Below are 223,919 nucleotides of genomic sequence, written 5' to 3'. Positions count from 1 at the left end.
CGGCAACTGCGGATCCGCCAAGAGCAGTAGCCGCATCATGTAGGGCTGCGCCTGATCGGACAGGAAGTATCCGATGCCGAGATCCCATGCGGGCTCGTCCGGGTGCCAGGGGCGTTCTCCTGCGGCGAGTTCCGCCTGGATGATCGGGAACCAGTCGGCTGAAGAGAACGCCTCGGTGATTCTCGGGTCGCGCGCCGGGCCGTCCGACCAGTCGCGTGCGCGGGCGGCGTCGAGGAGTTCGTCGAGCACCTCCATCGCCCGCGCGGGGGTGTAGCCGAGCGCATCGAGCCGGTCGGCGATGATTGGCCCCTCGCCGACCAGCTCGTGAATCACATCCCGGTACGGCTCGCCGCTCGTCCGCCGGCGGTACATGCTGTCGAGAAAGACCGCCAGAAATTCGGGCGGCGGCCCGAATTCCAGATCGCTTAGCGCTACATGCCCGACTCGCAGAAATCCGTAGCCCATCCGCACATCCTGTCGCAGCACGATGAACAGTAGTACGGCGAGGCCAGCGGCGAGACCACGATGCCAGCACCCACGACGGACGCACGCCAGCCGGGCCTTGGCGCCCCGTGCCGCGGCAACCCGCGCCCCGAACCGCAGACCGCGGTGTCGCCCGTTGCGGGCAGGCGTCAGACGGAGTAGTCGGGGAACGGCACCGGCTCGATGACCTCGTCGAGCGCACCGTCACGGGCGCGACGCCACGTGACGCCGGCCTGATCTTTGAACTCGACCCACGGCACGAGTTCGTTGTTGGCGAACTCGCCTTCATGGCGGGTCCAGGCACCGGAGCCCTCTCCCGGGTAGTGGCGCATCGGCATGCTGACCCGCGTCACTCCTGGCGGAATCACCCCGATTCCACGGTCGGGCCATTCCAGTGCCCCCTCCGGCACGTGAGCGACGGCGCTGTACACGCAGCTCTCACTGTTGTTGATCAAGACCAGGTAGCCCCAGTCGTAACCGGGCGCGTCATGGTAGTGAAACCAGCCAGCGTCCACCGGGGTCCGCTCACTACTCCCACCCGGCGCGACGGGGTCCTCGCCGGGTTCGGTCGGATACGCCGTGCGCCCTTGCTCCAGGTGGTAGGTGATGCGCTCCGCCTGGGCGCGCCGCTCACGCCGAAGTTCGCCGCGGTGGCTCTCAGCCGTTCGGCGGCGTTCCCAGAGATACGGGGCACCAACAACGGTGCTACCGTGCGCCCATGCCCGCCTACATCAAGTCGGTCACGTTCGACAGCGTGGACGCGCTGGTGCTGGCCCGGTTCTGGGCCGCCGCGCTCGGCACCGACGTCGCCGAGGAGTCCACATCGGACAAGGCGTTCGTCGAGGCGGCGGGCTGGGGCGGCCCGAACATCTGGTTCGCGCGCGTGCCGGAGGGCAACGAGTTCTGCGTCGAATAGGCAGAAAGCCCAGGGTCATCCGAACGGCCATTTCCGTCCCCGCAAGGACCCCCAGCACGCGGTATACCGGCCGGCACGGCGTACCGTGGCAGCGCTAACATCAACATGGGGGGAGGGCGATGCGTCCAACGAGCCAGGGCCGGGCAGCGGTCATGAACGACGTCGCGCGACTCGCCGGCGTGTCCCACCAGACCGTGTCCCGGGTCCTCAACCAGCACCCGAGCGTCAGCCCCGCCACGCGTGAGCGGGTGCTCGAGGCGGTCCGGCAGCTCAACTACCGCCCCAACGCGATGGCCCGGGGCCTCGCGGGGCGGCGTTCGCGGGTGATCGGCGTCGTCAGCTTCGACACGATTCTCTACGGCCCCGCCTCGACGCTGCTGGGCATCGAGCGTGCCGCCCGCGCCGCCGGCTATGGCGTCAGCATCGTCACGCTGGAGCAGGTCGACCACAGCGGCATGGTGTCCGCCCTGGAGGCCCTCGCCGACCAGTCCGTCGCCGGCGTCGTCGTCATCGCCCCGCAGACCGCGGCCGCCGCGGCGCTGCACAGCCTCCCGCTCGGCGTCGCCGCCGTGGCCGTCGAGGCGGTCGTCGGCGGCGAGATCCCCGCGATCTCCGTCGACCAGGTCACCGGCGCCCGCCTGGCCGTGCAGCACCTGCTGGGCCTCGGCCACCGCAAGGTCTGGCACCTGTCCGGCCCCCGCGACTGGCTGGAGACCCACGGCCGCATCGAGGGCTGGCGCGGCACGCTCGAGGACGCCGGCCTGCCCGCCCCGCCGCTCATGACCGGCGACTGGTCCGCCCGCTCCGGCTACCAGGCCGGCCTCGAGCTGGCCCGCCGCGACGACGTCACCGCCGTCTTCGCCGGCAACGACCAGATGGCCCTCGGCATGATGCGCGCGTTCCACGAGCACGGCATCCGCGTCCCCGACGACGTCAGCATCGTCGGCTTCGACGACATCCCCGAGGCCGAGTTCCTGTCCCCGCCGCTGACCACGATCCGGCAGGACTTCGACGAGGTCGGCCGCCGCTGCATCGCCGCCCTGCTCCGCGCCATCGAGGCCGACCTCCCCGAAGGCCCCGACCGCCCCGAGCCCGACCCCCGCGTCGCCCCCACCCTCGTCCTGCGCCGCAGCACAGCCGCCCCGAAAAGCTGAAGAGCAAGAACAAGAACAAGGCCATGGCTCCGGTCCGCCGTGGCCGCGACCGTTGCTCCCGCAGCCAACGGTCGGGCCTTGGCGGCCCTCCCTGCACGTCCGCGTGCAGTTGCGCCGACGCGGCCTGCGGCCGCGACCACCCGGCCGCCGGCCGGGTCGCCTCCGCGCCCCGTCCGGCCAAGGCCGCGACACGGCCTGCGGCCGTGAACACCCCGTCCGGCACGGCCGACATGATCAAGTAGCGGATCCGGTCGCCATGACGACCGGATCCGCTATGCGATCAGCGAGGCGGCTCAGCGGCAGGTCCAGGCGAACGGTTCGATGGAGCCGCCCGTGCTCTTCGTGGCCGCGCCGGCCAGGAGCCTGCCGTCGGCGCTGACGGATTCGATCTGCGCGTGGTCGTACCCGCGAGGAGCCGGCACCGGGGTCACCGTGGCGCCGGTCCAGCGCACGACGCCGTCGAAGCGGTTGACGAGGACGGTCCCGTCGGCGGTGACGCTGTTGCCGCCGGCGAAGATGTCCGGGGCGACCAGCGGCTCGACCGTGCCGGCCGACAGGTGCCAGCGGGCCGGTGGGATGTCGCCGGCGCCCGTACGGCGCCCGGTCGCGGCGTCGAAGCCGTTCATCGCCAGGAAGTTCACCGGGCCGATGACCCAGTCGCCGGCGATGCGCTGCGCGACGCCGCCGGGCCGGCCGGGCGGGGTCGGCAGGACCGTGGTGGAGAGGTCGGCGTTCCACAGCACCGGCTGCTCGCCCTGGTTGAAGTCGCCGACGATGCGCCCGTCGTCGGCGATGTCGTGGGCGGCCGAGGAACTGCCGGACGGGGTCGGCAGCAGCACCGCGACGTCGGGTGCGCTGTGCCGCCACAGGACGGCGCGGAACTTCTTGCCCGGCATGGTGGCCTCGCCGACGATGTCGCCGGCGGCGTTGATGCCCTGCGCGCTGACCGACAGGGCGCCGGACGGCTTCGGCAGGAAGGCGAGCGTCCCCTGTGCGGTGGTGCGGAAGGCGGGCCCGTCGGGCGACCCGCCCTGCCTGCCGACGGCGGTGCCGGCCGAGCTCACCGCCGTGACCTGCAGCCGCTGGCCGTCGCTGAACCGCTGGACCTCCACGCCGTCGCGGTACACGACGACCAGGCCGGGATCGGGTGCCCGGTTGAACACCAGGTAGCGCCCGCTCGGGTCGGTGTGCGCGGAGCCGATGTCCTCCTCCCCGACGGGCAGGCGGGTGGCCACACAACCGGACGGGTCGGCGCTGACGGTCGGCGACGGCGTCGGCGCGGGATCCGAGGGAGTGCCCTGCGGTGCCCGTACCGCGGCCGCGACGCCGACGGAGACGATGAGGACGACGAGTGCCGCGCACACGCCGGTGACCACGCCGCGGCGCCGCCGCACCCGGGCGCGCCCGGCGGCGATGACGTCGCCGACCCCGACCCGGCTGTCCGGCACGGGCTCGTCGGTCAGGATCGCGAACGGGTTGTCGTTCATGCCGCGCTCCTCGTGCGCTCGTCGAGCATGCGGCGCAGGTTGCCCAGGCCGCTGAAGGTCTGCCGTTTCACCGTGCCCTCGGAGCGGCCGAGGATCCGCGCCACCTCGGCGACCGGCAGGTCGCACAGGTAGCGCAGGACGACGACCGTGCGCTGCCCTTCCGGCAGCCGCCGCAGCGCCGCCCGCAGCACCATCCGCTGCTCGACGAGCGGGTCGTCGGCCGCGACGGGCACGTCCGGGGTGGTCGCGCGCAGCTGGACCCTCGCCCACCAGCGCCGCCGGTCGGAGAGGCAGGACCGCACGACCATGGTGTGCACGTAGGCGTCGAGGTTCTCCACGTCGCGCATCCGGGACCAGCGCTGGTAGAGGACGGTCAGGGCGTTCTGCACCGCGTCGTCGGCCTTGTGGCGGTCACCGAGCAGCTGGAATGCGAGCCGGTGCAGGCGCGGTATCCGCGCCTGCACATACAGGCTGAAGTCATGTTCGCGGTCCGCGCGCACCGTGATGGGTCCCTTCCCTGGACGTTCCACCCCATTGATGCGACCCGGCGCCCCGGTGGTTGACTGCGCGGCGCGACAAGTTTCAGGGTGCCTCGCCGGTGCGCACGGCGAGCGCCTCGTTCACCGCGACCCGGGCCCGCCGCAGCGCCTCGGCCAGCCGTTCCGCGGTGAGGGCGGCCCCGCCGGACATGCGCCCGGGCGGATCGAGCCGCCAGTCCTGGACGGTCGGCCCCGTGTCGGACTGCGTGACGACCCGCATCTCGTAGCGCTCCACGCTGCGCACCTGCGCGGCGTGCAGGTCGTCGTAGCGCAGCCGCGAGTGCACGCCCCACACGTGGTGCACGGCGCGGTCGGTGAAGGCGAGCACCCCGTCGCGCGCCAGCGGCCAGACGAGCAGGAGCGTCTCGTCGTCCTCCAGCCCCGGCACCGGATGCACCGTCGCCGCCTGCAGCGTCGAGCCCAGCGTCGCCCGGATGCTCTGCAGCGCGGCGATCCGCGCGGCGGTCGGCCGCGTGCCGGACACCGGGAACGGCAGCGCCTCCGTGAGGTGCGGATGGTTGGCGGCGACCCAGGCGGCGAGCACGTAGGACGCGGGCGTGGCCGGCCCGCGCAGCAGGGGCCGGAAGTGCTCGGGCGCGGTGCCGCAGGCGACGAGGTCGTCGACGAACGACGTCAGGTCGTCGATCGGGCACTGCGCTCCGGCCGCGGCGAGGAAGTCGAACAGCACGTGCCCCGGCAGCAGGTCCCGGATCCCGGTGAACGCCGCCAGCAGGTCCGGTGGCCGGCACCGCGCCGCGACCTGGGCGTAGTCGCGGTGGCAGCCGGAGCGCACGTGCGGGGAGAGCCGGGCGAAGAACGCCGCGGCGGTGGCGACCGGGGCGCGGGCGAGCCGCTCGGCGAGGTCCCACCGGAACGCGCGGTCGTCGGCCAGGAACGCCGACACGAACCCGTCGGCGTCGGCGTCCGGGTCGGCGCAGACGTACGCGACGACCACGCCGGCGACGCCCGCGACGAGCGGGTCGGAGCGCGACAGCGCCCGCCGCCCGTGCAGCAGCGCGTCGAGCGCGGCGAGCGGCTCGCTGAACAGCCTGGGCTGCCGCGCCCGCAGCAGGTCGGCGGCGGCCACTGTCTCGCCGTGCCCGATGAGGTGTACCGCGATCTCGGCGACCTCGGCGACGGGGCGGGCCGCGACGGCGGCGCCGGTGTGCCGGGCCAGGTCGCCCCCGCCGGTCGCGCGGTGCAGGCCGGCGACGAGCGCGGCGACCCGCTCGGGCGACCCGGCCGCGGCGGTGGTCAGGACCCGCCGGACCGCGACGTCCGGCCCGGCGGCGGCCGCCGCGACCGCGACCGCGGCCAGATCCCAGCCGGACAACGCGAACACCACCGACCCGGCGCCGCCCGCCGACCCGGGAGCGGCCTGCGACGCGGACCCGTCCGGTGCACCGGGCGGCGGGTCCGCCAGGGCGGCGCGCAGCTCCTCGACCGACGCACCGGAGAAGGCCTTCAGCAGCAAGGCACCGGAAGAGATGGCGGGGGCGGGTGGCGGCGGGTCCGCGGTGGGGGGAGACCAGCCGGCCGGCGCGGTGGCCCGCTGCTCCAGGAGCCGGTTGGCGTCGATCGGGCGGCCCGCGTCGTGCAGGTGCCTGATGTACGCGATCGTGCTCTCGACCGGCCGCCCCGCCGCGGCCAGCTGCAGGACGGTCAGGGCGTCGCCGGGGCTGCGCCCGTCGCGGAGCAGGTCGGTGAGGGCGAGCAGGTCGTGGTCCGGCAGCCGCCGGGCGAGCCGCGCCATGGCGTCGCCGGCCGGCAGCTCCGCGTGCCGCAGCGCGTCGAGCAGCTCCGCCGCGGCGGAGGGGTTCGCGCACGCCCGGGCGGCGCCGTCGACCAGCGCGGTGCCCTGCGCCCCGTGGCCGGCGCGGACCATCGCCGCGGCCAGGTCGACGACGGCTGCCGGTGGTCGCTCGACGATGACGTCGGCGGCCACCTCGTACAGGTGGAACGCCGGCTCCTCGTGCCCGCCGTCGCGCAGGGCGTCGGCGAGGGCGGCGGCGTCGGCGGCGGGCATGGACGCGCTGACCCGGCGCAGCGCCGCCTCGGCCGCGTCCCGCAGCCCCGACGTCCACAGGGCGCCGACGAGCGCGATCATCGCCGCGGGCCGGCCGATGCGGTCGCGGACGGCGGCGTCGAGCAGGGGCGCCTGCCGGTCGCCGAGCAGCGGGCCGAGCGCGACGATCCGCCGCCCGTCGCCGGCCGCGGCGGACCGCACGACGTCGTCGGCGATCGGGCCGAGACCGAGCTCCTCGAGGTCCGCGACGAGCCCCGCGACGGTCCCGGGGGAGCGGCGGGCGGCGGCGTCGAGCAGGACGCCCACCGAGGGGCCGGTGCGCATGGCGTACGCGAGCGCGGCCACCTCCTGCGTCGGCCGCGTGGAGCCGGCCGCGACGAGCAGGTCGGTGGCGGTCACGCCGCCGGGCGGGTCGGCGAGCAGCGCGATGAGCCGGGAGGGGTTCAGTCCGCGGCCGGCGGTGGTGTACGCCGGAGCGACCGGCTGCGGTGGCGGTGCCGACAGGGGCGCCCGGCCGGCCCGGTTCCGGGCGAGCGCGATGGCGTGGCCGTCGTTGCGGGCGCGGGCCTGCGGCATCGGCCGGCGCTTCGCGGACAGCTCGGCGGCGAGCTGCCAGTACACCGCCTCCATCTCCAGCACGTCGGCGCCGTTGGGCAGCCCGTCGCGCAGGACGGTGACGAGCTCGCCGGTGAAGGCGGTGAACTCCTCGTCGGGCGGCGCGTAGGCGAGCGCGGTCTCGGCGGCGGCGGTCAGCACGTAGCTGTTGCCGACCACGACCCGGTCGGCGACGGTCGCCGGGTCGCCCATCGCGCCGGCCAGGGCCAGGCCGCTGTAGCAGCAGTCCAGCAGCACGACCTTGGAGCGGCAGCGGCGCGCCCCGGCGATGAGGCGGCGCACGTCCTCGAACCGCACGGCACCGTGGATGGGCGACGGCGTGGTGCGGGGGAGCGTCAGGTACAGCTCGAACGTGTCCGGCTCGATGAGCCCGTGCCCCGCGTAGTAGAACACCAGCGCGTCGCGCGCGTCCCGGGCGGCGTCGTGCAGCGCGTCGAGGATGTCGTCGGCGGATGCCGGGTCCTGCACGACCGTGCAGTGCGCCGCGGGCAGCCCCCAGATGTCGGGGTCGGTGAGCAGCGCGGCGAGGTGCCGCAGGTTGTTGGGGACCGCGGGCAGCGGCTCCAGGACGTCGAACGCGCCGGCACCCACGAGGACCGCCCTGGAGGCGAGCGGGTCAGGCAGCCGCATCGTCGTCCTGTGTGGGCGGCGACGACGGTACAGGCGGCGCCGGCGGCCCCGGAGAAGGCGCGGGCGCGGGCGCAGGCCCGGGAGCAGGCGACGGCGCGGGTGGCAGCGCGGCGAGCAGGGTCGCCCGGATCCGTTCGAGCGTCTCGGGTGAGGAGTCCGAAGCGGTCACCGAGATCCCCTCGACGGTGAACACGATCGGCGGCGCGTCCGGCCGGGCCCGCCGCCACGACGCGAACGCCAGGACGAGCCCCCCGACCGCCACCGCGTGCGTCAGCACTAGGTCGATGACGTCGAGCGCGCCCATGTGCCCGCCCGCGGAGCTGCGCTGGCTGATGTCGGCGTCGGCGGCCAGGCCGGGATCGCGCAGGAGCCAGCCGTGCAGGGTCTGCACCGCGTGGGCGTCGGACACGGAGGGGGTGGTCAACGACAGGCGCACCCGGCGATTCAAGCACCTCCCGAAGATCAACGGGTGACGGTGCCGTTACAGATACTGCGAAAGTCGACGGTAGCGCCGGCGAACCGGCGGGAATAGCATCGGCCGGTATCTTCACGCATGGGCTGATGCAAATGACACACCAGCCCAAGCGCGATCATTCATGCACGGGATCGAGGAATCGGGAAAAGCGTCAGCTGATCACATCGAAATTGCCGTGCTTGGCGTCGGACAGGAACGACTTCCAAGCGGCTGGACTGAACCGTAGAACGGCTCCGTCCGGATTCTTGCTGTCGCGCACACCGGCAGCGGAGGCAGCGACTGTGACTTCCACACAGTTGTTGCCGCCGTTGCCGTTGCTGTGACTGCTTTTACGCCAGCCGGCGCCGGTGAATTGAGCGGGCAAAACGTTCACCTCCTTTCCCGTGAGCTGAGCCGGCCGCGCGTGAGCGGCCGCCGGCTCAGGCGAGCAGGCGTTCGATCAGGCGCACCGTCGACGCCTCGCTGAGGGCCTTCGTCTCGAGCCGCTCGAACTCGTCGCGGTAGCGCTTGACCTCCGCAGGCTGCTCCTCGTAGTAGTCCCCAGCAAGGCCCTCGAGGTAGATGACATCCAAGTGGGCGACGTCCGGGAACTCCAGGAACGTGATCGGCCCGCCCATGAACGGGTGCTCGCCGGCGGTGAACGGCACGATCCGCACCGACACGTTCGGCAGCGCCGCGACGTCGATGATCTTGCGGTACTGCTCCTGCATCACCGCCGGGCCGCCGACGACCCGGTGGATCACCGACTCGTCGAAGAGGGCCACGAGCTGCAGCGGGCTGGCCGCGGTGAGGCGCTCCTGGCGCAGCCGGCGCAGGGAGACCCGCCGCTCGATCGACTCCCTGGTGTCGTTGCGGCGGCCGATGCCGATCAGCGCCCGCATGTAGTCCTCGCACTGCAGCAGGCCCGGCAGCACGATGGGCTCCCACACGCGGGTGATCGACGCGTCCGCCTCCATGCCGACGAAGTTCCCCGGCCGCATGACGTCGCGGTAGTCGGTCCACCACGTGCGTTGCTTGCTCTGCCGGGCCAGGGCCAGCAGCGCCTCCCGGTAGGCCGGGTCGCTGACCCCGTAGAGGGTCAGCAGGTCGTTGACGTCCCGGGCGTTGACCGGCACGCGTGCGTTCTCAATTCTGGTGACCTTGGCCGAGTGCCACTCGAAGTGCCGGGACACGGATTCCTGCGTGAATCCGGCTTCTTCGCGACTTTTCTTCAGCTCCGCGGCCAGTCGACGGCGGCGAAGCGTCGGGCCCTCGTCCTTTGCGGCGTCAATGTCCACGGTATTGATCATATGCAATTTGCGTGATCGCATACCCCGAGTCTAGTACTCGTTGCACTACGCGCCGTGTCTGGTACATGATGCTCGGGGACATCGAAGCCAGCACATGCTGCTGGTCGTTCGCTGACGTGCTCGGGGCAGATCTCGAGGGAGCCGTGGTCGCGATGCTTGCCAACAGCTATTACCTGATTGCCCACGACGATCGAACCGGCCGGTCCAGGCTGCACCCACGTGCCGCCGGACTCGGGCTGGCCTCCGCCCTGCTGGGTGAGCTGATGCTGTACGGACGGCTGCGCGCCATGACCGGCGACCTGTACGTCGTCAGCCAGGAGCCGCCCGGGGACTCCCTGGCCCACACCGTGCTCGACCTGCTGATCGCGCAGCCGCAGCACCGCGAGATCCGCACCTGGCTGGCGTATCTCGCGGCCGACGCGACCGACCAGGTCGGCGAGCGGCTGCTGCGCGCCGGCGTGGTCGAGCCGGTCACCCGGCGCAAGCTGCTCAGCGCGTCGCAGACGCTGTACCTGCCGCAGACCGCCGAGCAGCGCAACACCGCCGCGTGGGAGTCGATCCGGCTGTCCGAGGCGCTCGCGCACCGTCGGTCCATGGGGCTGCACGACCGGTCGCTCATCGCGCTGGTCGTCGCGACCGGGCTGACCAGGCACGTCTTCGCCGGCGTCCAGGAGCAGCGCGAGTGCATGCGGCAGCTGCCCGCGATCATGGCGTCCCTGCCGGACGACCTGGTCCAGCTCGTCCAGTACACAGAGGCGGCGGTGGGCTCCGCGCTCGCTGTCGGCCGCCGGTGACGCGCACGGTGGGCCGACACCACTATCACCGCGGGAAGCTGCGCACCAGCACGGCCGACCGCGTGAGGAGACCGAACATGGCGCGTTTCGCACCGAGCGGGCCCGACATCGTGACCCGGGGTCTGGCCAGCAACCGTCTCGGCGTGCCGTCCATCGTGTTCTTCGGCGTCGCGGGGGCGGCGCCGCTGACCGTGATCCTCGGCGCCATCTCGACGATCTACGCCGTGGTCGGCAACATCGCCGTGCCGCTGGTGTACTTCGTCGCGGCGCTGATCCTGTCGCTGTTCACGGTCGGGTTCGTGGCGATGAGCCGGCACATCGTCAACTCCGGCGCGTTCTACTCCTACATCAGCCACGGGCTGGGCCGGGTCACCGGCGTGGCGGCGGCGTTCATCGCGCTGCCGGCCTACGCGGCGATGCAGATCGGCCTGTTCGGCCTGCTCGGCGTCGTGGCGAAGGGCGTGCTGGAGGCCAGCGGGATCCACACCAGCTGGTTCGTCTGCTCGCTGGTCGGCTGGTTCCTCATCGCCGTGCTCGGCGTGCTGTGGGTCGACCTCAGCGGCAAGGTCCTCGCCGTGCTGCTCACCGCCGAGATCACCATCGTGCTCATCTACGACGCGATCATGGTCGCCCACCCGGCCGGCGGCAGGGTGAGCACCGAGGCGCTCGACCCGGCGCAGCTGCTGACGCCCGAGGTCGCGGCGATGCTGGTGCTCGCGATCGCCGGCTTCGTCGGCTTCGAGGCGACCGTCGTGCTGTCCGAGGAGGCCAAGGACCCCAAGCGCACGATCGCCCGGGCCACCCACTGGGCGGTCCTGCTGCCGGGCCTGCTGTGCGGCGTCTCGGCGTGGGCGATGTCGGTGAACACCGGCTTCGGCAACATCGTGCAGGCGGCCAAGGACCAGGAGACCGACCTGGTCTTCGCGCTCGTCTCGCCGTACGTGCCCGAGGCGCTGATCAACGTCGGGTACGTGCTGTTCCTGACCAGCGTCTTCGCCGCGGCCCTGGCGTTTCACGCCGCGGTCGCCCGCTACCAGTTCGCCCTGGGGCGGGAGCGGGTGCTGCCCCGGCTGTGGGGGGTGGCGCACCCGCGCACCGGCGCGCCGCTGCTGGGGTCGATCACGCAGAGCCTGCTCGCGCTCGGGGTGCTGATCGTGTTCCAGGTGACCGGCATCGACCCGCTGATCCACCTGTTCGCCTGGGGCACCGTCGTCGGCGGTCTCGGCGTGCTGATGCTCATGTGGGGCGCGTCCGCCGCGGTCATCGCGTTCTTCCTCAGGCACCGCCGGCGGGAGAACTTCTGGCGGGCGCAGCTCGCGCCGCTGCTGGCGTTCCTGCTGCTCAGCGCGGTGCTCGCGGCGACCGTCATCGGGCTGGGCGACCTGCTGCAGGTCAACAACGACTCGGTCTTCAACTGGGTCTTCTCCGCCGCCTACGTCGTCTTCGCGATCGTCGGCATCATCTGGGCGCTGGTCATGCGTGCCGCCCGGCCGGACGCCTACGCCGGCATCGGCCGCGGCGCCGAGCAGCGGGTCATCCCGGAGGGCGCCGGGCTGCCCGTCTCGCACGCGCTGCCGCGCACCGCCGACGTCGTCCGCCACTCATAGCTCCCACCGCTCGCAGCTCCCACCGCTCGCAGCTCCCACCTCTCGCAGCTCCCACCACCGGCTCCACCGTGGACATCGAAAGAGGACGGTCATGACGCATGCCATACAGGATGTCGTCGTCCGCGACATCGAACCGGTCGACACCGACGCCATCACCGAGGTCCTCGTCGCCGCCATGAGCGACGGCCTGGTCGCCCGGTGGATGGCGCCGGACGCCGACGACCGGCGCGAGCACAGCCCCGAGTACTTCTCGATCTTCGCCGAGCACGCGGTGCGGCACGGCGAGGTGTACGCCACCGTCGACCCGTTCGACGGCAGGCCTTCCGGCGTCGCGCTGTGGTTCCCGCTGACGCACGCGATCCCGCCCCCGGTCGACTACGACCGGCGGCTCAAGGAGGCGGCCGGCCCCGCGTTCGACCGGGCCTGCCAGCTCGACGCGATGCTGGAGGAGGAGCACCCGATCGTCCCGCACCACTACCTGGCGTTCTTAGCCGTGCGGCCGGAGCGGCAGAACCTCGGCATCGGCAGCTCGCTGCTCGCCCGGCACCACCGCCGGCTCGACCGGGCCGGCATCCCCGCCTACCTGGAGGCCAACGACCCGCGCAACCGGGCGCTGTACCTGCGCCACGGCTACGAGAGCCGCCCGCCGATCCTGCTGCCGGACGGCCCGCCGGTCTGGCCGATGTGGCGCCCGCCGAGCGCGTGAACACGCCCGAGCTGCTGATCGACCTGGACAACGTGGCGGCCGGGTACCGTGCCGTGACCGCGGGACTGCCGGGCATGACGGTGCACTACGCCATGAAGTGCAACCCGCACCCGGAGGTCCTCGCGGAGCTGCACGGCCTCGGCTGCCGCTTCGAGGTCGCGTCCGCGCCGGAGCTCGACCTGCTGACCACCGTCGGCGTCGACCCGGCCGGCGTGCTGTACAGCAACCCGGTCAAGCCCGTCGCCCACATCGCCCGCGCACACGCGAGAGGCCTGTGGCGCTTCGCGTTCGACTCCGAGGAGGAGCTGGACAAGCTCGCCGCCGCCGCACCCGGCGCGGCCGTGTTCGTCCGGCTCGCCGCGCACCAGATCCGCAGCGGCGTGCCCAGCGAGGGCAAGTTCGGCGTCGACGTCGCCACCGCCACCGCCCTGCTGCTCGGCGCCCGCGACCGGGGCCTGCGCCCCTTCGGCGTCGCCTTCCACGTCGGCTCGCAGATGCTGCTCCCGCAGGCGTGGCGGGCGCCGCTGCGGGCCGTCGCACAGGTCATGGACAAGCTCGCCGCCGAGCAGGTGATGCTGGAGATGGTGGACGTCGGCGGCGGCTTCCCGGCCCGCTACGCCGGCCCGGTGCCGCCGTTGCCGGACTACGCGGCGGCGATCAGCACGGGCCTGGCCGGGCTGCCCTACGACGTCCCGGTCGTGATCGAGCCGGGCCGGGCCGTCGTCGCCGCGGCGGGCACGTTGCGGGCCTCGGTCATCGGCACCGCGCTACGCCACGGCCGGCGCTGGGTCCATCTCGACGTCGGCGCGTTCAACGGGCTGATGGAGAGCCTCGAGACGGGCAACGAGCTGCGCTTCCCGGTCACCGACTCGCGCCGCGCCGGGGCCCGCGAGCGCTGCCATCTCACCGGCCCGACCTGCGACAGCCAGGACACCATCCTGTTCGACGTGGAACTCTCCGCCGGGTTGCGGGCCGGCGACGAGGTGTACATCGGCAACGCCGGCGCGTACACCAGCGTCTACGCCTCCTCGTTCAACGGCTTCCCGCCCCCCTCGGTCCGCTGCACGCGAGGTTCCTAGGCACCGACGGCACCGACGGCACCGACGGCGCGGGCGGCGCGGGCGGCGCGGGCGGCGCGGGCGGCGCGGGTGGCGCGGGTGGCGGCACGCGGGGTTCCTAGGCGCCGGCGGTGCGGGCGGCGCTGGCGCGGACGACCAGCGACGGGGTCAGGTGCACGGGGGTCGTGGGCAGTGCCGTGCCGTCGAGGCGCGCGACGAGCAGGTCGACGCTGCGCCGCCCGAGCTCGGCGAAGTCCTGGTGGACGGTGGTGAGCGGGGGCAGGAAATAGCCCGACTCGGGCATGTCGTCGAAGCCCACGATGCTCACGTCGTCGGGGACCGTGCGGCCCGCCTCGTGAAACGCGCGCAGCACGCCCAGGGCGATGTGGTCGTTGCCGCAGAAGACGGCGGTGACGGCGGGGTCGGCGGCGAGCAGCTGCCCGCGCAGGTAGCCGGACCGGGCCGACCAGTCGCCGGCCGCGACCGGCGGCACGGGCGCCCCGGCGGCGTGCAGCGTCTGCCGCCAGCCGTCGATCCGGTCCCGGCCCTCCGGCCAGTCGGCGGGGCCCGGGACGTGGTGGACGGTGCGGTGGCCCAGATCGAGCAGGTGCCGGGTCGCCAGGCACGCGCCGCGGACGTTGTCGACCCGCAGCATCGGCACGGCGCCGTCGTCGGCGCCGCCCACCCCGACGGCCGGCGTGCCCGGCGGCGCCTGCGCGAGGGCGTCGGCGACGGAGTTCTTCGGGGCGATCGCGATGATCCCCTCGACCGCCTGGGCGCACAGCTGCTCGACGGCGTCGAGGACGGCGTGCCGGTCCAGCGACCGGACGGTGGCGATGCTGACGTAGTAGCCGGCCTCCCGGGCGGCCTTCTCGATCCCGTAGATCATCGACGCGGGCCCGGCGAGGGTGGTCTCGAAGCCGATCAGCCCGATCGTGCGCGACCTGCTCGTCACGAGCGTCCGCGCCGCGAGGTTGCGCCGGTAGTTGAGGATGCGCACGGCGTCCAGGACCCGGCTGCGGGTGCCGTCGCTGACGTTCGGCAGGTCGTTGAGCACCCGCGACACGGTCTGGTGCGACACCCCCGCGAGCCGCGCCACGTCGCGCATCCCGACCTTGCGCGGCGGCGGCGCCGGCACCGCGTCGGGCGCCGCGCCGCCGGTGTGCGCGACCGGCCCCCGCCGGCTGCGGTCGGGCCCGGTGGGGGAGGGGAACCCGGGTCGCCGGACCGGCACCGCCGTGAAAATCCCATCGCCGCCCGGCGGGCGACCGGCGGGCATGGGTCCGGTTTGTCCCGGCGCACGGCCTTCGATGTCCGAGGACTGCGTCAGGTTGCCCAGGGACATCTGGCCGCGAGCCGGAACATCACGCGAAGCGGCCCGTGCGTCACGGTCCGTCGAACCTGGACCGCCGCGAGCGGCGGAAGCGCTACGTTCCGTAGGAGTGGGAGCACGTTCGGTGGAAGCGGGGGCGGTGGAGGCGGCGCGAGCGGAGGCTGCGCGGTCCCGCCCGGAGCGCGCGGGATGGGCCAACGAGCACCTCCGGTCACGAATCGACGTCACGGACTTGACGTCGGGGATGAGAACGCTAACACTCTCGACATACAAGCGCGACGGCCAATGTAATCCAGGCCGGAGCGAGGTACCCCCACTGCCACACACCCCGGCGGTGGGGCGGCCCGCCCTTGAATGTGAACGTTCACTAGCTCTGGCGCAAGACACCCCGTGAGGAGAGGCGTAGTGCTGAAGAAGTGGTCCGCGGCCGTGCTCGGCGGTCTGCTGGTCGTAGGCGCGCTCAGCGCGTGCGGCGGCGAGAAGGAAGGCGACGCCGGCAGCGGCACGAAGAAGGACGACGGCAAGATCACGATGGGCTTCGCCCAGGTCGGTGCCGAGTCCGGCTGGCGGACGGCGAACACCAAGTCGATCCAGGAGGCCGCCACCGCCGCCGGTATCGACCTGAAGTTCTCCGACGCGCAGCAGAAGCAGGAGAACCAGATCAAGGCGATCCGCAGCTACATCGCGCAGAAGGTGGACATCATCGCCTTCTCGCCGGTCGTCGAGTCGGGCTGGGACACCGTGCTCAAGGAGGCCAAGGACGCCAAGATCCCGGTGATCCTGACCGACCGCGCGGTCGACTCGAAGGACACCTCGCTCTACAAGACGTTCATCGGCTCCGACTTCGTCCTGGAGGGCAAGAAGGCCGGCGAGTGGCTGGTCAAGGAGTACCAGGGCAAGACCGACACGGTGAACATCGTCGAGCTGCAGGGCACGACCGGCTCCGCGCCGGCCAACGACCGCAAGTCCGGCTTCGCCGACGTCATCAAGGCCGACCCGAAGTTCAAGGTCATCGCCTCGCAGACCGGTGACTTCACCCGCGCCAAGGGCAAGGAGGTCATGGAGGCCTTCCTGAAGGCCAACCCGAAGATCGACGTGCTGTACGCGCACAACGACGACATGGGCCTGGGAGCCATCGAGGCGATCGTCGCGGCTGGCAAGAAGCCCGGTGTCGACATCAAGATCATCACCGTCGACGCGGTCAAGGACGGCATGACGGCCCTGTCCGAGGGCAAGATCAACTACATCGTGGAGTGCTCGCCGCTGCTCGGCCCCCAGCTCATGGACCTGGCCAAGAAGGTCGTCGCCGGTGAGACCATCCCGCAGCGGGTGCTGACCGAGGAGACCACGTTCACCCCGGAGCAGGCGAAGGCCGCGCTGCCGAACCGCAAGTACTGAGAGGCGCAACCATGGGGACCGCAATGCTGAGCATGAGCGGCATCAGCAAGCAGTTCCCCGGCGTCAAGGCCCTCGAGGGTGTGGATTTCCGCCTGTACCAAGGGGAGATCCACGCCCTCATGGGTGAGAACGGCGCCGGGAAGTCGACGCTCATCAAGGTGCTGACCGGCGTCTACGACATCGACGAGGGTGAGATCACCCTCGAGGGCCGCCCGGTCCGGTTCGCCGGCCCGCACCAGGCCACCGAGGCCGGCATCAGCACCGTGTACCAAGAGGTCAACCTCTGCGCGAACCTCTCGGTCGCGGAGAACATCTTCATCGGGCGCGAGCCGACGAAGTTCGGCCGGATCCAGTGGGGCGTCATGCGGCGCCGCGCGACCGAGCTGCTCCAGCGCATGGAGCTCGACCTCGACGTCACCGCACAGCTGTCGACCTACTCCCTCGCCGTGCAGCAACTGGTCGCGATCGCCCGCGCCATCGACGTCGACGCGAAGGTACTCGTCCTCGACGAGCCGACCTCCAGCCTCGACGCCGGCGAGGTCGCTCAGCTGTTCCGCATCATGCGGCAGCTCAAGGCGCAGGGCATCGCGATCGTGTTCGTGTCGCACTTCCTCGACCAGATCTACGAGATCTGCGACCGGATGACGATCCTGCGCAACGGCCGGCTGGTCGGCGAGCACCTCGTCGCCGACATCAGCCAGGTCCAGCTCGTCAGCCTCATGATCGGCAAGGAGCTGGCGCTGCTGGAGCGGCTCGAGGACGCCGGCAAGCGCTCGTTCTCGGGCGTCGAGGCCGTCGCCCGGGCGCACGAGCTCGGCCGGTCCGGCGCCGTCGAGCCGTTCAGTCTCACCATCCACAAGGGCGAGGTCGTCGGCCTCGCCGGGCTGCTGGGCTCCGGCCGCACCGAGCTCGCCCGGCTGTTCTTCGGCGCCGACAAGGCCGACAGCGGCCGCCTCGAGATCGACGGCAAGCCGGTCAACCTGCACGGCCCGCGCACCGCCATGGACCACGACATCGCGTACTGCTCCGAGAACCGCAAGACCGAAGGCCTGGTCGAGGAGCTGTCGGTCCGCGAGAACATCATCCTCGCCCTGCAGGCGGCCCGCGGCTGGACCCGCCCGCTGCCCCGCCGGCGGCAGGACGAACTGGTCCAGAAGTACATCGACGCGCTGAACATCAACCCGAAGGACCCCGAGCTGCCGGTCCGCAACCTCAGCGGCGGCAACCAGCAGAAGGTCCTCCTGGCGCGGTGGCTCATCACCGAGCCGCGGCTGCTGATCCTCGACGAGCCGACCCGCGGCATCGACATCGGCGCCAAGACCGAGATCCAGCGGCTGGTCGTCGAGCTCTCCGACGGAGGCATGGCCGTGCTGTTCATCTCCGCCGAGTTGGAGGAGGTGCTGCGCCTCAGCCACCGCATCGGCGTCCTGCGCGACCGGAGGCTGGTCACCCAGCTGGAGAACACCGACGCGGTCGACCTCGACCGCCTCACCGAGACGATTGCGAGCGGCACCTGATGGCGGCGATCACCAAGCACAGGCTGTTCTGGCCGGCGGCGATCCTCGTGCTGCTGCTCGTCACGAACGTGTTCTTCTCCGGCGGGTTCTTCAAGATCGAGCTCCGCGACGGTCACCTGTACGGCAGCATCATCGACATCCTGCGGGCCAGCGCGCCGCTGGGGCTCGTGGCGCTGGGCATGACGCTGGTCATCGCCACGGGCGGCATCGACCTGTCGGTCGGCGCCGTCGTCGCGATCGCCGGCGCGCTCGCCTGCCTGCGCATCAGCGAGCTGGACGACCAGAACAGCGTCGGCGGTGTCCTGGCCGCCGTCGGGCTCGCGCTGGTGCTGTCGCTGGTGCTCGGCGTCTGGAACGGGTTCCTCGTCGCCACGGTCGGCATCCAGCCGATCATCGCCACGCTGATCCTCATGGTCGCCGGCCGCGGCCTCGCCCAGCTCATCACCGACGGGCAGATCATCACGATCAACAGCGGCCCGTACAAGATGATCGGCGCGGGCTACTGGCTGGGCCTACCGCTCAGCGTCATCATCGCCGTCGGCGTCGCGGTCATCGCCGGCCTGATCGTGCGCCGCTCGGCGCTCGGGCTGCTGCTGGAGTCCGTCGGCGGCAACGCCGAGGCGTCCCGGCTGGCCGGCATCAAGTCGCGCTGGCTGATCCTCATCGTCTACGTGTTCGCCGGGCTCTGCGCCGGCGTCGCCGGGCTGATGATCAGCTCCAACGTGTCCAGCGCCGACGGCAACAACGCCGGCCTGCTCATCGAGCTCGACGCGATCCTCGCCGTGGTCATCGGCGGCACCTCGCTGTCCGGCGGCCGGTTCTCGATCGCCGGCACCATCCTCGGCGCGGTCATCATCAAGACCCTCGACATCACGATCTACACCGTCGGCATCCCGCCCGAGGTGACGCTGCTGTTCAAGGCGGTCGTCGTGGTCGTCCTGTGCCTCGCCCAGGCGCCGAAGTTCCGCGAGAAGTTCCAGCGCCGCCGGCCGTCCGCGCCCGCCCCGAAGGCGCCGCAGAAGGTGGAGGTCACGGCATGAGCGGCCAGCGAAGCGGCTCGGGCCGCGAATCGGCATTGCAGGGTGCCAGCCGGCGCCGGAGCGCAGCGGAGGCGGCGGCATGACGACGTTCGAGTCGTTGCAGAAGCGGGTCATCCGCAGGCCGCAGCAGCGGCACATCCCGGTCCTGGCCACGTTGGCGCTGCTGTGTCTCATGTACGGCGCGGGCGTCGTGCGGTACACCGGCTTCGACGACACCCAGATCGTCCTGAACGTCTTCATCGACAACGGCTTCCTGCTCGTCGTCGGCGTCGGCATGACGTTCGTGATCCTGACCGGCGGCATCGACCTGTCGGTCGGCGCGGTCGTCGCGCTCACCACGATGATCTTCGCGTCGCTGGTGCGGGCCGGCTGGTCACCGATCGCGGTGCTGCCCGTGGTGCTGCTCGTCGGCGCCCTGATCGGCCTCGCGATGGGCTGCATCATCCACTTCTTCGACATCCAGCCCTTCATCGCCACGCTCGCCGGCATGTTCCTGGCCCGCGGCCTGTGCTACGTCATCAGCACCGAGGCGATCCGCATCGACAACGCGCTGTGGACCGAGCTGGCCGACTACAAGATCCGCTTCGGCGGGTTCCACATCTCGTGGAGCGTCGTCATCTCGCTCGTCGTGGTGCTCGTCGGCGCGTACGTCCTGGCGTACACCAGGATCGGCCGCAACATCTACGCCATCGGCGGCAACCAGCAGTCGGCGCTCCTCATGGGCCTGCCCGTCGGGCGCACGAAGATCGCCGTCTACACGATCAGCGGCGTCTGCTCCGCCCTCGGCGGCGTGCTGCTGACCTTCTATACGTCCTCCGGTTACGGCCTGCACGCCCTCGGCATGGAGCTCGACGCCATCGCGGCCGTGGTCATCGGCGGGACCGTCCTCACCGGCGGATCCGGCTTCCTGTTCGGCACCGTGCTCGGGGTCCTCGTGCTCGGCCTCATCCAGACCATCATCACGTTCGAGGGCACCCTCAGCTCGTGGTGGACCAAGATCGTCATCGGTGCGCTGCTGTTCGCGTTCATCGTGCTGCAGCGGGCCGTGGCGCGGAGATCACAATGACGAGATATGTAGTCGGGGTCGACTTCGGGACCCTGTCCGGCCGCGCCGTCGTGGTCCGCGTGGCCGACGGGGCGGAGGTGGGCACCGCCGTCCACGAGTACCGGCACGGCGCGGTCGAGCGGACCCTCCCGGCGACCGGCGAGGCGCTGCCCCCGCACTGGGCGCTGCAGATGCCGTCCGACTGGGTCGACGTGCTGCGGCACGCCGTCCCGGCCGCGCTCACCGGGATCGACGCCACGCAGGTGGTCGGCATCGCGACCGACTTCACGGCGTGCACGTTCCTGCCGGTGCTCGCCGACGGCACGCCGCTGAGCGACGTCCTGCCGGACCGGCCGCACGCCTACCCGAAGCTGTGGAAGCACCACGCCGCACAGCGGCAGGCCGACCAGATCAACGCGCTCGCCGCATCGCGTGGCGAGGCGTGGCTGCCGCGGTACGGCGGGAAGCTCTCCTCCGAATGGCAGCTGGCGAAGGCGCTGCAGGTCCTGGAGGAGGACCCCGACGTCTTCGCCCGGGCCGAGCGCTTCATCGAGGCCGCCGACTGGATCGTGTGGCAGCTGGCCGGGGTCGAGACCCGCAACGCGTGCACCGCCGGCTACAAGGGCGCCCACCAGGACGGCGGCTACCCGCCCCGGGACTACTTCGAGGCGCTGCACACCGGCTTCGGCGCGTTCCTCGACAAGACCGACGGGCCGCTGTCGCCGCTCGGCGGGCTCGCCGGCCGGCTGACGGCCGAGGCCGCCGCATGGACCGGGCTGCCGGAGGGGATCGCAGTTGCCGTCGGCAACGTCGACGCGCACGTGACCGCCCCGGCCGCGCAGGCCGTCGACGCCGGGCAGCTCGTCGCCATCATGGGCACCTCCACGTGCCACGTGATGAGCGGCGCGACCCTGGCCGACGTGCCCGGCATGTGCGGGGTCGTCGCCGACGGCATCATCCCCGGCCTGTACGGCTACGAGGCCGGACAGTCCGGCGTCGGCGACATCTTCGGCTGGTTCGCCGGGTTCGCGTCCGCGGACCACGACCAGCTCACGGCCGCGGCCGCCGCGCAGCGCCCCGGACAGCACGGCCTGGTCGCGCTGGACTGGCACAACGGCAACCGCTCCGTGCTCGTCGACCACCACCTGTCGGGCGTCATCGTCGGGCAGACCCTCGCCACCCGCCCCGAGGACGTCTACCGGGCGCTGATCGAGGCGACCGCCTACGGCACCCGCACCATCGTCGAGACCCTCGAGACCGCCGGCGTGCCGGTGACCGAGTTCATCGCCGCCGGCGGGCTGCTCAAGAACACGTTCCTCATGCAGCTCTACAGCGACGTGCTGCGCCGCCCGATCAGCGTCATCGACTCCGAGCAGGGGCCGGCGCTGGGCTCGGCGATCCACGCCGCGGTCGCCGCCGGCGAATACCCGGACGTGCGGGCCGCCGCGGCGGCGATGGGCAAGGTGAAGCGGGCCGTCTACACGCCCGACGACGCCGCCGCCGACGTCTACGACCGACTCTACGCCGAATACCGGCAGCTGCATGACTACTTCGGCCGCCCCGGCGGCAACGAGGTCCTGCACCGCCTCCGCGCGCTGCGCGAGGAGGTGGCCCAGTGATCTCGAAGCTCCGGCGGGAAGTCTGCGACCTGCACGCCGAGCTGATCCGCTGGGGCCTGGTCACCTGGACGTCGGGCAACGTGTCCGCCCGCGTCCCGGGCTCGGACCTGCTGGTGATCAAGCCGTCGGGGGTCTCCTACGACGACCTGACCCCCGAGGCCATGGTGGTCTGCGACCTCGACGGCAAGCTCGTCGAGGGGGACCGCGCCCCGTCGTCGGACACCGCGGCGCACGCGTACGTGTACCGGCACATGCCGCACGTCGGCGGGGTCGTGCACACGCACAGCCCGTACGCGACGGCGTGGGCCGCCCGCGGCGAGCCGATCCCGTGCTCGATCACCGCGATGGCCGACGAGTTCGGCGGCGACATCCCGGTCGGGCCGTTCGCGCTGATCGGCTCCGACGCGATCGGCCGCGGCATCGTCGAGACGCTCACCGGGCACCCGTCACCGGCGGTGCTGATGCTGCAGCACGGCCCCTTCACCATCGGCGCCACCGCGAAGGCCGCCGTGAAGGCGGCGGTCATGTGTGAGGACGTCGCCAGGACCATGCACTTCGCCCGGCAGTTGGGCGCCGTCGAGCGGCTGCCGGATCAGGCCGTCGCCTCGCTGCACGACCGCTACCAGAACGTCTACGGCCAGCCGCAGGGCGGGCAGAGGAGCACAACATGACGCACGAGGTCTGGTTCCTGACCGGCAGCCAGGGGCTCTACGGCCCCGAGACGCTCGACCAGGTCGCGGCCCAGTCGAGGCAGATCGCCGCGACGCTGGACGAGTCGCCGGACATCGCGGTGCGCGTGGTGTGGAAGCCGGTGCTCACCAGCGCCGGCGACATCCTGCGGATCTGCCTTGAAGCTAACGCAGCGGCCAACGCTGGCTCGTCGGTCGTCGGCGTGGTCGCGTGGATGCACACGTTCTCGCCGGCCAAGATGTGGATCTCCGGGCTCGACGCGCTGCGTACCCCGCTGCTGCACCTGCACACGCAGGCCAACGTGGCGCTGCCGTGGGCCGAGATCGACATGGACTTCATGAACCTGAACCAGGCCGCTCACGGCGACCGCGAGTTCGGCTACATCCAGTCCCGGCTCGGCGTGGCCCGCAAGACCGTCGCCGGGCACGTCACCGACCCGCGGGTCACCGCCCGCATCGGCGCGTGGGCCCGCGCGGCCGCCGGCTTCACGGAGATGCGGTCGCTGAAGCTGGCCCGCTTCGGCGACAACATGCGCGACGTCGCCGTCACCGAGGGCGACAAGGTCGAGGCGCAGCTGCGCTTCGGGGTCTCCGTCAACACGTACGGCGTGAACGACCTCGTTTCCTCGGTGGACGCGACATCCGACGCGGACGTGGACAACCTGGTCAAGGAGTACCACGACACCTACCGGGTGTCCGCCGCCCTGAAGGAGGACCGGGCCGAGTCGCTGCGCTACGCGGCCCGCATCGAGCTCGGCCTGCGCGCGTTCCTCACCGCCGGCGGCTTCAAGGCCTTCACCACCAACTTCGAGGACCTCGGCGGGCTGCGCCAGCTGCCGGGCCTCGCGGTGCAGCGGCTGATGGCCGACGGCTACGGCTTCGGCGGCGAGGGCGACTGGAAGACCTCGGTCCTCGTGCGCACCCTGAAGGCGATGGCTCCCGGTGGCGGCACCTCGTTCATGGAGGACTACACGTACGACCTCACGCCCGGCAACGAGGTCATCCTCGGCGCGCACATGCTCGAGGTGTGCCCCAGCATCGCCTTCGACACGCCGTCGTGCGAGATCCACCCGCTCGGCATCGGCGGCCGCGAGGACCCGGTGCGGCTCGTCTTCGACGCCACGCCCGGCCCCGCCGTCGTGCTCGGCCTGGCCGACCTCGGCGAGCGCTTCCGGCTCGTCGCCAACGAGATCGACGTGGTCACGCCGACCGCGCCGCTGCCCAGGCTGCCCGTGGCGCGGGCGGTCTGGAAGCCGCGGCCGGACCTGTCGACGTCGGCGGAGTCCTGGCTGACGGCCGGCGGCCCGCACCACACGGTGCTGTCGTTCGCCGTCGGCACCGAGGAGCTGGCGGACCTGGCGGACATGACCGGCACGGAGCTGCTCGTCATCGACGCGGACACGACGGTCCGGCAGTTCGCCAAGGAGGTGCGCTGGAACCAGGCGTACCATCGCCTCGCGAGAGGGTTCTGAAATACGGGTGCGTTCCGTTTACGGAACTGGTGAGGTGGGTGCATGACCGTACGAATCAGGCACATCACCGTCGACTGCGCCAAGTGCTACGACCTGTCCCTGTTCTGGGCCGCCGTCACAGGGTTCCGCGAGGACCCCGACGACCCGAACCTGCCGGAGCACACCGAGGCGGCGCTGAACGCCCCGGACGGCTCGACGGGGATGCTGTTCATCCAGGTGCCGGAGGGCAAGACCGGCAAGAACCGCATCCACCTCGACCTGCAGCCCACCGACGCCTCCAGGGACGAGGAGGTCCAGCGCATCCTCGGCCTGGGCGCCACGCTGGTCGCCGACTTCCGCAAGGACGACGGCACCGGCTGGGTCACCCTGGCCGACCCAGAGGGCAACGAGTTCTGCGTGGAGCGCAGCGCCGCCGAGCGCGCCGCCGCCTGATCGTCCCTGCGCCGTTTCTTGCGGGCGGCGCAGGGACTTTGTTACTCGCGGGTTGCGTTCGCCCTTGCTTCAGGGCTTTGCCCGGCGGACGATGCAGCAATGCAGCGCGAGGAGCACAGCCTCACCGGAGGCGGCGGGGTCCGCATCGTCTACGACGCCTGGACGCCATCGAACGTCGAGGGGGTCGTCGTGCTCTCCCACGGCATGGGGGAGCACGCCCGGCGGTATGACCACGTCGTGGCCCGCCTCGGCGAGCTCGGCCTGGCCGTCTACGCGCCAGACCACCGCGGCCACGGCCGCTCCGGCGGGAAGCGGATGTACCTGCGCAGCATCGACGAGTACACCGCCGACCTGCACCTGCTCTTCGGCGAGGTCGCCGCCCGTCACCCCGGCCAGGCGCCGTTCCTCATCGGGCACAGCATGGGCGCCATGATCGCGCTCGCCTACGCCCTGGACCACCAGGCGTCGCTGCGCGCGCTCGCCCTGTCCGGCACGCCCGTCGTCCCCGGCTCCGGGATCGGCAAGCCGGCGATCGCCGTCGCGAAGGTCCTCGGCCGGATCGCGCCGGCGACCCCCGTCCAGGCACTGAACTCCGCGTACATCTCGAAGGACCCGGCGGTCGTGGCCGCCTACGACGCCGACCCGCTCGTCTACCACGGCAAGGTCCCCGCGGGCATCGGCGGCGCCATGCTCACCCAGATGGCCGTGTTCCAGCGCCGCCTGCCGTCGCTCACCCTGCCGACCCTGGTTCTGCACGGCGCCTCGGACAAGCTCGTCGACCCGGCCGGCAGCCGCCTCATCGCGGACCGGGCCGGCTCCCGGGACCTCACCCTGCACATCTACGACGACCTGCACCACGAGGTCTTCAACGAGCCCGAGCAGGACCGCGTCCTCGACGACCTGATCGGGTGGCTGAAGACCCACTGAGGAATGCGCCGGGCCCTCGCGCAGTTGATCCCTGCCATGGACGACGTCATGACCGAGTACCGCAGGGGAGTCCTCTACTTCGACGCCGGCGACCCGATCGAAGCCGCGAAGATCCTCACCACCGTCCTGGACCAGGAGCCGGGCAACGCCGAGGTCCGGCTGTGGCTGGCCCGCGCCTACTTCGCCTCGGCCCAGCTGCACCGCGCCGAGACGCACCTGCGCGCCCTGGTCGACCGCGACCCGACCGACCACTACGCCCACCACCTGCTGGGCCGCACCCTGGAGCGGCAGAACAAGCCCCGCGAGGCCCTGCCCTACCTGCGCCTGGCCGCGGCGATGTCCACCGTCCCCGACTACGCCGACGCCGTCCGCCGCGTCGAGTCCGCCTGCTCCCCCTGACCCCGGCCCATCCGACCGTCCGGTCCTGTTCGCTCCCGCTCGAGGAGGAGCAGGACCGGTCCGGGCCTAGTAGCGGGCGGCGAGGTGCTCGCCCCCGCGGCTCTCCTGCCGGACCAGCCGGTCCTCGGCGGGCGGCGCCGGCCAGAACTGCAGCAGGTACTGCTCCTCGGAGTCCTCGTCGTCGTCGCCCTCGGCGAAGTCCCAGCCGTATGCGTAGTAGCGGACCCGGTAGTCGCGCTGCTCGAGGTCCAGCCGCCAGCTTCGCGAGCTGTCCCACTGCAGCAACCACGTCTCGGCGGTGGCGGGCCGGAACGACACCTCCACGACGTCCTCCCAGAACGCGGCGAGCGGTGGATCCTCGTCATGACGTTCGACGGTGAGCGGCACGCGCCCCGTGTGCGTCGCGGTCCTCAGGAACAGATAGCCCGGCTCGGCCGCGCCGCACAGCCCGTTGCGCTGCCCCACGAACGGCCAGGGATCGCCGTCCCGGTCCGCCGCGGCCCGGCTGTCGACGTACATCTGCCCGTAGGCGATCGCGACGTCGTCGTCGACGAGCACCACCATGACCACATTCTGCCTGCCGCACGGTCCAGCCGGTGGCCCAACCGCGCTGACGGGCGGTGAACGTGACCGCATAGTGATCGCGGCCCGGGTCGAGGCGCCGCCATCGAGATCGATGCTGGTTGCGGTGCTGGCGGATGCGGCCTGCGAGGTCGTTGATGGTGCGGCTGGACAGCGGGATCGTGGCTGGGTACGACAGCACAGAGAGGCTCCCGGTCGGGGCATCGGATCTTGGTCGACTGCTACATCCAGGTCGACGGACCGGTTGGACCTGCCGATCGGCAGCGTATCCGTATTAGTGTCGAGTTGTCGTCCGAGGCGGCGGGGCGCGTGTGAACATGCTTATTCTCGGCGGCCGTGAAGAGACTCCTCGCGGTTGAGCACGTACGGGTGCAGCTGCTCCTGATCTACGCGGTCGCGCCGGTGGTCGCCGCGGTCTTCTGGCTGCTCACCGGGGCGGGACCGGCCGCCAGCCTGCTGCCCGTCGCGGCGGCCATGCTCGTCGTCTGGGGGATGGGGGCGTTCGTGGTGCTGCGGGTGATGGGGCCGCAGCGGTACGTCGAGGAGCTGGCCGAGCTGGAGGCCGGCCGCGGCTGGGCCAGGTGGAGCTACGACGAGGCGCAGTGGGCGTCCGCCGTCGCGGCCGAGCGCGCCCGCCAGCAGCGGCTCAACCGGCCCACCTTCGTCGCGCTCGGTGTCGCCGGCGGCGTGGCCGTCGTGGTCGCGCTAGTGACCGAGGTGTCCACGCTGTTCGCGGTCGGCTTCACGGGCCTCCTGGTGCTCGTCGGCGCCGCCACGTGGCTGGTGCTGTGGCTCGGCGCCGGCGGGCCGGCGGCGCGGCGCGCCCGCGCGGGAGAGGTGCTGGTCGGGCGGCTCGGGGTGCTGCGGCGCCCGGGCACGTATGCGGCGTTTGCGCCCGCCGGGGCGCTGACCGGCGTGGAGCTGTTGGGCACGGCGCCGATGCGGATCGTGTTCACCGCCACCCGGTTGGCGCGGCCGCCGTGGGCCTACTGGATTCGCGAGCAGATGGCCGACCTCGTCGTGCCGGCCGGGCGGGCGGACGAGGCGCGGGCGCTCGTGGAGCGGTTCCACCGAGAGGTGCTCAGCCGACGGTAGGGCCGGCTTCACGGGCCTGTCCAGGGCGGCCAGGATCTGACCTCAGTCGGACCGGGATCGAGGTTCGGGGGTGGCTCGGCCAGCACTGTCACGCCGTGGGCGGTGAGCGCGTCGATCAGGCCGTGCACGCGCGGGGCGGTGAGGTCGTGGACCGCGCCGGGCAGTGCTGGTGAGGCCCAGACGAGTCGTAGGCCGCGGTGATCGTGCTGACGCTGACGCTCAAGTAGGCGACGAAGCGGGTCATTTCGTGGTCGGGAGGGTGAAGCGGAAGGTCGAGCCCTCGCCGAGGGTGCTCTCGACGGTGAGGTCGCCGGTGTGGTCGCGGACGATCTGGCGGGCGATGGTCAGGCCGAGGCCGCTGCCGCCGGTGGCGCGGTCGCGGGCGGGGTCGGCGCGCCAGAAGCGCTGGAAGACGAAGGGCAGGTCGGCGGGGGCGATGCCGCAGCCGGTGTCGCGGACCTCGACGGTGATGTGGTCGGCGTCGGGGAAGGCGCGCAGTGCTACGTGGCCGCCGCGGTCGGTGTACCGGATGGCGTTGCCGATCAGGTTGCCGAGGACCTGGCGGAGACGGTCGTGGTCGGCGTGCACGGGCAGCGGGCCGGCGGTCTCCGCGGTCAGGCGGACGCCGGCGGCCTCGGCGACCGCGAGGTGCGCCACCCGGGCGGTGTCGACCAGGTCGGCCAGGTCGAAGTCGCAGCGGCGGTACGTGAGGTGCCCCGCCTCGGCCAGGGTCAGGTCCTGCAGGTCGTCGAGGATGCGGCGCTGCAGCTCGGCCTCGTCGTGCAGGGAGGCGAACAGCTCGCGGCTCGGCGGGACCAGGCCGTCCTGCAGCGCCTCGAGGTAGCCGAGCAGGTTGGACAGCGGGGTGCGCAGCTCGTGCGCGACACTGGCGACGAGCCGGCGCTGGGCCTGCTCGGACGCCTCCAGCGCGGCCGCCATCCGGTTGAACGAGTCCGACAGCTGCCCGAGCTCGTCGCGGCCGCCCGAGGGCACGCGCGTGTCGAGGTGCCCGTCGGCGAGGCGCCGGGACGCGACGGTGAGGTCGCGGACGGGCAGGCTCACGTGCCGGGCGATGACGGCGGTGCCGAGGATGACGAGGATCAGCACGCCGCTGCCGGCGACGAGGCCGGGGCGGCTGATGAGGTTGGTCGCGTCGTCGGTGACGGCGCCGAGGTAGAGCTGCAGCGGCTCCGGGGTGAACGTCGCGACCCGCTCGCCGAACGCCTTGATCAGGCACTTCGCCTGGTCCTTCTCGGCTCGGCACGGCTTCACCGGCAGCTCGTCGTAGGGCTGCTCCGCCGCGCCGACGTCGCCGACCCGGGTGCCGCAGTCGTGGCTGTCCTCGACGCCGGTGGTGGCGTACGGGACGCCGAACTCGTTGAGGGTCACCGGCGGCGGGTCGACGTGCAGGTCGGTGAGGCAGCGCGCGAAGACGACCGTGCCGCGGAACAGGGCGATCTGCAGCAGCGTCTTCGTCTCGAGCTCGGTGATGCCGGTCTTCTGCTCGAAGGGCGTCCGCGGGGCCCCGAGCAGCTCCGGCGGGAACTTGAGCGTCGGGCGGGAGTCGACGAGGGCGGGTGGGCTGACGACGGCCCGGGCGGCGCGGTTGGCGAGGTGGTCGCTGTCGACGGTGACCTGGCCGTACAGGTTGGTGAGCCGGATCCGCTGGTGGTTGGCGATCGACAGCCGCTGCACGGTCTTGTCGACGCCCGCCCAGGTGCCGTGGCGCAGCGCGTACGCCTGGATCTCCGTGACCGTGGTGACCTCGTTGCGGGTCGAGGTCTCCTGCGACTGCGCGATCTCCAGGGCGGTCAGCCGGATGCTCAGCCACGCGGTGACCCCGATCGCGATCACCGCGACCAGCAGCACCAGCCCGAACACCCGGAAACGAAAGCTCATGCCGTCACCTCCGCTGCGCTCCGGGTTCGCAGCCCTCCGCTCCGCTCCGGCCCGCTCACGCCGTCACCTCCGCTGCGCTCCGGCGCCGGCCTGAGCTCCAACCTGTCATGCTGGTTCGCAGCCCTCCGCTCCGCTCCGGCCCGCTCACGCCGTCACCTCCGCTGCGCTCCGGCGCCGGCCTGAGCTCCAACCTGTCATGCTGGTTCGCAGCCCTCCGCTCCGCTCCGGCCCGCTCACGCGGACTCGTTCAGCCGGTAGCCGCGGCCGTACACCGTCTGCACGTAGCGCGGCTCGGCCGGGTCGGACTCGATCTTGCGGCGCAGGTTGACGACGTGGGCGTCGACGGTGCGTTCGGAGACGTCGCGCTCGAAGCCGAAGACCCGGTTGATGATCTCGCCGCGGGTGAAGACGCGGCCGGGCTCGCCGGCGAGCAGCTCCAGGATGCCGAACTCCTTCGCGGTCAGCACGACCACGGTGCCGTCGACGCGGACCTCGAACCGGCCGGCGTCCACGACCAGGTCGCCGACCCGCAGCACCTGCTGGTGGCCGGGGCTGCCGATGCCGGAGCGGCGCAGCAGCGCCCGGACCCGGGCGGCGAGCTCCCGCGGGCTGACCGGCTTCGTCATGTAGTCGTCGGCGCCGAGGTCCAGGCCGAGCAGCAGGTCGTCCTCGGTCGAGCGGGCCGTGACCAGCAGGATCGCGACCGTCGACTCGGCCCGGATGATCCGGCACACGTCGAGGCCGTCGACCAGCGGCATCATGACGTCGAGGACCAGCAGGTCGGGCCGGCGCGACCGGCACTGCTCCAGGGCGAGCCGCCCGTTGGGGACGGTCAGGACGCTGTGGCCGTCCCGCTCCAGGTACAGGCGGATCAGCTCGGCCTGCTTCGGGTCGTCTTCGGCGACCAGGATCCGTGCGCTCATCGCCGATCATTGTCGCGCGCAGGATGTGAAGAACCTGCGAAACCTCGTTCGGGTTTCGATCCGGCGCACACTTCTTCATCAGTTCCCAACGACCGGCTCCGCACCATCACCGGCATGTGTGGATTCCTGGTCTTCATCAGCGCCTCCGGTGAGGTCGAGACCGACCGGCTCGCCGAGGCCCTCGACCTGCTGCGTCACCGCGGGCCCGACGAGACGACGCTGCACGTGGAGGACGGTGCCGCGTTCGGCTTCCAGCGGCTCGCCATCGTCGACGTCGCGCACGGCCGGCAGCCGGCGGTGTGGGGCTCGTGGACGGTCGTGTTCAACGGTGAGATCTACAACTACCTGGAGCTGCGCGCGGAGCTGGCCCGCGACCACGCGGCGGTCTTCGCCACCGAGGGGGAGGCGGAGGTCCTCGCGGCGTCGCTGCACCACTGGGGGCCGTCGGCGGTGCGCCGGCTGCGCGGGATGTTCGCGATCGTGGCGCTGGACCGGGCGACCGGCACGGTGCACGCGTTCCGGGACCCGTTCGGCATCAAGCCGCTGTACCACCTGACGACGCCCGACGGTCTCTACCTGGCGAGCGAGAAGAAGGCGCTGCTGCCCTTCGCCGGCACCGGGACCCGCGTCGACACGGCGGCCCTGTCGCATTACCTGACCCTGCAGTACGTTCCGGAGCCGGAGACGCTGCACCCGTCGGTGCGCCGGCTGCCCGCCGGCCATGCTTTGACAGTACATGCGAAAAAAACGGAAATAAGCGCATACTTTCGGCACTCGCTGCGGCCGGTGCAGCGGCCGGACGCGATCACGGCCGTCCGCGACGCGCTCAGGGACAGTGTGCACGCCCACCTGCAGGCGGAGGTGCCGCTGGGCGCGTTCCTGTCCAGCGGCATCGACTCCACCGCCGTCGTCGCGCTCGCCCGCGAGAAGCACCCGGACATCCACACGTACACCGTGGGCTTCGACGACGAACGCTACAGCGAGATCGAGGCGGCGTCGGAGACCGCGGCCGCGCTCGGCGTCGAGCTGACCGCGACCCTGGTCCACGACGCCGACGTGATCGCCGAGCTGCCACGCATCGTCTGGCACCTCGACGACCCCGTCGCCGACCCCGCGATCGTGCCGCTGTGGTTCCTGGCCCGCACCGCCGCCCGCGACGTCACCGTCGTGCTGTCCGGGGAGGGCGCCGACGAGCTCTTCGCCGGCTACGAGATCTACCGGGAGCCGGCCGCGCTCGCCGGCGTCGCCGGGCTGCCCGCCCCACTGCGCCGCGGCCTGCGCGCCGTGTCGGCGGCGCTGCCGGAGGGGGTGCGCGGCAAGAGCTTCCTGGAGCGGGCCACCACCCCGATCGACGAGCGCTACTACGGCAACGCCCGCATCTTCGGCACCGCGGAGAAGGCCCGCCTCATGCGTGGGCCGGCCGACCCGCACACGACGGTCACGGCGCCGCTGTACGAGGCTGCCGCCCACCTCGACGACGTGGCCACCATGCAGTACGTCGACCTGCACACCTGGCTGCCCGGCGACATCCTCACCAAGGCCGACCGGATGTCGATGGCGCACTCGCTGGAGCTGCGGGTGCCGTTCCTGGACCGGGCCGTCTACGCCGCCGCCGCGCAGCTGCCGACGGCGCTGAAGCTGGCGAGGACGACGAAGTTCGCGCTGCGGGAGGCGATGCGCGGCATCGTGCCGGACGCGGTCGTCGACCGCCGCAAGCTCGGCTTCCCCACGCCGACCCGGGTCTGGCTGCGCGGCGAGATCGGCGTGTGGGCCGGCGACGTGTTCGCCGACGCCGCCGTCGACCACCTGCTCGACCTCAGCCACGTCCAGCGCCTCCTCGCGGCCCACCGCCGCGGCGACGCCGACCACTCCCGCAAGATCTGGACCGTGTTGATGTTCTGCCTCTGGTACGGCCAGCAGAACGCTCCGTCGCCCCGGCCCTGCTCCCGCTCTGAGCGCATCCGGCCCACGGTGTGAACCCGCGGCGTGCTGCGCGCTACAGCGTGCCGCCGACGGCGGCGGCGACGGCGCGCAGCCGCTCCTCGGTCAGCGGCACCGGCGGCGCGCCCGACGAGCCGGTCAGCGTGATGCCGAACAGGGTGCCGTTCGACCGTTTGGCGGCGGTCAGCACGCCGTCGGGGCCGTCCACGGAGTACATGCTCTGGTCGGCCAGGGACATGAGGAAGAGCGGGTCGTCGGCCCGCGCCCTGCCGTGCTGGACGCTCAGGTCGAGCCGGAGCCGCAGTCCCGGGTCGGACTCCACCAGGCAGCTGTAGGTCACGACCCCGCCCGCCTCCGCGCGTGGCCGTTCCGTGACCGCCGGCAACGGCGTCTCGAACAGCGTGGCGAGGGCCTGCCCGTCGACATGGCCGCAGGCGTCGCGCACCTCGGCGGCCGGCTTCGACGGGCGGGCCGCGTTGTCGTCCACGCTCAGGTTGTAGCTGCACGCGAACCCGAGCACGACCGCCGCGACCGTGAAGAGGACCTTCTGCCACGTCGGCCGCGCCCTCCGGCGCTCGCGCGCCGCCGCGATCCGCTCGGCGAGCAGCTCCCTGTCGATCACCCGTGACTCCCCGCGTCGCGTCCCCTCCCAGATCCGGGCCATCACTATGCCGTCATGATCGCGACCCGTCAACGCGGTGCAGGAGGGCCGGAGCGGCGGTCAACGGCAAGCCGGGCGTTGCGGCGGCCGGCTTTGATCGAAGTGCCAGAATCGCCGGCATGGGGATGGAACTGATCGGGCGGCACCTCTCGGTGCACGAGCTGCGGGCCGTGCTGAACGATCCGGCGGCCGTGGACGAGCTGCTCTACGGCGACCTCGACGACGGCGACGCGGAGATGCCCGAGCCCGACCTTGATCTCGACAGGTCCTGGCACGTCCTGCACTTCGCGCTCACTGGCACCGCCTGGCAGGTCACGGAGGGCGTCGGCGAGGCGATCCTCGGCGGCACCGAGATCGGCGGCGACGGCGGGTACGGGCCCGCCAGGCTGCTCGACGCGGCGACGGTCCGCAGGGTGTCCGCGGCCCTGGACGACCTCGACGACGGGGCGCTGGTGGCCCGCTACGACCCGGCCGCGATGGCCGCCGCCGACATCTACCCGGATCACTTGAGGATCGCCCCGGAGGAGTTCGCCGGGTTCGTCGGGCCGCAGCTGTCGGCGCTGCGGGCGTTCTACTCGGACGCCGCCGCGGCCGGCCAGGCGGTCCTCCTGGCCATCGTGTGACGCGATGGCGCGCCCGGCACCAGCGTGGTGATGGCAAGCCCAGGACGTGAGCCACCATGCTTGCCTCATGGGCTACCGCGAAATGCGAACGATTGTGGAACTGGTCGGTGGGCCGGACCAGGCGGAGCGGGTCCGGGAGGTCGCGGAGCTGCTGGTGGCGCTCAGGGAGCACGGCGGCGACGACGTGGAGCGGGTGTTGCGGGCGGCGCCGCGCTGGCTGGCCGGCGCGTTCGCCCCGGAGCGGACGGTCGAGGAGGACGAGGCGTGGCTCGTCCGGTGGCGGGCCGCACCCGACAGGCTCGCCTTCGAGCGGGCGTCCGGTTGGACCGCGTCGGGCTGGGTGCACTGGTTCTCGCCGGAGAACGAGTTCTGGAGCGTCGGGGACGTCCGCGTCGACGAAGGTGGGCATCGCGTCGTGGTGGACCTCGAGCATGACGACGACCCGGTGCCGTTCGAGGCGCTGCGGTGGCTGGCGCTCACGGGTGGGCTCCGGGTCGGCGACGAGGTCCGGGTCCGCTGACCATCGTGGCGGTGATCACTTCGGGGTGAGCGGGGCGGACCCGGCGGGGGCGGCGGGTACAGGCTGAGGGGCATGAGCGCAGCCGGGCAGGTCCAGAAGCCGCGCAAGTTCGCGGCGTTGCGGAACAAGGACTGCCGGCCGTACCTGTTCGGGGCCGCGCTGGCCATGATGGCCGACAACATCGAGCACGTCATCACGTACTGGGTGCTGTGGGAGAAGTTCCATTCGCCCGCGTTGTCGGGGTTCCAGGTGATCAGTCACTGGGTGCCGTTCCTGCTGTTCTCCGTGTACTTCGGGTCGCTCGCGGACCGGTTCGACTGCCGGCGGGTCATCCAGGCCGCGCAGCTGCTCTTCGCCTCGGTGTCGGTGGCGTGGGGCGTGCTGTTCGTGACCGGGACGCTGCAGGTGTGGCACGCGTGCGTGCTGCTGGTGCTGCACGGGCTGGCCGGGTCGCTGTGGGGGCCGGGGGAGCAGCTGATGCTGCACGACTTCGTCGGCGACGAGGACCTGCCCAGCGCGGTCCGGCTCAACGCCACGTTCCGCAGCCTCGGGGTGCTGTTCGGGCCGGTCGTCGGGTCGGCGCTGCTGCTCGGGCTCGGGGCGACCGCCGGGATCTTCGTCAACGTGCTGTTCTTCCTGCCGCTGACGCTGTTCCTGTTCCGCACCAAGTTCACCGGGCACACGCGCGACCACGGGGTGCCGCGGGCGCGGGTCGGGCTCACGGAGTCGGTGCGGGTGCTGAAGGCCGTCGGCGGCAACCACACGCTGGTCAGCATGATCATCCTGGGCGGGCTGGGGTCGTTCTTCGTCGGCGCGTCGATGCAGTCCGCGATGCCCATCTTCGCCCACGACCTCGGGGCAGCGGCCGGGACAGCGAGCGCGGCGAGCGGGGAGGGGATCGACGGGGCCAGCCTCGCGTACGGGGTGCTGCTCTTCGCCAACGGCGCCGGCGGGGTCATCGGCGGGATCCTCCTCGAGGCGACCGGCAGGATCAGGCCCACGGTCCTCGCCGCGGTGATCAGCACCGCCGTCTACGGCGTCACCAGCCTGTGCTTCGCGATCACCACCAGCTACCCCGTGGCGGTGGCGCTGCTGCTGCTCGGCGGCGTGGCCAACCTCGCGTCGATGTCGATCGGGCAGACCGTCGTGCAGCTGCTCGCGCCGCCCGCCGACCGGGGCAGGGTCATCGGCGTCTACGGCGTGTCCGCGCAGGGGCTGCGGGCCGGCAGCGGCTTCACCGTCGGGCTGCTCGGCGCCGCCATCGGCGTGCACTGGTCGCTCGGGCTCAGCGCCGCCGCGCTCTGCGTCGGCACGGCGCTCGCCGGCGTGTACGCGTTGCGGGGCGGAAAATCGGTTCCGGTCGCCACGACCGTCTGAGATGATCGCCGGACCGTGCTGAGGAAGGGGGAGGAGACCGCCATGCGTTACCGCGTCGTCGTCCCCCAGTCCCGGCACGAGGTGATCCTGGTGTCTTCCCGCCCGCTGGTGTAAGCCCGCGCGGCTGCACCGGCCGGACCCTGCCCGTATCGAGGCGGGGTGATCGCGCTGCCCTGTTCAGATTCCCTGAAAGGCCGCAGAGCCGTGCACACCAGAAGCCTGGACCAGACCCGCAACATCGGCATCCTCGCCCACGTCGACGCCGGCAAGACGACCACCACCGAGCGGATCCTGTTCCGCACCGGCGCCACGTACAAGCAGGGCGAGGTCCACGACGGCACCACCGTCACCGACTTCGACGCCCAGGAGCGCAAGCGCGGCATCACGATCTTCGCCGCGGCGGTCAGCTGCACCTGGGACGGCCACCGGATCAACCTCATCGACACGCCCGGCCACGTCGACTTCTCCGCCGAGGTGGAGCGCTCGCTGCGCGTCCTCGACGGCGCCGTCGTCGTGTTCGACGGGGTCGCCGGGGTCGAGCCGCAGACCGAGTCGGTGTGGCGGCAGGCCGACCTGCACCGCGTGCCGCGGATCGCGTTCGTGAACAAGCTCGACCGGGCCGGCGCCGACCTCGACGCCGCCGTCGGGTCCATCCGGACGCGGCTCGGGGTGACGCCGCTGGTCGTGCAGCTGCCCCTCGCGACGGGCGACGGCGTCGTCGACCTCGTGACGCGCCGCGCCTTCAGATGGGTGGACGGCGTGATGGCCGAGACCGGCGTCCCGGCCGGCGCCGACCGGCACCGGCGGGCGCTGGAGGAGGCCGTCGCCGACCTGCACGACGCGGCGATGGAGGAGTTCGTGGCCGACGGCGCCCTGAAGGACGCCACGCTGCGCGACGCACTCCGCGACCTGACCAACACCAGGGCCGGTGTCGTCGTGCTGTGCGGGTCCGCGTACAAGAACTGGGGCGTCGAACCGTTGCTCGACGCGGTCGTGGCCTACCTGCCGTCACCGCTGGACGTCCCGCCCGTCCACCCGGAGCGCCCGGCGACCCCGGACGCCCCGTTCGCCGGCCTGGTGTTCAAGGTGCACGCCGCGCCGACCGGGCGCCTCACGTACGTCCGCGTGTACTCCGGCCAGATCACGAAGGGAGCCACCGTGCTGGACACCGGCACCGGCCGCGCCGAACGTGTCGGCCGGATCCTGCACGTCCAGGCGGACCGGCACACTGACCTGGACGGCGCGGCCGCGGGCGACATCGTCGCGCTCGTCGGGGTCAAGCACGCCGGCGTGGGCGCCACCCTCTGTTCGCCGGATGCGCCGCTGGTACTGGAGGCCGCCTCGACCGCGGAGCCCGTCGTGTCCGTGGCGGTCGAGGCCCGCGTCGCCGGCGACACGGACCGGCTGTCGGTGGCGCTGGCCCGGCTCGTCGACGAGGACCCGTCCCTGTCGGTGCGCAGCGACCCGGAGACCGGCCAGACGGTGCTGTCCGGCCTCGGCGAGCTGCACCTGGAGGTGGCCGTGGAGAAGCTGCGCCAGACGGCCGGCGTGACGGTCAACGTCGGCCGCCCCCAGGTCTCCTACCGCGAGACCGTCGTGTCGGGTGTCGGCGGCGTGCTGTTCCGCCACGTCAAGCAGGACGGCGGCGCCGGCCAGTACGCGCACGTGCTCATCGACGTTGCCCCGTCGGACGAGCCGTTCGCGTTCACGTCGGCGGTCGTCGGCGGGCGGGTCCCGAAGGAGTACGTGAAGGCGGTCGAGGCCGGCTGCCGCGACGCGCTGCTCGAAGGCCCGCTCGGCGGTCACCCGGTGACGGGCGTGCACGTGACGCTCGTGGACGGCCAGACCCACCCGAAGGACTCCTCCGAGCTGGCCTTCCGCACCGCCGGCCGGCTCGCCCTGCGGCAGGCGCTGGGGCAGAGCACCCTCGCGGTGCTCGAACCGGTCGCCGAGGTCACCGTGACCGCCCCCGACGACACCGTGGGCGCGGTCCTCGGCGATCTCGCGGCCCGCCGCGGCCGGGTCACCGACTCGACCACCCGGGCCGGGACCGTCGTCGTGACGGCGACGGTGCCGCTGGCCGAACTGTTCGGCTACGCGACCCGGCTCCGCAGCCGAACCCAGGGCCGGGGCACGTTCACCACCCGGCCGGCCGGCTACCAGCAGGCGCCCGACGGCACCGGCTGAAAGCCAAGTGGGGCGCCCACCGTATGGCGGGCGCCCCACGACGTCAGCGGCTCATCACCGAGTACAGAAAGCCGACGATCACCAGCACACCGATCACCCCGAAGAGGATCAGCGCTCCGGAACCGTTGGCGCTGGCGCCGCCGTCCTGGAACTCGGACGTTTCGGGCTCTTCGTCGGAAGTCACGGGATCTCCCTATTCGGACTTGCGGGACATCCTAGCGTGGCCCGGCGACCTCCAGGAGATCAGACCCTCCGTTCGATCGGCAGCCGGGCCCTGGTGAGCAGGCCGGTGCCCGCCATCGCGACCAGCGGCACGACCAGCACCGCCACCAGCACGTTCAACCAGGGCACCACCAGCGGAAACAGTGCGTCGCTGGGCCACTCGGTCAGCGCCTTGCGGTTGAGCGCGGCGAGCACCGCCCACCCGGCGCCGAACCCGGCCACGGCCCCCAACAGTGAGCCCACCCCGGCAATCACCCCGGCCTGGCTCAGCGTCAACCGGCGGCGGACCCCCGGTGAGGCCCCGACGGCGCCGAGCGTGGCGAGGTCCGGGCGGCTGTCCACGGCCGCCAGGCCGGTCGCGATGCCCGCCGCGCCGAGCGCGATGACTCCCGCGACGATCGCGAGCACGATCAGGGTGACCGTCGAGTCCGGCTGGTACGGCGCCGCCACCGACCCGTGGTAGTTGTTGCCGAGCGCCTCGGCGGCGGCGTTGAACGCGCCCATCTCGGCCCTGGTCGGCATCCGGCTGGTGGCCACGACGATGCCCTTGACCTCCACGGTCAGCCCGGCCTTGGCGACGGCCTCCGGCGAGAGCGCGACGAAGATCCGGGAGACGGCGGTCGTGCTGACGTAGCCGGGGACGGTGACGGTGTGCAGTTCCCCGTCGGGGTCGTCCTTGCCCGGCACGGCCAGGATGATCTTGCCGTCCTCGACCAGGTCGGGGTCGGCGACGACGACGCCGCCGGCGCGCAGGGTCGCCTCGGCCCGGGCGAGGTCGTCACCGGTCGCGGCGGAGACCACGCCCAACGTCGAGCCGTCGTCGACGATCGTGGTCGCGTTGGCGCCGCCGCTCATCATGTACGAGTCCTGGCGGCAGCGCGGGTCGCGGGCCGCCTTGCGCTCCTGCTCCTTGGTCGTCTCGCCCGGCCGGTACGGGCAGCGCCGGTGCACCGGCTTGACCGGGGTGATCCAGCACGAGGCGTCGGCCGTGGCCGGCGGGGCGCACCCGGGCCCCCGCAGCTCGACGGTCCGCGTGACCGGCAGCGTCGACGTCGCCGCCTCGACCAGCCGCGGCGTCGGCAGCGGCTCGGCCCGCTCGCCGTGGTTGCCCCACCCGCGGGTGATGTCCGCGTACCCGTCGGGCAGCGCCTTGACCTGCATGTCGAGCTGCCGCTGCACGTCGCTGGCGAGGTACACGCCGATGGTGACCGCGCCGAGCACGGCGGCCATGACCGCGGAGATCGCCGGCGCGGTCGAGGACCGGTTGCGGGCCAGGTCCCGCACCGCGATGCGGGGCGCCAGCGGCAGCCGCCGGCCCAGCCGGGCGAGCAGCCCGACCAGCGACGGCGTGCACACGACCAGGCCCAGCTCGGCGAGGACGAGGCCGGCCATGACGACGGTCGAGTCGATCGCGGCGACCCCGTACCCGGCGACGCCCGCCCCGGCGGCGATGGTGCACGCCCCGACGACCAGCCAGCGGCGGCCGGGCCCGGTCCGGTTGCGCCGGCCGGCGAGGGCGGCGACCACGTCGGTGCGGGCGGCCGTGAACGCCGGGACGAGCGCCGCGCCGACCCCGGCGACGAACGCGAGCGCGGCGATGCCGAGCAGCGCCTGCGGGAAGACCCGGTAGCCGCCGGCCCGCGCGTGGGAGACGTGCTCCTCGAACACGCCCCGCAGCGCGAACGCCGCGACGATCGCGACGGCCGTGCCGGCCACACCGGCGACCACGCCGAGGAGCACCCCGTCGGCGAGGACGATGCGGCGCAGCTGCGCCGGGGTGCCGCCGTTCGCGGCGACGAGGGCCAGCTCGCGCCGCCGGCGGCGGGCGCCGACCGCGAACGCCGGCCCCGCGAGCAGCACGACCTCCAGGACGCCGAGGCCGAAGACGAGGATGCCGAGCCGGAACACCTCGCCGTCGCTGGTGTTCCACGACGGCGCGCCCGGCGGCGGGTCGAGCACGACGGCCCTGGACCGCACCACGATCCCGTGCTGGTTCAGCGCCTTCACCTGCTCCCAGGTGACCGGGGCGGGCGCGTCGACCAGCCACGTCGTGCTGCTGCCCGGCGGCTCCACGGGCAGGGTGCCGGGGCGCAGCACGGCGAGCGGATGGAGGTTGTCGGGGAACTCGATCTCGGCGGCGACCCTGACGTCGCCCCGGTCCCGCAGCCGCACGGTCCCGCCGAGCCGCACGCCGAGCAGCTCCATGGCGGCCGCGTTCAGGGCGATCTCGGCGCTCGTGGCGGGCGGCGCGCCGCGCAGGACCGACACCTTGCCGCCGTACGAGGCGTCGGCGAGGTCGAGCTGGTGCCCCCGCAGCTTCTGCTCACCGGTCGAGCCGGTCAGGTGCACCTCGCGCTCGTCGATCCGGGCGAGGCGGGACCCGGCGGGCAGCAGCGCCAGCAGCCCCTCGGCGGTCGGGTTCGACGGACCACCGTCGCCCGCGCCCATCATGCCGTAGCCCTGGACGTCCTGGGTGATCGTGCCCGCGAACGGCCAGTACACCGACGCGTCGAACCGGCCCAGGTCCCGGTCCAGCTGCTCGGCCGGGGTGAGGGTGAACATGTCGTAGGTGACGGCGGCGAACGACAGCCCCAGGACCGGCAGCAGGATCAGCGACAGCACGAGCGCGGTGCGCCCCTTCGCCCGGCGCGCCTCCCGCCGGGCGATCCGCAACGACACCAACCATGCGCTCATGCCGTCACCTCCGCTGCGCTCCGGCGCCGGCCTGAGCCAGCCTGTAATTCCGGTGAGCGGCCCGAGACGCTTCGCTGGCCGCTCATGCCGTCACCTCCGCTGCGCTCCGGCGCCGGCCTGAGCCAACCTGTAATTCCGGTGAGCGGCCCGAGACGCTTCGCTGGCCGCTCACGACGCCGCCCCGTCCAGGAGTTGCTCGGGCTCCGCGAGGGGACCCGAGGTGTCGACGACGACGCCGTCGCGCAGGAACACCACCCGGTCGGCCCAGGCCGCGTGCCGGGCCTCGTGGGTGACGAGCACCCCGGCGGCGCCGGCGTCGACCTTCGCGCGCAGCAGCCGCAGCACCGCCTCGCCGGTGGTCGAGTCGAGGGCGCCGGTCGGCTCGTCGGCGAGGATGAGCCGCCGCTCGCCGACGAGCGCCCGGGCGATCGCGACCCGCTGCTGCTGCCCGCCGGACATCTCGTCGGGGAAGCGCTGGGCGTACCCCTCGAGCTCCACCTCCGCCAGGGACGTCAACGCGGCCCGTCGGGCCTGCCGGACCCCGACGCCGTCCAGCTCCAGCGGCAGCGAGATGTTCTCCGCCGCGGTGAGGCTCGGCAGCAGGTTGAGGTCCTGGAACACGTAGCCGATCCGGCGCCGGCGCAGCGCGGCCAGGGCCTTGCGGCCGAGCCCGCCCAGGACGGTCCCCTCGACGGCGACCTCGCCCCGGGTCGGCGAGTCGAGCCCGCCGGCGAGGTTGAGCAGCGTCGACTTGCCCGACCCGGACGGCCCCATCACCGCGATCAGCTCACCCGGCCGGACCGTCAGGGACACGCCGCGGACCGCGTGGACCGTCGCCTCCCCCTGCCCGTGGGTGCGGTGCACGTCCCGAAGCTCCAACACGCTCATGTCGTCTTCTCCTTCTCCGGAACGGGTGCCGCCTGCGGGGCCGGCGTGGGAAGGGGCGCGTGCCGGGCGAGGCTGGCCTCGCAGTGGTCCAGCCACCGGACCTCGGCCTCCGCCTGGAAGATCATCGACTCGAGGACGAGCCGCCACGACAGGTCGGCCGGGCCGCTCGCGCGCTGCTTCATCCGCGTGTACTCCTGCAGCATCCGCACCGTGGCGGTCCGCTGCTTCTGGATGATGCCGGGCACGTCGACGCCCGGCGTGGTCAGCGCGAGCGCCAGCTTGATCGCCAGCTCGTCACGGGGCCGGTCGCCGCGGCCGATCGGGGTGGCGAACCACGCGGCGAGCTCGGCGCGCCCGGCGTCGGTGATCTCGTACGGCCGCTGCCCCCCGTCGTGCTCCGGCAGCGACCGGACGAGCTCGTCGCGTTCCAGCCGCGACAGGGTCGTGTACACCTGTCCGATGTTCAGCGGCCACGTCCCGCCGGTGGACTCCTCGAACGAGGTCCGCAGCTGGTAGCCGTACATCGTGCCGCGCTGCAGCAGCGCCAGCAGACCGTACTTGATGGACATGAATACGGAGTATGCATACCCGGTATGCCTTCCCGCAACCCGTTCGCCGCGGGCCTGGGCGGACGGCTAGGGTCGGTGCACATGGGGGAAGAGATCGACATCCGGCTCGACGACGGGCGCACACTCCACGCGTACGACACCGGCAAAGGCGACCTCGTGGTCCTGTGGCACCACGGCACACCCAACACCGGGGCGCCGCCGTCGCCGCTGTTCGACGTGTCCGAGCCGCTCGGCATCCGCTGGATCGCCTACGACCGGCCCGGCTACGGCGGGTCCACCCCGCGGCCCGACCGCAGCGTCGCCTCCGCCGCCGGTGACGCCGCCGCGGTCGCCGACGCGCTCGGGGTCTCGCGGTTCGCGGTCATGGGGCACTCCGGCGGCGGCCCGCACGCCCTCGCCTGCGCGGCCCTGCTGCCCGACCGGGTCACGGCCGTCGCGAGCATCGCGTCGCTCAGTCCGTACACGGCGGACTCGGACTACTTCGACGGCATGGCCGACGGGGGAGTCGCCTCGCTGCGGGCCGCCCTCGACGGCCGCACCGCCAAGGAGGCGCACGCGGCCCGCCCCGGCGACGGCGCCGACATCGGCTTCAACCCCGCCGACTGGACCGCGCTGGACACCGACTGGTCCTGGTTCCAGCAGGTCGTGGCGGCCGGCGTGGCGCACGGCCCGGCGCCGCTCGTCGACGACGACCTGGCGTACATGCGACCGTGGGGCTTCCCGCTCGCCGCCGTCACCGCCCCGGTCCTGCTCATGCACGGCGCCGCCGACCGGATGGTGCCCAGCGTCCACGCGACCCGCCTCGCCGCCGCCCTGCCAGGCGCTCCGGCCGCCCCGGGTGCTCCGGCCGCCCCGGGTGCTCCGGGTGCTCCGGGCGCTCCGGGTGCTCCGGGTGCCTCGGGCGCCACCGTGCGCATCATCGCGTCGGAAGGCCACATCACCGTCATGCGCCACGCCCACACCGCGCTGCACTGGCTGCGATCGGAGGCCACCCCGTGACCGACCAGACCCGCCAGGGCGTGACCGACCGGACCCGCCAGGGCTACGTCCTGACCGGCGACGCCACCCGCGTCGACATCGTCCGCGTGCACCGGTGGCTGTCGGAGGAGTCCTACTGGGCCCTCGGCCGCGAGCGCGACGTCATCGCCCGCTCGATCGCCGGCTCGCTGCCGTACAGCGTCTGGCACGACGACACCCAGGTGGCCTTCGCCAGGACCGTCACGGACGGCGCCACCTTCGCGTGGATCTGCGACGTGTTCGTCGACACCGCCCACCGCGGCCGCGGTCTCGGCCAGTGGCTCGTCGACAGCATCGTCGAGGACCTGTCCGCCGCCGGCCTGCAACGCTTCCTGCTCGCCACCCGGGACGCCCACGAGGTCTACCGCCGCTCAGGCTTCGAGCCCGTCGCCGGCCCCGGCCGCTTCATGGAGATCGACCGCCGCCCCACCCGCGACGCCATCCTCGCCGCCCTCCCGGACGACCAGCCTTCCCCGTGAATCGTTTGCCGCCGATGTACGCCGCGAGCCTCCCCCCACGCCCGTAACGCCACCCTCCGACTCACCGCGAAGACCGTGGCCGGACGCGCCTCACCCATAGGCCACGACGCGCACCGGGCCGCCCGGATGAGCCTCACCCAGAGGGCCACTACGCGCACCGGGGCATCGTGCGCGCCCCGCCAGCCTCGTTGCGCGCACCAGGGTGCCGTCCGTGCGTGGCTGCCCGATCGGTGGCGTCCGCCGGCGTGGTGTAGGAACGGCCAGCGTTGATCCAGTTGTTGGATGTCAGGCCGCTGCCAGTTCTTCGGCGACGGGTTCGGTGGGGGTTCCCTCGGTTGTGATCGGTGCCTGGTCTCACGTGAAGCTTGACGAAACGGCCTCGGACGATGCTTGACGCCTGGCCATGATCGAATGGGTGGTAGTCCTTCGGCTGATGGTATGGGATGTGGCGTGAGGCCGGCCCGGCTGGGTCACCCGGTTAGGAGCAATGCATGCGGAAGGTAGCCCTCGTCGGTGGGCCGGGAATCGACCGGTCGGGTCCGGCCCAGGTCCTGGCCGAAGCTTACGACCTGACGTTCATCAGTGCGGGCGACCTGTTCCGAGGACACGTGCAGCACCGGACGGCGACAGGTGAACAGATGGACCAGTACATCCGCGCTGGGAATCTCGTCCCTGAGGAATTGACGGCGACTGCGATCGCCGATGGTCTCGCCGGAGTGGGCGGTGGCTGGGTGTTGTCCGGTTACCCGACCACGGTTGGTCAGGCGGAGTGCCTGACGCGGCGCGGGCATCAGCCCGACGTGGTGATCGAGTTGGTCCTGACTGAGGACGAGTACGGCTTCGTCATGCGTCGCTGGATGGAGCTCGACCCGCAGCAGGCCGAGCGACAGCAAGAGATCATGCTGCTTCACTCGCTCTACCAGGAGCGGGCCGAGCCGTTGCGCGCCTGCTACCAAGCCCGCGGCATGTTCCAGACGACGAGTGGCTTTGGTGACTATGAAGACGTAGCGGCCAGGCTGATCACGATCGTGTCCGGTGGCTAGGGTGCGCTGACAGCGTCGTCCGGGTTGCGTCGGTGACCACTCTCGTCACGCCGTGATGTGGTGGTGGGCCTTGGTGCGGTTCAGGTTGGTCGTGCTGCGGCGGGGACGGCTTTGATCGGTATGTCGTTGTCGTTGTCGGTGACGGTGTGCTCGTCCAGCGCGACGGTGACGAGCTTACGGGCGTGCACGACGCCGACTCGGATCTCCTGCCCGGCGACTTGGATGCTGCCGTTGATGGACAGTGCCCGCCGCCGGGGTCACTCCTCGCCGAGCAACGTGGTGATGTAGCGGGCGATCGTGGCGACGGTCTGCGGTGGCGGTTTCACGAACTCGATGCCGACCTCGCCCGCGGTGTCGGTGTCCAGGTGCCGCACCGCGCGGCCCTGCAGGCGGAGCCGTTCGGTGCCGAGCGTCAGGGTCAGGTCGACCACGGACTCCAGCGGCGGCCGCCAGCCTGACTTCGCCGCGCAGCGCAGCCCGGAGACGCTCAGGTCCAGCAGGTCCGCCTCGGCCTGCATGGTGCCGTGGCCGAGCAGGACGGTGCCCTCGACGGCGGCGCGGTTGTGGCGGCGGCGCTCCAGGCGGTCGGTGACCTGCGCCAGGCTCTCGATGCGGGAGATCGCGGCGCGCACCGCGCCGACGAGCTGCTCGACCGACGCGCGCTGGCGGGCGGCGACCGCGGTGAGCTCGGCGGTGGCGCCGCCGACGGCGTTGACGCCCTGGCTCATGTCGGTGATCACGCCGGCCATGGCGGTCGCATTGGCGCCGAGGGCCTCGACGGTGCTGGTGATGTCGCCCGTCGACTCCTTCGTCTTCGTCGCCAGGTTCTTCACCTCGCCCGCCACGACGCTGAAGCCGCGGCCCGCCTCGCCGGCGCGGGCCGCCTCGATGGTGGCGTTGAGGGCGAGGAGGTTCGTCTGGCCGGCGACGCCCGCGATCAGGTTCGCGATCCCGTCGACCCGGCCGAGGCTGGTCGTGACGGCTTGGATCACGGCGTCGGCGTCCGCGGCGCGGTTCACGACGGTGCGGGTGACCCGGTCCGCGGTGGTCGCCTGCTGCTCGATCGCGTCGGCGGCGGTGAGCACGTCGGCGGCGTCGCTCATCACGGTGCGCAGCTCGGCGAGCGCCGACGCGCTGGTCTCGTCGATGACCTCGCCGGCGCGGCGGCGGACGGTCTGCTCGGCCAGCTGCTGCCGCACGTTCGTCGTCAGCAGCTGCGCCTCCTTCGTCGCGCGCTCCTCCGCCAGGCTGCGCTCCTGCTCCTGCAACGAGTCGAGCATGGCGTCGACGGCCCGGCCGAGGACGGCGATGTCGTCGGTGCCGGTCGGGTTGATCCGCAGCTGGTGGTCGCCGGAGGCGATGATCTGCTCGGTCGTGCGCCGCAGCGGCCCGACCCGTCGGCGCAGCGCCGCCCGTACCCCCCACAGCATCCCGATCACGAGCAGCACGGTCGCGACCGCGACGAACGCGAACAGCTTCACCGCGGTCGCGCTCGCCGCGGCGTGGATCGGCCGGGCCGCGACGACCTCCAGCACGATGCTGTCGCCGTTCACGGAGTCGATGACGGCGTCGACCGCGATGTGGTCGGCGCCGAGGACCTTGGTGGTGATGCGCAGGTCGCCGAGCTCGCTGTGCAGCGCCGGCTGCGGGTCGGCGCCGGAGCGGGCCCGCGGGGCGAGCCGCAGCGGCAGGTCGAGGGCCTCGGAGAGGCGCGCCACCCGGGCGTCGTCGAGGCGCTTGAGCATGATCATGCCACCGGACGGGGCGCCCTCGCCGCTGCTCAGGAACGTGCCGACGCCGCAGAAGAGGTACGGCGCGTCCGCCGACACCACGCCGCACCGCGACACGCCGGGCGCGGCGGACGGGTCGAACAGCTGCTTGAGCACCGCCGGGTCGCGCAGCTGCGGCGGCGGGGTCCCGTGCGTCGGCTGGTCGGTGGTCATGCCGCCGACCCGCAGCGTGCCGTCGGCGCCGATGCCGAACATGCCGTCGATGTCGTTGGCCGAGCTCTGCGCCTCGGGCGGGAAGTCGGCGGCGAAGCCGGCCTTGTCGCTGTTGCCGACGTCGTGGTAGGCGTTGTCCCACACGGCGTTCGTGGCGCCGAACGCGGTGAGCAGCGCCGCCTGCGAGTTCAGCCCGATCCGGATCCGGTCGGCGTCCTGGGCGACCTGGCGTGCCTCGAGCCGTTCGAACGCCCCGGTGGCGATCAGCTGCATCACCAGGAACGCGACCGCGAGACTGGCGAGCCCGCCTGCCGCAGGAAGCAGCAGGCGGGTCGACCGGCGTACGTTGGGACCCACGATGACCAGTTCGGCACCGGGCGTCCGGACCTTATGCGATCACGGTCCTGGAGATGCTGAGCGCGGTCTCGTAGGCGGCGGCGGCGTCGTCGCCGGGCTTCAGCTGGGGCGCCAGATCCTGGGACACGTAGATCACCTCGTAGGTGTGGCCGGCCACCGGGCCGGGCCAGCCGCCCGGACGGAACGTGAAGGGCGGCTGCACCGACCCCTTGCCGCCGTCCACCGGCACGATCGTCCAGAGGACGGCGTCGCCGGGGGCGACCCGCCCGTTGCCGCTCCGCGCGTCCAGCAGCCAGATCCGGTCCAGGGCCAGGGCCGGGCAGCTGCCCCGCGCCTCCGTGACCTTGAACGTGGTGCCGGCCAGCTCCATCACCCACGACGACGCACACGAGGACGGCAGGACCCGGGGAACGGAGGGCACCGACACGGGTGGCGTCGCGCTGGCCGGCGTCGGTGTCCCGCCCGGCTCCTCGGTGGCACCAGGCGTCGCTGTGAGGCTGCCGTTCGGCGTCGGCGCGCCGACGCTCTGTCCGGGCCGTACTCCCGCCGACGCCGCGTAGACGCCGAGGATCGTGACGACCGCCGCCGCGAACGTGGCCACGGCCGCGAACCGGCGCCGCGACCGGCGGGGCGCCAGGGTGACCACGTCGGCGGCGTCGTCCTGCACGCGGGGGCGGCCGGCGCGCCGGACCACGTCAGCGAGGTCACCCTCGAAGTCGTTGTTGTCGCCACTGTACGAGAGATCGGCGTACGCGCGCCGGATCAGCTCTCTGGTCGGGTCGGTCTGGTCAGGCATCGCCGTTTGCCTCCGTGAACTGCTGGAACCGCTGCACGTACGGTTGAAGGAGCTTGCGCAACGCCGACACGTGGCTGCGGACCGTCGACTCGCTCATGTCGAGCAGCCGCGCGATGTCCGCCGTGGTGTCGTCGTGCAGGAAGAACAGCAGCGCCACCTGCCGGCGGCGGGTCGGCTGCGCGTCGATCACGCGCCGCACCGCCTGCACCAGCCCCGTGCTGTCCGTGACCCGGTCCAGGTCGCTGTCGGCCCGTCCGACGTCGTGCTGGTCGTCGAGCAGCTCGAACCGGGCGTCGACCACCGCCACCCGGCGCACGTAGTTCTTCGCGGTCGTCAGCGCATACGCGCGTCGTTGCGCGTCGGCGAGCCGCCGCAGCTGCGGCCAGCGCTCCAGCATCCTGGCGAAGCTCTCCGCGGTCGCCTCGACACCGAGCTCCCGACCGGCGAACGCGCACATGAACCGCTGCACCCCCGGCGCATCCCGCCGGTAGAACTCGGCGAAGTCCGGGGGTGCCACCCCGAGTTCGTGCGTCGTATCGATCATCCGATCCTCCCTCCTTCAGGGAGAGCACCGGACGCCGGAATCCGTCCAACCGCTACGCCGGGCAGTTCGCCTTCAGCAGCTGCCCCGCCGAGCGGCGGAAGTCCTCGATGCCGGCCACCGGCGGGTCGACGCCCCCGGCGAGGCGGTCGGCCTCGTCGATCTGCGCCCGGGCGAGGTCGCAGTTGCGGTACGACGCCTCCGACGAGCCCCACACGTAGCGGACGCGCGCGATGTAGACCTCGCCGAGGTTGGCGTAGGCGTTGCCCTCGGTCCGCTGCCGCGCGAGCCGTGCCGTGTAGATGGTGACCAGCTCCTGCGACTCCTCGCGCAGCTGCCTGAGGTCGCCCGTCTGGTGGTGTACGGACACCGCGCTGGTCAGCAGGATGACCCGCACGTCCTCGGGCGCGGGCCGGCCCAGCGCCAGGTCGATCGCCGTCCGCGCGTCGGCGATGATCCCGGACGCCGCCAGGGCCTGCGCCGTGAGCGCCAGGTCGACCGGCGAGACGTGCTGCGGGCCGAGTTCCTTGATGAGCTCCCAGGCCTCGATCGCGTGGACGCCGAGCTGCAGCGACGCCGCCTGCCGGTCACCGGCGTCGCCGCGCAGGGTGCTGTCCAGCTCGCCGAGCTTCGTGATGTCGTCGCGCAGCCTGGCCCGCAGGTCGTCCTCGCGGCCCTGGTCGACGCGGTTGTTGCCGGCGTTCGCCGCCCACAGGGAGACGACCACGGCCAGCACGGCGACGACGGCCGAGCCGATCGTGAGGATCTTCTCGGTGCGCGGCCACACCGAGCGCGCCTCGTCCCGTGGCACCGGATCCGGGCCGGGATCGGGTGTCGGCTCCGGCTCCGGATCCGGCGAAGGCTCGGGATCGGGCGCGGGCTCAGGATCAGGCGACGGCGCGGGCGCGGGCGAAGGTGCGGGCGACGGCGCGGGCGAAGGCGAAGGCGAAGGTACGGGTGCGGGCGAAGGTGCGGGTACGGGCGAAGGCGAAGGCGAAGGTACGGGTGACGGCGAAGGTACGGGTACAGGCGAAGGCGCAGGAGAAGGCGTGGGGTCGGGCTCCGGACCCGGCGGCGGATCGGTCAGCACGGGCGGCGTGGTGGTCATGCCGACCGTCCCAGCTTGTCGGCCGCCCGCTCCAGCTGCAGCCGGGCGATCTGGATCGCGACCTGGTCCATCGCCGTGCTGCGCCGCGCCGGGGCGATCACCTGCGCCGAGCCCACCACGTCCTCGATGCGGATGAAGATGATGACGCCGTCGGCGGCGAAGCGGCCGTCCTGCTCCTGCCGGATCGCGACCGACAGCACCTCGGAGTCGGTGGTGTTGCCGTTGGACCGCAGCAGCTCGATCTCCTTGAAGGACAGCTCGATCCCGCCGCCGAGGTCGACCGGCTCGTCCTCGCAGTCGCCGATGTTGTCGCGGAGCTCGTCGAGGAAGTCGGCGGCCGCGTCGGAGTCCTCGTACGCGGCGAGCGACACCGACGCCTGCGTCTCCGGGCTGCCGGGGTGGTCGAACTTGCGGACCGCGGTCGCGTCGGCTGTGGTGTCCGGCTCCTCGTCGCACGGCCAGACCCCGCTGCCGCCGCCGCTCATGGTCTTCCAGCCCGGCCCGATGTCGTCGGCGGCGATCAGCGCCTTCTTCAGCTGGCTCTCGCTGAGCGACGGCCGGGCCGCTGTGGTCCGCTTCACCGACGGCGTCTTCGTCGAGGTTGAGGCCGGCGTCTTCGTCGAGGCAGGGCGGTCCGTCGTCGGTGCCGCCGTCGCCTGGGCGGTGGGCGCGGGGGACGCCGGGGTGGTGGCGGGGCCGGGACCCGGTGGAGCGCCGCCGCACGCCCCCAGCAACCCCACCAGCGCGACCGTCACCGCCATGACCGCCGCGCCCCGGGCCCCACCCACCATCTTCGCCTCCCACCCGTCAGGCTTACCTCGACGGTAAGGATGGGATCGACAGATGTACACAGGGCGAACGGTTAGTCACGCATCGTCGGTCAGCTATCGGTCGGTGCCCAGGTGGGTCATCATCGGCGCCGGGTAGCGCGAGCCGTGGGCCGAGTCCGCCGGCACGGCGGCCTCGATCGCCGCGAGATCCGCGGCGGTGAGCGCGACCGGGACCAGGGCCTCGGCGAGCCGCTCGCGGGTCCGCGCGCCGACCAGCGGCACGATGTCGGTGCCCTGCGCGGCGACCCAGCCGATCGCCAGCTGCGCGACCGTGACGCCCTTGGCGGCCGCGACGGACCGCAGCGCCTCGACCAGGGCCAGGTTGTGGCCCACGTTCTCGGGTGCGAAGCGCGGGCCGTGGGCCCGGAAGTCCCCCGCCGCGAGCGGGCGGTCGGCGCGCCAGTGGCCGGACAGCAGGCCCCGGGACAGCACCCCGTAGGCGGTCATGCCGATGCCCAGCTCGCGCAGCACCGGCAGCACCTCGTCCTCCACGCCGCGGGACAGCAGCGAGTACTCGATCTGCAGGTCCGCGATCGGGTGCACGGCGTGCGCCCGGCGGATGATGTCGGCGCCGACCTCCGAGAGGCCGATCTCCCGGACGTACCCCTCCTTGACCAGGTCCGCGATGGCGCCGATGGTCTCCTCGATCGGCACCGCGGGGTCGAGGCGGGCGGGGCGGTAGACGTCGATGTGGTCGACGCCGAGGCGGACCAGGGTGTACGCGAGGAAGTTGCGGATCGCGGCCGGGCGGGTGTCCATGCCGCCCCACGCGTTGTCGGGGCCGCGCAGCGCGCCGAACTTGACGCTGAGCCGGACCTTGTCGCGGTCGCCGGGGCGCAGCGCGTCGCGGATGAGCAGCTCGTTGTGGCCCATCCCGTAGAAGTCGCCGGTGTCGATCAGGGTCACGCCGGCGTCGATCGCGGCGTGGATGGTGGCGATGCTCTCGGCGCGGTCCGCCGGGCCGTACATGCCCGACATGCCCATCGCGCCCAGCCCGATCACGGGGCCGTTCATGTTTTGCTCCATGCCTCGACACTGCCCCTGATGGAGGACAACACACAGCGGAGCGCTTTTCGTAGGAGCGGCGGTCCCTGGCTGCGCGCCCCCGCGAGCGGCGAGGATGAAGGCATGCAGCGTGACGACCTCGCCGACTTCCTGCGCCGCCGGCGCGAAGCGATCCGCCCGGCGGACGTCGGGCTCGCGGAGGGGCCGCGAAGGCGCACCGCCGGGCTGCGCCGCGAGGAGGTCGCCCTGCTCGCCGGCATGTCCACCGACTACGTGGTGCGCCTGGAGCAGGGCCGCAGCGCGCAGCCGTCGGCGCAGATGCTGTCGGCCCTCGCCAGGGCGCTGCGGCTGACCGAGGACGAGCGGGACCACCTGTATCACCTGGCCGGGCAGCAGCCGCCGCGGTCGCCGGGCGGGGCCACGCACGCGCGGGCGGGCCTGCTGCGGATGCTCGACCTGCTCGGCGACACGCCCGCGACGGTGGCGAGCGACCTGGGGGAGACCCTGGCGCAGAACCGGATGGCGACGCTGCTGTTCGGCGACCAGACCAGCTTCCGCGGCGACCGGCGCTTCCACGCGTGGCGGTGGTTCACCGATCCGGAGTGGCGGCAGGCGTACCCGCAGGAGGACGCCGAGCACCACAGCCGGGTCACGGTGGCGGACCTGCGGGCGACCGCCGCCCGGCGGCACGGCGACTCGGACGTCGACGGGCTGGTGCACCGGCTGCTCGCGGCGAGCCCGCAGTTCGCGGCCCTGTGGGGCGAGCACGAGGTCGCGGTCCGCCGCTCCGACCGCAAGCGGATCGTCAACCGGCAGGTCGGGGTCATCCACCTGGACTGCGAGACGCTGGTGACGCCGGACCTGGGGCAGAAGCTGCTCGTGCTGACGCCGCAGCCCGGCACCGACGCCGCGGAGAAGCTGGCGTTGCTCTCAGTGGTCGGGTTGACGCATTTCAGCGCATGAATACCCGCTGGTACCGACTTTCTTCGCGACTTTGATTGACATCCGACAGTTAACTTTCCTATCGTTTCAGCCACCTGTCATCGCGCCGGTGGCACCTCCTTCAGTGGTTGCGGGTATCCCACCCTGCCCGTTCGCCGCCGGCCGACCATCCGAAGGAGCACCCGTTGTCCTCCTCGTCCGAATTGGAGTCCGGCGCCGCCCGCCCCGGACGCCACCGGGCCCGCCGGTCGGCCTTCGCCGCCGGTGCGCTCGCCATCGCCACCGCCGCCGCGGGTGGCGTCTTCGCCCTGGTCAACCAGGGTGCCGCCGATGCCGCCACGCTGCCCAACGGGTTCAAGAGCGTCGGCTACATGCCGTCGTGGGCCGGCAGCGCCAACAGCATCCAGTACAGCAAGCTGACCCACATCAACTACGCGTTCGTGCTGCCCAACAGCAACGGCAGCCTGCAGGGCCTCGACAACCCGTCGAAGCTGCAGTCGATCGTGTCGCTCGGCCATGCCGCGGGCGTCAAGGTCTCCATCGCCGTCGGCGGCTGGAACGACGGCAACGACTCCGGTTTCGAGGGCCTGGCCGGCAACGCGACCGCCCGGACCGCGTTCGTCAACAACATCGTGAACCTGGTCAACCAGTACAACCTCGACGGCGTCGACATCGACTGGGAGTACCCCGACCCGGGCACCTCCGGCAACAACTACACCGCGCTCATGTCGCAGCTGAGCACCGCCATGCACAGCCGCGGCAAGCTCCTCACCGCCGCCGTCGTGTCCGAGGGCGGCACCGCCAACGGCGTGCAGCCGGCCGTGTTCGGCTACGTCGACTGGCTCAACATCATGGCCTACGACGGCGGCAGCCCGCACGCGAACTACGACTGGTCGATCGCGGCCGTGAACTTCTGGAAGGGCCGCGGCCTGCCGGCCTCGAAGGCGGTCCTCGGCGTGCCGTTCTACTCGCGGCCCGGCTACTACACGTACAGCGACCTCGTGGCCCGCGACCCGGCGAACGCCAACCGGGACTGCACCACGATCAACGGCGTTCAGGAGTGCTACAACGGCATCCCGACGATCAAGCGCAAGACCACGTGGGCCATGGCCAACGCCGGCGGCATCATGAACTGGGAGCTGTCCCAGGACACCAACACCAGCACCTCGCTGGTCAGCGCGATCTACACCACGGCCACCGGCGGCACCCAGCCGACCGGCGGCCCGACGACGAACCCGGGTGGCCGCACCGGCCGCATCACCGGGATCGCCGGCAAGTGCGTCGACGTCGCCGCCGCCTCCTCCGCCAACGGCACCGCGGTCCAGCTGTACACCTGCAACGGCACCACCGCGCAGAACTGGACCGTCGCGGGTGACGGCACGCTGCGGGCCCTCGGCAAGTGCATGGACGTCACCAGCGCCGGCACCGCCAACGGCACGAAGATCCAGCTGTGGGACTGCAACGGCACGGGCGCCCAGGTCTGGCAGTCGCAGTCCGACGGCACGCTGCGCAACCCCGTCTCCGGCAGGTGCCTCGACGTGACCGGCAACGTGTCCACCGACGGCACCCGCCTGCAGATCTGGGACTGCTTCGCCGGCGCGAACCAGCGCTGGGTCCTGCCCTAGCAACTTGTGCGCAACCGGTGGCCGGGCCTTCGTGCCCGGCCACTTCGGTGTTCAGCCGAGGTGGCCGGGCGCCTTGGTGCTCAGCCGAGCTGGCCGGGCGCCTTGGTGTCCAGCCGCGGTGGCCGGGGTGGCTTGGTGTTCAGCCGAGGTGGACCGGCAGGGTCATGGTGCCGTGGATGAGGACGCCGGGGCGCCAGATGAGCTCCGAGGCGGGCACGGCCAGGCGCATCGCCGGGAACGCGGCGAGGAGGTCGCGGAAGGCGATCTGCGCCTCCAGCCGGGCCAGGGGCGCGCCGAGGCAGTAGTGGATGCCGTGGCCGAAGGCCAGGTGCTGGTTGTCGGGGCGGTCCAGGTCGACGGCGGCCGGGTCGGGGAAGCGGTCCGGGTCGCGATCCGCGCTGAGCAGTGAGATGGCGACGACGGCGCCCGCCGGGATGGTGATGCCGCCGTACGTGACGGGCTCCATCGCCACCCGGAACGTCGCCGTCTCCACCGGTGACTCCAGGCGCAGGAACTCCTCGACGGCCCGCGGGATCAGCGCCGGGTCGGCGAGGAGGCGCCGGTGCTCCTCCGGGCGGGTCAGCAGGGTCCACATGCCGTTGCCGATCAGGTTGACCGTGGTCTCGTGACCTGCGATCAGCAGCAGGAACACCATCGACGTGAGCTCGTCCTCGTCGAGGCGGTCGCCCTCGTCGGTGGTCGCGATGAGCGCGCTGAGCAGGTCGTCGGCCGGCTCGGCGCGCTTCGTCGCGATCAGGGTCCGCAGGTAGGCGAGGAAGCTCGCGGCGGCCTCCGGGACGCCGGACCGCTCCACTGACCCGGCCACCAGGACGCCGGTCCAGCGCCGGAACTCCGTCTGATCCTCCTGCGGGATGCCGAGCAGCTCACAGATGACCTGGATCGGCAGCTGCACGGCGTAGTCGTCGATGACGTCGCCGCGCTCCCGCTCGGCCATGCCGGCGATCAGGGCGGCGCTGAGCTCCTCGACCCGGCCGCGCAGCTGCTCCACCCGGCGGGCGGTGAACGCCTTCGCGACGAGCCGCCGCAGCCGGGTGTGGTCCGGCGGGTCGTTCGCCAGCAGGTGTCTGGTCAGCGGGGCACTGACCTCCCGGGCGAGGGCCGCGGCGTTCGCGGTCGCGCCGACCCGCTTCGACAGCCGCGGGTCGCCGAGCGCCGACCTGGCGTCGGCATACCTGGTGACCAGCCACATCTCCATGCCGGTCGGCAGCTGCAGCCGGTGCACCGGCGCCTGCTCCCGCATCGCGGCGTACACCGGATGCGGGTCGTCCCAGAAGTCCTGCGTGAACAGCGGCGTGCTCGGCGCGGTAGTCACCCATCCACGGTAGCCAATCATCACGCGATTCGGTGCCCCAGTCACCGTGAGTGATGAATGTGCGGTCAGGGCTTGCCGAGCCAGTCGACGAAGTGGATGGTGCCGATGCGGGCGCCCGGGCCGGGGGTCAGGGAGGTGTCGTCGAGCTCGGCGCCGAAGTAGCGGGCGTGCGGGTCGGTCGTCACCTCCTGGACCGGCTCGGCGCCTTCCTGGGCGGCGAGGAAGCGGCGGACGTGCTCGTCCATGCGCACCGGCTCCGGGCCGCCGAGCTCGACGATCCCGTCGACCGGGGCGGCCTGCGCGACGTCGGCGAGGGTGGCGGCGACGTCGTCGGCGGCGACCGGCTGGTAGAGCGCCGGCGGGAGGTGGATGGCGCCGTCGACGACCGCGGACTGGGCGATCGCCTGCGTGAACTCGAAGAACTGGGTGGCCCGCAGGATCGTGAACGGCAGCCCGGACCCGGTGATCGCGGCCTCCTGGGCGACCTTGGCCCGCAGGTATCCGCTGTCGGGCAGGCGGTCGGCGCCGACGACCGACAGGGCGACGACGTGGGAGACGCCGGCGGTGCGGGCGGCGGCGAGGAGGTTGCGGGCCGAGGTGCGGAAGAACTCGAGGACCGCCGCGTCCTCGAACGACGGCGAGTTCGACACGTCGACCACGACCTGGGCGCCGGCCAGGACCTCCGGCAGGCCCTCGCCGGTGACGGTGTTGACGCCGGTGGCCGGGGAGGCCGGGACGACCTCGTGGCCGGCGGTGCGCAGCAGGTGGGTGAGCTTGCCGCCGATCAGGCCCGTGCCGCCGATGATGACGAACTTCATGAGGGTCTCCTCCACAGATCCAACTCGGACAAATCTTGTCCGGGATGATGCCACCACCATACCCGGACATGAAGTGTCCGAGTCAAGTAGGATGGCGGGGTGAAGATGTCGGGCGGGGTCGAGTGGGCGCTGCACTGCTGCGTGGTGCTCACCGCGGCGCCCGCGCCCGTGCCGGCGGGGCGGCTCGCCGAGCTGCACGACGTCTCCGGCAGCTATCTGGCCAAGCAGCTGCAGAGCCTGTCCCGGGCCGGCCTGGTCCACTCGGTGCAGGGGCACGCCGGCGGCTACCGGCTCACCCGCCCGGCGGGCGAGATCACCGTGCTGGACGTGGTGGTGGCCGTGGACGGGCCGCAGCCGGCGTTCGTGTGCACGGAGATCCGCCAGCGGGGACCCCTCGCGACCCCGGCGGAGATGTGCACGGCGCCGTGCGCGATCAGCCGGGCGATGGCCGCCGCCGAGCACGCCTGGCGGGAGGCGCTGCGGGCGGTCACCATCGCCGACCTCGCCGAGAGCGTCACCGGCGACTACGGCCCGGCCGTCTTCGACGGCATCCGCGCCTGGCTGCGCTGACACCGCCACGCGCGGCGGGGGCGCTCCAGTGATCTGACATCGTTGACACAACTCGTATCGATGCTCTTAGCTGTACGGCGACATCCCGGTCGATCGAGGAGCTGCCGTGCGCGCGTCCGTCCGTGCCCTGACGATGGTGCTGGCCGCCGCGGCGTGCGCCGTGGTCCCCGCGGCCGCGTCCCAGGCGGCGACGCCCGCCCGGATCATGCCGCTGGGTGCGTCGATCACGTGGGGCACCAGCTCCACCGACGGCAACGGCTACCGGGAGGCGCTGCGCCGGCACCTCGCCGACGACGCCGGGGTCGCGCTCGACATGGTCGGCTCGCAGCGCTCCGGCACCGCCGCGGACAACGACAACGAGGGGCATCCCGGGTACCGCGTCGACCAGGTCGCGGCCGGCGCCGACGCCTGGATCGCGGCGGCCCGGCCCGACGTCGTGCTGCTCAACGTCGGCACCAACGACATGCTGCAGAGCTACGACCTGCCCAACGCGCCGGCGCGCCTGAGCGCCCTCGTCGACCAGATCCTGCGGGCCGCCCCGACCGCGACGGTCGTCGTCTCGACGCTCGTGCCGAACCCGGACGCGGCGGTGGAGGCGAGGGTCCGCGCGTACAACGGCCAGATCCCGGGCATCGTCCAGGCCAAGGCCGCGGCGGGCAAGAAGGTCCGCCTGGCCGACTTCCACGCCAACCTGACCCTGGCCGACATCGGCCCCGACCGGATCCACCCGACGGACGGCGGCTACGCCAAGCTCGCCGACGTGTGGTTCTCCGCGCTCCAGCCGGTGCTCGGCGCCGGTCGGCCGTGGCCGCTGTTCAAGACCGACTTCGGGGCCGCCGCGCCGCCGCTCACGTGGACCGACACGGTGCAGGCGGCGCGCAACGTCACCGGGTACTGCTGCGGCCTCACGGCGATGGAGTCGGGCCGCCGGGCGGAGGTCGCACACGGCGGCACCTACGCGCTCATGTACTCCGGCACCGACACCAGCGCCGCGGGGTCGTACTCCTACAACCGGGTCTTCGACGTGCACCTGCCGCTGACCGCGGGCACGACGCTCACCTACTGGATCTATCCGCAGTCCGTCAACGGCACCTTCGTGGCGCTCGACCTCGCGCTCACCGACGGCCGGTCGCTGCGCGACTCGGGCGCCGTGGACCAGTCCGGGGTCCGGGCACACCCGCAGTTCCAGGGCGAGGGCCGGCGCCTGGTGGTCAACCAGTGGAACCTGGTGCAGGTCAGCCTCGCCGGCCTGGCGGGCGGCACCGTCGACCAGATCCGCATCGGCTACGACCAGCCCGGCGCCACGGGCACGTTCCGCGGCTACGTCGACGACATCCAGATCGTCAACGCACCGCAGCCGTGACCTTCGGCAGCGCCGCCCGGGTGACGGTGACGAGACGGTCGCGGAGGTCCTGCTTCTGCGCGGCCGTCCAGCCGGCCTTGTCCTGACGGTCGACGGAGATCCGCATCTGCCAGACCAGGTTGCCGTCGCGGACGCCGATGCGCAGGGTCAGCATCGTCTTCGCCTGCGCGCCGGCGCCGGCCATCTCGAAGACGACGGCCTCCTCGCCGAGACCCGTCAGCTGGACGGGCTGCAGGTTGAGAACGGCGTCGCCGGCGATGCGCTGCTTGTAGTCGTACGCGGCGGTCGCCTCTTCGGGGGTGATCCGGAGCTCGGCGGCGAAGGAGGCGCGCACGACCCCGTTGTCGTGCAGCCGGACCGCGATGCACGACGCGTTGCCGCCGGCCGCGCCGACGTCGAGCCGGGACGCCGGTGGGGAGTCCGCCTTCTCGTACAGGCCGGCGAACGGCGCCAGGTCGATGCTGGCGCACAGATCGTCGGGGACCTTCCTCAGGTCGTAGCGGGCGGCGACGGCGGTCGGCGAGGCGCCGTCGGACGCTCCGGCGGAGTCGTCCGGCAGGTTGGCCAGGAGGACGGCGGCACCGGCGAGGACGACGACGCCCGCGGCGACCCCGGCGAGCAGCCGCTTCCGCGACCCCCGCCCGCGTGCCCCGGACCGCGCGGCGGCCACCGTCTCGACAGGCGCGGCGCCGGCATCCCGCGCGGCGCCGGCATCCCGCGCGGCGCCGGCATCCCGCGCGGCGCCGGTGCTCTGCGTGGCGCCGGGGTGCGGCGTGGAGCCGGCCGGTGGGGCGCCGGGATGCGGCGGGGCGGTGGGGGAGCCGGCGGTCGTGTCCGTCGTGGCAGGGGCCGGTCGTGAGACGGTCAGCGCGCCCTCGGCCACCACCAGCTCGGGCTGCTCGGCGACGACCGGCGCGATCCCGAGCGCCTCGTGCAGCATCGTCGCCACCAGGGGAATCCGGCTGGAGCCGCCGACGAGGAACAGCCCGGCGAGCTCGGCAGGCCGCAGCCCGTCCTCGGCGAGCAGCGACTGCACCATCGCCACGCTCGGCCGCAGCACCGGCCGCATCAGGCCTTCCAGCTGCTCCCGCCCGAGCGGCACCTCCCGCCCGAGCGCCGGCACCATGATCACGGTGCCGCTGGCGCGCGACAGCATCTCCTTCGCGGCCCGCACCTGGTCCCACAGCCGGCGCCGGGTCGCCGCGTCGGTCCAGAGGGTGCCGTACGTCGCCTGCAGGAAGCCGACGACCGCCGCGTCCACGTCGAGGCCGCCGAGGTCGTTGAGGCCCGCGGACGCGAAGGGCTCGAACCCGTCCGGTCGGCGGCGCAGCAGCGTGGCGTCACAGGTGCCGGCGCCCAGGTCGTACACCATGACGACGGCACCCACGGGCACCTCCTGCGCCTCCGCGAGGAAGGTCGCGGCGGCCACGGGCTCGGGGACCAGCCGCACCCCGCCGGGGTCGAACCCGGCGAGCAGCGCCGCGTCGGTGAGCAGCGCCCGGCGGCCCGCGCCCCAGTCGGCGGGGTGGGTGAGCGTGACGTCACCCTGTTGTACGACCTGGGGGCCGGCGACCCTGGCCGCCTCGGCCGCGACCCGCCGCAGGACCGCGGCGACCAGGTCCCGGACGCCGACCTCCGCGTCGCCGAGCAGGACGGCGGTGTCCGTGATGCGGCGCTTCGGGTTGGGTTCGAGCCGCTCCGGGAAGCTGTGCGACAGGTGGGCCGCGTCGCGCCCGGTGTACAGGCGCCCATCAGGCCCGAGCAGCACGGCGGAGGACAGCAGCGGCGAGCCGTCGAAGAGCAGCTGCTGGACGCGCCCGTCGGCCCGTTGCAGCACCGCGATCGTCGTGGACGTGCCGAAGTCGATGCCCAGCCGGGACCGCGCACGCGTCATGGCGCGGCACAGTAACGCATCCGCCCGTTCCGGCGACATCGGCCCGGGATCGCCGGCAGGCCGCGGGGCTTCGAGCCGCACGACCGCTGGGCGCACAGGCTCAGGATGCGCGGCGCTGCGGCATACTGCTGCCGTGGATCATGTGGCGCAGCGGCAGGTGATGGTCGACGCGGTCGGCGAGCAGGTCGGGCCCGGCCGGGCCGTCCGGACCGTGCGGGACCTCGACGCGGACGGGGTGCCCGTCCGGCTCTACCAGGACGGTGACGCGGCGGAGCCGCCGGTGATCGTCTACGCGCACGGCGGCGGCTGGGTCCTCGGCGACCTCACCACGCACGACGGGCTGTGCCGGCTCCTCGCCGCCGAGACCGGCTGGGCGGTGCTCGCCGTGGACTACCGGCGGGCGCCCGAGTCGCCGTTCCCGGCCGCGTTCGAGGACATCGACACCGTCTGCGGGTGGCTGCGGGTGTACGGGCGGCAGCACGGACTGGACCCCACAGCCGTCGCGGTCGCCGGTGACTCCGCCGGCGGGCTGCTCGCGGCGGTCACCGCCCGGCGGGAACGCGACGCCGGCCGGGGGCTGCTGGCGCAGGTGCTGATCTGCCCCGCGCTGAGCCCCGCCATGGACTACCCGGACCTCGGCAACGACGGGCTGTGGCCGCAGGAGATGGCCGAGTTCTGGGACCTGTTCTGCCCGCCGGGCGTGGACCGGCACCAGCCGGACCTCGACCCGTTCCTCGCCGACCCGGCCGGCCTGCCGCCGGCGGTCGTCGTCACCGCCGAGCTCGACATCCTGCGCGACGAGGCCGAGCGCTACGCCGCCTTCCTCGCGTCCGCGGGCGTGCCGGTCATCGCCACCCGGTACCAGGGAACCTTCCACAACTTCCCGAGGAAGCTGGCGCTGACGAGGGACGCCGCGGTCGCCGTCGCCCAGATCGCCGCCGCGCTGCGGGCCCTCACGTAGCGCGCCGCGGCCGTACCATCGGCGCGTGCGGCACTGGTGGATCGTCCTGCTGGCCTTCGCGGGCCTGGTCGTGACCGCGCTCTTCTACGGCGGCTCCGCCGGGCCGCCGCAGACGCGGCACCGGCCGACCGCGTACTCGGACCTCGGCCGGGGCGGCGACCCCAACACCATCATGATCCGCTTCGACTGGCCGCACGAGGGCTGGTGCTCCGGCCAGTTCACCATCGCCGCCGCGGAGACGTCGACCGAGGTCCGCGTCGGCGACGTCGTCAGCAGGACGCCGCGCGCCGGCGGGGCCTGCGCCGGCCTCGGCTCCGACGGTCAGACGGCCTGGGACTCGCTGACGCTGTCCAAGCCGCTCGGCGACCGCCGGGTGGTCCGCGCCGACGACGGGGCCGCCCTGCCGTACGTCCGCCGGGGCCCACCGGACTGAAGTGGCATGAACGTGCGAGTCGCCCGCGGCGGCGCCGGGCCATGCTCCTCGGTATGGCTTACGCATACCCGCCGCAGCAGGCGTACGCGATGCGCACCACCGCACCCGCCTCGCTGCACGTCGTCGCGATCTTCCAGTACCTCGGCGGCCTCCTCATGCTGGGGATCGCCGCGCTCTTCGCCCTGGCCGCCTCGGAGATGACCAAGCAGCTCGGCGGTCGCCTCGGCACCTACGACGCGTCCGTCACGTCCGCCGTCGCGGTCGTCGTCGCCGTCTTCGCCGGCGTCGGCCTGATCGCCATCATCCTCGGCCGCAAGGTCCAGCGCGGCCGCAACTGGGCCCGGATCCTGCTCACCGTGCTCAACGTCCTGAGCCTCGCCTCGGTCGCGTGGCAGGCCTACTCCACGTCGCTGCTCACCGTTTCGACGATCGTCAGCGCCGCCTTCCCGGCCCTGTTCCTGATCCTGCTCAACACCCGCGCCGCCCGCTCCTGGTGCCACCACCGCACCTACTGAGCGGCAGGCGGCAATTCGCTCGCGGCCCGGGCGCCGCGGGCGGAGCATGTGGTGCTTGAGCAGCGAGTGGTACTACGACAGCCCGTCCACGGTCGCCGGGGCGCTGCAGCGCGGCCTCGGCCGAGGCGCCGCGCTGGTGCGGGACCCCGAGGACGTCATGGCGTGCGTCCGGCGCGACCACCGGTTCTGGTGGATCTTCGACGACAGGACCCTGTACCTGGCGCGGCTCGTCCGCGACCTGGGGATCGACGCCGGGCGGATCGCCGCCGGCCTCGCCCGGATCGGCGGCGACGCGGCCCGGGCCGCGGTCCCGAAGGTGCGCCGCGCCTGGTTCACCCCGCACTCCTATGAGCGCGCCGCCACCCTGAAGGCGTTCACCGCCCTGGACCCCGACGCCGCGACCCGGCAGCTCTCCGAGGGCCTCTGGGACTGTGAGGCGGACGTGCGCGAGTTCGCCGCCGCGCGGGCACCGCTGAGCCCCGCCGCCGAACACCGGCTCGCCGTCCTGCGCGACGATCCCCTGGAGACCCCCGAGGTCCGCGCCGCCGCCACGACCCGCCTGGCCGCGTGATGCGGCGGTACGAGTACGTCGGGCCCGCCGAGCTGCGTGACCTGCCACCCGTGGACGTCGCCGGGATCCGGTCCCGCGACGACCTCGCCGCGTGGCTCGCGACCCGCCCGCGCGGGGAGCTCGCCGAGCCGTTCACGTTCGTCGTCGACCTCGGCGGCACGCTCCGGCTCGCCCCGCGGCGCAGCGAGCACGTCGCCTGCGCCGTCGGCCGGCCCGTCCTCGCCGCGGGAGAGATGGGATTCGCCACGGGGGAGCCGGGGTCCGCGGCGGGCTGGCGCGTCGACCGGGTGAGCAACCAGTCCACCGGCTACTGCCCCGACCCGGAATGCTGGCCGGCCGTCGCGGCCGCCCTCGACGCGGCCGGCACGCCCCACCCGGGCGGGTTCACCGACGCCGTGCTCTTCCGCCGCTGTACGAGCTGCGGCCAGCGCAACATCGTGCACGACGGCGACTTCGCCTGCGCCGTCTGCGACGCCCCGCTCCCGGTCGACGGGTGACGCCGCCGGGGCGGTCAGCCGACCGTGGCGGGGTGGGCGGCCCGCACGTGGGCGGCGAGGTCCGCGGCCGGCATGGGGCGGCCGAAGTGGTAGCCCTGCGCGTAGCGGTAGCCGAGCCGGCGTAGCACCCCCGCCTGGGCCCCGGTCTCGACGCCCTCGGCGACGGCGCGCAGGCGCAGGCCGTCGCTGATGCCGATGAGGGCCTCCGCGATCACCGAACGGTCACCCCGGTCGGTGATGTTGTCGACGAACGACTTGTCGACCTTCAGCAGGTCGACGGGGCAGGTGCGCAGCAGGCCGAGGGACGAGTGGCCGGTGCCGAAGTCGTCGAGGGCGACGTTGACGCCGAGGCGCTTGAGCTGGTGCAGCTCCTCCAGGCCGGACCCGCCGTCGAACACGGCCGTCTCGGTGACCTCGACGGTGAGGTGGCGGGGGTGCAGGCCGACGCTGTGCAGGGTCGCCTGGACCTGCGCGGCGAAGCCGGCCTCGCGCAGCTGCCGCGGTGACACGTTCACCGACACGTACTCCAGGCCGTCGGGGCCGAGCTCGTCGCGCCACCTGGCGGCCTGCCGGCACGCCTCGGTGAGGACCCACTGGCCGACGGGGACGATGAGGCCGGTGCGTTCCGCGGCGGGGATGAACAGGTCGGGGCGCACCATGCCGCGCTCCGGGTGCTGCCACCGCACGAGCGCCTCCACGGCGACGGTACGGGCGTCCGACAGCCGCACGATCGGCTGGTAGTGCAGGCGCAGCTGCCCGGTGTCCAGCGCGACCCGCAGGTCGGCGGCGGTGCGGGCCTGCTCGGCGCTGTGCTGGTCCAGGCACGGCGCATACGTGACGCGCCGCCCCTTGCCCTGCGCCTTCGCCTCGTACATGGCGACGTCCGCGCGCCGCAGCAGCTCCTCCGCGGTCGCGTCGCCGGCGTGCAGGGCCAGGCCGATGCTCGCCTCGACGACGAGGGCGTGGCCGGCGGCGTCGAGTGGGCGGCGCAGCTCGGCCGCCACGGTGTCCAGGACGTGCAGCGCGTGCTGCTCGCCGGTGGTGGGGAAGACCAGCGCGTACTCGTCGCCGCCGAGCCGGGCGACCAGGCCGCCGTCCAGTCGCAGGCACTCCAGCCGCGCCGCGACCGCGGTCAGCAGCGCGTCGCCGACGGCGTGCCCCAGGTCGTCGTTGATGCCCTTGAAGTCGTCCACGTCGACCAGCGCGACCGCGATCGCGTCCTGACCCGCATCGAGGATCTCGCCCGTGTACTGCATGAGCAGCCGACGGTTTGCCAGCCCGGTGAGTGCGTCGTGGGTCGCCTGCCAGGCGAGGGTCTGCTGGTACTCCTCCAGCTCCCGCAGCCGGCTGTCGAGCGTGTCGACGAGGACGGCGTTGTCGCGCAGCGCCGCCGCCTGCCGGGCCGCGACGAGCAGGACCAGCACGACGGTGCCCAGGGCGACCCCGAGCACGTCGTCGCCGCCGGCGGCCGCGTCGGCGAGCAGCAGCACCCCGGTGGCGAAGACCGCCAGGTAGGGCACCAGCGGCCGCCGCTCCCGCCGCACCGCCGCCGCCGGCTCGACCCCGGCCGCCCGCCGCTGCCGGTCCGCGGCCAGGCACAGGATGAAGCAGGTCAGGGGCAGCACGACCGGCGTGCCGTTGAGGTGCGGGCGGTCGGTCAGCAGCGGCGTCAGCGCGCCGCCGGTCGCGCCGCCACCGCCGGCGAGGGCGAGCAGGTAGAGGGCCTTGCGGTCGAGCGGGCCGGTGCCGGTGAACGCCACCTTGATGAACGCGAACACGCACACCGACCCGGTCGCGACGATCGCGATGACGGCCCACGTGCCGCTGGTGTTGCCGCCGGACCACGTCTCCCAGTGCCGGAAGATGAAGTGCCAGGCGAAGGTGACCACGGTGACGAGGACGGTCGCGGTGTCGAGGCCGAAGCGCAGCCACTCGCCCCGGCTGCGGTGGGCGCCCGGGATCCGTAACAGGCCCCACAGCATCACCACCAGGCCCATCAGGTACACCGCCGCGGTGAGGCCACTCACGTGCTGGGGCGCGACCAGGCGCAGGAGCATGTCGACGCCGTTGCTGGCGCCGCCGAGGCCGATGAAGACCATGCCGAGCCCCACGTGCCGCCAGAAGCGGCGCGCGCCGGGCGCCATCCCCTCCGCCGCGCTCGTCGTCCAGCAGGCCCGCACCGCGCACCCGACCGCCAGGGGGACCGCGAGCCAGCTCACCAGGGCCGGCGTCGTGCGGGCCAGCCCCACCAGGAACCACGCCTCCGCGACGACCAGCACGACGGCCGCGCCGGTCAGGAGACCGGTCGGACGCCAGACCGCCACACCTCTCACACAGGTCGGCATCGGCCGGACAACCGGGATCATGAACCAAATCTCAGCCGGCGCTCAGCGGATCCACAGATTCGTGACGCACAGTTGGAGGAACGTCCCGCCCGGTCACTGGAGGCATCCGATGGGTCTCGTTCTCGGCATCGTGAGTCTGGTGCTGCTGGTGGTGCAGCTGTTGCTGATAGCGCGCGCCATCCTCGACTGGAGTGTGGTCCTGGCCGGTCCGTCGGCCCAAGGCTCGATCCGCTCGCGGGTGTCCGCGGGCGTGTTCGCGGTCACCGAGCCGATCCTGGCGCCGGTCCGGCGCGTGCTGCCGCCGCTGCGCCTCGGCGGGGTCGGGATCGACCTCGCGTTCATCGTCGTCTTCCTGTCGATCATCGTCCTGCGAGCGGTCATCGGCATGATCTGACTCGCACCGCACGACGCCCGCCCGCCGCACCGGCGCGGCGGGCGTTTTCGTGTCCGTGGATGGACCGGATCGACGGCCGTAGCAAATGTCAAGTATTGACAGAACTCGGGGCAGCGACCAACCTCTCCAGCAGGAAGCCCGCCAGCTTCCTTCCCTCGGCGATCGGCGCGCCGCGGTCACAGGGACACTCACCGCGGCTGTGCCGTGGCATCCGAACGGAGCGTTTGTGAGAAGACTGCGGTTCAGCGCACTGCTGGTGGCGGTCACCGCGGCGGTCACCACGGCCGTCGCCGGCCTGCCCGCGCCGCCGGCTCAGGCGGCCGTGCCGGCGGACCTGACCACGCTGGTCAACCCGATGATCGGCACCCAGAAGGAGGGCAACACCTTCCCGGGTGCGGCGCTGCCGTTCGGCATGGTGCAGGTCAGCCCGGACACCGGCCACGGCACGGGGTACAACTACGACCACGGCAAGGTGTGGGGCTTCTCCAACACCCACCTGTCCGGCGTCGGCTGCCCCGTGATGGGTGAGGTGCCGCTCATGCCGACGATCGGCGCGGTCAACTCCGCCGACCCCAACACCTACGGCCAGACGCTCAACCACGCCCAGGAGCAGGCGACCGCCGGCTACTACCGGCTCGCCACCCCCAACGGCGTCACCACCGAGCTGACGGCGACGCTGCGCAGCGGCTGGCAGCGGTACACCTTCCCGTCGAGCACCCAGGCCAACGTGCTGTTCAACACCGCGCAGGCGCGGGGCACCGGCACCGGCGCGCAGTCGTCGTCGATCTCGATCGTCGGCAGCGACACCGTCGAAGGGTCCGTGACGACCGCCGGGTTCTGCGCCTCGGCGCCCGCGCACACCGTGTACTTCTCGGCCAAGTTCAGCCGGCCGTTCGCCTCCTTCGGCACCTGGTCCGGCACCACGTTCACCGGCGGCAGCCGCGCCTCGTCCGGCAGCGGCGCGAAGGGCGGCTGGGTCCGCTTCGACACCTCGTCCGACCGGGTCGTGACGGCGAAGGTCGGCCTCTCGTACACCGGGATCGCCGGAGCCCAGGCCAACCTCAGCGCCGAGACCAGCGCCGCCGGCTTCAACTTCGACACCATCCGCAACGCCGCGCGCGACACGTGGAACGCGAAGCTGCACAAGGCCGAGGTCGACGGCGGCACGACCGACCGGCAGGTGGCGTTCTACACGTCGCTGTACCACTCGCTGCTGCACCCCAACCTGTCCGGAGACGTCAACGGCTCCTACCGCGGCTTCGACAACGTGGTGCGGACCGCGTCCGGGTACACGCCCTACCAGACGTTCTCGCTCTGGGACACGTACCGCGCGCAGAACCAGCTCGTCGCGCTGCTCGAGCCGCAGGTCGCCCGGGACTACGGGCTGTCGCTGCTCGCGGTGGACCGCGAGCTCGGCTGGCTGCCGAAGTGGTCCCTCGCCAACACCGAGACCAACACGATGACCGGCGACCCGGTCACCCCGTTCCTCGTCGACCTGTGGGCGCGCGGCCTGCTCGGCGGCTACGAGTCACAGGTGTACGCGGCGCTGCGCAAGAACGCGCTCGGCGTACCCACCAACATCAACGGCCGCAACGGCAACCCGTACTACGCGTCGCTGGGCTACATCCCGACCGGCGTCACGTGCGGCCCGGTGCTGCCGATGGACCACGACTGCAAGTTCCCGAGCTCCGCCACCCTGGAGTACGCGGCCGCCGACTCCTCCCTCGCCATCATGGCGCGCGGCCTCGGCAACACCGCCGACGCCACCATGTTCGAGGCGCGCGGGCAGAACTACCGCAACCTGTTCGACCCGTCGATCGGCTTCTTCCGCCCGCGCAACGCCAACGGCGTGTGGGGCTCCCCGTACTCGCCGACCGACGGCTCGCACACCTTCCACGAGGCGGGCGCCCACCAGTACCAGTGGCTCGTCCCGCAGGACCCCGACGGCCTGGTCTCGCTGCTGGGCGGCAAGACCGCGGCGAACAACCGGCTCGACAGCTTCTTCGCCTACAACAACCTGCTGACCGACCCGTCGGGGACCGCGCACAACACCTGGGTCAACGGCGCCTACGACTACTACAGCTTCACCACGTACAACCCGAACAACGAGCCCGACCTGCTCGCGCCGTACACGTACCTGTGGACCGGGCAGCCGTACAAGACCTCCACGGTGCTGCGGGCCGCCTACACCCTCTTCACCAACGGCCCCAACGGCGTCACCGGCAACGACGACCTCGGCACGATGTCGGCGTGGTACGTGTTCTCGTCGCTGGGCCTGTACCCGCTGATGAACGGCGCCAACTTCTACGGGGTGAGCACGCCGCAGTTCCCGTCGGCGAAGGTGACGATCGGTTCGTACGGCAGCCAGCAGGGCGGCGTCATGAACATCACCGCCCCGTCGGTCAGCGACAGCAACCGCTACATCGGCACCGCCACCCTGAACGGCACGGGCTTCAGCCGCACCTGGCTGTCGCAGGCGGACATCGCGCACGGCGGCAACCTCGCCTACACGGTGACGGGCACGCCGGGCTCGTGGGGCACCGGCGCCGGCGACACCCCGCCGTCGTCGAACCACACCGCCCTCCCCGCCCCCCAGGTGAACCTGGCCGCCGGCAAGCCCGCCACCGGCTCCACCGCGTGCGCCGCCGACGAGTCCCCGTCGAAGGCCGTCAACAGCAGCGTGACCGGCGGCAACACCGACAAGTTCTGCTCCACGGTCGCCGGCGCCTACCTGCAGGTCGACCTCGGGTCCGCCGCGTCGCTGAACAAGATCGTGGTCAAGCACGCCGGCGCCGGCGCGGAAACGGCCAACCTGAACACCAAGGCGTTCAACCTGCAGCTGTCCACCGACGGCAGCACCTGGTCGACCCCCGTCACCGTCACCAACAACGCCGACCCGGTCACCATCCACCAGTTCGCGTCGACGTCCGCCCGGTACGTCCGGCTCAACGTCACCACCCCGACGCAGACCACCGACGGGGCGACGCGCATCTACGAGCTGGAGGCGTACGGCTCGGCGACCGTCCCGGTGAACCTGGCCCTGAACCGGCCGGCCACGGGCTCCACCGCGTGCGCCACCACCGAAGGCCCCGAGAAGGCCGTCAACGGCAGCGTCTCCGGCGGCAACACCGACAAGTTCTGCTCCGGCGTCGCGGGCGCCTGGCTGCAGGTCGACCTCGGCTCGGTCCGCGCCCTGACCCGCTTCGAGGTCGCCCACGCCCAGGCCGGCGGCGAGCCCGCCGACTACAACACGAAGGCCTTCACCATCCAGGTCTCCAACGACGGCACCACCTGGAGCATCCCGGTGACGGTCACCAACAACACCGCCGCGAACACCACCCACCCGGTGGCGCTCTCGGCCCGCTACGTCCGCCTCAACATCACCACACCCACCCAGACGACGGACACCGCAACCCGGATCTACGAGCTGCGCGCGTTCGGCTGAGCCCCCAGGGGCGGGGGAACCGCCCCGGCGTGGTCCTGTTCTCCAGACCTCGCCGGGGCGCCTCGCTGTCAGGCGGCGGCGATGACGAACCCGTGCCCGGCGCCGTTCCTGCGCAGCAGCGGTGTCCATGCACCAGCGGCCACGCCGTCAGCGACCGCATGTTGAAACGCCTCGCCGGCGGTGATGACGCCGTCGCCGTCGCTGTCCGCCGAGCCGTCGCGGAGCCCGCTGACCAGCGCGCGGGTGAACCTCGGGAACCCGCCACGCGGATAGGAACCGACCATCCACGCCCCGGTGGCGTCACCGGCGCCGTTCAGCAGGTCGGCGAGGCGCGTGCCGTCGCCTTCGCCGGCGGTGCAGACGTCGAGGATCGCCAGCTGGCGCCGGGCCCGGCACGCCTTCAGCCGGGTGCGCAGCCACTGGACACCGACCCCGGCGACCGCGTTCGGCCCGTCGAGGTCACGCAGCACGTGGCCGGCCAGGTAGAGCACCACCTGATCGGTGTACGTGCGATCGGACAAGAACTCGCCGATCGCCTGGCGGATCCGTTGCGGGTCACGGTCGACGGTGCTGGTCACGGCGAACCCGCCGATCGACGGATCGCCGAGCACCTCCGCCATCGCGGCGACGTTCCCCCGCATGGCGACGGTGTCGCCGTACCTGAGGTTGCCGATCACCAACGCGAACCGTCCGCCGCCCAACCGCCGCTGACCGCCGGCCGCCGAGGCGGTCCACTGGATGGCGATGTCGGTGGCGAGCGCGGCGGCATTGTCGCGGTTGTCCGCGCGGTACTCGCCGATGAGACCGATGACGAAGGGTTCGCCGTCCGGGGCGAGGCCGTAGTCGAGTCGTTCGGCGTGCAGCTGCGCGGCGCGGTCGGCGTCGATGCGGGAGGTCGACGGGTCCGCGAGCTTCGTCTCCATCCTCGTGGTGAACGACTCGATGCCGCCGACGTCCCACGACTCGGCCGACGCCAGGATGTGGAAGCCGTGTGACGGGTCGCGCGAGGCGGCCGCCAGCGTGAGCAGCTCAGCCAGGTCGGGCGGGCCCCACTGGTTCACCACGAGGAAGAGCCGGCGCTTGCCGCGGCGCCGTTCGATGAATTGCACCGCCGCACGCAGCGCTTCGCTTCGGGCTTGCGGGTCCTCGTCGTCGCCGATGGCGAGCACGATGTGCGGCAGAGCGAAGAGCGGGGCCAGGCCGCCGCCCCGGTCGAGGAGCACGAACTGCACCTCGTCCGGGGTGTTCGTCAGGGCGAGGGACAGCACCAGCGAGATCAGGATGTCAACGCGCCCGGTGTACGGCATGCCGACGATCGCCACGTTGCCGGTCGTGAGGTCGAGCTCCAGCGGCTCGTAGCCGGTGCCGTCCTTGCGGCCCACGCTGCCGGCGATACCGGCGGCCTTGCCCCAGAGTGCCTGGGAGCCGGCGGTGAGGCCGCGGCCCTCGACGACGCGGCGCGGGCCGAGCAGGTCCAGCAGCGCCGGCTGCGCGGACGGGGCCGGTGCAGCGATCCAGGGTCTCGGGCCGGCGAGTCCGGACATCCGTGCGACCAGCCATTCGGCGACAGTGTCGCGCCTCGGAGGGTCGTGCGGCAGGAACGTCACGGCGCCCCGGAACTGTTGCGGCTCGCTGGAGCGAGTCGTGAAGGTGCCGAAACCGGGCAGCGCGTTCGGTTCGAGTCGCATCTCGAACCCCAGATGCTCCGGCAACCCGGGCGACCGGAAGTCGTGGGATCCGTCCGTCAGCAGGACGTGGAGACCGGCGTCGTCGGCGTTGAAGAGCCGGCCGACAAGACTGTCCGGGTGTGGTGGGAGGTTCAGGTATTTATCGATGACGATGACCAGCTTCGGCCGGTTCGCGGGCATGTGCAGGCGGCGGTCCAGTTCGCGGCCGATGTCGTCGGCGAGCCGCCCGGCGCTGATCGGGGTGAGCGGGCCGGGGATGACGCCGACGGTGTGTGGCAGGTCCTTCAGGCCGGTGAACGTCCGCGGGACGGACGCGCCGACGAGGAGCAGCTCCAGCTCGTGCGGCGGGTGGGCCGCGGCGAGCGCGAGGACGATCGTGCGCAGCAGCTGGCGTCGGCCGGTGTAGGCGGGAGCGATGATCCACCCGTGCGGGCCGTGCCGCTCCAGGTCGAGCGTGACTGGCCTGCCGGCGTTGTCGACGCCGAACGGGACTGGGACGAGGCGGCCGTCCAGATGTTCGTCCCACATCGGGAACGCGCCGAGGAGGTCGGTCAGCGGGACCGGTGCGTCCTCCAGATCCGCGTCCGAGGACTCAGGGCCAGCCAGGCGGTCCAGCAGCGCCAGGGCCGACGCCGCCGCGTCCGAGCGCACGAAACCGAGTGCGTCGCGGATGGCGTCGAGGTCGGCGCCGGGGAGTTGGCCGAGTTCGGCCAGCCTCTGGACCGCCGCATTGGACGGCAGCAGGGCGATCGCCTCGTCCATCTCCGTGTCGAGGCGCAGGGCCGGGTCCGGCTGGCGGTCGAGGCGGCCCCGCATCGCGACGAACCAGTCCTTCGACAGGCCGGCCTCGGTGCCGGAGTCTCCCGCGGCGTCCTCCAGCCAGCGGTGAGCCGCCGACGGGTCGATGATGCCGATGGCGGTGAGTCGCTGCGCCTGCTCCAGGAACGGGTGGGCGCCCCAGACGCCGGGGCGGTCGCAGTACCGTTCGAGCAGTAGCGCCACCTGCACGGCGCGGTCCGGGCCGTAGGTGGTGCGCAGGCTGATGAGCAGGTGGCGACGCAGGTCGTCGTCGATCTCGTACAGGTCGCCGCCGAGCTCCTTGAACAGCGGCGACGTCAGCAGCGCGGCCTCCACCGACCACGGCAGGTCGTGCGGCGGGTCGACGAAGAAGTTGATCCGCAGCAGGTTGAGCAGGGTCGGGTCGACGGCGACGGGGACGGCGGCGTGGCAGGCCAGCTCGATGGCTCCCGGCGGGAGGGCCGCGCGGGCCTCGGCGAGCCTGGCGGCCGCCGTCGACACCCGGTCGAAGACGGTCACAGCGGGCGCTCCAGCGGGACGGGGTGGCCGCGTAGCGCGTCGACGGCGCCGTACATGCCGGCGCGGGTCAGCGGGTACATCGGCACGTGCCGGGCGATCTGGCCGGCGGTCGTGCCGGGCCAGCGGTCGGAGGCGACGGGGTTGAGCCAGACGAGGCGGGCACCGCGACGCAGCACCGACAGGGCGAAGGCCACGGTGTCGAACAGCCGGGTCGTGACGAACGCGCCGCGCAGCGCCCCGGCGTCGCTGATCGCGGCGACCACCGTGGCGGGCGTGACGCCGGAGAGCAGGTCGGCGACGGGCCATGAGGTGAGCATCTCGGGGTCGCGGTACACCCGGCCGGTGTTCAGCGGCGGGACGCGGTCGAGGATCGGGTCGAGGTCCACGGCGAGCGTGCCCGGCAGCGACGCCAAGGCACTGCGGTCGCGGCTGCGGCCGGGGGTGTTGCGGAAGTAGGCGACGGTGATGTCGTCGAGGCGCCCGGCGCGCACGACGGAGCCGACGACGTGGTCGACGAACCCGTGGTAGGGCGCCATGGAGCCGTCGCGGTCGACGAGCAGCAGCAGCCGGGCCGCGTTGACCCGGCGGGGCACCAGGACCGGGCCTTCGGCGAGGCCGGTGCGGGCGAAGCGGTCGACGGTCGCGTCGACGTCGACCTCGGTCAGCGGGCCGCGGCGGACGGGGCGCCGCAGCCGCCGCCAGATCTGCGCGACGTCCCGCTCGGCGACCGGGTACTGCGGCCGGACGACGAGGAACGGCGACGTCATGCCCGAGTGGGGCGGCTCGGCCGGGCCGGCGTGGCGCGGCGGTACCACGACGGTCAGCTCCTCCTCGACCTGCTCGGGAGCGGGTGCCGCGGTGGGGGCATCGATGCCCGGTGCGGTCTGTGCGGCCCGCTCACCGAGGGCGACGTCGGCCGGCTTGGACGGGGAAGGGGTGTCGGCGGTGGGCCAGTCCGGCAGCCGTACCAGATGCATCGTGGCGTTGATCAGCTCCGCGTCGCGGGGTGACTTGGCCCAGAGCGTGACGCACAGGGCCCGCAGCTTCGCGGGGGAGTCGAGGCCGTGCCCGGCGGCGAGGGCGGTCCGCAGGGCGGCGCAGTCGTCGACGCCGAGCGGCAGGCCACGCCGACGCAGCCGGGTGACGAGATCCCGGACGAACGACGGCATCGGGGCGGTCACGGTGCGCTGAGCCGTTCCCTGGCCTTGAGCTGGTCGTCGCGCTGTTTGATCAGCGCGCCGCCGTTGGGCAGCGTGTGCAGCCTGGCGGGGTCGGCGTCGTCGGCCTGCAGGCAGTCGGCCCAGTCGAGCAGCTCGCTGAGGCCGGGCGCGCGGTTGAGGCCCATGACCCGCAGGCGGCGTACCACCTCGATCGCGTTGTGCCGCAGGCTTTGGCTGCGGATGCCGTGCATCTGCAGGATCGCGTCGAGGCTGTCGTCGGGGAACTCCACGAAGTGGAAGACGCAGCGGCGCAGGAAGGCGCCCGGCAGCTGCTTCTCCTCGTTGTTCGTGACGATGATGATCGGGCGCAGGTCCGCGCGGTCCGGTGGGACCAGGTGCCGGGCGCCGGGGACCTCGTCGATGTCGAAACGCAGCTCGTCGAGCTCGCGGAGCAGGTCGTTGGGGAAGTCGAGGTCGGCCTTGTCGATCTCGTCGATGAGCAGCACGCAGCGGCGGCCGTAGGAGGCCCGCACGATGGCCCGGCCGAGGGCGCCGAAGCGCACGTAGGCCGCCTGGTCCGGCAGGGGCGCGCCACCGACGCCGCCGAGCTGTGCGTCGGAGAGCCGACGGACGGCGTCGAAGACGTACAGCAGGTCCCGGCCGCGACTGGTCGACTTGATGTGCGCCTGCTCCAGCGGCAGCCCGAGCCGGTACGCGACGGCGTGCGCCAGCCTGGTCTTGCCGACGCCCGGGTCGCCCTGCAGCAGCAGCGGCCGGCCGAGGGTGATCGCGACGTTGACCGCCTCGCAGAGCTGAGGTGTCAGCAGATACGGCTCCGGACGCATCTGCCGTACCGGCGGATCCTGTTCGGCGATCGGGTGGACCTCGACGTCCTCGATGTCCTGCACCTCCGGTGCCGGCCGGTCGGCCCTGAGGCGCATCGAGGTGTCGACGGTGTGGACGTACAACGTCAGCTCACCTTCTCCAGCCAGTGCCGGAATCGTTGCGGGTGCGGATCCTTGCGCAGCGCGCCGATGCTCTTGTCGAGCGCGCCGTAGGTGAGCAGGACGTCGAGGACCCCCGCGACGGTCGCCTCCTGTTCGACGTAGCGGCTCCACGGCGCGAGGAGCTGGCGGTCCCATCGCATCTCCATCAGGGCGTCGGAGACCCACGCCGAGACGTCCTCGTTGCCGAACACCGGCTCGGCCAGGTCGATGACGCCGTCGAGGCACAGGGGTCCGGGTGCACCGGTGAGGATCAGCACGAACCACTGGTCGAGCTGGGGGCAGTTGTCGCGGACCCCCTGCCAGAAGTCGCGGACCACGGTCAGCGGCGCGTGATCGACGCGGACCGACCAGATCCGGCCGCCGTCGTCCGGGTCCGGCAGTTGCTGCAGGACCTGCTTGACCCGCAGGTCCGGCTGCGCGAACTCGGGCTGCAGCGTCAGTGTGCCGACGTGTTCGGCCTCGCCGAGGAGGTGCTGCAGCCAGGTGCTGAACTTGCTGACCAGGATGTCCTCGCGTGAGGCCAGGCTGATGGCGTGCAGTCCCGGCGGCTGGCGTACGACCCGGTGCACGACCGTCTTCCTGATCGCCTCCAGGTCGAAGTAGGTGGAGTCCAGGACGCGGACGTTCGGCGGCACCGCCAGACTGGACGCGACCTCGGCGGACCGGCCGTGCTGTTCGGCGAACCGCTTGACGAGGGTGTTGCCCGCCCGATCCTCGATCACGGCGTCGACGAGCGCGTCCAGCCAGCCCTCGGCCTTCGCCTGCCGCAGCAGTCGGAACACGACCGCGTCGAGCCCGACGTCACCGATGATCGCCGCCAGGTCGTGTCCGGCGTAGTACACCACCATTTCGACCTGCGACCAGCTGGTGTACGCGTCACGCATCGCGGCGGCGAACTGCAGGACCTGCGGGCGTTCGATGCCGCACCTCCTCAGAACGCGGCGAGGGCCGGCGGCAGGGCGCGCCGGCCGGTCAACGGACTGGAGATGCGGCACCACCTTCGATCGACTGGCCGGAGCGACTGTCACTGTACGACAACGCTGCGTGTGCCAGATCCCCCCAACCGGTCGACACATTGACATGTCGTCCCGCCGGCGGCCGTACAAGCGGATCGCCCTCCGTGCGTCACCCGTCGTCGAACGCGAACGCCCGGGCGGCGGCCACCTGATCGGCGCGGCGCTTCACCAGCATGCCGAGCGACGGCAACAACGGCAGGTTGGCCGGGCGGGCGCCGACGGTTTGCTGGTAGGCGACCCAGTCGAGCAGCTCGCTGAGGCCGGGCTTGCGCTCGAGGTTCATCGCCCGCAGGCGGAGGAACACGCGGATCGCGTGCCATCGCAGGTCCGGGTCGTCGATGCCGTGCAGGACGAGGATCTGGTCGAGCGTCGCCGGGTCGTCCGGCGGCTCGACGATATGGGTCACGCAGCGGCGCAGGAAGCCGCTCGGGAGCGCCCGCTCCTCGTTGTTCGTGATGATCACGATCGGGCGGAGGTCAGGCCGGTCGGCCGGCACCCCGTACGACTCGCCCGGCGCCTCGGCGATCTCGAAGCGCAGGTTCTCGAGGACGCGTAGCAGCTCGCTGGGGAAGTCGGGGCCCGACCGGTCGATCTCGTCGATGAGGAGCACGGACCGGCGGCCGTGCATGGCCCGGACGATCGTGCGGCCCAGCGGACCGAACTGGACGTAGGCGTGCGGAGGTGCGAGGTGACCCGTCTGGGCGTCGGCGAGGCGGCGGACGGCGTCGAACTCGTACAGCAGGTCGCGGCCGCGGGTGCCGAAGTCGACGGGGATCTGCTCCAGCGGAAGTCCGAACTCGTACGCGACGGCGTGGGCCAGGCGGGTCTTCCCGACGCCGGGCTCGCCCTGCAGCAGCAGCGGCCGACCGATGGCGATCGCCGCGTTGACGACCTCAGCCAGTGCCGGAGACATCAGATACGGCTCACGGTGGACGACCACCATCGGCGGGTCCGTCGCGGCAACAGGTCCTGCCCCGGCGGCCTCGACCTCCCGTTGCGGTGGCTGCGGCCCGTCGCCGACGGCTGTCCGGGTGGCGAGGTGGCGCGTTGTCCGCCGGGCCGGTTCGGGCGGGCGGACGTGCGGCACCGCGGCCGGCGGTGCGGGCACCGGGATCACCGCCATGGCCGGCACGGCCGGCACGGCCGGCCTGTGCGCGGCCGTGAACTGCTTGACCAAGCGGTTGCCGGGCCGGTCGGCGATGACGGCGTCGATCAGCTCGTCCAGCCAGCCCTCGGCCGCGGCGGCGCGGATCATCTCGAAGATCACGTCCTGTAGGCCCTGGTCGCCGACGATGGCGGGCAGGTTCCTCTCCATGACGAAGTACACCATCTGGTCCAGGTCGGACCGTTTCGTGTATGCGTCGCACATGGCCGCCATGAGCTGCCGCTGCATCGCGCGCTCCGGGTCGATGTGGCACCACCTGCCGCACGGTGAGGCCCGGCGGCGGCACCGCCGGATCGCGTCGATCGGGATCGGAAGTGCCTGCCACTGTACGACATCTGTCCGTCCGGCGGCTCCTCCGTGTCGGGAGTGGGGCGTCACCGCCACGCTCGCCGCCGCCATCGACGCGTACCTGCTCGCGGCCGACGGCGCGGTTCGGCTCCGGCGCGCGGGCAGCGGCGACGTGGTCCGGCTCAAGCCGGTGACGGCGGGCTGGGCAGCTCCAGTTCGTAGTGGTCGCCGACGCGGTGGAAGCCCAGGCGGCCGTAGTACGGGGCGAGCATGCCGGGTGGGGTGCGGACGCGGTGGAAGCCGCGGGCGGTGAGCAGGCCGCTGCTGCGGAAGACGAACTCGCCGGGGCTGAGGTCGCGGAAGCGTTTCGTGACGTAGTCGAGCTCGATCTGGGCGACGCCCTCGGCGTCGGGGCCGTCGGCGGGGCGCAGGAAGAGGACGCCGACGACCTCGTCGGCGCGGGTGATGAGGAAGGCGGCGCGGTCGGGGTTGTCGTCGAACCGGAACGACGGGTTGAACTTCGCCAGGTCCGCCCAGTGCACGCGCAGGACGTGGGCGAGGAACGTGTCGTCGGTGCCGACCTGCACGACGGTGTAGGTGGCCTCGTCGTGGCGGGTCCGCAGCATCTTGTACAGGTGGTAGGTGTTGATGGCCGTCATCGCCGCGTTGAGGCCGACCATCGGCCAGACGCTCAACGCGGCGTTGTAGACGACGAGGACGACGGACCCGATCAGGTTGAGCACCCGCAGGCGCAGGAGACGGGCCTGGGACAGCGACCAGACGAGCACCGCCGAGCCGGCCCAGCCGAGGTAGTCGAGCCAGTCCACCGGTGCAGGATAGATGGTTCAGGACATGGTGTACGGCGTGTGCCGCTGTTCGAGGGAGCCGTAAGGGTCGCGGGAGCGGTTCTTCGCCGCGTCGGTGCGCAGGTCGGCGAGGTGCTGGGCGAGCGCGACCATCGTCATCGTCGGGTTCCACGACCCGCCGCGCGGCCACAGCGACCCGCCGGTGACGTAGACGTTGTCGACGCCGCGCGGACGGTAGTCCAGGCCGACGGGGGCGTCGTCGTGCTCGCCGATCCACATCGTGGAGCCCTCATGGACCAGGGCTGGGACCCGGATCTGGTCGGTCGGCGGGCGGTGCGGCAGCCAGCGGCCGTGCCGTCCGTCGGGGTCGACGTGCCAGTACTCGACCCGCTCGGCGCCCTTCGGGGACAGGACGTCCTCCAGCATCGCGAACGTCGCCGTGTCCATGGTGTCCCAGGTGGCGCCGTCCCGGTCGTTCTGCACGACCTGCAGCAGCACATTGGTGGTGGGGTCCTCGGCGTCGGGCCCGTCGGGGTGGCGGTGCAGCCAGTTGTCGGGGTTGTCGGCGTCGAGCTCGCCGAGGACCGCGCACACGAAGACCACGTGGTCGGTCGACGTGCGCAGCTGCTCCGGGGTGGCGGTCGCGACGACGTCCGGCATGTGGCGGGCCGCGGTCTGCGCGTTGGCCTGCGGGTCGCGGTCGGCGAGGACGGTGAGCTGCACGTGGAACTGGCCGTGGCTGCCCTCGTCGAGGCCGGCGAGGTAGATGGCGCCGAGCTCCAGGTCGGCGATCTCGCCGTGGAACGGGTAGTCCTGGCGCGGCACCCGGGCGACGACGGCGCTGATGAAGTGCGCGGTGAACCGCTCTCCGGCGTGCCGCAGCTGCGGGAACGAGTTGAGCATCAACGTCGTCGGCGGCAGCGTGCCCATGGCGAGGACCACGTCGGCGTCGCCGACGGTGATCATGCCGCGGCTGGTGTCGAGCGCGGTCGCCCGCCCGTCCTGTGACACGATCCGCCGCACGGTGCAGTCGGTGAGGATGTGCAGCGGACTGCCGTGCCCCTCGATGGCGAGCCGGCGCTGCCGGTCGACGAGGCCGAGCAGCGGGCCGGGCGTGGCGAACTTGTCGAAGTCCAGGCCATGCAGCTGCGGCGCGCCGACCGCCAGGGGAGCGGGCATGACCCGGGTCGCGGCCGGGATCCGGTGCAGGTCCTCGGCGAGGCGGTCGGTGAGCCGGTGCTGCAGCGCGCCGAAGACGGGGCGGAAGCCGGGCGGCGGGGCCGTCGGGCCGCTGTCGATGTCGCCGGCGGACACGACGTTGAGCAGCCGCTCCGCGGAGCGGAAGTATTCGTGTGCGACGTCGATGACCGGCCGTGGCCAGCCGGCCATCTCCGCCTCCGTTGGCCGTGGGCACCATGCGCTCCACATGATGGACCGGCCGCCGACGAACGGCACCATGCCGTGCTGCCAGCGGATGTGCTTGCCGTTGACGGTCCGCGACGAGAGCGTCCAGGGAAACGTCTCCGACAGCCCGCCGAGGGTCAGCTCGTACGGCAGCGGCAGGTTCTGGAAGTGTTCGGCGAGGAAGAACGTCCCGCGCTCCAGCATCAGGATCCTGGCCTCGGGGCGGCGCTGCAGGACCTGTTCGGCGAACGCCAGGCCGCAGTGCCCGGTGCCGATGACGATGTGGTCGAAGCGTTCCTGTGCGCGGATGCGTTCCCAGTCGCCGGCGCCGACGAAGAAGACGTTGTCCATCACGTCCTGGCCGGTCGGCCGCTGCGGGCCGGGGAACGGGTAGCCGTAGTTGGCGTTCGGGGTCGATGCTGCGGTGTGCATGGCTTCGATGACCTCCGTGATGGTGGGGTGAGGTCCAAACCAAGGGAGGGGGCCGGCACCAGCGAGCCTACCGGCGCCACCGGCCGCGGATCTTGGGAATCGATCAGCCCAGCCCGGCCTCGCGGGCCAGGTCGATGGCCTGGGCGCGGTCCGCGACCTGCAGCTTCGCGAAGATGTTGGAGACGTGGTTGCGGACCGTCTTCTGGCTCAGCCCGAGCCGCTGCGCGATCTGCGGGTTCGTCAGGTGCTGCGCGACGAACGCGAGGATCTCGTGCTCCCGCGCGGTCAGCCCGGGGATGGCCGGGGTGGGCGGGTCCCGGTCGACGTTGGCGAAGTAGCCCATCAGCCGGGTCGCGATCGCCGGGCCGAAGATCGCCTCGCCGTCGGCGACCACCTTCACCGCGCGGATGATCTCCAACCGTCTGGCGCCCTTCAGCACGTACCCGCGAGCCCCGGCACGCAGCGCGGCGAACACCGAGTCGTCGTCGTCGGCCATGCTCAGCACCAGTACGCGCACGTGCGGGCTGGCCTCCAGGATGCGCTGGGTCGCGGCGATCCCGCCCATGCCGGGCATCGCGAGGTCGAGCAGCACGACGTCCGGCTGCGCGCGGGCGAGCGCGGTGAGGGCCTCCTCGCCGCTGGCCGCCTCGCCGCAGACCTCGACCTCGCCGGTGGTGGCGAGCAACGCCCGCAGCCCCGCCCGGAACTGCGCGTGGTCGTCGACGATCAGCACCCGCACGGTTTCGCTCACGCGATGCCTCCGATCGGCAGGGTGGCGGTGACGGTGGTGCCTTCGTCGGTCGCCGCCACGTCGAGGGTGCCGCCGAGCTCGTCGGCGCGTTCGCGCATCGAATGCATGCCCACCCCCGCGCCGCTGGTCGTGAACCGGCCGTCGTCGGTGACCGACAGCCACAGCCGGTCGCCGTCCACCCGCAACGCTAGCCGGACCGTGGTCGCGCCGGCGTGGCGGCGGGCGTTGTTGAGCGCCTCGACCGCGATCAGGTACGCCGCGACCTCCACCGCGGCGGGCAGCGCCGGCAGGTCGTCGGCGGCGTCCACGCCGGCCCGCGGCCCGCCGGGCGGCCAGCCGGCGAGGTGGCCGACGAGCGCGCCGCGCAGCCCGAGCGTGTCCAGGGCCGGCGGGCGCAGGCCCTCCACGAGCCGGCGCACGTCGGCCATGGCGGTCTCCGCGTCCCGGACGATCTCCTCCAGGAGGCGCTCCGCCGCGTCCGGGCCGACCGCGAGGGCGGTCTCCGCCCGCATCGTGAGCCCGGCGAGGGTGGGGCCGAGGCCGTCGTGCAGGTCGCGGCGCAGCCGGCGGCGCTCCTCCTCCCGGGCCTGGACGAGCTGTTCGCGGGAGCGCTGCAGGTCGGCGGCGAACCGGCCGGCCTGCACGGCCGGCCCGATGTGCCTGGCCACGTCCGTGAGCAGCCGCAGGTCGCGGGGGCCGAGCGCCGGCTCGCCGGGCCGCGGGCCGATGAGCAGCGTGCCGACGGTGACGCCGCCGGCGACGAGCGGCAGCTCGACGGGCTCCGCCGGTCGGGTCCCGATCTCGTAGGAGCGCCCTCCGTCGGCGTCGATGCGGATGTACGACAGCTGCAACGCCTCCCGGACCGTCGCGGTGCTCGTCGCCAGGACGGCCAGGGGGTCCTGGGTCTGCGCGAGCCGTTCACCGAGCCTGGCGAGCACCGTGTAGGGGTCGTCGCGCTCGCCGTACACCAGCAGATTCACCCGGCGTTGCACCCAGGTGCGGGCCGTGCCGAAGACCAGGGCGGCGGCGACCGCGGCCACCACGGACGAGGCGCCCAGATAGCCGACGATGACGAGGTACGCGCAGCTGACGCCGCCGGTCAGCACGACGAACACGGCGGTGCGGCTGATCAGCAGGTCGATGTCGAAGAGCCGGTGCCGCAGCACGGCGACGCCGATCCCGGCGGGGACGAGCGCGAGGGAGACGCTGCCGGCGAGGTCCCACCACACGTTTCCGGCCGGCCAGATCTTGTCCCGGTGGCTGTCGGTGAGCCCGGCGACGAGCCGGCCGACGACGACGAGCGCGACGAGGCCGATCGAGTACGCCAGCCAGCGGGCCTGGGCGCGCCTGGCTCCCGTCGCGGTGACGGCCTCGGCGACGACCCCGGCCGCGCCGGCGACGAACAGCAGGCCCGCCGCCGCGGTGAACACGGACTCGACGAGCGGGGCGACGCCGCCGAACCCGGCCACACCCAGGGGGTTGGGCAGGCCGTCGGGCCCGACCTGGTCGTTGTGCCCCGGCTTCAGCGCGCCGGTGACCGCGGCGGCGGCGGCGAGGGCGGTGACCGTCCACAGTGCCCGGCGCATCCACCGGCCGGGGCGGCCGTCGGGGAAGAACGCGGGCACCGCGGCCAGGGCGAGGTTCGCGGGCGCCCACAGCCAGGTCTGCGGCCACGCCGCCGCGGTCGCGCCCGGCAGGCCGCGGATCGCGTACTGGCCGAACGCCTCCAGGAACACGAAGCACGCGGCGCCGAGCAGCAGCAGCCGGCCCAACGGGTTGGCCGGCCGCTGCCGCAGGACGAGGCCGCCGGCGACCGTACAGGCGGAGACGGCGAACAGATGGCTGACGCCGGCGAGCGGGGCGCCGTTGGCCATCGCCAGCCACACCGCCGCGCCCGCGACGGCGAGGGTGGCCCAGGCTGCACGGTGCATCGCCTACCGACCTTAACGAGCTTTCCGGAGCCCGAACCCCAGGCCCGCGACGAGGACCCACAGCGCGCCGGGGAACAGCGACGCGTACTGCACCGGGAACGCCTGCGTCGCGGCCACGAGCAGCGCGAGGACGGCGCTGGCACCCGCCAGCCACCTGCTGGCCGAGCCGTGCCGGAACCCGCCGACGGCGACCGCGGCGGCGGCGAGCCCGGCGCCCGCCCACAGCCAGCCGATCGTGTTGTAGACCTCGACCAGCGCGGCGATCGTGTCGGGGTCCCAGCGGTCGGGTTCGCCGAGCGCCCAGTACAGCTCGGTGCAGATGCCGCCGCCGATGAACGCGGCCACGGCGACGAGCCCCACCCCGGCGGCCGCGATCCCGGGCACGAGGCTGCCGGCGGGCTCCTGCACGGCGAGGTGCCGGCGCAGCCCGGCCGCGAACACGATCAGGCTCACGGCGGCGATCACGCTGCTCACCTGGTACACCCAGACGAGGTCGCGGTGCGCGACGATCGCCGCGACGAGCTGCGCGTTGTCCTTGATGCCGTCGCCGACGTCGGCGGTCAGGTCCGCGCCGAGGAAGATGCCGACGGCGCCGGCGAGCCCGCCGACGGCGCCGGTGAGCGCCCAGCCCCGGCGGGGCGCGGTGTATGTCTGTACGGCCGCCGCGGAGCGGTCCGGCACGGTTGAGTTCGTCATGCCAGTGAGCGTGCCGGTCCGGTGTCCCGGGCCGCATGGGTCAGCTGATCCCACCCACCCGGGACAACTAGGGAGCCGCGTTGGCCTTCAGGAACTCGGTGACGGCCGCGGTGGCCTCGGCGGTGCCGTCGGCGGTGACGGTGAGCAGCGACGTGCCGTGCAGCCGGCCCGGGACGAGGGCGATGCGGCGGCGCGGGTCGGTGGTCGCGCCGTACATCGTCTGCGCGTCGGCGGCGAACGAGGTCTCGCCGGTGGCCGCGACGTACAGGACGGGCACGGCGATCCGGGCGGCCGCGGCGGCGGCGTCCTCGCCCGCGTAGGTGGCGGGCGCCGACAGGCTCACCGCGGCGGTCACCGGCGGCTCGGCGGCGGCCGCCGCGACGAGGGAGGCGGTGCCGCCGCGGGACGCGCCGATGAGGACGACCTTCTCGATACCGAGGGTTCGCGTGTACGCGACGGCCCGCAGGACGTCGGCGGACGGCTTGCTCCCGTCGCCGCGCTGGGAGCGGCCCTCGCCGGCGAAGTCGAGGGCGAGGACGCGGTAGCCGGCGGCGGCCTCCTGCCTGGCCCAGGACAGCCAGGAGCACGCGTCGGCACTGGCCTGCGGCGCGAGGACGAGCACGGTCCTGCTCGTGGCCGCGCCGAGCAGCACGCCGGTCAGGAAGCCGCCGTTGCCCGGGAACGCGACCTGCTTGTCGTTGAGCTCGGGGTCGGCGCAGCGCCGGTCCGTCGGGCTCGGCGCCGCCTGCGGCGCGGACGCTTCCGTCGACGGTGCCGCAGGCGGTGCCCCGTTTGGTGTCGCGGCTGGGTCGCCGCCGCAGCCGGAGAGCAGGGCCACCGCCAGCAGTCCGAGTCCGATGCGTCTCATGCTGGTGAGGACCGCCGGGGCGCGGCCCGGGTTGCCGCCGCTACCGGATCGTGACCAGCCCCGGCTGCGCGGCGGCGACGACGATGAGCAGCGGCGTCTCGTCGTAGCCGCAGACCAGCCACGCGTGGCTCGCGTACGTCTGCTGGGTGTACGACGTGTCGTGCGGCATCTGCTGGTAGCGCACGCGTTTGCCGTCGAAGTCGAGCCAGTGGACGGTGACCGCGTCCTTGCGCGTGTTGACGAACGTGACCGCGGTGGCGGCGCCCGTGGTCCCGGACCTGAGCGTGCCCTCCTCGGTCACCGGCCGGGTCGCCAGCTCCGGCAGCGCCGGCGGCGTCGACGTCTCGGGCCGCTCCGGCAGCCGTGGCGGCACGGTCTCGCCCGTCGCCGGCGTCGCCGCCGCGGTGGTCGCGGTGGTCGCGGTGGTCGCCGGGGGCGCCGCCACGGACGGGTCGTCGCCATCGTCACTCGCGAGGCGGACCACGATGACGGCGGCGCCGACGAGAAGTGCGAGGACGCCGAGGATCGCCGCGCCGACGACCCAGGGCAGGAGGCCCCCGCCCCGGGGCGGGTTGCCCCGCCGCGGCAGGTGGTGCGGCGGCGGGTACGGATGGGGCTGCGCCTGCTGCTGCGGCGGCGGGGGTGTCCAGGGCTGCGGACCCGGTGGCGGGGACCAGGGTGCGGGTGGCCGCCGGTCATCGGGGGGCATGGTCACGGCGGCAGCGTATCGCCGGGCCGCCACCGCCCGGATCGGCCGATCACCCCGGATCCGATCAACTGTCACAGCACCACCGGCGAATGTCGCCCGGACACGCCGAGTAGTCGCTACATTACCTTCGGTAGGCATTTGTCCAGAATGCTCCAGAGGGGACCGTTACCGTGGTGACCAGATCCGTGCCGCGCCCCGCTCGCCGTGCCGTCCGCGCTTTCCGTGCCGCCCGGGCCGTTCAGGCCGCCCGCGCCGCCCGGGCCGGCCTCGCGCTGGCGGCCGTGGGCATCGTCGTCGTCGGCGCGACCGGGGGCACGGCGTTCGCTGGTCCCGGCCAGTTCAACCGCCCGAGCCCGGACGGCGGCACCGAGGTGCGCAGCCACGGCGTACACGCGACCGGCGGCGACCGGGAGGTCAACGACCGCAAGGCCGGCAAGCTCCCCGCCGCCCCGAACCCGAAGGCGCCCGCGAAGGCCGGCACCACCACCAAGGCCGCCTCGAAGCCTGCCACGAAGGCCAAGGCCAAGCCTCGCAAGGCCGCGCACAAGCCGGCCGCGAAGCCGCCGCGCAAGGCCCCCGCGGGCAACCCGTCCGCCCCCGGCGCCGCCGCCCTGTCGACCCCCGTGCAGCAGGTGGCCGCCGCCCCGACCGTGGTCACGGTCACCGCCCAGTCCCCTTCGTCGCTGAAGGTCTCGTGGAAGGTCAACATCGGCGAGACCGGCATCGTCGACCACTTCGAGGTCACCGCGATCGAGGACGCCACCAAGACCTGCCGCACCAGGACCAGCGCCGCGACGAGCTGCGTCGTGCCGGCGCTGACGCAGGGCGCGACGTACTCGTTCACGGTCCGCGCCATCGCCGTCCCGGACTCCGGCGCCCGCAGCTCGGTCCTGAGTGCCCTGTCCGCCCCGGCCACGGTCGGAGCCCCCGCCGCCGCCCAGACGACCCCCGCCAAGGCGCCGGCCACCGAACCCGCCCGCGACCCGCACCAGGCCGCCCCGGCCTCGACCGGCGCGGCCCACACGAACCCCGCCACCCGGCCCGCCGCACAGACCGCGACCGGCACGCCCCGGACCGCTTCCCATGGCGCGACCGGCACGAGCCAGACCGCTGCTCAGGGCACGGGCACGACCCAGGCCGCCGCCCAGGGCGGGACCGGCACGACGCAAGCCGCCGCCCAGGGCGGGACCGGCACGACGCAGACCGCCGCCCAGGGCGCGACCGGCACGACCCAGAGCGCTGCCCAGGGCGCGACCGGCGCGACGCAGACCGCGAACGGTGCCGTGCCGGGTTCGAACGCCGCCGCCCGGACCCCGAACCGCGCCGCGCAGGACGCGAGCCGCGCCGCGCAGCACCGGACCACACAGGACTCGACACGCCGGCTCCCCGGCACCGACAAGGGCCGCGACACCGCCCAGGCCGGCACAGCGGGCCAGCACCACGGCGCCACCGACGGCTTCGGCGCCCTGCTCGGCCTGCCGAACGGTACAACTGACACCGCCGTCGTCACGGCCACCGCCGAAACCCGCGACGGCCGGCGGACCCGGCCCGGCGTCCTCGCCCTGCTGGGCCTCGGCGCTCTCGCCCTCGCCGGCCTCGTCACCGCCGCCGTCACCCGCGGCCGCCGCGTCGCCGGCTGACCCACCCGCCGCCCGCGTCAGGTTCGCTGTCGGAGACCGTCCAGCTCAGAGGGTCCTGGGGGCGGGGAGGCCGGCGGTCTCGGCGGTGAGGCGGGCGTGGCCGTCGAAGAGGGCGTCGCGGCCCTCCTCGGTGATCCAGTCGAAGTGGCCGTAGGCCTCCAGGGCGGCGAAGCCGTGCAGTGACGACCAGGCGTGCAGCATGGCCTGGAAGGTCTCCGCCGGGACCGGTACACCCGACTGCTGGTGCTTCTGCTCGGCGCACGCGGCGATGGCGGGGTGCACGTCGCGCAGCCGGGGGCGCCCGAGCACGCCCTGCGCCTGGGCTTCGAGGAAGAGCGACGACAGCTGTGACATCGCCCGCTGGGCGGCCTCGGTGGTGGGGCCGTCGACGGGGGCGGCGTAGCCGGGCAGGGGCATGCCGAGGATGAGGGCGAAGCGCTGCGGATCCTGCCGGGCCCATTGACGGTACGAGCCGGCGACCGCCATGAACCGGCCGCCGACGTCGTCGGAGGGAACCGCGTCGCGGGCCTCGGCGACGCAGCGGCCGAGGTCGTCGTACGCGTCGGCGATGAGGGCGCTGAGCAGCTCGTCCCGGTCGGCGAAGTAGCGGTAGAGCGCCGGCGGCGTCATCTCCATGGCCCGGGCGATGTCGGCGAAGCGGATGTCGACGGTGCCCTGCTCCCGCATGTGGGTGAGGGCGGTGTGCTTGATCTCGTCGATGGTCGCCGCGCGCGCCTTCTCCCGCCGGGGTGTGTTCATGAGTCCTCCTGATGACCGTTCCGTTAATCATCGTTACAGAAGTGAAGGCGCTTGACAAGCGACGGGTCGTCATGTTGGTTAATAGGCATAACGCAACTGACGCCCATTCACTGCTGAAGGCAGGGATCATGACCGACCTCCCGAACCCAGCGCTCGGCCCGCTCGGGCGGCTCGCCCGGGTGGCGTACCGGCGGCGTGGCCGGACCGTCGTCGCGTGGGTCGTCGCGCTCGCCGCGGCGTTCGCGCTGTCCAACTTCTTCGGCGGCGACTTCGCCGCCGACTACTCCGCGCCCGGCTCCGACTCCAAGGCCGCGACGCGGCTGCTCGAGGAGCGCTTCACCAGCCAGTCCGGCGCGACCGTCGCGGTCGTCGTCCGGGCCGACAACGGCGTCGCCGGCGTGAAGGGCGACGTGCAGGCGCTCCTGGCGAAGCTCGCGGCCGCGCCCCACGTCGCAGGCGTCGCCGACCCGTTCGCCGCGCCCGGCGGGATCTCGCAGGACGGCCGGACCGCGGTCGCCGACCTGCGCCTCGACGTGGTCAACCCCGACGACATGCCGGTCGAGGACAGCCAGCGCCTGATGGACATCGCCACCGAGGCGAGCCGCGCCGGGCTGACGGTCGCGCTCGGCGGGCAGAGCATCCAGCGCGCCGAGCAGGGCGAGATCGGCTCCGAGGGGATCGGCCTCGCCGCCGCCATCGTCATCCTGCTGCTGATGTTCGGCTCCGTGATCGCCGCCGGCCTGCCGGTCCTGGTCGCCGTCGCCGGGCTCGCCGTCAGCGCCACGCTGACCGGGGTCCTCATCCGCTTCGTCGACGCGCCCGACTGGTCCACGTCGCTGGCGACCATGATGGGCATCGGCATCGGCATCGACTACGTGCTGCTGATGGTCACCCGCTTCCGCGAGTGGCGCGCCGCCGGCCTCGACCCCGAGGCGGCGACCGTCGCGACGCTCGACACCGCCGGCCGCTCCGTGATGGTCGCCGGCAGCACGGTCATCGTCAGCATGCTCGGCCTGTTCGCGATGGGCCTGTCGTTCATGCGCGGCGCGGCGCTCGTCACGATCCTCGGCGTCCTCGTCACGCTGGTCGCGAGCGTCACCCTGTTCCCGGCGCTGCTGGGGTACCTCGGCCGGCACGTCGACAAGCTGCGCCTGCCGCTGCTGCGCCAGGGTGCCGTGACGGTCGCCGCCGGCGGGCACGTCGAGCCCGGCAAGGGCTGGCTGCGCTGGAGCGGGCTGATCCAGCGGCACCGCTTCGTCTCGGCGTTCCTCGGCGTGGCGATCCTGCTCGCGCTCGCCGCGCCGTTCCTCGGCGTCCGGTTCGGCTTCCCGGACGCGGGCAACAACCGCGCCGAGACCACCACCCGCCAGGCCTACGACATGGTCGCCGAGGGCTTCGGCCCGGGCGCCAACGGCCCGCTCGTGCTCGCCGTCGAGCTGACCCACCCCGGCGACACCACGGCGCTGGACAAGCTCGCCGCCGCCCTCCCCGGCGTCAACGGGGTGGCCGCCGCGATGCCCGCGCAGGTCAACCAGGACGGCACCGCCGCGGTCATCACGGTGCTGCCGCGCACCGGCCCGCAGGACTCCCGCACCGAGGACCTCGTCGAGCGGCTCCGCGACATCCTGCCGCAGACGGTCGCCGGCACCGGCGCCGACGTCCACGTCGGCGGGATGACGGCCACCGCGATCGACAGCACCGCCAACATCGCCCGGCGGATCCCGCTGCTCATCGGCGGCGTGGTCCTGCTGTCGATGCTGCTGCTCCTGGTGTCGTTCCGCAGCGTCGCGGTGGCGCTGAAGGCGGCGGTGATGAACCTGCTGTCGGTCGCCGCCGCGTACGGCGTGGTCGCCCTCGTCCTGCAGGGCGGCTGGGCCGGCAAGCTGGTCGGCATCGACACCGAGACGCCGCTGCCGGCGTTCGTGCCGGTGCTGATGTTCGCCGTCCTGTTCGGCCTCTCGATGGACTACGAGGTCTTCCTCGTCAGCCGCATGCGCGAGGTCTGGACCCGCACCGGCGAAAACGCCCGAGCCGTCACCGACGGCCTCGCCGGCACCGGCCGTGTCATCACCGCCGCGGCCGCCATCATGATCGCGGTGTTCGCCGCCTTCATCCCCAGCCCCGACCTGGTCCTGAAGGTCATCGGCGTGGGCATGGCGTCCGCGATCCTCCTCGACGCGACGGTCGTCCGCCTCCTGCTCGTCCCGGCGGCGATGCACATCCTCGGCCGCGTCAACTGGTGGATGCCGGCCTGGCTCGGCCGCCTTCTGCCCGAGCTGCACGTCGAGGGCAAGGCCCAGGACCACCTGCCGGCCGAGCCCAAGGAACTGGCCACGACCACCGCCTAATGGCGCGGCGAAGAGCGGGCCCGACCTGTGGCCCGCTCTTCGCCGTTTCGTGATCAGGTGGGTCGATGCGTGCGGGAGGATGCCGGCATGGACGACTGCGACGACACGCCGTGGGACCTGAAGATGTCCGGCTGGCGGTCGGACTTCGCGCGTGCGCGGGTGCAGCTGGACCGGCAACGGGACCGGCTGCTCGCGCTGGCCGGCCGGCGGGTGACCGCCGGCTGGACCGGCTGGGACGCCGAGCGTGACCGGTGGTTCGAGGACATCCCGCTCGTGCTGGTCATCGACGACGGGACGCAGCTGGAGCTCGCCTGGCAGGCCTGGGACGGCCTGTCCGTGACCTGGGACACGATCGATCTCGCGGTCGGTCCCGAGGTCATCGGGCGCCCGCACGAGTGGCGGCCGTCGGCGCCGGAGCCGCTCGCGGCGGTCGTCGGCCGGGTGGTGACGGAGATCGCGGTGACCGAGTCCCCGTGCTTCCGGGGTGGTGACGACGTGGATTTCAACGTCGACCCGTTGCCGTGGCACGCCTTCGCCGGCTGGGTGACGTCCGGCCTGTGGATCGTCACGGACGGCGTCGGGCTGCACGTCTACAACGGGCCCGATGCGAACGGGCTCGGGACCGTCCCGTTCAAGCCGGGCTACGAGAGCGCGACCCGAGTGTCGCCCCTGGCGACCTTCGTCGGGGAGGGATGAGCGGCGCTCAGCCCTTGGTGGAGCCCAGGGACAGGCCGGCGATGAAGTGCTTCTGCAGGGCCACGTAGACGATCAGGGTCGGGATCGCGGCGATGAGGGCGGCCGCCGCGATCATGTTCTGGTTGGCGACGAACTGGCCCTGGAGGTTGGCCAGGGCGGAGGTGACGGGTCGTTTGTCGCCGGTGGAGATGAGGGTGATGGCCCAGAAGAAGTCGTTGTAGATCCAGGTGGTGAGCAGCGTCGCCAGGGCGGCGAGGGCGGGGCGGCACAGGGGGAGGGTGAGCCGCCAGAACCGGGTCCAGACGCTCGCGCCGTCGACGACGGCGGCCTCGTCGAGCTCGTGCGGCAGGGTCTTCATGTAGTTGCTGAGGACGAAGACGCAGAAGCCGAGCTGGAACGCGACGTTGATGGCGATGAGTCCGAGGTAGGAGTTGTACATCAGGCCGCTCTCGCTGACCCAGTGCGGGAGCGGGATGGCGAGGTACAGGCGGAACAGCGGCGTGATGATGACCTGCTGCGGCAGCAGGTTGCCGGCGGTGAACAGGATGAGCAGGGCGATGTTCCAGCGCAGCCGCAGCCGGGCCACGACGTAGGCGAACGACGAGGCCAGCAACAGGGTCAGCACCACGGCCGGCACCGTGACGATCAGCGAGTTGAGGAAGAAGCGCCACATGTCGGACTGGGTCCACGCGGCGCGGAAGTTGGACAGCGTCAGGCCGGACGGCAGCGAGACGTAGCCGTGCGCGTTGGTGTCGGCGATCGGCCGCAGCGCCACGTACAGCGCGAACAGGATCGGCGTCAGCCACAGCGCGATCATCACGAGCATGAACGCCTGGGACGCCACGCGCCACGGGCGGCGGGTCATGAGCGGGCCTCCTCGCGGCGGAACGCCTGGTACAGGAACAGCGTGATCGGCACGAGCGAGATGACGAGCAGGATGACGCCGAGGGTGGAGCCGAAGCCGATGCGTTGGGTCTCGCCGACGATGTTCTGGGTGACGGCGACGGACAGCAGTTCGAGGCCCTTCAACGGGTTGCCGCCGGAGGTGATGTACACGAGGTCGAAGGCGCGCAGCGACTCGATCACCGTCACCACCATGACCACGATGTTGATGGGGCGCATGGCGGGGAAGACGACCCGCCAGAAGGTCTGCCAGGCCGACGCGCCGTCCATGAGCGCGGCCTCGCGTAGGGCTGGGTCCACCGCCTTCAGCCCGGCGAGGTAGAGGATCATGACGTAGCCGGCCTGCCGCCAGCTGGCCTCGACGAGCAGGGCCCAGAGGTTGAGGGACGGGTCGCCGAGCCAGTCGATGAGGTTGTCGTCGCCGGTACGGTGCAGCAGCGAGTTCACCAGGCCGAAGTTCGGTGAGTAGATGAGCTCCCAGATGATCCCGATGAGGGCGAGGGAGAGCATCACGGGCAGGAACAGGATGCTCTGGTAGATCCTGGAGCCGCGGATGCCCCGGTCGATGACGACGGCGAAGAGCATCCCGAGCGGCGTCGCGAAGCACACGAACACGAGCAGCCAGATGATGTTGTGCCGCACGGCCGGCCAGAAGTCGGGGTACGTGGTGAACGCCTGCTCGTAGTTGCGGACGCCGTACAGGCAACCGGGCTGCGGGATGCCCGGCGCCGACGGCAGCGAGTCGCAGGACTGCAACTGCACCCCGCCGACGCCGGTCCACTTCGTGAACGACAGCCCCACCGACGCCAGGGCCGGCCCCCAGATGAGGAACGCCTCCAGCAGCAGCGGGATGCCGAGCATGACCGCGACGACCGCGACGTCGCGGCGGGTGAGCAGGCGCCGGCGCTTCACTTGGTGAAGATCGTCTTGGCCTGGTCCTCGGCGCTCTTCAGGATGGAGGTGACCGTGCCCGGGCTCGGGTCGTCGATGAACGTCTGGATCAGCTTGATCATCGCGGTGGCCATGTCGGGGACCGTGTCGCGGTCCATGAACTGCGACACGTTCTTGCACTTGGCGATCTCCGCGACGGACTTCTTCTGGATCTCGTTGTAGGTCGGCGCGACCAGACCGTTGGCGAGCCCGACGTCCCAGTGGTCGTTCTGCAGGAAGCTGGTCTCCGCCTCGGGGGTGCCGATGTACTGCAGGACGACCTTCGCGGCGGCCGAGTTCCTGCCCTTCTTCGGCAGGATGAAGCCGTCGGTCGGGGCGTCCATGTAGTACTGGCCGTGCTCGGGGTTGATCGCGGGGTAGGGGAAGAAGTCCAGGTCGGCGAGGTTCGCGGGGGAGTAGTTCGCGGCGACCTGGTTGGAGCCCTGGAACATCATGCCGGCCTGCTTGTTCTCCAGGGTCTTGGCCGCGTCCTGCCAGGTGCGCCCGTTGGCGCCGTTCTGCACGTACGGCATGAGCTGCCGCCACTGGTCGAACACCGCCGCGACCTTCGGATCGGTCCACGGCACCTCGTGCTTCATCAGCCGCATGTGGAAGTCGTAGCCGTTGATGCGCAGGTTGAGGATGTCGAACGTGCCCAGCGCCGGCCAGCCGTCCTTCTCCGCGAACGCGATCGGCACGAGGCCGTCGGTCTTCATCTTCTGGCACAGCGCGATGAACGCGTCCCAGGTCGTGGGGACCTGGTAGCCCTTCGCGGCGAAGACGCTCTTGTTGTAGAAGACGACCCACGGGTAGTTGTACAGCGGCACCAGGTAGTAGTGCCCGTCGATGCCTTTCGACAGGCTGCGCGCCGCGTCGTTGAACGTGCCGCCGATCTTCTCCCACACGTCGTCGATCGGCGTGAGCAGCCCCTGCGCGGCGAAGAACTGCAGCCGGTAGCCGGCGAACCAGGTCGCCAGGGAGTCCGGCGTGCCCTGCAGGTAGCTGCTGATGTTGTTCTGGAACGTGTTGTGGTCGGTGGTGTTGACCGTGATCGGCACCTTCGTCGCCGACGTCGCGGCCGCGCACAGCGCCGCGAACGCCTGCTTGGTGGCGTCGTCGGAGTAGTTGGACCCGAACGTGATCGGGTCCGTGGGGGCGCCGGAGTCGGGCGCCTTGCCGTCGTCGTCATCGCCGCAGGCGGCGAGGAACGTGGGCGCTCCGAGGAGCGCGGACGCGGCGGCGAGGCCTTTGAGCGCGGAGCGGCGGGACAACCGGGCGTCCGTCATGTTCGCCTCCTGGCGGATTCGGCGAAAAGGCAACAGGTTCCAACGCGGATGCTCATAAGCCATCACAGCAAAGCCCGTCGATGTGACAGTTGTCAACCATTGACCGACATCGCGATCTCCCGGCCCGCACCCAGAGCCGCGCCGAGGACCCGGTCGGCACGGGTTGAGTACGTGTACCTGCCGGCACGTGAGTAGCGGCACGGTGCCGTACAGGAGCGACAGGCGGGACAGTGTCGCCATGAGCTCCTATCGAGGTGCCAGCATGGCCAGGTGGTGGGCGACGGTCGTGGTCGGTGCCGCGGCCGCGCTGCTGTTCGCCTGGCTCGGCAAGGTCGCCGGCGTGTCCCTGCGGACCCTGCTCACCGTCGGCGCCGGGCTCGCCGCGCTCATGTGGACGGTCGTGCTCGTCACCTGGCCGTGGAACCTGTACTTCGACGCCCGGCACGTCACCGCCGAGCACGAGGTCTCCCGCGCCCGGGGCATCGCCGTCCCGCCGGCCCGCGACGACGAGGCGCGGCGGATCGCGCGGTGGATGCTGCGCTTCGCGATCGGCGGGCACCTCGCCACCGCCGCCGTCACCGCGGTCTTCGCGGCCGTGTCCGGCGAGCTGACCGGCTACTACCTCGCCGGGTTCTACCTGCTGTCCACGCTCGTGCGGCCGGCCGCCGCGTACTTCGGCCACCTCCGCGACCGGATCACGTCGCTGCGCCGGGAGAGCACCCACCCCCGCGACGACGTCGTCACGCTCAACGCCGACGTGGAGTCGCTCAAGGAGGCCGTGGAGCGGGTGCAGCGGGAGCTCGACGAGGCCCGGACGGCCACCGCCGACGACCTGGCCAGGCTGCGCAAGCAGGCGGGCACCGACCTGACCCGCCTGGAGGACGCGCAGGCCGCCGACCGGGCTGCCGCCCGCGACCGCGACGAGGCGCTCAAGGCCCGCATCGACCAGATGGCCCGCCGCGTCGAGGGCACCCTCGACGGCATCAGCGACCACCAGGAGCTGCTGACGGGCATCCGCGCCCTGGTGCGGATGATCAGGACGGATCCGGCCTAGCCCCGTCCTGCCACGCGCGGAAGACGGCCGGCAGCCCCGGGTGACCGGCGTCGGCCAGGTGCACCAACTTGTGCCTGGTCATCGCCATCCCGAGCCGGACGCCGTCGTGCAGGCCGGCGCCGCCGGCCAGCGCCGCGACGAGCCCGGCGGCGTAGACGTCCCCGGCGCCGGTCGCGTCGACGACCCGCTCCACCGGCACTGGGTGCTGCGGATGGAAGCGGGCCCGCAGCAGCGGCCCCGACCGCGTGAACGTCGTGACGCCGGCGGGGCGCTTGACGTGCACGAAGCGCCCGGTCCGGCCGACCCGCAGGATCCGGTCCGCGGCCCACGTGTCGTCGCCGGTCGTGCCGAGGGCCTGCAGCTCCCGCTCGTTGAGCAGGACGTGGTCGGCCAGGGTGGCGAGCGCGGTGACCGGCGCCGACCCGCTCGCCGCCCACACGTGCCCCGGGTCGAACGACAGCACCGTCTCCGGGCTGCGCTCCCGCACCGCGGCGAGGACGTCGGCGAGCACCACCGGCGTCAGCTGGTCCAGGAACGACGTCACGTGCACGATCCTGGCCGCCGACAGGTACTCCACGACCGCCTCGAACTCGACCTCCAGGTGCGCGGCCATGCGGTCGTTGGCGCCGGGGTGGACCAGCAGCGTCCGCTCACCGTCCTCGACCAGCGACAGGCACATGCCGCTGAGCTCGCGGGGCTCGTCACGCAGCATCCCCGTGTCGACGCCGAGCGCGCGCAGCCGCTCCGCGAGCGGGGCGCCCGGCACCGGCAACCGGCCGGCGACACCGACGTAGCCGAGCCGGAGCCCGGCATCGATGTGCGCCAGCGCGTTGATCGTGTTGTAGGCGGACCCGCCGACGGCGACCCGGACCGCCGCGCCCTGCACCGTGCGCATGGCGGCGTCGACCGTCGCCGCGCCGACCCTGCCCTCCGCGCCCCAGGCGACGGAGCCGCGCAGCAGCGCCTTCGCGGCGGGTGACACCGGGGCGATCGAGTCGAGGTTGAGGGCCCCGACCCCGACGACGTCGAACCTGAACCCCACCTGACTCCTCAGCCGGCCACAGTCTGATGCTCCCCGACCCCGACTGCGACCCCGGTCGGCGACGCGGCGTCGAACGCCGCCTCCACGGTAACCCGCTCCATCTCCGCGGCGAGCGCCTGGATGTCGGCGGGGGACAGCCGGTGCGTGTCGGCGCAGATCGAGACGTCCACCGCGCCGGGCGCGGCATCGACGCTGATGTTGAGCTCGGCGTCCAGCACGTCGACCTTCCGGTTCCACCAGCTCGTCGACAGCGGCACCGCGTCGGCCAGCTGACCCGGGGTCGCCAGGTCGTCCGCGGGCGGCGGCGCGCCGTCGCGGGTGCGGCGGTCGTTCACGATGATCGAGAAGTCGACGTCGCCGCGGTCCGCGCGGACCCGCTCCAGCATCGCCGTCAACGCGAGCGGGTCGAAGTGGCCGTGCATGTACGCGTTCGTCGCCGCCGTCCACGCCCGCCCGACCACCTCGTCGAACGTCGCGCCGGCCACGTCGACCGCGCAGATGCTCAGCTGGGCGAGCTGGCTCACCGAGTCGGCGCAGCCGGGGCGGAAGCGGTTGCTCACCACCAGCTGCGCGACGCTCGGGTTACGGCCCGTGAGTCTGGCCAGGGCGACCGAGTAGGCGGCGAGGACCACGTAGCCGACCCCGGCGCCGGTGCGGTGCGCGACCAGCTGCATCGCCAGGTGCATCGCCGGCGAGCGGTGGGTGAGCTCCCAGTACCGCGGCTCCCGCGGGTCGTCGGAGACGCCGAACCGCCGCGCCGGGATCGCCCGCAGGATCTGCTCCCAGTGCCGCAGCGACTTGTCGCTCTGCCGCCGCCCGGACGCCGTCGCCTGCTTCGCCGCCATCTCCAGCGGCGTCAGCCCGGGCAGCGGCGCCGCCGTCGTGCCGGTCGCCGGGTCGAGGTGCGCCATGTCCCGCACGATCGCGTCGATGCCGAAGCCGTCCACGGCGACGTGGCAGTACAGCACGACGACATGCGTCACCGAACCGTCGCGGCACACGACGCCCATCCGCACGGGCCACTCGGCCTCGTAGTCGAACGGCGCCGCCTCGTACCGCAGCCGCAACGCCTCGGCGACGGCCTCCGGCTCCTCGTCGGTGCCGACGACGTCGACGACGTCCAGGGGCACCTCGCCGGACTCCGACACGACCTGCCGGACCGGGTCGCCGAACCGCAGCCTGGTCCGCAACGCCTGGTGACGGCTCACCAGATAGCGCAGCAGGGTCTGCATGGACTCCACCGGCGTCCCCGGCGGCATCGCCACGGTCCCGCCGATGTTCATGCTCAGCCCGGTGTCCCGCATGGTCTGCCAGATCCCCAGCTGCGCCCAGGTCAGGTCGGCCTCCCCGGCCCCCTCACCGTGAAACGGCACGAGGATGCGACGTGTGCTACTGCCCATTCGCCATTTCCCTTCTCGGACCGCCCAGGGAAATTCTCTGCACGCATCCGAAGAAGTCAATGGCCCGGGTGGTCAGGGGGTGATGGAGGCCCGGCGGGCGGCACGCGAGCGGCGCACGCCCAGGACGCCGACCACGATCAGGAGGACGCCGAACACGCCGACACCCGCGACGATCATCGTCAGGTCGTGCAGCGTCAGGTTGGACATGAACGAGGACATGGTGCCAAGTGTGCCAGTTCGCCGGCCGCCGCGATGCCCCGGATGATCATGTGGAGCGAGCGCCGGCCGGCCCGCGGCCACCCGGGCCGGCCGTCTCGCTTCCGGTGAGCTTGTGCGATCGCATGCTTCGCTTCCGGTAACACCAGTCTCAGTGGAACCGTCCGGCACGGGGCACGAACCGCCGCAGCACCACCCGATCGATGATTTTTAGGGCACCTTGAGAGCGGCCACCGTGCTCGACAGGCCGGCGGTGAGCCGGTCGAGCTCCGCGGCGAGCTCCTTGGCGCGCAGCACGGTCGCGTGCGCCTCGCTGCGCTTGCCGGCGACGACGGTCATCGTGTCGGCGATCTCGGCGGCGCCGCCGGCGGCCCGGCCGATGCCGCCCGACATGCCCGCGGTGGTGCTGCTCTGCTGCTCGACCGCGCGGGCGATCGTCGTCTGGAAGCCGCTGACCCGGCCGATGACGTCGGTGATCCGGCCGATCGCCTGCACGGCGCCGGTGGTGTCGGCCTGCAGCGCGGCGATGCGGCGGGTGATGTCCTCGGTCGCGGTGGCCGTCTCCTGCGCCAGGTCCTTGACCTCGCTGGCGACGACGGCGAAGCCCTTGCCCATGGCGCCCGCGCGGGCCGACTCGATCGTGGCGTTCAGCGCGAGCAGGTTCGTCTGCTCCGCGATCGACGTGATGACCTTGATCACGGCGCCGATCTCCGACGAGGAGTCGCCGAGCCGGGTCATCGTCCTGCCGGTGGCGTCGGTGACCCGGACGGCGTCGGCGGCCACGGTCGCCGCCTCGCCGCTGCTGCGGGAGATCTCGCCGATGCTGGCGTCCAGCTGCCGCGCGCCGTCGGCGACCCTCCCATCGGCCGGGAACGTGAGGAGACCAGAGGTTCCGGTGATGGACTTCCCGCATCGATGAGGCAGGATGACCCCGATGGGCGAGCTGCTGCTGGGGGGTCGCTATCACCTCGAGGAGCTGCTCGGCTCGGGCGGCATGTCGGTGGTGTGGCGGGCCCGTGACGAGGTCCTGCACCGCGCGGTCGCGGTCAAGGTGCTGCACCTGAACGACGACCGGCACGACGGCCGGATCCGTGCGGAGGCGCGCGCCGCCGCCGCGCTGTCGCACCCCAACCTCGCCCAGGTGCACGACTTCGGCGAGGACGGCTTCCCGTTCCTGGTCATGGAGCTGGTCGACGGCCGGACCCTCCAGCAGCACATGGACGACGGCCCGATGCCGCCGGCGGAGGTGTTCCGGATCTGCGCGGGCGTCGCCGCCGGGCTCGCCGCCGCGCACGAGGCCGGGCTCGTCCACCAGGACGTCAAGCCGGCGAACATCATGGTCACCCCCGCCGGCGCGAAGCTCGTCGACTTCGGCCTCGCCACGCCCGCCGGATCGCGGCTGCCCGACGACGTCCTCGGCACACCCGCGTACCTGGCCCCGGAGCGGCTGTCCGGGCAGGTCGCGCCGCCGTCGGACGTCTACGCGCTCGGGGTGCTGCTCTACCGGCTCCTGTCCGGTGAGCTGCCGTGGACGGCGGAGACGACCACCCAGCTGATCCGCGACCACGTCTTCACGCCGCCGCTGCCGCTGCCGCCGCTGCCCGGGGTGCCCGACGCCGTCACCAGGCTGTGCATGGTGAGCCTGGCGAAGGACCCGGCCGGCCGCCCCTCCGCTTCCGCCGCCGCCGGTGTACTGGCAGCGGCCGCCGCCACCGGGACGACACCGACCGGCGCGGTGGCCGTCCCGACACCGGCCGTGGCCACCACCTCCGCCGCCGCCGGCGATGCCGGGTCCGACCGCGCGGGGCGGGGGCGCCGGTTCGCCCTCGCCGCCCTCGTCCTGCTCGTCGCCGCCGCCTTCCCGTGGATCCTGGCCGCGCTGGACGGCGCCAACCGGCGCGACACCGCCGGCGCGGCCACCAGCGGCCCCGCGCATCCCGATGCCCAGCGCGGCACACTGCCAGGTGGCGCCGGGCCGGGCGGCACCGCGTCGACCGGCGCGACCGGTTCGCAGGGCCCGGGGCCGGGGCTGCCCCCGCAGCCGTGGGGCGGCACGCCCGCGACCACGCCGGCCGGGCCCACGACGCCCACGGGACCCACGACGCCCACCGGGGGCACGACGCCGCCGCGCACCGCCGGGCCGACGCCGCAGGGGACCATACCGGTCGCGTTCACCACCGAGGCCGGCACCGTCCAGGCCGCGTGCGCCGGCGCCGGGCGGGTCCGGATCGTGACCGTGACGGTGACCAAGCCGTACAAGACGGAGACCCGCCAGGACGGTCCGGCCGCGACCGCGTTCGTCGAGCTCCGCCACGGCAACGCCCTCGTCCGGATGACGTTCACCTGCCCGTCCGGCGAACCTGTCATGAATGTGACGCGTAGCACCCGCTGATTCGCGCTGCGTGTACTTCTACCTATGAATTGTCGCTGGTCAATGGTCGGCTGGACTGATGACCAGACCTTCCAGGCACGCGGTGATCCTCGGCGCAAGCATCGCCGGGCTCCTCGCCGCCCGCGCGTTGAGCGACACCTTCGGCACCGTGACCGTCATCGACCGCGACGACCTCACCGGCACCGGCCCCCGCAAGGGCGTCCCGCAGGGCCGGCACGCGCACATGCTGTTCGCCAAGGGCCGCGAGGTCCTCGAGGACCTGTTCCCCGGCCTCACCGGCGAGCTCGTCGCCGCCGGCGCGCTCACCGTCGACATCCAGGCGGGCTTCGCCTGGCACAACGGCCCGAACCCGATGGCCCGCGCCGCCTCCGACCTCGTCGTCCTGGCCGTCAGCCGGCCGGCCCTGGAGGACTACCTGCGGGCCCGCGTCGGCAAGCTCCCCAACGTCGCCCTCCGCGGCGGCCTCGAAGCCACCGGCCTGCTCCACGACCCGGACACGGGCGGTGGCACCGTCACCGGCGCACGGGTCGTCCCCGCCGGCGCCGGGCCGGGCGGCGCGGCCGCCATCGTCATCGAGGAGCTGCGGGCCGACCTGGTCGTCGACGCCACCGGCCGGGGCAACCGGGGCACCACCTGGCTCGGCGAGCTCGGCTACGCGTCGCCGGAGCAGGACAGCGTCATGGCAGGCGTCGTGTACGCCACCCGCGAGTACGAGCGCCGCCCCCTCGCCAGCGGCATGCTCGGCGTGCTGACCGGGGTGACGCCGGAGTACCCGTACGGCGCGGCGCTGCTGCCGATGGAGGGCGACCGCTGGATCCTGACCCTCGCCGGGCTCGGCGACGACCTCCCGCCCACCGACGAGGCCGGCTTCGCCGCCTACGCGACCCGCCTGCCGATCGGCGACCTCGCCGAGGTGGTGCACGGCGCCCGGCCGCTCGGGCCGGCGCGGCCGTTCCGGGTCCCGGCGAGCGTGCGCCGGCGGTACGAGCGGATCCCCCGCCACCCGGAGGGCTTCCTCGCCTTCGGCGACGCCGTCTGCGCCTTCAACCCGATCTACGGCCAGGGCATGACCGTCGCCGCGCTCGAGGCCCTGGAGCTGCGGGCCGCGGTCGCCGGCGGGCTCGACGGCCTGCCCCGGCGCTTCTACACCAGGGCGGCGAAGGTGATCGACACGCCGTGGGACATGGCCGTCGGCGGCGACCTCGCGTTCCCGTCCGTGCCCGGCAGGCGCACCGCGAAGATCCGGTTCTTCAACTGGTACATCGCGAAACTGCTGCGCGCGGCGGAGACCTCGCCGGAGGTGGCGGTCGCCTTCCACCGCACGGTGAACCTGACCGCGCCGCCGGAGCGCCTCTTCGCCCCGGCGATCCTGCGGCGGGTCTTCCTCGGCCGGCACTGACGTCGACAGCATCGCCGCCGCTGATGCTGACGGCGGCGCTGACGCTGGCGTTCACGGCGGCGCTGGCGTTGACGGCTGGCGCTGGCGTTGACGGCGGCGTTTGACGCTGGCGCTGACCGAGGTGCTGACGGCTGACGCTGGCGCCGTCAGCCGAGCGCGCGGATGGTCCGGTCGCCGACGACCAGGAGGCGGCCGGAGGCGAGCATGAGCTCGGCGGACGTGTCGTCGTAGGCGGCGAGCCGCAGCCGCCGCACCACGGCACCGTCCGTGGCGCGCAGCACGACGATCTCCGTGAACTCCGACGACGGCGTGAAATTGCCGTGCTTCACCGCGGCGTACACGTGCCCGCCGCCGCTGACCAGCGCGGCGTGCAGCGCGTTGTACTGGTAGCCCGGCAGCGCCAGCGGAGTGGCCCAGGCGGCGGCGCCCGAGACGGGGTCGTAGCGGCGGACGGTGCCGGTGAGGCCGTAGCCGAACAGGGCGCCGTCGCCGGCGGACAGGCCATCGACCCACTCGTCGCCGGCGGCGGTGCCGCGGCACCAGCGGACGGCGACGGTCGCCGGGGCGAGCGAGCACAGCGCCTCGGGGCCGGCGCCGGAGGCGAGCAGCGACCCACGGTGCCCGACGAGCGAGAACCAGGGCCGCATGCGGGTCCAGAGCCGGAGCCCGGTCCTCAGGTTGAACGCGAACAGCAGGCTCGCCCCGCCGCTGCCGTCGCCCGTGCCGCGGACCGGGCCGTAAGCGCCCTGCACGACGACGTCGCCCACCACCGCCGGCGCGCCGGCCGCGTCGCCGTCCACCGCGCCCGACCAGGCCAGGGTGCCGTTTCGGACGCGGTACGCGCGGAGGTGGAACCCGGTGCACAGCTCGCGGCACTTCGGTCCGCTGGTGACCAGGACGTGCCCGCCCGCGACGGTGAAGGGCAGGATCGCCCCGTCGTCGGGCAGCGGCACCTCCCACCGTTTCGCCCCGTCGCGGGTGTACGACGCGAGCCGGCTACGCGTGCCGTCGGCCTCGAGGCTGCGCATGAACAGGGCGCCGTCGACGTCGGCGAGCTGCAGCGGGCGGCGGCCGGCGAGCCGGCCCAGGACGGTGACGGCACCGGTGCGCACGTCGACGCGGCGCAGCGCGCCCTTGCCGTAGGCGACGGTGACCTTGCCGTCGGCGACGGCCGCGCCGCCGACGGTGTCGTCGCCGCCGGCCTGCCGCTGCCACACCTGCCGCCGCACGTCGAGGCCGCCGGTGCCGCTCTGGTGGTTGTCGTTGGCGGCGCCGCCGCCGTGCTGCGGCCAGTTGCCCGGGGTCGCCGCCACCGCGGGGTCCGCGAGCAGCGCGCCGGCGACACACACGGCGACGACCGCCGCCATCCTGCTGATCATGGAGTCAGCGAACCAGCGGCAGGTTGCAGGACGGTGAGAACGGTCGCAGTCCACCCGCCCGTGTGCCCGCGGGCGTCACGGCGTGCGATAGTCGGAGGGTGGCGGCGCGGTAGGCGCGCTGTCCCGGACGAGTCACGTCGTACCCGGCCCGACAAGACGACGTGGTGCCCGGGAGTGTGCCATGCTCGTCCAGATCCTCGGTTCCCTGTGCGTCCTGCTGCCCTTCGTGCTGGTCCAGCTCGGCGTGTGGACGTCCACGTCGCGCCGGTACGTGTGGCTCAACCTCATCGGCTCCACCGCCCTCGCCGTCGAGGCCGCCCTGGGGCACGACTGGGGGTTCCTGCTCCTGGAGGGCGTCTGGGCGCTCGTCTCCCTGCGCTCCCTCTTCACGTCCCGCTCCGGTCACACCGCCGCGCCGGCTCAGGACGCCAGCCGCACCTGACGCGTCGTGCAACCTTCGGCGGCGGTGCGTCCGTCGTACGGGGGACGACGAGGAGGCGCCGCATGCGACAGCCGGACCAGGAGGACTTCCGTGCGTTCGTCACCGCCCGCATGGACCGGTGGCGGCGCACGGCGTTCCTGCTCTGCCAGGACTGGCACGGCGCCGACGACCTCGTCTCGATCATGCTCGGCAAGCTGTACCGCAGCTGGCACCGGGTCGCGTCCGCCGACAACCCGGACGCGTACGCGCAGCGGATGCTGACCCGCACCTGGCTCGACGAGTGCCGCCGCCCGTGGACCCGGGAGCAGCCGCAGGACGTGCTGCCCGACCGCGGCTGGGACCCACCCGACGGGTTCACCGAACGCGAACGCCTCGGCCGCCTCCTCGCCACCCTCGGCGAGGGCCAGCGCGCGGTCCTCGTCCTGCGGTTCTACCTCGACCACTCCGTCGAACAGACCGCCGAGCTGCTCGGCATCGCCCCCGGCACGGTGAAGAGCCAGTCGGCGCGGGCGCTGCAGGCCCTGCGCGACCTGGCCGCCTCGGGGACGGGGGACCAGCGATGACCCACCAGCTCTTCGACGACTTCATCGGCACGCCACCGCCCACCTCCGTCGACCTGGACCGCATCATCGCGACGGAGGAGCGGGCGTCGGCGCGGCGCAGGGCGTACACCATCGGCGGCGCGCTCGTGCTGAGCCTGGCCGCCGTCCTCGGTGCCGCAGTGCTGCGCCCCTCCGCGCCCCCGCCGGCGCCGGGCGCCGCGCCGCGCGACCGCACCCCCGCCGAGTGGTCGGCGTGGATCGACCGCGAGGTGCACGCGCTCGTGCCGGACCTGCGGTGGCGCTCCCTGCCGGGCGCGACCGGCCCCGCCGGCGCGCCGCGCCTCGAGATCTCCGGTGGCGGCGACGGGGGTGCCGCCACCGGCTTCATCATCGACGGCCACCCCGGCGTGCTGGAGATCACCGTGACCGCAGGCTCGGCCGCGGACCCGCCGGTGACGGCCAAGGTCCTGTGCGCCGGCGGGCCCGACTGCACCACCAGCAGCTCGGGCACCGACGCCACCTGCGTCGTCCACGCCATCGTGGACCGCCCGGAGCCCGACGGCTTCGCCAAGGTCGCGCAGATCCGCTGCGCCGTCCCCGACCACGGTCCCCGCGTGACGATGCTGGTGTCCAGCGCGCCCGCGGCGTCCCCGAAGGACCTGCCGCTCCCGCCGGATCAGCTCGTCCCGCTCGCCGCCCACCTCGCCGTGGAACTGGCCCCCTGATACGCCGACTCGCGACGCGACCGTCCGTGGCGGGCCACACTCGGATGAGTGACGACGATCGGCCCCGACCCGGCCGCACCGCAGGCGCACCCCGCCAACCCGGCGCAGTCGCCCCGCCCGGCGCCGGCCACAGCTCCGGCTCCCGCGTCTGGCCCGGCTTCCGCGTCTGGCCCGGCTCCCGCGTCTGGCCCGGCTCCCGCGTCTGGCCCGGCTTCCGCGTCCGGCCCGGCGGCGGTGTCCGGGCGGACGGTGCGGGCCGCGGATGGTCCGTTGGCCGGCGCGTTCCTGACGATGCCGGCGCTGCGCCTGCTGCTCGCGGAGACCCTCCGGCCGGGTGCCCTGTCGGCGGTGGTGGACGAGCTGGTCGCCCACCTGCAGCGCCTTCCTGCCCGTCCAAGGGTGGGCGCTACTCCAGCAACACCCGGCCAGGCTCCCGCACCCTCGCCCCATCCCGCGCCGTCTCCGCTTCCCCCGCTGCCGTTGTGGGACGCCATCCGTCCAAGCATCGTCGCGGGGCGATGGCCCTCGGTCCCGGGAGGACCCGGGCCACCGTCACCACCCGGAGCCCCGCCACAGCCCGGCCTTCCTCCACAACCGCCCGGCCCAGGCCCGCAACCGCCCGCACCTCCTCCGCAACAGCCCAGCCCTGCCGCACTACCGCCCGGTCTTCCCCCGCAATCACCTGATGCTCCTGCGCAACCGCCCGGTGAACCCGCGCAAGAGCCTGGTCGTCCCGCTCAATCGCCTGGTGCGCCCGCTCATTCGCCTGGTCCTGCGGCGCAGTCGCCTGACGCTCGTGTGCAACCGCCTGGTGCTTCTCAGCAGCAGGCCGGTTCTCCTGTGCAACGGCCTGGGGCTCCCGTGCAGCCGACGGGTGCTTCTCCGCAACAGCCTGGTGCTGTTGCACAACTTCCTGGTGCGTTGCCGCAACAACCTGGTTCTCCTGCACGGCAGCCTGGTGCCGCTCCGCCGGCTGGGGGTGTGCCGCTGCCGTTGTTGCAGGAGGGGGCGCCGGCGTTGCCCGGGGGTGTGCCGCCTCCCTCGTCGCACACGGCCGCGCCACCCGTGACCGGAAGTGGGCGGCAGCCGCTTGAGGACCTTCGGGCGTTGCTGCCGGGTGAGCCGGCGGCGCAGCGGGAGGTGTTGCGGGAAGCGGTCGGGTGGCTGGTGGAGCACGTCGACCAGCCGCAGGTCCTCGCGGCCCGGTGTGCGGAGCTCGGGCCGGTCGTGGCGCAGCTCGGGGTGGTGCCGCAGCGGCTGGACAACCTGGCGGTGCTGTTCGTGGACATGTTGCGGGCCAACCCGCCCGGGGTGCCGGTCCGGCGGGACCAGGAAGAAGCGTGGGCGACGACCGGCAGGCTCGTGGCGCGGTGGCTCGCGGACGGGGCGGCCGCCGCCGCGCACGAGCCGGTGTCGTGGAGCGCGCCGGTGCTCGCGCACGAGCGGCGCGGGCAGGTCGGGGCGCAGCTGCGGGTGCGGACGTACCTGCCGTATCCGTGCCTGCCCGGGCAGCTCGCGGTCGTCGGGTCGGCGCTGCTGCCGGGGCGCTGGCGGCACTGCTGGGCCGTGCCCGACCCGGCCGCGGGCAACGTCGTCGAGCTGCACGTCGTCCCGCACGGCATCGATCCGGTCGGGGCGGCGCTCGTCGAGCGGACCGCGGCCGGTGACGTGTTGCGGTTGCGGCCGGTGTACGGGCAGCCCGCCGCCGACCCGATGTCGGCCCGGCCGCTGCTCGTCGTCGCCGGGCGGGACGCGGTGGCGCCGGTGCGGGCGCTGCTGGGGATGCTGCGCGCGACCGGGGATCCGCGGGCGGTGACGGTGTTCTGGCCGGCGGCGGTGGAACGGGACCTGTACCGCCTGGCCGACGTCGCCGCCGAGGGCACCGTCGTGATCCGCGGCCGGTTCCCCGCGGGGCACGACGAGGACTGGACCGGCCACGACGCGTTCGTCGCCGATGAGCCGGCGGCCGTCGCGCAGGTGCGGGTCCGGGTCGTGGCCGCCGGTGTGCCCGAGGACCACGTCCGGGTCGCCGCCGGGTGAGCCGGCATCACCCGAACGGGTGACACGGGCGGGCGTGCGATGGGCCGTTCGTGCGCGTCGTAGCGTACGAACAGCCCAAAAATGCGAGTTTTGTCAGATTGCTGTCAACCTCATGGTCGTCGTTTAGCTTCGGGTCATCTGCCCTACTTCGTGGAGGTGAGATGGGAATCCGGAAGGGTGTCGCCGTCGCCGTGGCGGCGGGTGTCGTCGCGGCCGGAGCCGCCGTCCATGCCGGGCCGGCGTTCGCGGCCGACTACGGCGTGGTCCGCGGCGTGGTCGCCTTGACCAACAGTGCACGTGCCCGGGCAGGCTGCGGCCCGGTCACGTTGAGCCCGCGGCTGAGCTACGCCGCGTGGCTGCACTCGAGGGACATGGCCGACCGCGGCTACTTCTCCCACGGGTCGCCCCGCGGTAGCGGCCCGGGAAGCAGAGTGGCGTCCGCGGGCTACCGGTGGTCGTCGTACGGCGAGAACATCGCCTGGGGCCAGCGCAGCGCGCGCGAGGTCATGAACGACTGGATGAACAGCCCCGGTCACCGGGCCAACATCCTCAACTGCCGGTTCCGCAACGTCGGGGTCGCGGTCGCGTACGACGGACGCGGCGTGCCCTACTGGACCCAGGACTTCGCCAGTCCGCGCTGAGGGTGGGACGAGCGTTCCCGCGGGCACGACGACCGCCCGCGGGAACCTCGCCGGCCGGCGTCCACGGACAGCCGGCGGAGCGCGTCGGGTGGCGACGAGCGCGCCGGGCGGCGGAGCGCGTCGCGGATCAGAAAAAAGTAGCCGGCCCGCATCCGGAACACATGCGGCAGCAACTCGGCGCGGTCGACCTCAAGGGGCCGCGCACGGAGCCCGGATCGCCTCCATGCGGGTGATCGAATCGAGGCGCGCGAGGTGTCGCGCGCCGATTGTGATCTCGTCCCCGTCGTATTTCGCGATCATTTCAAGCAGGCGCGCCGACCGGGGCGGGGGAGCCGGCGTTCTCCGTGGGAATAGGAATACGCACTTTCCTCCAAACGCCGCCGAATCGTCGTTGAGAAAGCGATGGGAAAACCATAACAGTCGATCTTGTTTGGTGGACCGGCAGAATTGGCGCGGGCCGCAAGATTCAGGGCGGGGGCGGCGGGCCGCGGGAGATCTTGCGGCATTCAGCCAGTTCACAGCCAGGGTTCACCACGTGTTGCCCGGGTGGGCTGGACAGATCGGGCGCCGGACCGCCTAATGGAATGCACCCCGCCGGACCCGCAGCCCGGTGGTCGCCGGAGCACCCGGGACAACCCTGCCCCACCCCCGCCGTTCATCCAGCCGTCGCCGCTCATCCGGCATTCGCCGAACCGGCAGCAGCGCCCGCACGGCTCGTAGAACCGCAGTACAACCGAAACCGCCGCCGCACGCGTCACTCAAGTCAACCGCAACACCACCCTGGGTAGCACGCACCCTTGAACGGGAGGCCGCCGTGAACGACATCCTCACCGAGGCAACCGCCGCCGCCTACGTGGCCGCCGCCGGGTTCCGGGTCGGTCCTGTCGGACGCGTCGGCGTCGAGCTCGAGTACTGCGTGCGCGACCTGAGTGAGCCGATGCACCGGCCCGATCCGGAACGCCTCCTCGACCTGCTCGCCCACCTCGGCAACCCGCTGCCCGGCGGCAGCGGCGTCACGATCGAGCCCGGCGGGCAGCTGGAGCTGTCCTCCGCCGTCGGCGCGTCGATGGCCGACTGCGTGGCCGCGCTCGCCGCCGACCTCGCCCTCGTCCGCGCCGCCCTCGCCGGGCACGGCCTCGTCCTGGACGGCACCGGCCTCGACGACGTGCGGGCGCCGCTGCTCGTCACCGACCACCCACGGTACGTCGCGCTCGCCGAATACCACGAGCGGTCGGGCCCGAAGGGGCTCGCGGTCATGTGCAACTCCGCTTCGATCCAGGTCTGCCTGGACGCCGGCACCGACGACCCCGACGACTGGGGCCACTACCGGCGCCGGTGGTGGCTCGCCGACGCGATCGGCCCGGTGGTCATGGCCGCGTTCGCGAACTCGCCGCACCGCTCGAAGTCCGGCCGGCGCTGGGTGTCGCACCGGCAGGGGCTGCGCTTCGGCACCGACGCCAGCCGCACCCGCGCGCCGCGCCGCGCCGACGACCCGCGCGCCGCCTGGTCCCGGTACGCCCTCGCCGCCAACGTCGCCATGGTCGCCGGCCCCGGCCGCTGGCACGTGCCGGCCGGGCTGACGATGCGCGCCTGGCTGCGCGGCCACGGTCCCCGGCCCGTCACGCTCGACGACCTCGAGCGGCACCTCGGCACCCTCGTCCCGCCGGTGCGCCCCCGCGGCTACCTGGAGCTGCGGATGATCGACCAGCAGCCCGGCGACGGCTGGGTCGTGCCGGTCGCGGTCGTCACCGCCCTGCTCGACGACCCGCAGGGCGCCGAGGCGGCTGCCGCCGCGACCGAGCCGCTGCGCTCCCCGCTGCGCCGGCACCGCGACTGGGTCGGCGCCGCCCGCGAAGGCCTCGCCGACCCGGCGCTCGCCGCCGCGGCCCTGACCTGTTTCACCGTCGCGGGTGAAGTCCTGCGCCGGCAGGGCGCCCCGCTCACCGTGCGGGACGCGGTCGCCGAGTTCACCGACCGGTATGTGGCACGCGGATCCTGCCCGGGCGAGGACCGCCGAGAGCAGCGCCGCAAGGTCCGGGTCGGCGCCGGCGGATGAGCCGCTGGCAGCGCCGGGAAGGGCCCGGCCCCCGCCCGCGGACGCACTGCGGGCGGGTGGCGGAGGTCCGGGCCGGCGCGGGCGGATGAGGCCCCGGCATGGGCGGACGAGACGGTGGCGCGGCACCCCGGGTGTGGTATCAACGGGGTGACGATCCCCAGCGCCCACGCGCGCGACCACACCGAGGAGCCGGACCAGTGCGGGACATCGCCGTGTTCAGTGGCAGCGCCCATCCGGAGCTGGCGGAGGAGATCTGCACCCATCTCGAGGTGCCGCTGCAGCCCGTGCGGGTCGACCGGTTCGCCAACGACTGCCTCGAGGTGCAGCTGCAGGCCAACTGCCGGGAGCGGGACGTGTTCCTCATCCAGCCGCTGGTCCCACCCGTCCAGGAGCACCTCGTCGAGCTGCTGCTGATGCTCGACGCCGCCCGCGGCGCCTCCGCCGCGCGCACGACCGTGGTCATGTCGCACTACGCCTACGCCCGCTCCGACAAGAAGGACGAGCCGCGCATCTCCATCGGCGGCCGGCTCGTCGCGGACCTGCTCAGCGCCGCGGGCGCGTCCCGGGTGCTGACGCTGACCCTGCACTCGCCGCAGGTGCACGGGTTCTTCAGCGTGCCCGTCGACCACCTGCACGCGCTGCGTGAGCTCGCCACCCACTTCCGCGGCCTCGACCTCACCAACAGCGTGGTGGTCTCGCCCGACCTCGGCAACGCGAAGGTGGCGTCCGCGTTCGCGCGGTTGCTGGGTGTACCGGTGGCCGCCGGCGCCAAGCAGCGCTTCAGCGACGACCGGGTGGTGATCAGCGCCGTCATCGGCGACATCGAAGGCAAGGACGTCATCGTCCTGGACGACGAGATCGCCCGCGGCAGCACCGTCATCGAGCTGATCGACCGGCTCCGCGAGCGCGGCGTCGCCAGCATCCGCGTCGCCTGCACGCACGGCCTCTTCACCGACGGCGCCCTCGACCGGCTCGCCGCCCAGCCCGACGTGCTCGAGATCGTCTGCACCAACAGCGTCCCCATCCCGAAGGGGAAGTGGGTGCCGAAGCTGCGGGTGCTGTCGATCGCGCCCGCGATGGCCGAGGCGATGCGCCGCATCCACAACGGCGAGTCCGTCAGCTCGCTGTTCCACTGACCTCCACATGCGCATGGAACAGCCTTTCCTTGGGGTGCTCGGGCCGATGCGGGGCCTGATCGGCGGTCAGCCGGTCGACCTCGGCGGCCCCCGCCAGCGGGCCGTCCTCGCCCGGCTCGTCGTCGCCGGCGGGCACGTCGTGCCGACCGACCGGTTCATCGACGACCTGTGGCAGGGCGTGCCGCCGCCGAAGGCGCTCGCCGCGCTCCAGGTGTACGTGTCGAACCTGCGCCGGGTCCTGGAGCCCGGCCGCCCGCCGCGCACCCCCGCCACCGTGCTCGTGACGGCGGCGCCCGGGTATGCGCTGCACCTGCCCGCGGACGCCGTCGACGCGTGGCGGTTCGAGGCGCTGCTGCGGGAGGGCACCACGGTCGCGGGCGCCGACCCCGGGCGGGCCGACGGGCTGCTGCGGGATGCGCTGTCCGCGTGGGAGGGTCCGGCGTACGCGGAGTTCGCCGACGAGTCGTGGGCCGTCCCGGAGGCCGGACGCCTGGAGGAGCTGCGGCTGGTCTGCGTGGAGGTCGGCGGGCGGGTCGCGGTGCGGCTCGGCCGGGCGGCGCTGGTCGTGCCGTCGCTGGAGCGGCACGTGTCGGCGCATCCGCTGCGGGAGGAGGCGGTGCACCTGCTCGCGTCGGCGCTGTACGCGGCCGGCCGGCAGGGGGACGCGCTCGCCGTGCTGCGGTCCGCCCGGGACCGGCTGGCGGCGGAGCTGGGGGTCGATCCGGGACCGGCGCTGCGGGCGCTCGAGGCGGACGTCCTCGCGCACGCCCCGCACCTCGACGCCGCTCCGCGCGAACAGGCGAGCGGCACGGCTTCACCCGGGCAGGCGGGCGGCTTGGCCGGGGAACCGTCGCCGGCCGGGGCGGGTGCGTCGGGCACGGGCGCCGCAGCACCGGACTCGCCGAGGCGGGAGGCGCCGCTGGGACCTTCTCCGTCCGGGCCGTCATCTCAAGCGCATCCGTCTGAGCGGTTACGCCGTACATCTGCCGAAAACGCGGACAGAGGAACGTTCGGGCGGTCGGAGGAGCTGGCCACGCTCGACCACGTCGCCGGCGAGGTCCTGCGGGACGGGCTGCGGGTCGTGTGGGTCGGCGGGGAGGCGGGCGCCGGGAAGACGACGCTGCTGCGGATGTTCGCGGCGCGGCTCGGCTCCGGCTGGAAGGTCGCGTGGGGCCGGTGCCCCGAGGTCGACGGGGCGCCGCCCGCCTGGGCGTGGAGCGAGGTGCTGGGCGCGCTGCCCGCGGACCGTCCCGACGCGCGGCTGGCTCCGCTGCTGGGCACCGGGGGCGGCGGCGGACAGTTCGCGCTCGCGCAGGCCGTCGGGGAGCACCTCGCCGGGTTCGGGCCGCTGCTCGTCGTGCTCGACGACGTCCACCGGGCCGACGGCGAGACGCTGCAGGTGCTGCGGCACGTGGCGGTCGCGTTCGCCGACCGGCCGCTGCTGCTGGTCGCCACCCACCGGCCCGGCGAGGCCCGGCCCGACCTCGACCCGGTGCGGGCCGCGCTCGCCGGGCACCGGGCCGTCGACGTCGACCTCGGCGGGCTCGACGCCTCGGCCGGCGCGGCGCTCCTGCAGCACCTCGGCGTGCCGTCCGACGCGGTCGACGACGTCGTCGCGCGCACCGGCGGCAACCCACTGTTCCTCACCGAGACCGCCCGGCTCGTCTCCGCCGAGGGCGCCGACAGCGCGGTCCGCGCCATCCCGTCGGGCATCGGGCACGTCCTGCGGCGGCGCCTCGCCCGGCTCCCCGCGCCCGCGCAGACCGTGCTGCGGCACGCCGCGGTCCTCGGCCGGGACGTCGACATCGACCTGCTCGTCGCCGCCGACGGCGCGGGTGAGGACGCCGTCCTCGACGGTCTGGAGGCCGGCGTCGTGTCGGGGCTGCTGGAAGAGCCGGCGGCGGGGCGGGTCCGGTTCACGCACGCGCTGCTGCGCGACGTCCTCTACGACGACATGCCGCTGCTGCGGCGGCGCCGCCTGCACGCCCGGGTGCTCGACGTGCTCTCGGCCGCCGCGGAGCCGGACGTCGCCGCGCTCGGGCACCACGCCCTGGCCGCCGCCACCCCCGCCACCGCCGCCGTCGCGGCCGGGCACGCCGCGGCCGCCGCCCGGCAGGCCGCCGGGCTGTACGCGCACCGGGAGGCCGCCGGGCTGTTCCGCGGCGCGCTGGACGCCGGTCCGCTGCCGCCGGTGCTGCGCCACGACCTGCTGTGCGGGCTCACGTCGGCGCTCGCCAACGCCGGTGACGTCACCGCCGCCCGGGCCGCCCGAGCCGAGGCCATCGCCGCCGCCGCGCTGGCCGGCGTGCCGTCGGTGGCGGCGCTGACCGCGTACGACGCCCCGGTCGCCTGGACGATCCGCGCCGACCGCACCATCGACACCGCGCTCGTCGCGCAGCTCGAAGCGACGCTGCTTGCCGGTGCTGCGGTGCCGGGCGGTTCTGCGCCGGCGGGCGGTTCTTCGGTGCCGGCTGGTTCTGCGCCGGCTGACGCGGCGGTGCGGTGCCGGTTGCTCGTCGCGCTGGTGTACGAGCTGGAGGGCGACGACCTGGAGCGGTGCGACGCGGCCAGCGCCGAGGCCCTCGCCCTCGCCGGCGACGACCCGCTGCTGCGCTGCCACGCGCTCAACGCCCGCTACTTCGCGGTGCTCAACCCCGCCCGCCGGCACGAGCTCCCTGCCGTCGGCGCCGAGCTGCTCGAGGTCGCGACCGCCGCGGGGCTGGTGCAGTTCCAGGCGCAGGCGCACCACGTGCTGTTCCAGGCCGCCCTCGAACGCAACGACCTCGCCGCCGCCCAGGACCACGTCGACCGCGTCGTCCGGCACGCGACCGCCGGCCAGCTCGGCGTGGCGCTGTCGGTGATGGCGCTGTTCGCCGCGGTGCGCGCCCTCTTCGCCGGTGACCTCGCCACCGCCGTGCGCCTCTACACGGACCTCACCGCCCGCATCGCCCGGGCCGGCCAGCCGAACGCCGCTCTCGTCGGCGTCGCGGGCGTCTTCTTCGTGCACCTCGCCGCCGGCACGACAGGAGAGCTCCTGCCGATGCTGCAGCCTGTGTACGACCGGCTGCCCGACGCCGTGAACGACCTCATGGTCCGCGCCCTGATCGACGCCGGCCGCGCCGACGAGGCCCGGGCCATCTGGTCGCCCGACACGGCGCCGGTCCGGGAGGACTACTACTGGCTCGCGTGGAACGGGCTGCGCGCCCTGAACGCCGCCGCCCTGCGCTCCGTGCCGCACGCCCGGGCGCTGTACGCGGACCTGCTGCCGTGGGCGGGCCAGTTCGTGGGGCTGGCGAGCGGCTCCCTGTCCGGCCCGCCGGTCGACCTGGTCCTCGCCGCCCTGGCCGACGTCCTGGGCGATGCCGCCGCGGCCGCCGGGCACCGTGCGGCCGGCCACGCGCTCGCCGCCGCGACAGGCGCGCTCCCGTGGTGCCCGCCGGCGCCGGGCGCGTCGCCGTGATGTCCGCGCCGGCGTCGGGCGCGTTCCCGTGACGTCCGCCGGCGCCGGGCGTCTTCCGTGATGTCCGTCTTCGTCAGGCGCTGAAGATCACGGCCTCGCGGCGGGCGAAGCCGCGGCGGGTCGCGGCGAGCAGCACGCGGAGCACCGGCCCCGCCATACGCTTGAGCTCCGCCAGTTCGGCCGCGGTGGCGTACCGCTCGATCCGCGGCAGCTCGAACCCCATCTTCCCGCCCTTGCGGACCGCCGCCTCCACCTTGTTCCAGTCGGCGTCGGACACGTACCGATGGATCACCGGGAACAAGGTCCGCTCCTCGTCCTCGATGTGCTCGTCCAGCATGTCCCGCAGCACGCCCAGCGCCCCCGCGAGCCGCTCCGCCGCGTCCCTGTCCCCGGGCGTGACGGCAAGGGCCCTGGCGTCCCGCCGGATCGCGTCGAGCAGCGGGTCGAGCTGCCGGTGGTCCTCGGTGAGCTCCCGCAGGTCGACCTCCGCCCCGGCGCTGGCCTCGAGGACGGGCCACAACACGTCGTCCTCCGCCTGGTGATGGTGGTGGATCCCGTCGCACAGTGTCTCCAGGTACCCGGCGATCGCCTTGGCCCGCGCGGGCGTGTTCGCCGTCCTGCCGTCCGCCACGTCCCGCAACAACGCCGCGAACCGGCGCGCGTCCCCACGCATGGACCGGTGGTTCACGGTGATCCCGACAAGATTCGGCATGATGAGCTCCTAAGGTCGACTGGTTCCGGCCTTCAGCACACCGCCTCCCACTTGGCCGCCACTTAAGGTCTGGTTACCGCCCGGGGGCCAGCCACCCACCCCGCTGGTTGGCGCGTCTCGTCACCCGAGCCTCGACCGGCCCTGCCCCTCGCCGCCGCCATCCCTCACGCCCGGCAGCCGTCCTTCTCTCGTGCCTGGCGGGTTGTCCTCGTCTCGCGCCGGGCGGGTTGTCCTTGTCTCGCGCCGGTCGGTCGGCCTGCCCTTGCGTCTGGTGGCAGTCATTTCTCGCGTCTGGTGGCGAGCGTCTTCTTTGCCCGGCAGTGGTCACTGCTTGTGCCTGTCCGCGGTCATCCCTCGGGCCCGGTGCTCGTCGCTGCACCCCCTCTCGCAGACGCTGGTCAATGCCCGCTTATGTACCTTTTGCTCTATAGACGTTGCGCGATCAACCTGCAATTCAGAGATCGAATTGTGGGTGGATCGCGCTTCTTCTATGGAGCAAAAGGTGTGAATCGGGGCATTGATCAGCGTCTGTGGCGATGGTGGCAACCCGTGCGACTCGTGCGTCCTGTGGCGGCGGTCAAGGGGTGGGGTGGAGGGCCAGGGGAGCGGGGGAGCCGGACAGGTTGAGGAGGTCGTCGACGGGGGTGCGGGTGCCGAAGCGGTACGCGCGGGAGAAGGCATCCTCGGGCAGCGCCGCGTGCAGGGCCCGCTCGGTGGCCTGGCGGGCGGGGAGCTCGCAGGCCGGCGTCGGGGCGCCGATCTCGTGGCGGATGACGTCGGCGGCGGCGAGCAGGGCGGTGGCGTGGGCCGGGTCGCCGAGGCGGCGGCGGGCCTCGGCGAGGGCCTCCAGGACGCTGGCGCTCCGCCAGCGGTCGCCGACGCGGCGGTGGATGGCGAGGCTGGCGCGCAGGCGTTCGGCGGCGGAGGCGACCGCGTCGTCGGCGAGGTCGACGCGGCCGAGCAGGTCCTGGGCCCAGCCGATGCCTTCGGGGAACGACAGCTCGGTGAAGCGGTCCAGGGCGTCGACCAGGTGGCGGCGGGCGCGGGGCTGGTCGCCGCCGAAGTGGGCGACCGCGCCGAGGTGGGTGAGGGTCGAGGCGACCGACTCGTCGTCGGCGAGATCCCGGAACGCGGTGAGGCTCGCGTCCAGCAGTGCGGCGGCCGCGGTGAGGTCGCCGGACAGCCAGGCGGTGCCGCCGGCGAGCTGGGCGGCGCGGCCCTCGCCCCAGGCGTCGCCGGCGGCGCGGTAGAGGGTCAGCGCCTCGTCGAGGTGGTGGCGGGATCGGGGGTAGTCGGCGCGTTCGCGTTCGACGCAGCCGAGCAGGGTGAGCAGCCGCCCGCGGGTCTGTGCCTCGATCGAGCCGGCGATGGCCTGCGAGGCGAGGGCCTGCGAGGCGAGGGTGGCGGCGGCCGGGTAGTCGCAGTCGAGCAGCGCCAGGCTCGCGGCGGCCGAGCAGGCGGCGACCCGGAGCGACGGGGGTGCGTCGGGGCGGCGGAGCAGGGCTGATGCCAGCCAGTCGCGGCCCTGGCGGTACACGCCGGTGAAATGCTGGAAGGGTGCGAGGGCCGTCGCGAGACGCAGGTCATCGACGCCGGGGCGGGTGGCCAGCCAGGTCATGGCGGCGCGGAGGTTGTCCTGTTCGAGGGTGACGGTGCGCAGGATGTCCCGCTGGCCGGGGCCGCGGATGCCGGCGGCGGCCTGCTCGGCGAGGGCGACGAAGTGGCTGGCGTGAGCGTCGCGGGCGGCGGCGGCCTCGTCGGGGAGCTCGGTGAGGCGGGCGGCCGCGTACGCCGCGACGGTCTGCAGCATCCGCCGCCGGGGCCCGCCGGCCGGGGAGCCGTCCACGGGGGAGACCAGGCAGCGTTCGGCGAGGGCGTCGAGCAGGCCCGGCCCGTGCGCGGGCAGGACCGCGGCCGCCGCGGGTGTGAAGCCGCCCTGGAACACGGCGAGCTGCCGCAGCAGGGCCTGCTTGTCCGGGGAGAGCAGGTGGTACGACCAGTCCAGCGCCGCCCGGAGCGTGCGATGGTGCTCGGGGCCGGCCGCCTTTGCGTCGGCCAGGACGCGGAACCGGTCGGCGAGCAGCCGGCGGACCTCCGGCACCGACAGCAGCGCGGCCCGGGCGGCGGCGAGCTCGACGGCGAGCGGCAGGCCGTCCAGCGCCCGGCAGATCGCGGCGGCGCCGGCCCGGTGCTCGCCGGGCAGCGGGCGGCCGGTCCGCTCGAACATCCGCGTCTCGAACAGGCGCAACGCCGTCGCGTCGTCCAGCGGCGCGACCTCGAGCACGGTCTCGTCGGGCAGGCCGAGCGCCTGCCGGCCGGTGACGAGCAGCCGCAGGGCCGGCGCCGCCGCGAGGAGGCGGACGGCGAGCGCGGCGACCGGGTCGGTGACGTGTTCGCAGTTGTCCAGCAGGAGCAGCGCGGGCGCGTCGCCGAGCGCGGCGAGGAGCGTGCCGGTCGCGCCGGCGTCGGCCCGGCGCGCCACCCCGAACGCGTCGAGCACGAACCCGGCGGCGTCCTCCGCATCGTCGCGGAGCGAAAAGGCGGCGTCCCCTTCGCGAAGCAACAAGGCGGAGTCCTCCGCCCCCTCGCGAAGCGACAAGGCGGCGTCCGACTGTCCCTCGCGGAGCGGCAAAGGAGCGTCCCTTGCCCTCTCGCGGAGCGACCGTGCGGCGCCTGCCGCCGTCTCACGGAGCGGCAAACGAGCGTCCCCTGCTTCCTCGCCGAGCGGCAACGCAGGGCCCCCAGCGTTCTCGCGAGGGGACAAATACGAAATGTCGGATAAATTCGGGCGCTTGCGCCTGGATTTATCCGGGGTGGGGGACGGACGCATCGTGGTCAGGTCGACGAACCACACCGGTGTCGTCGCGGTGGCGCCGACCGCGATCGCCAGGCGGGTCTTGCCGCTGCCCGCCGGCCCGACGAGGGTGACCAGCCGGTGGTCGGGTGAGGCGAGCAGGCGGCCCGCGGCGCGCACCTCGGCGTCCCTGCCGACCAGGCTGGTCAGCGGGGCCGGTAACGCCGCGCCGGACTCCATGCCGGCACTGTACCGGGGTGGCCCCACCCTCCGGCACCAGCCGAAACGCCCCGATGGTGCGAGCGTGTCGCTGGTCGGCGGGGACCTTCTGGAGGTAATGATTGCTCATGAGGATCCATGCCGCGGCGACCCGCTGACCCGCGATGGCGTTTCTGGTCGAGATGCCCGACGGCGGGTTCCTGGAGGTCGAGGAGCGCACCGACATCGCCCCCGACGACCTGTCGGTGATCGGCATCCTGGGCGCGTCGCCGCTGGAGGGCACCGGACTGATCACGTTCGGCGCGGTGATCCGGGCCGGCCTCGACGAGGACGAGCAGGACGAGTTCGCCGACTGGATCTACGACCGGGTCGTGCTCTTCGCCGAGCTGGGCGGCGAGGTCGACGGCTGGGAGCGCCTGGAGGACGGCACCTGGCGCGTCGAGTCCCGCCGATAGACACGGTCCGCGACGGCGCGGACACCACGCGATGCAACTTTCCGTTCCGGGGCGGCGGTGAGGTGGACGGCACATGAACCCGGGTCACCTGTGGGGTCCGCCCGGGTTACGCTCACGTTGATGACGATCGAGGTCCAGGGCGCGGGGCGCCTCTTGCAGGTCGGCACCGCCACGGAGATCGGCCGGCGGTATCCGGCCAATTTCGACGTGCTGCACACCGCCGAGCTGCAGCGCCGGCCGGGCCTGTGCGCGGTCGTCGCCGACGGCATGGGCGCGGGTGAGGGCAGCCGCACCGCCGGCCGCACGGCCGTGGACATCTTCACGACCGCCGTGCAGGAGCACCGGGGGCCGTTCGCGCCGCCGCCGCTCTTCGCCGCGGTCGCCGACGCCCAGCGCCAGGTCCGCGCCGCCGGCAAGTCCCTGCGCGAGCTGACCGGCTGCACCCTGACCGCCCTGGTCGCCGACGCCACGGGGGCGTGGGTCACGCAGATCGGCGACTCCAGGGTGTACCGGCTACGCGGCGGCCTCCTCGAGCTCCTCACCATCGACCACACGGAGGCGTGGCTCGGCGCGGTGCACGGCTGGTTCCCCGCCGACTCGCCGCAGGCCGAGGCCGCCCGCTACCAGTTGCACCGCTTCATCGGCCACCCGGGCCTGCCCGAGCCGGACGTCCTGAGCGTCACCATGTTCCCTGGCGACGTCTATTGCCTGTGCACCGACGGGATCGCCGAACAGGTGCCGTACCAGCGCATGGAGGCGACGCTGAGCTCCGGGGCACCCCCGGACGTGATGGCGTCCGCCCTGGTCGCGGCGTCCCTGGAGGCCGGCGGCCGCGACAACGCCACCGCCGTCGTCGTCAAGGTCTTCTGACCCACCCCACGCCGAGGCGTTGAAAGACCGCGCCGACGACGGGCGGGTGGGTTCAGATCACCAGTTCGGCGGCGGGGCGCTCGGCGGTCACGGTGAGCGCCTCGACGTGCCGGTGCGGCGCGGGGCCGTCGGCGTCAGGAGTGGCGTCGGCCTCGGCGGCGACGACCTCGAGGGCATCCCACAGCGCGGCGAGCGCCTCGTCCGAGCCGGTGACCTCGAGCGCGGGTCCGCCCCGCAACGCGACCGCGACCGGCCCCTCGCCCCGCCGCTGGACGAAGGCGCCGTTGAGGATGCGCTGCTCGTGCACGTCGCCCGCGGCGCGCAGCCGGGCGGCCAGGTCCCGCAGCGCTTCGGCCGGTCCGGCCAGGTCGAACACGTCTCCCGCGACACGCAGGCGGCACGCCAGCTGATCATCCACGCCGACCAACCTAACGCACCCGTGATCCGGAAGACCTTGTGCACTCCTGGGTACACAAGGTCTTCCGGATCATGAGAAAGGGCGGGGTCAGGCGGACGGGACCAGGGTGGAGACGTCCGCGGGGCGCAGGGCGAGGGCGAGCACGTCGGCGACGTCGGCGAGGGCGTGCACGGTCAGCTGCGACCGCACCTCCTCCGGCAGGTCGTCGAGGTCGGGCTCGTTGCGCTTCGGGATGATGACCTCGGTGAGGCCGGCCCGGTGCGCCGCCAGGAGCTTCTGCTTGACGCCGCCGATCGGCAGGACCCGGCCGGCCAGGGTGACCTCGCCGGTCATGCCGAACTCGGGCCGGACCGGCCGGCCGGTGGCCAGGGACGCGAGGGCCGTGACCATCGTGATGCCGGCGCTGGGGCCGTCCTTCGGCACCGCGCCCGCCGGGACGTGCAGGTGGATGCGGCGGCCGGCGAGCTCGTTCGGGTCGATGCCGAGGCGCCGGCCGTTGGAGCGCAGGTACGACAGCGCGATGTGCGCCGACTCCTTCATCACGTCGCCGAGCTGGCCGGTGAGGGTGAGGCCGGGCTCGCCCTCCATCGACGTCGCCTCGATGAAGAGCACGTCGCCGCCCGCGCCGGTGACGGCGAGGCCGGTCGCGACGCCGGGGACGGCGGTGCGCTCGGCCGACTCCGGCGTGAACCGGGGCCGCCCCAGGTACTTGACCACGTCGTCCACGTGCACCGGCGCGCCGTCGTGGACGACCGCCACCTTGCGCAGGACCTTCGCCAGAGCCCGCTCCAGCTGCCGGACGCCCGCCTCACGGGTGTGCTCGCCGGCGATCGCACCCAGCGCGAGATCGCTGATGGTGACCTCGTCGGAGGACAGGCCCGCCCGGTCGAGCTGCCGCGGCCACAGGTGGTCGCGGGCGATGGCGACCTTCTCCTGCTCGGTGTAGCCGTCCAGGGTCACCAGCTCCATGCGGTCCAGCAGCGGGCCGGGGATGGTGTCCACCACGTTGGCGGTGGCCAGGAACAGCACGTCGGACAGGTCGAGGTCGACCTCGAGGTAGTGGTCGCGGAAGGTGTGGTTCTGCGCCGGGTCGAGGACCTCGAGCAGGGCCGCGGCCGGGTCGCCGGCGTAGCCGACGGCGAGCTTGTCGACCTCGTCGAGGAGCACGACCGGATTCATCGAGCCGGCCTCCCGCAGGGCGCGGACGATCCGGCCGGGCAGCGCCCCGACGTACGTGCGGCGGTGGCCACGGATCTCGGCCTCGTCGCGGACGCCGCCGAGGGACACGCGGACGAACTTGCGGCCCAGCGCGCGGGCGACGGACTCGCCGAGGCTGGTCTTGCCGACCCCGGGAGGGCCGGCGAGGGCGAGGACGGCGCCGGAGCCGCGGCCGCCGACGACCTCCTTGCCGAGCGCCGCCCGGCGGTTGCGGACCGCCAGGTATTCGAGGATGCGGTCCTTCACGTCGGCTAGGCCGGCGTGGTCCGCGTCGAGGATCGCGCGGGCCTGCGCCAGGTCGGTGTTGTCCTCGGTACGGACGTCCCACGGCATCTCGAGCACGGTGTCGAGCCAGGTGCGGATCCAACCGGCCTCCGGCGACTGGTCGCTGGCGCGCTCCAGCCGGCCGACCTCGCGCAGCGCCGCCTCGCGGACGACGTCGGGCAGCGTCGCCTCGGTGACCCGGGCCCGGTAGTCGGCCGACCCGGACGGCTCGTCCTCGCCGAGCTCCTTGCGGATCGCGGCGAGCTGCTGGCGCAGCAGGAACTCGCGCTGGGTCTTCTCCAGGCCCTCGCGGACGTCGTGGTTGATCTTCTCGTTGACCTGCTGCTCGGCGGCGTGCGCGCGGGCCCACTCGACGAGCAGCTCCAGGCGGGCGGTGACGTCGGGGGCGCCGAGGAGCTGGATCTTCTGCTCCAGGGTCAGCCACGGCGCGTAGCCGGCGGAGTCGGCGAGCTCCGACAGGTCCGTCATGCGCTCGACGGTGTCGATGACCTGCCACGCGCCGCGCTCCTGGAGCACGCCGATGACGAGGGCCTTGTACTCGCGGGCGAGCTCCTTCGCCTTGCCGGCGGGGGCGGGCTCGTCGAGCAGGGTGGCCTCGACCCACAGCGCCGCGCCGGGGCCGGGGACGCCGGCGCCGATGCGGGCCCGGGACAGGCCGCGGACGACCGCCGCGGGCTCGCCGCTGGGCAGCCGGCCGACCTTCTCGAGGACGGCGACGACACCGAACGAGCCGTATGCGCCGTCGACCCGCGGCACCGCGAGGACCCGCTTGTCGCCTGCGGATCGCGCGGCGTCGACGGCAGCCTGGGTGGTGGCGTCGAGCGTCACGGGGATGACCATGCCGGGGAGCAGGACGTCGTCGGTCAGGGGAAGAACCGGGAGAGTAGCCATGTCAGACACCTGCCATCACTGTGGGGTTGAGCGTGTCAGGCTTAAGTTACAAAGCGTTCCCTCTGTTCCCTGAAAGGTCCCGTGTGTGACCCAGGACACCGTAGTCGGGGAGGTCGAAGGCGGTCGCGGTCCGCGTCGCGAGGTGCCTGAACAGGTGCTTCACCGGCGGCAGGTAGCGGATGGTGCGGAAGAAGCGGTCCCGCTGGGCGATCTTGCGCTCGGTGGACGGGACGAGGAAGTCGGAGCTGCCGGACGCCTGCTTCTGGCAGGTGGCGACGTAGGGCCGCAGGCGCCGCTCGTACGCCGCGAAGGCCTGCTCGTAGGGCAGTGTCGCCAGCTCGCCGGCGAGCACGTGGGCGCCGACGACCGCGAGGCCGGTGCCGTTGCCGCCGGGGCCGCCCGCGTAGCCGGCGTCGCCGAGCAGCGCCACCCGGCCGTGTGACCAGCGGTCCATCCGGATCTGCGCGGTGCCGTCGAACCAGAAGTCGGGCGCGGTGCCCATGGCCTCGAGCAGGCGCGGCACCCGCCAGCCGGCGCCCTGCATCGCGTCCGCCACGAGGCGCCGCTGCTGGTCGACGTCGCGGCTGCGCGCCGGCGGCTGGTCCAGGGTGAAGAACAGCGAGATGACGGCCTTGTCGGGGGTGATGCCCGCGACCGTGACCGTCAGGCGTGGCTCGTTGTACATGAGCGCCGCACGGTCCAGGCCGAACTCGTTGGGCATCGTGAAGATGCAGCCGTAGACGCCGAGGGTGTGCTGCGGCACCGGGCCGAAGACCAGCTCGCGGACCTTGGAGTTCACCCCGTCGGCGCCGACGACCAGGTCGAACCGCCGCGGCGCGCCGTGCTCGAAGGTGACGTCGACGCCGTCCGCGTCCTGCGTGATCGAGGCGATCGAGTCGCCGAAGACGTATTCGACGTCGTCGCGGGTGGCGGTGTACAGCGTCTCGCCGAGATCGCCGCGCAGCACCTCCAGGTCGCCGCTGAAGATCGCGGACGGCATCGCCGCCTTCACCGTGCCGGCACCGTCGACGATCGCGATGTCGCCCATGTGCGTGGCCTTCGCCCGCAGGGCGTCGAGGAGGCCCATCTGCCGCAGGACCTCGAGGTGGACGCGGCCGCGGAAGTCGACGGCGTAGCCGCCGCCGCGCAGCGAGGGGGCGCGCTCCACGACCGTGACCTGGTGACCGGTGCGGTGCAACCACAGCGCGAGGGACGGGCCGGCGACGCTCGCACCGGAGATGAGGATGTCCATGGATCGGAAATATACATTCGTCTTATACGCTTGTATAGACCCTAGGATCTGGACCATGGGACATCGCGAGGACCTCCTCGACGGCGCCGTGCGCTGCATCTACGAGAAGGGCTACGGGCGGACCACGGCCCGGGACATCGTCGCCGCGTCCGGCACCAACCTCGGCTCGATCGGCTACCACTACGGCTCCACCGAGGCGCTGCTCAACGCCGCCCTCGAGAAGGCCCTCGAGGACTGGGGCATGCAGTTGGCCACCGCGCTGCTGGCAACCGACGCCGAAGGGCTGCACGGCCTGGAGCGCTTCGAGGCGTACTGGAACAGCGTCATCGCCTCGCTCGGCACGCACCGGCCGGCGTTCATGGCCTCGTTCGACGCGTTCGTGCAGATGGAACACGCGCCGGCGATCCGGGCGATGATCTCCGAGGGCATGCGGGACGCCCGCGGCATGTGGGCGTCGGTGTTCCACGGGGTCGACGCCGCGGCCGAGCCGCAGAAGGCGTTCCAGCTCGGCTCGTTCTACCAGGCCCTGATCAGCGGAGTGCTGACCCAGTGGCTGATCGACCCGGCCGACGCCCCCTCCGGCCATGACCTCGCCGAGGCGCTCCGGATGGTCGCCGCCTCACTGTGACCGCCCGCTTTGTCGGGTACTGCTCATCTTCCGTCCGTCCGTACCGATAGAGCGGTCGAAACGCTGACAGGGCTGAGCAAAGGGGTACCTCCGGTGGCATCGTTCGCCTCGCTCAAGGTCCGCCACAACATCATCATCGCCGTGGCCGTCGCCGGGCTCGTGGCCGCCGCGGTCGGCGGGATCGGCCTGTACAAGATCTCGGCGGTCGCGAAGAGTGCCGACGCGATGTACAGCCGGGCGCTGCTCCCCGCCGCCGACGCCGCCGACCTGCGCGAGGCGGTGTGGCAGTTCCGCTTCTTCGGCGTCGTGTCGACCACGGTCACCGACCCCGCCGGCCGTACCCGGTTCGCCGCGGAGCGCGACGCCGCCGCCGCGCGGATCGAGTCGGCGGAGGCGACGTTCGCCGGCCGCGACCTCGACACCGCGCAGCGGGCCGCGATCGACCGGTTCACCACGGCCTGGGGCGAGTACACGGACATCCTCAAGCGGGGCCAGGGCCTGATCGCGGCCGGCCGGGCCGCCGAAGGGCAGGCGCTGCTCATCCAGCAGGGCACGCCGAAGGCGGAGGACGCGGTCAAGGACCTCGTCGCGGTGGCCGAGGCGTCCCGCTCGGCCGCGCAGGCCCGGCTCGCCGACGCCAACGAGGCCCGCGACCAGGCCCGGCTCCTGGTCGCCGTGGTCCTCGTCGGCGGGCTGATCCTCGCCGTCGCCGTCGGGCTCCTGCTGGCGCAGGCGATCCTCCGGCCGCTGCTGCAGGTCCGCGACGTGCTGACCGCCGTCGGCGAGGGCGACCTGACGAAGGAGGCGCGGTTCACGGCCGACAACGAGCTCGGCCAGATGGCGGCCGCGCTGGGCCGCGCGACGGGCCGGATGCGCACCGCCGTGGGCACGCTCGCCGACAGCAGCACCAGGCTCGCCGCCCGCGCCGACGAGCTGCAGCAGGCCAGTCACGGGCTCGCCGACGGCGCCGAGCGGACCGCGGGCGAGGTGTCGAAGATCAGCGGCTCGTCGCACGAGGTCTCCAGCAGCGTGCAGGCCGTGGCGTCCGGCGCGGAGGAGATGAACGCCTCCATCCGGGAGATCGCCGTCAGTACATCGGAAGCAGCGTCCGTCGCGGGCCAGGCGGTCGACGCGTCCGCCGCCGCGGAGCAGATCATGATCCGGCTCGGCTCCTCCTCGGCGGAGATCGGCGACGTCATCAAGGTCATCACGTCGATCGCCGAGCAGACCAACCTCCTGGCCCTCAACGCCACCATCGAGGCCGCCCGCGCGGGTGAGGCCGGCAAGGGCTTCGCGGTCGTCGCCGGCGAGGTCAAGGACCTGGCGCAGGAGACCGCGAAGGCCACCGAGGAGATCGGCCAGCGCGTCCGGGCCATCCAGACCGACACCACCGGCGCCGTCGAGTCCATCTCGGAGATCGCCCGGGTCATCGGCCGCATCAACGAGTACCAGACGACGATCGCCTCCGCCGTCGAGGAGCAGAGCGCGGTCACCACCAGCATGGCCACCGACCTGAGCGTCGCCGCGAGCGGCGCGGACCGCATCAACGGCGGCATCGGCGAGGTCGTGCAGGCCGCCGACAACACCATGCACGGAGCGCAGGCGACCCGCGCCGCAGCGGCCGAGCTGACCACGATGTCCGAGGAGCTGCGCGCGATCGTGGGCGGCTTCAAACACTGATCGGCGGGTTCGCCGGGGACTGCGCGCGGCGGTCCCCGGCGGGCAGGCCGTCCGACGTAGGCTCGTCAGCGTGCCGAGCCGGAACAGGACCACGACAGCTGCCATCGCACCTACGGACGCCGCCGCAGAGGTGAACGCCACGCGGGTCAAGAAGGCCGCGCCTCGGAAGGCCGCCGCCAAGGCGACCACGGCGAAGGCGACCACGGCGAAGGCGACCGCGGCGGAGGCGACCACCACGGAAGCGCCGCCGGCGAAGAAGGCCGCGGCGAAGAAGGGGGCGGTCAAGAAGGCCGTGAAGGCGGTCGAGGCCGTTGCCGAGGCGGCGCCCGCGGGGCCGGACCTCGAGCAGACGCGCCGCGCGCGGCGGATCCTCAAGCTGCTCACCGCCCGGTATCCGGACCCGGTCCTGGAGCTGGACTTCGGGTCGCCGCTGCAGCTGCTCGTCGCCGCCGTCCTCGCCGCGCAGACGCTCGACGAGCGGGTCAACCTGGTCACCCCGGTGCTGTTCGCCAAGTACCCGACCGCGGCCGACCTCGCCGCCGCCGACCCGGCCGAGATGGAGGTGATCCTCCAGCCCGTCGGGTACTTCCGGAAGAAGACGCAGATCGTCATGAAGCTCGCGGCGACGCTGGTCGAGCGGCACGACGGCGAGGTGCCGACGACCCTCGACGAGCTGATCGAGCTGCCGTGGGTGGGCCGCAAGACGGCCAACATGGTGCTGGGCAACGCGTTCGGCACGCCGGCGATCTCCGTCGACACACACGTCGGCCGGGTCGCGCACCGGCTCGCGTGGGGGCCGGAGAAGGACGTGGAGAAGACCGAGGCCGACGTCGCGGCGCTGTTCGAGCAGAAGGACTGGGTGCCGGTCAACCTGCTGCTGATCCTGCACGGGCGGCGCACCTGCCACTCCCGCAAACCCGCGTGCGGCGCCTGCCCGCTCGCCGAGGAGTGTCCGTCGGCCGGCCTCGCCGGCAAGGGCGAGCTCGACCCGGAGAAGGCCAGGGCGCTGCTGAAGTGACCGCCGCAGAAGGGCCGGACGCCGCCGGAGCCGTCGCCGGTGGCAGACTGCCGCAATGCGATTCGCCGACTTCGACGTCCTGCTGCGGCAGGCGTTGCGGCGCTACGCGGCCCTCGAACGCGACGGCGACGTCGCCGTCTTCGACCACTGGCGGGCCACCGAGGCCGACCTGGTCCGGGTCCAGCGGCGGCTCGGCGTGCGGCTGCCGGAGCAGTACCGCGGCTTCCTGCTGCGGTACGGCGCCGGCCGCTTCCTCTTCGTCGAGCTCCTCCCCGCCGACGAGGGCCGCCGCTGGGTGGAGACGCTGGTCGGCGCCAACGAGCCCGTCGACGTGCACGGCTCCGGGTTCGTCGCGGTCGCCCCGGTCGGCACCGGCGACTACTGGGGGTTCGTCGTCCGCGACGGGATCTGCGAGGACGCGGTCAGCTTCCGGTACCACGAGGACGGCGCCGTCGAGCCGGCCGCCGACGACTTCCTCGAGTTCGTCGCGGCGGAGGGCCTGCGCGTCGGGCGCTGACCGGCGCCGCGCGCCGGGCGGGGGCCGGCCGTGACCGAGCCGTTCGGCATCGGCGCCGAGGTGTGGCCGGGGCTGGCGAAGGTCACCGAGGAGGCCGGCGAGCTGCTGCAGGTTGTCGGCAAGCTGGTGGCGACCGGCGGCCGCCCGGACCACTACGACGGCACGGACCTGCGCGACCGCCTGATCGAGGAGTGCGGTGACCTCCTCGCCGCGATCGGCTACCTCACCGCCGCCAACGGCATCGAGGACGCCGTCGCCGAGCGCGCCGCCCGCAAACGCCAGACCTTCGAAGGCTGGCACCTGCGGGAGGCCGAGCGGCGGGCGATCGTCAAGCCCCCCGGCCCTCACGATCGACCGCCACCCGGTCAGACCTCCGCGGCGGGTTCGGAGCCCTCCGAGACGGGGGCGCCCGACCTATGAAGACCCCCGGGACGCGAAGTGGGTTGCGTCACCGTCCGGGATCGGCGCAGCATTGGCACATGTCGACGCGCGCCCTACGGCTCAACGAGCTGATGCGGGAGCGACCCGAGCTGGTCGAGCCGTACAGCAGCCGCTGACGCGGTACAAGAGCCGCTAACGCAATGCGGGCTGCCGGGTCTCACGCTGTGCGGACTCGATGACCTCGCCACGGGTCTCGCCGAGCCACACCACCGCGTTCACCGGCGTGCCCACCCGGCTCAGCATCCCGGTCTCGTCGGTCCACGCGACCAGCGGCAGCGGCTGCACGTGCTCGGTCTCCCAGCCGATGACCCGGCCGGCCTGGATGTCCTCGTCGGCGGCCGTGGCCAGCCACAACGTCTGCGTCTGCGGAATGATCGTCATGCTGTCAGTGATTCCCCGGCAACGGAAGGTGCAACCACGCCATGTCAGAGTTCGAAGCCCTGCTCGAGGAGGGTGCCTCCGTCCCCGTCGAGGGCTGGGACTTCTCCTGGTTCGAAGGCCGGGCCACCGAGGAGCGGCCGCCCTGGGGCTACGCGGAGCTGCTCGCCGAGCGCTACCGCACCGCCGGCAGCGCCCTGGACGTGCAGACCGGCGGCGGCGAGGTCGTCGCCTGGGCGCTGCGCAGAGCCAGCCAGAGGGCCGACCGGACGGCCGGGCGGGCCCCCTCACCGCTGGCGGCGACCGAGTCCTGGGAGCCGAACGTCGCGCTCGCCACGCGGGCGCTCGCCCCGTTCGGCGGCACCGTCGCGCACGTCGCCGACGAGGACCCTCTGCCGTTCGGCGACGCCGCGTTCGACCTCGTCAGCGCCAGGCACCCGGTCGTCGCGGTCTGGCCGGAGATCGCCAGGGTCCTGCGCCCCGGCGGCACCTACCTCGCCCAGCACGTCGGCGTCGGCTCCGCCCACGAGGTCACCGAGGCGATGCTCGGCCCGACCCCGGCCGGTCAGGGCCGCCACCCGGACACCGCGGCGGCCGACGCGCGGGCCGCCGGCCTCGAGGTGCGCGACCTGCGCGAGGTGAAGTTGCGGATGGAGTTCCTCGACGTCGCCGCCGTCGCGGTGTTCCTCCGGAAGGTGATCTGGATCGTGCCCGGCTTCACCGTGGCTGCGTACCGCGACCAGCTGCGCGCCCTGCACGAGCGGATCCAGGCGGAGGGCCCGTTCGTCGCCCACTCCACCCGCTACCTGATCGAGTGCCGCAAGCCACATCGGAGCGACAGTGGGTGAACGGTCGTTGGGGGCGGGGATAGTTTGTGTGGAGAAGCACACCCGCCGCTGCCGCAGGAGAAACTCTGATGAGTGAGCCCGTGAACGTAACCGTGACCGGTGCCGCCGGCCAGATCGGCTACGCGCTGCTGTTCCGCATCGCGTCCGGTCAGCTGCTCGGCGCCGACACCCGCGTCAAGCTGCGCCTGCTGGAGATCCCGCAGGCCGCCCGCGCCGCCGAGGGCACCGCGCTGGAGCTGCAGGACGGCGCGTTCCCGCTGCTGGCCGGCGTGGACGTGTTCGACGACCCGAAGCAGGCGTTCTCCGGCGCCAACGTCGCCCTGCTCGTCGGTGCCCGGCCCCGCACGAAGGGCATGGAGCGCGGCGACCTCCTCGAGGCCAACGGCGGCATCTTCAAGCCGCAGGGCGAGGCGATCAACGCCGGTGCCGCCGACGACATCCGGATCCTGGTCGTCGGCAACCCCGCCAACACCAACGCCCTCATCGCCCAGCGCAACGCGCCGGACGTGCCCGCGGACCGGTTCACCGCGATGACCCGCCTGGACCACAACCGGGCCGTGGCGCAGCTGTCGCAGAAGCTGAGCGTGCCGGTGTCGGAGATCCGCAAGGTCACGATCTGGGGCAACCACTCCGCGACGCAGTTCCCGGACATCCTGCACGCCGAGGTCTCGGGCCGGAACGCGGCCGAGGCCGTCGGTGACCAGCAGTGGTACGCCGACGAGTTCATCCCGCGGGTCGCCAAGCGCGGCGCCGAGATCATCGAGGTGCGCGGGGCGTCGTCGGCCGCGTCGGCCGCGTCGGCCGCGATCGACCACGTGTACGACTGGGTGAACGGCACCGCCGAGGGTGACTGGACGTCGGTGGCGCTGCCGTCCGACGGCTCCTACGGCGTGCCGGAGGGCCTGATCTCGTCGTTCCCGGTCGTCTCGCGGGGCGGCAAGTGGGAGATCGTGCAGGGTCTGGAGATCGACGAGTTCTCCCGGGCCCGGATCGACGCGTCGGTCGCCGAGCTGGCCGAGGAGCGCACCGCGGTGGAGCGCCTGGGCCTGATCTGAGCCCGGTAGGAAGTGCGCTGGCCCGCCCACCCCGCACGGTGAGCGGGCCAGCGGTCTCAGTGGGGCGTGCGGCCGAGCTCGTGCCAGCTCGACTCGGACAGCTCCACCTCGTAGTGCTTCGCCGCCACCGTCAGGTTGGCGAAGGCGAGGTCGCGGTCCTTGTCGTTGACGCCGCGGACCTGGTCGAACCGCGCGACCGCGTTGCGGACGTGCTTGGCGTCGGTGAGCGGCAGCTTGCGCTGCTCCGGGAACGCGTAGACGCTGTCGGGCAGGCGCTCGCGGGTCTCCTCGGACAGGGTGCCGTGTGCCTCGAAGGGTCTCCAGGTCGTCTCCATGCCGTACTCGTTCCCAGGCGGCGCGGTGACGACACACCGACCCGCCATATCTCGGCCGCCCGTTCGCCGTTGGCTGCTCGGGGCGGTACCGTCTGGTCCGACGGACGAGGGCGAAGGAGATCACGAGTGAAGGTGGATGCCGACGCGCGGCAGCGGCTGAATGCGTTCCTGGCGGCGCACGAGGAAGCGATCGTGCGGCAGTGGACGGAGATCGCCACCCGCACCTTGCGTGGGCGGCTCACCAGCGCCGAGCTGACCCTGCAGGTGCGGGACGTGTTCGGCGCGCTGCGGGCGATGCTCGGCCAGGACGCCGACGGCGATGTCGCGGGCGCCGAGAGCGGCGAGTCGCGGGCGGCCCTCGCTGAGCTGTCCCGGGCGTGGGCGCGGCAGGGCTTCTCGCCGAGCGAGACGGCGAGCCTCGTCTTCGCGGTCAAGGAGGTCGTGCTCAACCTGGGCGAGGCCGGGGAGGCCGGCGAGGGTGAGCTGGCGACGACCGACTTCCTCGTGCTGTCGCTGCTCGTCGACGAGATGGGCCTGTTCACGTTCGAGACCTACACGAAGGTCCGCGAGTCGGTGATCGCCGACCAGACCGAGCAGCTGCTGGAGCTCTCGACGCCGGTCGTGAAGCTGTGGGACGGCGTCGTCGCGGTGCCGCTGGTCGGCACGCTCGACTCGGCCCGCGCGCAGGTGGTCATGGAGAAGCTGCTGCAGACCCTGGTCGACACCGGGTCCGGCTACGCGATCGTCGACATCACCGGCGTGCCGGCGGTCGACACGCAGGTCGCGCAGCACATCCTGAAGACGGTCGTCGCGGCGCGGCTGATGGGCGCGGAGTGCATCATCTCCGGCATCCGGCCGCAGATCGCGCAGACCGTGGTGGCCCTGGGCATCGAGTTCGGCGACATCGTGACGAAGTCCAACCTCGCCGACGCGCTGCTGCACGCGCTGCGGGCCAGCGGCGTCGAGGTGGTCCGCCGGGCGAGCCGCGACAAGGCGCTGTGATGGACCGCGTCCCCGTCCTGAAGATCGGCGAGATCCTGCTGGTCTCGATCCAGATCGACCTCGACGACCAGACCGCCCTGCAGCTGCAGGAGGACCTGTCGGACCGGATCGTGGAGACCGGCGCGCACGGCGTGGTGATCGACATCTCCGCCCTGGAGATCGTCGACTCGTTCATCGGCCGGATGCTGTCGACGATCGCGGCGGTGTCGCGGGTGCTGGACGCCGAGACGGTCGTGGTCGGCATGCGCCCGGCGGTCGCGATCACCCTGGTCGAGCTGGGCCTGTCGCTCCGCGGCGTCCGCACCGCGCTCAACGTCGACAAGGCCCTGGAGATCCTCGCCGAGGCCAAGCAGGTCCGCGGCGTGGGTGTGCTGGGCTTCCGCGGCTCCGACGACGTGCCGGTATGACCCAGCAGCAGGAGGAGCAGCGCCTGCAGATCGCCGACGACAAGGACGTGGTGCGGGTGCGCCAGGCGGTCCGGGTGATGGCGATCGCCGCGAAGCTGCCGCTGGTCGACCAGACGAAGCTGGTCACGGCGGCGAGCGAGCTGGCGCGCAACACGCTCATCCACGGCGGCGGCGGGCACGCCGTGGTCGGCCAGGTGCACAACGGGCGGCGGGCCGGGGTCCGCGCCGAGTTCGTCGACGCCGGGCCGGGCATCGCCGACCTGGACCTGGCCTTCACCGACGGCTACACCACCGGCAGCGGGCTGGGGCTCGGGCTCAGCGGCTCGCGCCGCCTCGTCGACGAGTTCGACATCGTCACCGCCGCCGGGGAGGGCACCCGGATCACGGTGACCAAGTGGGCACGGTGACGCCGCCCGCGGCGGCCCCCGGTCAGGTCCCGCTGGTCGAAGAGCTCGGCTGGATCCCCGTCGACGAGGCGGGCGCGGCGGGGGTCGCCCGGCGCGTCGCCGTCGACCTCGCCCGCCGGCTCGGCTTCAGCGACGAGCGCACCGGTGAGGTGGCGATCGTCGCCGCCGAGCTGGCGAGCAACCTGCACCGGCACGCCGATGTGGGCGCGCTGTCGGTGCGGTGCCTGCGCAGCGGCGACACCGGCGGCGTGGAGCTGGTGGCCGTCGACAGCGGTCCGGGCATGGCGGATCTGGTCTTCAGCGGCTCCGACGGCACGAGCACCGCCGGCACCCTCGGGATCGGGCTGGGCGCGGTGCGCCGGCTGTCGAGCCACTCGGGCGGCTACTCGCTGCCCGGCCGGGGCACCGTCCTGGCCGCGCAGCTGTGGCCCGACCGCCGCGACGTCGGGGTGCCGGTCGTCGCCGGCCTGACCCGGCCGATCACGGGCGAGGCGGTGTGCGGTGACCGCTGGGCGGCGCGGGTGCGCGACGGCGCGCTGCTCGTGCTCGTCGCCGACGGGCTCGGGCACGGCGCGCTCGCCGCGACGGCCGCGAACGCCGCCGTCGACGCGTTCCTCACCGGTGACCTGGACGCGCCGGCGGCGATCGTGGAGCGACTGCACCGGCTCGTCTCGCACACCCGCGGCGCGGCCGTGTCGGTGGCCCGCGTCGAGGATCGCACGGTGCGCTTCGCCGGCCTGGGCAACGTGGCGGGCGTGGTCGCCTCGCCCAGCGGGGAGCGCCGCGGCATGGTCAGCATGCCCGGCATCGTCGGGCACCAGTCGCGGGGCGTCCGCGAGTTCACTTACGACCTGCCGCCGGAGGCGGTGGTGGTCCTGCACTCCGACGGCGTGTCGGACCGCTGGACCCTGCGTGACTACCCGGGCCTGAGCCGCCAGGACCCGCTGCTCATCGCCGGCACCCTGCTGCGCGACGCCGGCGTGCGCCGCGACGACGCCTGCGTGGCCGTGGTGCGGCCATGAGCGAGTCCCCGGGTCCGGTGCCGGAGCCGCTGCTGCGCATGACGCTGCGCGAGGACCAGGACGTGTTCGTGGTGCGCCAGCGCGGCCGGGAGGTCGCCGCCGCCGTCGGCATGGAGCATCAGGACCAGGTCAGGGTCGCGACCGCGCTCAGCGAGATCGGCCGGCACGCGATCGGCGCCACGGTGACGTTCACCGCCGAGGTTTCCGGACGGCCCCGTCTGGTCATCGTTGTAGAAGCGGACGGCATCGGGATCAGTCCGCCCGAAGGCACGGCGGCGGCGGGGCGGTTGATGGACGAGGTGCACGTGGAACGGGACCGGATCAGCCTGATGCGCAGGCTGCCCGCCCAGGTCGGCCAGGAGCGGCTGGCCACGGCGCGGGAGGAACTGGCCGCCAGCCGGCCCACCACCGCGCTGGACGAGCTCAGTGTCCAGAACCGGCAGCTCGTGAGCGCCCTGGAGGAGGTCCAGGCGCACCGCGACGAGCTGCTCACCCTCAACGCGGAGCTGGAGGAGACCAACCGCGGGGTGATGGCTCTCTACACGCAGCTGTCCGAGGAGCTGGAGCAGACCAACCAGGGAGTCGTCGCCCTGTACGCGGAGCTGGAGGAGCGCTCCGCGCAGCTGCGGGAGGCGAACGAGGCGAAGAGCCGGTTCCTGGCCAACGTGTCGCACGAGCTGCGCGCGCCCGTGACCGCCATCATCGGGCTGACGCGGCTGCTGCTCGACCCCCGCTCCGAGCCGCTCACCGCCGACCAGACGCACCAGCTGGACCTCGTCCAGGGCTCCGCCGCGGACCTGCTCGCGCGCGTCAACGACCTGCTGGACCTGGCGAAGGCCGAGTCGAACCGGATCGAGCCCAACTGGGCGCCGGTCGACCTGAGCGCGGTCTTCGGCCAGCTGCGCGGCACCCTGCGTCCCCTCGCCAAGCCGGGCGTGCGGTTCGAGATCGCCGACCCGGCGGAGCCCGTGGAGCTGGTCACCGACGAGGTGCTGCTCACCCAGATCCTGCGCAACCTGCTCACCAACGCGCTGAAGTTCACCGAGGCGGGCAGCGTCGCGATGGGCGCGCTCGTGCTCGACGGCCGGCTGCACATCGCGGTCGCCGACACCGGCATCGGCATCCCGTTCGCCGAGCAGCGCCGGATCTTCGAGGAGTTCCACCAGGTCCGCGGCGCCCACCAGGCGGGCGGGACGGGCCTCGGGCTGCCCTACGCGCGGCGCCTGGCGACCCTGCTCGGCGGCGGGCTCAGCATGGTCAGCGAGCCGGGGGAGGGCAGCACGTTCACCCTCGACCTGCCGCTGCGCCCCGCGCCGGAGGACGACCAGGACCTGCCGCACGTGCCGGCGGTGCTCGTCGTCGACGACGAGGCGGCCGCCCGTCAGGTGCTGCGCGAGCACCTGACCGGCATCGCCGAGCACGTGCACGAGGCCGCCGACGCCCGTTCGGCGCTCGCGATCGCGGCGCGGGAGCGGCCGTCGCTGATCTTCCTGGACCTGCGGATGCCGGGCGGTGACGGCGGCGAGCTGATCGCCGCGCTGGCCGGCGTGCCGGAGCTGAGCGGTGTACCGGTCGTGGTGGTGACCGGCGCCGACGTGGGGCACGTCCCGGGCGCCGCCGCGGTCCTGGCCAAGCCCGCGCTGACCCGCCGGATGATCGCCGACGTCGTCGCCCGAGTGACGGCATGACCGGGCCGGAGCGCAGCGGAGGAGCCGGTCATCATGGGCACAGTGTTGGGTCGCGGCGACGCCGGAGCGTAGCGGAGGCGGCGTCGTGACCGGCGAGGCCGCGGCAGACATCCTGGTTGTCGACGACAGCCCCTCCAAGCGGTACGTCATCACCAGCTGGCTGCGCCGCGACGGGCACCGGGTCGCCGAGGCCGCCACCGGCCTGGAGGCGCTCCACCTGCTGCACACCGAGGGCCTGCACGCGGAGCTGGTCGTGCTCGACGTACGGCTGCCGGACATCGACGGGTTCGAGGTCGCGGAGCGGATCAAGGAGGACCCGCGGACCACCGCCGTCCCCGTGATCCACATCTCGGCAACCGCCGTCCACGTGGTGGACCGCACCCAGGGCCTCAACCGGGGCGCCGACGCGTACCTGGCCGAGCCGATCGACCCGGACGAGCTGCTCGCCACCGTGCGGGCGAAGTTGCGCGAGTACCGGGCCCGCCGCCGCGCCGAGCGTCTCGCCGGCCGGCTGACGCGGCTGGTGGACACCACGACCGAGTTCAACGCCGCGACCAGCCTCACGGACCTGCTGCTGGCCGCCGCGACCGGCGCCGCCCGGGTGTTCGAGGGTCCCGCCGCCGTCGCCGCCTCCTCGGAGGAGTCCGGGCCGATCGCGGTGCAGGTCGACGCCGTGGGCGGCGACCCGGTGCTGCGCCCGGCGATGCGCGACCAGTTCGAGCTCGACCCGCTCGACGGCCAGGCCGGCATCGTGCTGTTCCCGCTGGACGACGGCCCGTGGTGGCGGGGCGCGGTGTGGCGGGTCGTCGGGCGGGCCAAGCCGGGCCGGGAGCCGGTGCACGTCGCCGTGCCCGCGGAGGGTTTCAGCGACGACGACGCCGACCTGCTGCGCCAGTTCGGCCAGGCGGTCGCCCTCGCGGTCGAGGCGCTGCGCAGCTACGACGAGGAGCGGCGCACCGCGCTGACGCTGCAGCAGAGCATGCTGCCCCGGAGCCTGCCCGCGGTGCCGGGCGTGCAGCTCGCGGTGCGGTACCAGCCGGCCAGCGAGCACGCGTCGGTCGGCGGCGACTTCTACGAGATCCTGCGGGTGGACGGCCGGCTCGTCGCGGCGATCGGCGACGTCGCCGGGCACTCGCTGCGCGCCGCCACGATCATGGCGGAGGTCCGGCACGCGCTGCGCGCCTACCTGGTGGAGGACTCGTCGCCGGGGCCGAGCATGGAGCGGCTCAACCGGATGATGCTGCGGCTGCTGCCCGAGGAGATCGCGACGATGTGCCTGCTCAGCATGGATCCGGCCAGCGGGGAGGTGCGGCTCACCAACGCCGGGCACCCGCCGCCGCTGCGGGTCCGGGACGGGCGGGTCAGCCTCGTGGAGGGGCGGGTGGCGCTGCTGGGCGTGCCGACCTCGCACGAGGACGAGATCCGGCTGACGCTGGCGCCGGGGGAGACCCTGATCCTGGTGACCGACGGGCTGATCGAGGTCCGCGGGCACACCTTCAACGAGGGGCTCGACGCGCTGTGCCGCGCCGTCGGCGAGGTCGAGGACGACCTGGAGCAGTTCTGCGATCGGCTGCTGAGCGCCCTGAGCGCGGGGTCCCGGGACGACGACGTGGCCCTCCTGGTGATCCGCAGGGTGGATTTCGGCTGAACCGGTTGCGCCATGCCCACCGACCGAACACGCTGCGTGAAACGAATGGGGGGCAACACCATGGCGGTCTGTGAGACCTGCGGCAACGACTACCACATGAGCTTCGAGATCCGGACGGTCGGCGGCGGCGTGCACGTCTTCGACTCCTTCGAGTGCGCGATCCACCGGCTGGCGCCGGTCTGCGAGCACTGCGGCACGAAGATCGTCGGCCACGGCGCCGAGGTGTCCGGCAACTTCTATTGCTGCGCGCACTGCGCCCGCACCGCCGACCAGGCGCTGGGCCTGGAGATCCGCGACACGGTGGGGGCGTACCCCGGGTGAGCCTTGCCGGTGCCCCGCATGATTGGCTCTTGGAGCAGCAGGGCATTGGTTGAGGCACACGTCGCGGAGGAGCAGCTGTGGTGGTCCTGGGTATCGACATCGGCGGTTCGGGCATCAAGGGAGCGCCGGTCGACCTGGCAACCGGCGAGTTCACCGCCGACCGGCACCGCATCGAGACCCCGCAGCCGGCGGACATCACCGCCGTCGTCGACACGGTCGCGGCGGTCGTCGCGCAGTTCCCGCCGGCGAGCAGCGTCGGGATCACGTTTCCCGCCGTCGTGCAGCACGGGGTGACGAAGACCGCCGCCAACGTCGACGCGTCGTGGGTCGACGCGCCGGCGGAGCAGCTGTTCAGCGACAAGCTGGGGCGGCCGGTGACGGTCCTCAACGACGCGGACGCGGCCGGGGTGGCCGAGATCGAGTACGGGGCCGGCAAGGGTGTCGGCGGCCTGGTCGTGATGGTCACCCTCGGCACCGGCATCGGCAGCGCCCTGTTCATCGACGGGAAGCTGGTGCCCAACACCGAGTTCGGCCACCTGCAGATGAGCGGGCTGCACCTGCACGGCGGCGATGCCGAGGACTACGCCTCGGACCGCATCCGTGAGGTCGAAGGCCTCGCCTGGCAGGACTGGGCCGAGCGGGTCCAGGTCTACCTGCGCCACCTGCACGCGCTGCTGTGGCCCGACCTGATCATCATCGGCGGCGGCGTGAGCAAGAAGACGGACAAGTGGCTGCACCACGTCTCGGTGCCCACGAAGGTCGTCCCGGCGACCCTGCAGAACAACGCCGGCATCGTCGGCGCGGCGCTCCTGGCATCCAGACGGGCGCACTGAGCGCACGCGCGTGCGCTGATAGGGCACGATGGGTCGCATGGGGGACATGCCCGCGCCGTTGCGTGCCGGGGACCCGGCGACCGTCGGGTCCTACCGGCTGCTCGGCGTGCTCGGCGTCGGCGGCATGGGCACCGTCTACCTCGCCGCCGGCCCCGGCGACCGCCGGGTCGCGCTGAAGGTCATCAACCCGGTCTGGCACGGCGACCCGCAGTTCCTGCAACGGTTCGCGGCCGAGGCCGCCGCCGCGTCGCGGGTCGCCGGGTTCTGCACCGCGCGGGTCCTCGACGTGGCCCTGGACGGCCCGGTGCCGCACCTGGTGACGGAGTACGTGTCCGGGCCGTCCCTGCACGACTACGCGACCGTCAACGGGCCGCTCGGCGGCCAGGTCGAGGCGGTCGCGGTCGGGGTCGCGGCGGCGCTGACCGCGATCCACGCCGTCGGGCTCGTGCACGCCGACCTGAGCCCGCGCAACGTGCTGCTGTCACCGTTCGGCCCGAAGGTCATCGACTTCGGCGTCGCCCGCCCGCACGGCCACGACGGGCCCGTCGGGCAGCTGTTCGGCACGCCGGGGTGGCTGGCGCCCGAGCAGGAGCGCGGCGCCCCGCCCAGCCAGGCCTCCGACGTGTACGCGTGGGGCGTCCTCGTCGCGTGGGCGGGCACGGGCGTGATGCCGGCGGGTGCCGTCCCGGACGGGCTGGCGCCCGGCATCGCCGAGATCGTGGCCCGGGCGCTGCGGCCCGACCCGGCGGCCCGGCCGACGGCCCGCCAGCTGCTGCTCGCGCTCGTCGGCGACGACGACCCGGCGGCGGTGCACGTGACGTCGCCGCGCGCCGACCCCCGGACCCGCTCCACGGCCGGCCCCGCGGCGAAGGTCCGCGGCGCCGCGCCGCCGGTGCCGCCCCGGCCGCCCACGGGCCGGTTCGCGCCCGGCGCCGCGCCGGTCATCCCGGTGTCGCCGACGGCGGTGCACGCGATGCCCGTCTCGCCGGTGCCGGTCAGCCCGACGATGCTCGACCCCACTCTCGGTGTCCCGGTGTCGTCCCAGTATGCGGACCCGGGTCGTGGGCGCCCGCCGCTGCCGCCGGTGCCGCCTCCTCCCCGCCGCCCGCCGCGCCGCGTCGGCGGGGCGGTGGCCGCCGTCGTCGCGGTGCTGATCGTGCTCGGCTGCCTGTGGGGCGTGTTCAACCTCGCCGACTCGGCCGGCTCGGGCAAGGACGGCGCCGCGAAGGCGGGCCCCAGCACCGCCGCGCCGGCGAGCAAGGTGCCGTCGAAGAAGCCCAGCCCGGTCGGCACCGACGGCGGCGTCCGCTTCACCGTCACCGGCTTCGAGTGCGGCGTGAAACGCATCGGCGACTGGCCGATCGTCAAGGACGCCGAGGGCGAGTTCTGCCTGGTCGAGGTGCGGGTCGAGAACCTCGGCACCGGCAGCACCCGCATCTATCAGGGCTCGCAGCGGCTGCGTGACACCGACGGCAACGACCACAAGGCCGACGACTGGTCGTGGCTCTACAACGCCGAAACCCGACCGCTTTACGGGGAAATCAGGGCCGGCAAACCGGTCACCGGCACGCTCGTCTTCGACGTGCCGAAGGGGCTCCGGTTCGACGTCCTGGTGGTCAAGCAGCAGCCGCTCAGCGACGGCACCGTCATCCACCTCCCCGGTCGGTAGAGCGCTTTCAGGGGCGTGCCCGCGCGTCACCGCGACGGCGGGCGCGTCGGCGTGCTGTGAGCAAACACCACCGTCCGAGGCCTTGGCAAGCTTTTCCCAGGCGTTACGTTTCGTTACCACCGTGTTATTGACACCACAGTCCGCAATCGGATTTAGTGTGCCGGAACCGGTTGCGGAACCGGTTCCAGAAAACGCTCTCTTGCCAGAAAGCGCTCTCACAGAGAGGATCGCGGCGTGCCGATCACCATCGCCGATGTTGCCTCACGGGCCGGGGTCAGCAAGACCACCGTCTCGCGGGTGCTCAACGGCAAAGGCGAGGTCGACGAGTCGACCGCGGCACGGGTGCGGAGGGTCATCGACGAGCTGGGTTACACGCCCAGCGCGCGGGCGGTCAACCTCGCCCGGGGCCACACCAGGGTCATCGGGATGTTGGTGCCTTCGCTGATCTGGCCGTGGATGGGCGAGATCGTGCAGGGAGCCGTTGATGTCGTCGAAGCGGAGGGTTACGGGTTGCTGCTCTTCACGTGCAACCGTGGCGCCGAGTCGATGCGCCAGTTCTCGGCGCAGGTCTCCGGCAAGGCCTTCGACGGCCTGCTGGCGATCGAGCCGGAGGGCACCCTGGACTACCTCGCCGACCTGTATGCCGGCGGCCTGCCGGTGGTGCTCATCGACGACCGCGGCGACAAGCCGCTCATGCCGTCGGTGGGGACCACCAACCGGGCCGGCGGGGCCCTGGCCGCCCGGCATCTGGTCGAGATCGGCCGGCGGCGCCCCCTCGTCATCACCGGATCCGAGAAGTTCGGCTGCACGCAGGACCGGCTCGGTGGCTTCGCGGACGTGTTCGCGGCCGCCGGTCACCCGGTCGACCCGCGTTTCGTGATGGAGGGCGACTTCACCTACGACTGCGGCTCCCAGGCGATCCGGCGGGCGCTGGACCTGGGGCTGGAGTTCGACTCGGTCTTCGCCCACAACGACCTGTCCGCGGCGGGCGCCCTCCAGGGGCTGCGCCAAGCGGGCCGCGCGGTGCCGGATGATGTCGCCCTCGTGGGCTTCGACGACATCGTCCACGCCGCGCACACCGAGCCACCACTCACGACCATCCGCCAGCCGATGCGGCAGATGGGCGAGATGGCGGCCCGGCGGCTCATCGCACACTTCGACGGCACGCCGTTGACGAGTGAGCCCAACATCCTGTCCACCACGCTCGTCGTGCGGTCCTCGACCATGCCGGCGTAGCCCGAGCGCTCCACCGCACCATCCCCGCACCAACCCGCACCACCCGGCACCACCCGGCACGACGCACCACCGATACCGCACCAAAGGGCGGGACCTGCCGCAAGAAGGCCCCGTCGTCATACCCCGAATGCCCGCCCCACCTGTCGATCCAGGTACGTAAGGAGACACCCCCGTGCATACCAGACGCTCCGTTGTGCTCGGCCTCGCCGGGTTGCTCGCCACCGGCGCTCTCGCTGCGTGTGGCGACTCGCCGAACGCCGACAACGCGAAGAAGGGCCCGACGGTCCTCAACGTCGGCATGCCGAACGGCCCGCAGACCGAGAACCAGAACCCGTTCCTCAGCACCTCCGCGGCGTCCAAGTCGGGCTACCGCTGGGCGCTCTACGAGCCGCTGATGATGTGGAACCCGGTCAAGCCGGCCGACCCGATGAAGCCGTGGCTCGCCACCAAGGCGGAGTGGTCGAAGGACTACACCTCGGTCAAGGCCACCATCCGCGACAACGCCACCTGGTCCGACGGCCAGAAGGTCACCGCCGAGGACGTCGCGTTCACGTACAAGCTGCTGCGTGACAACGAGGCGCTCAACACCGGTGGTCTCACCATCTCCGACGCGACGGCCAGCGGCGCGGACGTGACCATCACGTTCAAGAACCCGCAGTTCGTCAGCCAGCACAAGGCCATCGCCCAGGTCCCGATCGTCCCCAAGCACATCTGGGAGAAGGTCTCGGACCCGAAGGCGGAGCTCGCCAAGAACCCGATCGGCTCCGGCCCGTACACGCTGAAGTCGTTCACCCCGCAGACCGCCACGCTGACGGTCCGCGACAAGGGCTACTGGCAGGCGCTGCCGCAGGTCAAGGAGCTGCGGTACACCTCCTACACCGACAACAACGCGCAGACCACCGCGCTCGCCAACGGTGAGTCGGAGTGGAGCTTCGTCTTCATCCCCAATGTGAAGACGGTCTTCATCGACAAGGACGCCGCGCACCACAAGATCTGGGCCCCGCCGGTCCTCGGCATCCACGGCCTGTACATCAACACCACCAAGGCGCCGTTCGACGACAAGAACCTGCGCGTGGCCATGAGCATGGTCATCGACCGTGACGACATCTTCAACACGGCCGAGGCCGGCTACTTCCACCCGCTGGTGAAGAGCGTGACCGGTCTGCCCAGCCCCGCCGGCGACGCGTTCCTCGCGCCGGAGTTCAAGGGCAAGGACTACAAGATCGACATCGAGGGCGCCAAGGCGCTCCTCACCGCCAACGGCTACAAGTACGAGGGCACCACGCTGAAGGACAAGTCGGGCAAGGCCGTCACCCTGACGCTGACCGACCCGGCCGGTTGGTCGGACTACCAGACCTCGCTGGAGATCGTGAAGGCCAACCTTCAGAAGATCGGCATCGAGGCGACGGTCGAGAAGGCCAACCAGGACGCGTGGTTCAAGAACGTCGAGGCCGGTCAGTTCGACGCGGGCTTCCGGTGGACCAACGGCGGTAACACGCCGTACGACATCTACCAGACGATCATGGACGGCGACCTGCTCAAGCCGGTCGGCACCGCCAGCCCCGCCGGTAACTTCGGGCGCTTCAACAACCCCGAGGCCACCAAGGCGCTGCGCGACTACCAGTCGGCGACCGAGGACTCGGTCCGTGTCGAGGCGATGAACAAGCTCCAGAAGATCTTCGTCGAGCACATGCCGATGATCCCCGTCGGCGCCGACAATGTCGGTGGGGCCTACTCCACGAAGCAGTGGACCGGCTGGCCGGACGACGCCAACCCCTACGGCGCCGCCCAGCCCACCCAGGCGAACGCGCTCGACGTGATCCTGCACCTCAAGCCGGCCTCCTGACCGGTCGCTAGTGACGGCGCTCCCCGGGTTGCCCGCGCGGGCAACCCGGGGAGCGCCACCCCGTGACGACACCCCAAGACAGGAACATCGGCATGACGTTGAGCGAAAGCACGGCGGCGCCGGTCGGCGAGGTGGTGCTGGAGGCTGTCGGCCTGACCAAGCATTTCCCCGTCCGCAGGCGAATGCGTGACCTTTTCTCCGGCACCAAGGCAGCCGTCCACGCGGTGGACGACGTCTCCTTCACTCTGCGACGGGGCAGAGTCACGGCACTGGTCGGCGAGTCCGGCTCCGGCAAGTCCACAGTCGCCCGGCTGCTCGCGCAGCTCTACCCGCGCACCGGCGGCGACATCCTCCTGCACGGCACGTCGACCAAGGTCAACGGGGGCAGGCGCTTCCGGAACTACGTCAAGCGCGTGCAGCTCATCTTCCAGGACCCGTTCGGTTCGCTCAACCCGGTGCACACGGTCCGCTACCACCTCACCCGGTCGCTGAAGATCCACGGCAACGCCGGCAAGACCGCGGCCGAGCTCGAGGAAGCCCTCGCGAACCTGCTGACCCGGGTCAGCCTCACCCCGCCCGAGCGCTACATCGACAAGTTCCCGCACGAGCTGTCCGGCGGCCAGCGCCAGCGCGTCGCGATCGCCCGCGCCCTCGGCGCCGACCCCGAGGCCCTGCTCGCCGACGAGCCGGTCTCCATGCTCGACGTGTCGATCCGCCTCGGCATCCTCAACCTGCTGCGTGATCTGAAGGAACGGCTCAACCTCGCCATCCTGTACATCACGCACGACATCGCCTCGGCCCGCTACTTCGCCGACGAGACCATGGTCATGTACGCCGGCCGGATGGTCGAGGGCGGCGACAGCGAGACCGTCACGCAGAACCCCGCGCACCCGTACACGCGGCTGCTGATCGAGTCCGCGCCCGACCCGGACCGCATCGAAGGCATCGCCGACCCGGCGAACATGGACCGGGGCAACGGCGAGCCGCCGAGCCTGATCCGGCCCCCCGCCGGCTGCCGCTTCAACCCCCGCTGCCCGCACGCCATGCCCCGCTGCAAGGTCGACCTGCCGCCGCGGCTGGAGATCGGTGACCGCGACGGGCACTGGGCCGCCTGCTGGCTGTACGACGCGGACACCGTCGCCAAAGAAGGCATCGGCTCCGCTGCCAACGGCAGCGCCGCCATCCCCACGCCGCCGGCTCTGACGCTGACGGAGGAGGCACGATGAAGTTCCTGCTGCAACGCTTCGCCTTCTACCTGTTCACGGCGTGGGCGGCGATCACCCTCAACTTCTTCATCCCGCGGGTCATGCCCGGCGACCCGGTCAGCGCCCTGATCTCCAAGAACCAGGGCCGGCTGTCCAGCGACGCGATCCAGTCCATCAAGGTGCTGTTCGGCCTCGACAAGGACCAGAGCCTCTGGGAGCAGTACATCGGCTACTGGAAGCAGCTGCTGCACGGCGACCTCGGCCTGTCGTTCACGTTCTACCCGACGTCGGTGTCCGAGGTCATCGGCCAGAGCCTGCCGTGGACGATCGGCCTGGTCGGCATCACCACGATCCTGAGCTTCATCATCGGCACCGCGCTGGGCGTCGGCGCCGGCTGGAAGCGCGGCTCGTGGATCGACAGCCTGCTGCCGGCGACCACGTTCCTGTCCTCGGTGCCGTACTTCTGGCTCGGTCTCGTCGCGATCGCCCTGCTCGCCGGCCCCGGCAGCTGGTTCCCGTCGTCCGGCGGCTTCACCCCCGGCCTGGTGCCGGCGTTCGACCAGTACTTCATCGGCAGCGCGCTCAACCACAGCATCCTGCCCGCGGCGACGATCCTCATCTCCTCGATGAGCGGCTGGATCCTCGGCATGCGCAACATGATGGTCACCGTCTCCTCGGAGGACTACATCACCGTCGCGCACGCCAAGGGCCTGTCCGACAAGCGGGTCGCCTTCAGCTACGCCGCCCGCAACGCGCTGCTGCCCAACGTGTCCGGCTTCGCGCTGTCGCTGGGCTACATCGTCGGTGGCACCCTCCTGGTGGAGATCGTGTTCTCCTACCCGGGTGTGGGTTACCAGCTCTTCCAGGGTGTCCAGGCCTACGACTACCCGCTGATGCAGGGCATCTTCCTGGTCATCACGATCTCGGTGCTGGTGGCCAACCTGCTGGCCGACGTGGCCTACCTGCTGCTCGACCCGCGCACCCGAAAGAGTGGTTGAGATGACCGTCACCCCGTCCAGCATCGAGCAGGTGATCCCGGGCCAGGGTTCGATGGCCCAGCCGAGCGTGAAGCCGGCCTCGAAGGCGAAGCGCAAGCGGTTCCGGTTCATCGCCAACGGCAAGGCCGCGACCGGCCTCATCGTGCTCGGCATCTACGTGCTCATCGCGATCATCGGGCCGTGGATCTCGCCGTACGACCCGGACCTCATCACGGCCGACAAGCTGCAGGCGCCGTCCGGCTCGCACTGGTTCGGCACCGACCACCTCGGCAAGGACATCTTCAGCCAGATCCTCGTCGGCGCCCGCGGCGTCGTCGTGGTCGGCGCGATCGCCGGCATCGTCGCGACGGTCCTGTCGGTGCTCATCGGCGTCACGTCCGGCTACCTCGGCGGCGCCGCCGACGAGAGCCTCTCCGCGGTGTCCAACGTCTTCCTGGTCATCCCCGGCCTGCCGCTGATCATCATCGTCACGTCCACCATCACCAACGCCGGCGACATCGTCGTGGCGCTGGTCATCGGGTGTACGTCCTGGGCGTACGGCGCCCGGGTCCTACGAGCACAGACCCTCTCGCTGAGACGGCGGGACTACGTCGAGGCGTCCCGCGCGACCGGCGAGAAGACCTGGCGGATCGTGCTGTTCGAGATCCTGCCGAACCTGACCGCGATCATCGCGTCCAGCTTCGTCGGCACCGTCATCTTCGCCGTCATGTCCGAGATCACCCTCGCGTTCATCGGCATCTCGTCGGTGTCGACCTGGAACTGGGGCACGATCCTGTTCTGGGCGCAGGGCCAGCAGGCCCTCGCGCAGGGCGCCTGGTGGTGGTTCGTGCCGGCCGGTCTGGCCATCGCGTTCCTCGGCACCGCGCTCAGCCTGATCAACTTCGGCATCGACGAGTTCGTCAGCCCCCGCCTGCGCACCTCCGGCGCGGGCTCCCGGCGCGCCCCCAACGGCGACAAGGTCACCATGCGGGTCGGGTTCACGCCCGTCATCCGCGGCCGCGCCGACAGCACCCCCGAGATCGAGATCAAGCACCAGACCAAGCAGGCCGGCCCGACCGACGACCAGGACGACGCCGTCGGCTCGGTGGAGTATGGAGCGAAGCCATGACCCGCACCCTGACCCGGCCGCTGCTGGAGATCAAGAACCTCGACGTCGACTACGGTCTCGGCGAGGAGGGGGTCAAGGCGGTCCGCGACGTCAGCCTCACCATCCACCGCGGCGAGGTCGTCGGCCTCGCCGGCGAGAGCGGCAGCGGCAAGTCGACCCTCGCCTACGGCGTCACCCGGCTGCTCCCGCCGCCCGGCGTCGTCGCCAACGGCTCCGTCATCTACCACCCGCCGACCGGCGACCCGTACGACGTGCTCAACCTCTCCAACGAGGAGCTGCGCAAGTACCGGTGGGCGGAGACGTCGATCGTGTTCCAGGGCGCGATGAACTCGCTCAACCCGGTGCACAAGATCTCCGTCGGCCTGATGGACGCGATCAAGGCGCACGACCCGAGCTCCACCAAGGCGGCCCGGGTCGCGCGGGCCAAGGAGCTGCTGCGGCTCGTCGGCATCGCCGAGGACCGGCTCGACGCGTACCCGCACCAGCTGTCCGGCGGCATGCGCCAGCGCGTCATGATCGGCATGGCGCTCGCCCTGGAACCGCAGCTGGTCATCATGGACGAGCCGACCACCGCGCTCGACGTCGTCATGCAGCGGCAGATCCTCGGCCAGCTCGTCGAGCTGCGCGAGCGGCTCGGCTTCTCCGTCCTGTTCATCACGCACGACCTGTCGCTGCTGGTCGAGTTCTCCGACCGGATCGCGATCATGTACGGCGGGCGGATCGTGGAAGAGGCGCCTTCGGCGGCGATCTACCGCGACCCGAAGCACCCGTACAGCGCCGGGCTGCTGCGCTCGTTCCCGGCGCTGCGCGGCGAACGGCGGGAGCTGGCCGGCATCCCCGGCTCGCCGCCCGACCTGCGCGGCATGCCGTCCGGTTGCGCGTTCCACCCGCGCTGCCCGAAGGCGTTCGAGCCGTGCCCGACCAAGATTCCGATCCTGGGCAAGCCCGACGATCACGTCGGTGAGCCCCGCACCGTCGCCTGCTGGCTGCATCCGGTCACCGCCGGCTGAGCCTGCCAACGGGCACACCGTCCCAGTAACTGCAAACAGGAGAACCATGGACACGACCGCGACACCCCTCGATGTGCAGAACCCGATCGCCACACTCCCGCCTTCCTTCCGTTGGGGAGTGGCGACCTCGGCCTACCAGATCGAGGGCGCGGTCGACGAGGACGGGCGGACCCGGTCCATCTGGGACACGTTCTGCGAGGTGCCCGACGCGATCGACAAGGGAGACACCGGCGAGGTCGCCTGCGACCACTACCACCGCATGCCGCAGGACGTCGCGCTGATCCGCGACCTCGGCGTCGACCTCTACCGGTTCTCCGTGGCGTGGCCGCGGGTCCAGCCCCGCGGCCGCGGCCCGGTCAACCCGGCCGGGCTCGGCTTCTACGACCGGCTCACCGACGAGCTGCTCGCCAACGGCGTCGAGCCGTGGATCACCCTGTACCACTGGGACCTGCCGCAGGAGCTGGAGGACGCGGGCGGCTGGCCCGTCCGCGACACCGCCTACCGCTTCGCGGACTACAGCATGCTCGTCTTCGACGCGCTCAAGGACCGCGTCAAGACGTGGACGACGCTCAACGAGCCGTGGTGCTCGGCGATGCTCGGCTACGCCTACGGCGTGCACGCCCCCGGCCGGCGCGACTTCGCCGCCAGCATGCACGCCGTGCACCACCTCCTGCTCGGTCACGGCCTCGCGACCCAGCGCATGAAGGCGGCGGCGGCCCCGCACCACGAGTTCGGCATCACGCTCAACATGGGCGTCAGCACCCCCGAGACCGACAGCGCCGCCGACCGCGACGCCGCCCGGCGCAGCGACGCGCTCAGCACCCGCATCTACCTCGACCCGCTCGTGCACGGCCGGTACCCGGCGGACCTCGTCGCGGACCTCGCCGCGCAGGGCATCGAGCTGCCCGTGCAGGACGGCGACCTCGAGGTCATCAAGACGCCGCTGGACGTCCTGGGCGTCAACTACTACTTCAGCGAGACGGTCTCCGGCGTCGACGAGGACGGCAACACCCACGACGCCACCGGCCTGCCCGTCAGCCGCCCCATCCCGACCGGCCGCCCGATCACCGCGATGGGCTGGGAGATCGTCCCCGAGGGCTTCACCCAGCTCCTCGTGCGCCTGTGGGAGGACTACCGGCTGCCGATCTTCGTCACCGAGAACGGCTCCGCCTTCTACGACGAGCCCGACGAGACCGGCTTCGTCCGCGACGACGACCGGGTCGCCTACTTCGACTCCCACATCGGCGCGGTCGCCGTGGCCCGCCAGCAGGGCGCGGACATCCGCGGCTACTTCGCGTGGTCGCTCATGGACAACTTCGAGTGGGCCTACGGCTACGACAAGCGCTTCGGCATCGTCTACGTCGACTACGACACGCAGGAGCGCACCCCGAAGCAGTCCGCGCACTGGTACCGCGACACCATCAAGGCGCTGCGCGGCTGAGCTAGTCCGGCAGCAGGGGAGTTGTGGGCCCCTGCTGCCGGCCCAGCAGCGACGCCCTCGTCAGCGCCGCCGAGCCGAACCGGTCCCGGACCTGGTCCATCGCCTGGTCCAGCTCGCCGCCGGTGTGCGCCCGCAGCGGCAGCTCCAGCTGCACGGCACCGTCCCCGTCCAGGTTCGCGACGGCGATGCCGATGAGCGTCAGCCCCCGGTTCGCGATCAGCGACGCTTCCTTGTGATGCAGCATCTGTACGGCGTCCAGAATCGTCGCGGTGTGCCACGTCTCCTTCGCCAGGGTGTGCGAGCGCGTCGCCTTCGTGAAGTCCGCGAACCGCATCCGCAGCACGACCGTGCGACCGCCCCGCTCGGCGGCCCGGAGGCGCCGGCAGACCCGGTCGACCAGCTCCGCGAGGACCGCGTCGACGAATGCCGGCTGGTGCGGCCCGCGGCCGAGGGCCCGCTGCGCCCCCATCGACCGGCGGCGCCGGTTGGTCTGCACCGGCCGCGGGTCCCGGTTGTGCGCGAGGGCGTGCAGGTGCCGCCCCGTGCCCTCGCCGAGCATCGACACCAGGGTCGCCTCACCGAGCCGGGCGACCTGCCCCACCGTCATGACCCGGTGCGCGTGCAGCTTCGCCGCCGTGACGGCCCCGACGCCCCACAGCCGCTGCACGGGCAGCGCGTGCAGGAACGTGAGCTCGTCGGCGGGCTCCACGACCAGCAGCCCGTCGGGCTTGGCGACCCCGCTGGCCACCTTCGCCAGGAACTTCGTCCGCGCCACCCCGACCGTGATCGGCAGCCCGACCTCCCGCAGCACGTCGGCCCGCAGCTTCTCGGCGATCCGCCGCGGCGTCCCCGCGATCCGCCACAGCCCCCGCACGTCGAGGAACGCCTCGTCGATCGAGATCCCCTCCACGACCGGCGTCGTGTCCCGGAACACCTCGAACACCCGCCGGCTGGCCTCCGAGTACGCCCGCATCCGCGGCGGCACGACGACCGCCTCCGGGCACAGCTGCCGCGCCTGCCGCCCACCCATCGCCGTGCGCACCCCGCGCCGCTTCGCCTCGTAGCTGCACGCGAGCACCACCCCGCCACCGACGATCACCGGCCGCCCCCGCAGGCGCGGGTCGTCGCGCTGCTCCACCGACGCGTAGAACGCGTCCAGGTCAGCGTGCAGGATCGAGGCCCCGTCGGACACGAACATATGTTCGCATGACCGCCCCTTGCCAGGGCAAGGATCGCCATCCTCGAGCCGGGGTCACGGGCCACCGATGCCCAGCACCGTGCACACACCCTTATGGTCGAGGGCGCGCCAAGGAGTCGACCGGCCAGCACTTGGGCGTCCGCGACTCTGCCTGACCCGCAACCCTTACACTCAACGAACCGCGTCGGCGCAGGCCGCTCGTCGGCCCTCAGATCAGCTCGCGCCACACCGTTCGCCGGCCTTCAGATCAGCTCGCGACGCGCCGGTTCGACGAGCCGGGCGATGGATCGCGAGCCGGGGGCTACGTGGGTGGGCCGCCCTGCTTGCCGGCGATCAGCGCCCACACCACGGCGACCACCCCGCCGGCGGCCATCAGCGCGCCGGCGAACAGAGCCAGGAACAGCCAGCTGCGGCCGCCGCCGGTCTCGAAGTGCACGCCGTCGTCGGAGACCGGGCTGAGGAGGCGCCAGACGACACGAATGCCCAGGATCGTCGCGCAGATGCCGACGAGCAGCAGGTCCCCGGCGTCGGTGTCAGGGTCCCAGGGGCCGAAGTGCTTCAGCACGAAGACCGACCCGGTGACCACGATGGCGAGGACCGCCGACCAGTCGGCTGCCCGGCCGACGGCTTCCGGTGAGGGGCCCTTCATCAGCGGTCCTCCACGCCCAGCGGCAGGCGGGCCAGCCGGCTCTCCGCCACCCGTACGCGGATGTGGGTCCAGCCCTCGTCCTCCGCGATGATCGGCAACACGTCGCTGAGCAGCCGGGCGATCCGGGCCGCGGCCTCGGAGTCGCGGGAGAGCTGCTCCCGGGCGGTGGCCACGACCATCTGCTGCACCACCCGCGTGGCGGCGACGGAGGCGCCGAGCCACACCAGCGCGGTGACGACCAGGCTCACGGCGTCCGTCCGTGCCGCCATGGCGACGGCGACCACCACCGGCAGCAGCAGGATGGACGCCGCGGACCCCGCGATCCGGGCGGTCGCGCCCCGGCGGCGCAGGGCGTCCGAGTCGCGCAGGAGACGCTCGGCGGTGGCCAGGTACTCCTCGAACTCGGCGCCGGTGGGTTCCCGGGAGCCGGCCTCACCGAACGCCACAGTGCGCCTCCAGACGGGCGAAGAACTCGGTCAGCAGGACCAGTGAGTCGGCCGGCTCCAGCTCCGGCTCCACGCTGCAGGCCAGCAGCGGGTCGGGGTCCCAGCGCTGCGGTCCGGTGCTCACCGCGACGACGTCGACCTCGAGGCCGAACCGGCGGCCGAACGCCGCCAGCCGCCGCCCGAACGCCGACGTCCGGTAGTGCTCCAGCGCCTCGTCGACCCGCGACCAGAAGAGGTCGGCCTTGTTGACGGCGACCATGAGGAACCGCGGCCGGCCACCGGCCGGGTTGCGGACCCAGGACGCCGCGAGGCGTTGCAGCGCGTCCTCCAGGTCCTGCTCCTCACGCTTGAGCAGCAGCTCCCGCAGCTTCTTCAGGTGGTCCTCGGCGAGCCGGTGACCGGGGCTGCCGGCGGTCGTGCGCAGCACCTTGCGGACCAGGGCGGCGTCGCCGCGGGTGTCCCAGATCTCGTTGTGCCCCCAGCAGGTCACGTAGACCGCGCCCATCGTCGTGTGCCCGGGCATGAGCCGGTCGCCGAAGGTCCTGGTCCGCTCGCGGCTCGCCTGGCCGGGCACGATGGTCAGGGTGACCTTGGTCCGCTTCGGGAACCACATGGTCCGGGACCGCGCGACGACGAAGTTCATGTCCTCGCGGTCGTCGCTCATCTCGGTCGGGTCAGGACTGCCCCGCTGCGCCGTCGTCCACGAGTCGCAGAGCATGTCCTTACCCGCTCCGGGCGCCCCGGCGACGAGGATCGTGACCGGCGAACTGATCCGGGAGAACCCGTTCGCGAGGGTCACGGTCGTCGGCGCGCGCCCGGCGACTTCAGGGGAGAGCACGGGTCGTTCCGCGGGAGCGGTCACAGCATCCATCCATGGAGGCAACAGCGGACGCTCACCGTAGCCGGGCATTCACCGGCGTTGCCAGTCGCCGAAGGTGCGGCCCGCCCTGCCGGAACGGCCGGCGACACCCGCGAATCGAGCGAAGACCACACGGTCAGGGCAGCGGAAGGCGACGCCGCGAATCCGAAGACCACACGGCCAGCGCGGTGACGGCCGTGGCGGCGAGCAGCAGCAGGACCCCGATGTTGGCCAGGAGGCGGAAGCCGATGCCGGTGTAGGCGTCCCAGGACGGGATCGGCTCGGTCACCGGCGCCAGGTACATCGTGGCGACGACCGCATACGTCAGCAGGGTGCACGGCGCCAGGAACCCGACGCCGGCCCAGGCGGTCACGGCCGCCACCCGGCCGTTGTCCACGGCCCGGCGCATCCCGACCCAGCCGAGGGCGAACCCGACCAGGCCGAAGAGGGCGACCAGCGGGGCGACCGACGGCGGCGGACGCCGGCTGATCTCCAGGACGAGCCCGCCGGCCCCCTCCTGGTACACCTGCACGACCAGGTCGCGGCTGACCGCGGTGACGCCCTCGGCCTGGCCGGGCAGGTCCGGGGCGCGGGTGTCGACCTTCCAGTAGTGGTCCTTGACGAGCGCCTCCCGGGCGACGCCGATCGCGCCCGTGACGTTCTGCGCCGGAGGGTCGACGTGGTAGGCGATGTAGCCGCCGTTGTAGTCGTCGCCGCCGAACAGCAGCGCCTGCACGCCCTCGTACGGCGGGTCGTAGCCGAACGGTGGCTCGTGCCGCCGGTCCGGGGCGTGCAGGCGGGTGCCCGGCACGAGCGGCTGGACGGTCTCCAGCGCGAACCGGTCGGCGGGCAGGTCGTCGGACACCTGCCAGGCGAGCCAGCCGCCGAGGCCGGCGCCCAGCGCCGCGAGGGTGAGCGCACCGGCGAGCTTGGTGACCCAGTCGACCCATCCGCGACGCGACCTCGGTGCGGGTTCCGGCGTGTCCATACTTGATCTCCCCGATCGACGAACGGCGCTCGCACCATACACGGACACCCGGAAAAGCGCGTGCGGGTCGCGGTGCCGGTCGCGTAGAACTGCCGGGTGCTACGACTCTGGGCGGCGGTGCTGCGGCGGCCGTTCGCGACGGCCCTGGCGGTCACGAACCTGCTCACCCGGTTGTCGGCCGGGGCGGTCGCTCTCGCGCTGGTCCTGCTGCTGCAGCACGAGCGGGGGTCTTTCGGCGCGGCAGGGTTCGTCGCCGGTGTGTTCGCCGTCGGTACCGCCGCCGCGGCGCCGATCGTCGGCCGGCTCGTCGACCGGACCGGCCAGACACCGGTGCTGCTCGTGACCGCGGCCCTGCACGGAGGGTCCCTGCTCGGCGTGGCGGCACGGCCGTCGGCGCCGCTGTGGGTCCTCGCCGCGCTCGCCGGCGTCGCGGGCGCGGCACGGCCACCGGTCGCGGCGTGCATGCGCGGCATCTGGATCGCGATGCTGGGCGAGGGCGCGCAGCTGCGGGCGTCGTACCGCCTGGAGAGCGCGCTGCTGGAGGTCGGGTTCATCGCCGGGCCGGTCGTGGCGGGCGCGGTCGTCGCGGTCGGGCGGCCGGCGCTCGGGCTGGTGCTGACGGCGGGTCTCGCGGTCGTGGCGACGGCGGCGTTCGCGCTGCTGCCGCCGGCCCGGGCGTGGCGGCCGGCGCCGCGCGTGGCCCGGGCGGGCGTCCTCGGGCCGCTACGGGCCCCGGCGGTGCTGTCGCTGGTCGGCTCGCGGGCGGCGCTCGGCGTCGCGATCGGCGCGGTGCAGGTGGCGGCGGCCGCGTTCGCCACCGACGGCGGGCGGGCCGGGTTCGCGGGGGTGCTGCTGGGCGGGTTCGCGGCGGGCAGCCTGCTGGGCAGCCTCGGGCCGCACGTGACGCCGGCGAGGTTCACCCTGCTGTCGGCCGCGATGGCGCTGGTACTGGCGCCGCTGCTGCTCCCCGCCGGCCTCTGGTGGCTGGCGGGGCTGTTCGTCCTGGCCGGGGCGCCCCTCGCGCCGTTGAACGCGCTCGCCTACGAGCTGACCGACCTGGCCGCCCCGCCGGGCACCGGCACCGAGGCCCGCATGTGGACGAGCACGGCGACGGCGGCCGGGGCGGCCCTCGGCAGCGCGCTCGCCGGTGCGGCCGTCGACGGCGCGGCGCCCCGGGCGGCGGTCGCGGTGGCCCTCGCCGGCGCGGTGGCCGCGGCGGCGGTCACGCTGCTGACCCACCGCACCGTGACCGCGCCGGGCGAGCCGCGGCGACCGGCGTCAGGCGGTGGGGGCGGGCTCGGTCAGCGGCAGCAGGACGAGGAAGCGGGTGTCGCCGGGGCTTGACGTGACCCGGATGTCGCCGTGGTGCTTCTTCACCACGATGCGGTACGAGATGTCCAGCCCGAGCCCCGTGCCCTCACCGACCGGCTTGGTGGTGAAGAACGGCTCGAAGATGCGCGGCCGGACCTCGGCGGGGATGCCGGTGCCGGTGTCGGCGAACTCGACCGCCAGGCAGTCGCCGTCGCGGGACGTGGTGATGGTGAGGGTGCCGTCGCCGTGCATGGCGGCGACCGCGTTGTCGATGAGGTTGGTCCACACCTGGTTGAGCTCGGCGGCGTACGCGGGGATCGGCGGCAGGTCCCGGTCGTAGCGGGTGACGACCTTGACCCCCTGCTTGGAGATCTTCGCGTTGAGCATGATGAGGGTCGCGTCGAGCAGCTCGTGCACGTCGGCGACCTGGAACGGCCCGCGGTCCAGCTGCGAGTACTGCTTCGCCGCGTTGACGAGACCGGAGATGCGGGTGACGGCGTCGTCGATCTCGCCCATCAGCAGCTCGGTCTCGATGGTGTAGACGAGCCAGCGCACGGCCGGCTCGAGGTCGAGCTTGCCGACGCAGACCTTCACGTCCTCCAGCCACGGCACGTCGACACCGCCGGCGACCAGGGTCGGGGCGAGGTCCCAGGCGCCGTTGACGCCGCGCTCGTCGAGCCAGTCGCCGACGGCGTCCTCGGCGTCGCTGGCGTCCAGGGCGGAGCGCTTCGGGGCGGTCGCGGCCAGTTTGACGGCGCGCTCCTGCAGCTCGACGAGCCCGTGCAGCTGCTGGCCGTCGAGCCGGCCGTCGGCGATCATCGCGAGCTTGTGCCGCATGCCGGCGACCCGGTCACGCAGGACGGCGGTGGCGCGCACGGCCGCCGCGGCCGGGTTGTTGAGCTCGTGGGTCAGGCCGGCGGACAGCGCGCCGAGGGCGAGGAGCCGCTCCCGCTCGGCGGCCGCGTTGTTGACGTTGCGCATGCCGAAGAACAGGCCCTCGAGCAGGTGCATCGCCATCGGGAACCACTCGCGCATCGCGGCGCCGAGCTCGACGGCGGGCAGCTCGTACAGCTCGGAGTCGGTGATCGCGTGCATCGTGTTGTTGTAGACCTGCGGGACCCGGTCGCCGAGGTACGCCTGCGTGGCGCCGCCGTAGACGCCGACCTGGTCGGTGCGGCTGAGCTCGATGTCGTCGCCGTGCACGTTCCGGCTGAGGCTCACGGTGCCGGACAGCAGCACCACGAAGCAGGTCGCCGGCTCGCCCTCCTGGTACACCGGCCGCCCGGACTCGTAGCGCACCGCGGTGCCGCGGGCGGCGAGCCAGTCCAGCTGCTCGTCGTCGAGCGCCTCGAAGAGGAACAGCCCGCGGAGCTCTTCCTGGGTAAGCCGTCGGCTCATTCCGTCACCTCCGCTGCGCTCCGGCGCCGGACTGAGCCGAACCTGCGCCCATGATGAGCAGCCACTCCGCTGCGCTCCGGCCTGCTCATTGCCCCTCCACCAAGTACCGGTGCACCAGTGAGACCGCCATCGCGCCTTCGCCGACCGCCGATGCGACCCTCTTCACCGAGTCTGCGCGCACGTCACCCGCGGCGAACACTCCCGGGACGCTCGACTCCAGGTGATAGGGGTCACGGCCGAGCGCCAGATGGTCGCCGCTCGCGGCGACGTCCGGCCCGGTCAGCACGAACCCGCGGGCGTCGCGCTGCACCACGCCCTCCAGCCAGTCGGTGCGGGGCTCCGCGCCGATGAAGATGAAGAGCCAGGAGCTGTCGACGGTCCGCTCGGCGCCGCCGTCGACCGGCCGCAGCGTGAGCCGCTCCAGGTGCTCGTCGCCGTCGGCGCCGACGATCTCCGTGCACGGGTGGACCTCGATCGTCGGGACCGCCGCGATCTGCTCGATCAGGTACCGCGACATCGACGCGTCCAGGTTGGGGGCGCGGATGACGAGGTGGACGCGGCGCGCGTACCGGCTGAAGAACATCGCGGCCTGCCCGGCCGAGTTGGCCCCGCCGACGATGTAGACCTCCTGGTCGGAGCAGCTCGGCGCCTCCGTCGACGCGGAGCCGTAGTAGACGCCCCGGCCGTGGAACTGCTCCAGACCCGGTGCGCGCAGCCGCCGGTACGCGACCCCGGTGGCCAGGATGACGCTGTGCGCCGCGATCGTCGTGCCGTCCTCGAAGTGCAGGACCCGCGCCGAGCCCTGCACCGCCAGGCGGGTGACCTTGCACGCGGTGAGCAGCTCGGCGCCGAACTTCACCGCCTGCCGGCGGGCCCGGTCGGTGAGCTGCGCGCCGGACACGCCGTCGGGGAAGCCGAGGTAGTTCTCGATCCGGCTGCTCTGCCCGGCCTGACCGCCCGTCGCCCGCTCCTCCAGCAGCACGGTGCGCAGCCCCTCGGAGGCGCCGTAGACGGCCGCGCCGAGACCGGCGGGCCCGCCGCCGACGACGACGAGGTCGTAGAAGTCGGACGCGGGCGTCGTGGTCAGGCCCACCTGCACCGCCAGCTCGGCCTCACCCGGCGCGACCAGGGTCTTGCCCTCCTGGGTGACGACGAGCGGGACGTCGGCCTCGGTCAGCCCGGCCGCCGTCAGCAGCCGCTGCCCTTCGTCGTCGTCGGTGGTGTACCAGCGGTACGACACCATGTTGCGGGCCAGGAAGTCCCGCACCTTGAACGACGGCGCCGACCACCGGTGCCCGACGACCTTCACGTCGGCGACCGGCCGGTCGGGGGCGGCCTTCCACGCCTCGAGCATGGCGTCGATCACCGGGTACAGCTTCTCCTCCGGCGGGTGCCACGGCTTGAGCAGGTAGTGGTCGAGGTCGACGACGTTGATCGCCTGGATCGCGGCATCGGTGTCGGCGTACGCGGTCAGCAGCACCCGCCGGGCACGCGGGAACAGGTCCATCGCGGCCTCGAGGAACTGCAGGCCGGTCATGTTCGGCATGCGGTAGTCGGCGAGCAGCACCGCGACCTGCTCGCCGCGCAGCTTCAGCTCCTTGAGCGCGTCCAGGGCCTCCTGACCGGAGTCGGCGCGGATGATGCGGTAGTCCTCGGCGTACTGCTTCCGGAGATCACGGGCGACCGCCCGGGACACCGCGGGATCGTCGTCCACGGTCAAGATCGCTGGCTTGGCCATGGACCCAATCCAACCACGGGTTTCCTCGATCGCCCATTGGATACTGTGTGCTCCGTGAGCAACCCGTGTGAGCACCTCGACCAGATCCACGACGTCCAGCCGAGCGCGGACGGCTGCGAGGACTGCCTCGCCGCCGGCGGCCGCTGGGTGCACCTGCGGCTGTGCCTGACGTGCGGGCACGTCGGCTGCTGCGACTCGTCACCGGCGAAGCACGCCACCGCGCATTACCACACCGGCGGTCACCCGCTGGTCCAGTCCTTCGAGCCGGGTGAGGAGTGGGTGTGGTGCTACGCCGACGACGCCCTGCTCAAGGTCGACGGCCTGCCGTCGCGGTCCCACCCATAGACCGGCGTTTTTTCCGCGTCCTAAAGTAAGTGGATGCGGGTGACGTTCGAAGGCGGCGGCGCGGGCACCGGACCGCTGTCCTGGGGGCAGCTGGACATCTGGCTCAAGATGACCACGCTCGGGCACTCCCTGGCGATGGGCGGGACCCGGCCGCTGCCGCCCGGGACCACGACCGACGACGTCGCCGGCGAGCTGCAGTACCTGATGAGCCGCTACGAGAGCATGCGCACGCGGCTGGTCTTCGCCGGCGACGGGCCGCCGCACCAGGTCGTGCACGGCGCCGGCGCGATCGACCTCGAGGTCCTCGACGACGCCGACCCGGCCGGGGTCGAGGCCCGGTTCCGCGCCGTCCCCTTCGACCACGTCCACGAGTGGCCGGTCCGCATGGCCGTCGTCCGCACCGCCGGCGTGTGCTCCCACGTGGTCCTGATCATGTCGCACCTCGTCATGGACGGCGCCGGCGCGGTGCGGATGATGACCGAGACCGACGCCCGCACCGACACCCCCGTCGAGGGGCACTCCGCGCTCGAGCAGGCCCGGCTGCAGGCGTCACCGGCCGGCGTACGGCAGAACGCGGCCTCGCTGCGGCACTGGGACACCCACCTGCGCGCCATCCCCGACCCGGGCCTCGCCCCGTCCCGCGACGTGCGCACCCCGCGGCACTGGACCGGCGTCCTGCACTCCACGGTCCTGCCGGCGGCGCTGCGCACGGCGGCGCTGCGGGCCGGAGTCGAGCCGGCGCCCGCCCTGCCGGCCGCGTTCGCCATCGCGTTCGCCCAGGTCACCGGCGTCACCGTGGTGCCGCTGCGGCTGATCTCGAGCAACCGCTACCGGGCCGGGCTGGCCGGCGTCGTCGCCCCCGTTTCGCAGATGGGGCTGTGCGTCATCGACACCGCCGGCGGCTTCACCGACGTGCTGGACCGCACCCGCCGGGCCGCGCTCACCGCGTACAAGCACGCCTACTACAACCGGCACGACCTCAACGCGGTGATCGCGGGCGTGGTCGCCGACCGGGGGCCGCAGTTCTCCCTGGACGTCAGCCTCAACGACCGGCGCCTCGGCGGCGAGCTGCAGGACGTGCCCCGCCCGGAGCGCAGCGAGTTCGCCTGGGTCGACCGCTCCGACGAGCCGTCCTCGGCGCTGTTCCTGAGCGTCGACGGCTCCGACGAGGCGGTGGAGATCACGATGTACGTCGACAGCCACCTCATGGCCCCTTCCGAGGCCGAGGCGCTGCTGTGGGCGATGGAGTCGATCGCGGTCGCCGCAGCGTCCTCGTCTTCGGTGTCTTCCGAGTCTTCGGTGTCTTCGGACGTGCCGCATGTCGAGGAAGCCGTGGTGGCTCCGACCTCCTCGTGACAGCGTCACCGTCGCGTACCCGAGGAGAACCATGCGTTTCGAGGACCACTGCGGGTGGATCGTCGCCCAGACCGAGCTGCTCGTCGACGGCCTGCACGGCGCGTCCCTGACCGCGCCCGTGCCGTCGTGCCCCGGCTGGACCCTGGGCGCGCTGCTGCGGCACATCGGCGGCGGGCACCGGTGGGCCACCGAGATCGTCCGGACCAGGGCGACCGGGTTCCTGCCCGACGGCATCGTCCGCGACGTCGCCGGCGACGACACCGGACCCGTCCCGGCGGCGTGGCTGCTCGACGGCGCCCGCGAGCTCGCCGGCGCGCTGCGCGAGGCCGGCCCGGACGCTCCGGTGTGGACCCCGTTCGACCTGGGCGGCATGCCCTTCTGGGCGCGCCGCTTCGCCCACGAGACGCTCATGCACCGGGCCGACGCGACCCTGGCCGCCGCGGTGCCGTTCGCGGTGTCCACGGACGTCGCCACCGACGCGCTCGACGAGTGGATGGCGCTCGACGCGCACCCGATCCACTTCGACCTCACCCCCGGCAAGCGGGCCGTCCTCGGCCCCGGCCGCACGCTGGCGCTGAGCGCGGACGACCTGCCCGCGGCGTGGTTCGTCGACCTGACCGGGGACGTCAACACCTGGCGCCGCGGCGGCGGACCCGCGGCCGTCACCGTCCGGGCGCCGGTCCAGGAGCTGTTGCTGCTGGTGTACCGGCGCCGCGACGCCGACGGTCTGGCGATCGACGGCGACGCCGGGGTGCTGCGCCACTGGCTGGATCACATCGCCTTCGGCTGAGCTACGGCTCCTCCACCTCCAGGCTGCCGTTGACCCGCAGCTTGCGGCGGGCCCGTTCGTAGAACGTGGTGTACCCGAGGCGCACCACCTTCGCCGCGGACGGGACCGCCGACACCGTGAGCATGTCACCGGCCTGCAGCTCGCCGCCGAGGATGCCGTCGACCTCCACCACCAGCCGGCCGCTGGTCGGCAGCAGCTCCAGGTCGAGGTCCTCGTCGGGCGAGAGGACCATCGCCCGGTTGAACGCGGAGTGCGCCGCCGCCGGCACGACCAGGATGCCCTCGACGTTGGGCGAGACGATCGGCCCGCCGGCGGAGAAGCTGTAAGCGGTCGACCCGGTCGGCGTGGCGACGATGAGCGCGTCCGCGGAGTACCGCACGAACGGGTAGCCCTGCATCGAGATGCCGACCGCGGCGAGGCCCTGCCCCGGCACCCGCACCAGCGCGATGTCGTTGAAGGCGGTGACGTCCGTGCCGTCGGGCAGCTGGGTGCGGATCGCCATGCGCGGCTCCACGGTGTACCGGTGGGCGTCGATCGAGCTCAGCGCCGCCGGCAGGTCCTCGACGGCGACCTCCGCGAGGAACCCGAGCCGCCCCAGGTTGACCCCCAGCACCGGCGTCGGCTTGCCGGACAGCAGCCGCATGCTGCGCAGCATCGTGCCGTCGCCGCCGAGGCTCACGACCAGCGACGCCCGGCTGACCAGCTCGTCGGCGTCGACCGCGACGGCGGTGCAGTCGATGCGGTCGACCTCGTCGGGCAGCCCGAGGACCGTCGCCTCCCGGGTCTTCGCCCAGTCGATGATGGCGTCGATCGCCGGCTTCGAGTCGCGGCGGGGGTGCAGGACCAGCCCGACCGTGTGCACCATGCCCATGCCGCAACTGTACGGCCGGTCACAGCCTGGCGGGCTCGCGACGCCTGGCGGGTGCGGCGGGGCGGGCTCGCGATGCGCGGCGGGCGCGGCGGTCACAGCCTGGCGGGCTCGCGATGCGCGGCGGGTGCGGTCGTCTCCGCCCGGGTCCGCAGCGACCCCACCACGAGGGCGGCGGCGACGAGCAGCACGGCCGGTAGCGGGCCGATCCACGGTACGTGCTCCAGCAGCAGCCCGGCGCCCACCGCCCCGACCGGGATGCAGCCGAGGGGCAGCAGCTGCTGGACGGCCGCCACCGGGGTGTCCCCGGGCTCGCGGGTCGCGGTGTGCTGCAGGGCCGCGGCGATGGCGGCGAGGGCGAGCAGCGGCAGCTGGGTGAGGCCGCGTGGGTCGTGCGCGGCGACCATCCAGCCGCCGCAGAGCGTGCAGAGCGCGAGCAGCGCGCCGACGAGGCAGCGGCTCGGGGCGACCCGCCGGGCGAGCAGCGCGGTCCCGCCGTACACGGCCACGGACAGCCCCGCCCGAAGCGCCGTCTCCGGCAGCCGCTGCACCCCCGCCACGCCCAGGACGACCAGGTTGCCGGCCACGACGCCACCGAACACACCGCCGAGAAACAGCAGGCAGATGCCGTCGACGTACCCGACCGAGAGGGCCAGCAACCACTGTGTTCGCCGCATTGCCGACCCGTTCCCAGATCCGCGCGACCCACCCTCACCCGCACCGGGTGAGGATTCTTGCTGTGTGACAAACATGAAACCTGTGGTGCTGAGGGTACGGTCGCTGGGAACGACCACTCGGAAGGAGGCGACAACCACGTGTCGATCGCGCTGCGACTCGCACTGCATCTCCCGCGGGACGCCGCGACGGTGCCCATGGCCCGCCGCCTGCTCGACCAGGCGCTGCAGACCCTCGGCGTCGAACCCACCTGCCGCGACGACATCGGCCTGATCCTCACCGAGGCCTGCGCCAACGTCATCGAACACGCCCGCGACATCGACGACTACGAGATCAGCATCGAGGTCACCGACGTTCGCTGCGTGATCCACGTCGTGAACGACGGCTCCGTCATCGACCCGGGCCGCCTCGTCCTCGCCACGGAGATGACCACAACCGAGCTCGCCGCCACCGACTTCGCCGTCCTCGACGAGCACGGCCGCGGCCTGCACATCATCCGCGCCCTCGCCGACGAGCTGTACCTCACCCCAGCCACCGCCGGCGGCCTGATCCTCCGAACCGTGACCACCCTGCGCTGGACCGCTGACGCCGAGATCTGGCAACGCCGCTGACCAACCCCGCCCCAGCCGCGCCACCCCGGCCCCACCCCCGCTCGCCGGCGTGCCAAGCAATGCCGGGCCCGCCCTGCTCAGCCACGTCGCGCCGGGCACCCGGGCCGCCGCGGACGGCCTGATCCTCCAGGTCGCGACCACGCTGTGGTGGACCGCCGGCGCTGAGGCCGCGTCGCGCCGGGCACCCGGGCCGCCGTGGACGGCCTGATCCTCCAGATCCTCCAGGTCGCGACCACGCTGTGGTGGACCGCCGGCGCTGAGGCCGCGTCGCGCCGGGCACCCGGGCCGCCGCGGACGGCCTGATCCTCCAGACCGGGACCGCCCGGCGCCGGACCACTGACGCCAAGATCTGGCAACGCCCTGGGGCTGGACCACTGACGCCAAGATCTGGCAACGCCGCTGACTGACCACCCGGCTCGGCCGCGCCGCGCCGGGCGCCCTGGCTGCCGCGGCGGCCTGATCCTCCAGGCTGTGGCCACCCCGGCGGTGGACCATCGGCGCGAGGTCAGCGGTGCTGCTGACCAACTAGACCCAGCCGCATGCTGTTCACCACCCAGATCCAGCCGCGTCAGGCCGGGTCCGATCCGCCCGGCTATGCCACGCCGGCCCCGACCCGTGACCGCCGCCGACGCGGCCCGCCGCCCGGAAGTGCCCGCGACCCGATTCGCGCTCCGTGTCACCGGCCCCACGCATCGCTCCGTGTCACCGGCCCCATGCATCGCTCCGTGTCACCGGCCCCGCGCATCACGCGCACGGCCGGCGGCGGGCGCCCCCGTGCTCGTTGGCCAGCACGAGACGGATCCCGCACCGTATGCCGCCGCCCGACCGTGCCCGCGACGTACCGTATGCCGCCGCCCGACCGTGCCCGCGACGAGCCGTGACGAGGTCCGCGAGTGGCCCGGAGGTGCTGCGGATGGTCCAGACGCGGGGCTGGTGTTGCCCCACGGCGGGACGTGGGATGCAGCCCCGCTGCTGGACGCGCGCGTGATGCGCGAGGGCGGGCGGCACGTCGGCGGCGGTCACGGGTCAGGGATGGGTGGCGGGCACATTTAGGCGTTGGCGGATGGCGCTACCGGAGCGGCGCCGACCGCTTCACTAAGCACCGTAACGCATACCACCTAATTGATCTTCGAGAGCGTAGCACCCGCGTCACCAAGTGTAAGAGTGGTGGGTCAGGCGGGGTGGCTCAGTTGCTGGATGCGGATGAGGTTGCCGGCGGGGTCGCGGACGGCGCAGTCGCGGACGCCCCAGTGCTGGTCGGTCGGCTCCTGGACGATGTCGGCGTCGTGCTTCTGGAGGCGTTCGAACAGGCTGTCGAGGTCGTCGGTGGCGAGGTTCACGCCGGAGTACGTGCCCTTGGCCATCATCTCGGTGATGGTGCGGCGCTCGTCGTCGGTGACGCCGCTGCCGGGGACCGCGACGGGCTCCAGGACGAGCGACGTGCCGGGCTGGCCGGCGGGGCCGACGGTGATCCAGCGCATGCCCTCGTAGCCGGTGTCGCCGCGGACCTCGAAGCCGAGGACGTCGCGGTAGAAGGTCAGGGACGCGTCCGGGTCGGTGTGCGGCAGGAACGATGAGTGAATGACGATGTCCATACCGGTCACGCTATGTGAGAACGGGATGCGTCTGCTTCTTGATTCCTGACCAGATGCGAGACCGCCGGAGCGGCGGCCCTGGTCAGGAATCAAGAACCTGGTCAGGAATCAAAGAACCTGGTCGGGAATCAAGAAGGATGGCGGACCGGACGGGTCGCCTGCTTCGCGACGCACGGGGACATGCCGTCCGTGGTCGAAGCGGCGCGGGCCCGGTAGGCGCTCGGCGGCATCCCGACCAGCTCGGTGAACCGGGTGCTGAACGTGCCCAGCGACGAGCAGCCGACGGCGAAACACACCTCGGTGACGCTGAGGTCGCCGCGGCGCAGCATCGACATCGCGCGTTCGATCCGGCGGGTCATCAGGTAGCTGTACGGTGACTCGCCGTACGCGGCGCGGAACTCGCGGCTGAGATGGCCCGCCGACATGTGGACGCCGCGGGCGAGGGCCTCCACGTCCAGCGGCTGCGCGTAGTCACGGTCGATGCGGTCGCGGACGCGGCGCAGCCGGACCAGGTCGCTCAGCTGCTGCGGCGATGGGGGTCTGCCGGTCACGCCCGGAATCGTGCCACAGTGCGGGGGTGCCCGACGCCATCTTCACCCATCCGCGCCTCGCCGCGATCTACGACGCGTTCGACGGCGACCGCTCCGATCTCGACCTGTACCTGGGCATCGTCGAGGAGTTCCAGGCCGCCCATGTCCTCGACATCGGGTGCGGAACGGGCAGCCTCCCGCACCTGCTGGCGGCGCGCGGCAGGCAGGTGACGGCGGTCGATCCGGCGCAAGCATCACTGGAGGTGGCGCAGGCCAAGACAACGACACCCGGCATCACCTGGATCCTCGGCGACGCCACCAGCATCCCAAAAGACACGGCGAAGGCCGACCTGGCCACGATGACCGGCAACGTCGCCCAGGTGTTCCTGGAGGACCGGGACTGGGCCGCGACCCTGCGCGGCATCCACGACGCCCTGCGGCCCGGCGGTGTGCTGGTGTTCGAGACCCGGCGCCCCGAGCGCCGCGCCTGGGAGGGCTGGGCGCGGGACCCCGGGCCGCACACACGTGACGTGCCCGGGGTCGGCGTCGTGGAGGAACGCAGGGCCGTGACCGAGGTCCGGCCGCCGTTCGTGTCGTTCCGCTACACGTACACCTTCCAGAACGGCGAAACGGTGCACTCCGACTCCACGCTCCGCTTCCGCGACCGGGAGGAGGTCACGAGGTCGCTCGACGACGCCGGGTTCACGGTCCTGGACGTGCGCGACGCGCCAGACCGGCCCGGCCTGGAGTACGTGTTCATAGCCGCACGGTGACGGTCTTCGGGCGCTGGTACTCCGCGAGCGCCAGGACGCTCAGGTCGGTGCCGTGCCCGGAGCCGCGCCGGCCCCCGTGTGGCAGCTCCGCGGTCTGCTCCAGGTGACAGTTCACCCACACCTCGCCGCAGTCCAGCAGGCCGGCGACCCGCAGCGACGGACCGACCGCGGTGCCCCACACGCTGGCTGCGAGGGCCTGCGGCACGGAGTTGGCGAGGGCGACCACGCCGTCGAGGTCGTCCGCCGCCTGCACCGTCAGCGCCGGCCCGAACATCTCCTGCGTGACCGCCGGGTCGTCCGGCGGCAGGTCGGCGAGGATCAGGCCGGCCCGCCAGAACCCGTCGGTCTCGCCGGAGCCGACCGCCAGGGCGCCGGAGCGGCGCACGCCGGCCGCGGACGAGGAGACGATCGCGTCGAAGCGGGCGAGCTGGGCGGCGTTGTTCAGCGGCCCGAAGTCGGGGCCGGCGCGGCGGGCGAGCATGGCGGCGGCGAGCCCGTCGACGACCTCGTCGAGGTGGGAGCGCAGCGTGATGACGCGGGCCGGGGCGGCGCAGCTCTGCCCGGCGTTGTACGTGCACGCGCCGACCAGCTCGTCGTAGGTGAACGGGGGCGCGTCGGGCAGGACGACGGCGGCGCAGTTGCCGCCGAGCTCCAGGCTGACCCGGCGCAGCCCGGCCCGGGCGACGACGTCGAGCCCGCCGGCCTGGCTGCCGGTGAAGGCGACCGCGTCGACGTCGGCGCCGACGAGCAGCCGCCCGGTGTCGCGGTCGCCGGGCAGCGCGACCAGCACGCCCGCGCCGAGCGTCGAAGCCGCGTGCGAGGCCAGCAGCACCGCGGTGTCGGGGGTGGTCTCGGCCGGCTTCAGCACGACGGCGTTGCCCGCGGCGAGCGCCGGACCGAGCCGCCACGCCGCCATGAGCAGCGGATAGTTCCACGGTACGATCGCCGCCACGACTCCGAGCGGTTCCCACCGCACCCAGCTCTCCCGGCCGGGGAGGCGGTGCCCGGCGGCCGGGGTGAGGTCGGCGCGGACCGCACCGGCGTAGAAGCGCAGCACGTCGGCGGCGTTCAGCACCTCCGCCCGGGCGTCCGCGGTCGGCTTCCCGGTGCCCGCGACCTCGGCCGCGACGTACGCGTCGAGGTGCTGCTCGATGAGCGCGACCAGCGCGAGGAGCCGGTGCGAGCGCTCCTTCGCGGTCAGTCCGGCCCAGGCGGGCAGGGCGGCGCGGGCGGCGGCGACGGCCGCCGACACCTCGGCGGGGCCACCGCAGTCCAGGCGGCTGCGGATGTGGCCGGTGCGCGGGTCGGGAAGGTCAACGAAGTTCACACGACATCGTAGGCACGCAGCCAGAGCTCGAGCGTGAGCACCAGCCACACCTTGCCGCCCTGGCGGGGCAGCAGCGCCCCCTCGCCGCGCAGCCAGGCGCGGATCGTGACGGGGTCGAACAGGCCGCTGGTGCGGCTGCCGAGCAGCACGTCGTCGGCGAGCTCCTTCAGCGGCCCGCTCAGCCACTGCTGGACCGGCACCCGCATGCCGCTCTTGGGGCGGTCGATGATGGTCGCCGGCAGCAGGTCCCGGACCGCTTCTTTCAGGATCCATTTCTCGTCGGTACCGGCGAGCTTCAGCCTCGGCGGGACCGTGAACGCGTGGTCGATCACCTGGCGGTCGAACAGCGGCGCGCGCCCCTGCAACCCGCGCGCGGCGGTGAGCCGCTCGACCTTCGTGAGGATGTGGTGGGCGCCCTTGGTGCGCAGGTTGCAGTGCAGCAGCCGGTTCAGGTGGGAGCGCATCGTGCCGGGGGACAGGTACGGCGCGACGAAGCGCTCCGGCCCGGGCTCGCCGTCCAGGGCGCGCAGCGTGTCCGCGGTCAGCAGCGCCGGCAGGTCGCCGTAGCACTTGCGGTAGGAGCGCAGGTACGCCAGCGACCGCGCGTCCGGGGACGGGTCGTCGCGGTGCAACTCGTACAGCAGCATCGGCAGGTTCTTCGGGCCGCCGAAGACCGGGTCGCCGCCCTCGCCGTTGAGCACGACCCGCATCCCGTCGCCGGCGACCGCCTCGGCGAGCATCAGGTTGGGCACGGTCAGCGGGTCGCCGACGGGGCTGTCCAGCAGCGCGACCGTGTCCGCGAGCCGCGCCGCGACCGCCTCGCCGGAGACGCTGAGGATCTGGTGGCGGGTGTTGCAGTGGGCGGCGACGAGCCCCGAGTACGCCAGCTCGTTCGGCAGCTCATGACCGAAGCTGATGCTGTACGTGCGGACCTCCTGGTCGTGCAGCTTCGCCGCGAGCGCGGTGACGAGGCTGCTGTCGACGCCGCCGGACAGCAGGACCGCGGCGGGTTCGGCCTGCGGCAGGCGCAGGCTCGTCGCCCGCTCCAGCAGCGCCCGCAGCGTCGCGGCGTGCCCGTCGGCGGTGACCGTCTCGTCGATCGCCTCGGTCGCCTCCCAGAACACCTCCTCCCGGACGGTGCCCTCGTGGCCGGCTCCGCCGCGCAGCCGCACGATCCGGCCGGGGAGCACCTCGTGGACGCCGCGCAGGAGCGTCTCGTCGCCGGGCAGGTACGCGAACGTGAGGAACGACCGCACGGCGGCGAGGTTGAGCCCGGTGCCGAGGTCCGGCCAGTGCCGCAGCGCCCGCAGCGACGTCGACACGGCCCAGGTGCCGGACCCGGACCGGGCGTGGAAGGCGGTGCGCGCCCCGACGTGGTCGCGGACGACGACGAGGTCGGTCCCGTCGGCGACGACCAGGACGAACATGCCGTCGGCCGCGCGGACGCCGGCGGCGCCGAGCCGGGCGTACACCCGCAGCAGCAGCGCACCGTCGGGGGTCTCCGGCGGTGCGGGGTCGCCGGCCTTCGCGAGGGCGGCGAGCAGCTCTGCCCGGTTGTGCAGGACGACCTCGCCGACGGCGTGCAGGTCACCGGCGGCGAACGGCCCCTCCGCGAACCCCGGCTCGCCGTCGACGATGCCGAGCGTGACCGGGCCCGCCGAGGCGACCTGTCGGGCGCCGAGCCCGGTCAGCGCCTGCGGGTCACCGAGCGTCGCCGCGATGCGTGCCACGGGGTCCTCCTGTCCGTTCCCTGGTGCTGTTCCTGCGGCTCAGCTTCCTGCGGCTCAGCCTTCCGCGGCTCAGCCGAAGTCGTCGTCGGAGCCGCTGTCGCCGTCGTGGTCGTCGGACCAGCTGCCGGAGTCGCCCCCGTCGCCGCCGCCGTCGCCGGAGGAGGACTGCTGTTGCTGCTGGGCCTGGCGGCGCAGCTCCTCCTCCTCGATCGGCGACATCATCAGCGGCGGCGCGACGACCGCGCCGAGCAGCGCGCCGGCGCCGACCGCGGCGAGGATCGCCCCGGTGCGGCCGCCGAACGAGGTGCGGTTCACCGTGAGCGTGCCGTCGCCCCAGGCGGTGCGGCCGTAGCCCTGGTCGCGGCCGTACACGACCTGGCCGGTGCTGTAGGTGCGCTTGATGATGCGGTTGCCGAGGATCTCGTCGATGCCGCTGCGGCCGGAGTTGTCCTGCCACTGCACGTAGTGGTCGCCGGCGCGGCGGCGCCACTCCTCCCGGCCGTCGGCGAAGCGGCGATGGACGCTGCGGTCGCTGAGCAGCTCGTCGGTGAACTGGATCTCCCGGTAGTGGCTCACAGCTCTCCTGTCATGCGGCGGGCCAGGTCATGAAGCCCGCGGCCTGCAGCTGCCGGAGGCGGGCGGATCGGCGGCGGGTCCGGGACTGCCCCCGGACCAGGCGGTGCACGGTGCGCAGCAGGCGGGCCGGGTTGACGGCGGCGACCTCGACGGTGTGCCCGGCCCGCAGCCGGCGCACCTCCCACGGCTCCAGCCCCGCCGGCGCGTCCAGGTCCACGGCGGTGGCGCGTGGGCCGGTGGTCAGGTGCAGCGCCGCGGCGTGCACCGGTCGCAGCCCCAGCGGGTGGACGCGCAGCTCACCGGCCCACTCGCGGACGGCGTCGACGGTCGCGTACCCGGCGGCGCTCGCGTCGTGCAGGACGAAGACGGCCGCGTCGCCGGTACGCCGCAGCGCGTCGGTCAGCCGCGGGTCGAGCGGCAGGTCCCGCTCCGCGAACACCGGGCACGCCGACTCCATGTGCAGCTCGTTGGCGAGCAGCATTCCGGCGATCGCCGCGTCCTGGCAGACGAGGAGCCGGGGGAGGCCGTAGTCGTACAGGTCGGGCACGTCGTCGCCGGGCGCCGCGACCCGCGACGCGGGATCGTCGAGGAGCCCGGGCACGGGACCGTGCCGGTCCAGCGCGGCGAGGAACCGGTCGTAGCCGACGGGCGCGGGCAGCGTGAACCGCAGCCGGCGCGGCAGCCGGTGCAGCGGCAGCACCCCCCGGCACACCTCGTAGTACAGCTGCCGGCGGGTGAACCGGATCCGTCCCGGCGCCCCGGCCCGCACCGCCGCCCGAGCCAGCGCCCGAGCCAGCGCCCGGTCGACGGCGCTCACTCGCCCGGCCACGTCATGAAGCCGACCGCCATCGCGGCCTTCTCGTCCCGGTCGGGCCCGGTGGACGTGCGCAGGTGCTCGGCGACCTTCTTGACCCGGGCCAGCAGCTGCGCCGGGCGCAGCGCCGCGACCGGCGACGACCAGCCCTCCCCGAGCCAGTCCAGCTCCTTCGGCGTGAGGTCCGTCTGCGCCTTCAGCCACGCGACCCGCTCCGGCTGCCGGGCCTTCGTGCGCAGCTTGAACGGGTCCTTCGTCGCGAGCACGGTCCGTGGCCGCAGGCCCAGGTCGATGACCCGCCGGCCGCTCAGCTCGTGGCGGGTGGTCGCGAGGAACACCTCACCGTCGAGGCTCGCGTCGCGCAGCACCGCGACCGGGACCGACGGCGGCAGCGCGGCCACGTTCGCGGCGAGCGCGGCGTTGAAGTAGCGCTCGACCTCGTTGACGCGCAGGCAGGCGAGCACGGACGGGTCCGGGGACAGGATCGCGAACGCCGGCTGCTGCGGCGGCGGCCCGGGCCGCACGTGGGCCTCGTCGATGATCCCGCCGGGCGGCTTCAGGTAGATCCGGCTCCAGCCGCCGAGGATCTCCTTGCGGAACTGGTCCAGCGGCATCTTCACGGCGACCTCGCGCTTGACGACGCCGACCAGCCGCAGCACGACGATCACGATACCGATGGTGAGCAGCGCCCCGCCGACCACCATGAGCGGCACCACGTCACCGAAGACACCGACGGCGAGCAGGATGGTGCCGATCAGCAGCGGCACGACCACGCCGCAGCCGGCGGTGCCGTCGTTGGCGGCCTTGTTGGTCTTGCGGGCGGCCGCGTACCAGAGCTGCGTCACCGTGTACCAGTGGTTGTCCTCGCTGAGCTTGCCGGTGAGCCGGCGCACCTTCACGTCGTGCAGCGCGAGCGGGTTGTCCTTCGGGTCGAACACGAACGACTTCCGGCACTTGCCGCACGTCTTGCCGGTGCGTTCGGTGCGCTTCAGGTTGGCGGTGCAGTGCGGGCAGATCATGCCGGTCCCTCCAGACGCACGGCGAGACGGCGGGCGGCCCGGGCCGCCCGCTCCCGCAAGGTCATCCCACCCGGTGACGGCGCCTCGCCGACGGCGCGCAGCGCCTTGGCGAGGGCCGGATAGTCCAGCTCGCTGTGGTGCGGCGGCTCCGCGGTCGCGCGGCGCTCCGCCTCCTCGGCGGTGATCGCGTAGTCCTCGTGGTCGATGCCGAAGCCGGTGTTGGCGGCGAGGATCAGCAGCCGGCCGTCGCCCCGGTTGATGAACGAGTGCGGCAGCAGCGCCGGGATGCGGAGCATGACGCCCGGCGTCAGCCGCACCGTCACCGCCTCCTGCCGCTCGTCGTCGTAGAGCCCGCACGCCGCATAGCCGAGGCTCAGCACGAAGTGCTCCCCGCCGTGCGCGTGCGGCGTGAACGCGCTGTGCCCCCGCATCAGGCCCAGCTTGTAGGTCGCGTTGCTCGGCCGCTCCGGCGACGTCAGCGCGTCGCCGATCAGATACCGGGCGTGCTGCCCGCTGTCGATGAACGGCAGCAGCTCGGCCGGGTCGAGCAGGTCGCCGCGGCCCGTCCGGGACGTCAGCAGCGCCGTGCCGTCGGCCGTCAGCGAGTACACCTCGACCCCGGCCGGGAGTCCGCCGTCGCCGTTCACTGAGCCCTTCACACTGGGCACTGTACGAAACGCGAACACCCCGCGCACTAAGCTGTCCGGCCGGTGACCGGGGGATGCCACTCACGTGAACGGGGGTTGCCTGTGCGGCGCTACGGGGTGCCGGCGGACATGATCGAAGAGGCCACGCGGCTGCGCCTCGCGGGTGACTGGCGCGGCGCCTGCGCGGTGGCGAACGTCGCCGTCGAGCTGGACCTGGCGGCCGTCGCCGCCCGGCACGGCGCGGACGTCGCCGGGCGGGTCGCCGACGACCTCGCCCACCTGGTGCCGGACCTGCTGCGCTGGCACCTGCCGCTCAGGCCCGAGCCGCTCAACGGCGCCCGAGCGGTGACGCCGCTCGCCCTGTACAAGGGCGGCGTCGGCCTGACCGTGCACGGCCCGGACGTGACCGACCAGCCGCAGCGGCTGCGGCTGCGCGCCGAGCCGGTCGCCGCCGGGCACGTCGAGCAGGGCCTGCACCTGAACCGGGAACGCTGGGACGACCGGCACACCACCGAGCTGCTGGCCCGCTGCGGCGGCCGCACCCGGCTGCCGTTCTTCACCGCCGCCGGGACGCCGCTGCCCGTGGTGGAGCTCGGCCGCGACGACCACGAGGGCCGCTCCGAACGCGCCACGCAGCTGCTCGCGAAGGGGCGGGTCGCGGAGGCGTGGGACGAGGCAGGGTTCGACGTCGACGCGCCCGAGCACCTGCTGCGGCACTACCGGCCCGGGCTCACGATGCTCGCCGAACGGGCCCGCCACCTGGCGGAGACCACCGGCGCCGACGTCGTCCTGGCGCCGATGCCGTCGTTCCTCGGGATGCTGCTCGACCGTCTCGACGGGCCCCGCCCCCGCGTGCGGGTCGTGCCCACCCACAGCGGCCCGCTGGCGGGCGTGCCCGCGCTGCCCCGCGCCGCCCAGCACTGGCCGGCCGTCCTCGACGAGCTGCGCGGCGGCGAGCTCGACCCGGCGCAGCTGCACCCGCTCGTCGGCGCGGCGCTCTTCCCGGCCCGCGGCACGCTTTTGTCGGCCCGCGGCGCTCCGACGATGCCGGCGCCTCCGCGGCTGCCCGGGCCGGTGGAGCTCAGCTGCGGTGGCACGTGGCATCAGGTCGCCGTCCGCGACGGGACGCTGCACGTGCCGCACCCGCCGGAGGAGCTGACCCGCGAGCTGGCCCTGCAGGCCCTCGCGGGCCGGGTCGAGCCGGGCTGCGCGGTCGCCGTCCGCGGCTGGCGGACCGGCGGGGGCTGGCTGCCGACGCCGCTGCTGAAGCTGCGGTCACAACTGCTGGCGTACGTCATGCACGGCGAGGCGACCGCGGTCGAGGCGCTTCTGGACGAGGGCCTGGACCCGAGGCTGCTGGACGCGCACGGCCGGACCCTCGTGCACCTGCTGCCGTGGCTGTTCCCCGCCGGCGCGCGGCTGCGGGTCCTGGACCGGCTCCTGGCCGCCGGCCTCGACGCCGGCGCCCGCGACCGGCTGGGCCGCACGCCGCTGCACTTCGCGGTCCGCCGCGGCGCGTCGCCGACCCTCCTCCGGGCGCTCCTCGCCGCCGGCGCCGACCCCGCCGCCGCGGACCACGCCGGCCAGACCCCGGTGGACGCCGCGCCGACGCCGGAGGTGGCCCGGCTCCTGACCGGGTTTTCTGTCGTACCTCCGCGGTAGGTTCTGGGCATGACGGGGATCGTTTCCGCGCACCGGGTCCGCCCCACCGGCGGGCCGTCGTGGCTCAGCAGCCGCCCACGCCGAAGTCGAGCACGACCCGGGCGGTGCCGTCTGGCCAGGTGACCTCGACCGGCAGGCAGACCGCCTCCCGCACCGCGAAGCCGCCGGCGAACTCGCTCGTGGGCGGGTCCGACGCGGCGCCGCAGGCGGCGAAGGAGACGGTGTCGTCGAGCCCGTTGCGGTACGTGAGCGCGGCGACCTCACGCCGGGCGGCCGGCACGGTGACCGTCGCGGGTGTGCCGCCGCGCAGCCGCAGCGCCACCTTGAACCGGCGCCAGCCCTGCGCGTCCGGGGCCCGTTCCGCGAAGGCGGCCCGGTCGCCCCAGCGGTAGTCGAGCGCCCCGAACGCGGCCGGCCCCGCCACGGGCGCCGCGCGCCACGCGTCGCCGCCCAGCCCGACGCTGACCAGGCTCGCGCAGTCCCGCTGGGCCACCGGTGCCACGGAGACGGACGCGGGCGCTGCGGAGACGGGCGGCAGCGCCGTGGAGACGGACGCCGGTGCCACGGAAGCGGTCGGCGCCGGCCGCGGATCCGGCACCGGTGCGGTGGTGCACGCCGACAGCAGCAGCACGCCGACCAGCGTCACCACCCGCATCGGCCTCAGCATCAGCGCGCCGGCCCGCGTCGGGGCAGAGCTTCGTGCGGCATCCATACCCGTGCAGAATCCCGGCGGGGGACGGTGGTTCCCGTGGAGGTTAGGTGGTCGGGTCCGGGGGTGCCGTGGCGGCGCGGCGGTGGGTGGCCGCGATGAAGAAGGCGGCGGTGAGCAGCGCCGACCAGGCGGCGTCCAGGGCGAACTCGAGCCTGATCCAGTCGTCGCGCAGTTCGGCGACGTCGACGTACACCTCGACCATCTTCCGCGCCACGAGCACGAGGAAGCCGAGCAGTGCGGGCCAGAACGCCCGGCCGAGCCGGCGCCGGAGCGTCAGTGTGAGGGCCGTCCCGATGACTCCGGCGACGGCGGGCGGCTCGAACAACAATGTGAACCCGAAGAGGGCGAAGAATGTCTCTGTCATGCGCGGCACCGTAGAAGGCGCCGTCCAGTCACGACCGGAAGGCGGCAGCATGTTCGATCTCACGGGGCGGCGGGCCCTCGTCACCGGGGCGGGGCACGGGATCGGCGCGGCGATCGCGGTGGCGCTCGCCGAGCACGGCGCGGACGTCGTGGTGCACCACGGGCGGTCCGCGGACCGGGCCGCCGCGGTCGTCGAGCGGATCGCGGGGCTGGGCCGGCGGGCCCTGGCGGTGCGGGGCGACGTGACCGACACCGCGGAGGTCGACCGGTTCGTCGGCGAGGCGACGCGGTACCTCGGCGGCCTCGACATCCTCGTCTGCAACGCCGGGCACCTGGTCGGGCGGGTCGCGGTCGCCGACATGAGCGACGAGCACTTCGCACGCGTCACCGACGTCAACCTCACCGCCACGTTCCGGACCGTGCGGGCCGCGTTGCCGGCGCTGCGGGCGTCCGAGGCCGGCCGGGTCGTCACGATGGCGTCCCTCGCGGCGCACAACGGCGGCGGGCCGGGCGCGGTCGCGTACTCCGCCGCGAAGGCGGGCATCATCGGCCTGACCAAGGGCCTGGCGAAGGAGCTCGCGCCGGACCGGATCACCGTCAACGCCCTCGCGCCCGGTTACATCGGCGACACCGACTTCCACGCCACGTTCAGCACCCCGCAGCGGCGGGCGGCGACCGTGGCGGCGCTGCCGGTGGGCCGCGGCGGGACCGCCGCCGAGGTCGCCGCGGCCGCCGTCTACCTCGCCTCGGCGGAGGCGGGGTTCGTCACCGGCGCCACGGTGGACATCGACGGCGGCGCGTCCCCGCGCTGAGGTCCAGCGGGCCCGCCGGCATGACACGCGAGAAGCCGCCCCCGGGAGGGAGCGGCTTCTCGAAAAAGAGTGCGGTCAGTGCGCCATGGCGCGAGGGGCGTCGGGGTCGACGTCGAGGGGGCCGGTGCGGAACAGGACGGCCGACACGAGGGCGCACAGGAGGAAGAAGCCAGCGGACCACCAGAACACCGTGTGGTAGCTCTCGATGGCGGCCTGCGCGGCCAGCTGCGGCGTCGGCTTCCTGCCCGCCATGTAGTCGCCGGCGGCGCTCGCCGCGAACGAGCTGAGCAGCGCGGTGCCGATGGACCCGCCGATCTGCTGCGTCGTGTTGATCATCGCGGAGGCGACGCCGGCGTCGGTGTGGGCGACGCCGGAGGTGGCGGCGTTCTGCGTCGGGGCGAAGATGAGGCCCATGCCGAGGCCGATGACGAGCAGGCCGGGCAGCACCCCGGTGGCGTACGTGGAGTGCAGGTCGAGCCGGGTCATCAGCAGCATGCCGGCGCCGGCGGTGAGGGCGCCGAGCGGGACGAGCGGGCGCGGGCCGACCCGCGGGGTGAGGATCGAGCCGGCGGTGGTCGCCGACAGCATGATGGCGGCGAGCATCGGCAGGAACGCGCAGCCGGTCTGGATCGGGGTGAAGCCCAGGACGCTCGTCATGTAGTAGGTGAGGAAGAGGAAGATGCCGAACATGCCGGCGCCGGCGATGCCGACCGCGGCGTAGGAGCCGCCCCGGTTGCGGTCCAGCACGACGCGCAGCGGCAGGAGCGGGTGCTCGACCCGCCGTTCGATGGCGACGAACGCGATGAGGACCAGCACGCCGACGGTCACCGGGCCGAGGGTCATCGCGTCGCCCCAGCCGTCCGATTCGGCGTTCGCCAGGCCGTACACCAGCGACACCAGGCCGACGACGGCCGTCACCGCACCGGGGACGTCGATGCGGCCGCGGGTCCGGGCGGGTTCGTCGCGCAGCTTGAGCAGCCCGCCGGCGACGGCGAGCGCGGCGATGACGAGGTTGACGTAGAGGCACCAGCGCCACGACGCGTACTCGGTGAGGACACCGCCGAGGAGGAGGCCGACGGCACCGCCGGCGCCGGAGATCGCGCCGTAGATGCCGAACGCCTTGCCGCGCTCCCTCGGGTCGGGGAACGTGATCGACAGCAGCGACAGCGCGGCCGGGGCGAGCGCGGCGCCGAACGCGCCCTGCAGCGCGCGGGCGACGATGAGCATGGTGAGGCCCTGCGCGGCGCCGCCGAGCGCGGACGCCAGGGCGAAGCCGACCAGGCCGACGAGGAACATCCGCTTGCGGCCGAACAGGTCCGACAGCCGCCCGCCGAGCAGCAGCAGGCTGCCGAACGCGAGCGCGTAGCCGGTGACGACCCACTGCCGGCCGCCGTCGGAGAAGCCGAGGTCCCGCTGCGCGGTGGGCAGCGCGATGTTCACGATCGTGGCGTCGAGGACGACCATGAGCTGCGCCATGGCGAGCACGACGAGCGCCCACCACCGACCAGTTTGCGGTTGCGGCGTCGGTACCGGTGTGCCCGGTCTCGCGCCGGCGCGCCTCGCGGCGGGTGCGCGGCGGTCGGTGGTGGTGCTCATGTCGTCTGTCCCCCGGTGCGTCAGAGTTCGGTGTCCCCTGCGCATCGGGTTCCCGCGGGCGGAGCTGAGCGGCTGTACGGGACGTCACACCCTGGCCGTGCTCACCGCCGTGGTGCCGCTACAGGGCGTCGACCGCGGCGGTGAGCGCGGCCGCGTCGAAGCTGCCCATCGGCAGGGTCGTGGCGAGCCGGTAGCGGACCTCGCCCGCGGCGTCGACGAGCAGGGTGCCGCTGTGCTGGAGCAGCATCGAGCGGGGCAGCCCGGCGGCGTGGTGCGCCTCCGCGCCCGGCGACGCCACCACGCGGACCGGGCCGGCGACCCGGCGGACCCGGTCGGCCTGCGCGTCCTCGCCGGGCACGACGACGACCGGGGTCACCCCGCGGTCGGCGAGCCGCAGCCCGGCCAGCTCCTTGACGTGCCGCAGGCAGACCGCGCAGCTCGCCGCCCGCACGAAGTACACCGCGACGCCCCGCCGGCCGTCCCGCAGCTCCGCGACCGTGATGCCAGGTGCCAGCTCCATGACTCCTCCTATTGGTAACTGAGTTACGTAAATTAGATACGTATCCGAGTTGCGTAGTCAAGGCCCGGGAGGTGCCGTCCTGCCGGTAAGGTGCTGGCATGAGTGAGGCCCCCTCGGCGGCCCCGGCCGCCGGGCACGACCTGGGCGTGCTGCTGGCCGCCTGCTGCGAGCGGCTGGTGCGCAACGTGCTCGGCGAGCTGTCCACCGTCGGCTACGGTCACCTGACCCCGTCGCAGTCGCTCACGCTGCTGTTCATCGGCGACGGTCTCGACACCGTCACCCAGCTCGCCGACCGGCTCGGCATGACCACCCAGGCGATCAGCAAGATCTGCGCGACCCTGCACGCCGAGGGTCTGCTGGGACGGCAGGCCGGGGGCGCCGACGGCCGCGTGCGGCGCCTGGAGCTCACCGCGGCGGGCGCGCGCGCGGTCGACGCGATGCGCACCGCGGGCCTCGCCGCCGAGCAGGCCTGGGTCGCCCTCGTGGGCGCCGACACCCTCGCCGTGGTGCGGGAGGCCCTGACCGCGTTCGCGTTCGCGCCCGAGACCGCGCCGGTGAGCCCGGTCCACATCCGCTTCGCCTGAGCCGCCGTGCCGGGGTCCGCCGTTCGTTCGGCGGGGGCCGAACGGTGCCGGCGGTACGTTCGCGGGCATGAGCGACGACGTTCCCGAAGTAGACGGCCGCGACCCTGCCCGCGTCATCGAGGAGGCCGTGGCGCACGCGCTGCGGCTCGCCAGGACCTGGCCCGCGTGGGACGGGCGGCCGGTTCCCGCCGGCGACCGGGTGTACACGCCGCACAAGGCCGTCCGCCGGCTCGGTGACCACCTCGTCGACCACCTCGCCGAGCTGGAGGCCCGCCTCGCCGGCGCGCCGCCACCGCCCGACCACTGGCACGCCTCGGCCGTGACCACGCCCGCCGATCTCGCCCCGTTCACCGAGGAGGACTTCGACGAGGCGTACAGCAGGCTCCACCGCCTCGGCATGATCTGGGCGCTGCGGTTGCGGGCCCTCGACGACGAGCGGCTCGACCGGGCCGAGGGCGGCGCGTGGACGCTGCGGCAGGTCGCGTTCCACCTCGGCGGCACCTACTACGCCGACGCCGTCGGCGACCTGACGCCACCGGCGTAGGCCCTGAAGCACCCCGCGGCGGCAGGCCGGCTCGGTCTGCGGTACCACCCCGGGCTACACCCTGGGGTGGAGGCGGGAATCCACCCGGGGCTCGATGAACGAGGGGCGGGCCGGGCATAGGTTCGGATGTATGCGGAGGATCTGGCGGGGGGCCGGCACGGTGCTGCTGGTCGGGGGCGCGGCGGCGGTGACGACGATGCTGCTGGCGACGGCGCTGTGGGGGCAGCACGACGACCGGTCGTGGCCGTCGCTGCTGTGGGCGGGCGTGAACGGCCTGCTGTGGGACAAGGGCGTGGTCAAGTTCGCCGTCGCCGCGGGACTCGGGTTCGTCATCGCCGTCCGGGCGGTCGCGCGGCGGGTCCGGCGCACCGACCGCACCGGCCGCACCGCCGCGGAGCCGGGCGTCCCGGCGCAGCCGGACCGGCAGCACGCGGGCTTACGCTGACCCGTCCCGCGGCGGGACCGGTGCACCGGCCGGGGACGGACGGGGTCAGGCCGGGCCGTCGCGCGGCGGGGGAGCCGTGGCGGGCAGGGTCAGCTGGACCGTGGTGCCCTGGCCGGGGGTGCTGGCGACGGTGATGTCGCCGTGGTGGGCCTCGATGATGGCCTTCACGATGGTGAGGCCGAGGCCCGCGCCCTGGGCGGCGAGGTGGTCGGCGGTGCTGCTGCGGTGGAAGCGGTCGAAGACGTGCGGTAGGTCCTCGGCGGGCACGCCGACGCCGGTGTCGGCGATCGTCAGCGTCGGCTGCGGCTCGGCGGTCGTGGCGATGGTGACGTGCCCGCCCGCGGGCGTGAACTTGACGGCGTTGAAGAGCAGGTGGTTGAGCGCCTGGGCGAGGCGTTCGGGGTCGCCGGTGGTCGGCACCGGGTGGTCGGTGCGGGCGGTGAGGCTGAGCCGCTTGTGCTCGGCGATCGGGCGGGAGGTGAGGCTCGCCTGGTAGGCGAGCTCGGCCAGGTCGATCTCCACCATGTCCAGCTGCAGCCCCGTCTCGTGCAGGCGGGCGACCAGCAGCAGGTCGTCGATGAGGCGCAGCAGGCGGTCGGCGTTGCGCTGCATGACGGCCAGGAAGCGGCGCACGGTCTCCGGGTCGTTGGTCGCCTCGTCCTCGTCGAGCAGCACCTCGATGTAGCCGCGCACCGACGACAGCGGGGTGCGCAGCTCGTGGCTGACGCTGGCCAGGAACGAGTCCTTGAGCCGGTCCAGCTCGCGGAGCCGGTCCGCGGTGTCGCCGATGGTGCGGGCGTACCGCCGCAGCTCCAGATGCGCGGCGGCGTGGCGCGCCAGGGAGCGCAGGGCGCGGCGCTGCTGCAGGGTCAGCTGCCGGGGCCGCCGGTCCATGACGCACACGGTGCCGGTGGCGTGGCCGTCCTGCAGCAGCATCGGGGCGCCCGCGTAGAAGCGCACGCCGTGCTCGGCGTTGGCCGGGTTGCCGGCGAAGCGCGGGTCGGTGACCGTGTCGTCGATCTCCAGCAGCTGGCGGTCGCGCACGACGTGGGTGCAGAAGGAGTCCTCCCGGGCGCCCTCCTCGAGCTCCCACCCGACGCGGGCCTTGAACCACTGCCGGTCGGCGTCGACCATCGACACCATCGCGATCGGCGTGTCGCAGATGTCGGCGGCGAGCGCGGCGATGTCGTCGAAGTCCGCCTCCGCCCGGGTGTCGAGGATCCCTGTCTCGGCGAGCGCGGCGAGGCGCTGCGGCTCGTCGTCCGTCCGTGACGGCTTGCTCACGCCGGTGCTCCTCCGCGGTCGGGCTCATGTCGATCTTCGCATCTCCCCGTCGTCCCGGCGGACGTTTTGCCTGGCTGGGACGGTGAACTAGTGTCCTAGGATGGCTTACGGGATGTGACCCCGGCCCCAGGAAACGACAACGGCGAGGACCCGGGCCATCGTCCAGCCCGGGTCCTCGCCGTGGTCACAGGGTCAGCTGTACGCCTCGAACTCGTAGACGCGTGCGGCCGTGTTCGTGTTCTGGGTCGGGGTGATGATGTTCATGCGGATGTAGCGGGCGTTGACGTTGGTCGTGGTGGTGGTGACGTTGGCGGTGTTGCCGCGGACCTGTGCGGCGGTGGTCCAGGTGGAGCCGTCGGTGGAGGTCACCAGGTCGTAGTCGCGGGTGTTCCAGGCCGCGTCCTCACCGCCGGCGCCGGCGTGGCGGACGACCAGCGATCCGATGTGGACGGTGCTGCCGAGGTCGACCTGGAGGAACTTGGTCGTGCCGAGCGAGCACCACTTGTCGGAGTTGCCGCCGGAGACGCTGCCGTTGACCGCCTTCTCGGGGCCTTCGGTGGTGCCGCAGGACGAGTCGGCGGTGGCCGGCCTGCCGATGGCGAGGTTGCCGGACGGGGTGCCGCCGCCGTACACCTCGAACTCGTAGAGACGCGCCGCGGTGTTGCCGTCGTTGGCGGGGGTGCCGATGTCGACCTTCACGTAGCGGGCGGTCCGTGCCGTGATCGAGTGCTGGGTGCGGCTGGAGCGGTTGCCGGTGGTGGACACGACCTGGGTCCAGGTGGTGCCGTCGGTGGAGGTGGAGATGGTGTACGCGCCGGTGTTCCAGCCGGTCGACTCGCCGCCGAGGCCCGCGTGCTTGAGCACGAAGGTGCTGACGGTCTGGTTGGAGCCGAGGTCGACCTGCAGGAAGCGCGGGGCGGTGCTGGTGCAGAACTTGCTGTTGTTCTGCAGGCTGCCGTCGACGGCCTTGGCCGCGGACTCGGCGGCGGCGCAGGCGGCGGAGCCGGTGGCGGCCTTGTTCAGGGCCAGGTTGGTGCCGAGGTTGGCCGGGGTCGGCGGTTGGGTGGCGCCGTCGGTGAAGGACGGCGGGACGTTGCCGGCGCCGGTGCCCCAGCTGGACTCGCTGCCGCCCATCGTGTACTGGAGGGTGCCGCCGGCGGCGAGGTCGGGGTAGCGCAGGTAGTTGTTGGACACGGCGGCGCCGTCGCGGGTGAGGCTCTGCACGTAGGCGTTGGTGGAGCTGCCGCCGTTGATCTGGATGTTGCCGGCGGAGCGCTGGATGAGCACCGACGGGAACGTGGGGCCGTGGATGGCGAGGGTGTCGGCGCCGGGGGTGACCGGGTACATGCCCATCGCGGACCAGACGTACCAGGCGGAGGTGGCGCCGAGGTCGTCGTTGCCGGGCAGGCCGCCGGCGCCGGTGGTGAAGGACTCGGTCATGACGCGGCGGACGGCGGTGGCGGTCTTGCCGGGCCGCTGCGCGAAGTTGTACGCCCACGGCACGTTGTGCTCGGGTTCGTTGCCGATGTAGAAGTACGGCCGGGAGAGCCCGCCGTTGAGCTCGGTGAAGTGGTGGTCGAGGCGCTGCACCGCGGTGGTGGGTCCGCCCATGAGGTTGATGACGCCGCCGAGGTTGTAGGGGACCATCCAGGTGTACTGGGCGGCGTTGCCCTCGGTGAAGGGGCTTTCCTGGGCGGGGTTGAGCGGCCACGGCCAGGTGCCGTCGCTGTTGCGCGGGTGGATGTACCCGGATTCGGTGTTGAACGTGTTGCGCCAGTACTGGGCGCGGGTCATCGCCGAGTTGTAGGTGGCGGTGTCGCCGGTGGCCTTGGCGAACTGGGCGACGGCGAAGTCCGAGGCCGAGTACTCCATGGAGTCCGACGGTGCGCCGGGGATGTACGTCTTCGACGCGTACTCCGACTGGCGGCCGCGGATCGGGGAGCCCTGCATGGTGCCGCCGGCGATGGCGTTCTTCATCAGCTGGAGCGCGGCGGCGGTGTCGAAGGCGCGGGCGCCGAACGCGTACGCGCTGGACACGATGATCGGGCCGGGGTCGCCGGTCATGACGAAGTCCTCGTTGGTCTGCTGCGACCACTTGGGCAGCAGGCCGCCCTGCTGGCCGTCGAGGACCATGGACTTCATGATGTCGCTGGCGACGTCGGGGGCGATGAACGCGATGAGCGCGGCCCACGAGCGGTAGATGTCCCAGCCGGAGTAGTTCTGGTAGACGGGGTGGCTGGCGGTGTGCACGGCGTTGTCGAAGCCGCGGTACTGGCCGTTGACGTCGCTGGCGATGTTGGGGTTGACCATCACGTGGTACAGCGCGGTGTAGAACTTCTGCAGTTCGGTGGCGCTGCCGCCGGTGGCCTGGACGCGGTTGAGGGCGGTGTTCCAGGCGGCGTCGGCGTTGCTGCGGATGGTGTCGAACGCGCCGGTTTCGGCGTTGAGGTTGGCGGTGGCGTTGGCGGTGCTCACGAACGACAGCGCGACGGTGGCGTTGACGGTCCGGTTGCTGCTGGTGTCCCAGGTGATGATCGCGCCGGTGTTGACGCCGCTGGTGCTGGTGGATCCGTTGCTGATGGTGCCGCCGTTCCAGGTGCCGACGGAGGACGGGGCCCGGTCGAAGCGGATCGAGTAGTAGATCTGGTAGGTCTTGCTGGATCCGCAGAACCCGCCGGCGGTGACGCTGCCGGTGACGTTGCTGCCGGAGATGTTCACGGTGCCGCTGCGGTTGCCGGTGGCGGACCGGCTGGTGTTGATGAGCAGCCGTGCGGTGGTGGTGTTGGGGTAGGTGAGGCGCAGCGCGCCGGTGCGGGTGGTGGCGGACAGTTCGGCGTCGACGCCGTACTTGTCGAGGCGGTTCTTGTAGTAGCCGGCGGACGCGCTTTCGTTGGTTTTCGTGTACGCGGAGGCGTAGCTGGTCCAGGCGGTGCCGGGGGAGGAGCCGAGGGCGCCGGTGACGGGCAGCAGGCCGAGGTCCTCGTTGTTGGCGCAGCCGGCGCCGTTGAAGTGGGTGAGGCTGAACTCCTCGATGGTGCGGTCCTTGTCGCGGTATCCGGACGGGGACGCGGTTGGGGTGTCGGGGCTGAACTGGGTCATGCCGAAGGGCACGGTGGCGCCGGGGAACGTGGAGCCGCCGGCGCCGCCGCCGACAGGGTTGGGGGAGTTGCTGTCGTCGGTGCCGATCAGCGGGTTGACGTATTGGGTCAGGTTGAGGTCGGCGGCGTTGGCCGGTGGTGCCTGCGCGAGCGCGACGAAGACGCTGCCCAGCAGGGCTGCGCCCGCACCGGCGAGCATTCGGACCGTGCGTGATCGGGACATGGGTGGTCTCCCGTTCGTGGCGGTGAGGACGGGAGAGCGCTCTCGATGCATTCATACTGGCTGATCAACGTTCCGTCAAGATTTGCCAGAACCCGGTTTCCCCCGCCGGGTTTGTTAGCGATGGTGCTCAATCCCGCGCGACCTGCGCCGGGCTTCCCACGGGGGCGGGCGGGTCAGCGGGTGGCCTGGTTCGTTTCCAGGGGCTGGGGGCGGGTAGCGGGGAGGGGGGAGCGTGACGGAGGAGGGGCCGTGAAGGCTGTGGTGTGGCACGGTAGGCGGGACGTCCGGGTGGAGACGGTCCCGGACCCGGTGATCCAGGAGCCGAACGACATCGTCATCCGGCTCACGTCCAGCGGGCTGTGCGGCTCGGACCTGCATCTGTACGAGGTGCTGGGGCCGTTCATGAGTGAGGGCGACATCCTCGGGCACGAGCCGATGGGGGTCGTCGAGGAGGTCGGTGCGGACATCGCGCACCTGAAACAGGGTGACCGGGTCGTGATCCCGTTCAACATCGCGTGCGGGCACTGCCTCATGTGCGCGCAGGGGCTCATGACGCAGTGCGAGACGACGCAGGTGCGGTCGGCGGGCAAGGGTGCGGCGCTGTTCGGGTTCACGAAGCTGTACGGGCAGGTGCCGGGCGCTCAGGCGGAGTTCCTGCGGGTGCCGCAGGCGCAGTTCGGGCCGATCAAGGTGCCGGAGGGGCCGGCGGACGACCGGTTCGTGTATCTGTCGGACGTGTTGCCGACGGCGTGGCAGGCGGTCGAGTACGCGGCCGTCCCGGCGAACGGGACCCTCGCCGTGCTGGGGTTGGGGCCGATCGGGGACATGGCGGCACGGGTGGCGATGCACCGGGGGCTGCGGGTCATCGGTGTGGACCTGGTCCCGGAGCGGTTGGAGCGGGCCCGGGCGAACGGAGTGGAGGTGATCGACCTGACGCAGGTCGACGACGTCGCCGACGTGGTCCGGGACCTGACCGGCGGTCGGGGCGCGGACTCGGTCGTGGACGCGGTCGGTATGGAGGCGCACGGGTCGCCGGTGGGGAAGCTGGCGCAGACGATCGTCGGGTTCCTGCCTGACGTGGCGGCGCAGAAGCTGATCGAGAAGACCGGCGTGGACCGGTTGGCGGCGCTGCACCTCGCGATCGACGCGGTGCGTCGCGGCGGGACGATCTCACTGTCCGGCGTGTACGGCGGTACCGCGGATCCGCTGCCGATGATGGTGCTGTTCGACAAGCAGATCCAGCTGCGGATGGGTCAGGCGAACGTGAAGCGCTGGGTGCCGGCGATCCTGCCGTTGCTGACGGGTGACGGGGACCCGCTGGGGGTGGACACGTTCGCGACGCACCGGGTGCCGCTGGACGCGGCGCCGGTGGCGTACGAGAAGTTCCAGGCGAAGAAGGACGGCACGGTCAAGGTGCTGTTCAAGCCGTGAACGTGTCCGCGAGCTCGTCGAGGTCGCGGATGCGCAGGTCGCCGGGCAGGCCGCGCAGTGCCGCGACGCGCATGCCGGCGGCCCGGCCGGCGTCGATGCCGGGCTGGGAGTCCTCGACGACGAGGCAGTCCCGCGGGTCGGCGTGGAGCAGGGTGGCGCCCGCCAGGTAGGGGGCCGGGTCGGGCTTGCCGCGGGGGGTGTCCTCGACGGTGACGAGGTGTCGGACGGGCAGGCCCGCGGCGTGCAGGCGGGCGGTGGCGAGCCGCCGGTCGGCGCTGGTCACGACCGCCCACGGCACGCCGAGCTCGTCGAGGGTCCGTAGCAGCCGTGCGGCGCCGGGGGTGGCGGTGACGTCGGCGAGGTCGTCGTACTGCAGCTCCAGGTTGCGCTGGGCGGCGGCCGTGACGGCGGTGTCGTCGAGGTCGGGGCGCACGACGCGGATCGTGGTCGCGGCGGGGTTGCCGTGCAGGATCGGGGTGAGGACGTCGACGGGGACGGCGTGTTCGGCCGCCCATTGGTGCCAGGCGCGTTCGACGGCGCTGTCGGAGTCGACGAGTGTGCCGTCCATGTCGAGCAGGACTGCTTTCATGCGGTGTCCTCCTGTCGGTACCGGAGTTTCATGACGGAAAGGGTCACCAGTGCCGTGCCCGTCGCCGCGTTGGTGAGGACGATCGGCAGGTCGCCCTGGGATGCGCCGTACGCCACCCAGAGCGCGACCCCGGAGGCGAGGGCCAGCAGGTAGAACCACGAGATGTCGCCGACGGACCTGGTCCGCCATGACCGGGCGAGCTGTGGCAGCCAGCATCCGGTGGTGAGGATTCCGGCGAGCACGCCGAGCACCGACATGGCGCCTCCTTTAAACTCGTCCCGCGAGCATAATGTATGACGGGCAGGATCGGCACCCATGGACCATCGGGCGGAGACGCTGCGGGCGCAGGGGGCGCTCGCGATGCTGCGGTGCGCGCACCGGACGCCGGGGATCACGCGGGCCGAGGCGGCGGCGCGGCTGGGGCTGAGCAGTGGCTCGGCGGCCGGCATCATGGGCCGGCTGCGGGCGGCGCGGCTGCTCGCGGAGGCGCCCGCCCCGCAGACCGGCGGCCGCGGCCGTCCGACGGCGGTGCTGGTCCCGCACCCCGACGGGCCGCTCGTCGCCGTCGTCGACATCACCCACTCGACCTGGACGGTGACGACCGCGGCGATCGGTGGGGCGCTCGCGGCCGCGCCCGTCCACCGGCTCCTCGGCCAGCCCGCTTCCGCCGTCCTTCCGCTGGTACGGGACGCGCTCGCCGCGCTGCACGGCCCCCGGCTGCGGGCGGTCGGCGTCGCGATCCCCGGCACCGTCCACGGCCGGACCCTGGTCGAGGCGACGAACCTGCGCTGGCGCGGCGTCGACCTGGGCGTACTGACGTCCCTGCCGCTCGCGGTCGGCAACGACGCCTCCCTCGCCGGGGTCGCCGAGGCGCTGCGCGGCGCCGCGCAGGGCGTCGGCGTGGCCCTGCACCTGACGGTCGAGGTCGGCGTCGGTGGTGTGCTCATCGTCGACGGCCGCCCGGTGCTCGGCGCGGCGGGCGCGGGCGGCGAGTTCGGCCACCTGCCGTTCGGCGATCCGTCCCGCCGCTGCCCGTGCGGTGCCGGCGGCTGCTGGGACCTCGAGGTCGACGGCCGTGCCATGGCCCGCCACCTGGGCTGCCGCGCGCCGGCCGACCCGCGGGCGTTCGCCGAGCGGACCATCGCCGCGGCCCGCAACGGTGACCCCGCGGCGGCCGCCGCGTGCCGGGCCGTCGCCGCGGCCCTCGGGCGGGGTGTCGGCGCCCTGATCAACGCCGTCGACCCGGCCGTCGTCACCCTCGGCGGTCTCGGCGTGGACCTGCTCGACGTCGCCGGCCCGGCCCTGCACGCCGGCACCGCCGAGGGCGTGATGGCCTGGCGCCGCGACGCCCTGCCGCCGGTCGTCCCCGCCGCGCTCGGATCGCAGGGCCCGGCGATCGGCGCCGCCGAGACCGCGATGGCGCTCGTCCTGACCGAAGCCGCCCTGACCGCCTGAGAACCCTGGGCGGGTCGGGGAGAAACCCTGAGGTGCCCACGAGCGTCAAGGTGTTAGCGTTTCATGTGTAAGGAAGTTCTTACACGTGAAGGAGCATCATGACGGCGAGCTCGCCCACCGGCGACGACCTGGTCGAGATGCTGGCGGCCCTGTCCAACCCGCTGCGACTGCGCATCGTCGCGAAGCTTGCCGGCGGCCGTGACTACGTGAGCCGACTCGCCCGGGAGATCGGCGTCAGCCGGCCCCTGCTGCACATGCACCTCCAACGGCTGGAGGCGGCCGGCCTGATCGTCGGCAGCCTGGAGCTCTCCGAGGACGGCAAGGCGATGAAGTACTACGAGGTCGCGGACTTCGACCTGCACCTGAACGCCGCGACCCTCGCCGCGGCGGCCGAAACCCTCACCGACCCCAAGGAGCGGTCCTGATGTACCTGAGCGCGGAAGAAATCACCTGGCCGGAGATCACCGCGTTTCTCGGCCTGCTGGTGGCCCTGCTGTTCCTGTTCGGGTTCAGCCTCGCCAGCTGGCTGGAGTACCGGAAGCTGAAGGTCGCCGGGCACCAGCAGGAGGACCTGCGGCAGCTGGTGCGCCGCTACGAGCAGCTGGCGGAGAACTCGATGGACGCCCAGAACCGGATCGCGACCGACGTGGCGGACCTGCGCACCCGCACCGCGTCGATCGAGAAGATCCTGCGGACCGTTGAATGAGGCGCGCGGTCGCGGTCCTCGGCCTGTGGCTCGTCGCCGGGTTCCTGCTGCTGCCCCTCGCCGGGAAGATCGGCGACGTCACCACCACCGACCCGGCGGCCCTGCTGCCGCAGAACGCCGAGGCGACCCAGGCGCTGCTGCGGGCGCGGGAGGCGTTCCCGGGCAGCGACACCCCGGTCGCGGTCGTCGTGTACGTCCGCGACAGCGGCATCACCGACGCCGACCGGTCCGCGGTGGACGCCGACCGGCAGGAGTTCGGGAGGACGACCGGCCAGCAGATCGGTGCGATCACCGCGAGCGGCGACGGGCAGGCGCTGCTGCTGTCGTTCCCGGTCCAGGACAAGGACGTCGTCAAGCAGGTGAAGGCGGCGCTCACCGACTCGCCCGCCGGGCTGCGCGCGGAGGTCACCGGGTCCGCGGGGGCGCTGTCGGACCTCGACGACGCCGGTCAGGGCGCCGACACCACCCTGTTCCTCGCCGCCGCCGGCATCGTCGCGGTGCTGCTGCTGCTCACGTACCGCAGCCCGGTGCTGTGGATCGTCCCGCTCGTCGCGGCGGTCGCGGCCAGCCAGCTGTCCTCCGCGCTCGTCTACCTGATGGCGGAGCACCTGGACGTGACGGTCACCGCCGACCTGACGACGATGATGACGGTCCTCGTCTTCGGCGCTGGCACCGACTACGCGTTGCTGCTCATCGCCCGGTACCGGGAGGAGCTGCACCTGCACCCGGACCGCACGGCGGCGATGGCGGTCGCGGTGCGCCGGTCGTTCCCCGCGATCCTCGCCTCCGCCGCCACCGTGTCCCTCGGCGTGCTGTGCCTGCTCGCGGCGCGGATGAACGACATGCACAGCTTCGCCCCGATCGCCGCGACGGGCATCATCGTGTCGTTCGCGGTGATGACGACGCTGCTGCCGGCCATGCTGGTGCTGCTCGGCCGGTGGCTGTTCTGGCCGTTCGTGCCCCGCTACGGCGCGGCCGTCACGACCAGACGCGGGTTCTGGCACCGCGCCGGGGACCTCGTGGGGCGGCGGCCGCGGCTGCTGTGGACGGTCACGGCGGCGGTCCTCGTGCTGCTGGGGCTCGGCGTGTACGGGCTGCGGCTCGGGCAGAGCACCTCCCAGATGTACACCACGGAGGTCGGCTCCGTCGCCGGCCAGCACCTCATCGACAGGCACTTCGCGGGTGGCGTGTCGTCGCCGGCGCTCGTCCTGGCGGACGCGTCGACGGTCGACGCGGTCGTCGCGGCGGCGAAGGCGACCGGCGGGGTGGCGGACGCGACGGCGACCGGCCGGTCCGCGGACGGCCGCTGGGTGTCGATCGCGGCGACGCTCACCGACCCGCCGGACTCCGCCGCCGCCCGGGCGACCGTCGACCGGCTGCGGGCGGCCGTGCACGCGGTGCCGGGCGCGGACGCCGTCGTCGGCGGGGAGACCGCGACCGCCGTGGACGTCGCCAGGGCGTCGGAGCGCGACAACCTCGTCGTCGTGCCGCTGATCCTCGGCGTGGTGCTGATCGTGCTGATCCTGCTGCTGCGGGCGCTCGTCGCGCCGCTGCTGCTGGCGGCGAGCGTGGCGCTGTCCTACGTCGCGGCGATGGGCCTGTGCGGGCTGGTCTTCCAGGCGCTGGGCCACCCGAACATCGTGCACGGCATGCCGCTGTACGCGTGGCTGTTCCTCACCACCCTCGGCGTCGACTACACGATCTTCCTGATGACCAGGGCGCGGGAGGAGGTCGCGGTGCGCGGCAACCGCGACGGCATGCTCACCGCCCTCACCGCCACCGGCGGCGTCATCACCAGCGCCGGTCTGGTCCTGGCCGGGACGTTCGGTGTGCTGGTGCTGCTGCCGTTCGTCGCGGCGGTGCAGATGGGCCTGATCGTCGCCCTCGGCGTGCTGCTGGACACGTTCGTCGTGCGGACGCTGCTGGTGCCGGCGCTCGCCATCGACGTCGGGCCGCGGCTGTGGTGGCCGAGCCGGCACGCCCAGACGCCGGCCGCCCCGCCACCGTCGAGGATCACGGTCGACATAGCAGGATGATTCCGCGTCGCGGTGCCCGCACCCCGGGTGCCGCGACGCGGTACTGTCGGCGTGCGGGGCCGGCTCCATGGCGTGCTTCCTTCTTTCTCGTACTCCGGTTCGCCGGAAACGAACCCTGCAGCGCGCCCGCTTCCCGGCCCCGCCCATCCGCACGGAACCACGGAACCACGGAACCGGATCGGTCGCGGGAGCGTCTCAGCAGCATGAGCATCGATGGAGGCCGCCGGTGGGCGGTCGTTGCCGCGGCGGGAGCCGGCACCCTGGTGGCCCTGGTCGCCGCCGTACTGGTGGTCAACCGGTCACCGGCCGCACCCGGCGAGCCGCCGCCGCCGTCGGCGCGGGCCGCCGCCGACCCCAGGACGCTCGTCGTCGACGACGGCGACCTCGTCGAGGCCAGCGGGCAGGTGCTGGTCGCGCCGGGGAAACCGGCCCGGCTCTGCGCGCCCGCCCCGGTCCCCGCGATCGGCCGCCCCGGCAACGAGCCGCCGACGTGCTCGCTCGGCGTCGACGTCACCGGCGTCGACCCCGCGAAGCTCACCGGCGCGGGCGTCGTGGCGGGCGTCACCACCGGCCAGGCCAGGCTGCGCGGCACCTGGCGCGACGGTCAGCTGCACGTCACCGAGCAGGGGCCGCCGAAGCCGCCGGCGCCGGTGGGCTTCGACGACACCGTGCCGTGCGGGGCGCCGAAGGGCGGCTGGAAACCCGGCGGCGGCGCCGACAACAACGCGATGCACCAGTACATCTACGATCAGCACCCCGACCGGTTCCGGCCGCTGCGGATCGCCTACCCGGACGGGCCGCCGACCGGGGCCACCACCGGCCCGCAGCCGACCGAGGTCACGGTCGTCGAGGTCGTCGCAGGCGACACCGCGGGCGAGGAGCAGCGGCTGCGGGAGCTGTTCGACGGCAACCTGTGCGTGGTCGCGGCGCCCGGCCGGCCCAGCCTCGCCCGGCAGGAGCAGCTGCGGGAGCAGGTCAGCGCCGGCCTCGACCCGCTGATGTCCGACCCGGCCAGCGGCATCTGGTCCGTCGGCGGCGACGACGTGTTCACCGTCGAGCTCATGATGCTCACCCCGCGGCTGTACGAGCAGCTCAACGCCATCGGGTTCGACCTGCTGCGGGTGGAGCCGTGGCTGCGGCCTACCGTTGGGTGATGAGCAGTCGCACGGACATCCTGGGCCGGCGCAAGCAGGTCGCCCTCACCACGTTCCGCAAGGACGGCACGCCCGTCTCCACCGCCGTGTGGCACGTCGTCGACGGCGACGAGGTGCTGATCCTCACCGAGCCCGGGTCGGGGAAGGTGAAGCGGCTGCGCAACAGCGGCCGGGTCGTGGTCGCGCCCAGCGACATCCGCGGCCGGGTCCCGGACGGCGCGCCGTCGTTCGAGGGCACCGCCCGGCTCGTCGAGGACCCCGACGGGGTCGACCGCATCCGCCGGGCGATCGGCCGCCGGTACATCTCCTCGCGGATCGGCAACTGGTTCAACCGGCTGCTGCGCCGCCCGCGGGTGAGCATCGGCATCGTCGTCACCCTGTAGCCACCTCTGTGGCTCTGGCGGGCCGCCCCCGTGGCGGGCCGCGTTGTTCAGCGGGCGGCGACGTTCGGGGTGCCGAAGCGGACCGGGACGCCGGGGGAGTAGAGCACGCTCACCGGCGGCCCGGCCGGCGCCGGCAGGCCCGCCGCGGTCACCAGGGTGTCGTCGAGGTCGAGCAGGTCCGCGCGGTGCAGCGGCCACCGCGGATGCTCGTTCGGCAGGTGCAGCGTGCGGCCGAACGCGCGGGTGTGCAGCCCCCAGCGGGCCGTGACGAAGTGCTCCAGGGGCGACGGCTCGGCGACCGGCGCGCCGACCCGCACCGCCATACCGTTCACCGCGGGGCGGGGACCCGGCCAGCGGCGGCGGCTGGTGTACCGCACGACGTCGCCGTCCTTCACCAGCCGCATCCTCGCCCACTTGTACGGCAGCCGCAGCGACACCTGAGCGGTCAGCACCGGCAGCAGGCGCGCCGCGTCCAGCGACAGGAACACCACGGCGCGCCGGCCGGCGCCGTCGACGCTGTACAGCCGCACGTTCGTCTCGCAGAACGTGCCGAGATAGGGCAGGCCCGGCCCGCTGAACAGGCCGAGCCGCACCATCCGGAAGCCGATCAGCCCCACGAACGACACCCCGTCGAGCGTGTCAGGGACCGTGCCCGCGGGCAGGAACGGCGCGACGGTCTCCGGCGGCACCGCCCAGTGCAGGAACGCGAGGTCGTGCCAGCGCTGCACCAGCATCGAGCGGCGCACCGGCCGCAGCGTCTCCGGGGTCACGTCCTCGATCCGCACGGCCCTCATTCTCCGGCATCACCCCGTCACCTTCACCACCGTCCTCGTCCACTGCAGGCCGTTGCTGGAGCGGTACAGCGCGTCGGCGTCGAACGCGTAGTAGGCGCCGGGGCCGGCGGCGAGGACCCGCTCACCGGCGGTGTGCAGCAGCGCGGTGCCGAGACCCGGCTGCTTCGCCGGGCGGTACGTCTGCCCGCCGTCGGTGCTGGCGTACCACTCCTGCGGCGGGTCCATCCGGGTCAGCACCACGTGGGTGCCGCCGGCCGCGACATAGGCGTCGCCCTCCTGGTACGCCGCCCGCGGCAACGTCTGTCCGGGGTGCACGCGCTGCCAGGTGCGGCCCCCGTCGCCGGTCCGGTAGACCAGCGTCCTGACCCCCGCGGTCGCCGCCGACGTCGGGCCCACGCCGGTCGTGTCCGCCGGGTCCGGCTGGGTGATGACCGTGTACCCGGTGACGCCGTCGACGCTGTCCACGGCCGGGTACACGTACATCTCCGGCGCCGGGAAATCGGCGTCGCCTCGGCCGAACACGGACGTCGCCCACGTGACGCCGCCGTCGTGGCTGACGGACACCGCGGGCCGGTGCTCGCCGCCGCGCTCCCACCCGCTGACCCACAACCCGCCCGCCGCCGGCACCGCGACGGTGTCGTGGACGTCGATGTCCGGCGGGTTCGCCAGCAGCGTCGCGCGGGCGGTGACGGGGTCGACGGCGAGCATCGTGCACAGGTCGGCGGGCCTCGTCGGCGGCGCGCAGATGATCCAGCCACCCGCCGGCACCTTCGGCACCTTCCCGGCGACCGTCTCCACGACCCGCCAGCTCCGGCCGCCGTCCCGGCTCACCATCGGGATGTGCAGCAGCTGCGGGCCCGCCGGGTCGGTGTTCTGCTGCTCGACGGTCTGCGCCAGCACCCCCGGCGACGGCGCGGACACGTCACCGGCGACGTCCTCCGACCGCACCGTCCACGTCTTGCCGCCGTCGTCGGATCCCACCAGGTTCACCGTGCACCGCGCCCCTTCACCGCACGCGTTCACCTTCGCGTACAGGTGCTCGGCGTCGGCGGCGGCGATCGACACGATGGACCCGTCGCGGGTGCCCGTCGGCCACCCGTCGGCGGTCTGCGTCGGCGGGTCCGCGGGCTGCCCCCCTGACGGCGTGAGCGTCGCCGCGGCGACGACCGCGGTGGTGGCCACCGCCGCCGCGACCGCCGTCCACCCCGCGGCCCGCCGGCGCCTGCGCTGGAACGCCCGCTCGTACACCGCGTCGGCGGACAACCTGCTCGGCGGCGCCTCACCGGCGGCCTCGTCGAACCGTTCCCGGATCTGGTTCATCGCAGCCCCTCCGTCAACGCGAGCTCACCGTCGGCCTCGAGCAGCTCCCGCAGCTTCGCCAGCCCGCGCGCGGCCTGGCTCTTCACCGTCCCCTGTGCGCACCCGAGCACCGCCGCGGTCGCGGCGACGTCGAGGTCCTGGTAGTACCGGCACACCAGCACCGCCCGCTGCCGCGGCGGCAGCTGCCGCAGCGCGGCCGCGAACGCGATCCGGCCCGGGCTGCCCTCCGCCGCGCCGGCCGCCCCCGCCACGTCCGGCGGCTCCGCGACACTGCGCTCCCGCCGCCGCCAGACCCGCCGCACGTCCGCCAGGTACGCGCGCACCAGACACGTCCGCACGAACCCGTCGAGCGCCTCCCGGTCGCGCACCTTCCGCCAGCCCACCGCCAGCCGCATGAACGCCGTCTGCGTCAGGTCATCAGCCCAGTGCCAGTCCCCACACAACAGGTACGCCGTCCTGCGCACCACATCCCGCCGGGCCGTGAAGTACTCCCGGAACTGGCGCTGCTCTTCGCTCTCTCCGCTCGGCATCGCACCTCCCTAGCCCCTAGGTGCGCCCCACCCCTCGTTTCGGTTGCATGCCCCGTCCCGCCGCCCGCTCTGGTGGCCCGCCCGCCCGGCCGCCCGGCCGCTCGCTCCGGTTGGACGCGCCGCCCGACCGCCGGTTCCGGTTGGCATGCCCCCCGCCCCCGCCCGCGCCCGAGCCGAGGGCGTCGAGCCGCGCCGGTCCAGGAACCGAAGGATCCCGCCGGTGCCGTCCGCATCCTGCACCCCGCCGTCCCTGCCCGTCAGCGATCCGACCGCGCCGCCCTGCCGACCGCGCCGCCGGCGCCACCCTTGCTCGACGGCGCTGGCATCGACGCGGTCATCCGGTACACACGCTGGCAAGGAAACGACGTCGATCACTACCCCTGATCCTGGACCCGGTGCCGGAACTCCGCGAGCGCCGACTGCACCACGCCGTTGAGCCGCTGCAACTCCTCCTCGGTCGGCTCCCGGCGCAGGTGCACCTCGATCTTGAAGTCCCCGTCGACGATCCTCGCCTCGAACCGCTCCAGCAGATCCTGCGGCAACCGGCGCACCACGAACTCGCGGAACGCCTCCTCGACCGCGCCCGCCACATCCCCGCACCCGCAGGTCCGGCCCTGCAGGACCGCGCCGAGGTGACTCCGCCCGGCGATCGCGTCCGGATGCGCGTCCGGCAGCGCGGCGAGCCCCTGCTCCAACGCGGTCCGTGCCTGCGCCAGCCGCTCCTGGTGCTGCAGGAAGATCCCGAGGGCGACCCCGGCCCGGCCGAGGATCTCGAAGTCCGCGCCGCGCTGCGCATGGGTCACCGCGTCGGTGAGGCACCGCTCCGCCTCCGCCGTCCGGCCCGCGTCGCGCAGCGCCAGCCCCCAGTTGCGCAGCACCAGACTGGTCAGCTCCGGCCGGTCGATCCGCAGCGCCCGCCGGTGCGCCGCCTCGTACGTGCGCAGCGCACCGTCCCGGTCGCCGGCGTCGCCGTACGCGAGGGCGAGGCCGAGCTCCGCCGTGAGAGCGTCCTCGGCGCGCCCCTGCCGGTCGTGGGAGGCGAGGACCCTGCGGATCGCGTCCACCCGCCCGGCCGGATCGCCCAGGTCGCGGCCGGTGTTCGCGAGCGCGGTGAGGACGTTGAGCGTCACGGGATGGTCCGGGCCGAGCCTGGCCTCCACCGCGGTGGCGAGCACGGCGATGACGGCCCGGTGCGCGGCCGGCTCGGCGAGCCCCTGCCGCAGCAGTACCGCCGACGCCATGGCCTCGACGACCCCGTCGGGCAGCTGGTCCAGCCCCGCGAACAGCGGCTCGCCGGTCCCGCCGGCGTGCACGACCTCCGCGCGCAGCGCGAGCGCCGACGCGACCTGGTCGTGCCCGTTGCTCCACAGGTTGCGCACCGCCTCCTCGATCACGTCCCGCGCCTGCCCGACGTTGCCGCGCTGCAGCAGCACGTCCGCCAGGGGTTCGAGGCCGAACGCGTACCCGGCGTGGTCCCGGCCGTAGAACGCCTGCCGCCCCTCAGCCCCACGGCGCAGCTCGGCCTCGGCGTCCTCGAGCCTGCCGGTCATGCGCAGCGCGAGGCCGAGGTTCAGCCGGTACGTGAGATGCTCCTTGCGGTCCACGGCAGGCACCGCGATCGCCGCCCGGTAGCAGGCGATGGCCCGGTCGGGCTGGTCGCAGTTGAGCAGGATGTTGCCCAGGTCGCACTGCGCCGACGCCCACGCGGCACTGCCGTGCCCGTGCCGGACGGTGACCGCCCGCAGCTCGCGCACCATCACTTCCTCGGCCTCGACGAACCGCCCTTCATGCATGAGCGAGACGGCCACGTCGATCGGTGCGGCGGATACGTTCACGGCGCGGAAGTCTATCCGTTCCCGAGACATAGCCTTATGGCTACATCGTGATAGGGTGAACACCGTGAATGTGCAGCGACACGTCCCGGCCATGTACCACCAGATCGCCGACCTCCTCCGCGACGACATCACCCGCGGCATCCATCCCTCCGGGCAGCCGTTGCCCACTGAACGCGAGCTCTGCGACCGGTACGCGGTCAGTCTCACCACCGTCCGCCGCGCCCTCGCCATCCTGCGCGAGGAGGGCCTTGTCACCTCCCGCCGCGGCGCCGCCTCGATCGTCCGCGAACGCCCCGCCCGCCGCATCGTGGTGATGGGCCGCGGCAGCCGGCTCACCTGCCGCATGCCCACCACCACCGAACGCTTCAAGCTGGGCATCGACCGAGGCGTCCCCCTCGTCGAGGTCCGCGACCGGCTCGGCCAGGTCGAGGTGTTCCTCGCCGACCAGGTCGAGGTCCTCAGCCCGGAAGGCCTCGCCACCGCCACCACCAGGGTCATGGACGTCGCCTGACCAGGCTGCCCACCAACTCCTCGCAACGGTCCCACCTCGACGCCCTCCCTTCACCTCGCTGGTCACCACGCCCCGCCGGACGTCGGCCACTGCCACTCCAGAGGCCTGCATGACACATCACCTCGGATGCCGGCGCACGCCGCAGACCCGCACCGCGAGCCAGCCGCCCCCGTCCTGCCGGCCCTGCATCGCCTCCTGCACCGAGCCGCTCCGCAGCGCGCGTAAGGCCGCCACGGCGCTCGTCACGCCCGCAATCGCTGCCACAGCCGGACACCCCTCCTTCGCTGCCGGACGCGGACCTTACTGCGACGCCACCCACGGACCTCTGCGACACCATCCGTGGACGTCTCTGCGACGCCGCTGGCGGACGTCTCTGCGACGCCGCTGGCGTGACCGTTCCGCAGGCCCTACAGCGGCTCCTGCACCGGCCCACTCCGCAGCGTGCGTAACGTCGGCACAGCGCTCGCCGCGACCGCCAGCAGCAGGCACAGCCCGACAACCCCGCCCACCACCGTCCACGGCACGACCAGCTCCACCGGCGCCCCCACCTGCTCGGCCAACCCCGCCCTGATGCTCAGCAACGCACCGAACGCGACCACGCCCCCGAGCACCGCCCCGATCAACACCACGAGCGCCGACTCCGCCGTCACCAGCCGCAGCACCTGCCGACGCGTCGCCCCCGCCAACCGCACCGCCCGCAGGTCCGCCGCCCGCCCAGCCGCCGCCATGAGCAGCGTGTTGGCAACGGCGATGGCCCCATACCCAGCAGACACCGCGATCAGCAACACCGTGAACATCCAAACGAGCCGGTCCTCGGCGCCGTCCTGCTCCGCCGCCCACGTGCCCACGTCGACGACCCGCGCACCAGACCCCGCCGGCACCTCGACCCGGTCCCGAACAAACACCGCCGATGTCAACGCCGACGGGTCATGCGCCCGCGCCACCGCCCGCGGCAGGACCATGTCTCCCGGGATGGACGCATCGGAGATCACCGCGACCACCCGCAACGCCACCACCGTCCCGTCGGCGAACATCACCGGATACTCCCCCGGAACCCCACCCCGCCCAGCCCCGCCACCCGCCGCCCCCGCGCCATCAGACGGTTTCGCGCCACCGGACGGCACCGCGCCACCGGACGGCACCGCGCTACCGGACGGCACCGCGCTACCGGACGGCACCGCGCTACCGGACGGCACCGCGCTACCGGACGGCACCGCGCTACCGGACGGCACCGCGCTACCGGACGGCACCGCGCTACCGGACGGCACCGTGGCGCCGGACGGCACCGGAGCGTCGGATGCACCGGCCATGCCCGTTCCAACGGTGGTGCCGGATCCGGTCGCCGAGGCCGCCGCGGCAACAGATGCCGTCAAGACCACCGTGTCGTCCCCGCGCAGATCCGCGAGCGAGCCGCTCACCACCTCGAGACGCCGGTTTACCGTGGCGAACGCCGCAGGCTCCACCCCGAACGCGGTCCGCGGCGCCCGCCCAGCACCGCCCTCGGCAGGCGGGACGAACACCGTCGTCGGCAGGATCGCCGCACCAGGCACCGCCGCGACGGCCGCGTCGGACAGACCAGGCGCCCGGTCCGGCGCGACAACCCAGCCGGCGTCGACCCGCGCGGACCGCCCCGCCGCGTACGCCCCGGTCGACGTGCGGACCATGCCCGACACCAGCACCGCGAACGAAACCGTCAGCAGCACCGGCGCCGCCGTCGACGCCGTGCGCCGGGCCGCGGTCAGCGCACTGCCACGGACCAGCATGCCGATCGCACCGCCCCGCGACGGCAGCGGCGAACGCAGCAGCCGCACCACAGGACCGACGACCGCAGGCGCCAGGACGGTGACACCGCTGACCAGGGCCATCATGCTGTACAGCGCGAACGTCGCCGAATGCTGCGCGCTGCCCGACGTCGCCGTCCCCACACCGAGCGCGGCACCGGCGGCGACCAGCAGCAGGCCGGTGACCCAGCGCGCCCACCCCATCGGCCGCTGCTCGACCACCGCCTCCCGCAACGCCTCGAGCGGACGCACCCGGGCCGCCCGCCGCGCCGCCGACCACGCCCCGGCCAGCGCGACGACCGGCCCGGCCGTGAGCGCCACGACGAACGGCCACGCCACCAACCGCACCCGGAACGTCGCCGGCTCGAACCCCGCGTCGACGAGCGCCCATCCCAGTGGGGTTGCGGCGGCGGTACCGACGAGCATGCCGACGACAGAGCCGGCGGCGCCGACGGCGAGCGCTTCGCCCTGCACCGTCCGCCGGATCTGGCGTGGCGTGGCGCCGACGGCGCGCAGCAGCCCGAACTCCCGCCGCCGCTGCGCCACCGCGAACGCGAACGTCGACGCGACCACGAACACCGTCACGAACCCGGACAACGCCGCCACCGCGGTCAGCACCTGCATCCCGATCCACCGCATGCGCGCGTCGTCGCGCGGCTCCAGCACGCCCCGGTCGTCGCCGGTCAGGACCCGGGCGCCGGTGCCGGTGACCTCGCGGGCCGCTGCGGCGACGGCCGTGGGGTCGGCGCCGGGGCGCAGCATCAGGCCGATCGTGTCGACGCCCGGCGCGAGGGCCGCGGCGACCTCGTCGGTGACGTGGAAGCCGGGCGAGTCGACGGTGCCGCTCACCGTGTACGACGTGGGCCCGGCAGCGGTCAGCAACGTGACCCGGTCGCCGGGCGACAGCCCCAGCGCCCGGTCGACGACCACCTCGCCGGGACCGCGCGGGGCGGTGCCCGCCGTCAGACGCAGCCCGCCGAGCTGGGCGCTCGCCCAACCGTGTCCTTCGCGGGCGTCCTGCCTCCGCCCGTCGGCCGCAAACGGCCGGCCGTCGACGATCGCCTGCACGTAGAACGTGCGGTCGGGGATGGCGGCCGCGACACCAGGGACAGCGGCGAGGCGCCCGGCGAGCGCCGTGGCAGCGTCCGAGGACAACGGCACAGGCGGCGGGAACGAGTCGGCGGGCGCGACGGCGTCCACGCTGCGGACGACCACGCCGGCGGCCGCGAGACGGTCGGGGACCTGCGGCCGTCCCGACGCGAACAGCAACGTCGCCGCCGTGACCAGCGCGATGCCCACGGCGACGGCGACGAACGCGCCCGCGAACCGCCGGACGGTCCGCGGCACCGCCGTACGCCACCCGTCACCGCCGACTGAATGCGATGCTCGCCGCCGGGTCAGCATGCCGGCCCCACGGCACCCGCTTCGACGGCGGCGGTCCGTGCGGCGACCGTCTCGGCCGTGATCCCGCCCCGCCCGCCGCTGCCGACCAGCTCGTCCACGATCCGCCCGTCGGCGAGGATGACCACCCGGTCCGCCCACGCCGCGGCGACCGGGTCGTGCGTCACCATCACGACCGTCTGCCCGTGCTCGTCGACGAGGGCCCGCAGCAGTGCGAGGACCTGCCGGGACGTGGCGCTGTCGAGGGCGCCGGTCGGCTCGTCGGCGAACACGACCGCGGGCCGGCTGATCAGCGCCCGGGCGAGCGCGACCCGCTGCTGCTCACCGCCGGACAGCTCGCTCGGCCGGTGCCCGGCGCGGTCGGCCAGCCCGACGGCGGTGAGCGCCGCCGCGACGTCATCCCCTGCCGGCCGGCGGCCCGCGAGACGCTGCGGCAGCGCCACATTCTGCGCGGCGGTCAGCGTCGACACCAGGTTGAACGCCTGGAACACGAACCCGATCCGATCGCGGCGCAGGCGCGTCAGCGCGTCCTCGTCCAGGTCGTCGAGGCGGGTGCCGTCGACGGTGACCGAGCCTGACGCAGGACGGTCCAGGCCCGCGGCGCAGTGCAGCAGCGTCGACTTGCCCGACCCGGACGGCCCCATCACGGCCGTGAACGTCCCCCGGTCGAACCCCACCGTCACGCCCGCGAGGGCCGTCACCTGCCGTGTGCCGGAGCCGTACACGGCCCGCACGTCGTCGAGAAGCACCGTCGGTGTCATGCCCACGAGCCTGCCCGCGGGCGGGGTGTCGCCGCGTCCGACTCAGGTCGTTCGATTGCGTCGTACTTGAGTCGGAGGCACCGGGGCCTGAGCCCGATGCGTAGTTCTTAAGTATGACCTCGCGAGGCAGACCTGAGAATGACGCGTCCCCGCCTCACCTGCGGCTACCGTCGACCTCGTGCGCGAACTCCTGCTGACCCGCCGCCTGCGGCCCGTCGACCTCTACGTGGTCGACGCGGTCCTCGCCGTGGTGCTGGGTGCTTCGCTGTGTGCCTATGCGGCGCTCGAGTCGCCCGAGGGCACAGGCGTGGTCGAGCCGGTATGGGTGTCGGTGCTGACCGGCCTCGTCATCGGCCTGCCGCTCGCCGTGCGCCGCCGCTTCCCGGTCGCGGTCGCCGTCATGGTCAGCCTCGCCACCACCGTCGCGCTCGCGACCGGCGTCATCCCCAACTTCGCGGCCGCCGCGCCGTCTCTCTCGCTCGCGCTGGCCTTCTATACCCTCGCCGTCGCGACCCCGCCACGATGGTCGCTGCCGGTCGCGGCAGGCTGCCTCGCGGCGGTCGTCGCGGCGCTCGCCACGACCGGCGGCACCCTCTGGTCGAGCAGCTTCGCCGTCGTGTACGGGGCGGTGATGACCATGCCCGGCTGGCTCATCGGCTGGACGTTGCGGGAGCGGCGGGCGCACGCGGCACGGCAGAGCGAGCAGGTGACCCGGCAGGCGGTCGCGGAGGAGCGGCTGCGGATCGCCCGCGAGCTGCACGACATCGTCGCCCACACGATGAGCCTGATCGTGGTCAAGGCCGCCGTCGGCAACCACGTCGCCGAGGCGAGCCCGCAGGAGGCCCGCGACGCGCTGAGGGTCATCGAGGCGACCGGTCGGGGCGCGCTGCTGGAGATGCGCCGGGCCCTGGGCATGCTGCGCGACGACGCGCCGTATGCGCCGGCGCCCGGGCTGGCAGAGCTGCCGGCGCTGGCCGGGCAGGCCTCGTTCGGCGACGTGGAGGCGTGCCTGGAGGTCACCGGGACGGTGCCGCAGGAGGCAGTGCCCGAGTCGGTGGGTCTCGCGGTGTACCGGATTGTCCAGGAATCCCTGACGAACACGGTGAAGCACGCGGCGCCGGCCCGCTGCCGGGTGACGGTCACGATCGCCCCCGCGGATGTCCGCGTCGAGGTCGCGGACGACGGCCGCCGCCCGATCCGCACGCACAGCACCGGCCATGGACTGATCGGTATGCGCGAGCGGGTCGCCGCCCACGGCGGCGACTTCACCGCCGCACCGAGGGAGAGCGGCGGCTTCGTCGTCACGGCGAGGTTGCCGTACACGCCGGTCGAGGTGCCGACATGACCACGACGCGACGCCCCGCATGGGCTGCCGCGCCGGCGCGACCCGCACCCCCGGCGACGGAACCCGCTCGGCCCAACGAGACGGCGCGCCTCCGTCGTGTCCTGACGGCGGTGGAGCTTGGCTGCGTCGAGGTTGTCGCGGCCGGGGTTGCCGGCGGCGGGTCCTGCTCGGGTTGGGGTGAAGGCGCGGCTGGGGCTGGTGGCGGTAAGGCCGTCGGCGGAGGTGCTGTCGGGGGTGGAGCTTGGGCGGGTTCGGATGGCGCGGGTGGGGTTGCCGCCGGTGGGGCTTGGGTGGAGGGCTTGGGTGGCGCGGATGGGTTCGTTGACGGCTGGGTTTGGGACGTTGGGGTGGCACGGTTGGAGTTGTCGGCGGTGGGGCCTGGGTGGGTTGAGGTGAAGGCGCGGCCGGGGTTGTCGGTGGTGGGGCCTGGGTGGAGGGGCTGGGTGGCGCGGATGGGTTCGTCGGCGGTGGGGCCTGGGTGGGTTGAGGTGAAGGCGCGGCCGGGGTTTCCGGCGGTGGGGCTTGGGTGGGCTGGAGCGGTGGCGTGTTCGGCGTGGGTATGGGCGTCCATGAGAGCGTGGGGAACGGTCAGGTGCATGGGATTGTCGGTGGAGGTGGTGGCGTGATCAGGGTGTTGATCGCGGATGACCAGGCGTTGCTGCGGGGGAGCTTCCGGGTCCTGGTCGACCTGAGCGAGGACTGCACGACGGTCGGCGAGGCGGGCAACGGGGTGGAGGCGGTGGCGCTGGCCGGGCAGCATCGGCCGGATGTGGTGTTGATGGATGTGCGGATGCCGTTGATGGACGGGATCGAGGCGACCCGGCGGATCTGTGCCGACCCGGTGACCGCTGCGACGCGGGTGTTGATCCTCACGACGTTCGACCTCGACGAGTACGTGTACGGGGCGCTGCGGGCGGGGGCGAGTGGGTTCCTGCTCAAGGACACACCGCCGGGCGAGCTGCTGAACGCGATCAGGGTCGTGGCGGCGGGGGACGGGCTGCTCGCGCCGTCGGTGACGCGACGGCTGATCGGGGAGTTCGCGCAGCGGCCGGTCGCCGTGCCGGCGGTGCACCGGCGGCTGGACGGGATCACCGGTCGGGAGCGGGAGGTGCTGACGCTGATCGCGCGCGGTTCGTCCAATGTGGAGATTGCCGGGCAGCTCAACCTGAGCCTCGCCACCGTCAAGACGCACGTGAGCCGGTTACTGGCCAAGCTTGAGGTGCGGGACCGGGCACAGCTGGTCATCGTCGCGTACGAAACGGGTCTCGTCACCGTCGCGCAATGACCGCCGCCGGCCGGTGGATGCGCCCCGTTGCCGTCGCAGCCGCCGGTGTTGGGTGCGTGCACGACGCTGGGTGTGCGTTGGGATGTCGGTATTGCGACCTGGTGGGGTGGGGGGAGTTCGGGGCGGGGGATGCTCTGGGGCGTTGAGCGGAGAGGTTGTATGACGGTGGGAGTTGCGGTGCGCAGGCCTGGGACGGTGGACGCGGCGCGGTGGTTGCTGCTCGGGGTTGCGGTGCTGACGGTAGTTGGTGCGTTGCTGGGAGTGGTGTTGCTGGAGGACTTGCGGCGGGCGTACATCTCGGCGTACGGCGGGATGCGTGGTGGGGACGAGGCGACCGGGGCGGCGATCGCGGGGGTGATCGGTGCGGTGGTGTCGCGGGTGTGTGTGCGGTGCCGGCGTTGTTGCTCGGGCGGCCGCGGAACTGGGTGCGGGTCGGCGCGTGGGTGGTCTGCGCGATCGGGGTTTGCTGCCTGAGTCCTGGGCTGCTCGGGGGAGGGGTGGTGGCGTCGGCGCGGATCGTTGGCAATGGGGCGGGGTCGGATGAGATCGCGGCGGCGATGGAGGTGGCGATGCCTGGCTGGTACGGGCCGCTGACAGTCGTCCTCGCGGGTGCCTCGGTGGCCGGGATGGTCGCTGCGGGGGTGTTGCTGGCGTTGCCGGCGTCGAACGCGTACTTCCGCAGGCCGTCGGCGCCGGTAGTCGGGTAGCCGCAGGCGCCGGTCGTGGGGTGGTCGCAACTGCCGGGTCGTCGGGTAGCGGCCGGTGCGGGGGCAAAGGGCGCAGCCGCCGGGTAGCCGCCAGGCGTCGGGTAGCCGCAGGCGCCGGTCGTGGGGTGGTCGCAACTGCCGGGTCGTCGGGTAGCGGCCGGTGCGGGGGCAAAGGGCGCAGCCGCCGGGTAGCCGCCAGGCGTCGGGTAGCCGCAGGCTCCAGTCGTGGTCGCAACTGTCGCGTCCTCGGGCAGGCCGTCCCGCCGGTGCACGGGGTGCGGCCGCCGCAAGGGGGTCAGGGCACGGCGGTGAAGAGTTCGTAGGCGATGCCGTCGGGGTCGAGGACGTAGACGCCGCGGCCGCCGGACAGGTGGTTGATCTGGTGGTCGATGACGTGTGGGGCGGAGCTCCACTGGAGGCCGGTTCGTTCGGCGTACGCGAGCGCGGCGTCGAAGACGGCGTCGTCGACGAGGAACGCGTAGTGGCCCGGGCGGGCGCCGGACCGGTCGTCGAAGTCGAGGGTGAGGTCGGCGTTCACGCGTACCGGAGCGAAAGGGCCGGCAGGAGGGGCCGCCTCGACGCCGAGGAGGCCGGCGAGCAGCTGCGCGGCGCGGTGGCGGTCGGCGACCGGGACGATGGTGTGGTTCAGCACGATGGTCATGACGCTCCTGAAGGACGGTCCGAGGAAGACGCGGACGGAGAAGACGGAGAAGACGACGAAGCCAGGCGGACCAGATAGGCTGCGAACCGGCGGGCGTCCGCCGCGGGCCAGTCGGCGACCAGCCGCGCGAACGTCTGCTCCTGCCACGCCCGAGCCCCCGCGAGAAGGTCCTCGCCGGCGGGGGTCAGGTCGAGCCACGTCCGCCGGGCGTCCTGGGGCGACACGGTCCTCGTGACCAGGCCGGCGGCGACGGTCGCGGCCAGCATCCGGCTCGCGTTGGAGCGGTCCAGGCCGAGCTCGACCGCCACCGCACCGATCTGTGCGGGCCGGCCCGCGGCGGAGATCGCCTCCAGCACCAGGATGTGCGTGACGTCGCCGCCCTCGTCGTGGGTGATGCCGGCCGCCCACCGCCGCGACCAGAACCGGACCAGCCGGAACAGCGCCGGCCCGCCACCCGAATCAATTTCTGTGCGCATCGCACAGATATTACGTGCGATCCGCACGCAGTCGCAAGGGAGGACCGAAATGCGTCCACAGTGGACAGATCTGCCGGAGGCCGTGCGGAAGACGGTCGAAGCGCTGGTGGGAGGTGCCGGCCGGGTCGACGCGTGCCCGGACGGGTTCTCGCCCGGGTTCGCGGTGCGGTTGACGCGCGCGGACGGGCAGCGCCGGTTCGTCAAGGGGATCGACGCCGACGCCTGGCCGCACGAGGTCGACGCGTACCGGACCGAGGCGAGGATCGGCGAAGCCCTGCCGCCGGCGGTGCCCGCGCCACGGCTGCGTGGCGTGCACGACGACGGCCACTGGTGCGTGCTCGCCTTCGACGACGTCGACGGCCGGTCGCCGGGCCGCCCGTGGACGCCGCAGGACATCCGCCGGGTCGTCGGCGCGATCGGTGACCTGGCCCGGGCCGCCACCCCGTCGCCGGTCCCGCTCCCCACCAGCCATCCGCGGCTCGGCGGGTGGTCCGACCTCGCGGCCGACTCCTCACGATTGTCCGGATTGCGCTGGTACGACGAATGGGCCGCCGCCAACGTCCAGCGCCTCGCCGGGCTGGAGCGCAGTGGCCTCGAAGCGGCGCGCGGCGAGTCGCTCGTGCACGGCGACCTGTACCCGCACAACATCCTGCTGACCGGTGACCGGGTGGTGTTCGTCGACTGGCCGCACGCCCGCCGGGGCTCGCCCGTCATCGACCTGGTGACGTTCCTGTCGAGCGTGGCCGCCGACGGCATCGACCCCGAGCCGTTCCTGCCCGTCGGTACGCCGGAAACCGCCACCACGGCGATCCTTGCCGCACACACCGGATTCCTGCTGGCCGGGGGCCTGGCGGAGCCGCTGCCCGGCCTCGAACGGATCACGGCGGAGAAGCTCCGCCTCGGCCGGGGCGCGTTCAGGTGGCTGCGCACCCGCCTGTGAGTGGAAGTTTCACCGTCCGGCCCAGGTCCGGGACGCCCCGCACGAACGGAACACCACGGCCGGTCATCGTGGCCCTACGCTGCGCGGCATGCTCCCACGCATCCTGGCGGCGCTGGCAACGGTGCTCACAGCGACAGCAGCGACAGCAGTGCCGGCAGCGCCGGCACACGCCGGCGGGCAGCACACCAAGCCGGTGAACGGGTTCTCCAGACAAGGGCCGTGGAACACGAAACTGCCCCGGCACGTGCCGCTCGCCGCCAACTCCGCCGCGGTCGTGGAGAACATCCGCCTCGACAAGGTGAACAACTACGGCTCGTGGGCGGTGAACACCGACGAGTACTCCACGCCGATCTTCACGGTCGGCAGGGACACCCCGACGCAGCGGTGGACGTTCTCCGACTGCCTGAACCTGCCGCACCTCGCGCCGGTCATCGCCGACAGCCTCGCGGCGGTGCCGACCCCCGCGGACCTGATCGTGTCCAAGGGCACCGACGCCGCCGTGACGATCTACCAGCCGTCGACGGACACGTACTGGGACTTCTGGCGCGCCGAGCGGGACGCCGCCGGGCACTGGTCGGCGTGCTGGGGCGGGAAGATCGAGCACTACTCCCGCAACCCCGGCGTCTTCACCAACCCGCTCGGCGCGACCGCGACCGGCCTGCCGATGGGCGCGTTCACGATCCGCATCGACGAGCTGCGCCGGGGCAGGATCGACCACGCCGTCAACATCGCCACCGTCCGCACCCGCAAGGACTGCAACTCGTGGCCGGCGACCCGTAACGACGGCAACACCGAGGGCGCCGACATCCCGTGCGAGGGCCAGCGGTTCCGCCTCGACCCGGCGTTCGACATCAGCGTGGTGCGCAGCCCGGCCGCCCGCACGATCGCCCGCGCCATGCAGGAGTACGGCCTGATCATGACCGACAAGGCGGGCGCGCTCGTCACGTACGCCGAGGACCCGCGACCGTACATGGCGGCCAACGGCGGTGTCGACCCGTACTTCGCCCTCATGGACCCCGACGACATCGTCCCGGACGGCGCCGAGAAGTACCTGATCCTCGGCGACATCCCCGTCGAGCGGCTGCAGGCTCTCCCGTACGACTACGGCCGCCCCTGCTGACCGCGCTTGTTGCGGGCCCATCGACGATCCGGCATCATGACCGCATGATGATCAACCGGAAGGGCGGCCTCCGCCCGGCTCGATGAGCCCGCACGGGTGGCACCTGCCACCGCCCGACGACGACCGCCCCACCGTCCTCGCGCACGCACTGGCGCTGCGGGCCGCGCACGGCCCCGGCCCCTGGCCGGACGGCGGCGACCCGCTCCCGGACCGGCAGGCGCGGCCGGCCGCACCGCTGATCTCCGACACGGTCCTCGAGGGCATCCGCTCCCAGCACATGACCCGGGCCGCCGCGCCCACCGCGAGCCCCGGCCTGGCCGACCTCATCGAGGCGGTCGTACGCCGCCCGCCGGAAGCCGGCGCTGTCCGGCGGTTGCGCGCCGCGGCGACGGCCGCGGGCTCCGACGACCTCGTCCGGCAGTTGCAGGGCCGGGACCTGCCCACCGGACGCCTGCGCGAGCTGGCGCTGCATCTCGCGCGGCACGGGACCGGCCGGGACGAGGTCGCCACCGGCGTGATGCTGCTCGGCGTCAGCGGCGACCGGCGCGACCGCGACCTGCTGCTCCTGCTCGGCGCCCTCGACACCCTCACCCGCTACGCCGTGGCCGCGCTGCGCGGCTCGCAGCCCGACCCGGACCGCGCCGTGTACGAACTGGCCCGCCGGGTCGACGGCTGGGGACGCATCCACGCCGTGGAGCAGCTGCGCGGCACCGGCGACCCGGAGATCCGGGCGTGGCTGCTCCGCGACGGGTACCGCAACACGATCATGGATGAGTACCTCGCCCACCTGGCCGCCACCACCGGCGGCCTGCTGGACGCGCTGGCACCCGACGCGATCGACGAGCCGCTGCTGTCCGGCGCCGACGGGATTCTGCTCGCGCTGCTGCACGGCGGGCCGGCGGCCGACATCACCCACTACCCGGACGGGCCGCGGGTCATCGACCGGTACCTCACCCACGCCGGCAACCACCCGCCGGACCTGAGCCGGGTCGGGGTCGTCGGTACACTGAGCGACTTCATCGCCGGGCAGACGATGCGGCCGTCGGGTTCAGGTCCGAAGGCGGACGCGGTGGCGTGGTCCGCCGCCGAGCGGGCCCGGCTCCGCGACGCCTGCGACGCCCTGACCGCCCGGCCCGCCTGGCGGGAACTGCTCGACCGGGCGCTGCACAGCGCCGACCCCAAGGAGTTCCAGCGGGCGATCTGGGTGGCCGAGAAGCTGCACGTGCCGATGGACGGCCTGCTCCGGGCGCACCTGCGCCGCGAGCCGTTCGACACCTACCTGTGGCTCTCCCTCGTCGACGGCACGAGCGACATCGACGGCGTGCTCGACCTCGCGGCCGAACTCCTCCCGCTGGCGGACCTCGCCACCGGGCCCACCCTCGACCTCGGGCTCGGCAGCGACCGGCCCGAGCACGTCCTCGACATCGTCGTCAGCCGCCTCGACGCGCACCCCGGCAAGGGCTGGCCCCTGATCGCGGCGGCCCTGGCCAACGCGACGGTCCGCAACCGCAACATGGCCGTGCGGGCGCTGGACGCCTGGCCCGCCGGGACCCCGGCCGCGGCGGAGGCCGTCGCCGCCGCGGCGCGCGTCGAACCGGACCCCGGGATCGACCGGCGGATGCGGGCGCTGCTGCGCAAGTGGGGGATGTAGCCGAACCGGCCCGGACGCGGACGGGCCGCCCTCGTCGTGCAGGCGAAGGCGGCCCGGAAGCGGAGGCGGAGGCGGCCCGGAAGCGGAGGCGGATCGGTCAGCGGGGGCGGCCCAGGAAGGCGCGGCCGGCCTGGCGTTGCTGCTCGGCGACCAGGAACGCGGCGAACTCGACGCGCTGCTCGTCGGTCATCGTGTCCTTGGGGATCGTGAGCGACTGGACCTTGCCAAGCATCATGCCGGTCGCGATCAACAGCACGCCGAGCGCGAGGAGGATGCCGCCCATGATGCGCATCCGGCGGACCTGCGGGCGCATCACGACCGCGATCGTGCGGCGCAGGCGCCGCTCGTCGTAGGGCACCCACATGGTGATCTGCATCGGCGCATCGTAGGTGATCCGAACTGGACCTGAAGTCCCGGTGAGGTCCTACGATCGTCTGCATGGCCGCCATTCAGGGAGATCGCAGGACCTTCTACCAGCTGCTCGTCAACACGCTGCTCGTGTCGGTGGTCAACTTCACGGTGTGGTTCGCGATCACGTTCTACGTGTACCTGGAGACGCGGTCGGTGTTCGCGACCGGGCTCGTGTCCGGCATCTTCCTGGTCATGACGGCCGTGACGGGGATCTGGTTCGGCAGTCTCGTCGACCATCACAGCAAGACGACGATGATGCAGATGTCCGCGGTCGCGTCGTTCCTGCTGTACGCGGCCGCGTTCGGCGTCTACCAGACGGTGCCGCGGGAGGAGTTCAAGGACCCGGCGAGCGTGCCGCTGTGGGTGATGATCGTGCTGCTCATGTTCGGCGTCATCGCCGGCAACATCCGCACGATCGCGTTGCCGACGATGGTGACGGCGCTCATCGAGGAGGGCGACCGCGACCGGGCCAACGGGCTCGTCGGCACGACGTCGGGGGTGTCGTTCCTGGTGACGTCGGTGATCAGCGGCTTCCTGGTGGCGATCGGCGGCATGTTCTGGGTCCTCGTCATGGCCCTCGCGGTGCTGGCCGCGGCGGTCGTGCACATGTCGCTCCTGCGCGTGGTCCCGGCGGCCGTGGCGGCGGCCGAGGACGGCGAGGAGCCGCGGCGCAGCGTCGACCTCAAGGGCACCATGCGCGTCGTGGGTGAGGTGCCCGGCCTGACCGCGCTCATCCTGTTCTCGACGTTCAACAACTTCCTCGGCGGCGTCTACATGGCGCTCATGGACGCGTACGGGCTGTCGCTCGTCGACGTGCGGACGTGGGGCCTGCTGTGGGGCGCGCTGAGCGCCGGGCTGATCGTCGGCGGCCTGTGCGTCGCCCGGACCGGCCTCGGCAGCCGCCCGGTCCGCCTGCTCCTGCTGGTCAACGTCGTGCTGTGGACCGTCACCGTGCTGTTCCCGGCCAGGTCGTCGATCGTCCTGCTCGGCGCGGGGATGCTCGTGTACATGGTGCTCGTCCCCTACGCGGAGGCCGCCGAGCAGACGATCCTGCAGAAGGTGGTCCCGTACGAGCGGCAGGGGCGCGTGTTCGGCTTCGCCCAGAGCGTCGAACAGGCCGCGTCGCCGCTGACCGCGTTCCTGATCGCGCCGGTCGCCCAGTTCGTGTTCATCCCGCTGATGACCGACGGCGCCGGCGCCCGCCTGATCGGCGACTGGTTCGGCACCGGCGCCGACCGAGGCCTGGCGCTCGTGTTCGTCCTGACGGGGTTCGTCGGCCTGGCCGCCAGCGTCGTCGCGTTGCGCAGCCGCCCGTACCGCCGGCTCAGCAACCACTTCACGGCGGCCCCCGCGCCGTTGGTGGAGAAGGTCACCGAGCCGTCCTGACAAAGACCACCCGCAACGCTGGCGTTCGTACACGTGTACGAATAACGTCTACGTTGGTCGGTCGTTGGTCCTTGGAAGGGTGGTTCGCCGATGCCTCGCAAAGACCTCACCGATCTCGTCCGCGCGGTGCTGCGGCGCCCGGTGCCGGGCGACGGGTTCGCGGTGCGCATCGACTGGCCGGGCTACGGTCCGGTCCTCGTCTGCCACGACTTCACGCAGTTCAGCCCGACCCTGGAGCGCGCGCTGCGACGGGCGGCCAGCACCGAGCGCTACTGGTCCCGCGGGCCGTTCCAGCCCCTCGCCGTCACGGTGGTCCCGATCGAGCACGCGGCGTTCCTCGCCCACCCGCGCGAGTGCCCGTCGACGGACTGCCCGACGACCGCGCCACTGCTCGGCATCGAGGACAAGGACCTGACGAAGCGCCCCTGAAGCAAGGCCTGACGAAGCGCCCCTGAAGCCGGGCCGCCATAGAAGCGGCCCGGCAACGGAGCCCCCCAGAGCTCAGGACGGGGTGTCGCAGTGCCAGATCAGCAGCCGGCGGTCCCCGGTCGCGCCGGTGACGGTGCGGCCGTCGTCGCTGATCGAGCGCGCGCCGGCACCGGATCCGGCGGGCAGCGGCCGCACGCCCGGCGGCAGCGGCAGCCGCTTGACGGTGCCGTCGCCGGAGAGCTGGACCGGCTCGCGCAGGTCGCCGCCGGTCGTGATCGCCCAGCCGGTCGGGGTGCCGTCGGCGATGTCGGACGGGGCGCCCTCCATCACGAACGCGGAGTCGCCCGCCGCGGAGGAGAGGAACCAGCGGACCGGCACGACCCGGTTGCCGCCGGTGACCGCCGCCCAGCCGTACGCGAAGGTGCCGCGCACCGCCACGGCCTCGGCGCCCTCGTAGCCGGCCGGCAGCGGCAGCAGCGCCGGGCTGCCCTCGTGCACCCAGCGGACCGCCGCCCCACGGACCACGCCGACGACGACGCCGTCGTCGGACACGCCGCTGGCGTGGGAGCCGCCGGTGCCCGGCGTGCCGAACCCGGGCGGCACCGGCAGCGCGACGACGGTGCCGGGGCGGTCCGCCGGCCACAGGACCGGGACGTTGTCGTCGCCGGCCTCGCCCGAGGCGTACCCGACGACGTCGCCGCGGGCGTTGAGGGCGGTCGGCGTCGTGTACGGGTACCCGGCCAGCTTCGGCAGCATCGTCTTCGCGCCGTCGCGGTAGGTCCACGCCAGCTGTTGGCTCGAACTGACGACGTCGTCGTAGCCGGCGATCACCCCGTCGACGTTGACCGCCACCACCTCGCCGGTCGCGCCGGGGTAGGCCACGGCCTGCCCGTCCGTGATCCGGGACGCGATCCCCCCGACGGAACCGACGACGTAACGACCCGAGGGGTCGACCACCGGGATGCCGGGGGCGCCCGGGACCTGGATCGTGTCGACCGCGCACGCCGCGAACGGCGGGTCCTGCGGCCCATGCGCGGCGGGCGCGCCGCGGTGCCCGTCCGGTGCCGCGGCGCCGAGCGCGTAGGCGGTGCCGCCGGCGACGACCAGCGCGGTCGCCGCCCCGGCCAGGATCGCGCCACGCCGGGCGGCCTGGCGGCGGCCGGTGGCGATGGCCAGCCCGATGTCGGCGGTCGTCGGCGGCACCTCGACCGCCAGCAGCAGGTCACGGAGCTCGTCATCTGTGGTCATCGCAGTGTTCCCATCGTCTTGGCCGGAGCGGGCGCCGGCGTCAGCGCGGCCCGCAGCACGGCGAGGCCCCTGGAGGACTGGCTCTTGACGGTGCCGGCGGAGCAGCCGAGCGTCTCGGCGACCTCCTCGACCGGCCGGTCGAGGAGGAACCGGAGCACGATCACGGCGCGCTGCCGCTGCGGCAGACTGCGCAGCGCGGCGATGAGCACGCCCCGGTCGTCGGCGGCGTCATACGGCCGGTCGGCGCCGGGCCGCTCGTCGTCGGCGTGCGGCAGCAGCCGCACCCGTGACCACAGCCGCCGCTTCTCGTCGATGTAGGTGCGCACCAGCATCCGGTGCACGTACGCGTCGAGGTTCTCGGCGCCGCTGGCCCGCCGCCAGTGCCGGTACAGCTTCGTGATGGTGACCTGCACGACGTCGTCGGCACGGTCCTGGTCCCCGCCGCACAGCAGGTATGCGGCGCGATGGAGCGCTGTCAGCCGCGCCGACACGTACGTCGTGTAGTCGGCCTCGCTGTCGCCGCGCATCCGGGCTCCTCCCTGTCGCCTTCACCCCGTCCGACGGGGGCGGGCGCGGCGGAGGTTGAGCGGTCCGCGGAAATCAGCCGGAGCGCAGCGCGTCCTCCACGCCGGTCTCGTGCTGCCCGAGGTAGACGGGGTCGCGGCCGGACACCACGTCGTAGACGACCTTGACGCAGGCCGGGTACTCGCGGCGGGCGTTGGCCCGCCACACGGACTTGAACTTGCTGACGCTGTCGTCGCCGACCCCGGCGGCGTCCAGGCCGAGCCGGCGGCACAGCATGACCGCGCGGGGCAGGTGGAACGACTGCGTCACCACGGTCACCTGGGTGACGCCGAAGACGCGCTTCGCGCGGGCGCACGTGTCGTAGGTGTCGAAGCCGGCGTAGTCCCGGACGATCTTCCGGTCGGGCACGCCGTGCTCCATCAGCCAGGCGCGCATCGCGGTGGGCTCGTCGTAGTCGTGGTGCATGTTGTCGCCGGAGACGAGCAGCACCTTGACCTTCCCGGTCTCGAGCAGGCGGCGGGCGAGCTCCAGCCGCGCCTCCAGGAACGGCGAGGGGGTCCCGTCGGCGTACACCTGAGCGCCGAACACCAGCGCGACCGGCGCGACCGGCACCGTCTGCTCGGTGTACAGGTGGCCGTCGGCGGACGAACGGACCCAGAGCACGCTGCCGACGATGAGCAGCAGCACGCTGTGCAGGCCGGCGGCGGCGAGCATCGCCAGGCCACGGACGGTGCGCCACTGCCACCAGCGGCGGCGCGCCGGCGCCGCCGCCCCGACCGGAGGCGCCGGCTTCGAAGGCATGGCCCCGAGCCTGACACCCACCGTCAAGCCCGGTCAGGACGCGTCCGGCAGCCCCGCGCTCGCCCGCCAGTCCGCGACCCTGACCAGCATCTCCAGGTATGCGAGGACGAACGGCCCGTGCCGGTCGCGCAGCCCGGCCGCCGTCGCCGGCCACCCCACCGTCGGGTCGCCCGCCAGGACGCCGGCGGGCTGCCCGAGCAGCGCCGGCACGGCGACGGCCAGGCCGGCGCCGACGTCCCCGGGCGGCGGCACGTGCAGGCGGAGGTTGCCGTGGTGCGCCAGGACCAGGTAGCGGACGAGATCGGGGTCGTCGACGCCGTCGAGCAGCCCGCGCATCGGCCCGTCGAGCAGCAGCAGCGACCCGAACTCGTGCCGGTAGGCGACGTCGTCGCGGAACCGCAGCGGCGCGTCGATCCCCGACTTCGCCCACGGCCGGCCCGCGGTGATCCACGCCGGCTCCGGGTCACCGGCCAGGCAGCAGAGCGCGTCCTGCCACGTCGGGTGCGCCTTGCCGAGGTCGTGCGTGAACCCGGCGGTGACGGCGGCGTGCGCCGCGCCCGGCGGCAGGTCCGGGCCGAGGGTGCTCAGCAGCGCCCGGACCTGGTCGCGGACGTCGGCGCTGTGCTGGTCGAGCGACAGCCACCCGGTGCCCGGACCGACCGGCCGCGGGACCGGGTCCACGTCGGGCGCCGGGTCCACCGGCCCGCCCGGGGACGCGTCGAGGCCGCCGTCGTGCGCGGCCACGAGGACCGTCTCCCCGGGCCGCAGCGGCGAGTCCGCCGTCACCCGGGCCCAGCCGCCGTCGGCGTGGTCGAACCACCAGACGGCGACCCGGCCGGCGAAGGCCCGGATGGCGCGGGACGGCACCGGGGTCCGCCACCGCTGCTCCGGCGGCCGGATCTCCGGCACGGGCCGTCCCGAGCCGTCGGCCGGGGTCCACCGCGCCCACGCGACCTGCACGTCGAAGTCGCCGGTCTCGGAGAGGTACGGCGTCACGTCGACCTCGGCCGTCGTGTCGAACAGGGCGAGGAGGTCCGCCCGCGACAGCGACGGCGGCGCGGCGGCGGGAGCCGGCGACACGCAGGTGAGCGACAGCGGCTCGGCGGTCGGCCACGGCCCGTCCGGTGCGGCGAACGACAGCAGCCGCAGCAGGGTGGCGGTCGCGGTGGGGGACCGGTGCGGCTCGGCGACGATCCAGTGCGCGCCGTTGGTGACGAGGGCGAAGTCGATCGGCCACGCCCCCGGGAACAGCCCGTAGCCGCGGTTGAGGGCCTTGCTGGCGAGCGCGTCGGCGGACCCGATCACCACCGCGGGCCGGTGCGGGTGCAGGCGCCACCGCCGGTCGGCCTCGCCGGCGCCGCCCATCACCACGTGCACGCTGACCTCGCCGGTCAGGTCGAGCGCGTCGAGCCACCGCGCGACGTCCCCGGCGACCGGTTCCAGCGGGGCCCCGTGCGGCAGCGCGAGCAGCAGCCGGCGCGGCGCCAGCTCGTACAGACGCCGCCAAAGCCACACGAGCACCAGGTGCGACGGGTCAGGGACGGCCGGGACCGTGCCGGGCAGCCCGTCGCGGGCGAGGCCGGCCAGCACCGGGTCCGGCGGGCCACCCGTCGCGCGCCGGAAGAACGCGTCGAACACCCGGCCGACCTTACCCGGCATCGAAATGCGTTGCCGGTGCGGCGGCGCCGGTGCTGCACTGTGCGCCGGAGGTGGACGTGCAACGTCAACAGCGGCCGGTGGGCGCCGGTCACGTCGGGGACCGCATGAAGCTGCACCGCAGGACGGTGTGGCTGGACGGTCGCGCGCGCACGGTCATCTCGCCGCGGGCCGGCACCGACTGCCGGTTCAGCACGAACTTCCACCACGGGACGTGGCACATCCTGGGCGACTGGCGCAGCGCGCGGCTGCTGGGCCGGTTGCTGTGGGGGCTGTCGTTCCAGCGGCGCCAGGACACCCTCGTGGTCATCGACCTGCCGCACATCGACCCGAACCCGTTCGACGCCGCCCCCGGCGACCCGATCGTGCTGGTGCCGTCGGACCTGACCGGCATGAGCACCCGCGCGTTCCGGGACCTGCGGCGTCAGCTGCCGCTGCGCGGCGCACCCGAGGGCACCGTCCGCTGGCACACGCACGGCCTCGACCCGGTGGCGGCGGAGCGGGCGATCCCTTGGTATGAGCGGACGCGCAGCGTGGAGTCGCCGCCGTTCGTGCCGGCGCGGAGACCGCGGACGCAGATCGGCCGGGTCGGCGGGCTGCTCGCGCTGACCGCGTCCGCGCCCGACCTGCGCGCCTACGCCCCCGGCGTCTACCTGCTCGGCCAGAACGCGCACCGGGGCATGGACTACCTGGAGCTGGAGTGGCCGGAGGGCGAGGTGCAGGTGTTCAACGACTACCGGCACCGCGTGTCGGCGGCCCGGGCCGCCCGGCGCGAGCTGATCGCCGAGGGCAACGACCCGGCCGGCGCGCGGTTCGACGAGCTGGTCTGGGACCGCGGCGACGACGTGCGCCGCCGCGCCCTGCGGCCGATCGCCTCGGTGGGGGAGCGCTCTCCGAGTGATTGACAGGCGTGCGCAAGCACCCCGACGACACCGCCGTCTACCTGGACGCCGCCACCCTCTACGGCATCCTGTTCCGCGAGTCGCCCCGCCCGCTCAGCAACCTGTACGCCGCCGCCGCGACCGCCACCTCGATGCGCGACGTCGCCGCCACGGCGATCGGTTACTGACCGTTCGCCACACGGGCGGCCGGGCTTTGCCGGCCCGCCCGCCAGGCGCGTTATCGTGTCGCGGTGACGGGGATGCTGCTGTGTGCGCACCGGGCGGGCAACAACCTGGCGGAGCTGCGGGACGCGCTCGACGCCGGGGTCGACCTCGTCGAGGCGGACGTCCGGCTGTACCGGGGTGCCCTGGAGATGCGGCACGCCAAGGCGCTCGGGCCGCAGCTGCTGTGGGAGCCGTGGCGGGACGTGGCGCGCCGCCGCGACACGCCGGTGCCGCTGCTGGCCGAGGTGCTCGCGACGGCGGCGGGGGACCCGCGGCTGATGCTGGACCTGAAGGGGCCGTTCCTCGGGGTGGCGCCGGCGACCGCGGCCGCGCTGCGGGAGGCCGCGCCCGGGGCGCCGGTGGCGGTGTGCTCCAGGCAGTGGCGGATGCTGGACGCGTTCGAGGACCAGCCGCACGTACGGCGGGTCTACTCGGCGGGCAACAAGCGCGAGCTGGCCAAGGCGCGGCTGCTGGTGCGCCGGCAGCGGGTCGCCGGACTGTCCATCCGGCTCAGCCTGCTCACCCCGCAGGTCGTCGAGGAGCTGCACCAGCACTGCGACCTGGTCATGGTGTGGTCGGTCGACACCGAGAGCGACCTGGCCCGGGCCCGCGAGCTCGGCGTCTCCGGCATCATCAGCAAGAACCTGCCGATGCTGCGGGCCATCGCCGGTGATCAGCCTGGAGATCAGCCCGGTGACGGCCCGGCGACGAACGTCCGGGCCTCCACGACGTAGGACAGGTCGGGCTGGACGCGGACCCACTCGCGCATCGGCCGGCCCGGGCGCGGCGAGCACGGCCGGCCGGCCCCGCCCGCGACGAGCTCCGCGACCCGGGCCGCCGGCAGCTTCACGATCAGGTCGTCGCCGGCGACGAAGGCGTAGCAGCGCCCGCCGGCCCGCAACGCCGGGGAACCCAGCATCCGGCCGATCTCGTCGCCGGGGTACCGGCGCAGCGCCGCCGCCAGGATGTCGGACATGTCAGGCCATCCCGCGCAGTTCGGCGAGGCGCTGCTCGCGGTGGCGGCGCTCCACGTCGGTGACGGTGCCGGCGAGGGACGAGGTGAGGGCCTCGACCGCCTCCGCGTGGCGGCCGGCCCGGGCGAGCAGGTCGGCGCGCACCGCGTGCCAGCGCGGATCCGGCGGCAGGTCCGCGAGCAGGGCGAGGCCGGCCGCCGGACCCGACGCCTCCGCGGCGGCGACGGCCCGGGCCAGCCCCGCCGCGGGGTTCGGGGCGACCGACATGAGCAGGTCGTACAGGCGCAGGATCTCCGGCCAGTCGGTGCCGTCGTAGGAGGCGGCGCGGGCGTGCTCCGCGGCGATCGCCGCCTGCAGCTGATACGGGTCGGCGCACCGCTGCGACGCCTCCAGCGACGCGTTGAGCAGCGCGATCCCGCGGGCGATCGCCGCCGCGTCCCACCGCGTGCGGTCCTGGCAGTCGAGGGTGACCACGGCGCCGGAGGCGTCGAGGCGGGCGGGCCGGCGGGCCTCGGTGAGCAGCAGCAGCGCGAGGACGGCGGCGGGCGCGGGCTGGCCGGGGAGCAGCGCGTGCAGCAGCTCGGCGAGCCGGACCGCCTCGCGGCAGGCGTCCACGTCATAGGTGGCGTGCCCCGACGTGTACAGGCTGTGGATCACGCCGCACACCGCGGGGAGCCGCGCCGGGAGCTCCGAGGGCGCCGGCACCCGGTAGGGGATGTGCGCGGCGGCGATCTTCTGCCGGGCGCGGGTGAGCCGTTTCTCCGTCGCCGCCTCGGTACTGAGCAGCAGCCCCGCGATCTGCGTGGGCGACAGGCCGCACAGCGTCCGCAGCGCGAGAGCGACCTGCGTCGGGGGCGACAGCGCCGGATGGCAGCAGGTGAAGATGAGCCGGAGCAGGTCGTCGTGCACGACCTCGTCGGGCGGCAGGTCCGCGCGGGCCAGCTCGATCATCCGGGTGCCTTCCTCCTCCTTGCCGCGGCGGGCCTGCTCGCGGCGCAGGATGTCGATGGCCTTGCGGCGGGCGGTGACGGTGAGCCACGCGCGGGGCTGTGGCGGCACCCCGGTCACCGGCCACGCCCCGAGGGCCGCGAGGGCCGCCTCCTGCACGGCGTCCTCGGCGATCTGGACGTCGCCGATGGTCCGGATCAGGGTCGCGAGGATCCGCGCCCCTTCCACCCGGACCGTCTCGGCGACGGTGTCGTGCACGCCGCCTACCTGGCGGCGATGACCGGGCGGACCTCGACGGCGCCGCCCCACGCCGCCGGGATCTGCGCGGCGATCGCGACGGCCTCGTCCAGGTCGGCGGCCTCGATCAGGTAGTAGCCGGTCAGGGCCTCCTTCGTCTCCGCGTACGGGCCGTCGGTCGTGACGACCTTCCCGCCGCGGGCGCCCTCCACCCGGACCACGGTGGCCGTCGCCGTCGGGTGCAGGACGGCGCTCGCCCGGAGGCTGCCGGCGTTGTCGACCGCGAACTGCCGGTACTCGGCGAGCTCGGCCGCCTGCTCCGGCGCCCACCAGTCGACGTCGGCCGTGAAGGTCAGTGCGAGGTACTGCGGCATCGGACCGCTCCTTCCATCTCGGGAACTCAACCAAACAACGATCGGCACCCGCCGGGAAAGGACATCAGGACCCGGTGATTGCCGGATGAGAATTTGATTTGGCAGAAAGTTCTTACCTGGCTCCCAGGAAGCACCGTTACGTTGGTTGCATGCGCCGCGAGGAGGCACCACGCGACCTTGAGGTCGAGTTCGATGTCCCGGCCCAGGGCGACGTCCTCGCCCAGGGTGACGACGCCCCGCCGCGCCCGCCCCGGCAGTGGCCGAAGCTGCCCGCCCCCCGCAGGAACGTGCTGCTCGCCGCCGTGGTCCTGCTCGCGCTGGCATTGACCGCTTACGTCGCGTTCCAGGCCGGCGGCGGCGGAGCCGAGACGGCGAAGCCGCGCCCGTCGGCGTCGCCCTCGCCGTCGGCGTCCGGGCCGCCCACGATCGCGCAGGTCTACGCGGCCGTCGCCCCGTCGGTCGTCACCATCCAGGCCATGAACGGCGAGGCCGTCACCGCGACCGGCACCGGCGTCGTCGCCAGTGCGCAGGGGATCATCCTGACCGCGTTCCACGTCGTCGAGGGCGCCGCCGGCATCCAGGTCATCTTCGCCGACGGCACCAAGACCCCGGCGAAGGTCGCCCAGTCCGACCCGGCCCTCGACATCGCCGCGCTCGCCCCCGAAGGGCTGCCGGACGTGCTGGTCCCCGCCGTCATCGGCAACTCCGAGCGGCTCGCCGTCGGCAACACCGTCATCGCGATCGGCAACCAGCTCGGGCTCACCAGCAGCGCCACCGCCGGCGTCGTGTCCGGCCTGCAACGCACCGCGACCAACCCAGACGGCACCAAGCTCACCGGCCTCATCCAGTTCGACGCGGCCGTGAACCCCGGCAGCTCCGGCGGCCCGCTCCTCAACGCCAAGGGCGAGACGATCGCGATCGTCGTGGCCCTCGCCAACCCGACCTCCGCCGGCACGTTCGTCGGCGTCGGCTTCGCCGTGCCGATCGGCGCCGCCCTCGGCGCGGGTGGCGGAGACCAGGCACCACAGCAGTAAGCACCCGCTCGCAGACGTAAGGACGATACGTGGACACACCATCCGAAAGCGGCATCACCAGCGCGGTCGAGCAGGTCCTGTACGAGGTCAAGAAGACCATCGTCGGGCAGGACGCGCTCCTGGAGCGGCTCATGGTCGCCCTGCTGTCGCGCGGGCACATCCTCGTCGAGGGCGTCCCCGGCCTGGCCAAGACCCTCGCCGTGAAGGCGCTCGCGTCGGCGATCGGCGGGCAGTTCCACCGCGTCCAGTTCACCCCCGACCTGGTGCCCGCCGACATCGTCGGCACCCGCGTGTACCACCAGGTCAGCGGCCAGTTCCAGGTGTCGCTCGGACCCGTGTTCACCAACCTGCTGCTCGCCGACGAGATCAACCGGGCGCCGGCGAAGGTGCAGAGCGCGCTGCTGGAGGTCATGCAGGAGCAGCAGGTGACGATCGGCCGGGAGACGCACCACATCCCGCGGCCGTTCCTGGTCATGGCCACCCAGAACCCGATCGAGTCCGAGGGCACGTATCCGCTGCCCGAGGCGCAGGTCGACCGGTTCATGATGAAGGTCGTCGTCGGCTACCCGAGCCCGACGGAGGAGTTCGTCATCGTCGAGCGGGCCATCTCCCCGGCGCCGCTGCTGCAGGCGATCGTCGACCCCACCCGGCTGATCGAGATGCAGGGCGAGGTCGAGCAGGTCTACGTCGACCCGGCGCTCATCGAGTACTCCGTCCGCCTCGCCAACGCGACCCGCCGGCCCGAGGAGGTCGGGCAGGGCGACCTCGCGCGGTACATCAGCTTCGGCGCCAGCCCGCGCGCCTCGATCAACCTGGTCCTCGCCGCGCGCGCCCTCGCGTTCATCCGCGGCCGCGACTACGTCATCCCACGCGACCTGACCGAGCTCGCCCTCGACGTGTTCCGGCACCGGCTCGTGCTGTCCTACGAGGCGCTGTCCGACGACATCACCGCCGACACGATCCTCACCCGGGTCATGGCGGCGCTGCCGGTGCCGGCGCCGGTGCGCAGCGGAAGCCGCTGACCGTGACGAGCGCACCCGACCGGCTGCTGCGGCGCCTGGAGTGGCAGGTGATCCGAAGACTCGACGGGCAGTTGCTGGGCTCCTACCGCACGGTCTTCCGCGGTTCCGGCATCGACTTCGCCGACCTGCGTGAGTACACGCACGAGGACGACGTCCGCCACATCGACTGGAACGTCACGGCGCGCCTGGACGAGCCCTACGTGCGCCAGTACACCGAGGACCGCGAGCTCACCGCCTGGCTGGTCCTCGACCTGTCGGCCTCGATGCGCTTCGGCACCTCCGGCGGCAAGGACGGCCTGCTCACCGAGCTGGCGGTCTGCCTCGCGCGGCTCTTCACGAATGGAGGCAACCGGATCGGCGCCGTCCTCTACGACAACGGGCTGCAGCGGGTCGTCCCGCCGCGCACCGGCCGCAACCACGTCCTGCGGCTGGCCCACGAGATCTCCCGGGCTGCTTCGGCCGTCGGGGACAAACCGGGCGCCGCCACCGACGTCGACGGGATGTTGCGCCTCGCCGCGTCGCAGGCCCGCCGCCGGTCCCTGGTCTTCGTCATCTCCGACTTCATCAGCGGCGACGCCGTCAACTGGGAGTCGTCGCTGACGCGGCTCACCCACCGGCACGAGGTCGTCGCGATCCGGGTCGTCGACCCGATGGAGCTGGACCTGCCCGACCTCGGCCTGGTCCTCGTCGAGGACGCCGAGACCGGGGAGCAGGTCCTCGTCGACACCAGCGACCCGCTCTTCCAGCAGCGGCTGCGCGAGCAGGTCGACGGCCGCGAGGCCGCGGTCGCGGCGGCGATGCGCCGGGCGCGCGTGACCCCGCACCTCGTCACCACCGACCAGGACCCGCTCCTCGCCCTGGTCGACATGGTCCGCTGGTCGAAGCGGCGCCGCTCATGAGCGGGCCGCAGCGGAGCGAGGACCCGCGAATCATGGGTGCAGGGTGGAGCTCAGGCCGATGCCGGAGCGCAGCGGAGGCGTCGGCATGAGCTTCCAGAACCCTTGGCTGCTGGTTGCCGGAGTGGTTGTCGCTCTTGCGGTGTTCGTGGCGTACTGGTGGCTGCAGCGGCAGCGCAGCCTCGCGCTCTCTTCGGCTGGACTTGCCATGGCGAAGAAGGACGGGCTCCGCCGCCACCTGCCGCCCGTGCTGTTTCTCGTCGCGCTGACCCTGCTGCTGCTCTCCGTCGCCCGCCCCCAGGCCGAGCTGCCGGTGGCCCGCGCCGCCGGGACCGTGATCCTCGCGTTCGACGTGTCCAACAGCATGGGCGCCGACGACGTCGCACCCACCAGGCTCGCCGCCGCCCAGGCCGCCGCGATCGAGTTCGCCGACGCGCAGCCCGACAGCGTCAGCATCGGCGTCGTCGCGTTCGACGAGGGCGCGCTCACCACCCAGCAGCCGTCCGAGGACCGGGCCGCGACGACCGCCGCCATCAAACGCCTCCGGGTCAACGGCGGCACCTCCCTCGGCCAGGCGATCCTCGCCTCCCTCACGGTCATCGCCGGCAAGCCCGCCACCCTCCCGGAGGACGGCCAGCCCGCGCCGGACCTCGGGTACTGGGGCAACGCCACCATCGTGCTGCTCTCCGACGGCGAGAACACCGGCGGACCCGACGCCGTCGCCGCCGCCCAGCTCGCCGCGACCGCGGGCGTCCACATCGAGACCGTGGGCGTCGGCACCGTCGACGGCACCACCGTCGAGGTCGACGGCTTCCAGGTCGCGACATCCCTGGACGAGGAGCTGCTCACCGAGGTCGCGAAGACCACCACCGGCAGCTACCACCGCGCCGAGAACGCCGAGGCCCTCCACGACGTGTACGAGTCGCTGGACCTCCGGCTCACCGTGCAGACGAAGCCGGTCGAGCTGACCGGTGCCGCCGCGGCGCTCGCCGTGCTGCTGCTCACCATCGGGGGAGTACTGATGACCACCTGGTTCGGACGGATCCTCTGATGTCGCTGCACTGGCCGTGGGCCCTCGTCGCGCTGCTGGCGTTTCCGCTGCTCCTCGCGGTCCGCTGGTGGACCCGCCGCCGTCGCCGCCGCGCCGCGGTCCGGCTGCCGAGCGTGGGGCTGATCCGGGCGGCGCTGCCCGGCCGTACATCATGGAAACGCCGGATCCCGCTGTGGCTCTTCGCCGCCGGACTGCTCGTCACCGGCACCGCCGCCGCCCGGCCGGAGGCGTCCGTCGTCGTGCCGGACAGCGCCGCGACGATCATCCTGGCGATGGACGTGTCCGGCTCGATGTGCTCCACCGACGTCTCACCCAACCGGCTCACCGCCGCGCAGAAGGCCGCCCGGGAGTTCATCAAGGAGCACGACGGCAACCAGAAGATCGGCCTGGTCGCGTTCTCCGGCATCGCCGGGCTGATCGTGCCGCCGACCACCGACACCAGGCAGCTCCTCGACGCCATCGACGGCTTGCGCACCGCCCGCGGCACCGCGATCGGCCTGGCCATCCTCACCTCCATCGACGCCATCGCCGAGATCAACCCCGACGTCCCACCGACCGGCGTCGAGGTCCCCGACGACGGCGTCGCCACCGGCGAGTACGAGCCCGACACCATCGTCGTGCTCACCGACGGCCGCAACACCGACGGCGTCGACCCGATGACCGCCGCGGCCGCCGCCGAGGCCCGCCGCCTGCGCGTCTACACGATCGGCTTCGGCACCTCCGTCCCCTCCCCGATGGTCTGCTCCAGCGACCAGATCAGCAGCGGCGGCGGCCAGTTCCGCGGCGGCCCCGGCCCCGGCGGCCAGTTCGGCGGCCGCGGCCGCTTCCAGGACATGGACGAGGGCACCCTCACGAAGGTCGCCGAGACCACCGGCGGCAAGTACTTCAAGGCCGAGGACGCCGAAGCCCTCGGCGACGTGCTCCGCGACCTGCCCAGCCAGGTCACCCTCCAGCGCAAGAAGACCGAGCTGACGTCGTGGTTCGCCCTCGCCGGCGCCCTGCTGGTCCTGCTCGCCGTCGCGCTGTCCCAGTGGTGGAACCGCATGCGGCCACCCGCGGCTTCGGCCGTCAGCCGCCGCTGAACCGCTCCGGCGGCGCACTTGATCGCCGCGGCTACCTTGACCGGCATGACCGCCCGGCCCGCCCCGGCGCCATTCACCTGGCGCCGGGCACCCCTGTCCATGCTGCTGCTCGCGCTCATGCTGCTGTGGCTGCTGAGCCCGATGATCTGGCTCTACGCCATCGGCCAGATCGGTCCCGACTCCAACGTCGACCCGACCCCCGAGCAGTCCCGCGCGCTGCGCGTCGCGCACTGGACGACGTTCTCCTACGTCCTCATCGCCCCGATGGTCGTGCTCTCCGTCTCCTGGTGGACGAGGCGCCGCGTGGTGCTGATCCTGACCCTGGCGGAGCTCGCCCTCGGCGCCCTGGCCGTGGCCGCCCTGCTGCTGATGACGACCTGACGACGCCTTGACCGGGCCGGGTTGGTTCGTCGCCGCTGACCGGTCAGCGCCGGCGGGCGGCGAGCAGGTCGTCACCGGCCGTGACAATGTGTCCCAGCCCTGCGCCGGCCGCGGTGCCCGGCGACGAGCGCACTCAGACGGATGCCCCCGATGGTTCCTGGCCTCGCGCCTTGAGCTGCCGTAGGCGGCGCCACCAGGACCAGCACCAGCACCAGGGCCGGGTGAGGACGAGGCCGAGGACGAAGATGGCCACGGAAATGGCGAGGGTCATGGCGTCGTCCTTCCAGCTCTGGGCGCCGGCCAGCGGATAGATCACGGTTGGGCTTCCGGTGTCGCGGGCGGGGAGCGTGTCCCCGACCTTGGCGCCGGGCGGCAGTCCTCCGGACAACCCCGTGTCCCGGCGCACCACGGTGCCGTCGTCGCTGACGAAGTCGCCGACCCATCCGCATCGTTGCCGTGGTGGATCCCAGCGGTCGCAGGGCCGGGGGTCGGTGAGGGTGAAGGTGCCCGTCACCCCGGCGCCCTGTGCCGCCCGCCAGGCCGGCACCGTCGTGATGGCCGCACCCGCGGTGCCGACGCCGCCGAGCAGCAGTGCGAAGATGCCGAGGACCAGCACCTTGACTCGCTTGTTCGTGGCGATCACCCGCATGCGTCATCGTACTTGGTCACGTCGCGGGGCGGGTGTAGACCTCCTTCGGGATCGTGTACCGGTTCGTCGCCGCTGCTTGCTCGGCGCTGCCGGGCGGCGAGCAGGTCGTCGCCGGCCGTGACGGTGTCCGCGTCGCGGCGCACGTCGTGGACGCCGGCGAAGGCCCGCGACGTGATCCGGAACGGGGTCGCAACCCGGCAAGCCCCTCCACCGACGCCCGCATGCCGACGGATATGTCCCACCCCTGCCCCCACCACCCGCCCTGACGTGCCAGGCTCAGCGGGGAAGCGTGGACGGGGGCACCGGTTGGAACGTTTCGAGGCGTTGCTTGCCGTGGTCGACTGGGGCGGCGTCGACGGTGGCCGGCTCGGCGATCACATCGGGCCGGTGCCCGCAGTGCCGCAGATGGTGCGTGATCTCTGGCATGTCGACCCGGACCAGCGCTTTCTCGCGATCGACTTCCTGGAGAGGACGGGCTTGACGTGCGGGCAGCCGCGTCCGGCGACCGTGCAGTTGGTCCCGGTGATCGTTGCGGTGCTCGCCGATGCGCGGTCCGCCGGGGTGCGGGTGTCCGGCTTCTTCGATCCGCGGTTGCCGCTGCGGGCCCGGCGGCTGGAGATGCTGGGCAACGCGGCGACCGCGCCGGCATGGGGTGGCACCGATGAGGAGTTACGGGCCAAGCGGTTGCCGTCGCGGCGGGCGTCGAGGGGCTGCTGCTGCCGGGCGCTGCTCGCTGATCGGGATGGGGGCGCGGGCGGGTCGTGACAGGGGTCGGCGGGGTGGCCTAGGCTCCGGCCGTGCGGGTGATGATCCATGACGAGACGGCCGGCGGGCGGGTCGTCGGGGCGCTGGAGCTGGATGTTGCCGGGCCGGTGCGGCTGCGGGAGCTGATCCGGCTGCGGGTGCGGGAGGAGGTCGCGCGGTACAACGCGCGGCCGGTCGAGCGGTTCCACGGGCTGGTCCGGCCGACGGCGGCCGAGGCGGATCTCAACGGGTACCTGATGCCCACGCCGGCGCGGATCGACTGGGAGCGGCAGGCGGACGCGGCGGAGGCCGCCTTCGAGCGGAACGGGTTCTTCGTGCTCGTCGGGGACCGGCAGGTGGAGGATCTCGACGAGGAGCTGACGCTCGACGAGGCGTCCCGCGTGGTGTTCATCCGCCTCGTGCAGCTGGTCGGCGGATGACCGCCGCCGAAGCCCTCGCCGGACACCAGGCCCGGGCCGCGCAGGTGCTTCCGGACAGACTGGACGCCGAGGCCGCAGAGCAGTTCCGGCGGCTGGTGGTGCCGGACCTCGATGACGAGCAGGTCCGCGCGGTCACCGTCGCGCTCGCCGAGCGGGTGTCGAGGTATCACTCCTGGGGGCCGTGGCCAGCGGCGCGCATCTTTCCGGCGCTGGAGAGCCGGCGGGCGGCGTGGACGGCGGGCGACGTCGAGCTGCTGTTCGGCTTCGCCCGTCCGGCGTCGTTGAAGGTGACCGTGTTGCGGGTCGCCATCGGCGCGGCCGAAGAGCTGGACCCGGCCGACCGGGGTGGCCTCGTGGAGTGCTTCCGGCAGGCGCAGGAACTGGTCATGGGCACCAACGAGGGCAGCTCGGGCGAGCGGTCGCAGCTGCTGCGGCGGCTGGCGCTGCTCGCGGACACGGCCGGCGACGGTGTGCCTGTCCTCGCCGGGCGGCTCCAGATCGGGGACGGCTGGAGCCGGGCGGTGGTCGAGCGGCTCAATGTGCCGCCGGCCGACATCGACGCCTTCGGTGCGCTGCTCGATCACGCGCTGACCCTGACGTCCGGCCCGCGGCCGACGAAGGCGTGGGTGCAGCGCGCCGCCGAGTTGCTGGACGGCCGGGCCGGGCTGCTCGATCTGCTGCACCGGGTGCTGCATCTGGCCCACACCTGCCGACCCGAGCCGGTTAAGCAGGACCACGCGACGTTCCACCTGCGGCTCAGCCGGGACAACGCCGACCTGGTGCGGGGGCTGCTGTGGGCGGCGCAGGTGTCCGGCGAGGAGTGGCTGGTGCACGTCGTGCTGGCGCTGGAGCCGACGCTGCACGAGCCGAAGCCGCTCAACGCCTGCTACGCGGTGCTGGGCCGGCGCGGCGACGCCGACGCGATCGCCGCGCTCGTGCGGATGCAGCGCGGCACCCGGCACCGCGGGAAGCTCAAGCAGATCGCGGCCGCGCTGGACGAGGCCGCTGCCGCCGCCGGGATCAGCCGCTCGGAGCTCACCGAGCTGACGATCCCCGACTGCGGCCTCGACCGGCGGCGGCAGCGGCGCATCGGAGCCGCGCTCATCGAGGTCGACGAGCGGGCCCGGGTCCGCGTGACGTGGGACGACGGTGCGGACAAGGCCGATGCGGAGGTGCGCAGCGCCACCGCCGACCTGAAGAAGGCCCTCGCCGACGAGCGCGCCCGCCTCGAGGACCTGCTCGTCGAGGACCGCGACTGGCCCTTTGCGGTGTGGCGGCAGCGGTACGCCGAGCACCCGGTCACGGGCAGCCTCGCCACCCGCCTGCTGTGGA

Annotated in this window: 214 protein-coding genes, 2 pseudogenes and 1 riboswitch (2 of these 217 running past the window's edge); of the genes and pseudogenes, 116 read left to right on the top strand and 100 right to left on the bottom strand. The window is 73.0% G+C overall.

Annotated elements, in window-relative coordinates; genetic code table 11:
- A protein-coding gene (locus ACQEVZ_RS51525; RefSeq protein ID WP_433382786.1) for a hypothetical protein crosses the window boundary here: on the bottom strand, positions 1–486 show its beginning. 735 nt of this gene lie to the left of the window's left edge; only the first 486 of its 1,221 coding nucleotides appear in the window; its start codon is at positions 484–486; its stop codon lies beyond the left edge, outside the window.
- Between the two features lie 146 nt (positions 487–632).
- Positions 633–998 (bottom strand): hypothetical protein, encoded by a 366-nt coding sequence (locus ACQEVZ_RS51520; protein ID WP_433382783.1) that lies wholly within the window; start codon positions 996–998, stop codon positions 633–635.
- Positions 999–1,201: 203 nt separating this feature from the next.
- Between ACQEVZ_RS51520 and ACQEVZ_RS51515 the strand changes: the two genes are divergently transcribed.
- Positions 1,202–1,399, top strand: coding sequence for a VOC family protein (locus ACQEVZ_RS51515; protein WP_433382780.1), 198 nt, complete (start codon positions 1,202–1,204; stop codon positions 1,397–1,399).
- 152 nt (positions 1,400–1,551) lie between these two features.
- The gene (locus ACQEVZ_RS51510; protein ID WP_360565584.1) at positions 1,552–2,553 is read left to right on the top strand and encodes a LacI family DNA-binding transcriptional regulator; all 1,002 of its coding nucleotides are present in this window, start codon (positions 1,552–1,554) and stop codon (positions 2,551–2,553) included.
- A gap of 293 nt (positions 2,554–2,846) precedes the next feature.
- Here the strand turns inward: ACQEVZ_RS51510 and ACQEVZ_RS51505 are convergent, their stop codons facing one another.
- From ACQEVZ_RS51505 to ACQEVZ_RS51480, 6 genes are all read right to left on the bottom strand, one after another.
- A complete protein-coding gene (locus tag ACQEVZ_RS51505; protein WP_433382776.1) occupies positions 2,847–4,040 on the bottom strand; it encodes a hypothetical protein in 1,194 nt (397 codons plus the stop codon).
- Positions 4,037–4,540, bottom strand: a complete 504-nt coding sequence (locus ACQEVZ_RS51500; RefSeq protein WP_344498927.1) for a SigE family RNA polymerase sigma factor — start codon at positions 4,538–4,540, stop codon at positions 4,037–4,039. Before ACQEVZ_RS51500 ends, ACQEVZ_RS51505 begins: the two co-directional genes overlap by 4 nt.
- Before the next feature lie 82 nt (positions 4,541–4,622).
- Positions 4,623–7,850: a caspase, EACC1-associated type gene (locus ACQEVZ_RS51495; RefSeq protein WP_433382772.1), complete on the bottom strand. Its 3,228-nt coding sequence runs from the start codon at positions 7,848–7,850 to the stop codon at positions 4,623–4,625.
- Positions 7,837–8,286: an effector-associated constant component EACC1 gene (locus ACQEVZ_RS51490; protein ID WP_433382769.1), complete on the bottom strand. Its 450-nt coding sequence runs from the start codon at positions 8,284–8,286 to the stop codon at positions 7,837–7,839. The genes ACQEVZ_RS51495 and ACQEVZ_RS51490 overlap by 14 nt, the downstream gene beginning before the upstream one ends.
- Before the next feature lie 190 nt (positions 8,287–8,476).
- Positions 8,477–8,698, bottom strand: coding sequence for a DUF397 domain-containing protein (locus tag ACQEVZ_RS51485; RefSeq protein WP_433382766.1), 222 nt, complete (start codon positions 8,696–8,698; stop codon positions 8,477–8,479).
- Positions 8,699–8,744: 46 nt separating this feature from the next.
- Positions 8,745–9,602: a helix-turn-helix domain-containing protein gene (locus tag ACQEVZ_RS51480; protein WP_344498933.1), complete on the bottom strand. Its 858-nt coding sequence runs from the start codon at positions 9,600–9,602 to the stop codon at positions 8,745–8,747.
- A 164-nt stretch (positions 9,603–9,766) separates the two neighbouring features.
- Between ACQEVZ_RS51480 and ACQEVZ_RS51475 the strand changes: the two genes are divergently transcribed.
- The 4 genes from ACQEVZ_RS51475 (at position 9,767) to ACQEVZ_RS51460 (ending at position 13,800) form a co-directional block, all read left to right on the top strand.
- Positions 9,767–10,408: a GOLPH3/VPS74 family protein gene (locus ACQEVZ_RS51475; RefSeq protein WP_344500680.1), complete on the top strand. Its 642-nt coding sequence runs from the start codon at positions 9,767–9,769 to the stop codon at positions 10,406–10,408.
- Between the two features lie 77 nt (positions 10,409–10,485).
- Positions 10,486–12,015, top strand: a complete 1,530-nt coding sequence (locus ACQEVZ_RS51470; protein WP_433382762.1) for an APC family permease — start codon at positions 10,486–10,488, stop codon at positions 12,013–12,015.
- A gap of 91 nt (positions 12,016–12,106) precedes the next feature.
- A complete protein-coding gene (locus ACQEVZ_RS51465; protein WP_354903233.1) occupies positions 12,107–12,721 on the top strand; it encodes a GNAT family N-acetyltransferase in 615 nt (204 codons plus the stop codon).
- Entirely contained in the window at positions 12,718–13,800 is a 1,083-nt protein-coding gene (locus tag ACQEVZ_RS51460) for a type III PLP-dependent enzyme (protein ID WP_433382759.1), read from the top strand. The genes ACQEVZ_RS51465 and ACQEVZ_RS51460 overlap by 4 nt, the downstream gene beginning before the upstream one ends.
- A 97-nt stretch (positions 13,801–13,897) precedes the next feature.
- Here the strand turns inward: ACQEVZ_RS51460 and ACQEVZ_RS51455 are convergent, their stop codons facing one another.
- Positions 13,898–15,013: a LacI family DNA-binding transcriptional regulator gene (locus ACQEVZ_RS51455; protein ID WP_433382756.1), complete on the bottom strand. Its 1,116-nt coding sequence runs from the start codon at positions 15,011–15,013 to the stop codon at positions 13,898–13,900.
- A 504-nt stretch (positions 15,014–15,517) separates the two neighbouring features.
- On the opposite strand from ACQEVZ_RS51455, the gene ACQEVZ_RS51450 reads away from it, so the two are divergent.
- The 10 genes from ACQEVZ_RS51450 (at position 15,518) to ACQEVZ_RS51405 (ending at position 25,650) form a co-directional block, all read left to right on the top strand.
- A complete protein-coding gene (locus tag ACQEVZ_RS51450; protein ID WP_433382753.1) occupies positions 15,518–16,510 on the top strand; it encodes an ABC transporter substrate-binding protein in 993 nt (330 codons plus the stop codon).
- 23 nt (positions 16,511–16,533) lie between these two features.
- Complete coding sequence (locus ACQEVZ_RS51445) at positions 16,534–18,027, top strand: sugar ABC transporter ATP-binding protein (RefSeq protein WP_433386142.1); 1,494 nt, start codon at positions 16,534–16,536, stop codon at positions 18,025–18,027.
- On the top strand, positions 18,027–19,067 hold the full coding sequence (locus ACQEVZ_RS51440; protein ID WP_354903239.1) for an ABC transporter permease: 1,041 nt from the start codon (positions 18,027–18,029) through the stop codon (positions 19,065–19,067). Before ACQEVZ_RS51445 ends, ACQEVZ_RS51440 begins: the two co-directional genes overlap by 1 nt.
- Before the next feature lie 79 nt (positions 19,068–19,146).
- On the top strand, positions 19,147–20,133 hold the full coding sequence (gene yjfF / locus ACQEVZ_RS51435; RefSeq protein ID WP_344498949.1) for a galactofuranose ABC transporter, permease protein YjfF: 987 nt from the start codon (positions 19,147–19,149) through the stop codon (positions 20,131–20,133).
- The gene (locus ACQEVZ_RS51430) at positions 20,130–21,731 is read left to right on the top strand and encodes a ribulokinase (RefSeq protein WP_433382748.1); all 1,602 of its coding nucleotides are present in this window, start codon (positions 20,130–20,132) and stop codon (positions 21,729–21,731) included. Before yjfF ends, ACQEVZ_RS51430 begins: the two co-directional genes overlap by 4 nt.
- Complete coding sequence (locus ACQEVZ_RS51425) at positions 21,728–22,402, top strand: L-ribulose-5-phosphate 4-epimerase (RefSeq protein ID WP_344498953.1); 675 nt, start codon at positions 21,728–21,730, stop codon at positions 22,400–22,402. The genes ACQEVZ_RS51430 and ACQEVZ_RS51425 overlap by 4 nt, the downstream gene beginning before the upstream one ends.
- Complete coding sequence (araA, locus tag ACQEVZ_RS51420; protein WP_433382744.1) at positions 22,399–23,892, top strand: L-arabinose isomerase; 1,494 nt, start codon at positions 22,399–22,401, stop codon at positions 23,890–23,892. Before ACQEVZ_RS51425 ends, araA begins: the two co-directional genes overlap by 4 nt.
- 42 nt (positions 23,893–23,934) lie before the next feature.
- Positions 23,935–24,324, top strand: a complete 390-nt coding sequence (locus tag ACQEVZ_RS51415) for a VOC family protein (RefSeq protein ID WP_360573337.1) — start codon at positions 23,935–23,937, stop codon at positions 24,322–24,324.
- A 99-nt stretch (positions 24,325–24,423) separates the two neighbouring features.
- The gene (locus ACQEVZ_RS51410) at positions 24,424–25,251 is read left to right on the top strand and encodes an alpha/beta hydrolase (protein ID WP_354903242.1); all 828 of its coding nucleotides are present in this window, start codon (positions 24,424–24,426) and stop codon (positions 25,249–25,251) included.
- A gap of 36 nt (positions 25,252–25,287) precedes the next feature.
- Positions 25,288–25,650, top strand: coding sequence for a tetratricopeptide repeat protein (locus ACQEVZ_RS51405; protein WP_360573341.1), 363 nt, complete (start codon positions 25,288–25,290; stop codon positions 25,648–25,650).
- Positions 25,651–25,716: 66 nt separating this feature from the next.
- Here ACQEVZ_RS51405 and ACQEVZ_RS51400 read toward each other — a convergent pair whose 3' ends face one another.
- Together ACQEVZ_RS51400 and ACQEVZ_RS51395 are read right to left on the bottom strand one after the other, a co-directional pair.
- Complete coding sequence (locus ACQEVZ_RS51400; RefSeq protein ID WP_433386240.1) at positions 25,717–26,214, bottom strand: hypothetical protein; 498 nt, start codon at positions 26,212–26,214, stop codon at positions 25,717–25,719.
- Positions 26,215–26,296: 82 nt separating this feature from the next.
- A pseudogene (locus ACQEVZ_RS51395) lies at positions 26,297–26,413 on the bottom strand (IS5/IS1182 family transposase); the annotation flags it as partial.
- A 155-nt stretch (positions 26,414–26,568) separates the two neighbouring features.
- On the opposite strand from ACQEVZ_RS51395, the gene ACQEVZ_RS51390 reads away from it, so the two are divergent.
- A complete protein-coding gene (locus ACQEVZ_RS51390; RefSeq protein ID WP_433382739.1) occupies positions 26,569–27,327 on the top strand; it encodes a hypothetical protein in 759 nt (252 codons plus the stop codon).
- A 74-nt stretch (positions 27,328–27,401) separates the two neighbouring features.
- Here the strand turns inward: ACQEVZ_RS51390 and ACQEVZ_RS51385 are convergent.
- The 3 genes and pseudogenes from ACQEVZ_RS51385 to ACQEVZ_RS51375 all read right to left on the bottom strand — a co-directional run.
- Positions 27,402–27,515 (bottom strand): annotated as a pseudogene (locus tag ACQEVZ_RS51385) (IS5/IS1182 family transposase); the annotation flags it as partial.
- Between the two features lie 52 nt (positions 27,516–27,567).
- Positions 27,568–29,226 (bottom strand): sensor histidine kinase, encoded by a 1,659-nt coding sequence (locus tag ACQEVZ_RS51380; RefSeq protein ID WP_433382736.1) that lies wholly within the window; start codon positions 29,224–29,226, stop codon positions 27,568–27,570.
- 233 nt (positions 29,227–29,459) lie between these two features.
- Complete coding sequence (locus tag ACQEVZ_RS51375; protein ID WP_344498971.1) at positions 29,460–30,149, bottom strand: response regulator transcription factor; 690 nt, start codon at positions 30,147–30,149, stop codon at positions 29,460–29,462.
- Positions 30,150–30,263: 114 nt separating this feature from the next.
- On the opposite strand from ACQEVZ_RS51375, the gene asnB reads away from it, so the two are divergent.
- The gene (gene asnB, locus ACQEVZ_RS51370) at positions 30,264–32,126 is read left to right on the top strand and encodes an asparagine synthase (glutamine-hydrolyzing) (RefSeq protein ID WP_433382732.1); all 1,863 of its coding nucleotides are present in this window, start codon (positions 30,264–30,266) and stop codon (positions 32,124–32,126) included.
- Positions 32,127–32,145: 19 nt separating this feature from the next.
- Here the strand turns inward: asnB and ACQEVZ_RS51365 are convergent, their stop codons facing one another.
- A complete protein-coding gene (locus ACQEVZ_RS51365; protein WP_433382729.1) occupies positions 32,146–32,712 on the bottom strand; it encodes a hypothetical protein in 567 nt (188 codons plus the stop codon).
- Between the two features lie 158 nt (positions 32,713–32,870).
- Between ACQEVZ_RS51365 and ACQEVZ_RS51360 the strand changes: the two genes are divergently transcribed.
- From ACQEVZ_RS51360 to fusA, 4 genes are all read left to right on the top strand, one after another.
- Positions 32,871–33,374 carry a YfbM family protein gene (locus ACQEVZ_RS51360; RefSeq protein WP_433382726.1) on the top strand — a complete coding sequence of 168 codons (504 nt, stop codon included), beginning with the start codon at positions 32,871–32,873 and terminating at the stop codon, positions 33,372–33,374.
- Positions 33,375–33,456: 82 nt separating this feature from the next.
- The gene (locus tag ACQEVZ_RS51355) at positions 33,457–33,894 is read left to right on the top strand and encodes a hypothetical protein (protein ID WP_433382723.1); all 438 of its coding nucleotides are present in this window, start codon (positions 33,457–33,459) and stop codon (positions 33,892–33,894) included.
- A gap of 72 nt (positions 33,895–33,966) precedes the next feature.
- Positions 33,967–35,271, top strand: coding sequence for an MFS transporter (locus ACQEVZ_RS51350; protein WP_433382720.1), 1,305 nt, complete (start codon positions 33,967–33,969; stop codon positions 35,269–35,271).
- Positions 35,272–35,475: 204 nt separating this feature from the next.
- The gene (gene fusA, locus ACQEVZ_RS51345; RefSeq protein WP_433382717.1) at positions 35,476–37,458 is read left to right on the top strand and encodes an elongation factor G; all 1,983 of its coding nucleotides are present in this window, start codon (positions 35,476–35,478) and stop codon (positions 37,456–37,458) included.
- Positions 37,459–37,501: 43 nt separating this feature from the next.
- Here fusA and ACQEVZ_RS51340 read toward each other — a convergent pair whose 3' ends face one another.
- The 4 genes from ACQEVZ_RS51340 to ACQEVZ_RS51325 form a co-directional block, all read right to left on the bottom strand.
- On the bottom strand, positions 37,502–37,642 hold the full coding sequence (locus ACQEVZ_RS51340) for a hypothetical protein (protein ID WP_344498981.1): 141 nt from the start codon (positions 37,640–37,642) through the stop codon (positions 37,502–37,504).
- Positions 37,643–37,701: 59 nt separating this feature from the next.
- Complete coding sequence (locus ACQEVZ_RS51335) at positions 37,702–40,374, bottom strand: FtsX-like permease family protein (RefSeq protein ID WP_433382713.1); 2,673 nt, start codon at positions 40,372–40,374, stop codon at positions 37,702–37,704.
- Positions 40,375–40,542: 168 nt separating this feature from the next.
- On the bottom strand, positions 40,543–41,262 hold the full coding sequence (locus tag ACQEVZ_RS51330; protein ID WP_433382710.1) for an ABC transporter ATP-binding protein: 720 nt from the start codon (positions 41,260–41,262) through the stop codon (positions 40,543–40,545).
- Positions 41,259–41,831 carry a PadR family transcriptional regulator gene (locus ACQEVZ_RS51325; RefSeq protein WP_354903252.1) on the bottom strand — a complete coding sequence of 191 codons (573 nt, stop codon included), beginning with the start codon at positions 41,829–41,831 and terminating at the stop codon, positions 41,259–41,261. Before ACQEVZ_RS51325 ends, ACQEVZ_RS51330 begins: the two co-directional genes overlap by 4 nt.
- A gap of 81 nt (positions 41,832–41,912) precedes the next feature.
- On the opposite strand from ACQEVZ_RS51325, the gene ACQEVZ_RS51320 reads away from it, so the two are divergent.
- The 3 genes from ACQEVZ_RS51320 to ACQEVZ_RS51310 all read left to right on the top strand — a co-directional run bounded on the left by ACQEVZ_RS51320 (position 41,913) and on the right by ACQEVZ_RS51310 (position 44,370).
- Complete coding sequence (locus ACQEVZ_RS51320; RefSeq protein ID WP_433382706.1) at positions 41,913–42,830, top strand: alpha/beta fold hydrolase; 918 nt, start codon at positions 41,913–41,915, stop codon at positions 42,828–42,830.
- Positions 42,827–43,327 (top strand): GNAT family N-acetyltransferase, encoded by a 501-nt coding sequence (locus ACQEVZ_RS51315; protein ID WP_433382703.1) that lies wholly within the window; start codon positions 42,827–42,829, stop codon positions 43,325–43,327. Before ACQEVZ_RS51320 ends, ACQEVZ_RS51315 begins: the two co-directional genes overlap by 4 nt.
- Positions 43,328–43,818: 491 nt before the next feature.
- The gene (locus ACQEVZ_RS51310) at positions 43,819–44,370 is read left to right on the top strand and encodes a nucleoside monophosphate kinase (protein ID WP_433382700.1); all 552 of its coding nucleotides are present in this window, start codon (positions 43,819–43,821) and stop codon (positions 44,368–44,370) included.
- A 257-nt stretch (positions 44,371–44,627) separates the two neighbouring features.
- Here the strand turns inward: ACQEVZ_RS51310 and ACQEVZ_RS51305 are convergent, their stop codons facing one another.
- The 5 genes from ACQEVZ_RS51305 to ACQEVZ_RS51285 form a co-directional block, all read right to left on the bottom strand.
- Entirely contained in the window at positions 44,628–46,670 is a 2,043-nt protein-coding gene (locus ACQEVZ_RS51305) for a methyl-accepting chemotaxis protein (RefSeq protein WP_433382697.1), read from the bottom strand.
- Positions 46,671–46,701: 31 nt separating this feature from the next.
- Entirely contained in the window at positions 46,702–47,466 is a 765-nt protein-coding gene (locus tag ACQEVZ_RS51300) for a hypothetical protein (RefSeq protein WP_433382694.1), read from the bottom strand.
- The gene (locus ACQEVZ_RS51295; RefSeq protein WP_433382691.1) at positions 47,459–48,010 is read right to left on the bottom strand and encodes an RNA polymerase sigma factor; all 552 of its coding nucleotides are present in this window, start codon (positions 48,008–48,010) and stop codon (positions 47,459–47,461) included. The genes ACQEVZ_RS51300 and ACQEVZ_RS51295 overlap by 8 nt, the downstream gene beginning before the upstream one ends.
- Before the next feature lie 52 nt (positions 48,011–48,062).
- Entirely contained in the window at positions 48,063–48,794 is a 732-nt protein-coding gene (locus tag ACQEVZ_RS51290) for a hypothetical protein (RefSeq protein WP_354903260.1), read from the bottom strand.
- 317 nt (positions 48,795–49,111) lie between these two features.
- Complete coding sequence (locus ACQEVZ_RS51285) at positions 49,112–49,696, bottom strand: hypothetical protein (protein ID WP_433382688.1); 585 nt, start codon at positions 49,694–49,696, stop codon at positions 49,112–49,114.
- Here ACQEVZ_RS51285 and ACQEVZ_RS51280 point away from each other — a divergent pair.
- Positions 49,683–49,943, top strand: a complete 261-nt coding sequence (locus tag ACQEVZ_RS51280; protein WP_433382685.1) for a hypothetical protein — start codon at positions 49,683–49,685, stop codon at positions 49,941–49,943. The genes ACQEVZ_RS51285 and ACQEVZ_RS51280 overlap by 14 nt on opposite strands.
- A 56-nt stretch (positions 49,944–49,999) precedes the next feature.
- On the opposite strand, the gene ACQEVZ_RS51275 is transcribed toward ACQEVZ_RS51280, so the two are convergent.
- Positions 50,000–50,959, bottom strand: coding sequence for an aldo/keto reductase (locus tag ACQEVZ_RS51275; RefSeq protein ID WP_433382682.1), 960 nt, complete (start codon positions 50,957–50,959; stop codon positions 50,000–50,002).
- Between the two features lie 114 nt (positions 50,960–51,073).
- On the opposite strand from ACQEVZ_RS51275, the gene ACQEVZ_RS51270 reads away from it, so the two are divergent.
- Both ACQEVZ_RS51270 and ACQEVZ_RS51265 read left to right on the top strand, forming a co-directional pair.
- Complete coding sequence (locus ACQEVZ_RS51270) at positions 51,074–51,913, top strand: helix-turn-helix transcriptional regulator (RefSeq protein ID WP_354903264.1); 840 nt, start codon at positions 51,074–51,076, stop codon at positions 51,911–51,913.
- Between the two features lie 164 nt (positions 51,914–52,077).
- Positions 52,078–53,517 (top strand): glycosyl hydrolase family 18 protein, encoded by a 1,440-nt coding sequence (locus ACQEVZ_RS51265; protein WP_433382677.1) that lies wholly within the window; start codon positions 52,078–52,080, stop codon positions 53,515–53,517.
- A 139-nt stretch (positions 53,518–53,656) separates the two neighbouring features.
- Here ACQEVZ_RS51265 and ACQEVZ_RS51260 read toward each other — a convergent pair whose 3' ends face one another.
- Together ACQEVZ_RS51260 and ACQEVZ_RS51255 are read right to left on the bottom strand one after the other, a co-directional pair.
- Complete coding sequence (locus ACQEVZ_RS51260; protein ID WP_433382674.1) at positions 53,657–54,850, bottom strand: cytochrome P450 family protein; 1,194 nt, start codon at positions 54,848–54,850, stop codon at positions 53,657–53,659.
- Positions 54,851–54,915: 65 nt separating this feature from the next.
- Positions 54,916–55,668: an SDR family oxidoreductase gene (locus ACQEVZ_RS51255; RefSeq protein ID WP_433382671.1), complete on the bottom strand. Its 753-nt coding sequence runs from the start codon at positions 55,666–55,668 to the stop codon at positions 54,916–54,918.
- 105 nt (positions 55,669–55,773) lie between these two features.
- Between ACQEVZ_RS51255 and ACQEVZ_RS51250 the strand changes: the two genes are divergently transcribed.
- Both ACQEVZ_RS51250 and ACQEVZ_RS51245 read left to right on the top strand, forming a co-directional pair.
- On the top strand, positions 55,774–56,238 hold the full coding sequence (locus ACQEVZ_RS51250) for an RrF2 family transcriptional regulator (RefSeq protein WP_344500686.1): 465 nt from the start codon (positions 55,774–55,776) through the stop codon (positions 56,236–56,238).
- A gap of 106 nt (positions 56,239–56,344) precedes the next feature.
- Positions 56,345–57,601, top strand: a complete 1,257-nt coding sequence (locus tag ACQEVZ_RS51245; protein WP_344499011.1) for an SGNH/GDSL hydrolase family protein — start codon at positions 56,345–56,347, stop codon at positions 57,599–57,601.
- On the opposite strand, the gene ACQEVZ_RS51240 is transcribed toward ACQEVZ_RS51245, so the two are convergent.
- Positions 57,582–59,495 carry an Hsp70 family protein gene (locus tag ACQEVZ_RS51240; RefSeq protein WP_433382667.1) on the bottom strand — a complete coding sequence of 638 codons (1,914 nt, stop codon included), beginning with the start codon at positions 59,493–59,495 and terminating at the stop codon, positions 57,582–57,584. The two genes, ACQEVZ_RS51245 and ACQEVZ_RS51240, sit on opposite strands and share 20 nt — an antisense overlap.
- Positions 59,496–59,628: 133 nt before the next feature.
- Between ACQEVZ_RS51240 and ACQEVZ_RS51235 the strand changes: the two genes are divergently transcribed.
- From ACQEVZ_RS51235 to ACQEVZ_RS51215, 5 genes are read left to right on the top strand one after another with little or no spacing between them, the layout of a single operon-like run.
- Positions 59,629–60,456: an alpha/beta hydrolase gene (locus tag ACQEVZ_RS51235; RefSeq protein WP_433382664.1), complete on the top strand. Its 828-nt coding sequence runs from the start codon at positions 59,629–59,631 to the stop codon at positions 60,454–60,456.
- Between the two features lie 25 nt (positions 60,457–60,481).
- Positions 60,482–60,889: a hypothetical protein gene (locus ACQEVZ_RS51230; protein ID WP_433382661.1), complete on the top strand. Its 408-nt coding sequence runs from the start codon at positions 60,482–60,484 to the stop codon at positions 60,887–60,889.
- Positions 60,890–60,942: 53 nt separating this feature from the next.
- Positions 60,943–61,404, top strand: coding sequence for a hypothetical protein (locus tag ACQEVZ_RS51225; RefSeq protein WP_344499019.1), 462 nt, complete (start codon positions 60,943–60,945; stop codon positions 61,402–61,404).
- A gap of 55 nt (positions 61,405–61,459) precedes the next feature.
- On the top strand, positions 61,460–61,975 hold the full coding sequence (locus ACQEVZ_RS51220; RefSeq protein WP_433382657.1) for a hypothetical protein: 516 nt from the start codon (positions 61,460–61,462) through the stop codon (positions 61,973–61,975).
- On the top strand, positions 61,975–62,472 hold the full coding sequence (locus ACQEVZ_RS51215; protein WP_344500688.1) for a hypothetical protein: 498 nt from the start codon (positions 61,975–61,977) through the stop codon (positions 62,470–62,472). The genes ACQEVZ_RS51220 and ACQEVZ_RS51215 overlap by 1 nt, the downstream gene beginning before the upstream one ends.
- Positions 62,473–62,486: 14 nt before the next feature.
- Here ACQEVZ_RS51215 and ACQEVZ_RS51210 read toward each other — a convergent pair whose 3' ends face one another.
- A complete protein-coding gene (locus ACQEVZ_RS51210; protein ID WP_433382654.1) occupies positions 62,487–64,796 on the bottom strand; it encodes a putative bifunctional diguanylate cyclase/phosphodiesterase in 2,310 nt (769 codons plus the stop codon).
- 160 nt (positions 64,797–64,956) lie between these two features.
- Between ACQEVZ_RS51210 and ACQEVZ_RS51205 the strand changes: the two genes are divergently transcribed.
- Both ACQEVZ_RS51205 and ACQEVZ_RS51200 read left to right on the top strand, forming a co-directional pair.
- Positions 64,957–65,211, top strand: coding sequence for a YggT family protein (locus ACQEVZ_RS51205; protein WP_344499025.1), 255 nt, complete (start codon positions 64,957–64,959; stop codon positions 65,209–65,211).
- A gap of 226 nt (positions 65,212–65,437) precedes the next feature.
- Positions 65,438–68,656: a GH92 family glycosyl hydrolase gene (locus ACQEVZ_RS51200; protein ID WP_433382649.1), complete on the top strand. Its 3,219-nt coding sequence runs from the start codon at positions 65,438–65,440 to the stop codon at positions 68,654–68,656.
- Between the two features lie 68 nt (positions 68,657–68,724).
- Here the strand turns inward: ACQEVZ_RS51200 and ACQEVZ_RS51195 are convergent, their stop codons facing one another.
- From ACQEVZ_RS51195 to ACQEVZ_RS51140, 12 genes are all read right to left on the bottom strand, one after another.
- Entirely contained in the window at positions 68,725–71,661 is a 2,937-nt protein-coding gene (locus ACQEVZ_RS51195) for an FtsK/SpoIIIE domain-containing protein (protein ID WP_433382646.1), read from the bottom strand.
- A complete protein-coding gene (locus ACQEVZ_RS51190; RefSeq protein ID WP_433382643.1) occupies positions 71,658–72,830 on the bottom strand; it encodes a VWA domain-containing protein in 1,173 nt (390 codons plus the stop codon). Before ACQEVZ_RS51190 ends, ACQEVZ_RS51195 begins: the two co-directional genes overlap by 4 nt.
- Before the next feature lie 8 nt (positions 72,831–72,838).
- Positions 72,839–73,789 carry an AAA family ATPase gene (locus ACQEVZ_RS51185; RefSeq protein WP_433382641.1) on the bottom strand — a complete coding sequence of 317 codons (951 nt, stop codon included), beginning with the start codon at positions 73,787–73,789 and terminating at the stop codon, positions 72,839–72,841.
- Positions 73,790–73,791: 2 nt separating this feature from the next.
- Positions 73,792–74,904 carry an effector-associated domain EAD1-containing protein gene (locus tag ACQEVZ_RS51180; protein ID WP_433382639.1) on the bottom strand — a complete coding sequence of 371 codons (1,113 nt, stop codon included), beginning with the start codon at positions 74,902–74,904 and terminating at the stop codon, positions 73,792–73,794.
- A gap of 49 nt (positions 74,905–74,953) precedes the next feature.
- Entirely contained in the window at positions 74,954–76,237 is a 1,284-nt protein-coding gene (locus ACQEVZ_RS51175) for an effector-associated domain EAD1-containing protein (RefSeq protein ID WP_433382637.1), read from the bottom strand.
- Between the two features lie 242 nt (positions 76,238–76,479).
- Positions 76,480–77,124 (bottom strand): hypothetical protein, encoded by a 645-nt coding sequence (locus tag ACQEVZ_RS51170; RefSeq protein WP_433382635.1) that lies wholly within the window; start codon positions 77,122–77,124, stop codon positions 76,480–76,482.
- An 18-nt stretch (positions 77,125–77,142) separates the two neighbouring features.
- Entirely contained in the window at positions 77,143–78,939 is a 1,797-nt protein-coding gene (locus ACQEVZ_RS51165) for a GMC oxidoreductase (RefSeq protein ID WP_433382633.1), read from the bottom strand.
- Positions 78,940–79,042: 103 nt separating this feature from the next.
- The gene (locus tag ACQEVZ_RS51160) at positions 79,043–79,690 is read right to left on the bottom strand and encodes a response regulator (protein ID WP_433382631.1); all 648 of its coding nucleotides are present in this window, start codon (positions 79,688–79,690) and stop codon (positions 79,043–79,045) included.
- Positions 79,687–81,621 carry a sensor histidine kinase gene (locus ACQEVZ_RS51155; protein ID WP_433382629.1) on the bottom strand — a complete coding sequence of 645 codons (1,935 nt, stop codon included), beginning with the start codon at positions 81,619–81,621 and terminating at the stop codon, positions 79,687–79,689. Before ACQEVZ_RS51155 ends, ACQEVZ_RS51160 begins: the two co-directional genes overlap by 4 nt.
- Before the next feature lie 12 nt (positions 81,622–81,633).
- Positions 81,634–82,317: a hypothetical protein gene (locus ACQEVZ_RS51150; RefSeq protein WP_433382627.1), complete on the bottom strand. Its 684-nt coding sequence runs from the start codon at positions 82,315–82,317 to the stop codon at positions 81,634–81,636.
- Between the two features lie 67 nt (positions 82,318–82,384).
- Positions 82,385–83,185, bottom strand: a complete 801-nt coding sequence (locus tag ACQEVZ_RS51145; protein ID WP_433382625.1) for an alpha/beta hydrolase — start codon at positions 83,183–83,185, stop codon at positions 82,385–82,387.
- 40 nt (positions 83,186–83,225) lie between these two features.
- Complete coding sequence (locus ACQEVZ_RS51140) at positions 83,226–83,894, bottom strand: hypothetical protein (protein ID WP_433386140.1); 669 nt, start codon at positions 83,892–83,894, stop codon at positions 83,226–83,228.
- A 173-nt stretch (positions 83,895–84,067) separates the two neighbouring features.
- Between ACQEVZ_RS51140 and ACQEVZ_RS51135 the strand changes: the two genes are divergently transcribed.
- Complete coding sequence (locus tag ACQEVZ_RS51135; protein WP_433382623.1) at positions 84,068–85,534, top strand: fibronectin type III domain-containing protein; 1,467 nt, start codon at positions 84,068–84,070, stop codon at positions 85,532–85,534.
- Positions 85,535–85,579: 45 nt separating this feature from the next.
- Here ACQEVZ_RS51135 and ACQEVZ_RS51130 read toward each other — a convergent pair whose 3' ends face one another.
- Positions 85,580–86,293, bottom strand: a complete 714-nt coding sequence (locus ACQEVZ_RS51130) for a TetR/AcrR family transcriptional regulator (protein WP_433382621.1) — start codon at positions 86,291–86,293, stop codon at positions 85,580–85,582.
- Between the two features lie 128 nt (positions 86,294–86,421).
- On the opposite strand from ACQEVZ_RS51130, the gene ACQEVZ_RS51125 reads away from it, so the two are divergent.
- Together ACQEVZ_RS51125 and ACQEVZ_RS51120 are read left to right on the top strand one after the other, a co-directional pair.
- Complete coding sequence (locus tag ACQEVZ_RS51125) at positions 86,422–88,641, top strand: MMPL family transporter (RefSeq protein ID WP_433382619.1); 2,220 nt, start codon at positions 86,422–86,424, stop codon at positions 88,639–88,641.
- An 87-nt stretch (positions 88,642–88,728) separates the two neighbouring features.
- Positions 88,729–89,337, top strand: coding sequence for a hypothetical protein (locus ACQEVZ_RS51120; protein ID WP_433382617.1), 609 nt, complete (start codon positions 88,729–88,731; stop codon positions 89,335–89,337).
- Between the two features lie 7 nt (positions 89,338–89,344).
- On the opposite strand, the gene ACQEVZ_RS51115 is transcribed toward ACQEVZ_RS51120, so the two are convergent.
- The 3 genes from ACQEVZ_RS51115 to ACQEVZ_RS51105 are packed head-to-tail and all read right to left on the bottom strand — an operon-like array spanning position 89,345 to position 92,456.
- A complete protein-coding gene (locus ACQEVZ_RS51115; RefSeq protein ID WP_433382615.1) occupies positions 89,345–90,202 on the bottom strand; it encodes a carbohydrate ABC transporter permease in 858 nt (285 codons plus the stop codon).
- A complete protein-coding gene (locus ACQEVZ_RS51110; RefSeq protein ID WP_433382613.1) occupies positions 90,199–91,152 on the bottom strand; it encodes a carbohydrate ABC transporter permease in 954 nt (317 codons plus the stop codon). The genes ACQEVZ_RS51115 and ACQEVZ_RS51110 overlap by 4 nt, the downstream gene beginning before the upstream one ends.
- Positions 91,149–92,456, bottom strand: coding sequence for an ABC transporter substrate-binding protein (locus ACQEVZ_RS51105; protein ID WP_354904120.1), 1,308 nt, complete (start codon positions 92,454–92,456; stop codon positions 91,149–91,151). The genes ACQEVZ_RS51110 and ACQEVZ_RS51105 overlap by 4 nt, the downstream gene beginning before the upstream one ends.
- A 238-nt stretch (positions 92,457–92,694) precedes the next feature.
- On the opposite strand from ACQEVZ_RS51105, the gene ACQEVZ_RS51100 reads away from it, so the two are divergent.
- Positions 92,695–93,510 (top strand): hypothetical protein, encoded by an 816-nt coding sequence (locus ACQEVZ_RS51100; protein WP_433382611.1) that lies wholly within the window; start codon positions 92,695–92,697, stop codon positions 93,508–93,510.
- Here the strand turns inward: ACQEVZ_RS51100 and ACQEVZ_RS51095 are convergent.
- The 4 genes from ACQEVZ_RS51095 to ACQEVZ_RS51080 form a co-directional block, all read right to left on the bottom strand.
- Positions 93,491–94,552, bottom strand: a complete 1,062-nt coding sequence (locus ACQEVZ_RS51095; protein WP_433382609.1) for a carbohydrate kinase family protein — start codon at positions 94,550–94,552, stop codon at positions 93,491–93,493. The genes ACQEVZ_RS51100 and ACQEVZ_RS51095 overlap by 20 nt on opposite strands.
- Before the next feature lie 8 nt (positions 94,553–94,560).
- A complete protein-coding gene (locus ACQEVZ_RS51090; protein WP_433382607.1) occupies positions 94,561–95,952 on the bottom strand; it encodes a condensation domain-containing protein in 1,392 nt (463 codons plus the stop codon).
- Between the two features lie 72 nt (positions 95,953–96,024).
- The gene (locus ACQEVZ_RS51085; protein ID WP_360564191.1) at positions 96,025–96,171 is read right to left on the bottom strand and encodes a hypothetical protein; all 147 of its coding nucleotides are present in this window, start codon (positions 96,169–96,171) and stop codon (positions 96,025–96,027) included.
- A gap of 207 nt (positions 96,172–96,378) precedes the next feature.
- The gene (locus ACQEVZ_RS51080; protein WP_433386138.1) at positions 96,379–96,981 is read right to left on the bottom strand and encodes a methyl-accepting chemotaxis protein; all 603 of its coding nucleotides are present in this window, start codon (positions 96,979–96,981) and stop codon (positions 96,379–96,381) included.
- 121 nt (positions 96,982–97,102) lie between these two features.
- Between ACQEVZ_RS51080 and ACQEVZ_RS51075 the strand changes: the two genes are divergently transcribed.
- Positions 97,103–98,560 carry a serine/threonine-protein kinase gene (locus tag ACQEVZ_RS51075; protein WP_433382604.1) on the top strand — a complete coding sequence of 486 codons (1,458 nt, stop codon included), beginning with the start codon at positions 97,103–97,105 and terminating at the stop codon, positions 98,558–98,560.
- A 58-nt stretch (positions 98,561–98,618) separates the two neighbouring features.
- A complete protein-coding gene (locus ACQEVZ_RS51070) occupies positions 98,619–99,959 on the top strand; it encodes an FAD-dependent oxidoreductase (protein ID WP_433382602.1) in 1,341 nt (446 codons plus the stop codon).
- A 146-nt stretch (positions 99,960–100,105) separates the two neighbouring features.
- Here the strand turns inward: ACQEVZ_RS51070 and ACQEVZ_RS51065 are convergent, their stop codons facing one another.
- Positions 100,106–101,338 (bottom strand): PQQ-binding-like beta-propeller repeat protein, encoded by a 1,233-nt coding sequence (locus ACQEVZ_RS51065; RefSeq protein WP_433382600.1) that lies wholly within the window; start codon positions 101,336–101,338, stop codon positions 100,106–100,108.
- A 99-nt stretch (positions 101,339–101,437) separates the two neighbouring features.
- Positions 101,438–101,504, top strand: a riboswitch (guanidine-III (ykkC-III) riboswitch).
- 15 nt (positions 101,505–101,519) lie between these two features.
- On the opposite strand from ACQEVZ_RS51065, the gene ACQEVZ_RS51060 reads away from it, so the two are divergent.
- The 8 genes from ACQEVZ_RS51060 (at position 101,520) to ACQEVZ_RS51025 (ending at position 112,380) form a co-directional block, all read left to right on the top strand.
- Positions 101,520–101,780 carry a CBU_0592 family membrane protein gene (locus ACQEVZ_RS51060; RefSeq protein WP_344499082.1) on the top strand — a complete coding sequence of 87 codons (261 nt, stop codon included), beginning with the start codon at positions 101,520–101,522 and terminating at the stop codon, positions 101,778–101,780.
- Positions 101,781–101,842: 62 nt separating this feature from the next.
- On the top strand, positions 101,843–102,343 hold the full coding sequence (locus ACQEVZ_RS51055) for a SigE family RNA polymerase sigma factor (RefSeq protein ID WP_344499086.1): 501 nt from the start codon (positions 101,843–101,845) through the stop codon (positions 102,341–102,343).
- Positions 102,340–103,047 (top strand): hypothetical protein, encoded by a 708-nt coding sequence (locus ACQEVZ_RS51050; RefSeq protein WP_433382597.1) that lies wholly within the window; start codon positions 102,340–102,342, stop codon positions 103,045–103,047. The genes ACQEVZ_RS51055 and ACQEVZ_RS51050 overlap by 4 nt, the downstream gene beginning before the upstream one ends.
- A 1,107-nt stretch (positions 103,048–104,154) precedes the next feature.
- Positions 104,155–105,087 carry a hypothetical protein gene (locus ACQEVZ_RS51045; RefSeq protein ID WP_433382595.1) on the top strand — a complete coding sequence of 311 codons (933 nt, stop codon included), beginning with the start codon at positions 104,155–104,157 and terminating at the stop codon, positions 105,085–105,087.
- A gap of 161 nt (positions 105,088–105,248) precedes the next feature.
- A complete protein-coding gene (locus ACQEVZ_RS51040) occupies positions 105,249–105,728 on the top strand; it encodes a CAP domain-containing protein (protein WP_354904105.1) in 480 nt (159 codons plus the stop codon).
- 814 nt (positions 105,729–106,542) lie between these two features.
- A complete protein-coding gene (locus ACQEVZ_RS51035) occupies positions 106,543–107,784 on the top strand; it encodes a glutamate-cysteine ligase family protein (RefSeq protein ID WP_433382593.1) in 1,242 nt (413 codons plus the stop codon).
- A 197-nt stretch (positions 107,785–107,981) separates the two neighbouring features.
- Complete coding sequence (locus tag ACQEVZ_RS51030; RefSeq protein WP_344499096.1) at positions 107,982–108,920, top strand: ribose-phosphate diphosphokinase; 939 nt, start codon at positions 107,982–107,984, stop codon at positions 108,918–108,920.
- Between the two features lie 46 nt (positions 108,921–108,966).
- On the top strand, positions 108,967–112,380 hold the full coding sequence (locus ACQEVZ_RS51025; protein ID WP_433382591.1) for a BTAD domain-containing putative transcriptional regulator: 3,414 nt from the start codon (positions 108,967–108,969) through the stop codon (positions 112,378–112,380).
- 73 nt (positions 112,381–112,453) lie between these two features.
- Here ACQEVZ_RS51025 and ACQEVZ_RS51020 read toward each other — a convergent pair whose 3' ends face one another.
- Together ACQEVZ_RS51020 and ACQEVZ_RS51015 are read right to left on the bottom strand one after the other, a co-directional pair.
- The gene (locus tag ACQEVZ_RS51020; RefSeq protein ID WP_433382589.1) at positions 112,454–113,092 is read right to left on the bottom strand and encodes a hemerythrin domain-containing protein; all 639 of its coding nucleotides are present in this window, start codon (positions 113,090–113,092) and stop codon (positions 112,454–112,456) included.
- Between the two features lie 577 nt (positions 113,093–113,669).
- Positions 113,670–116,126 (bottom strand): hypothetical protein, encoded by a 2,457-nt coding sequence (locus ACQEVZ_RS51015; protein WP_433382587.1) that lies wholly within the window; start codon positions 116,124–116,126, stop codon positions 113,670–113,672.
- 143 nt (positions 116,127–116,269) lie between these two features.
- Here ACQEVZ_RS51015 and ACQEVZ_RS51010 point away from each other — a divergent pair, with 143 nt between their 5' ends.
- Together ACQEVZ_RS51010 and ACQEVZ_RS51005 are read left to right on the top strand one after the other, a co-directional pair.
- Positions 116,270–116,560, top strand: coding sequence for a hypothetical protein (locus ACQEVZ_RS51010; protein ID WP_344499104.1), 291 nt, complete (start codon positions 116,270–116,272; stop codon positions 116,558–116,560).
- Between the two features lie 120 nt (positions 116,561–116,680).
- Positions 116,681–117,430, top strand: coding sequence for a PP2C family protein-serine/threonine phosphatase (locus ACQEVZ_RS51005; protein WP_344499106.1), 750 nt, complete (start codon positions 116,681–116,683; stop codon positions 117,428–117,430).
- Between the two features lie 52 nt (positions 117,431–117,482).
- On the opposite strand, the gene ACQEVZ_RS51000 is transcribed toward ACQEVZ_RS51005, so the two are convergent.
- From ACQEVZ_RS51000 to ACQEVZ_RS50990, 3 genes are all read right to left on the bottom strand, one after another.
- Entirely contained in the window at positions 117,483–117,848 is a 366-nt protein-coding gene (locus ACQEVZ_RS51000; protein WP_433382584.1) for a hypothetical protein, read from the bottom strand.
- An 87-nt stretch (positions 117,849–117,935) separates the two neighbouring features.
- Positions 117,936–120,242 carry an endopeptidase La gene (gene lon, locus ACQEVZ_RS50995; RefSeq protein ID WP_433382582.1) on the bottom strand — a complete coding sequence of 769 codons (2,307 nt, stop codon included), beginning with the start codon at positions 120,240–120,242 and terminating at the stop codon, positions 117,936–117,938.
- A gap of 46 nt (positions 120,243–120,288) precedes the next feature.
- Positions 120,289–121,494 (bottom strand): FAD-dependent monooxygenase, encoded by a 1,206-nt coding sequence (locus ACQEVZ_RS50990; protein WP_433382580.1) that lies wholly within the window; start codon positions 121,492–121,494, stop codon positions 120,289–120,291.
- A 55-nt stretch (positions 121,495–121,549) separates the two neighbouring features.
- On the opposite strand from ACQEVZ_RS50990, the gene ACQEVZ_RS50985 reads away from it, so the two are divergent.
- From ACQEVZ_RS50985 to ACQEVZ_RS50965, 5 genes are all read left to right on the top strand, one after another.
- Positions 121,550–122,122, top strand: coding sequence for a TetR/AcrR family transcriptional regulator (locus ACQEVZ_RS50985; protein WP_433382578.1), 573 nt, complete (start codon positions 121,550–121,552; stop codon positions 122,120–122,122).
- Between the two features lie 93 nt (positions 122,123–122,215).
- Positions 122,216–123,802, top strand: coding sequence for a methyl-accepting chemotaxis protein (locus tag ACQEVZ_RS50980; protein WP_433382576.1), 1,587 nt, complete (start codon positions 122,216–122,218; stop codon positions 123,800–123,802).
- A gap of 130 nt (positions 123,803–123,932) precedes the next feature.
- Positions 123,933–124,820 carry an endonuclease III gene (gene nth / locus ACQEVZ_RS50975; protein WP_433382574.1) on the top strand — a complete coding sequence of 296 codons (888 nt, stop codon included), beginning with the start codon at positions 123,933–123,935 and terminating at the stop codon, positions 124,818–124,820.
- A gap of 55 nt (positions 124,821–124,875) precedes the next feature.
- Positions 124,876–125,337, top strand: coding sequence for an SMI1/KNR4 family protein (locus ACQEVZ_RS50970; RefSeq protein ID WP_433382572.1), 462 nt, complete (start codon positions 124,876–124,878; stop codon positions 125,335–125,337).
- A 30-nt stretch (positions 125,338–125,367) separates the two neighbouring features.
- Positions 125,368–125,757 carry a hypothetical protein gene (locus ACQEVZ_RS50965; protein ID WP_433382569.1) on the top strand — a complete coding sequence of 130 codons (390 nt, stop codon included), beginning with the start codon at positions 125,368–125,370 and terminating at the stop codon, positions 125,755–125,757.
- A gap of 153 nt (positions 125,758–125,910) precedes the next feature.
- Here the strand turns inward: ACQEVZ_RS50965 and ACQEVZ_RS50960 are convergent, their stop codons facing one another.
- Complete coding sequence (locus ACQEVZ_RS50960) at positions 125,911–126,159, bottom strand: hypothetical protein (protein ID WP_344499123.1); 249 nt, start codon at positions 126,157–126,159, stop codon at positions 125,911–125,913.
- Positions 126,160–126,200: 41 nt separating this feature from the next.
- Here ACQEVZ_RS50960 and ACQEVZ_RS50955 point away from each other — a divergent pair, with 41 nt between their 5' ends.
- Both ACQEVZ_RS50955 and ACQEVZ_RS50950 read left to right on the top strand, forming a co-directional pair.
- A complete protein-coding gene (locus ACQEVZ_RS50955) occupies positions 126,201–127,004 on the top strand; it encodes a methyltransferase domain-containing protein (RefSeq protein ID WP_433382565.1) in 804 nt (267 codons plus the stop codon).
- A 68-nt stretch (positions 127,005–127,072) separates the two neighbouring features.
- Positions 127,073–128,059 (top strand): malate dehydrogenase, encoded by a 987-nt coding sequence (locus tag ACQEVZ_RS50950; RefSeq protein ID WP_433382562.1) that lies wholly within the window; start codon positions 127,073–127,075, stop codon positions 128,057–128,059.
- 56 nt (positions 128,060–128,115) lie between these two features.
- On the opposite strand, the gene ACQEVZ_RS50945 is transcribed toward ACQEVZ_RS50950, so the two are convergent.
- Positions 128,116–128,394, bottom strand: coding sequence for a DUF6582 domain-containing protein (locus ACQEVZ_RS50945; protein WP_344499128.1), 279 nt, complete (start codon positions 128,392–128,394; stop codon positions 128,116–128,118).
- A gap of 126 nt (positions 128,395–128,520) precedes the next feature.
- On the opposite strand from ACQEVZ_RS50945, the gene ACQEVZ_RS50940 reads away from it, so the two are divergent.
- The 16 genes from ACQEVZ_RS50940 to ACQEVZ_RS50865 all read left to right on the top strand — a co-directional run bounded on the left by ACQEVZ_RS50940 (position 128,521) and on the right by ACQEVZ_RS50865 (position 146,235).
- Positions 128,521–129,396, top strand: a complete 876-nt coding sequence (locus tag ACQEVZ_RS50940) for an STAS domain-containing protein (RefSeq protein ID WP_433382559.1) — start codon at positions 128,521–128,523, stop codon at positions 129,394–129,396.
- Positions 129,396–129,803: an STAS domain-containing protein gene (locus ACQEVZ_RS50935; protein WP_344499130.1), complete on the top strand. Its 408-nt coding sequence runs from the start codon at positions 129,396–129,398 to the stop codon at positions 129,801–129,803. The genes ACQEVZ_RS50940 and ACQEVZ_RS50935 overlap by 1 nt, the downstream gene beginning before the upstream one ends.
- Positions 129,800–130,210 (top strand): ATP-binding protein, encoded by a 411-nt coding sequence (locus ACQEVZ_RS50930; protein ID WP_344499132.1) that lies wholly within the window; start codon positions 129,800–129,802, stop codon positions 130,208–130,210. Before ACQEVZ_RS50935 ends, ACQEVZ_RS50930 begins: the two co-directional genes overlap by 4 nt.
- Entirely contained in the window at positions 130,198–131,232 is a 1,035-nt protein-coding gene (locus ACQEVZ_RS50925; RefSeq protein ID WP_433382554.1) for a SpoIIE family protein phosphatase, read from the top strand. The genes ACQEVZ_RS50930 and ACQEVZ_RS50925 overlap by 13 nt, the downstream gene beginning before the upstream one ends.
- Entirely contained in the window at positions 131,229–132,920 is a 1,692-nt protein-coding gene (locus tag ACQEVZ_RS50920) for an ATP-binding protein (RefSeq protein WP_433382551.1), read from the top strand. Before ACQEVZ_RS50925 ends, ACQEVZ_RS50920 begins: the two co-directional genes overlap by 4 nt.
- Positions 132,921–133,005: 85 nt before the next feature.
- On the top strand, positions 133,006–134,568 hold the full coding sequence (locus tag ACQEVZ_RS50915; RefSeq protein ID WP_344499138.1) for a fused response regulator/phosphatase: 1,563 nt from the start codon (positions 133,006–133,008) through the stop codon (positions 134,566–134,568).
- Positions 134,569–134,628: 60 nt separating this feature from the next.
- Positions 134,629–134,889, top strand: coding sequence for a Prokaryotic metallothionein (locus ACQEVZ_RS50910; RefSeq protein ID WP_344500694.1), 261 nt, complete (start codon positions 134,629–134,631; stop codon positions 134,887–134,889).
- 77 nt (positions 134,890–134,966) lie between these two features.
- Positions 134,967–135,722 (top strand): polyphosphate--glucose phosphotransferase, encoded by a 756-nt coding sequence (gene ppgK, locus ACQEVZ_RS50905; RefSeq protein ID WP_344499140.1) that lies wholly within the window; start codon positions 134,967–134,969, stop codon positions 135,720–135,722.
- A gap of 37 nt (positions 135,723–135,759) precedes the next feature.
- Positions 135,760–137,391 (top strand): protein kinase domain-containing protein, encoded by a 1,632-nt coding sequence (locus tag ACQEVZ_RS50900; RefSeq protein ID WP_433382546.1) that lies wholly within the window; start codon positions 135,760–135,762, stop codon positions 137,389–137,391.
- 234 nt (positions 137,392–137,625) lie between these two features.
- Positions 137,626–138,627: a LacI family DNA-binding transcriptional regulator gene (locus ACQEVZ_RS50895; protein ID WP_344499144.1), complete on the top strand. Its 1,002-nt coding sequence runs from the start codon at positions 137,626–137,628 to the stop codon at positions 138,625–138,627.
- Positions 138,628–138,799: 172 nt separating this feature from the next.
- Positions 138,800–140,473: an ABC transporter substrate-binding protein gene (locus ACQEVZ_RS50890; RefSeq protein ID WP_433382542.1), complete on the top strand. Its 1,674-nt coding sequence runs from the start codon at positions 138,800–138,802 to the stop codon at positions 140,471–140,473.
- A gap of 92 nt (positions 140,474–140,565) precedes the next feature.
- Positions 140,566–141,699: an ABC transporter ATP-binding protein gene (locus ACQEVZ_RS50885; RefSeq protein WP_433382539.1), complete on the top strand. Its 1,134-nt coding sequence runs from the start codon at positions 140,566–140,568 to the stop codon at positions 141,697–141,699.
- Positions 141,696–142,676: an ABC transporter permease gene (locus ACQEVZ_RS50880; RefSeq protein ID WP_344499150.1), complete on the top strand. Its 981-nt coding sequence runs from the start codon at positions 141,696–141,698 to the stop codon at positions 142,674–142,676. Before ACQEVZ_RS50885 ends, ACQEVZ_RS50880 begins: the two co-directional genes overlap by 4 nt.
- Before the next feature lies 1 nt (position 142,677).
- Positions 142,678–143,784 (top strand): ABC transporter permease, encoded by a 1,107-nt coding sequence (locus tag ACQEVZ_RS50875; protein ID WP_433382535.1) that lies wholly within the window; start codon positions 142,678–142,680, stop codon positions 143,782–143,784.
- The gene (locus ACQEVZ_RS50870) at positions 143,781–144,794 is read left to right on the top strand and encodes an ABC transporter ATP-binding protein (protein WP_344499154.1); all 1,014 of its coding nucleotides are present in this window, start codon (positions 143,781–143,783) and stop codon (positions 144,792–144,794) included. Before ACQEVZ_RS50875 ends, ACQEVZ_RS50870 begins: the two co-directional genes overlap by 4 nt.
- A 46-nt stretch (positions 144,795–144,840) precedes the next feature.
- The gene (locus ACQEVZ_RS50865; RefSeq protein ID WP_344499156.1) at positions 144,841–146,235 is read left to right on the top strand and encodes a GH1 family beta-glucosidase; all 1,395 of its coding nucleotides are present in this window, start codon (positions 144,841–144,843) and stop codon (positions 146,233–146,235) included.
- Between the two features lies 1 nt (position 146,236).
- Here ACQEVZ_RS50865 and dinB read toward each other — a convergent pair whose 3' ends face one another.
- The 5 genes from dinB to ACQEVZ_RS50840 form a co-directional block, all read right to left on the bottom strand.
- A complete protein-coding gene (gene dinB, locus ACQEVZ_RS50860; protein WP_433382530.1) occupies positions 146,237–147,427 on the bottom strand; it encodes a DNA polymerase IV in 1,191 nt (396 codons plus the stop codon).
- A 307-nt stretch (positions 147,428–147,734) separates the two neighbouring features.
- On the bottom strand, positions 147,735–148,082 hold the full coding sequence (locus tag ACQEVZ_RS50855; RefSeq protein ID WP_360561242.1) for a hypothetical protein: 348 nt from the start codon (positions 148,080–148,082) through the stop codon (positions 147,735–147,737).
- Positions 148,082–148,528 (bottom strand): hypothetical protein, encoded by a 447-nt coding sequence (locus tag ACQEVZ_RS50850; RefSeq protein ID WP_354896587.1) that lies wholly within the window; start codon positions 148,526–148,528, stop codon positions 148,082–148,084. The genes ACQEVZ_RS50855 and ACQEVZ_RS50850 overlap by 1 nt, the downstream gene beginning before the upstream one ends.
- On the bottom strand, positions 148,515–149,390 hold the full coding sequence (locus ACQEVZ_RS50845; protein WP_433382526.1) for a hypothetical protein: 876 nt from the start codon (positions 149,388–149,390) through the stop codon (positions 148,515–148,517). The genes ACQEVZ_RS50850 and ACQEVZ_RS50845 overlap by 14 nt, the downstream gene beginning before the upstream one ends.
- Positions 149,391–149,523: 133 nt before the next feature.
- Positions 149,524–150,375, bottom strand: a complete 852-nt coding sequence (locus ACQEVZ_RS50840) for a hypothetical protein (protein ID WP_433382523.1) — start codon at positions 150,373–150,375, stop codon at positions 149,524–149,526.
- Positions 150,376–150,471: 96 nt separating this feature from the next.
- Here ACQEVZ_RS50840 and ACQEVZ_RS50835 point away from each other — a divergent pair, with 96 nt between their 5' ends.
- Complete coding sequence (locus ACQEVZ_RS50835) at positions 150,472–151,719, top strand: MFS transporter (RefSeq protein WP_433382520.1); 1,248 nt, start codon at positions 150,472–150,474, stop codon at positions 151,717–151,719.
- Here the strand turns inward: ACQEVZ_RS50835 and ACQEVZ_RS50830 are convergent.
- Positions 151,654–153,084: an ATP-binding protein gene (locus ACQEVZ_RS50830; RefSeq protein WP_433382517.1), complete on the bottom strand. Its 1,431-nt coding sequence runs from the start codon at positions 153,082–153,084 to the stop codon at positions 151,654–151,656. The two genes, ACQEVZ_RS50835 and ACQEVZ_RS50830, sit on opposite strands and share 66 nt — an antisense overlap.
- A gap of 85 nt (positions 153,085–153,169) precedes the next feature.
- Positions 153,170–154,822, bottom strand: coding sequence for an FAD-dependent oxidoreductase (locus tag ACQEVZ_RS50825; RefSeq protein WP_433382514.1), 1,653 nt, complete (start codon positions 154,820–154,822; stop codon positions 153,170–153,172).
- Between the two features lie 54 nt (positions 154,823–154,876).
- Between ACQEVZ_RS50825 and ACQEVZ_RS50820 the strand changes: the two genes are divergently transcribed.
- Genes ACQEVZ_RS50820 through ACQEVZ_RS50810 form a run of 3 tightly spaced genes read left to right on the top strand, consistent with a single transcriptional unit; the run spans position 154,877 to position 157,313 of the window.
- Complete coding sequence (locus tag ACQEVZ_RS50820; protein ID WP_360561232.1) at positions 154,877–155,167, top strand: UBP-type zinc finger domain-containing protein; 291 nt, start codon at positions 154,877–154,879, stop codon at positions 155,165–155,167.
- A 33-nt stretch (positions 155,168–155,200) separates the two neighbouring features.
- On the top strand, positions 155,201–156,523 hold the full coding sequence (locus ACQEVZ_RS50815; protein ID WP_433382510.1) for a condensation domain-containing protein: 1,323 nt from the start codon (positions 155,201–155,203) through the stop codon (positions 156,521–156,523).
- Positions 156,524–156,554: 31 nt separating this feature from the next.
- On the top strand, positions 156,555–157,313 hold the full coding sequence (locus ACQEVZ_RS50810) for a maleylpyruvate isomerase family mycothiol-dependent enzyme (RefSeq protein WP_433382507.1): 759 nt from the start codon (positions 156,555–156,557) through the stop codon (positions 157,311–157,313).
- Position 157,314: 1 nt separating this feature from the next.
- Here the strand turns inward: ACQEVZ_RS50810 and ACQEVZ_RS50805 are convergent, their stop codons facing one another.
- Complete coding sequence (locus ACQEVZ_RS50805) at positions 157,315–158,184, bottom strand: NAD(+)/NADH kinase (protein WP_433382504.1); 870 nt, start codon at positions 158,182–158,184, stop codon at positions 157,315–157,317.
- A gap of 92 nt (positions 158,185–158,276) precedes the next feature.
- Entirely contained in the window at positions 158,277–158,858 is a 582-nt protein-coding gene (locus tag ACQEVZ_RS50800; RefSeq protein WP_433382501.1) for a DUF1275 family protein, read from the bottom strand.
- Between the two features lie 138 nt (positions 158,859–158,996).
- Between ACQEVZ_RS50800 and ACQEVZ_RS50795 the strand changes: the two genes are divergently transcribed.
- Positions 158,997–159,467 (top strand): ATP-binding protein, encoded by a 471-nt coding sequence (locus tag ACQEVZ_RS50795; RefSeq protein WP_433382498.1) that lies wholly within the window; start codon positions 158,997–158,999, stop codon positions 159,465–159,467.
- 49 nt (positions 159,468–159,516) lie between these two features.
- Complete coding sequence (locus ACQEVZ_RS50790; RefSeq protein WP_433382495.1) at positions 159,517–159,675, top strand: hypothetical protein; 159 nt, start codon at positions 159,517–159,519, stop codon at positions 159,673–159,675.
- Between the two features lie 964 nt (positions 159,676–160,639).
- On the opposite strand, the gene ACQEVZ_RS50785 is transcribed toward ACQEVZ_RS50790, so the two are convergent.
- Both ACQEVZ_RS50785 and ACQEVZ_RS50780 read right to left on the bottom strand, forming a co-directional pair.
- On the bottom strand, positions 160,640–161,062 hold the full coding sequence (locus ACQEVZ_RS50785; protein WP_344499188.1) for a VOC family protein: 423 nt from the start codon (positions 161,060–161,062) through the stop codon (positions 160,640–160,642).
- A 128-nt stretch (positions 161,063–161,190) separates the two neighbouring features.
- The gene (locus tag ACQEVZ_RS50780) at positions 161,191–161,613 is read right to left on the bottom strand and encodes a helix-turn-helix transcriptional regulator (protein ID WP_344499190.1); all 423 of its coding nucleotides are present in this window, start codon (positions 161,611–161,613) and stop codon (positions 161,191–161,193) included.
- 26 nt (positions 161,614–161,639) lie between these two features.
- Here ACQEVZ_RS50780 and ACQEVZ_RS50775 point away from each other — a divergent pair, with 26 nt between their 5' ends.
- The gene (locus ACQEVZ_RS50775) at positions 161,640–162,365 is read left to right on the top strand and encodes a class I SAM-dependent methyltransferase (RefSeq protein WP_433382490.1); all 726 of its coding nucleotides are present in this window, start codon (positions 161,640–161,642) and stop codon (positions 162,363–162,365) included.
- On the opposite strand, the gene ACQEVZ_RS50770 is transcribed toward ACQEVZ_RS50775, so the two are convergent.
- The 6 genes from ACQEVZ_RS50770 to ACQEVZ_RS50745 all read right to left on the bottom strand — a co-directional run bounded on the left by ACQEVZ_RS50770 (position 162,349) and on the right by ACQEVZ_RS50745 (position 168,490).
- Positions 162,349–163,692 (bottom strand): aldehyde dehydrogenase family protein, encoded by a 1,344-nt coding sequence (locus tag ACQEVZ_RS50770; protein ID WP_433382487.1) that lies wholly within the window; start codon positions 163,690–163,692, stop codon positions 162,349–162,351. The two genes, ACQEVZ_RS50775 and ACQEVZ_RS50770, sit on opposite strands and share 17 nt — an antisense overlap.
- Positions 163,689–165,422: an asparagine synthetase B family protein gene (locus tag ACQEVZ_RS50765; protein ID WP_433382484.1), complete on the bottom strand. Its 1,734-nt coding sequence runs from the start codon at positions 165,420–165,422 to the stop codon at positions 163,689–163,691. The genes ACQEVZ_RS50770 and ACQEVZ_RS50765 overlap by 4 nt, the downstream gene beginning before the upstream one ends.
- Positions 165,423–165,491: 69 nt before the next feature.
- Positions 165,492–165,998 carry a hypothetical protein gene (locus ACQEVZ_RS50760; RefSeq protein WP_433382481.1) on the bottom strand — a complete coding sequence of 169 codons (507 nt, stop codon included), beginning with the start codon at positions 165,996–165,998 and terminating at the stop codon, positions 165,492–165,494.
- A gap of 10 nt (positions 165,999–166,008) precedes the next feature.
- Complete coding sequence (locus ACQEVZ_RS50755; protein ID WP_433382478.1) at positions 166,009–166,827, bottom strand: hypothetical protein; 819 nt, start codon at positions 166,825–166,827, stop codon at positions 166,009–166,011.
- The gene (locus ACQEVZ_RS50750; RefSeq protein WP_433382475.1) at positions 166,812–167,831 is read right to left on the bottom strand and encodes a hypothetical protein; all 1,020 of its coding nucleotides are present in this window, start codon (positions 167,829–167,831) and stop codon (positions 166,812–166,814) included. The genes ACQEVZ_RS50755 and ACQEVZ_RS50750 overlap by 16 nt, the downstream gene beginning before the upstream one ends.
- On the bottom strand, positions 167,828–168,490 hold the full coding sequence (locus ACQEVZ_RS50745; protein WP_344499204.1) for a hypothetical protein: 663 nt from the start codon (positions 168,488–168,490) through the stop codon (positions 167,828–167,830). Before ACQEVZ_RS50745 ends, ACQEVZ_RS50750 begins: the two co-directional genes overlap by 4 nt.
- Before the next feature lie 117 nt (positions 168,491–168,607).
- On the opposite strand from ACQEVZ_RS50745, the gene ACQEVZ_RS50740 reads away from it, so the two are divergent.
- Positions 168,608–170,140 (top strand): ankyrin repeat domain-containing protein, encoded by a 1,533-nt coding sequence (locus tag ACQEVZ_RS50740; protein ID WP_433382472.1) that lies wholly within the window; start codon positions 168,608–168,610, stop codon positions 170,138–170,140.
- A gap of 64 nt (positions 170,141–170,204) precedes the next feature.
- Here ACQEVZ_RS50740 and ACQEVZ_RS50735 read toward each other — a convergent pair whose 3' ends face one another.
- Both ACQEVZ_RS50735 and ACQEVZ_RS50730 read right to left on the bottom strand, forming a co-directional pair.
- Entirely contained in the window at positions 170,205–170,795 is a 591-nt protein-coding gene (locus tag ACQEVZ_RS50735) for a hypothetical protein (protein ID WP_433382469.1), read from the bottom strand.
- Between the two features lie 100 nt (positions 170,796–170,895).
- On the bottom strand, positions 170,896–171,216 hold the full coding sequence (locus ACQEVZ_RS50730) for a hypothetical protein (RefSeq protein WP_433382467.1): 321 nt from the start codon (positions 171,214–171,216) through the stop codon (positions 170,896–170,898).
- Positions 171,217–171,265: 49 nt separating this feature from the next.
- On the opposite strand from ACQEVZ_RS50730, the gene ACQEVZ_RS50725 reads away from it, so the two are divergent.
- A complete protein-coding gene (locus ACQEVZ_RS50725) occupies positions 171,266–172,027 on the top strand; it encodes an SDR family NAD(P)-dependent oxidoreductase (protein WP_433382464.1) in 762 nt (253 codons plus the stop codon).
- Between the two features lie 75 nt (positions 172,028–172,102).
- Here the strand turns inward: ACQEVZ_RS50725 and ACQEVZ_RS50720 are convergent, their stop codons facing one another.
- Together ACQEVZ_RS50720 and ACQEVZ_RS50715 are read right to left on the bottom strand one after the other, a co-directional pair.
- The gene (locus ACQEVZ_RS50720) at positions 172,103–173,623 is read right to left on the bottom strand and encodes a DHA2 family efflux MFS transporter permease subunit (RefSeq protein WP_433382461.1); all 1,521 of its coding nucleotides are present in this window, start codon (positions 173,621–173,623) and stop codon (positions 172,103–172,105) included.
- A gap of 118 nt (positions 173,624–173,741) precedes the next feature.
- Complete coding sequence (locus tag ACQEVZ_RS50715; protein ID WP_354896533.1) at positions 173,742–174,143, bottom strand: redoxin family protein; 402 nt, start codon at positions 174,141–174,143, stop codon at positions 173,742–173,744.
- A 98-nt stretch (positions 174,144–174,241) separates the two neighbouring features.
- On the opposite strand from ACQEVZ_RS50715, the gene ACQEVZ_RS50710 reads away from it, so the two are divergent.
- From ACQEVZ_RS50710 to ACQEVZ_RS50700, 3 genes are all read left to right on the top strand, one after another.
- Complete coding sequence (locus ACQEVZ_RS50710) at positions 174,242–174,727, top strand: MarR family winged helix-turn-helix transcriptional regulator (protein ID WP_344499218.1); 486 nt, start codon at positions 174,242–174,244, stop codon at positions 174,725–174,727.
- Between the two features lie 67 nt (positions 174,728–174,794).
- Entirely contained in the window at positions 174,795–175,271 is a 477-nt protein-coding gene (locus ACQEVZ_RS50705) for a hypothetical protein (protein ID WP_433382456.1), read from the top strand.
- A gap of 130 nt (positions 175,272–175,401) precedes the next feature.
- Positions 175,402–175,716 carry a hypothetical protein gene (locus ACQEVZ_RS50700; RefSeq protein ID WP_433382453.1) on the top strand — a complete coding sequence of 105 codons (315 nt, stop codon included), beginning with the start codon at positions 175,402–175,404 and terminating at the stop codon, positions 175,714–175,716.
- A 45-nt stretch (positions 175,717–175,761) separates the two neighbouring features.
- Here ACQEVZ_RS50700 and ACQEVZ_RS50695 read toward each other — a convergent pair whose 3' ends face one another.
- Positions 175,762–177,000: a GAF domain-containing sensor histidine kinase gene (locus ACQEVZ_RS50695; RefSeq protein ID WP_433382450.1), complete on the bottom strand. Its 1,239-nt coding sequence runs from the start codon at positions 176,998–177,000 to the stop codon at positions 175,762–175,764.
- A 192-nt stretch (positions 177,001–177,192) separates the two neighbouring features.
- Entirely contained in the window at positions 177,193–180,321 is a 3,129-nt protein-coding gene (locus tag ACQEVZ_RS50690; protein WP_433382447.1) for a GH92 family glycosyl hydrolase, read from the bottom strand.
- 249 nt (positions 180,322–180,570) lie between these two features.
- Between ACQEVZ_RS50690 and ACQEVZ_RS50685 the strand changes: the two genes are divergently transcribed.
- Positions 180,571–181,752, top strand: coding sequence for an alcohol dehydrogenase catalytic domain-containing protein (locus tag ACQEVZ_RS50685; protein WP_433382444.1), 1,182 nt, complete (start codon positions 180,571–180,573; stop codon positions 181,750–181,752).
- Here ACQEVZ_RS50685 and ACQEVZ_RS50680 read toward each other — a convergent pair.
- Complete coding sequence (locus tag ACQEVZ_RS50680; RefSeq protein ID WP_433382441.1) at positions 181,742–182,341, bottom strand: HAD-IA family hydrolase; 600 nt, start codon at positions 182,339–182,341, stop codon at positions 181,742–181,744. The two genes, ACQEVZ_RS50685 and ACQEVZ_RS50680, sit on opposite strands and share 11 nt — an antisense overlap.
- Entirely contained in the window at positions 182,338–182,598 is a 261-nt protein-coding gene (locus ACQEVZ_RS50675; protein WP_344499232.1) for a SemiSWEET family sugar transporter, read from the bottom strand. Before ACQEVZ_RS50675 ends, ACQEVZ_RS50680 begins: the two co-directional genes overlap by 4 nt.
- 58 nt (positions 182,599–182,656) lie before the next feature.
- Here ACQEVZ_RS50675 and ACQEVZ_RS50670 point away from each other — a divergent pair, with 58 nt between their 5' ends.
- The 6 genes from ACQEVZ_RS50670 to ACQEVZ_RS50645 all read left to right on the top strand — a co-directional run bounded on the left by ACQEVZ_RS50670 (position 182,657) and on the right by ACQEVZ_RS50645 (position 188,075).
- The gene (locus tag ACQEVZ_RS50670) at positions 182,657–183,796 is read left to right on the top strand and encodes an ROK family protein (protein ID WP_433382437.1); all 1,140 of its coding nucleotides are present in this window, start codon (positions 182,657–182,659) and stop codon (positions 183,794–183,796) included.
- Positions 183,797–183,894: 98 nt separating this feature from the next.
- Positions 183,895–184,221: an ArsR/SmtB family transcription factor gene (locus tag ACQEVZ_RS50665; RefSeq protein ID WP_344499236.1), complete on the top strand. Its 327-nt coding sequence runs from the start codon at positions 183,895–183,897 to the stop codon at positions 184,219–184,221.
- Positions 184,221–184,502, top strand: a complete 282-nt coding sequence (locus ACQEVZ_RS50660; RefSeq protein ID WP_344499238.1) for a hypothetical protein — start codon at positions 184,221–184,223, stop codon at positions 184,500–184,502. Before ACQEVZ_RS50665 ends, ACQEVZ_RS50660 begins: the two co-directional genes overlap by 1 nt.
- Entirely contained in the window at positions 184,499–186,538 is a 2,040-nt protein-coding gene (locus tag ACQEVZ_RS50655; protein ID WP_433382432.1) for an MMPL family transporter, read from the top strand. Before ACQEVZ_RS50660 ends, ACQEVZ_RS50655 begins: the two co-directional genes overlap by 4 nt.
- 203 nt (positions 186,539–186,741) lie before the next feature.
- The gene (locus ACQEVZ_RS50650; protein ID WP_433382429.1) at positions 186,742–187,692 is read left to right on the top strand and encodes a hypothetical protein; all 951 of its coding nucleotides are present in this window, start codon (positions 186,742–186,744) and stop codon (positions 187,690–187,692) included.
- A complete protein-coding gene (locus ACQEVZ_RS50645) occupies positions 187,692–188,075 on the top strand; it encodes a PPOX class F420-dependent oxidoreductase (protein ID WP_344499244.1) in 384 nt (127 codons plus the stop codon). Before ACQEVZ_RS50650 ends, ACQEVZ_RS50645 begins: the two co-directional genes overlap by 1 nt.
- Positions 188,076–188,122: 47 nt before the next feature.
- Here ACQEVZ_RS50645 and ACQEVZ_RS50640 read toward each other — a convergent pair whose 3' ends face one another.
- The 4 genes from ACQEVZ_RS50640 to ACQEVZ_RS50625 form a co-directional block, all read right to left on the bottom strand.
- Positions 188,123–188,869 (bottom strand): YqjF family protein, encoded by a 747-nt coding sequence (locus ACQEVZ_RS50640; protein ID WP_433382425.1) that lies wholly within the window; start codon positions 188,867–188,869, stop codon positions 188,123–188,125.
- A 9-nt stretch (positions 188,870–188,878) separates the two neighbouring features.
- Entirely contained in the window at positions 188,879–190,189 is a 1,311-nt protein-coding gene (locus tag ACQEVZ_RS50635; protein ID WP_433382423.1) for a hypothetical protein, read from the bottom strand.
- Positions 190,186–190,719, bottom strand: a complete 534-nt coding sequence (locus ACQEVZ_RS50630; RefSeq protein ID WP_433382420.1) for a SigE family RNA polymerase sigma factor — start codon at positions 190,717–190,719, stop codon at positions 190,186–190,188. The genes ACQEVZ_RS50635 and ACQEVZ_RS50630 overlap by 4 nt, the downstream gene beginning before the upstream one ends.
- A 374-nt stretch (positions 190,720–191,093) precedes the next feature.
- Positions 191,094–192,554: a tetratricopeptide repeat protein gene (locus ACQEVZ_RS50625; RefSeq protein ID WP_433382417.1), complete on the bottom strand. Its 1,461-nt coding sequence runs from the start codon at positions 192,552–192,554 to the stop codon at positions 191,094–191,096.
- A 64-nt stretch (positions 192,555–192,618) separates the two neighbouring features.
- Here ACQEVZ_RS50625 and ACQEVZ_RS50620 point away from each other — a divergent pair, with 64 nt between their 5' ends.
- Positions 192,619–193,065 carry a GntR family transcriptional regulator gene (locus ACQEVZ_RS50620; protein WP_344499254.1) on the top strand — a complete coding sequence of 149 codons (447 nt, stop codon included), beginning with the start codon at positions 192,619–192,621 and terminating at the stop codon, positions 193,063–193,065.
- Positions 193,066–193,182: 117 nt separating this feature from the next.
- Here the strand turns inward: ACQEVZ_RS50620 and ACQEVZ_RS50615 are convergent, their stop codons facing one another.
- The 3 genes from ACQEVZ_RS50615 to ACQEVZ_RS50605 all read right to left on the bottom strand — a co-directional run bounded on the left by ACQEVZ_RS50615 (position 193,183) and on the right by ACQEVZ_RS50605 (position 197,008).
- Positions 193,183–193,329, bottom strand: a complete 147-nt coding sequence (locus tag ACQEVZ_RS50615; RefSeq protein WP_344499256.1) for a hypothetical protein — start codon at positions 193,327–193,329, stop codon at positions 193,183–193,185.
- A 143-nt stretch (positions 193,330–193,472) separates the two neighbouring features.
- Positions 193,473–196,193, bottom strand: a complete 2,721-nt coding sequence (locus tag ACQEVZ_RS50610) for an ABC transporter permease (RefSeq protein WP_433382413.1) — start codon at positions 196,191–196,193, stop codon at positions 193,473–193,475.
- A gap of 50 nt (positions 196,194–196,243) precedes the next feature.
- Positions 196,244–197,008: an ABC transporter ATP-binding protein gene (locus ACQEVZ_RS50605; RefSeq protein ID WP_433382410.1), complete on the bottom strand. Its 765-nt coding sequence runs from the start codon at positions 197,006–197,008 to the stop codon at positions 196,244–196,246.
- 178 nt (positions 197,009–197,186) lie between these two features.
- Here ACQEVZ_RS50605 and ACQEVZ_RS50600 point away from each other — a divergent pair, with 178 nt between their 5' ends.
- The 3 genes from ACQEVZ_RS50600 to ACQEVZ_RS50590 all read left to right on the top strand — a co-directional run bounded on the left by ACQEVZ_RS50600 (position 197,187) and on the right by ACQEVZ_RS50590 (position 200,345).
- On the top strand, positions 197,187–198,353 hold the full coding sequence (locus ACQEVZ_RS50600) for a sensor histidine kinase (RefSeq protein ID WP_433382407.1): 1,167 nt from the start codon (positions 197,187–197,189) through the stop codon (positions 198,351–198,353).
- Positions 198,354–198,975: 622 nt separating this feature from the next.
- Positions 198,976–199,638 (top strand): response regulator, encoded by a 663-nt coding sequence (locus tag ACQEVZ_RS50595; RefSeq protein WP_433382404.1) that lies wholly within the window; start codon positions 198,976–198,978, stop codon positions 199,636–199,638.
- A 569-nt stretch (positions 199,639–200,207) separates the two neighbouring features.
- A complete protein-coding gene (locus tag ACQEVZ_RS50590; RefSeq protein ID WP_433382401.1) occupies positions 200,208–200,345 on the top strand; it encodes a hypothetical protein in 138 nt (45 codons plus the stop codon).
- Between the two features lie 295 nt (positions 200,346–200,640).
- On the opposite strand, the gene ACQEVZ_RS50585 is transcribed toward ACQEVZ_RS50590, so the two are convergent.
- A complete protein-coding gene (locus ACQEVZ_RS50585) occupies positions 200,641–201,006 on the bottom strand; it encodes a VOC family protein (RefSeq protein WP_360561161.1) in 366 nt (121 codons plus the stop codon).
- Positions 201,003–201,482, bottom strand: a complete 480-nt coding sequence (locus tag ACQEVZ_RS50580; RefSeq protein WP_433382398.1) for a MarR family winged helix-turn-helix transcriptional regulator — start codon at positions 201,480–201,482, stop codon at positions 201,003–201,005. Before ACQEVZ_RS50580 ends, ACQEVZ_RS50585 begins: the two co-directional genes overlap by 4 nt.
- A 49-nt stretch (positions 201,483–201,531) precedes the next feature.
- Between ACQEVZ_RS50580 and ACQEVZ_RS50575 the strand changes: the two genes are divergently transcribed.
- The 3 genes from ACQEVZ_RS50575 (at position 201,532) to ACQEVZ_RS50565 (ending at position 205,193) form a co-directional block, all read left to right on the top strand.
- On the top strand, positions 201,532–202,422 hold the full coding sequence (locus ACQEVZ_RS50575) for a phosphotransferase (protein WP_433382395.1): 891 nt from the start codon (positions 201,532–201,534) through the stop codon (positions 202,420–202,422).
- Positions 202,423–202,510: 88 nt separating this feature from the next.
- A complete protein-coding gene (locus ACQEVZ_RS50570; protein WP_433382393.1) occupies positions 202,511–203,542 on the top strand; it encodes a hypothetical protein in 1,032 nt (343 codons plus the stop codon).
- Positions 203,543–203,624: 82 nt separating this feature from the next.
- Positions 203,625–205,193, top strand: a complete 1,569-nt coding sequence (locus tag ACQEVZ_RS50565; protein ID WP_433382390.1) for a hypothetical protein — start codon at positions 203,625–203,627, stop codon at positions 205,191–205,193.
- 97 nt (positions 205,194–205,290) lie between these two features.
- Here the strand turns inward: ACQEVZ_RS50565 and ACQEVZ_RS50560 are convergent, their stop codons facing one another.
- Positions 205,291–205,569 (bottom strand): hypothetical protein, encoded by a 279-nt coding sequence (locus ACQEVZ_RS50560; protein WP_433382387.1) that lies wholly within the window; start codon positions 205,567–205,569, stop codon positions 205,291–205,293.
- 62 nt (positions 205,570–205,631) lie between these two features.
- Between ACQEVZ_RS50560 and ACQEVZ_RS50555 the strand changes: the two genes are divergently transcribed.
- Both ACQEVZ_RS50555 and ACQEVZ_RS50550 read left to right on the top strand, forming a co-directional pair.
- Positions 205,632–206,990 (top strand): MFS transporter, encoded by a 1,359-nt coding sequence (locus ACQEVZ_RS50555; protein ID WP_433382384.1) that lies wholly within the window; start codon positions 205,632–205,634, stop codon positions 206,988–206,990.
- 90 nt (positions 206,991–207,080) lie between these two features.
- Positions 207,081–207,419, top strand: a complete 339-nt coding sequence (locus tag ACQEVZ_RS50550) for a hypothetical protein (protein ID WP_433382381.1) — start codon at positions 207,081–207,083, stop codon at positions 207,417–207,419.
- A 72-nt stretch (positions 207,420–207,491) separates the two neighbouring features.
- On the opposite strand, the gene ACQEVZ_RS50545 is transcribed toward ACQEVZ_RS50550, so the two are convergent.
- The 4 genes from ACQEVZ_RS50545 to ACQEVZ_RS50530 form a co-directional block, all read right to left on the bottom strand.
- Positions 207,492–208,667, bottom strand: a complete 1,176-nt coding sequence (locus ACQEVZ_RS50545; RefSeq protein WP_433382378.1) for a hypothetical protein — start codon at positions 208,665–208,667, stop codon at positions 207,492–207,494.
- Positions 208,664–209,194 carry a SigE family RNA polymerase sigma factor gene (locus tag ACQEVZ_RS50540; protein ID WP_344499285.1) on the bottom strand — a complete coding sequence of 177 codons (531 nt, stop codon included), beginning with the start codon at positions 209,192–209,194 and terminating at the stop codon, positions 208,664–208,666. Before ACQEVZ_RS50540 ends, ACQEVZ_RS50545 begins: the two co-directional genes overlap by 4 nt.
- A gap of 73 nt (positions 209,195–209,267) precedes the next feature.
- The gene (locus ACQEVZ_RS50535; RefSeq protein ID WP_433382375.1) at positions 209,268–209,993 is read right to left on the bottom strand and encodes a SanA/YdcF family protein; all 726 of its coding nucleotides are present in this window, start codon (positions 209,991–209,993) and stop codon (positions 209,268–209,270) included.
- A gap of 33 nt (positions 209,994–210,026) precedes the next feature.
- Positions 210,027–211,652 carry an HD domain-containing protein gene (locus ACQEVZ_RS50530; protein ID WP_433382372.1) on the bottom strand — a complete coding sequence of 542 codons (1,626 nt, stop codon included), beginning with the start codon at positions 211,650–211,652 and terminating at the stop codon, positions 210,027–210,029.
- A 56-nt stretch (positions 211,653–211,708) separates the two neighbouring features.
- Between ACQEVZ_RS50530 and ACQEVZ_RS50525 the strand changes: the two genes are divergently transcribed.
- From ACQEVZ_RS50525 to ACQEVZ_RS50515, 3 genes are all read left to right on the top strand, one after another.
- Entirely contained in the window at positions 211,709–212,554 is an 846-nt protein-coding gene (locus ACQEVZ_RS50525; RefSeq protein WP_433382369.1) for a hypothetical protein, read from the top strand.
- 5 nt (positions 212,555–212,559) lie between these two features.
- On the top strand, positions 212,560–212,718 hold the full coding sequence (locus ACQEVZ_RS50520; protein ID WP_433382367.1) for a hypothetical protein: 159 nt from the start codon (positions 212,560–212,562) through the stop codon (positions 212,716–212,718).
- A 72-nt stretch (positions 212,719–212,790) separates the two neighbouring features.
- On the top strand, positions 212,791–213,489 hold the full coding sequence (locus ACQEVZ_RS50515) for a glycerophosphodiester phosphodiesterase (protein ID WP_433386136.1): 699 nt from the start codon (positions 212,791–212,793) through the stop codon (positions 213,487–213,489).
- On the opposite strand, the gene ACQEVZ_RS50510 is transcribed toward ACQEVZ_RS50515, so the two are convergent.
- The 3 genes from ACQEVZ_RS50510 to ACQEVZ_RS50500 are packed head-to-tail and all read right to left on the bottom strand — an operon-like array spanning position 213,441 to position 215,288.
- On the bottom strand, positions 213,441–213,731 hold the full coding sequence (locus ACQEVZ_RS50510; protein WP_433382364.1) for a hypothetical protein: 291 nt from the start codon (positions 213,729–213,731) through the stop codon (positions 213,441–213,443). The two genes, ACQEVZ_RS50515 and ACQEVZ_RS50510, sit on opposite strands and share 49 nt — an antisense overlap.
- Position 213,732: 1 nt before the next feature.
- Positions 213,733–214,935: an RNA polymerase sigma factor gene (locus tag ACQEVZ_RS50505; protein ID WP_433382361.1), complete on the bottom strand. Its 1,203-nt coding sequence runs from the start codon at positions 214,933–214,935 to the stop codon at positions 213,733–213,735.
- Positions 214,936–214,940: 5 nt separating this feature from the next.
- A complete protein-coding gene (locus ACQEVZ_RS50500; RefSeq protein WP_433382358.1) occupies positions 214,941–215,288 on the bottom strand; it encodes a YciI family protein in 348 nt (115 codons plus the stop codon).
- Between the two features lie 149 nt (positions 215,289–215,437).
- On the opposite strand from ACQEVZ_RS50500, the gene ACQEVZ_RS50495 reads away from it, so the two are divergent.
- From ACQEVZ_RS50495 to ACQEVZ_RS50470, 6 genes are all read left to right on the top strand, one after another.
- The gene (locus ACQEVZ_RS50495; protein WP_344499301.1) at positions 215,438–216,322 is read left to right on the top strand and encodes a S1C family serine protease; all 885 of its coding nucleotides are present in this window, start codon (positions 215,438–215,440) and stop codon (positions 216,320–216,322) included.
- Positions 216,323–216,351: 29 nt separating this feature from the next.
- Positions 216,352–217,344, top strand: coding sequence for an AAA family ATPase (locus ACQEVZ_RS50490; RefSeq protein ID WP_344499303.1), 993 nt, complete (start codon positions 216,352–216,354; stop codon positions 217,342–217,344).
- A gap of 2 nt (positions 217,345–217,346) precedes the next feature.
- Positions 217,347–218,243 carry a DUF58 domain-containing protein gene (locus ACQEVZ_RS50485; protein WP_354896444.1) on the top strand — a complete coding sequence of 299 codons (897 nt, stop codon included), beginning with the start codon at positions 217,347–217,349 and terminating at the stop codon, positions 218,241–218,243.
- A gap of 85 nt (positions 218,244–218,328) precedes the next feature.
- Positions 218,329–219,291 carry a VWA domain-containing protein gene (locus ACQEVZ_RS50480; protein WP_433382353.1) on the top strand — a complete coding sequence of 321 codons (963 nt, stop codon included), beginning with the start codon at positions 218,329–218,331 and terminating at the stop codon, positions 219,289–219,291.
- The gene (locus ACQEVZ_RS50475) at positions 219,291–220,373 is read left to right on the top strand and encodes a vWA domain-containing protein (RefSeq protein ID WP_433382350.1); all 1,083 of its coding nucleotides are present in this window, start codon (positions 219,291–219,293) and stop codon (positions 220,371–220,373) included. The genes ACQEVZ_RS50480 and ACQEVZ_RS50475 overlap by 1 nt, the downstream gene beginning before the upstream one ends.
- Positions 220,374–220,418: 45 nt before the next feature.
- Positions 220,419–220,754, top strand: a complete 336-nt coding sequence (locus ACQEVZ_RS50470) for a hypothetical protein (protein ID WP_433382347.1) — start codon at positions 220,419–220,421, stop codon at positions 220,752–220,754.
- 133 nt (positions 220,755–220,887) lie between these two features.
- On the opposite strand, the gene ACQEVZ_RS50465 is transcribed toward ACQEVZ_RS50470, so the two are convergent.
- Positions 220,888–221,403 carry a hypothetical protein gene (locus ACQEVZ_RS50465; RefSeq protein ID WP_433382344.1) on the bottom strand — a complete coding sequence of 172 codons (516 nt, stop codon included), beginning with the start codon at positions 221,401–221,403 and terminating at the stop codon, positions 220,888–220,890.
- Positions 221,404–221,709: 306 nt separating this feature from the next.
- Between ACQEVZ_RS50465 and ACQEVZ_RS50460 the strand changes: the two genes are divergently transcribed.
- The 3 genes in view from ACQEVZ_RS50460 to ACQEVZ_RS50450 are tightly spaced (at most 41 nt apart) and all read left to right on the top strand, a layout consistent with a single transcriptional unit that may run on beyond the window.
- Positions 221,710–222,168 (top strand): hypothetical protein, encoded by a 459-nt coding sequence (locus ACQEVZ_RS50460; protein ID WP_433382341.1) that lies wholly within the window; start codon positions 221,710–221,712, stop codon positions 222,166–222,168.
- Positions 222,169–222,209: 41 nt separating this feature from the next.
- Positions 222,210–222,587 carry a hypothetical protein gene (locus ACQEVZ_RS50455; protein WP_344500699.1) on the top strand — a complete coding sequence of 126 codons (378 nt, stop codon included), beginning with the start codon at positions 222,210–222,212 and terminating at the stop codon, positions 222,585–222,587.
- Positions 222,584–223,919: the 5' portion of a DUF4132 domain-containing protein gene (locus ACQEVZ_RS50450; RefSeq protein WP_433382338.1), read on the top strand. The gene runs 989 nt beyond the window's last position; 1,336 of the gene's 2,325 nt are visible here — the first part of the coding sequence; its start codon is at positions 222,584–222,586; its stop codon lies beyond the right edge, outside the window. Before ACQEVZ_RS50455 ends, ACQEVZ_RS50450 begins: the two co-directional genes overlap by 4 nt.

This window comes from Dactylosporangium sp. CA-152071 (assembly GCF_050936335.1).
In the GTDB taxonomy this organism is placed as follows: domain Bacteria; phylum Actinomycetota; class Actinomycetes; order Mycobacteriales; family Micromonosporaceae; genus Dactylosporangium; species Dactylosporangium maewongense.
Note: the sequence above shows the minus strand (reverse complement) of the source record. Positions and strands in the feature narration are given on the sequence as shown.

Bases quoted from the DNA above. Each gene is read 5' to 3' on its own strand.
- ACQEVZ_RS51515 (WP_433382780.1), top strand. From the start codon at position 1,202: ATGCCCGCCTACATCAAGTCGGTCACGTTCGACAGCGTGGACGCGCTG.
- ACQEVZ_RS51510 (WP_360565584.1), top strand. From the start codon at position 1,552: ATGAACGACGTCGCGCGACTCGCCGGCGTGTCCCACCAGACCGTGTCC.
- ACQEVZ_RS51505 (WP_433382776.1), bottom strand. From the start codon at position 4,040: ATGAACGACAACCCGTTCGCGATCCTGACCGACGAGCCCGTGCCGGAC.
- ACQEVZ_RS51495 (WP_433382772.1), bottom strand. From the start codon at position 7,850: ATGCGGCTGCCTGACCCGCTCGCCTCCAGGGCGGTCCTCGTGGGTGCC.
- ACQEVZ_RS51475 (WP_344500680.1), top strand. From the start codon at position 9,767: ATGCTTGCCAACAGCTATTACCTGATTGCCCACGACGATCGAACCGGC.
- ACQEVZ_RS51470 (WP_433382762.1), top strand. From the start codon at position 10,486: ATGGCGCGTTTCGCACCGAGCGGGCCCGACATCGTGACCCGGGGTCTG.
- ACQEVZ_RS51465 (WP_354903233.1), top strand. From the start codon at position 12,107: ATGACGCATGCCATACAGGATGTCGTCGTCCGCGACATCGAACCGGTC.
- ACQEVZ_RS51445 (WP_433386142.1), top strand. From the start codon at position 16,534: ATGCTGAGCATGAGCGGCATCAGCAAGCAGTTCCCCGGCGTCAAGGCC.
- ACQEVZ_RS51440 (WP_354903239.1), top strand. From the start codon at position 18,027: ATGGCGGCGATCACCAAGCACAGGCTGTTCTGGCCGGCGGCGATCCTC.
- yjfF (WP_344498949.1), top strand. From the start codon at position 19,147: ATGACGACGTTCGAGTCGTTGCAGAAGCGGGTCATCCGCAGGCCGCAG.
- ACQEVZ_RS51430 (WP_433382748.1), top strand. From the start codon at position 20,130: ATGACGAGATATGTAGTCGGGGTCGACTTCGGGACCCTGTCCGGCCGC.
- araA (WP_433382744.1), top strand. From the start codon at position 22,399: ATGACGCACGAGGTCTGGTTCCTGACCGGCAGCCAGGGGCTCTACGGC.
- ACQEVZ_RS51415 (WP_360573337.1), top strand. From the start codon at position 23,935: ATGACCGTACGAATCAGGCACATCACCGTCGACTGCGCCAAGTGCTAC.
- ACQEVZ_RS51410 (WP_354903242.1), top strand. From the start codon at position 24,424: ATGCAGCGCGAGGAGCACAGCCTCACCGGAGGCGGCGGGGTCCGCATC.
- ACQEVZ_RS51405 (WP_360573341.1), top strand. From the start codon at position 25,288: ATGGACGACGTCATGACCGAGTACCGCAGGGGAGTCCTCTACTTCGAC.
- ACQEVZ_RS51400 (WP_433386240.1), bottom strand. From the start codon at position 26,214: ATGGTGGTGCTCGTCGACGACGACGTCGCGATCGCCTACGGGCAGATG.
- ACQEVZ_RS51380 (WP_433382736.1), bottom strand. From the start codon at position 29,226: ATGAGCTTTCGTTTCCGGGTGTTCGGGCTGGTGCTGCTGGTCGCGGTG.
- ACQEVZ_RS51375 (WP_344498971.1), bottom strand. From the start codon at position 30,149: ATGAGCGCACGGATCCTGGTCGCCGAAGACGACCCGAAGCAGGCCGAG.
- asnB (WP_433382732.1), top strand. From the start codon at position 30,264: ATGTGTGGATTCCTGGTCTTCATCAGCGCCTCCGGTGAGGTCGAGACC.
- ACQEVZ_RS51360 (WP_433382726.1), top strand. From the start codon at position 32,871: ATGGGGATGGAACTGATCGGGCGGCACCTCTCGGTGCACGAGCTGCGG.
- ACQEVZ_RS51355 (WP_433382723.1), top strand. From the start codon at position 33,457: ATGCGAACGATTGTGGAACTGGTCGGTGGGCCGGACCAGGCGGAGCGG.
- ACQEVZ_RS51350 (WP_433382720.1), top strand. From the start codon at position 33,967: ATGAGCGCAGCCGGGCAGGTCCAGAAGCCGCGCAAGTTCGCGGCGTTG.
- ACQEVZ_RS51335 (WP_433382713.1), bottom strand. From the start codon at position 40,374: ATGAGCGCATGGTTGGTGTCGTTGCGGATCGCCCGGCGGGAGGCGCGC.
- ACQEVZ_RS51330 (WP_433382710.1), bottom strand. From the start codon at position 41,262: ATGAGCGTGTTGGAGCTTCGGGACGTGCACCGCACCCACGGGCAGGGG.
- ACQEVZ_RS51325 (WP_354903252.1), bottom strand. From the start codon at position 41,831: ATGTCCATCAAGTACGGTCTGCTGGCGCTGCTGCAGCGCGGCACGATG.
- ACQEVZ_RS51320 (WP_433382706.1), top strand. From the start codon at position 41,913: ATGGGGGAAGAGATCGACATCCGGCTCGACGACGGGCGCACACTCCAC.
- ACQEVZ_RS51310 (WP_433382700.1), top strand. From the start codon at position 43,819: ATGCGGAAGGTAGCCCTCGTCGGTGGGCCGGGAATCGACCGGTCGGGT.
- ACQEVZ_RS51300 (WP_433382694.1), bottom strand. From the start codon at position 47,466: ATGCCTGACCAGACCGACCCGACCAGAGAGCTGATCCGGCGCGCGTAC.
- ACQEVZ_RS51295 (WP_433382691.1), bottom strand. From the start codon at position 48,010: ATGATCGATACGACGCACGAACTCGGGGTGGCACCCCCGGACTTCGCC.
- ACQEVZ_RS51275 (WP_433382682.1), bottom strand. From the start codon at position 50,959: ATGAACGGCCCCGTGATCGGGCTGGGCGCGATGGGCATGTCGGGCATG.
- ACQEVZ_RS51270 (WP_354903264.1), top strand. From the start codon at position 51,074: ATGCAGCGTGACGACCTCGCCGACTTCCTGCGCCGCCGGCGCGAAGCG.
- ACQEVZ_RS51255 (WP_433382671.1), bottom strand. From the start codon at position 55,668: ATGAAGTTCGTCATCATCGGCGGCACGGGCCTGATCGGCGGCAAGCTC.
- ACQEVZ_RS51250 (WP_344500686.1), top strand. From the start codon at position 55,774: ATGTCGGGCGGGGTCGAGTGGGCGCTGCACTGCTGCGTGGTGCTCACC.
- ACQEVZ_RS51240 (WP_433382667.1), bottom strand. From the start codon at position 59,495: ATGACGCGTGCGCGGTCCCGGCTGGGCATCGACTTCGGCACGTCCACG.
- ACQEVZ_RS51225 (WP_344499019.1), top strand. From the start codon at position 60,943: ATGGCTTACGCATACCCGCCGCAGCAGGCGTACGCGATGCGCACCACC.
- ACQEVZ_RS51215 (WP_344500688.1), top strand. From the start codon at position 61,975: ATGCGGCGGTACGAGTACGTCGGGCCCGCCGAGCTGCGTGACCTGCCA.
- ACQEVZ_RS51190 (WP_433382643.1), bottom strand. From the start codon at position 72,830: ATGCCGTCGTTCGTCCGGGATCTCGTCACCCGGCTGCGTCGGCGTGGC.
- ACQEVZ_RS51180 (WP_433382639.1), bottom strand. From the start codon at position 74,904: ATGTGTCGACCGGTTGGGGGGATCTGGCACACGCAGCGTTGTCGTACA.
- ACQEVZ_RS51175 (WP_433382637.1), bottom strand. From the start codon at position 76,237: ATGCAGCGGCAGCTCATGGCGGCCATGTGCGACGCATACACGAAACGG.
- ACQEVZ_RS51165 (WP_433382633.1), bottom strand. From the start codon at position 78,939: ATGCACACCGCAGCATCGACCCCGAACGCCAACTACGGCTACCCGTTC.
- ACQEVZ_RS51155 (WP_433382629.1), bottom strand. From the start codon at position 81,621: ATGCACCGTGCAGCCTGGGCCACCCTCGCCGTCGCGGGCGCGGCGGTG.
- ACQEVZ_RS51150 (WP_433382627.1), bottom strand. From the start codon at position 82,317: ATGACGAACTCAACCGTGCCGGACCGCTCCGCGGCGGCCGTACAGACA.
- ACQEVZ_RS51145 (WP_433382625.1), bottom strand. From the start codon at position 83,185: ATGAGACGCATCGGACTCGGACTGCTGGCGGTGGCCCTGCTCTCCGGC.
- ACQEVZ_RS51140 (WP_433386140.1), bottom strand. From the start codon at position 83,894: ATGCCCCCCGATGACCGGCGGCCACCCGCACCCTGGTCCCCGCCACCG.
- ACQEVZ_RS51130 (WP_433382621.1), bottom strand. From the start codon at position 86,293: ATGAACACACCCCGGCGGGAGAAGGCGCGCGCGGCGACCATCGACGAG.
- ACQEVZ_RS51125 (WP_433382619.1), top strand. From the start codon at position 86,422: ATGACCGACCTCCCGAACCCAGCGCTCGGCCCGCTCGGGCGGCTCGCC.
- ACQEVZ_RS51120 (WP_433382617.1), top strand. From the start codon at position 88,729: ATGGACGACTGCGACGACACGCCGTGGGACCTGAAGATGTCCGGCTGG.
- ACQEVZ_RS51115 (WP_433382615.1), bottom strand. From the start codon at position 90,202: ATGACCCGCCGCCCGTGGCGCGTGGCGTCCCAGGCGTTCATGCTCGTG.
- ACQEVZ_RS51105 (WP_354904120.1), bottom strand. From the start codon at position 92,456: ATGACGGACGCCCGGTTGTCCCGCCGCTCCGCGCTCAAAGGCCTCGCC.
- ACQEVZ_RS51100 (WP_433382611.1), top strand. From the start codon at position 92,695: ATGAGCTCCTATCGAGGTGCCAGCATGGCCAGGTGGTGGGCGACGGTC.
- ACQEVZ_RS51090 (WP_433382607.1), bottom strand. From the start codon at position 95,952: ATGGGCAGTAGCACACGTCGCATCCTCGTGCCGTTTCACGGTGAGGGG.
- ACQEVZ_RS51085 (WP_360564191.1), bottom strand. From the start codon at position 96,171: ATGTCCTCGTTCATGTCCAACCTGACGCTGCACGACCTGACGATGATC.
- ACQEVZ_RS51075 (WP_433382604.1), top strand. From the start codon at position 97,103: ATGGGCGAGCTGCTGCTGGGGGGTCGCTATCACCTCGAGGAGCTGCTC.
- ACQEVZ_RS51070 (WP_433382602.1), top strand. From the start codon at position 98,619: ATGACCAGACCTTCCAGGCACGCGGTGATCCTCGGCGCAAGCATCGCC.
- ACQEVZ_RS51065 (WP_433382600.1), bottom strand. From the start codon at position 101,338: ATGATCAGCAGGATGGCGGCGGTCGTCGCCGTGTGTGTCGCCGGCGCG.
- ACQEVZ_RS51060 (WP_344499082.1), top strand. From the start codon at position 101,520: ATGCTCGTCCAGATCCTCGGTTCCCTGTGCGTCCTGCTGCCCTTCGTG.
- ACQEVZ_RS51055 (WP_344499086.1), top strand. From the start codon at position 101,843: ATGCGACAGCCGGACCAGGAGGACTTCCGTGCGTTCGTCACCGCCCGC.
- ACQEVZ_RS51050 (WP_433382597.1), top strand. From the start codon at position 102,340: ATGACCCACCAGCTCTTCGACGACTTCATCGGCACGCCACCGCCCACC.
- ACQEVZ_RS51040 (WP_354904105.1), top strand. From the start codon at position 105,249: ATGGGAATCCGGAAGGGTGTCGCCGTCGCCGTGGCGGCGGGTGTCGTC.
- ACQEVZ_RS51025 (WP_433382591.1), top strand. From the start codon at position 108,967: ATGCGGGGCCTGATCGGCGGTCAGCCGGTCGACCTCGGCGGCCCCCGC.
- ACQEVZ_RS51020 (WP_433382589.1), bottom strand. From the start codon at position 113,092: ATGCCGAATCTTGTCGGGATCACCGTGAACCACCGGTCCATGCGTGGG.
- ACQEVZ_RS51015 (WP_433382587.1), bottom strand. From the start codon at position 116,126: ATGGAGTCCGGCGCGGCGTTACCGGCCCCGCTGACCAGCCTGGTCGGC.
- ACQEVZ_RS51010 (WP_344499104.1), top strand. From the start codon at position 116,270: ATGGCGTTTCTGGTCGAGATGCCCGACGGCGGGTTCCTGGAGGTCGAG.
- ACQEVZ_RS51005 (WP_344499106.1), top strand. From the start codon at position 116,681: ATGACGATCGAGGTCCAGGGCGCGGGGCGCCTCTTGCAGGTCGGCACC.
- lon (WP_433382582.1), bottom strand. From the start codon at position 120,242: ATGGCTACTCTCCCGGTTCTTCCCCTGACCGACGACGTCCTGCTCCCC.
- ACQEVZ_RS50990 (WP_433382580.1), bottom strand. From the start codon at position 121,494: ATGGACATCCTCATCTCCGGTGCGAGCGTCGCCGGCCCGTCCCTCGCG.
- ACQEVZ_RS50985 (WP_433382578.1), top strand. From the start codon at position 121,550: ATGGGACATCGCGAGGACCTCCTCGACGGCGCCGTGCGCTGCATCTAC.
- ACQEVZ_RS50970 (WP_433382572.1), top strand. From the start codon at position 124,876: ATGCGATTCGCCGACTTCGACGTCCTGCTGCGGCAGGCGTTGCGGCGC.
- ACQEVZ_RS50960 (WP_344499123.1), bottom strand. From the start codon at position 126,159: ATGACGATCATTCCGCAGACGCAGACGTTGTGGCTGGCCACGGCCGCC.
- ACQEVZ_RS50955 (WP_433382565.1), top strand. From the start codon at position 126,201: ATGTCAGAGTTCGAAGCCCTGCTCGAGGAGGGTGCCTCCGTCCCCGTC.
- ACQEVZ_RS50950 (WP_433382562.1), top strand. From the start codon at position 127,073: ATGAGTGAGCCCGTGAACGTAACCGTGACCGGTGCCGCCGGCCAGATC.
- ACQEVZ_RS50945 (WP_344499128.1), bottom strand. From the start codon at position 128,394: ATGGAGACGACCTGGAGACCCTTCGAGGCACACGGCACCCTGTCCGAG.
- ACQEVZ_RS50935 (WP_344499130.1), top strand. From the start codon at position 129,396: ATGGACCGCGTCCCCGTCCTGAAGATCGGCGAGATCCTGCTGGTCTCG.
- ACQEVZ_RS50930 (WP_344499132.1), top strand. From the start codon at position 129,800: ATGACCCAGCAGCAGGAGGAGCAGCGCCTGCAGATCGCCGACGACAAG.
- ACQEVZ_RS50920 (WP_433382551.1), top strand. From the start codon at position 131,229: ATGAGCGAGTCCCCGGGTCCGGTGCCGGAGCCGCTGCTGCGCATGACG.
- ACQEVZ_RS50910 (WP_344500694.1), top strand. From the start codon at position 134,629: ATGGCGGTCTGTGAGACCTGCGGCAACGACTACCACATGAGCTTCGAG.
- ACQEVZ_RS50900 (WP_433382546.1), top strand. From the start codon at position 135,760: ATGGGGGACATGCCCGCGCCGTTGCGTGCCGGGGACCCGGCGACCGTC.
- ACQEVZ_RS50885 (WP_433382539.1), top strand. From the start codon at position 140,566: ATGACGTTGAGCGAAAGCACGGCGGCGCCGGTCGGCGAGGTGGTGCTG.
- ACQEVZ_RS50880 (WP_344499150.1), top strand. From the start codon at position 141,696: ATGAAGTTCCTGCTGCAACGCTTCGCCTTCTACCTGTTCACGGCGTGG.
- ACQEVZ_RS50875 (WP_433382535.1), top strand. From the start codon at position 142,678: ATGACCGTCACCCCGTCCAGCATCGAGCAGGTGATCCCGGGCCAGGGT.
- ACQEVZ_RS50870 (WP_344499154.1), top strand. From the start codon at position 143,781: ATGACCCGCACCCTGACCCGGCCGCTGCTGGAGATCAAGAACCTCGAC.
- ACQEVZ_RS50865 (WP_344499156.1), top strand. From the start codon at position 144,841: ATGGACACGACCGCGACACCCCTCGATGTGCAGAACCCGATCGCCACA.
- ACQEVZ_RS50855 (WP_360561242.1), bottom strand. From the start codon at position 148,082: ATGAAGGGCCCCTCACCGGAAGCCGTCGGCCGGGCAGCCGACTGGTCG.
- ACQEVZ_RS50840 (WP_433382523.1), bottom strand. From the start codon at position 150,375: ATGGACACGCCGGAACCCGCACCGAGGTCGCGTCGCGGATGGGTCGAC.
- ACQEVZ_RS50830 (WP_433382517.1), bottom strand. From the start codon at position 153,084: ATGAGCCGACGGCTTACCCAGGAAGAGCTCCGCGGGCTGTTCCTCTTC.
- ACQEVZ_RS50825 (WP_433382514.1), bottom strand. From the start codon at position 154,822: ATGGCCAAGCCAGCGATCTTGACCGTGGACGACGATCCCGCGGTGTCC.
- ACQEVZ_RS50815 (WP_433382510.1), top strand. From the start codon at position 155,201: ATGCGGGTGACGTTCGAAGGCGGCGGCGCGGGCACCGGACCGCTGTCC.
- ACQEVZ_RS50810 (WP_433382507.1), top strand. From the start codon at position 156,555: ATGCGTTTCGAGGACCACTGCGGGTGGATCGTCGCCCAGACCGAGCTG.
- ACQEVZ_RS50805 (WP_433382504.1), bottom strand. From the start codon at position 158,184: ATGGGCATGGTGCACACGGTCGGGCTGGTCCTGCACCCCCGCCGCGAC.
- ACQEVZ_RS50800 (WP_433382501.1), bottom strand. From the start codon at position 158,858: ATGCGGCGAACACAGTGGTTGCTGGCCCTCTCGGTCGGGTACGTCGAC.
- ACQEVZ_RS50785 (WP_344499188.1), bottom strand. From the start codon at position 161,062: ATGGACATCGTCATTCACTCATCGTTCCTGCCGCACACCGACCCGGAC.
- ACQEVZ_RS50750 (WP_433382475.1), bottom strand. From the start codon at position 167,831: ATGATCTGCCCGCACTGCACCGCCAACCTGAAGCGCACCGAACGCACC.
- ACQEVZ_RS50740 (WP_433382472.1), top strand. From the start codon at position 168,608: ATGATCGAAGAGGCCACGCGGCTGCGCCTCGCGGGTGACTGGCGCGGC.
- ACQEVZ_RS50735 (WP_433382469.1), bottom strand. From the start codon at position 170,795: ATGCGGGTGGTGACGCTGGTCGGCGTGCTGCTGCTGTCGGCGTGCACC.
- ACQEVZ_RS50730 (WP_433382467.1), bottom strand. From the start codon at position 171,216: ATGACAGAGACATTCTTCGCCCTCTTCGGGTTCACATTGTTGTTCGAG.
- ACQEVZ_RS50725 (WP_433382464.1), top strand. From the start codon at position 171,266: ATGTTCGATCTCACGGGGCGGCGGGCCCTCGTCACCGGGGCGGGGCAC.
- ACQEVZ_RS50720 (WP_433382461.1), bottom strand. From the start codon at position 173,623: ATGAGCACCACCACCGACCGCCGCGCACCCGCCGCGAGGCGCGCCGGC.
- ACQEVZ_RS50715 (WP_354896533.1), bottom strand. From the start codon at position 174,143: ATGGAGCTGGCACCTGGCATCACGGTCGCGGAGCTGCGGGACGGCCGG.
- ACQEVZ_RS50710 (WP_344499218.1), top strand. From the start codon at position 174,242: ATGAGTGAGGCCCCCTCGGCGGCCCCGGCCGCCGGGCACGACCTGGGC.
- ACQEVZ_RS50705 (WP_433382456.1), top strand. From the start codon at position 174,795: ATGAGCGACGACGTTCCCGAAGTAGACGGCCGCGACCCTGCCCGCGTC.
- ACQEVZ_RS50700 (WP_433382453.1), top strand. From the start codon at position 175,402: ATGCGGAGGATCTGGCGGGGGGCCGGCACGGTGCTGCTGGTCGGGGGC.
- ACQEVZ_RS50690 (WP_433382447.1), bottom strand. From the start codon at position 180,321: ATGTCCCGATCACGCACGGTCCGAATGCTCGCCGGTGCGGGCGCAGCC.
- ACQEVZ_RS50680 (WP_433382441.1), bottom strand. From the start codon at position 182,341: ATGAAAGCAGTCCTGCTCGACATGGACGGCACACTCGTCGACTCCGAC.
- ACQEVZ_RS50675 (WP_344499232.1), bottom strand. From the start codon at position 182,598: ATGTCGGTGCTCGGCGTGCTCGCCGGAATCCTCACCACCGGATGCTGG.
- ACQEVZ_RS50670 (WP_433382437.1), top strand. From the start codon at position 182,657: ATGGACCATCGGGCGGAGACGCTGCGGGCGCAGGGGGCGCTCGCGATG.
- ACQEVZ_RS50665 (WP_344499236.1), top strand. From the start codon at position 183,895: ATGACGGCGAGCTCGCCCACCGGCGACGACCTGGTCGAGATGCTGGCG.
- ACQEVZ_RS50660 (WP_344499238.1), top strand. From the start codon at position 184,221: ATGTACCTGAGCGCGGAAGAAATCACCTGGCCGGAGATCACCGCGTTT.
- ACQEVZ_RS50655 (WP_433382432.1), top strand. From the start codon at position 184,499: ATGAGGCGCGCGGTCGCGGTCCTCGGCCTGTGGCTCGTCGCCGGGTTC.
- ACQEVZ_RS50650 (WP_433382429.1), top strand. From the start codon at position 186,742: ATGAGCATCGATGGAGGCCGCCGGTGGGCGGTCGTTGCCGCGGCGGGA.
- ACQEVZ_RS50645 (WP_344499244.1), top strand. From the start codon at position 187,692: ATGAGCAGTCGCACGGACATCCTGGGCCGGCGCAAGCAGGTCGCCCTC.
- ACQEVZ_RS50640 (WP_433382425.1), bottom strand. From the start codon at position 188,869: ATGAGGGCCGTGCGGATCGAGGACGTGACCCCGGAGACGCTGCGGCCG.
- ACQEVZ_RS50635 (WP_433382423.1), bottom strand. From the start codon at position 190,189: ATGAACCAGATCCGGGAACGGTTCGACGAGGCCGCCGGTGAGGCGCCG.
- ACQEVZ_RS50630 (WP_433382420.1), bottom strand. From the start codon at position 190,719: ATGCCGAGCGGAGAGAGCGAAGAGCAGCGCCAGTTCCGGGAGTACTTC.
- ACQEVZ_RS50605 (WP_433382410.1), bottom strand. From the start codon at position 197,008: ATGACACCGACGGTGCTTCTCGACGACGTGCGGGCCGTGTACGGCTCC.
- ACQEVZ_RS50590 (WP_433382401.1), top strand. From the start codon at position 200,208: ATGCCTGGCTGGTACGGGCCGCTGACAGTCGTCCTCGCGGGTGCCTCG.
- ACQEVZ_RS50585 (WP_360561161.1), bottom strand. From the start codon at position 201,006: ATGACCATCGTGCTGAACCACACCATCGTCCCGGTCGCCGACCGCCAC.
- ACQEVZ_RS50580 (WP_433382398.1), bottom strand. From the start codon at position 201,482: ATGCGCACAGAAATTGATTCGGGTGGCGGGCCGGCGCTGTTCCGGCTG.
- ACQEVZ_RS50575 (WP_433382395.1), top strand. From the start codon at position 201,532: ATGCGTCCACAGTGGACAGATCTGCCGGAGGCCGTGCGGAAGACGGTC.
- ACQEVZ_RS50570 (WP_433382393.1), top strand. From the start codon at position 202,511: ATGCTCCCACGCATCCTGGCGGCGCTGGCAACGGTGCTCACAGCGACA.
- ACQEVZ_RS50565 (WP_433382390.1), top strand. From the start codon at position 203,625: ATGAGCCCGCACGGGTGGCACCTGCCACCGCCCGACGACGACCGCCCC.
- ACQEVZ_RS50560 (WP_433382387.1), bottom strand. From the start codon at position 205,569: ATGCAGATCACCATGTGGGTGCCCTACGACGAGCGGCGCCTGCGCCGC.
- ACQEVZ_RS50555 (WP_433382384.1), top strand. From the start codon at position 205,632: ATGGCCGCCATTCAGGGAGATCGCAGGACCTTCTACCAGCTGCTCGTC.
- ACQEVZ_RS50550 (WP_433382381.1), top strand. From the start codon at position 207,081: ATGCCTCGCAAAGACCTCACCGATCTCGTCCGCGCGGTGCTGCGGCGC.
- ACQEVZ_RS50545 (WP_433382378.1), bottom strand. From the start codon at position 208,667: ATGACCACAGATGACGAGCTCCGTGACCTGCTGCTGGCGGTCGAGGTG.
- ACQEVZ_RS50540 (WP_344499285.1), bottom strand. From the start codon at position 209,194: ATGCGCGGCGACAGCGAGGCCGACTACACGACGTACGTGTCGGCGCGG.
- ACQEVZ_RS50535 (WP_433382375.1), bottom strand. From the start codon at position 209,993: ATGCCTTCGAAGCCGGCGCCTCCGGTCGGGGCGGCGGCGCCGGCGCGC.
- ACQEVZ_RS50530 (WP_433382372.1), bottom strand. From the start codon at position 211,652: ATGCCGGGTAAGGTCGGCCGGGTGTTCGACGCGTTCTTCCGGCGCGCG.
- ACQEVZ_RS50515 (WP_433386136.1), top strand. From the start codon at position 212,791: ATGCTGCTGTGTGCGCACCGGGCGGGCAACAACCTGGCGGAGCTGCGG.
- ACQEVZ_RS50510 (WP_433382364.1), bottom strand. From the start codon at position 213,731: ATGTCCGACATCCTGGCGGCGGCGCTGCGCCGGTACCCCGGCGACGAG.
- ACQEVZ_RS50500 (WP_433382358.1), bottom strand. From the start codon at position 215,288: ATGCCGCAGTACCTCGCACTGACCTTCACGGCCGACGTCGACTGGTGG.
- ACQEVZ_RS50495 (WP_344499301.1), top strand. From the start codon at position 215,438: ATGCGCCGCGAGGAGGCACCACGCGACCTTGAGGTCGAGTTCGATGTC.
- ACQEVZ_RS50480 (WP_433382353.1), top strand. From the start codon at position 218,329: ATGAGCTTCCAGAACCCTTGGCTGCTGGTTGCCGGAGTGGTTGTCGCT.
- ACQEVZ_RS50475 (WP_433382350.1), top strand. From the start codon at position 219,291: ATGTCGCTGCACTGGCCGTGGGCCCTCGTCGCGCTGCTGGCGTTTCCG.
- ACQEVZ_RS50470 (WP_433382347.1), top strand. From the start codon at position 220,419: ATGACCGCCCGGCCCGCCCCGGCGCCATTCACCTGGCGCCGGGCACCC.
- ACQEVZ_RS50465 (WP_433382344.1), bottom strand. From the start codon at position 221,403: ATGCGGGTGATCGCCACGAACAAGCGAGTCAAGGTGCTGGTCCTCGGC.
- ACQEVZ_RS50455 (WP_344500699.1), top strand. From the start codon at position 222,210: ATGATCCATGACGAGACGGCCGGCGGGCGGGTCGTCGGGGCGCTGGAG.